The following is a 178,651-nucleotide window of genomic DNA, read 5'->3' on the forward strand; positions in this document are numbered from 1 at the left end:
AACTGAAGGAGAGACAGGCAGTGCCGGCAACACCACCCCAACCACGCCGTACCGTGGCGATCATCCTGCTGGATCGGGTCGTGGCCCTCGTCGCGGCCACACGGCGGGTGCTCACCGGTCGGGAGGACGTCTCGCGGGCCACCTGGCTGGCCGTCATCGCGGCGCTCGGGGTGTTGGTCGCGACGGCCGTCTCCGTCGTCGGGGTGCTGCGTACGCCGGAGAAACTGACGCCGGTGACGCTCGACCCGCCGCCGTCCGTGGAGCAGGTGGGCGCCTCACCGTCCGGCACGCCCCGGGCGCAGGCGCGGCCCGCGGTCACCAGCCCGGCGGTGCCCGCCACGCCGTCCGCCCCCGCCTCCTCGGCCCCGCCGGCCGTCCCGTCGTCGACCCGGCCCACGCCGACCGGTGCGACCGCCGAACCCACTCCGGCGGCCCTGGACGCCGACTTCGCGGTCACGGACAACGCCCTGCTCAGCTACGGCGCGACAGTGACGATCAACAACCCCGGCGCGGTCCCGGCACCGCGGTGGACGCTCGTCCTCACCCTGCCCCGGGAGTCACTGGGGATCAGCTCGGTCGAGGGGGCACAGGCCAGCCGGGACGGTGCGGTGTGGACGTTCGTGCCGGACGACGACACTGCTCAGGTGCCCGGTGGTGCCTCGGTGCGGGTGACGTTCCGGGTCAATGGTTCGTTGACGGGTGCCGCCCCGAAGGCGTGCACCATCGACGGGGTCGCCTGCACCGGCCTGCCGAGCTGAGCACAGCGGGGACGCCCCCGGTCGAACGCGGTACACCGGGCGTTCCGGCGGCAGCCACGCGTCATTGATCATCAGTTCGGGCGCGCTTCGTACCGTTCCGACCATGACTGTCCTACCCGCACCACCGTCGCTCCCCCGCGCCGGGTCGCGCCTCGGCACCCTGCGTACCCGGGCCGCGGCCTCCGTCGCCGCTCTCGCCGTCACCAGCGCCGCGGTGGCGGTCGCCGTCGCGACCTCGTCGCCCGCCACCGCCGAGCCGGGCCGCGTCGTCGTCTCGGAGAACTTCTCGGCCGGGTCGCTGCCCGCCGGTTGGAACGCGGTCGACGGCGCCTGGAAGGTCGAGAACGGCCGACTGTACGGAACGTCCGCCAGCTCCAGCGAGAACAACAAGATCACTTTCGGACGGCACCTGGACGACTTCCGCCTCGAGGCGACCATGCGCTTCGAGGCGGTCTCGGCCGCGACCCGCTGGGCCTCGCTCGGCATCGACGTCCCCGCCAACGCCGCGACTCCCTGGTGGATCGCCACCATGCGCAGCGGCACCACCGCCGCCAACGGGCTCGAATTCGCCCAGCGGACCACGGCCAACGCCTGGGTCGTGACGAACACCGCCGCCGCCCCGTCCGCCGCCGGCACCGGCCGGGACGTTCGCGTCGCCGTCGAGGTGCACGGCAACCAGGCCCGCTGGATCTTCGACGGGCGGGAGGCGATGCGGACGAGCAGCCTCCAGCGCTCCGCCGACGGCGTCCAGGGACTCTTCGTCAACGGCGCGACCGTGTCGTACGACGACGTCACCGTCACCGAGCTGGCCCCGAACGGCTACCTTCGCCCCGAGGGCAGCCCGCTCACCGTGATCGCCCACCGGGGCGCGTCCGCCGCCGCACCGGAGAACACCCTCGTCGCCCAGGAGATCGCCCGTAAGGGTGGCGCCGACTGGATCGAGAACGACGTCCAGCCGAGCAGGGACGGCATCCCGTTCATCCTGCACGACGCCACCGTGGACCGGACCACCGACGGCACCGGCAACATCCGGGATCTGACCGCCGCGCAGATCAAGGCGCTCGACGCCGGCTCCTGGTTCGGCCCGCAGTACGTCGGCGAGCGGGTGCCCACCCTCGCCGAGCAGCTCGCCGACCTGCGCACCCGGGGCGGCAACCTGCTCGTGGAGATCAAGGGCAAGCACACCCGGGACGAGGTCGCCACGATCATCAAGGTGATCCGGGACGAGCAGATGATGGGCCGGGTCTTCATCCAGAGCTTCGAGGTCGACGCCCTGAGGTACACCTACGAGATCGCCCCCGAGCTGCCGCTCGGCCTGCTACGCAGCACTCTCGACGCCGACCCGGTGGCGCTCGCGAAGGAGCTGCACCTGACCGCGTACAACCCGGACGGCAACGCGCTGCTGGCCAAGCCCGAGGTCGTCGCCCCGCTGCACGCCGCCGGGGTCGCCGTGATGGCCTGGACGATGGACTCCGCCGGCCTGTGGCAGCGGTTGGAGCGGATCGGCACCGACGCGGTCATCACCAACCGAGCCGCCGAACTGGTCGGCTGGAACTCGGCGTTCCTCCAGCGGGCCTCGACCGACCCGACCGTGCAGATCACCTCGCCGGCCGACGGGGCGCGGCTGGACCGGGCGCAGTCCCCGGTGATCGCCGTCGCCGCGACAAACGCGGACACCGTCACCGTCACCGTCGACGGCAGGAAGTCGGCCGCCGGGCGCAAGCTCGACCTGGCCAAGCTGACCGCCGGCCGACACACCATCGCCACCGAGGCGACCGGGCCCGAGGGCACCGCCACCGCGACCAGCACGTTCACGGTGACGGTGAGCCAGGCCGGCCTCGGCTACCTGCTCCTCACCTCGGGCGCGGACCCGGCCGCCGTCACGGCGATGACGCTCAAGCTGGCCCACGCCCAGTACGCCGAGCTGGCCACCTACGCCGACCGGCAGGCCGGCAAGCTGGTGCCGGCCGACGTCGCAAGCGTCATCGCCGCGGACGCCCGCACCCTCGCCCTGAGGTAGTGGCTCGCCGGGTGGCGCTGGTCGGACGGCCAGCGCCACCCGGTGTCGTCAGTGGACGGCGACAGACGGCTCAGCCGGCTCCTCGCGCTGCTGGACCAGCGGCAGCGCCGGCGCCAACGCCAGCGCCATGCACAGACCGCCGATGGGGAGCAGGTCCAGGGTGACCACCGGCAGGACGATGCCGGCCAGGAGCAGTGGCACACTCCACCACGGTAGCCGCCGTCGGGCCGCGAGCATGCCGGTGAGGACGAGCAGGCCGACGAAGAAGAGCTGCGGTACGACGTCGTAGAAGGCCACCTCCACGCCGGGGATGTCCTTGAAGTCGGCGGCGAGCCGCGACATCTCCGTCCGGTCCTCGGCCAGCAGACCCTCCACGATGTCCGCGCCGAACTGGACCATCGTCGCGGCGAGACCGACCAGGGCGCCGGCCACCACACCGGTGCGCCACGGGCTGCCCGGCAGCAGGCGGGCCAGCGCGAGCACACCCGGGACGAAGCACACCATGCCGGCGAGAGCGACCAGGTGTGCGGCCTGCCAGTCGAACCCGGGGCCGTACGCCCCGTCGGACCTTCCCCACAGCCGGACCAGGCCGTAGGCGACGATGCCGACCGGGCCGGCGATGACGAAGAGCGCAGCGCGTTTCATGCCAGCCAGCATGTGGCCGCCGGCGGCTGCCGACCTCCGGGAGCTTCCCCCGGTCGGCCCCGGATCTCGTCTCAGGTCTTTCACCGATGAACCCCGAGGCGCGGCTCACCGTTCGCTGATGAGCGGGGCGTAGTCGCTGCGGGTGAGCGGTCTGCTGGACAGGGAGCCGTCGGCCCGGGGCACGCCGAGCGGCCTGCCGTCGCGGAGGAAGGCCACGGTGGTGACGTCCTCGCGGCTGGTCAGGGTGCAGACGATCTGACCGAAGGCGAGCACCTCGTCGCTGCGGCCACCGTCGTGGGCCGGCTCGTCCACCGCGACCAGGGCCTGCGTCCCGGTCACCGTCGCGCCGGCCGCGTTGACCGCGCCCGGCAACGCGCTGGTCAGATCGTCGTCCCGTTCGACGCCGCTGGGCCCGGCGAGCAGGTGCCGCAACTGGTCCGCGATGGTCGGTGGACGGTCGACCCGCCGGACCACGGGGACGATGCGGTTGTCCCGGATCAGGCAGAGCGTCTCGGCGGCCGGGCCGGCCGGTGCGGTGGTGTCGGCGGGTGCCGCGCTGGGCAGCGGCCCGCGCGGGGGCGGCACCGCCCGGGGGGCGTCGTCGGTGGGGACGCCACAACCGGCGAGCAGCACGGCGAGCGTCAACGGAACGAGACGACGGTGCCTCACGACAGGCTCCCCGGCAGGGTCACCCGGAAGCAGGCGCCGCCACCCGGCCGGTCGGCGACCGTCACCTGCCCCCCGTGTGCGGCGGCGTGCTGGGCGACCAACGCCAGCCCGAGGCCGGTGCCGTCACCGGCGCCACGGGTGTGGGCGGCTCGCCCCCGGACGAACCTGTCGAAGATCGCCTCGCGATCCTCCACCGGCACACCCGGACCGTCGTCGTCGACCTCGATGACGCCGCTGTCACCGTCCGCGCCCAGGCGTACGGCCACCGGGCTGCCGCCGTACGTGACCGCGTTGTCGAGCAGGTTCGCCAGGACCTGGGCGATCCGCCGTCGCTCGACCCGCCAGGTCGGCGGGACGCCCGGTGCCAGGCGGACGAGCGCGGGCGACAGGGCGTACCCGTCGCAGGTCTCCCGGGCCAGCTCCACCACGTCCACCCGGGCACGGTGCGCGGGCTGGTCACTGCGGGCCAGGTCGATCAGGTCGTTGACGAGACGCTGGAAACGGTCGATCTCGTCGGCGACGAGGCCGGCGGCGGTGGCCGTCCGCTCATCCTGGTGTTCGCGGCGGCGGGCCAGGACGCTTGCCGCCGCGGCGAGGGTCTGCAACGGGGACCGCAGCTCGTGGCTGACGTCGGCGGCGAAGCGGCGGTCCCGTTCGATGCGGTGCGCCAGCCGATCGACCATCTGGTTGAACGACGAGGAGAGGCGGGTGAGGTCAGGGTCGGTGGCCGGGTCGAGCCGGGCGGTGAAGTCACCGGCGGCGATCTTCTCGGCCGCGTCGGCTACCGCCGTCAGCGGTCGCAGCCCGTGCCGGGTGGCGTACCAGGCGAGGGTGGCGCCGGCCCCGGCGACGAGCACCGCGACACTCGTCAACGCGAGGGCCAGGACCCGGAACGTCTGCTCCAACTCGCGCAGCGAGTTGACCTCGAAGTACGTCGCGGACGCGGACAGCGGCACCCCGACCACCAGGGCCGGTTGCCCGTCGACGCGTACCCGCTGCACGGCCGGCTCGCCGGCGGCGACGACCCGCAACAGCTCGGCGGGGATGGCGGAGGTCGTGCCGGGATCGGCGGCCCGCGCGTACCACTCGCCGTTGAGGTGCAGCACCGGCCGACGGCTGCCGCCGGTGTCCAACGACCGGAGCACCTCCACCACGTCCGGGGTGTCGGTGTCGAGGCCGGTCCGCACCACGGCGGCGTCGAAGTAGGCGGCCCGCAGGGCGATGCGTTCCCGGTCGTCGAGCAGGGAGCGGCGGGTCAGGTCGTAGGAGATCAGGGCCATCGACGCGGAGAGCAGGAGCGCGCCGACGGCGAAGGCGGCGGTCACCCGGGTACGCAGGCCGAGGCGTCTCATCGCTGCAGCTTGTAGCCCAGGCCCCGCAGGGTGACCAGGTGCCGGGGGTTCGCCGGGTCGGGTTCGATCTTCTGCCGCAGACGGCCCACGTGCACGTCGACGAGCCGTTCGTCGCCGCTGTCGTACCCCCAGACCCGTTGCAGCAACTGCTGCCGGGACAGCACCCGGCCGGCGTGCTCGGCCAGCTCACAGAGCAGCCGGAACTCGGTGCGGGTGACGGTGACCTGCTGGCCGGCGCGGCGCACCTCCCCCGCCTCCGGGCTGATCTCCAACTCGCCGAAGGCGACCGCCGGCACGGGCTCCGGCACCGCCGACGCGGCGACCGGGCGGGCGCGGCGGCGCAGCGCCCGCAGGCGGGCGGTCAACTCCCGGATCGCCACGGGTTTGACCACGTAGTCGTCGGCGCCGGCTTCGAGCGCGGCGACGATGTCGTCGGTGTCGTCGCGGGCGCTGACGACCACGATCGGAACGTCGTCGTCACGGCGCAGTTGCCGGATGCACTCGAAGCCGTCCAGGCCGGGCAGCATCAGGTCGACGAGCACGTAGTCGGCCGGGTGGTGGCGTTGGGCCCGCAGCCCCTCCTCGGCGGTGGCCGCGCCGAGGGCGTCGTAGCCCTCGTCCTCGAGTGCCAGCAGCAGCGCGAGCCGGATGCGGTCGTCGTCCTCGATCACCAGTACGGCCGTCATCCCGGAATCATCCTCGGCCAACCGTCGGGCGGCCAACCGTGTCAGCCGGCCAGCCGTTTTGTCACACAACTGTCACAGAGCCTTGCAGTGATCGCCAACCCCGCCCCGCACGGTGGGGGAAGGAGCGAGGGCTGACGGAGAGAGGGGTACGGCAATGGCGACGCCGGTGCTGCCCGCGAGGTACACGCTGCCGCTTGTCGAGGTCAGCGTCACCGAACTCGACCTGGGCTGCCTGCCGGAGGTCGGCGCGGTGTTCGACCGACTGCTCGCGCTGCGCCCGGCACGGGTCGTCGTCGACCTGTCCGACTGTCGGCACGTCGACGCGGCCGCCATCGGCCTGCTCCTCGACGTGCACCGGCGGCTGGCCCGCGCCGACGCGGCCCTCACCGTCCGCAACCCGAACCCTCGGGTCCGGCGCATCCTGCACATCGCCCGCCTGGATCAGGTGCTCTCGATCGTGAGCGAGGAAGGACCACCAGCATGACCGTCGTCCCGGACGAGTATCTGATGACCCTGATCTGTGACACCTGCGGCGAGACCATCCGCGGCACCGCGTGCGTGCTCCCCGACGCCGAAGTCGTCTGGACCCTGGTGGCCGAGCACGGCTGGAGCGGCTCCCCGTTCGCCACCGGGCCGCACCGCTGCCCGCACTGCAGCCTGCTGCCACCGTCGACAGGCGGCCGCACGTCGTGCGACGACCATGGCCCCGGCGGCATCCTCGGCATCGACCACCTCGACGGCACGACGGTCATCGCCGCCACGGGTGACATCGACCTGGACACCGGCGACAACCTGCGCACGGCGCTGCGGCACGTGGCCGAGGTGGGCGGGCACGTCGTGGTCGACCTGAGCGGGGTGCACATCATCGACTCGACAGGCCTCGGTCTGCTCGTCCGCGCCCACCGTGACGCCCGCGAACGCGGGGTCACGCTCTGCCTCGCCGCGCCGTCGCGGTTCGTCCGCACCGTCCTGCACACGATGCGTCTGGACAAGGCCTTTCCGATCTTCGACAGCCGCGACGACGCCCTCGCCCAGTTGTCCGACGGAGGCGAGAGGACCCACCCCGAGGGTCACGTGGTGACCGTTCCACGTTGACGGGCAGGCGGCGGGAGACCGGGTGGCGAGCATGTCTCATGCTGGAGTGGTGATTCGTTTCGTACTGAATGTGCTGTGGCTCATCTTCGGCGGAGGTCTCGTGCTGGCGATCGGCTACGGCATCGCCGCGCTGATCTGCTTCGTCCTGGTCGTCACCATCCCGTTCGGCGTCGCGTCGCTACGCCTCGCGGTCTACTCGCTCTGGCCCTTCGGCCGCACCCTGGTGCCCAAGCCGGGCGTGGGCGTCGGCTCCGGCCTGGCGAACATCCTCTGGGTGGTGCTCGCGGGTTGGTGGCTCGCGCTCTCACACATCCTCGCGGGCATCGCGCTGTGCGTGACGATCATCGGCATTCCGTTCGGCATCGCCAACTTCAAGCTCGTCCCGGCCGCCTTCTGGCCGCTCGGCCGTGAGGTCGTCGACGTGCCCTGAGGTCGTCGACGTGCCCTGACCACGGAAAACGGGAGACCACTGGTCTCCCGCCACTTCTAACTTATAGCGCACTGGGGGGCTTGCGGCAAGACCCGGTTTATGACGCAGAATCGTCGGCCGAGGCCAGATTCTGCCGAAATGGAAGTCATGAATTGGATTCCTTGCCCACCTCCGTGTTCGCACTCCCCGATCACCTCTCCGCCAAGGCCGACCCGGCGCTGATCGCCCACGACGAGCGGCACTTCGCGGCCATGGCGCGGAGCCTCGCGCAGCTGAGCGCCGAGCTGTCCGACCGCTTGGACACCGCACGCCGGGCGCCCGGCGGCAAGGGTCGGCAGGCCGTCGACCGGGACGAGGAGGTCCGCCGGCTGACGGCCCGGCTGCGCTCGCTGAGCCGCTACGGGCTGGACCTCTGCCTCGGCCACGTGGTCGAGGCGGACAACCCCGAGCCGGTGTACGTCGGACGTCGCGGCCTCACCGACAGCACGGGTCGGCGGCTGCTGCTCGACTGGCGCTCCCCCGCCGCCGAGCCGTTCTTCGGCGCGACCCACGCCAACCCGATGGGCCTGGCGAGTCGCCGCCGGTACCGCTGGACCCGCGGCCGGATCAGCGACTACTGGGACGAGGTGTTCACCCCGGACGGGTTCGTGGGGCACGCCGTCGCGCTCGACGACCAGTCCGCGTTCATCGCCAGCCTGGGTGGCGCCCGGTCGACCCGGATGCGCGACGTGCTCAGCACGATCCAGGCCGACCAGGACGCCATCATCCGCGCGGGGTCGGCCGGCGCCCTCGTCGTCGACGGCGGTCCGGGTACCGGGAAGACCGTCGTCGCCCTGCACCGCACCGCGTACCTGCTCTACTCCGACCCGCGCCTCGGCCAGCGTCGGGGTGGGGTGCTCTTCGTGGGGCCGCACCAGCCCTACCTGGCCTACGTCGCCGACGTCCTGCCCAGCCTGGGGGAGGAGGACGTGCAGACCTGCACCCTGCGCGACCTCGTCCCCGAGGGGGCCACGGCAACCGTCGACACCGACCCGGAGGTGACCCGGCTGAAGTCCTCGGCGGAACTGGTCCGGGCCATCGACGCGGCCGTCCGGTTCTACGAGGACCCACCGGCCGCCCCGATGACGATCACCGTCGGCGACCGCGACGTCCGCCTCGGCGCCGACGACTGGGCCGACGCGTTCCAGGCGCCCGGTCCCGGCACCCCGCACAACGAGGCGCGCGAGGAGATCTGGGAGGAGTTGCTCACCATCCTCGTCGAGCGGTACGACGGGGACGAGCCGGACGACGTCATCCGCGCCTCGCTGCTGCGCAACCGGGAGCTGCGGGCTTCGGTCAACCGCGCCTGGCCTCTGCTCGACCCGGCCGACCTCGTGGGTGACCTGTGGTCGGTGCCCGCGTACCTGCGCCGGTGCGCGCCGTGGCTCAGCCCCGAGGAGGTCCGCACGCTGCAACGCGACGAGCCCCGGGCCTGGACCGTGGCCGACCTGCCGCTGCTGGACGCGGCGCGGCAGCGGCTCGGTGACGCGGAGCGGTCGGGGCGCATCCGTCGGCGCGACCCGGCTGCCGCCGTCGAACGCGAGCACATGGCCCGGGTCGTCGACGAACTGCTCGCGGCCGACACCTACGACGACGGCGAGGGCCTGCTGGCGATGCTGCGCCAGCAGGACATGCGCGACGTGCTGGCCGAGGGTTCCGCGCTGCCGGAGGCCGACCCGGACCTGCTGGCCGGCCCGTTCGCGCACATCGTCGTCGACGAGGCGCAGGAGCTGACCGACGCCCAGTGGCAGATGCTGCTGGCCCGGTGCCCGTCGCGCAGCTTCACCATCGTGGGAGACCGCGCGCAGGCCCGGCACGGGTTCACCGAGTCGTGGCAGGAACGCCTCAAGCGGGTCGGGCTCGACCGGGTCACAATGGCCTCGTTGAGCATCAACTACCGGACGCCCGCCGAGATCATGGCGCAGGCCGAGCCGGTCATCCGGGCCGTACTCCCCGACGCCAACGTGCCGACCTCCATCCGCGGCAACGGGCTGCCCGTCGTCCACGGATCGGTCGCCGACCTGCTGTCGATCCTCGACACCTGGCTCGCCGCGCACGCCGAAGGGATCGCCTGCGTGATCGGCGACCCGACGTTCCCGCCGACGTCCCGGGTCCGGTCGCTGAGCCCGGAGCAGGCCAAGGGCCTCGAATTCGACCTGGTCGTCCTCGTCGACCCGGAGACGTTCGGCACCGGCATCGAGGGGGCGGTCGACCGCTACGTCGCGATGACCAGGGCGACCCAGCAACTCGTGCTCCTGGCCAGCGGCTGAGGGTGTAACGTCGCGCTCTTCGGCTGCCGCGCCGCCGGAGTCCGCGAAGGGGCATCCCCATGATCCAACCCACGCCCCCACGGCGTCGACTCGACGCCGCACTGGCCCGTCTCGCCATCACCTTCCGTGGGATGACCGCCCGTCCCGACGACGGCAACTGCGAGTGCCACTGGGGCAGTGCGGAAGAACTTGCCCTGCTCAAGACCCCGGACGTCGAGCTGGACCCGGACCTGCTGCGTCGCACCTACTGGGCCGGCGACTGGGGCTTCCCCGCCGCCATGCTGCGCCGGATCCTGCCTCAACTCGCCGCGGTCCTGGTCAGCGGCGAGGTGGAGCGTCTGGCCAGCATGGACCATGCGGGCCGAGCATTCGCGCTCGGCCGCTGGCAGCAGTGGCCCGCCGAGCAGTCGACGGCGATCCGCGAGTTCCTGGACGCCTGGTGGGTCGTCACGCTCACCGACCCAGACGCCGAGGTGCCGCCGCACGCGGTGCTGGCCATGCTCGTGGAAGCCTCTGGCGTGCTCGACCGTTGGCTCGACGCCTGGGCGACGGCAACCAGTCCCCTGGCGAACCAGCGGCTCGCCGAGGCGTTCGGAGAGTGGGAGTACGACCTGCTCTGCGACGATCTGCCGTGGAGCACCTGGGAGCTCACGGACGACGAGAAGGAGAGTCTCCGCGTGGAGCTCACCGCCTGGCTGCTCCAGCACGCCCCGGCCCGGCTGCGGATGATCGGCGCCGACCCGAAGCGGCTGCGCCGGATCAGACTGCTCGGCCTCGCCGGCCCGGCCCGCTGGGACGACCCGCACTGGCCGGACCTCGGCCGCTGACCGGGCCGTCCCACCGCTCATCCCAGCAGCGCCGCCCAGGGGCGGCCCTGCTGGGATGCCGGACCTAGTTGCCCAACGTGACGTGGAGAATTTTCTCGTTGCTGTTGTTCGGGGTGCTGTCCTTGTCGCCCTGGGTGGTGGTGGTCAGCCACAGACCGCCGTCCGGAGCCGGCTCCACCGTCCGCAGCCGCCCGTAGGTGCCGCTGAAGTAGGTCTGCACGTTCGTCAGGCTGGTGCCGCTGATGACCGCGCGGTACATCCGAGCACCTCGGGCACAGGCCACGTATAGCGCGTCGCGGACGATCGCGATGCCGGAGCAGGACCCTTCGGCGGTGGGATAGGTGCGGGCCGGGGCGATGAAGCCGGCCGTACCGCAGCTGCCACTGGTGCCCTCGCACGCCGGCCAGCCGTAGTTGCCGCCCTTGGTGATCAGGTTGGTCTCGTCCATGACCGAGTTGCCGAACTCCTGCTCCCACAGTCGGCCCTGCGAGTCGAACGCCAGCCCCTGCGGGTTGCGGTGGCCGTAGCTCCACACGTAGTTGCCGAAGGGGTTGTCCGAGGGGACGGTGCCGTCCGGGTTGAGTCGCAGGATCTTGCCTTCGAGGGCCGAGCGGTCCTGGGCGTAGTTGCCATTCTGGGCGTCGCCGGTGCTGGCGTAGAGCTTGCCGTCCGGGCCGAACCGCAGGCGGCCACCGTCGTGGTACTTGTTGCGTCGGATGCCGCTGAGGAGCACCTGCTCGCTCGCGGTGTTGAGTCGCCCGTTCTCCAGCCTGATCCGGACGATGCGGTTGTCGCTCGGCGAGGTGTGCATGATGTACAGCCAGCGGTCACTGGAGTAGCTGGCCGAGATGGCGAGCCCCAGCAGGCCACCCTCACCGTCGGTGCTCTGCACGTTCGGCACGGTGCCCAGGTTGGTCTTGGCCCCGGTGGCCGGGTTGAGCTGGATGATGTCGTGCGCGTCGCGGCGGTTGTAGAGGACGCTGCCGTCGGGAAGCGTCGCCAGGCCCCACGGGATGTCGGTGTCGGTGGTGACCTGCCGCACCCCGCACACCGGGTTGGCACACGCCGCGCCGGTGGTCACCGTCGCGGTGCCGCTGCGCGACGACGCGTTGTCCTGCGCGTCGCGGGCCACCACGTAGTACTGGTACGAGGTGTTCGCCGCCAGGCCGCTGTCGGTGAACGTGGTCGCCGGCGGCGCGCCGGTGACCGTGCCCACCTTCACGCCAGCCCGGTAGATGTCGTACGCCCGCACCCCGATGTTGTCGGTCGACGCGGTCCAGCGCAGCGTCACCGTGGTGCCCGAGGCGGTGCCGGTGAGCTGCTGCGGCGCGGTCGGTGGCTGACTGTCGGCCTGGCAGGGCGGTGGGGTGATCGAGACTGTGGCACTGGCCTGCGACACGTTGCCGGCGGCGTCGCGGGCGTTGACGTACAGGCCCCAGGTCGCCCCGGCGACCACCGTCAGGTTCGCGGAGAGCGTCGTGCCGCTCACCGACGTCATCAACTGACCGTCGTGGTAGATGTCGTAGAAGGCCACCGCGACGTTGTCCGTCGACGCGTTCCACGCGAACGTCACCGAGTTGCAGGTCAGGCCGCTGACCCGAGGGCTGCCCGGTGTCGTCGGCGGCTGGGTGTCCGCGCTGCCGAAGGACGTCGTCCACCGTTGGTTGGACTGCCCGTTGCAGGTCCAGAGACCGACTGTGGTGCTGTTGGCGGTGCCCGCGCCGTTCACGTCCAGGCACAGGCCGGACTGGACGCCGACGATGGTCCCGGCGGTGGTGATCCGGAAGCGTTGGTTGGCACCCCCGGTGCAGGTGTTGATCTGCAGCGCGGCCGGGGCGGTGGTGTCCTGACCGACCACGTCCAGGCACATCGTGTCGCCGTAGACCCGCAACTCGCCACTCGCGGTGAAGGTCCACGCCTGGTTGGCCTGACCGTTGCAGTCGTAGATGTTGATGCCGGCACCGGCGGTCGGGGTGTTGCCGACCACGTCCAGGCACCGTCCGCTCGCGACGCCGACGACGCTCGACGGTGCCGCGGCGGCTGCCGGCACACCGACGGCCAGGCTCAGCAGCGTCACCGCCGCCACCGCCGCCGGCAGCAGCCGTCGTGGGTGGCGTGGGCTTCTCCGCGCGATGACTCGCATCTGTCCTCCAGGGTCAGGGCACCCACCGGCCCACCCGGACGACCATGCGCCCGAACACGCCGAACGAGTACATTGACCATCAAAGATGTGGTCGACGCACAAGTCAAACGATGTCCCTCGATCGGGGGCAAACCCCCAGATCGGTGTACGTGACGGTACTCAACTGACCACCGTCGGTGCACCCGGTCCTCCTCCTCAGGTCGTAGGCGCATTGCCATCCTGCGCCAGATGGATCGGGGCGCTCGCTCGAAGAGGCTTGTTCCAGGGCATCGGGTGACGCCGCACGGACCTGTTCCGGGACACCCGTTCGCCCGGGAAGGCACCGACCGACGATGCGTCCGCTCTCTGTTCTCTCCGCCCGCCCACTCCGAGCCGCGCGGCCCACCGTCCGGATCGCCGCGGCGGTGGCGACCACAGTGGTCATCACCCTGACCGCCGCCGGCTGCGGCACGCCGAGCAGACCCGCGCCACCCATCCACGCCCCGGCGGCGCCGGTCGCCGCGAACGGGGCAGGCCCGGCCCTGACCGACACCGACGTCGACGCCTGGCTCGACGGCCTGCTGCCGGCCGCGCTGGACCGCACCGACATCGCGGGAGCCACGGTCGCCGTCGTCAAGGACGGCAAGATCGTCACAACCCGGGGGTACGGGTACGCCGACACCGGCGACGGTGACAGCGGAGCGGTTCCGGTCGACCCGGACCGGCACCTGTTCCGGATGGGATCGGTGTCGAAGCTCGTCACCGCGACCGCCGTACTGCAGCTCGTGCAGAGCGGGAAGCTCGACCTCGACGCCGACGTCAAGACGTACCTCGACTTCGACCTGCCGCGCCGCTACGAGCGGGCGGTGACCCTGCGGCACCTGCTGACGCACACCGCCGGCTTCGAGGAGCGGATCGCCGGCCTCATCGGCACCGAGGGCGGCGACGTCGACCTGCGCAGGGCCCTGATGACCGACCCGCCGGAGCAGATCTACGAGCCCGGCACCGTCCCCGCGTACTCCAACTACAGCAACGCGCTCGCCGGTTACATCGTCCAACGCGTGAGCGGTACCCGCTTCGAGGAGTACGTCCAGCGCAACGTCCTGGACCGCGCGGGCATGCCGTCGTCGACCTTCGAACAGCCCCTTCCGGCGGCCCTGCGCGACCGGATGTCCAACGGGTACGACACCTCCACCGGACCCGCCGCGCCGTTCGAGATCGTCGGTACGCCTCCGCCCGGCGCGCTGAGCGCCCCGGCGACGGACATGGCGCGGTTCATGCTCGCCCAACTCGGTGAGCAGGTGGGCTTCGCGCCCCTGCTGGACCGACCGACCCGCGAGCTGATGCAGCGGCCGGCGCTCGACGCGACGTCGTTGGGCACACTCGCCGACGGGCCCCGGATGACGCTCGGGTTCTTCGCCGAGGACCGCAATGGCCACCGTATCCTCGGCCACGGCGGCGACACCAAGTACTTCCACTCCCACCTGCAGATCTACCCCGACGACCGGGCCGGCATCTTCCTCTCCCTCAACAGCAACGGCTCCGGCGCCCTGGACAGCCACGAGCTTCGCGAGTCGATCGTGAACGGCTTCGCCGACCGCTACTTCCCCGCCCCCGACGGCGCGTCGACCGCCGGCGTGGATCCGGCGACCACCGCCAGGCACGCCGCGCTCGCCGCCGGCACGTACGAGTCCTCACGAGCGGTGCGGAGCAACTTCCTGACGGCGATCGGCCTGGTCGGTCGGACCACGGTCAGCGTCGCCGACAACGACCGGTTGCTGGTGCAGCCGGGCCCCCTCTCCGACGCCCCCGCCCTGTACGAGGAGGTGGCGCCCTGGGTGTGGCGTGAGGTCGGCGGGCAGCGCACGATCGCCATCCGGGCCACCGACGACCGGATCGAGGCGATCAGTTTCGACTCCGCGTTCGCGTTGCTGCCGGTCGAACCGGCCCGCGCCTCCACGGTCGCCATTCCGGTGCTCGTCCTGTCGACGGTCGTGCTGCTCCTCGCCGTCCTGTCCTGGCCGGTCGGCGCGATCGTCCGCCGTCGGCTCGGCGGGGCACCCCGGGAGCGGGCCGGGCGCACCGCGCGCATCCTGAGTCGCCTCGCCGTCGCCGGCACGCTGCTCGCGTTCGCCGGTTGGGTGCTGAGCATCGGCAGCATCATGAGCCTCCAGGACGTTCCCGCCGCCGCCCTGCGCACCATTCAGGTGCTGCAACTGGTCGGTCTGCTCGGAGTGCTGCCCGCCACCGTACGGCTGGTGGACGACATCCGACGCCACGTCGGATGGCGACGGATCGCCGGCAGCGGCCTGGTCCTGCTCGCCCTCGCCGGCGCGGGTTGGTTCGCCGTGGAGTTCCACCTGCTCGCGCCTAACATCTCCTACTGACCCACCCGACCCGGGACGATCCGGAGCAAGGATGCGCACCGCATGAGGGACGACGCCCACCTCGAACCCGGCACACCAGGACTGACGACGTGGCTCGACGGACGACTCACCCGCCTCGGGGTGACCGGGGTGTTCGCCCGGGACTGTCTGCTGGCGACGGTGCTGACCGTCGTGACGTTCACGCTGCTGACAGTGCTGTTCTGGTTCGTGGCGCCGGAGGAGGGGGTCTCGTTCGACCCGACGTGGGCCTGGCTGCTCGTCGCCATCTGCTGCGCGCAGGCGATGCTGCTGTGCCTGCGTCGGGTCCGGCCACTGCTCTGCCTCGCGCTCGTCGTCGGTCTCCAACTGCCCATCATCGTCGTCTCGCTGCCCGAGGCGACCATCCGGGGCATCGCCCCGTTCGTCGTGGCGTACACCGTCGGGTCGTTGCTGCCGGTTAGGCGGGCGCTGCTTGCCGTCGGCGCGGTCGTGGTGACGGAGTCGATCGCGGCCGCCGTGGTGGTGACCCCGGATCTGGTGACGGCCGCCGCGTACGTCTCGGCGAGCGCCCTGACCTACGCCAGCGCCACATTCGTCGGCGGTTACGTGGCCACCTACCGCCGCTACGTCGAGTTGGTCCGGGTGCGGGCCGACGAGGCGGTCCGCGAGCAGCGCACGAAGGTCCAGGCGGCGATCGGCGCGGAGCGCTCCCGGATGGCCCGGGAGCTGCACGACGTGGCGGCCCACCACCTCTCCGGCATGGTCGTGCAGGCGGCGGCGGTGGAGCGGCTCATCGACCGGGACCCGGCCGCCGCGAAGGCCGGCGTGGCGTGGATCCGGAGCCAGGGCAAGGAGACCCTGGACAACCTGCGGCTCGTCGTCGGTGTCCTGCGCGGCCGGCCGGGGCACGAGGGCGCCGACGGTGCCGTCCCGGTGCCGGGGCTGGGCATGCTCGACGACCTCGTCCGCACCGCAGGCACCCTCGCCGGCCCGGTGGAGTTCGTCCGGGAGGGCGAGCAGCGCGAGGTGTCGCCGATCGCCGACGTCGCGCTCTACCGGATCGCGCAGGAGTCACTCAGCAACGCCCGTCAGCACGCCCCGGGCGCTCCGGCCCGGGTGGTGCTCCGCTTCGAGCCCCGCTCGGTGTCGCTCGAGGTGGTGAACGAACCCGCCGCGCCACGACGCGTACCGGCGGCGCGTACCGGCGGCGTCGGCCTGGTCGGTATGCGCGAGCGCGCCCAGCTCATCGGGGCGGCGTTCACCGCCGGCCCGACGGCGGCCGGTGGCTGGTCGGTCGCCGCGACTCTCCCGACGAACGGTCCCGCCACCTCGCTGTCCACGGAAGAGGCCCCGGCATGATCAGAGTGATGCTCGTCGACGACCAGGCGGTCGTCCGCGCCGGCTTCCGCGTCATCCTCGAACAGGACGGCGAGATCGAGGTCGTGGCGGAGGCGTCGAGCGGGTCCGCCGCGGTCGAGCTGGCCCGCCGGCTGCAACCGGACGTCATCTGCATGGACGTCCGGATGCCGCACGGCGACGGCCTCACCGCGACCCGGCAGATCGTCGCCGAGGCGACCGGGACGCCACCGGCGGTGCTCGTCGTGACGACCTTCGACCTCGACGAGTACGTCTTCGGCGCGTTGGAGTCGGGCGCCAGCGGTTTCATCCTCAAGGACTGCGAGCCGGAAGAGCTGATCGAGGCGATCCGTCGGCTCGCGAACGGGTACGGGCTCGTCGACCAGGCCGTCACCCGTCGGGTGATCTCGGAGTTCGCCAGGCGTACGCCCGCTCCCCGCTCGGACGCGGCGGCGGCACACCAGCTGACCGCGCGGGAAACCGAGATCGTGGAGCTGCTCGCGCAGGGCCTGTCGAACGTCGAGATCGCCGAACGGCTCTACATCGAGACCAGCACGGTCAAGTCGCACCTCGGGCGTGCGATGGCGAAGATCGGCGCGCGGGACCGGCTACAGACCGTCGTGTGGGCGTACCAGAACGGGGTGGTCCAGCGGTGAGGCGGTAAGCCTGTCGTGCCGCCGACCCGCCGTCGAATGTGGACACCGCCGGAGTACCATCCCGCTCGTACCGCTGTGATGACCTCCAGCTCTCGACCCCTCGATAGGAGCCTGGCATGGCCGGTCCGGACCCCGAACTCGCCGCGAAACTCCAGCCCGACGTACCGCACGCGGCGCGGATCTGGAACTACTGGATGGGCGGCAAGGACAACTTCCAGTCCGACCGGGCGGCCGGCGACGCCGTCGCCGAGGTCTACCCGGAGATCGTCGTCATGGCGCAGCAGTCCCGGGTGTTCCTGGTGCGGGCGGTGCGCTACCTCGCGGCCGAAGCGGGCATCCGGCAGTTCCTGGACATCGGCACCGGCCTGCCCAGCATGCAGAACACGCACGCGGTCGCCCAGGGCATCGCGCCCGACTCCCGCATCGTCTACGTGGACAACGACCCGATGGTGCTCGTGCACGCGCGGGCGCTGCTGGCCAGCACGACGGTGGAGGGTGTCACCACCTACGTTCCCGCCGACTACCACGACCCGGAGAAGATCCTCGCCGAGGCGGCGCAGACGCTCGACTTCAGCCAGCCCGTCGCCGTGATGTACATGGGCGTGATGGGCTACGAGCCGGACCTGGCCGAGGTGCGGTCGATCGTCGAGCGGACGATGGCCGCGATGCCGTCCGGCAGCTACCTCGTGCTCTGGGACGGCACCGACACCAGCCCCGAGGTGGTCGCCGGCGCCGAACGGCTGGCGCAGAGCGGCGGGGTCCCGTACATCCTGCGCAGCCCGGAGGAGCTCGACAGTTGCTTCGCCGGGCTGACCAAGGTGGAGCCCGGCCTGGTGCCGATCCCCCGGTGGCGGCCGGAGGACCCGGACGCCGTCGGCATCGACGCCTACGGCGCAGTGGCCCGCAAACCCTGACCGGCACGACGTCCGCCCTGCTCCCGCCAACGCGCTCTGGGAGCGGGGCGGACGTCGTTCACCCGGCGCAGCTCATGGTCAACCCGTCGGGGACCGCGCTCGTCGTCCCGAGCAGACCGAAGGTGGTCGCCCCGTCCAGCGCCAGCACCCCGTTGTAGGGGGCGTTGCGGACGGTGACGTCGGCGCCGACGGTCTCGGCCACCCCACGCCAGACGGTCTGGATCTGCTCGTCACCGGACCACCGCCAGGACACCCGCCAGTGATCCAGCGGTAGCGTCCCGGTGTTGCTGACCGTGACCGTGGCGACGAAACCGTTGCCCCAGCGGGCGTCGATCGTGGCCGTCGCCCGGCACGACGTCAGCGCGGCGGTCCGCGCCGGCCCGATCGAGTAGGGGTCACGTTTGCCGTCCGGGTCGGTGAACCGGTACCAGTACTCCGTGTCGGGCGTCAGGCCCCCGATGGTCACCGTGCCGCTGCGCTCCGGCCCGGAGACGGCCGAGGCCACCGGCGTCCGCCACTGTTGGGCGTCCTCGCGGCTGGCGAAGAGGCTGACGGTCATCGGCGGGTCGTAGCCGCAGGGCGGCCGGAAGAAGATCGAGTACGAGATGGTCACGCTCGTGGTGGTGACGCCGGAGACATTCGCGCTGATCGGGAGAGCCGGTGGGCAGGTCGGTGTCGGCCCCGGCGCCGGCGTGGTCGCCAGCGTTGGCGTGAGCGTCGCTTCGGCGGCGGTGATCGTCGCCCCGGTCACGGCGGCAAGCGCCAGGGTGGTGACGGCGAGGAACATGCGAAGCATCGGTACCTCCGTGATTGCCGGGCACCGATGACCGAGGTGGAAGCCGGTGCCGCGCTCGGGCTTCCGGTCGGCGACGAGGCTGCCCGGCGCGGGTGACAGGGCCACCCCGCGCGCCCCGCGGACCGGAGGAGATCTGGTGCGCGCTGGCTCCCCGAGCACGACCGAACCCCAGCATGGCAGTCGACGGCCATCGATACAACCCGATCCCGCGCCGTCATTGGGGAGACGTGTCGACCCGCACCCGATCGCTCTCCCCGTCGGAGAGGAAGGCCGCCACCGCCTGCCCCTGCTCGACCACGGCATCCCGCTCAGGCCGGGAGAGAGCGCGCAGCGGGCTCACCGTCACCGTGCCCGACTCGACGCGCCAGGTAGCCGTGACCCGACCGTCGACGAGCACCACGCGTTCGCCGGCCACCGAGAGCAGACGGTGCGCGTCGTCGATGATCCGGCTGCGGTCGTCGTAGCCGAGGATCGCGTTGTCGAACGCCGGCAGGAACCGCACCGGGGCGGGTGTGCCCGGGTCGGGGCGGGGCGCGTCGGGAAGGTCGATCAGCTTGCGACCACGCTCGTCGCGGAAGGTCACCAACTCGTCGCGCAAAGCGGTCACCGCCGCCGGCAGCCCGGCGAGCCCGCACCAGGCGCGCAGGTCGGCGGTGGTCGCAGGGCCGAACGCGGCCAGATAGCGGCGGACGAGCACCTGGCCGACCGGGTCGGCAGCGTCCCCGGTCGGCGCGGCGACGTCCCGACCCAGCCACGCGGAGAACAGGGCATGTCGCACGCCACCCTTCGCGCGCCATACCCCGCGCGGTGGCAGTTGGACCAGCGGGAGAAGCGCGACAGCCATCTCGCCCAGGGCCCGTGGCCCCGCCGCCGGCCAACGCTCGGCGAGCGCCCGCCCGATCTCCGGCATCGAACGTGGCGCACCGTCGGCAAGCACCTCCCGGGCGACTGCGGCGAGGTCGTCGAGGTCGACACCGGCCAACTCGCCGCGGTAGACCCCGAGCACGCGTTGGCGCAGCATGGCGTCGTGACGGCCGCGCCAGGCCACGGCGTCGTCGGCGACGAGCAGGTGGACGGTGCGGCGCATGAGGTGGGTACGCACCACGTGTCGCTCGGTCAGCAGGGTCGAGAGCACCGTCGGGTCGAACGCGGACAGCCGCGACCACAGCCCGATGAACGGCTCCTGCGGCTCCTGGGCCTGTAGGCCACCGAGGTGGGCGACGGCGTCCAGGGCCGGCAGGTCGGCGCGGTCGAGCAGCAGTTGCCGGGCGAGCGTCGCGCGGTTGAGCGCCCGGGTGTCGAGAACGGTCATGAGGTCCCTTCGGCCGGCCCCATTATCCGACCTGGGGCCGACAGTCCGGGTGTCCGACAGTCCCGGGTACGCGGTGCGCCCCGCCCGGCGGTACCGGGCGGGGCGAGGTCGAGCGGGGCGATCGGATCAGTGCTTGCCCACGAAGATCCCGATGCCGTTGGCGACCATGCGTTCCGTACCGTCGGACGGGCTGTTGCGGGCGGTGGCCGCGGCCTGGCCCGGTTCGCGGACGGCGACCGTGCTCGAACCGCCGCCGTCGAGGTTCACCGCGGCGTCCGCGCCGAGCGAGCGCATCAGGTCGGCGAGTTCGGCGATCGTGAACCCGGCGCTTGCCGGTGCGCGGCCAGCCAGGGCGACCAGATAGACGGTCCGACCGTCGGGGCTGACGCCGGCCGCGCTGCGTACCGCGGCGGTCCTGGTGTCCAGGCCGGCCAGCGGCGCACCGTCGCGCAGGATCGGCGCGCCACCGACCGCGAAGGTCAGCTTCGGCTGGCCGGCGGAGACGAGCTTCTCGCGCACCTGCACCCGGTCGCCCACGGTGAGGTCGTCGAGCGCGTCCGCGCCGCCCTCGCGGCCGACGAGCACCTGGGTGTCGGCCGGGATCGCGCCCGCACCTGGCGTCCGACCCACCGTGGTCACCACACCGTCGCGGACGGTCACCTCGTAGGTGTGGGTGCTGCACGGGTCGCTGCGGCTCGTGTCGGTGCCGCAGGTGGCCCGGACCCGGGAAGCGGTGCCCCAGTCGGCGGTGAACAGGCCGACACCGTCGACCGGCAGCGCGTACTGGTTGAGGCCGCCAAGTGCGATCGCGCCCTTCCCGCTGCGCACCTCGCCGTCCAGGCTGAGGGTGTCGACGCGCGCCTTCCCGTTCACGCCGACGCCGAACACGTCCCGGGTCGAGGTGCCGGGGGCGAGGCCGGGGCCGAAGCGCTGCGCGGTCGGCACCGCGAACTTCAACTCGTCTCCGTCGGCGATCTCGGGACCGGACGACGAGTAGGTCGGGGTGACGCCGGCGTGCGTCTCGCTGTTGTTGAAGAAGTCGCCGTTTACGCCGGCGACGGCACCCTGCTCGTTCGTCATCGCCGAGACGACGGTGCGCTGGGCCACCGCGTCGGGGTGCAGCAGGTCCAGGGAGACCTTGTTCTTCTTCAGGTCGGCGGTGAGGAGGTAACCGACGGTGACGCCCCGGGGTGTGGTCACCTCGAACGAGCCGTAGGTGACGCCCGGGGCGAGCTGCTCGGTCGAGGTGATGGTGATCGGGGTGTCCGTCGCGGGTACCGTGGCGGTCGCGGCGTGGGCGACGCCGGCCGGCGTGACGAGCGCGGTCAGCCCCGCCGCGAGCAGCAGCGCCAGACGTGGGCGTACGAGGTGCGGTGACCTCATTGCCGCTCCTTTCCTGGTGCGTTCCCGGCCTGGGCCGGGATGGTCGAGCCGGGCCGGCGGTCGACCGGTCCGGCGATGATCTTCCTGGTCAGCCGATCATCCGGGGGTGAACACCGGAGACTGCGGACGTGAACCGCCCGCACCGTCTTGATCAACTGCCGGAGCGGCGACGACCCGGTCGGCGCGGTACCGGGGTGCCAAAAAGTTTTGTGCACTTCCTACAACTGAGCGACTGTTGGTTCGGTGGTTGCGCCATAGCGCTCGCCGTCGCCACCCGGAAAGGTGATCACTGCTGGGAGCCGTCGTCTCTCGGCACGCAGGTCGAGGTCTAGCTAAGGGGTCTTTCGGGTGTTCAACCGTGTCGCCATCGTCAACCGTGGTGAAGCCGCCATGCGGCTCATCCACGCGGTCCGCGAGCTGGCCGCGGAGACCGGCATCCAACTCGAAACCGTCGCTCTCTACACCGATGTCGACCGCAACGCCACGTTCGTCCGCGAAGCGGACATCGCGTACGACCTGGGCCCGGCGTCGGCCCGGCCGTACCTCAACCTGGCGGTGTTGGAGCGCGCCCTGACCGAGACCGGCGCCGACGCCGCGTGGGTCGGCTGGGGCTTCGTCGCCGAGGACCCGGCCTTCGCCGAACTGTGCGAGAAGATCGGCGTCACCTTCGTCGGGCCGAGCGCGGACGCCATGCGCCAGCTCGGCGACAAGATCGGGTCGAAGCTGATCGCCGAGAAGGTCGGCGTGCCGGTCGCGCCGTGGAGCCGCGGCGCCGTGGAAACCCTCGCCGCCGCCCGGGCCTCGGCAGCCGAGGTCGGCTACCCGCTGATGCTGAAGGCGACCGCCGGTGGTGGCGGGCGCGGCATCCGCGTGATCAGGAACGAGGCCGAACTCGACGACGCCTACGAGCGCACCAGCCAGGAGGCGGCGCGGGCGTTCGGCAGCGGCATCGTGTTCCTGGAGCGCCTGGTCACCGGGGCCCGGCACGTCGAGGTCCAGGTCATCGCCGACGGGCAGGGCACCGCGTGGGCGCTCGGCGTCCGCGACTGCTCGGTGCAGCGACGCAACCAGAAGGTCATCGAGGAGTCGGCGTCGCCGGTGCTCGACCCGGCGCAGGCCGCCGAGCTGAAGACGTCGGCCGAGCGGCTGGCCGTGGCGGTCGGCTACCGCGGCGCGGCGACGGTGGAGTTCCTCTACCACCCGGGCGACCGCCTGTTCGCCTTCCTGGAGGTCAACACCCGTCTCCAGGTCGAGCACCCGATCACCGAGCTGACCACCGGGTTCGACCTGGTCAAGGCGCAGCTGCACGTCGCCGGCGGCGGGCGGCTCGAGGGCGCCCCGCCGGCCGAGCGCGGCCACGCCATCGAGGCCCGGCTCAACGCCGAGGACCCCGACCGCGACTTCGCGCCGTCGCCCGGCCGCATCGCCCGGCTCGACCTGCCCAGCGGCCCCGGCATCCGGGTGGACACCGGCGTCAGCGAGGGCGACACCATCCCCGCCGACTTCGACTCGATGATCGCGAAGATCATCGCGTACGGCCGTGACCGCGACGAGGCGCTCGGCAGGCTGCGTCGGGCGATGGCGAACACCACGGTGATCATCGAGGGTGGGGCGACGAACAAGAGCTTCGTCCTCGACCTGCTCGACCAGCCCGAGGTGATCGACGCCAGCGCCGACACCGGCTGGATCGACCGCGTCCGCGCCGAGGGCCGGCTCGTCACGCACCGCCACTCCGCGGTCGCCCTGGCGGCCGCCGCCATCGAGTCGTACGAGGAGGAGGAGCGCGCCGAACGGCAGCGGCTGCTGTCCACGGCGGCCGGTGGACGGCCGCAGGTGCAGCACGCCAGTGGCCGACCGTTGGACCTCAAGCTGCGCGGCGTCTCCTACCGCACCCGCGTGGCGCGCGTCGGCCCGCACCGTTTCCGGGTCGGCATCGAGGTCGGCCCGGTCGTGCGCACCGCCGACGTCGAACTCGACCGCTTCGACCGGCACACCGGCCAGATCGTCGTCAACGGCGTCCGCTACCGCCTGCTCACCGGCACCTACGGGCCGACGCACCTGGTCGAGGTGGACGGCGTGACGCACCGGGTCAGCCGGGACGAGGGCGGCGTGCTGCGTTCCCCGATGCCCGCGCTCGTCGTCGCCACACCGCTTGAGGTCGGCGCCGAGGTCGAGGCCGGCGCGCCGGTGCTGGTGCTCGAAGCGATGAAGATGGAGACGGTGCTGCGGGCACCGTTCAAGGCGCGGCTCAAGGAGTGCGCCGTCTCGGTGGGCAGCCAGGTGGAGGCCGGTGCGCCGCTGCTGCGCCTGGAGCCGCTCACGGACGACGCCGAGGAAGCCGCGGACGACGCGAGCGCCGAGACCGTCGAGTTGGACCTGCCGACCGCCGCCGAGAACGTCCCGGCGGACGAGCGCAGCAGGCGCGGCCAGGAGGACCTGCGGGGTCTGCTGCTCGGCTTCGACGTCGACCCGCACGACGACCGTCGGGTGCTCGACGGCTACCTCACCGCCCGCCGGGAGGCCACCGAAGCCGGTCAACGGCCACTGGCCGCCGAACTCGACCTCATCGAGGTGTTCGCCGACCTGGCCGAGCTGAGCCGCAACCGGCCGACGGGCGAGGACGGCGGCGCCGCGCACGTGCACAGCGCCCGGGAGTACTTCCACACCTACCTGCAGAGCCTCGACGTCGAGCGGGCCGGGCTGCCGGACGCCTTCCAGACCCGGCTCGGCAAGGCCCTCGGCCGGTACGGCATCACCGACCTGGACCGCACCCCCGCGCTCGAAGCCGCCGTCTTCCGGATCTTCCTCGCCCAGCAGCGCGGCTCCGCGGACGCGCAGGTCGTCGCGGCGCTGCTGCGCGCCTGGCTGCGGGAGACCCCACCGGACGAGACGCTGCGTGAGCCGGCCGGCCTCGCCCTGGAGCGGCTGATCGCCGCCACCCAGGTCCGCTTCCCCGTGGTCGCCGACCTCGCCCGTGGCGTGGTGTTCGCCTGGTTCGCCCAGCCGCTGCTGCGCCGCAACCGCGCCCGCGTCTACGCCGAGGTCCGGGGGCACCTGCGGCACCTGGACGCGCACCCGGACGCGGCGGACCGCGCCGAGCGGATCGCCGCGATGGTACGCAGCACCGAGCCGCTGGTCCGGCTGCTCGGCCAACGACTCGTCCGCGACCACCTCGACAACGCGGTCATGCTGGAGGTGCTGACCCGGCGTTACTACGGCAACCGGTCGCTCACCAGCGTGCGTACCCGCGACGTCGCCGGCTGCACGTTCGTGATCGCCGGGCGCGCCGACTCGAGCGTGGTCTCCGCCGCGGTGAGCTTCGACGCGCTCGGCAGTGCCCTGCGTGGGCTGGCCGAGCTGGCCAGCGGCGAGGACGCCGTGGACGCCGACATCTACCTCGGTTGGGAGAACCAGCCGGAGGACTTCGACGCGATGGCGGCCGCGCTGGCCGAGGTCATCGCCGCGCACCCGCTGCCGCCTCAGGTCCGCCGGGTGACCACCACCGTCGCGGGGCGCGGCGGGGCGGTGATGCACCATCACTTCACCTTCCGCCCGTCGGGCGCGCCGCTGGCCGAGGACCGGCTGATCCGGGGGCTGCACCCGTACATCGCGCAGCGGATGCAGTTGGAGCGGCTGCACAAGTTCGACCTCACCCGGCTGCCGTCGTCCGACGAGGAGGTCTACCTCTTCCAGTGCGTGGCGCGGGAGAACCGGGCCGACGAGCGTCTCGTGGCGTTCGCGCAGGTGCGTGACCTGACCGAGCTTCGCGAGCAGGACGGCCGGCTGGTCGCGCTGCCGACGACCGAGGACGCCATCGCCGCCTGCCTCGACTCGATCCGCCGCGCCCAGTCGCGGCGGCCGTCGAAGACGCGCTTCAACACCAACCGGATCGTCGTCTACGTGTGGCCGCCGAGCGAGCTGACCCGCGAGGAGATGGAGATGATCGCCGGGCGGGTCCGCCCGACGACGGTGGGCGCCGGCCTGGAGGAGATCCTGTTCATCGCGCGGCAGCGCGACCGCCGCACCGGCGAGCTGACCCGGATGGCCGTACGGATCTCGTTCGACGCCGCGGGCGGCGCCGAGCTGGCCGTCGGGGAGCCGCCGGTCGAGCCGATCGAGCCGCTCGACGAGTACCGGCTCAAGGTGCTGCGGGCCAGCAGCCGCAACACCGTCTACCCGTACGAGCTGACCGGCCGGCTCGGTGACTTCGTCGAGCACGACCTCGACGACGAGCACAGGTTGGTGCCGGTGCAGCGCCCGAAGGGGCGCAACGCCGCCGCCATCGTCGCCGGGGTGGTCACCACCCCGACCGAGCGCTACCCGCAGGGTGTCACCCGGGTGGTGCTGCTCGGTGACCCGACGAAGTCGCTCGGCGCCCTGTCCGAGCCGGAGTGCCGACGGGTGATCGCCGCACTGGACCTGGCCGAGCAGATGAGGGTGCCGCTGGAGTGGTGGGCGCTCTCCGCGGGCGCCCGGATCTCGATGACCTCCGGCACGGAGAACATGGACTGGGTGGCCGCGGCGCTCAAGCGGATCGTCGAGTTCACCCAGGCCGGCGGTGAGATCAACATCGTGGTCGCGGGCATCAACGTCGGGGCGCAGCCGTACTGGAACGCCGAGGCGACGATGCTCATGCACACCAAGGGCATCCTGGTGATGACGCCCGACTCGGCGATGGTGCTCACCGGCAAGCAGTCGCTGGACTTCTCCGGTGGGGTGTCGGCCGAGGACAACTTCGGCATCGGCGGCTACGACCGGGTGATGGGGCCGAACGGGCAGGCGCAGTACTGGGCGCCGAACCTCACCGCCGCACGGGACGTGGTGATGGCGCACTACGACCACACGTACGTCGCCCCCGGCGAGGACGCGCCCCGGCGGGCGGTCACCACCGACCCGGCCGACCGGGACATCTCCTCCTTCCCGCACGACGTGGCGGGCAGCGCCTTCGCCACCGTCGGAGAGATCTTCTCCGTCGAGGCCAACCCGGACCGCAAGAAGCCGTTCGACATCCGTACGGTGATGCGGGCCCTCTCCGACCAGGACCACCCGGTGCTGGAGCGGTGGGCCGGCATGGCGGACGCGGACACCGCCGTCGTGCAGGACGTCCACCTCGGTGGCATCCCGGTCTGCCTGCTCGGCATCGAGTCCCGGTCGGTGCCCCGGCACGGCTTCCCGCCCACCGACGGCCCGGACACCTACACGGCAGGCACGCTCTTCCCCCGCTCGTCGAAGAAGGCCGCGCGGGCCATCAACGCGGCAAGTGGCAACCGGCCGCTCGTCGTGCTGGCGAACCTGTCCGGCTTCGACGGCTCACCGGAGTCGATGCGCAAGCTGCAACTGGAGTACGGCGCAGAGATCGGCCGGGCCATCGTGAACTTCCAGGGGCCCATCGTCTTCTGCGTCATCTCGCGCTACCACGGCGGTGCGTTCGTGGTGTTCTCGAAGGCGTTGAACCCGAACATGACGGTGCTGGCGCTTGAGGGCTCGTTCGCCTCGGTGCTCGGTGGCGCACCCGCCGCCGCGGTGGTGTTCTCCGCCGACGTCAACGCCCGGACGGCCGCCGACGCGCGGGTACGGGACCTGGAGGCTCGGGTCGCGGCCGCCAACGGCACCGAACGCGCCGCGCTGACCGCCGAACTCGACGAGCTGCGTTCGTCGGTGCGGGCGGAGAAGCTCGGCGAGGTGGCCGCGGAGTTCGACCGGGTGCACAACATCCACCGCGCCGTCGAGGTGGGCTCGGTGGACGCCGTCGTCCGCGCCGCCGAGCTGCGTCCGCGCATCATCGAGGCCATCGAGGCCCGCCTGGGGTAGGCCGGTCGGTGCTCCGACGACGTCAGCACCACCGGTCGTCGACCGGTGGTGCTGACCGTGCCGGGGTGACGTGAGGTCTAGCTGAGCGCGGCGTTCAGGACGACGGCGATGACGAGCCAGACGATGACCGTGCCGACACCGACGCCGACCATGGCGAGCGCCTTGACGGCGGTTGCCATCCGGGTGCGGGCGACTGCGAGGTTCGCCGCGACGCCCAACGCCCCGACCAGCGCGCCCAGGATGCCACCGACGGTGAACAGCAGGATCGGCAGCATCACCAGGATGCGCAGGAAGACGGGCATGGCAGGCCCGGTCCGGTGCCGCACACCGTTGACCTCGACGGTCGGGTAGGGGTCGGCGAGGACGTTGCGCACCGTGGCTTGGACGACACCACCGTCCACTGTTGGCAACGCGTAGTTTCTGCCCGTCCTCTGGGCTGGCACTCCGCCGACGGTGACAGCGGGATGGCCCCAGATTGCCTTGGTGGCGACGACGACCGGGCCAGCCACGCCGACGATGTTGAGAGGTTCGGTGTTCACCGGCGTGATCTTAGGAAGCGCAACCCGCCTCGTCCATCTCGTTGACCGTGCGGATCGTCCGCCACGTCAGGTGGCGCGGTACGTCGCAGCCGGGCGGCCACGTCGGTCGGCGTGCACCCGCAGGGCGACCTGCTGTGCCATCGTCCCGGACGGGAAGAACAGCGCCTCGTCCTTGCCGAGCAGGGATGCCATCCGCCGCTCCAGCACAGCCACCGGTCCGTCCGGCCCGTGCGGTGGCGTGTCGGGGTCGACCTGAGCCAGCATCGAGCGCAGCATGTCGTGCGGTCGACGGTGCAGGTCCGAGTGCAGGAAGAGGGAACGTCGCACGACCATCGCGGGGCATCCAATTCGGCGGGGCCGGGCCCGCGGCGGCGGGGGTGCCCGGCCAGGCTTACCGGTCCGGCAGCCCACCTTGTTGCAATATGTTGGCAATAGCTGATGCTCGCGGGGTACGTGCCTCGGCCGGTCAGTTCCACCGGTCCTGGTTGAGGAACCGCGCGAAACCCCGCCACGAGTTCGGCCCCATCATCCCGTCGATCGGGCCGGCGCAGCCCCACCCCGAGGCGAGGCGCTGGACGGCCTTCCAGGTGTTCGTTCCCGGCACGCCGTCGAGCGGACCGGTGTAGCCGTAGCCGCGCATGGCGTGTTGCAGTGCGGCATAGGTCCGCGTACCGGGCACGCCGTCCATCGGGCCGGGCTAGCCGGAGGTGATCCGCAGCCAGTTCTGCATGCGTTGGTAGAAGATGGTGCCGGGAATGTCGTCCTGCTCGGTGGATGTCTTCGGCAGGCCCCCGCCACCCGGGTTCTGGTTGACGTAGGTCAGCGGGTTGATGCGTACACCGCCGGGGTTGATCATGTGCCAGTGCACGTGTGGGCCCGTCGAGCTGCCGGAACCGGGGGCACCGGCCGCACCACCCGAGCGGCCCACGATCGCGCCGGCGCCGACGGCGGTGCCGTTGGCCAGCAGGAACTGCGACAGGTGCAGGTACTGGCTGCGGTAGCCGTCCGCGTGCTGGATCGTCACCGTGTGGCCGCCCGTACCGTTGTTCGGGATGTTCTGGATCGTGCCGGCACCGCAGGCCGGCAGGTTCGTCCCGACGCCCATGGCGAAATCGATGCCGCCCAACGAGCCGCGGTTGAGGTGGTCCTGCCAACTTCCGGTGATCGGGTAGCCAGCGAACGGGTCGCAGATGACCATGGACCACCGAGGGTAGCCGGCGAAATGATTTCGACCAATGTCGGCAGCGCCGCACGGGAACGGGAAGCCGCCCTCAGCCGATTCGTCGCCCGTGACCCGGGTCGGCCTCAGCCTGCCAGGCGGCGACGAGGTCCTCGCGCGCCCGCGCGACCCGGGAACGGATCGTGCCGACAGGGCACTGGCAGACGTCCGCCGCCTCGGCGTACGACAGGCCGAGCACCTGGGTGGCGACGAACGCCTCGCGGCGCTCCCGGCTCAGACCGGCGATCAACTGGTGCAGGGTCACGCCCTCGTCGGCGCCGGCCGTGATCGCGCCGGCGGCCTCGGCCGCAGCCTGCCAGTCCGGCACCGACGCCACCCTCGGCCGGACCACCGCCGTCCGGACGTGATCCACCGCGACGCGCCGGGCGATGGTGAACACCCAGGTGCGGGCCGACGAGCGGCCGGCGAAGCCGGGCAGGTTGCGAAACGCCCGCAGGAACGTCTCCTGGGTCAGGTCGTCGGCCTCCCCCGGCCCGGCCAGGTGCGACAGGAACCGCCAGACCTGGTCCTGCAGGGCCCGGATGAACGCCGTGGCGGCCTGCCGGTCACCCTGGCCCGCCTCCCGCGCCCACCGGGTCACCTGGTCGTCGTCAGCGACACCGCTCCGCACCGACCACCGTCCTGTGTGCCACGGGCGCTCCTCCATGCCGGGATGCCGTCGTCGGAACGCCGCCGGTCGGCCGCGCACTCTGGTGGTCGTCGGCCGGTCCGGAAAAGTTCCCGGGCTGCCCCGATCAGCTCGGGAGCGCAAGCTCGGGCATGCTCCACGATCGCCAGAGCCGGCTGTAGCCGCCCCCGGCCGCCAGCAGTTCGGCGTGCGTGCCGTGCTCGGCGACGTGCCCCTGCTCCAGGACGACGATGCGGTCCGCGGTGGCCGCCTGGCTGAGACGGTGGGCGACGACAAGCGTGGTACGGCCCTCGGTGGCCGCCACGGCGGCGCGGTCGAGGTCCCGCGCGCCGGCGCTGCCCGCCTCGGCGGTGGCCTCGTCGAGGACCGCGACGGCGGGATCGGCGAGGACGAGCCGGGCCAGCGCGAGCTGCTGCGCCTGGGCCGAGGTGAGCTGCCGCCCACCCTCCCCCACCGCGGTGGCGAGACCGTCCGGCAGGGTCCGCACCCATTCGGTGGCGCCGACGAGGTCGAGGGCGGCGGCGATCTCGGCGTCGGTGGCGTCCGGGTCGGCGAGGCGCAGGTCGTCGGCGAGCGGCCCGGCGAAGACGTGCACCTCCTGGCTGATCAGCGCGATCTCACGACGGAGCCGGTGCTCGTCGAGCTGTGCCAGCGGCACGCCGCGCAGCGTCACCGCGCCGTGGGTGGGCGCGATGATGCCGGCGATGATGCCGGCCAGGGTGCTCTTGCCCGCGCCGCTCGCGCCGACCAGGGCGACCCGCTCCCCTGGTGCGAGCCGCAGGGCGATGTCCCGCAGCACCACCGGCCCGTCGTCGTAGCGGTGCTGCGCGACTGCCACCTCGAGTGCCGCCGGCATGGCCCGCCCGTGGCCCGCGGGTGCGGTGCCGGCGGGTACCGCGGTGTCCGGCAGGGTGGTGACCCCGACGAGCCGGGCGAGGCTGGCCCCGGCCTGCAACACCGAGTCCGACTCGAACAGCAGCAGGCCGATGGGGTTGAAGAGGCGGTGGAAGTAGAGCGCGGCCGTGGTGGCGGCGCCGACGGTGGCCAGGTCCTCGCGGACCAGCAGGAAACCGGCGAGCAGCACGGCGGCGAGCCCCACGAACTCCGAGCGGTTGATACGCAGCCCGAAGCGGGTGAAGAGGCCGAAGATCTCCAGCGACAGGTCGCGGGCGACGCCGGAGCGATCCGCGATCCGGGTGACGTGCGCGTCCTCCATCCGGTAGGCGCGTACGGTGGCCGCGCCCCGCAGCGCCTCGGCCGTCGCCTGCGCCCGCTCGCCGGTCGCCACCCGCTCGCGCGCGTAGTACGGCACCGACCGTTTGAGGTACCACCGCAGCGCCACCGCGTACGCCGGGGCCGCGACCAGCCCGGCGATGCCGAGTCGCCAGTCGAGGGCGAAGAGCCCCGCCGCGGTCAGCACGACGGACAACACCGCGCCGAGGAAGGCGGGGCCGCTGGTGGCGATCACGTTCGTCACCACTGCCACGTCGTCGCCGGCCCGGGCCACCAGGTCGCCGGTCCCGGCCCGCTCTAGGGTTGCCGACGGCAGGTGCAGGGCGCGGTCGAGGACCCGCTCCCGGAGTCGGGCCAGCACGGTCTCGCCGAGGCGCGCGGCGACCGCCGCTCCGGCCGCGGTGAGGAGCCCCGCGAGCACGGCGGCGCCGGCGATCACGCCGGCCCAGGCCAGCACCCGTGGCGTGTCGGTGCCGGCGATGACGTCGTCGACGAGGCGGCCGAGCACCCAGGGGGCGACGAGCCCGGTCGCGGCAGCGGCGACGAGCAACGTGCCGGCGACGGCGGTGAGGCCCGGGAGGAGGGCCAGTTCGGTACGGAGGGCGGTCCAGGTCTGCCGGCCGGTGGCCGTCGGCAGGAGCTGCCGGGTGGTCGGCTCGGTCGTCATCGCAGGGTCTCCTCGCGGTAGCGGGCGTCGCTGGCGAGCAGTCGTTCGTGGGTCCCCTCGGCGACGACCCGTCCCCGGTCGATCACCGCGACCCGGTCGGTGATCCGCAGCAGCGTCGGGCTGGTGGTGACGAGCACCGTGCCGCGGGCGCCCGCCCCGCGCGCCTCGGCGAGTCTGGTGGCGAGCAGCGCCTCGGTCACCGCGTCGACAGCAGTGGTGGGGTTGTGCAGCACCAGCACCGGCGGGTCGGCGACGAGCGCCCGCGCCAACCCGATGCGCTGGCGCTGCCCGCCGGAGAGGTTCGCTCCGCGTTCGGTGAGCAGGCGGTCCAACCCGTGCGGGTGCGCGGCGAGCACGTCCTCGGCGGCGGCAGCCCGTACGGCGGCACGCAGGACCTCGTCGTCGACGGGCGCGCCGGCGCTCAGGTTGGCGCGGAGCGTCCCCTCGAACAGCGCCACGTCGTGCTGCTCCACCAGGACGAGGGCGCGCGCGGCGTCGGTGTGCAGTTCGTCGGCGGGCACGCCGTCGACGCGGACCGTCCCCCGGTGCTCCGCGCGGGGCACCCGGCCGGCCAGCAGCGCCACAAGTGCCTCGGCCTCGCTCGGGTCGTAGGCGAGTACACCCAGGATCTCACCGGCGCTTACGCGCAGGTCGACGTCGTCGAGGCCGGCGTACGAGACCCGGTCGAGGGCGAGCCGGGTGAGGCTCGGGGTGGGCGGCCCGGCGTCGCCCGGCTGGACGACCGGCGGGGCACCGAGGACCCGGGCCACCCGTCCGGCGGAGGCTCGGGCCATGGCGAACAGTTGGACGCAGTACCCGAGCGTCTGCACCGGCTCGGCGATGAACTGGGCCAGCCCGACCACGGCGACGAGTTCGCCGATGGTGAGCCGCCCCTGCAGCGCGAGCCAGCCGGCGACTCCGGCGACCGTGGCGAGGAAGAGACCGTTGACAGTGGTGGTGAGCCCGAGGTGCAGACCCTTGGTGGTGGCGGCGCGCAGGGTGACGTCCAGCGCGTGCCGGCTGGCGGCCGCGTACCGGCGGGCGGCGTGGTCCTGCGCCCCGATGCCGCGCAGCACGCGCAGGCCGGTGACGAGGTCGACGGCGAGCGCGGTGGTGGCCGCGAGCGCCTCCTGCTGCGACGTGCTGCGCCGGGTGAGCAGCGGCGCCATCCGCTGGAGAGCGACCACCAGCAGGGGTACGCCGATGAGCACCCCGAGGCCGAGGGGTATGTCGACGACGAGCAACGCGACGGCCGCGACCACGATGGCGGTCAGCGCCGCGGCGGTGAGCCCGGCGACGCGTACGACGAGCGCGGACAGCTCGGCGTCCGAGGCGGTCACGGAGAGCAGCTCGCCGTCGCGCAGGCCCGACCGGCGTCCGCGCGGGTCGAGGGCGCTGCGGGCGATCTCGACCCGGGTGGCGTGCGCCTCGTGTTCGACGGCGGCGAACGCCAGTCGCGCGCCGGTCCGGTAGGCGAAGGCGAGCACCGTGAACAGGGCGGCCAGACCGGCGAGCGAGAGCACCAGGGCGCCGACGTCGCCGGTCGCCACCGCGCGGTCGATGACCACGCCGATGGCGACCGGGACGAGGGCTTCGGTGGCCTGGTGGGTGCAGAGCAGCGCGATGCCCCCGGCGACCCGGCCGCGCTGTCGACGCAGCGCGCGACGGAGCACCACGGCGCCGGTGGTCTCGACGACTGTCATGCGCGGATCGATGAGGGCACGCGGCTGACTCCGTTACGATTAGGGCAGGCTAACCTAACATGACTCCGCAGCGGGGTCGGAGCCACCCGTCACCACGGGCGTGCCGGGTGGGCCGGGCGCCACGCCGCTCACCAGTCATGGACCGTGCCGTCCTTGAGCCGGTTGAACGGCAGGTACGCCGGCTCGTACGGGAACCGGGCCGCCACCTCCTCGTCGAGTTCCACCCCGAGCCCCGGCTGGTCGCCCGGGTGCAGGTAGCCGTCGGTGAAGGTGAACGACTGCCGGAACACCTCGTCGGCAAGCGGGGTGTGCTTCATGTACTCCTGGATCCCGAAGTTGTGGATGGCCAGGTCCAGGTGCAGCGCCGCGGCCATCCCCACCGGTGAGATGTCGGTGGGGCCGTGGATGCCGGACTTGATCTGGTACTGGGCGGCGAAGTCGAGCAGCTTGCGCATCGCGGTGATGCCGCCGGTGTGGGTGACCGCCGACCGGACGTAGTCGATCAACTGCTCCCGGATCAGGGTCTGGTAGTCCCAGACGGTGTTGAAGACCTCGCCGATGGCGAGCGGGGTGGTGGTGTGCTGGCGCACCAGCCGCAGTGCCTCCTGGTTCTCGGCCGGGGTGCAGTCCTCCAGCCAGAACAGGTCGTACGGTTCGAGGGCCTTGCCGAGCTTGGCGGCCTGGATCGGGGTCATCCGGTGGTGGCCGTCGTGCAGCAACGGCAGCTCCGGGCCGAACTCGGCACGCACCGCCTCGAAGACCGTGGGCAGGTGGCGCAGGTACGCCCGGGTGTCCCAGTCCTCCTCGGCGGGCAGTGGGGTGCGCTGCGCGGGCTCGTAGTCGTAGCGCTGACCGGTGGCGCTGGGCTGTGCGGCCACACCGTAGACGGCGTTGATCCCCGGCACCGAGGTCTGCACCCGGATCGACCGGAAGCCCTCGTCGAGGTGGCGGCGGATCGAGTCGAACAGCTCCGGGATGTCCCGTCCGGACGCGTGCCCGTACGCCATGATGCCGGTGCGGGACGCTCCGCCCAGCAACTGGTAGAGCGGCATGCCCGCGGCCTTGGCCTTGATGTCCCAGAGCGCGACGTCGACGGCGGCGATGGCCGCCATGGTCACCGGCCCACGCCGCCAGTACGCCGAGCGGTAGAGGAACTGCCAGGTGTCCTCGATCCGGTGCGCGTCGCGCCCCATCAGCAGCGGGGCGACGTGGTCACGCAGGTACGAGGCGACGGAGAGTTCGCGGCCGTTGAGCGTGGCGTCGCCCAGGCCGGTGATGCCGTCATCGGTGGTGATCTTGAGGGTGACGAAGTTCCGGTCGGGGCTGGTCACGATGACGTCTGCTGCGACGATCTTCACGGGGTGCCTTTCCGTCGGTGCCGGTCGGGGGGCGGTAGGTGTCGTGCTCACCGGCCATCGAGGGACGCTACGCGGCCTCCCGCTCGGGATGAAGCCACTGTGGAGCAGACCGTCCCGTCCGTGGCGCTCAGCCCGGACCGGCGCGTGCCGGCGCACGATGATCGGGTGATGAGAAACAGGTCAGGAAGGGGTCCTGGTACCTGTTTTTCATCACCCGATCATGGTTGGTGCGGCCACGGGGCGAGCGCCGGCGCTACTGGGTGCTGCTGCCGCCCGGTCGACCCGCACCAGAGGGCCGGTGCGCGATGCGGGGCGCCCGCACGGCGGAGGCGTTGACCGACCCCGGGCGGTAGTCCCGTGCCGCGCTGGCCACCATCTCGTCGGTGTCGCGGGCGAGCGCCTGCCGGATGTGCGGCGGCACGAACTCGGACGTCGCCATCGCCAGCCGGACCTGCACCGCGCGGTCGTCGACCAGGCGGGCGAAATCCGCCTCGCTCAGCTCGACGGCCCGCACCAGCGCGGCGCGGACGTCGACCACCGGGTCCGCCGCGAGCGCGCTGCGCTGCTCGGCGGTGGTCCGCGGGTTGCGGGCGACTCCCTTGCGTACGCGTGCGGTGCGATCGGCCAGCAGGGCGGTGATCACGTCGGGGTCGTGGGTGTGGGTGGCGAGTCGTTCCCGTACCTCGGGTGACACGTCCTCGATCAGCCGGGCGGCCAGCTCCGGCTCCAGCTCACGACTCTCCGCGAGGAGACCGCGAAGCTCCTTGTCCGAGGTCTCCGACATGACCCGACGGATCGACTCGTCACCGGCCGGGTTGCCGGCCACCGCCCAGCGGACCCACCGGTCGGCGTCCTTGACCAGGCGCATCAGGTTGCCGACTGAGGTCGAGGGGTTCCTGGCGACGGCCTCCCGGACCTGACGATCGTGGTCCCTGGTGAGCGGGCGCAGGGCCTGCGCCGGTGCGTCCACCCGGGTGGCCACCGCCTTGCGGACCACTGGCGACGGGTCGGAGGCCAGGTCGATAAGGGTCATTTGTGGCGTTGTGGGGTCTTGCGCGAGGGCCAGTCGTGCGTCAGCGCCACCACCGATCGGACGATGCTCGGTGGTGCTGGACCGGCTGTGTCGGTCGGCTGCGCCGACGTCCTGCTGTTTCCCCATCGCGCAATCATGTCACGCACCCGATCTGACCTCCGGCGGCAGCGGCGCGATCAGCGCTGGGCGGGCAGTCGCAGGCCGGCCATGCCGCCGTCGACAGCCAGCGAGGTGCCGGTCACCGACCTGGTCGCGGGCGAGGCCAGGTAGAGGACGGCGGCGGCCACCTCGTCGGCGGTCACCAGCCGGCCGGTGGGCTGACGGGCGGCCAGGTGGCGCTTCTCCGCCGTGGGGTCGGCCGCACCGGCGAGCAGGCGGGCCACCCACGGGGTGTCGACGGTGCCCGGGGCGACACAGTTGACCCGGACCCCCTCGGTCACCAGGTCGGCGGCCATGGCGAGGGTGAGGGCGTGCACGGCGCCCTTCGACGCCGAGTACAGGGCGCGTTTGGGCAGACCTGTGGTCGCCGCGATCGAGGAGATGTTGACGATGGCGGCGGACGACGACCGGCGCAGGTACGGCAGGGCGACGGCGCTCGTGCGGGCCACGCCGGAGACGTTCACGTCGAGCACCCTGCTCCACTGCTCGTCGTCGTCGTCCTCCACGGTGCCGACCGCCGAGACAGCAGCGTTGTTCACCAGGATGTCGACGCCGCCGAACACCTCCGCCACCGACGCGAGGGCCGCGCTCACCGAGGACCTGTCGGCCACGTCGGCCGCGACCGGGTGCACCCGAGGGTCCCCGGGCAGGCCCGAGACGTCCAGGTCCAACACCCCCACCCGGGCGCCGGCGTCCAGGAATGCGCGTACGCAGGCGTTTCCGATGCCCGATCCACCGCCGGTCACCACCGCCACCAGGCCGTCACACCGCATGCTTCTCTCCCCTGCCATCAGGCGTTCGTGAGCGGGCTGCGCTGACGGCCGAGGCCGTCGATCTCGACCTCCATCACGTCGCCGGCGACGAGGTACGGGAACCGGCCGGAGAGCGCCACCCCCTCCGGGGTGCCGGTGTTGATGACGTCGCCCGGGTCCAGGACCGTGTACTGCGACAGGTGCCAGACCAGGTAACCCACGTCGAAGATCATGTCCTTGGTGCTGGAGTCCTGCCGGGGCTCGCCGTTGACCCAGGAGCGCAGTCGCAACGCCTGCGGGTCGGCGATCTCGTCGGCGGTGGCCAGCCACGGGCCGAGCGGTTGGAACGTCTCGCAGGACTTGCCCTTGGACCACTGTCCACCGGAGACGGCGAGTTGGAAGTCGCGCTCGGAGACGTCGTTGGACAGCGCGTACCCGGCGACGTGCGCGAGGGCGTCGGACGGTGTGGCGAGGTAGCGGGCCCGGCGCCCGATCACCACCGCCAACTCCACCTCCCAGTCGGTCTTCGTCGAGCCGCGCGGGATCAGGACGTCGTCGTGGGGGCCGACGACGGTGTTGGGTGCCTTGTAGAAGATGATCGGTGCGGTCGGTGGCTCGGCGCCCGACTCGGCGGCGTGCGCGGCGTAGTTCTGCCCGACGCAGAGCACCACCCCGGGGCGGGCGATGGGCGCGCCGATCCGCTGGCCGGTGATGTCCACCTCGGGCAGGTCGGTGGCCTCGCGGACCCGCTGGACGCCGTCGCCGGCGAGGAACTCCCCGTCGATGTCGGCGGTGAGCGACGAGAGGTCGAAGTGCCGACCATCGGCGAACAGCACGGGACGCTCCCGCCCCACGGGCCCGACGCGCATGAACTTCACGAACCGACCTCCACTGCGGCGGTGAGCCTATTTCCTATAGGATGGTGCACCTGTTAGTGGTTACCCGCTCACGCCAGCACAGTCAAGGGGTTGCTGAAGGAGACGAGATGGCCCAGCAGGACGCGCGCGAGGGCCGGCTCCGCCCCGCCCGACGACTCACCCTCGCCGAGGACGTCTACGAGTCGATAAAGACGCTCGTCATGGACCACATCCTGCCTCCGGGTGAGCGGGTCAACATCGACGCGCTCGCCCGCGAGCTGGACGTCTCCCCCACCCCGGTCCGCGAGGCCCTCGCTCGGCTGGAGGCCGACGGCCTGGTCCGCAAACGCCCGCTCTCCGGCTACACCACCACGCCGTTGCTGACCCGCGCCGAGTTCGACGACCTGTTCGACGTCCGGCACCTGCTGGAGGGCGCCACCGCCGCGCGGGCCGCCACGCACGCCTCCGCCGAAGCGCGCGAACGGATCAGTGCCGAGGCGGCCGCGAGCATCGACGTGGAGGCCGGCGACGGCTACCGGCGGCACGCCGCGTTCACCGCGCTGGACGCGACGTTCCACGACCTGATCGCCGAGGCATCCGGCAGCCCCCTGCTGCGGGACACCATCACCCGGCTGCACTCACACCTGCACCTGCACCGGCTGTACTTCCCGGTCGCCGGCGCACCGGACACCACCACCGAGCACCAGCTCATCGCCGCCGCCATCGCCGCCGGCGACGCGGCAGCCGCCAGCGAGGCGATGCGCGCCCACCTCAGCGCCGCCCGCGAGCGCCACCTGCCCGCCTTCGACGGGCCCCCCGGCCCCGCAACGCCGCGCGACTCGGCCTGACCCACCCCGGAGCTGCCATGCGGATCGCCCTCTTCATCACCTGCGTCAACGACCTCGCGTTCCCGGCCACCGGCATCGCGGTCACCCGCATCCTGCGACGGCTCGGCCACACCGTCGACTTCCCCACCGCCCAGACCTGCTGCGGGCAGATGCACGCCAACACGGGTTACCGGGCCGAGGCCATGCCGATGGTGCGCAACTACGTCGACGTCTTCGACTCCTACGACGCCGTCGTCGCGCCGTCCGGGTCGTGCACCGCGATGATCCGCGACCAGTACCCGCGCCTGCACGCGCCGGCCACGTCGGTGGCCGCCCGCACGTACGAGCTGTCCGAACTGCTCGTCGACGTGCTCGGCGTCACCGACGTCGGGGCCGAGTTCCCGGAGACTGTCACCTACCACCCGACCTGCCACGGCCTGCGGATGCTGCGCCTCGGCGACCGGCCGCTCACCCTGCTGCGCCAGGTACGCGGCATCGAACTGGTCGAGCTGGGCGACGCCGAGGAGTGCTGCGGCTTCGGCGGCACGTTCGCGCTGAAGAACCCGGACGTCTCCACCGCCATGCTCACCGACAAGTGCGACCGGGTCCGCGACACCGGCGCCCGGGTGCTCGCCGCGGCCGACAACTCCTGCCTCGCCCACATCGGCGGCGGCCTCGACCGCCGCCGGTCGGGCGTACGGGCCGTGCACTACGCCGAGATTCTCGCCGAGACGGGAGCCAGCTCATGAGTCATCCGGTCGCACCCGCCACCGGGAGCGGGCGGATCCGTACGCCGCTGCCCTTCCCCACCGCCGCGAAGCCGGCGGTCGCGGACGCGCAACTGCGGGCCAACCTGCACCGGGCCACCCGCACCATCCGGGCCAAACGAGCCCGGGTCGTCGACGAGGTGCCCGACTGGGAGGCTCTGCGCGACGCCGGCTCGGCCATCAAGGCGGACGTCCAACGTCGATTGCCGGAGCTGCTGGAGCAGTTCGAGGCGTCCGTCACCGCCGCCGGCGCCACCGTGCACTGGGCCCGCGACGCGGCCGAGGCGTGCCGGATCGTGGTCGAGTTGACCCGGGCCACCGGGGCCGACGAGGTCGTGAAGGTCAAGTCGATGGCGACCCAGGAGATCGAGCTCAACGAGGCCCTGGAGGCCGCCGGGATCGCCGCGTACGAGACCGACCTCGCCGAGCTGATCGTGCAGCTCGGCGAGGACTCCCCGTCGCACATCCTGGTGCCGGCGATCCACTACAACCGGGCCCAGATCCGGGAGATCTTCGAGCGTCGCATGGCCGACGCGCCGGCGGACCTGACCGACGAGCCAGCCGCGCTGGCCGAGGCGGCCCGCGCCCACCTGCGACGACGGTTCCTCTCGGCCCGGGTCGCCGTCTCCGGCGCCAACTTCGCCGTCGCCGACACCGGCACCCTCGTGGTGGTGGAGTCCGAGGGCAACGGGCGGATGTGCCTGACCCTCCCGGAGACGCTGATCAGCGTCGTCGGCGTCGAGAAGCTGCTGCCGACCTTCACCGACCTGGAGGTCTTCCTGCAACTGCTGCCGCGGTCCTCGACCGGCGAGCGGATGAACCCGTACACCTCGATGTGGACCGGCGTCACCCCCGGCGACGGCCCGCAGGACGTGCACGTCGTGCTCGTCGACAACGGCCGCTCCGCGGTGCTCGCCGACCCGGTCGGGCGGCCCGCGCTGTCCTGCATCCGCTGCTCCGCGTGCCTCAACGTCTGCCCGGTGTACGAGCGGGCCGGTGGGCACGCGTACGGCTCGGTCTACCCGGGGCCGATCGGGGCGATCCTGTCACCGCAGCTGACCGGCGTGGCCGACAACGCCTCACTGCCGTACGCCTCGACGCTCTGCGGCGCCTGCTACGACGTGTGCCCCGTGAAGATCAACATTCCGGAGATCCTGGTCCACCTCCGCCAGCAGGCACCGCACCCGCCGGCAGAGCGGGCCACCATGCGCCTGCTGTCCTGGGTCATGCGCAGCCCTCGACGCTGGGCGGCAGCCCTGCGACTGGGCCGGGCCGGCGCGGGGCCGCTCGGGGCGTACCGTCAGCGGCGCACCGGCGCTCGGACGCTGCGGCGACTGCCCTGGCCCGCGTCGGCGTGGACCCGGTCGCGAGACCTGCCGCTGCCCGCGCCGCAGACCTTCCGCGAATGGTGGGACAAGCAGTGAACGCACGTGACGAGATCCTGGCGCGGCTCCGGACGGCCCTGGCCGACAGCCCGCCGCCGGTGCAGGTGCCGCGTCGGTACCGTCGGGTCGACGACCGCGCCGACCTGATCGAAGCCCTCGTCGACCGTCTGGAGGACTACCGGGCGGTGGTCCACCGTGGCCTCGACGCCCTGCCCCGGCTGCTCGGCGGGGTCGGCCGGCTCGCCGTCCCCGCCGACGTCCCCGCGCACTGGTTGCGCGGCCACACCGGAGAGCTGCACCGCGACGCGCCGCCGCTGTCACCGGCCGCGCTCGACGGCATGGACGCGGTCCTGACCGGCTGCGCGGTGGCGGTCGCCGACACCGGCACCATCATCCTCGACGCCGGCCCGGCGCAGGGGCGTCGCGCGCTCACCCTGGTGCCCGACCGGCACATCTGTGTCGTCCGCGCCGACCAGGTCGTCGGCCTGCTGCCGGAGGCGCTGACCCGACTGGACCCACGCGCGCCGCTGACCTTGATCTCGGGCCCGTCGGCGACGAGCGACATCGAGCTGAACCGGGTCGAGGGAGTGCACGGCCCGCGCCGCCTGGAGGTCGTCCTGGTCGACTCAGGAGTCTGACGACACCTGCTCGCGGGTCTCGCCCGCCGTGTCCCGCAGCGGAACGTCGCGCACGTTGAGCAGCATGACGATGCCCACGCCGACCACCAGTGCGATGTCGGCGACGTTGCCGACGAAGAACCCGGCGTAGTCGATGAAGTCCACCACGTGCCCGCGCGCGAACCCGGGCTCGCGGAAGAGGCGGTCCAGCAGGTGCGTCGCCGCGCCGCCGAGCACCAGGCCCAACGCCACCGCCCAGGGACGCGACGTGACCCGCCGGGCCACCACCGTCACCGCGACCACCGCCACCGCCGCGAACACCGCGAAGATCCAGGTGTACGCGGTGCCGATCGAGAAGGCCGCGCCCGGGTTGTAGACGAGGCGCAGTTGCAGCAGCTCGCCGAGAACGGTGATGGTCTGCCCGTCGGACAGCGCGGACTCGGCCCAGTACTTCGTGGCCTGATCCGCGGCGAGCACCACGGCAGCGATCAACACGACGGCGCGGAACATCCCGGAACCCTAGCTCACGGTTTGGTGCGCGGGCGGCGCCGGTGCCCGGCCCGGCTCAGTGCCGCCGGCCGGGAAAGTCGACGGTGAACGGCGAGGTGCCCACCCGGACGGCGGACGCGTCGACCTGCCTTACGTAGTCCGGGTAGCAGCGGTCGCGGTGCAGGCAGAACCGGACCCGCTGGCCGGGCAGGAGTCGGGCGTCGTACCGGCCGTCCTCGACGTTCTCGTCGACCGCGACGATGTCGCCGGTGTCGGCGTTGTAGACGTAGACGGGGTAGCTGTAGCCGTACACCGGAAGGCCGTTGGCTTGGCCGGAGACGGCGGTGCCGGCGCTCATCCGCTCGTTCGCCACGGTGGTGGCGCCGGCGACGACCTTGATCCGGGTCGCCTTGACGCTGTTCGGCGCCCCACCGGACCACTGGGTGGCGTAGACGCTGTTGGCGCCGCCGTTGCCTGGTGGGATGAACGCCAGTGACCACTCGTACGGGCCGAGCCCGCTGAAGGTGTACGAGCCGTCGCCGGGAACCTTCCTGGTGGTCTCGTACCAGAACGGATCGTAGGTCGTCAGCGCGACGGTCACCGATACCGGCTGGCCGGTGACCGCGTCGGTGATCGACCCGGTGATCGCCCCCGCCCGGTCCAGCAGGATGTCGGGCAGCGTGGTGATCCCGGGCCCTGGCTCGACCACCACTGCCTTGGCCCGGTCGCCGGTGCCACCCTGCCGGCCGACCCACTGCGCGCCGTGCCCGTTGGCCGAGCCGCCGGCCCAGATGTTGTACCGGTCCGGGTGGAGGCTCCGGAACCGCACCACCCCGTTCTCGTCGGAGATCTCGTTGGCGTCATAGATGTCGGGGAACCGCTTGTCCACCGAGATCGCGATGATTCCCGTGTTGGGCACCGGTGCGCCGGTCTCCCGGTCCCGCAGTGTCACGCGCAGTTCGTTGCCGGGCGGCTGGACCGGCAGCGTCGCGTGGGTCACCCGCCCGGCGACCGCGGTCGCCTCGACCATCCCGCCCTCGTGTACGCCGTCGTTCGCGGCGCCAGTGAACCGGTAGTGGCCGGGCGGCACCTCCAGGTCGACGTACCCGTTCGGGAAGGTCCCGGCGGCGTTGGTGCAGATGAAGCCGAGCTCCAGCGGGTCCTGCACACAGAAGTTCCGCACCTCGGCGCCGGTGGCCGCGTCGGCCGCGACGAACCGGATCCGGCCGGCCGGAGGAAGCACGTCGTCGACGACGAGCCGGCCACGGGTCGGGACGGTGACAGCTCCCCAGGGGAACCCGAGCCGGCTCGGGTAGTAGCGGGGCCGGAACACGCCGGGCAGCTGGTTGGTGATCCGGTAGCGGCCGGCCGACACCCCGGACACCCGCCACCGACCGGCCCGGTCGGTGGTGGTCGAGTAGGTCGGATGCTCGGCGCCGGAGTCCGGCGCGAGGGTGACCCTGACCTGGCCAGCCGGTCGGCCGGACCGTTCGGTCAGGGTGCCACTGACGGTCGCGGCGGCGCTGCCGGCCCGGACCGGCGCGACCGTACCCAGCACCGCGTCGACCCCGAGCAGCAACAGCGCGCTCAGCGCCGCCAACAGGAGAGTTCCGGTACGTCTGGTGGGACGTGCTACTCGACTGCCCATCGTGGTGGCACCTCCCGAATCGGCGAAGCCCGGCTCGCTTCGCGTACATCAGGGCAGCCTAATCACGCTCCTCACCACTGCTTGTCAAGTGACGAACACGGACAGTGTCGGTTTTCGAGGCATCTGTGGACAGCTACGGACGGTCACGGCACCCCCAGCCGCCGGCCGCCACCGGTGGCCACCCGCCCGGCTGATGGTTGGTCGGGTGAGGCGCGGAAACAACATATTGCCTAGATTTGGTAATTGCCAAAGGGTTGCAACTGTGCCACCGTGATGATCAACGGTTCCGGCGCTGCGCCCACCCGACCACCGATTCCCCCCACACCACAGGAGCCCTCTGTGACCCGGATGCGTCCGACCTTCCGACGGCTCGTGGCGTCGACAGCAGCGGCCGGGATGCTCGTCCTCGCCGCCTGCTCGGCGCCGACCAATCCGGACAGCCCAGCCGGCGGCGGGACACTTGTCGTGGCCACCTCCGACGAGCCGGACGCACTCAACCCGGTGCTCAACTTCGGCGTCGACGGCGCCGCGCTGATCTTCGACGGGCTCGTCGCCCGCGACAGCGACAACCGCCTCGTCCCCGGGCTGGCCACGGCGTTGCCGGTGCTGTCCGCCGACGGGCGCACCGTGACCGCGAAGCTCCGCGACGGTGTGCAGTTCCACGACGGCACCACGCTGACCGCCCAGGACGTCGTCTTCACGTACCAGTCCGTGCTGGACCCGAAGGTGGACTCCACGCTGCGCTCCGACCTGGACATGGTGGAGTCGGTGACCGCACCCGACGCGGCGACCGTCGTGTTCCGGCTGCGCTACCCGTACGCGCCGTTCCTGCAACGACTCACCCTGGGCGTCGTGCCGTCGAAGCTGCTCAGCGGGCAGGACATCAACACCACCGGGTTCAACCGCAAGCCGATCGGGACCGGGCCGTACAGGGTCGAGTCCTGGACGCCAGGTGACCGGCTGGTGCTCACCGCGAACGAGCGCTACTTCGGTGGCCGGCCGGCGAACAACCGGGTCGTGGTGGCGTTCGTGGCCGACGACAACGTCCGCGCCCAGCGGATGCGGGCCGGCGAGTTCGACGCCGCCGAGCTGCCGCCGAAGCTCGCCTCCGGGTTCGACGCGGACACCACGTACCGGGTGCAGCGGGTGCCGACCGCCGACTACCGGGGCGTGATGCTGCCGATGGGCAACCCGGTCCTCGCCGACCCGGCGGTCCGCCGGGCGCTCGACCTCGCCGTCGACCGGGCCGCGATGGTGTCCGGAATCCTCGGTGGCGCCGGTGAACCGGCGTTCGGGCCGGTCCCCCCGACCTCCGAGTTCGCCGACCCCTCGACAGTCGGCACGCCGACCGCCGACGCGACGGCGGCGGGCGCGCTGCTCGACGCGGCCGGATGGAAGCCGGGCGCGAACGGGGTACGGGCCAAGGACGGCCGGCCGGCCCGGTTCACGCTGATGTACCCGGCGACCGACACCCTGCGCAAGGACCTGGCCCTGGCCGTCACCGCCGACGCGAAGAAGATCGGCATCGAGGTCACCCCGGCCGGGCTCACCTGGGACGCCATCGATCCGCGGATGAAGTCCGACGCCCTGCTGATGGGCTACGGCACGCCGTACGACCCGGACTTCGTCTCGTACAAGCTGTTCAGCTCCCAGTTCGCCGGGCAGGGCTACTTCAACCCTGGCTCGTACCGCTCCGAGGTGACCGACCGGGCCCTCCAGCAGGGCCGCGACCAGATCGACCCGGCCCTTCGCAAGGCCGCGTACGCGCAGTTCCAGAAGCAGTTGGCCGCCGACGTGCCGTGGCTGTTCCTCGCCTACCTGCGGCACACCTACGTGCTGAAGTCTTCCGTGCAGGGCGCGACCCCCCGGGTCGAGGCGCACGAGCACGGGGTGGCGAACAGCATCTGGTGGAACATCGACACCTGGACGCGCTCGTGACCCGCTCCGGCCGACTGGCCGGGGCCGGGGCGGTGGTCCGACGTCGACTCCTGGTCGCCGTGCCGGTGCTCGCCGCGACGAGCGTCGGGATGTTCGCCCTGGGTGCCGCCTCACCTGTCGACCCCGCCAAGCAGTACGCGGGCGCGGCGGCCTTCACCGCCACCGAGGAGAACCTGGCGCAGATCCGCGCCAACTGGGGTGTCGACGACCCCCTGCCGGTGCAGTACCTGCGCTGGATCGGCAACCTGCTCCGGGGCGACCTGGGCTGGTCGACGAGCCGGCACGAACCGGTCGCCTCGGTGCTCGCCGCCCGGGCCGGCTGGACGTTGCTGCTGATCGGGGTGACCCTCGCCCTGGTCCTGGTCGCGAGCCTGCTGCTGGGCGCGCTTGCCGCGTACCGCAGGGGTGGGTTCTTCGATCGCGGGTTGCGGACGGCCGCCTATGCGGTCGAGTCGATGCCGGTCTTCTGGCTGGGCCTGGCCGCGATCGCCGTGTTCGCACTGGCCCTGGGCTGGTTTCCGGCGGGCGGGCTCACCGACGTCACCGCGACCAGCACCTCATGGGCCGACGTGGCGCACCACCTGACCCTGCCGGTCGGCGTGCTGGCCGTCTCCCAGGCACCGTGGTTCGTGCTGTTCGTGCGGGACGCGGTCGCGGAGAGCATGCGCGACGACCACGTGCTCGCGGCGCGGGCCCGCGGGTTGCCCGGGCGAACGGTGCTGTTCGGGCACGCGCTGCGGACCGCGCTGCTGCCGTTCCTCACCCTGGTCGGCACCCACCTGCCTGAGCTGGTCGGCGGGGCGGTGCTCGTCGAGACGGTCTTCTCGCTGCCGGGCCTCGGCGCCGTCACGGTCGCCGCCGCGCTGGGCAGTGACTTCCCGCTGCTTGCGGCAATCACGCTTGTCACCACCGCGGTGGTGCTCGCCGCGAACCTCGCGACCGACCTCGCCTACGCCGCCGCCGACCCGAGGGTACGACTCGATGGCTGACCTCGCCGCCCGACCGCCGCTGCTGCACGTGGCCCGATCCCGGCTGCGGCTGCGACCGGGCCAGACCGGCGTCGTCATCGCCGCTCTGATCCTGCTGGTGGCCGTCGCCGGTTCGCTGCTCGCTCCGCTGCTCTGGCCGCTCGATGAGAGCGCGGTCGCGCTGGACCAGACCCGGTTGGCACCGTCCTGGGCCCACCTCGCCGGCACCGACGACCTGGGCCGGGACGTGGCGCACCGGGCCGTCTACGGGCTGCGGGTCTCGTTGCTCGTCGGCGCGGTCGCCGCGCTGGTGGCCACGGTTCTCGGGGGCGTGGTCGGCGGAATCGCCGGCACGCTCGGCGGTCGGGTCGACCGGATCCTGATGCGGATCGTGGACACCATCGCCGCGATGCCGCACCTGCTGCTGGGCGTCTTCATCGTCGCCATGCTGCGGCCCAGCCTCGGCGCCGTGATCGCCTCCGTCGGGCTCACCCACTGGCTCTCCACCGCCCGCATCGTCCGATCCGAGTTGTTGAGCCTGCGGACCCGACCGTTCATCGACGCCGCGACCAGCGGTGGGGCCGGCCGACTCCGGGTCCTCACCCGGCACCTGCTGCCGCACGTCCTGCCCCGGCTGGCGTTGGCCACCACCCTGATGATTCCGCACGCGGTGTGGCACGAGACCGCCCTGTCGTTCCTCGGCCTCGGCCTACCGCCGCACCTCGCCTCACTCGGCAACATGATCAATGACGGTCAGGGGTCGCTGCTGACCGGCGCCTGGTGGGCCAGCCTGGCGCCGGGCGCGGTCATCGTCGTCGTCACCCTCGCCATCGCGGTCCTCGCCGCCCGCTGGCGCGACCGCCTCGATCCCCGGGTCCGAGCGGAGCTGCACCTGTGACCACCACCGAGTCCGTTCCCGCCCCGGCATCGCCCCGCGCCGCCGCAGGTCAGCCGCTGCTCACCGTGGACGGCCTCGGCGTCGAGTTCCGGCTCCGCGACACGACGGTGCGTGCCGTCAGCGACCTCGGCCTCACCGTCCGGGCCGGCGAACTGCTGGCCATCGTCGGCGAGTCCGGTTGCGGCAAGTCCGTCCTGGCCCACGCCCTGCTCGGCCTGCTGCCCGGCAACGCCACCACCACCGGCCACGCCCTCCTGCACGAGCCGGACGGCGAACCGGTCGACCTGATCACCTGCGGTCAACGGCACCTGGCCCGTCGGGTGCGTGGGCGCCGGGTCGGGCTGGTGCCGCAGAGCCCGGCCACCGCCCTGAACCCGGTGCGCACCGGACGCCGACTGCTCGCCGAGACGCTGCGGGCGCACGGCCGCGACCGCACGGACGCCGACCAGCTCGCGGTCGACGTCGGGCTCGACCCGGCGGATCTGGACCGCTACCCCCACGAGCTGTCCGGTGGCATGGCACAGCGACTGGTCACCGCGCTCGCGCTGGCACCCGACCCGTCGCTGCTCATCGCCGACGAGCCGACCACCGGCCTGGACCGGCCCCTCGTCGACCACACCCTCGACCTGCTGAGACGTCGCTGCGACAACGGCGCGGCGGTCGTGCTCATCACGCACGACCTGGCGGCCGCGCAGCGGGTCGCCGACACCGTCGCCGTGATGTACGCCAGCCGCATCGTGGAACACCGCGACACCGACCAGCTCTTCAGCGCACCGGCCCACCCGTACGCCTCGGCGCTGCTCGACGCCCTGCCGGACCGGGCCTTCCGGCCGGTGCCGGGCGACCCGCCGATGCTCACCGCGCTGCCCCCCGGCTGCGCGTTCGCGCCCCGCTGCCCGCGCCGCACCGACGCCTGCGCGGAGCGACCGGAGCCGACACCGGTCACCGGCGGCGGCACGGCGGCCTGCCACCACCCGATCCCTCCGGGAGCCACCACGTGACCGACGCGCAGCACCTGCTCGCCGACGAGGTGACCGTCGGGTACGGCCGCCAGGTCGTCGTCGACGGCGTCACCCTGCGGATCGACCGGGGAGAGACGGTCGGACTGCGCGGACCATCCGGCTCCGGAAAGTCGACGCTGGTCCGGGTCCTGGCCCTCCTGCACCGCCCCGACCACGGCCAGGTCAGCATCGACGGCACGCCGGTGCACGGAGTGCGGTACGCGGTGCCGGTCGCCCTGCGGACCCGCGTCGCCGCCCTGTTCCAGAGCCCGCGTGCCGCCGCCGACCCCCGTCTGAGCCTCGCCGACCTGATCGCCGAACCGTTACGCGCCACCCGGACGCCCGAGCCGACGGTCCGCGAACGGGTCGCCGAACTCGCCGATCTCGTCGGCCTCACCGCCGACCTGCGCGGCCGACGGCCACACGCGGTCTCCGACGGGCAACTGCAACGCGCCTGCCTCGCCAGGGCCCTGGCGCACCGCCCGGACTACCTGCTCTGCGACGAGGCCACCGCGATGCTTGACGCCTCCACCCAGGCGCACGTGGCCGCCGTCATCCGCGACTACCAGCGGACCCGGCGGGCCGGCGTCCTGGTCATCAGCCACGACCAGACCCTGCTGGACCGCTGGAGTGACCGGATCGTCGACCTCGCCAGCCAGCTCATGACCGGGCGAACCAGCGCCGCCGGCGAGCATAGCCGGTCTGCCGAGCGGCCCCGCACCACCCGGGCATGAGGAATCCGCTGCTCAGTCGGCGATGTCCACGACGACCTTGCCCGCGGCGGTGCCGCCGGCAACCAGGCGGTGGGCGTCCATGACCGCGTCGAGCGTGAACCGGCGCCCGTCCAGTCGAGGGCGCAGCGCGCCGGCGTCGGCAAGCGTCGCGATCTCGCGCAGGATGACGCCGTGGTGTTCGCGGCCGCGCCCGGTGAGCATCGGTAGCAGGGTGAACACGCCGGAGTAGGTCGCGCCCCGGAACGACAGTGGGGCGAGCGAGTGGGAGCCCCAGCCCAGCGCGCTGACGACGTGACCGTGGTAGGTCCGGACCGCCGCGAACGACGCGTCGAGCGTCGCGCCGCCGACGTTGTCCATGACGATGTCGAACCCCGCACCGCCGGTGTACCTCTCGACGTACTCCTCGACCGTGCTCGCGGTGTAGTCGATGGGCACGGCACCCAGGCTCTCGATCACCGGCATGCTCGCCGGCCCGCCCGTGGCGTACGCCTCGGCGCCTCGTGCCTGGGCAAGCTGCACGCCCACGTGACCGACCCCGCCGGCACCGCCGTGCACCAGCACCTTCTGCCCAGCGTGGACCCCGGCTCGGTCGACAAGCCCTTCCCAGGAGGTGACGGCCGCCAGAGGCAGGGCGGCGGCCTCCCGCATCGAGAGGCTCCCCGGCTTGTGGGCCAGCAACCGGGCGTCCGCGGCCACGTACTCGGCCAGCGAGCCCGGTAGGTCGCCGACGCCCCCGCACAGCCCGTACACCTCGTCTCCCGGCTGGAAGCCGGTCACGTCCGCGCCGACCGTCGCGACGACACCGGCAAGGTCCAGGCCGAGCACCGCGGGTAGTTGGACACGTGCGTGCGCCGCCTTGCCCGCCTGGATCTTCGTGTCGAGCGGATTGACCCCGCTGGCGACGACCCGCACCAGAACCTGCCCCGCCTTGGGACTGGGTTGGTCGATCTCCTCGATCGTCAGCGGAACGTCGAACTCCCGCAGCACCGCAGCGCGCATCGCAATCCACATTCTCCGCGATCAGGATGTCACCTGACGTTATCCGACCGAATCGCCGGCCGGCTGGCCTTTCTGCGACCGCGGCCGACGCGGGCCTGCTCAGCGACCGCCGACCACGGAGGCGATTGTGGCGGGGGCATCGAGGGGGGCCAACTGGTCCTCGTCCAGTCCGTAGCGCCGGGCGAGGTACGCGGGATCCTGCGCGGAGACCGTCTCTCCGACGTCTCTCGCGCTCCGCCTGGTCACCAATCCGTCGTTCACGGCCTACCCCCGCTCACCGTGTCGCTGGGCGAATCCCACCTCATCCTGCCCGCACCCGGGGCCGGTCCGGGGAGGTTCTGCGCAACCTCGCCTTTTGCCAGGCGAGGAAAAAGTCCGTCGACTCTTGAAAAAAGCCTCATGATGGCGAGGATATTCAGATGCATCGTCTCCCTCAGACTCCGGTGCGGGTGCTCTCGGGCCTCCTCGCGCTCCTCCTCGCCTCGGCGGTCGCCCTGCTCGCGTCGGCCCAACCCGCCGCAGCTCACGGGACCCTCGCGATGTCCACACCGGCGGGGGGCGCGACGGTGAGCGAGCCGTTGACGTCGGTGCAGCTGTTCTTCACCGAGAAGGCCGCCGCCAACGCGTTCTTCACGGTCACCGCGCCGGGTGGCATCCGGGTCGACAATGGCTGGTCGTACGGGGAGCCGAAGCCGCTGGACAAGCCGGTACGGGAGTACTTCCTGGTCAACGGCCAGTTCGAGCCACGTGAGTACACGACCGGGTTCCCCGCGACGGTGGCGGTGACGCACCTGCCGGCCAAGGGCGAGTACTCGGTGAGCTACCTGTCGGTCGCCTCGGACGGCGACCCCGTCCGCGGCACGCTCACCTTCCGCTACAACGGGCGGGTGACGGCGGCGCCCAAGGGGTGGAGCCCACCGTCGACCCAGCCGGACCCGGCGCTGTTGGCCACCGCCGAGCAACACGGGTCGTCCGGGCAGGCGTCGGCAGTGCCGACGGTCGCCGCCGAGACGGCGGTCCCGCCGTCCGCGGCAGCACCGACCGGGTCGACGGATGAGAGCGGTCCGGGAGCAGTCGTCTGGGCCGGCCTGGCGGCGGTGGCCACGGCGGCGACGGTCGGATTCGTGGTCTGGCGTCGTCGGACGGCCCCCGCTGGCCGACCCGCCGGCCGGGGCCGTACCTCGCCTTCGACATCCTCTCGACGCGGCGCCGGCACCCGTCCCGGGACCAGGGCCGCTGGCACCAAGGGCACCGGCACCAGGGCCGCTGGCAGCAAGACCGCAGGCAGCAAGGCCGCCGGCACCAAGGCTGCCGGCACCAAGGCTGCCGGCACCAAGACTGGCGGCGGAGCCGTCGCGGGCAGGACCGTCGCGGCGACCAGCAGCGGTTCGCAGACCTCGGACGGTAAGCGGCGGTCCAGCGCCGTGCCGGCGCAGCGCGAGGAGATCACCGCAGTCGTCGCGGCACGGACGAGCGTGGCTGTCGATCCAACTCCGACCGATGAGGACACCACGACCCTCGCCACGACGGACAGTCGGCCACCCGTCGACTCCGGAGCATCGCCTGACCCGGATCTCGCCACGGCGACGCCCGGGTCCCGGCTGAGCAACACCAGCCTGGCACTGATCGTCGGTACCCTGGTGCTCGCGCTGCTCGCCGGCTACGGGTTGGCACGCATCAACGGCAGCGGCGGCCCGGCCGCCGACACCGCCAGGCAATCGGCGGGCGGTCAGCCCGTCTCCGGCCCGGCGGGGTCCGCGAGCGACGGGCACCAACACCCGGCAGGCACCGGGCCGCACACGCACCGGGGCGACGGCGCCACCGGCGAGACGCTTGCCACCGGCACGACCGTCAGCGCCGGCGGGTACATACTGCAACCGCTGGAACGAACCCAACCCGCCGGGGTACGCGCCGACTACCGCTTCCGCGTCGTCGGCACCGACCGACAGCCAGCAACGCGCTTCGCGGTCGTCCACGACAAGCCGCTGCACCTGATCGTGGTGGGCCGCGACCTGACCGGCTACCAGCACCTGCACCCGACGATGGCCGCCGACGGCACCTGGAGCGTCCCCCTGACGCTGGCCCGACCCGGCGGCTACCGCGTCTACGCCGACTTCTCCGTCACGGCGGCAAACGGCACCCAGGTGCCTCTCGTGCTGGGGGTCGACCACACGGTGCCCGGCGCGCACACCCCCACCGCGCTGCCGCCGGCCCAGGCGCAGGCGACGGCCGGCCCGTACGCGGTGTCGATGACCGGCACCCCGACGGTCGGAGTGACCGCGCCGATCCACTTCCAGGTCAACCGGGCCGACACGGCTGCGCCCGCGCAGCTCGAGCGCTACCTGGCCGCGTACGGGCATCTGGTCGTCGTCCGCGAGGGTGACCTCGGCTACGTGCACGTCCACCCCGAACCGGAGTTGGTCGACGGGACCGTCAAGTTCTGGCTGACCGCGCCGAGTTCGGGGCGCTACCGGGCCTTCTTCGACTTCCAGGTGGGAGGGAAGGTGCACACCGCCGAGTACACGATCGACGTGCCCTGAGCCTGGAACTTTCTCCGTGCTGCGGCCGACCAATCAGCCAGCAGCAATCATCGGAGGAAAACACATGCTCAGCACCAGCCCGCTCGGTCCACGTCGCCGCTCGGCCGCGATCCTCGCCGCCGCGATCCTGACGGTGGGTGCCGCCGGTTGCGGATCGTCCGACTCTCCGTCGACCGCGCCGACGGGCCCGTCCGCGTCGACCTCGGCCAACCCGGACGCTGGTGTGCTCGGCATTCGTGACCCGTGGGTGAAGGCCGCCGACAAGGGCATGACGGCGGCCTTCGGGACCCTGGTCAACGACGGAGACAGCGATGTCACGGTGACCGGTGCCACTTCCTCGCTGTCGCCGATGGAGCTGCATGAGATGACCATGAAAGACGGCAAGATGGTCATGCAGGCCAAGCAGGGCGGCATCGTGATCAAGGCCAGGAGCACGCATGCGTTGGAGCCCGGCGGCGACCACCTCATGCTGATGAACCTCACCAGGCCCGTTCAGGCCGGCGACGAGTTGACCTTCAGCTTGACCTTCGCCGACGGCAAGACCCAGCAGTTCAGCGCGGTGGCCAAGCCGTTCACCGGCGCACAGGAGAGCTACGCCCCCGGGCACGGCCAGCCGATGCCCGGCATGAGCGCCACGCCGGGGACGAGCACGAGCCCGGCATCGTGACGCAGACGCCACCCGTCCGGCCGGTGAGCAGGCGGGGCCTGCTCACCGGCGGGGCGCTCGCCGCCGGAGGAGTTCTGGCCGGCGGCGCCGCCATCGCCACGACCCGTACCGACGGCGGGCAGCCGCAGCCCGCGGCCGACGCCACCCCGGTGGCAAGCGTCGGTGGCCTGGTCGAGCCGTTCCACGGCGTCCGGCAGGCCGGCGTCGCCACCGAGCCGCAGGCCCACGCGTCGTTCGTGGCCCTCACCCTGCGCGCCGGCACCGACCGGGCCGCGGTGGGTCGGATGTTGCGGCTGCTCTCCGACGACGCCGCCCGGCTCACCCAGGGCCGGCCGGCGCTTGCCGACACCGAGGCCGAACTCGGGCTGCTGCCCGCGCGCCTGACCGTGACCTTCGGCTTCGGGCCCGGCCTCTACCGGGCGGCCGGCGTCGACGACCGGCGGCCGGCATCGGTCGCCGACCTGCCGTCGTTCCGCATCGACCGGCTCAAGCCGATGTGGTCCGGCGGTGACCTGCTGCTGCAGATCTGCGCCGACGACGCGATCACCGTCGCCCACGCCCAGCGGGTCCTGATCAAGGACAGCCGACCGTTCGCCACCGTCCGGTGGGTCCAGCAGGGTTTCCGGCGCAGCCCTGGCGTCGAGCCGGACGGCCACACCCAACGCAACCTGTTCGGTCAGCTCGACGGCACCGCCAACCCGCGACCGGGGGCGCCGATGGACAGCGCCGTGTTCGTTCCCGGCGGCCCCGCATGGCTGCGCGACAGCACCACTGTCGTGCTGCGGCGGATCAGCATGAACCTGGAGACCTGGGACCTGCTCGGCCGCTCCGACCGCGAACTCGCCGTCGGGCGGCGTCTCGACAGCGGCGCTCCGCTCACCGGCAGCGCCGAACACGACGAGCCCGACTTCGCCGCCACCGGCCCGGACGGCCTCACCGTCATCCCCGACTTCTCCCACCTGACCCGCGCGCACGTCACCGACGATCGGCTGAAGATCCTGCGCCGGCCCTACAACTACGACGGAGTGCCGACAGCCGAGGGCCACGCCGACAGCGGCCTGATCTTCGCGTCGTACCAGGCCGACATCGCCCGGCAGTACCTGCCCATCCAACGCCGGCTGGCCGAACGGGACCTGCTCAACGAATGGACGACGCCGATCGGCTCCGCCGTCTTCGCCATCCCGCCCGGGTGCCAACCGGGTGGTTGGATCGGTGAGCAGGTGCTCGGATGAGCGTCCCGTTCCGTCGCACCGCCGTCCGGCTCGGCGCGGCGGTGCTCGCCGTCGGAATGGCGGTGCTCATCCCGGCCGGCCCAGCCTGGGCGCACAACTCGCTCAAGACGGCCACGCCCGCTCGGGACGCGACCCTGCCGAGCGCGCCGACCGAGATCACGCTCGAGTTCATGCAGCGGCTCGACCCGGCGTTCACCACGATCGTGCTCACCGACGCGGCCAAGCGGAAGCTTCCGACCAGCGAACCGGTGGTCACCGGAGCGAGGAGCACGGTCCAGGTGACCGACACACTGCCGAACGGGACGTACACGGTCGCCTACCGGGTCGTCTCCGTCGACGGGCACCCGGTCCAGGGCTCGTACCCGTTCACCGTGGCCGATCCCGCGTCCACCGCCGCGCCGGTCGTCGCGGTCAGCGCGTCAGCGCCCGCCCCGCCCGCCGCCGAAGCGGTTTCCGGCGGTGGTCCGAGCGTCGGTCTCCTCGTCGCGGGCGTCGCACTTGCCGTCCTCGTCCTGGTGACGGCCGGGCTGCTGTGGCGACAGGCCGCCCGGCATCCCCGGGGAACCACGGGCGTCTCTCCCCCGACTACCGATTAGGGCCGACGCGACACCCCACCGGGCGACCAGACCAGTTCGGGAACACCTTCGTGCTTTCCGACTCTTCCGATCGGATCACCATGTCTCTCACCGAGTTGTCCGGCACGTCGACGCCGGAGCCCGTCACGACCGCCGGGCAACCGGCCCGGCCGGTCCGGCGCACGTCACCGTTCGGCGCGTTGCTGCTGCGGCTGCACTTCTACGCCGGCATCCTCGTCGCCCCGTTCCTGGTGGTCGCCGCGCTGACCGGCCTGGCCTACACCACCACCCCGCAACTCGACCGCATCCTCTACGGCGACAAGCTGACCGTCGCCCAGGTGGGTGACCGTCAGCTTCCGCTGGCCGAGCAGATCGGGGCCGCCCGCAACGCGCACCCCGACGGCAGCATCACCACCGTCCAGCCCGGTGCCGGCGACCAGACCACAAAGGTGGTGTTCTCGCTGCCTGAGCTTGGCGAGAACCAGCACACCGTCTACATCAACCCGTACACCGGCGAGTCCCAGGGGCAGCTCACCACGTGGTTCGGGTCCACCCCGATCACCACCTGGCTGGACGACCTGCACCGCCACCTGCACCTGGGGACGGTGGGCGAGCACTACTCCGAGCTGGCCGCGAGCTGGCTGTGGGTGATGGCGCTGGGTGGGGTCATTCTCTGGTGGCGGCGCCGTGGCGCGGCCCGTGCCGCCGTCCGGCACCTGCTCGTGCCGGACCTGTCCACGGGTAAGGGTGTGCGCCGTACCCGGGGATGGCACGCCACCACCGGCATCTGGCTCACCGTCGGGCTCCTCTTCCTCTCGGTCACCGGGCTGACCTGGTCCCGCTACGCCGGCGCGAACTTCGCCGCCGGTCTCGACGCGCTGAGCGCCCGCACTCCCGAGATCTCCACCAGCCTCACCGTCGGCTCCACCGCCCCGGCCGAGACCGGCGGCGGCCACGAGCACGGTCCCGCCGGGGCGGGTGAGGTCGTCCCGTCGGCGACCTTCGACCGGGTCCTGGCGGTCGCTCGCGGCGCGGGCCTGTCCGGCCCGGTCGAGATCACCCCCGCGCCGGAGGCAGGCTCCGCCTGGACCGTCACGCAGGTCGACAACACCTGGCCGGTCAAGAAGGACCGCATCGCCGTCGACCCGGCCTCCGACACGGTGACCGCCCGCAGCGACTTCGCCGACTGGCCCCTGCTGGCCAAGCTGAGCGGCCTCGGCATCCAGGCCCACATGGGGATCCTCTTCGGCCTGGTCAACCAGATCCTGCTCGCCGCGCTCGCCCTCGGCCTGCTCTGCGTCATCTTCTGGGGATACCGGATGTGGTGGCAGCGCCGACCGACCCGTGCCGACCGCCGGGCGATCGCCGGCACCCCGCCGGCCCGTGGCGGCGTACGCGGCCTGCCGCTCTGGGCGCTGCTGATCGGCGTACCGGTGGTCGTGGCGGTCGGCTGGGTGCTGCCGCTGTTCGGGATCACCCTGCTCGCCTTCCTCGCCATCGACGTGGTGGTGGGCGTGGTGTCCCGACGCCGACGCCCCACCGTGGCTCCCACCTCACCGGCACCCGCGGGGAGCTGATCAGATCACCACCTGTTTGGTGTTCGGCAGGCTGTCGACGATCGACCTGTGCACGTTGATCGTGTCGGCGATGACCTCGTGGGGTGTGTTCGCCATCCACTGCATCACCGAGATGTCCTCGAACCGGGGATGGCGGAACATCTCCAGGAACACCAGCGGCTCGTCGCCGGTGTTCTCGATGTAGTGGCCGTACGCGAAAGGGACGTAGCCCACGTCGCCGGCCTGGAAGTCGAACGTCCGGGCGGCGGCCTGTGCGGCGAAGACGCCCATCCGGCCGGTGCCGGAGATGTAGTACTGCCACTCGTCGGTGGTGGGATGCCAGTGCAGTTCGCGCATCCCACCCGGCTCGACCTCCACGAGCGCCGCGGCGGTGGTCACCGAGGCGGCGAAGTTCGTCGAGTCGGTGATCCGGACCGTTCCGCCCCGGAACCGTTGCGGGGTCTGCGCGAGCATCCGGTGCTTGAAGCTGCGCGGGATGTCTCCGGTCGGGCTGACCACCCGGTCCTGCGCCAGGGGCGGTGGGACGTCACCCTGGAAGATGTACTTCTCCCGCTCGGGCAGGTTCTCCATCTGTTCCAGCGTCCAGCCGAAGTTCTTGGCCAGGACGTGCCGGGGAGTGTGCGCGAAGAAGTCGCTGAGCAGGAACGTGTTGTTCTCCGAGAACGCGCCGTCGTCGAAGACCAGCAGGAACTGCGCACCGTCCTTCAACGCCTGGATGTTGTGCGGCACACCCTGCGGAAAGAACCACAGATCGCCGGCCTTCACGTCCTCGATGAAGTTGCGTCCCTCGTGGTCGACGGCGCTGATCCGGCAACTGCCGCTCAGCATGTACGCCCACTCCGACTGCTGGTGCCAGTGGATCTCCCGGTATCCGCCCGGCTCCAGGCCGAACTGGACACCGGCCAACTGCGTGGCGATCGGAAGGTCGCGGCTGGTGACCTCCCGGGTCCAGCCGCCCTTCTCCACCCGCGTGTGCGCCTGCGAGAACGAGAACTTGAGGTTCGGCACCAGCCGGCTGTCGGTCGTCGGCGGCACCACCAGATCAGGGTTCTGCCGCTCGAGCTCGACGTTGCGGCCCGCGAGCGGCGCGGAGCCCTGATCACCGCGCCGTGGCTGGGGATCGTCGTTCGCCATGCTGTCTCCTCACTCGGGATGGGTCGGATGGGATGCGGGAACGGGTCGGCCGCGCAGCCCGAGCCGGGACGTCATGCCCAGCAGGGCACACACTCCGGGCCGGCCGTACTGGATCGCGATCGCGACCGGGACCGCCGCCGCGGTCGCCGTCAGCACCAGGCGGGTCCACGCCGGAGCGTGACCGCCCGCGCCGGTGCCGGCGTAGAGAAGAAACATCAGCAGTACGACCCGGAGCCGACGCAGACCGGGAAGTTCGGTGAGCTGGGCCATGCCTCGATCATTGGCGCGCGACACCCCCGGACGCATCACGTGATCGCGCCATTGGCGCGGGTCGGATCCCGGACGCCGCAGGCCATTCCGCCCAATCGCGCCGGTTCGTCGATCTGGTCGCCGGTCCCTGACGCCATGGCTAGGCTCGGTCGCAGGACGGCTTGTCGACGCGCCTGGTAACAACCGGGGAGAACGCCCTTGTCCGAATCATCAGCCGACGCCGGCACGCACCCGGCCGACCACACCGCCGCCGACGCCGAGCAGCGACGACACCGGCTGTTCGCCACGGCGGACCAGCTCCGGCGCGCCGGGCGCGGGATGGAGGCGCTGCACGTCCTGGCAGCGGAGATCGCGACCAGTCGCAGCGGCGAGCGCCACCGCGCCCACCTGCTCGGCCGCCTCGCGCAGACCGTGGCACTGGAGCCACCGACCACCGCTCTGGCCGGGCTACGGGAGGCGCTGAACCTCCGGTTGGACGCCCGCAGCCGCAGCACGGTGCTCGCCCTGGTCGCCACCATCGCGGCCCGCACCGGGCACCCCGACGCCGATGCCCTGCTCCGCGACGCGGGCACCGCGCACGCCGCGTCGGGTGACCAGTCGTCCGCTCGGCACCTCGCGCTCGGCCGGGCCGGCCGGGCACTCACGCACGGCGACCTGCCGGGCGCCCAGGCCGTGTTGGCCGCCCTGAACCCGGAGTCCTGGGCGGCACGAGCCGACGCCCCGTCCATCCGGGCCGAACGGATCCTCGTGCAACTCGGCCTGGGACGGCACCAGGACGCCGGGACCGCGACCCGCCCGACGCCCGACGAGACCGACGTCTCGCTCACCGGGCTGACCGCGCTGGACTGCCTGCGCATGGTGGCCGTGGGAGAGCTGCCCGAGGCGGCCGCGCTTGCCGTCACCACGCTCAGCTCCGGCGCGGCGGAGATCAGCAGGGAGGTACGTGCCCTGTTGGTGGCGGTGATCGGCGAGGTCCGCTACCGCCGTGGCGAGCACGACGACGCCCGTGCCATCCTGCGCTCCTGCCTCGCCGAGGACCGATGGCCGGACCGTACGATGTGGACTCCGGCGTGCTGCGTGGCGGTTCGCGACCCCGCCCTCGGTGCTCCGGCGGGCCTGCTCACCAGGGTCGTCGCCGACCTGCACCGGTCGGTCCGGCCGCTCCTGCCGGTGCCGCACTTCGGCCCCCGACTGGTACGTGCCGCGGTGGCCGCCGACGACACCCGGGCCGCCCGTCGGGTCACCGAGCTTGTCGAGCTGGTGTCGACCCGTACGCCGGTGCCGCTGTGGCGCGCGTTGGCGGACCAGGCCCGAGGGTTGCGCGACGGTGACCCGGACGCGCTCCGCTCGGCTGTCGACGGGCTGCGCACCACCGCCGCCCGGCCGGCGTTGGCCGATGCGTTGCTCGACCTGGCGAACAGCCCTGGCGCGCGGTCCGGGGAGGCGCGCGACGCCGCGCACGAGGCGGCTGCCCTCTACGCCCGGATCGGCGCCCCCGGCGACCAGGCGATCGCCGACCGGCGCTGCGCCGACCTCGCCGCCACCCCGCGCCACCGGCCCTCGATGGACGAGCTGCCGAGCCGGGGCATCGACGCGCTCACCCCCGCCGAGGAACGGGTGGCCGAGATGCTCGCCGCCGGCGCCACGAAGAAGGAGGCGGCCAGGAGCCTCTTCGTCTCCTTCCACACCGTGGACACCCAACTCCGCTCCATATATCACAAGCTGGGCATTCACAATCGGATGCAGTTGGCGCGGGCCTGGGAACGGGCCGGACGATAATCAGCCGATGACCGCGCCAGCCGACCTGACCCCGCTCGCCGAAGCCGTGGAGTGCGAATTCATGTACTCCTACGAGTCGCAGGCGCCCGGGCCCGCGTACGCCGATCTCGGGATCGCGACCACCCGCATCGGCGGCGGTGTCGCCCTGGCCATGCGCAACGATCCCTCCGGCGGTTACTGGAGCAAGGCTCTCGGCTTCGGCACCACCGAGCCGTTCACCGTGCAGACCCTGGACCGTGTCCTGGACTTCTACCGGGAGCAGGGCGTCCACCAGGCCGTCCTCCAGCTCGTACCCTCGGTGCTGCCCGCCGGTTTCGACGAGGTCGCCGCCGCGCGCGGGCTGGAGCCGGGAAGCACCTGGGTCAAGCTCGCCGCCCGACCCGGCGACGTGGCCGCCGCGCGGACCCGCCTCCGCGTCGGCCCGGTGCCGGCCGCCGAGGCGACGCGCTGGGCCGACGTGCTGCTCACCGGGTTCGGCATGCCGGCCGGTGGGCTCACCGACATGCTGGCCGCGACCGTCGACCAGCCCGCGTGGCGACCCTACGCGGCCTGGGACGACGCCGAGCTGGTCGCGGGCGGCAACCTGTTCCTGCACGGCGAGGCCGCGTCGCTGAACGCCGCCGCGACGGCCGCCGGTCACCGTGGCCTCGGGGCGCAGTCCGCGCTGATCGCCGCCCGCGCCCGGGCCGCTGCCGAGGCGGGCTGCCGGTGGCTGTTCGCCGAGACCGGCAAGCCCGCGCCCGGCCAGCAGAACCCGTCGCTGAACAACATGCGCCGCGCCGGGCTGGTGCCGCTCTACGAACGCCGCAACTGGGTCTGGCGAGCAGCGTCCTGAGCCCGCTCCCCCGCCGTCACTTCTCGCTGTCCAGCAGGGCCATCATGGCGGTGGCGTACCGCTGGCCGGAGGCGGCGCCGGCCGGCACGGCCCGCTCGATCTCGTCCGTCGCGTCCTGGTCGAGCACCACGTCGACCGCGGCCAGCGACTCGGTGAGCCGGTCCCGCCGCCGCGCCCCGACCAACGGCACGATGTGGTCGCCCTGCGCCGCCACCCAGGCGATCGCCACCTGGCTGGTGGTCGCCCCCAGCCGCTGCGCGACCCGGCCGAGCGCGTCCACCAGACGCAGGTTCGCGGCCAGGTTCTCGCCCTGGAAGCGTGGGCTGTTCGCCCGGAAGTCCGTGCCGGTCAGCTCACGCTCCGCCGACCAGTGGCCGCTGAGCAGCCCTCGGGACAGCACCCCGTAGGCGGTCAACCCGATGCCCAGCTCCCGCAAGGCCGGCAGGATGGTGGCCTCGGGGCCACGGGAGAGCAGCGAGTACTCGATCTGGACGTCGCTGATCGGGGCCACCGCCGCGGCCCGGCGGATGCTGTCCGCGCTCACCTCGGAGAGCCCGATGTGCCGGATGTAGCCGGCCTGCTGCATCTCCAGCAGCGCGCCCACGGTCTCCTCGACCGGCACCTGCGGGTTCAGCCGCGACGGCCGGTAGATGTCGATGTGGTCGGTGCCCAGCCGGCGCAGCGAGTACGCCAGCCGGTCCTTCACCGCCGCCGCCGACACGTCGTACGGTGCCGCCTGGAAGCCGCCGTCGGGGGTGCGGCGGGCACCGAACTTCACGCTGAGCACCACCTCGTCGCGGCGGCGCTCCCGCAGCACCCGGCCGATCAACATCTCGTTGTGACCCGACCCGTAGAAGTCGGCGGTGTCGATCAGGTTCACCCCGGCGTCGATCGCCGCGTGCAGCGTCGCGACGCTCTCCGCCTCGTCGGCCGGCCCGTACAGGTCGGACATGCCCATCGCGCCGAGCCCGATGATCGACACCTCCGGCCCGGAGGCACCCAACCGTCGCCGTCGTAGACCCGTCATGTCCCTCGTCTCCTTCGGTCGTCGTCGCGGTGCGTCGTGGTGTCCGGCCACCGCTGTGTACGCTGTGTCCATATAAACAGCAAGTAGACAGCGTGTCCATATAACCGGGAGGACCAGTGGCCGACCTCACGCCGGACGTCCAGCCGCCAGCACGCCGTGGTCGCGGCCGCCGGCCCACCGATCAGGTACGCGCGGAGATCCTCACGGCCGCCGGCGAACTCCTGCTGGCCGAGGGCATGGCCGGCTTCACCATCGAGAAGGTCGCGGCCCACGCCGGGGCCAGCCGGATGACCATCTACAAGTGGTGGCCCTCCAGGGGAGCGCTCGCCCTGGACGGCTACTTCACCGTCGTCGCGCCCACCCTGGCCTTCCCGGACACCGGCGACATCGTCGCCGACCTGACCCACCAGCTCGTCGCCTTCGTCCACCTCGTGCGGGACACCACCGCCGGGCGGGTCATCAGCCAACTCATCGGGCAGGCGCAGACCGACCCGGAGCTGGCGGCCGCCTACCGCGAGCGCTACTCCGCGCCCCGCCGGGCCCTCGCCGTCGAGACCCTCACCCGGGCCACGGCCCGGGGTCAGCTACGCGCCGACATCGACAGCGAATCGGTCGTCGACCAGCTCTGGGGCGCCTGCTACCACCGGCTGCTCATCGGCGACCTGCCGCTCACCGAGGACTTCGCCCGCACCCTTGTCGACAACCTCGTCCGTGGGCTGCGCTGACCGGCAACCCGTCACGGCGCGTCGCCACGCCACGGGTCGACCGGGCCTCGCGGCTGGTCACCACGCAGGGTGATCCGGTGTACGACCCGCCGCGCGCCGCCATAGTCGCGGTTGGCGTAGTGCGCGGTGCTGCGGTTGTCCCACATCGCCAGGTCGCCCGGCCGCCAGCGGTGCCGCACCAGGTGCTCCGGCTTGGTGAGGTGGGCGTAGAGCAGGTCCAGGATCGCCCGGCTCTCGGCCTCCGACACGCCCACGATGTGCGAGGTGAAGCCAGGGTTGACGAAGATGCCCCGGCGGCCGGTCTCCGGGTGGACGCGTACGACGGGGTGCTCCACCGGATCCAGTCGGGTGACCGTCTCCCCCTCCCACACACTGCCCCGGCCACCACGACGCTGCGCGAGGTAGTAGCCGAACTCCCGGTTGCCGTCGTGTACGGCGACCAACTGGTCCACCAGCCGCCGCACCGGTTCGGCGAGGGAGTCGTAAGCGAGTTGACTGTCCGCCCAGGTCGTGTCGCCGCCGCTGGGCGGCAGCGTCACCGCACGCAGGATCGAGCCGAGCGGCGGACGGGCCACGAAGGTCACGTCGGTGTGCCAGACGTCGGCGAAGCCGTTGTCCGCGCTGTCCAGCGCGTACACCTCGGGGTGTCTCTCGTCGACACCACCGACCACCGGATGCGAGGCGGTCAGCTCGCCGAGCCGGCGGCCGAGGCGTACCTGGCCGTCGTCGTCGAGACGTTGGTCGGCGAAGAACAGGACCTTACGGTCCACAAGCGCGGCGCGTACGGCCGTGAGTTCGGAGTCGGTGGCGTCGTGCAGGTCCAGGTCCCGCACCTCGGCCCCGAAGTGCGGGCCGAGCGGCTCCAGCGCCAGTTTCACGAGCGTGTCGGTCATGACGGTGCCCTTTCGTTCTCAGGCGATGCGGCGGCGCGTACGGCGTGGCCGATGGTGGCGCGCAGGGCCGCGTACTCCGGTGAGCCCCGCAACTCGTCCGGCTCGACGCCGGTGCGTGGTAGGTCGACGTCGAGGTCGAGGGCCACCCGACCGGGCCGGTGGGTCAGCACGATCACCCGACTGCCGAGAAACACGGCCTCGTCCACGCTGTGCGTGACGAACACACACGTACGGCCGGATTCCGCGCTGACCTGGCGCAGGTCCTCCTGCAACCGTTCCCGGGTCAACGCGTCGAGGGCCGCGAACGGCTCGTCGAGCAGCAGCAGCGGGTTGTCCACGGCCAGTGCCCGCGCGATGGCCACCCGCTGTTGCTGGCCGCCGGAGAGCTGCCAGGTGCGGCGGTGCGCCATGTGCGGCAGGCCGACCCGGTCCAGCAGCGCGGACACCCGGCGGGACCGCTCCGGGCGGGGCACACCGGCGTAGCGCAGCGCCAGCCCGACATTGCCGCCGACAGTCTTCCAGGGCAGCAGTCGGGGCTGTTGGAAGACCAGCCCGGCGTTACGTCCCGGCACCGGCGGCCGGCCGGCCGCGCTCACCGTGCCGGCCGTCGGCTTCTCGAAGCCGGCGATCAGCCGCAGCAGCGTCGTCTTGCCGCAGCCTGAGGCCCCCACGATCACCAGGAAGGCGCCCGGTGGTACGCGGAGGTCGACCGGGCCGAGGGCGGTGACGGCGGCCGACCCGCTGCCGTAGGTGTGGGTGACCTCGCGGACCTCGACCGCGGTGTCAGGGTTGGAGGACATTCGGCAGACCCTTGGTGTAGATCGCGGCCTCGAACACCGACCGGTCCGGGATCGCGTCGATCTTCTTCTGACCCTTGAGGAAGACCGCCGCGTTGTAGAGGTTCTCGGCGAGTGCGCCGACCTTCTCGGGCGAGCCCAGCCACTCGGGGCCGGCCAGGTCGGCGGGCTTGAGGAACACGCCCTGACTGAGCTGGTGCTGGGCTGCGGCGGTGTCCAGGTTCAGCTCGCGACCCACGGCGGTAGCCGCTGCGGTCGGGTCGCTCGCGATGAGGTCGAGGGCCTTCGCCTCGGCCTTGCGCCACGCGTCGACAGCCTCCGGGTGCGCGTCGGCGAAGGCGGTGGCCACCACGCCGAGATCCAGTGTGGGCTTGCCTGCGGTGGCCAGCTCCCGGCTGCTCACCAACACCTTCCCGGTCTTCTTCAGCTCGTCGAGCGACGGCAGCCAGGAGTACGCGGCGTCGAGGTCACCCCTGGTCCAGGCGGCGAGGATGTCCTGCGGCTCCAGGTCGACAAGGGTCACCTCGCTCTCCTTCACTCCGGCCCGCTCCAGGGCTGCGAGCAGACTGAAGTGCGCGGTCGACGCGAATGGCGTGCCGATCTTCTTGCCCCGCAGGTCGGTGACGCTTGCGACATTGGTGCCGGTGCGGGCCACCAGCGCCTCGTTGTCGCCGGCGACGTCGAGGACGAAGGCCACCTGGTAGGGCAGGTTCAGGGGTGCCGACAGGCCCCGCGCGACCGGGCTCGAGCCGATCGCGGCGATATCCACGCTGCCGGCCGCGAACGCGGTGTTGATGCTCGCACCGGAGTCGAACTTGGTCCAGGTGATCTTGTAGTCGGGCAGTGCCTTCTCCAGCAGTTGCTGGTTCTTCACGATCAGGTCCCCGCTCGGGAACGCCTGGTACGCGAGCCGGAGACTCTTGCGCTGCGGGTCACCACCGCCGCTGGCGGCACCGTCGCCGCAGGCCGCGAGTGGTACGGCGGCAGCGAGCAGAGCGGCCACGATGAAGATGCTGGGAATCGGTCTACGCACGGTTCGCCCATTCTGAGAGGTGGTGGAGAGCGCGGGTCAACTTCGACCGCGCCAGGGAACGAGCCGGTCCTCGGCGGTGCGCAGCAGTGCGTCGATGAGGAGGCCGGACAGGCCGATGGCGAACAGCCCGAGCACCACCACGTCGGTCTGCGAGTACCGTTGCGCGTCGCGGACCATGCCGCCGATGCCCGGCACGCCGTTGATGGTCTCGGCGGCGACCACCGACGAGTACGCGATGCCCACGGCCAACCGGATGCCGGTGAAGATCTCCGGCAGCGCGTGCGGCAGCACCACGTCGCGGGTGACCGCCCAGCGGCCGCCGCCAAGCGCCCTGGCCGCCTCGACGAGGGTGGCGGGTGCCGCCTTGACGGCGGAGGCGGTGGCGACCGCGACCGGGGGCAGCGCGGCGATGGACAGCAGCCACAGCTTCGGCGTCTCGTCGATGCCGAACCAGATGATGAACAGGCTGAAGTACGCAAGTGGTGGCAGCGCGCGGACGAAGGTGACGACCGGCTCGGTCGCGACCCGCGCCCAGGTGACGGTGCCCATCACCAGGCCGAGCACCAGCCCGGCGGCCACGCCGACCACCGACCCGATCAGGATGCGGCGCAGACTGACGCCGAGGTGCTCGACGAGGAGGTGACCGCTGTAGCCGCGAACGCCGTCGTGGGTGGTGGAGGTCTGCACCAGGCGGTCCCACACCGCCCCCGGTGAGGGTATGAACGTGGGGTTGTCGGTGAACACCGCGAGGATCTGCCAGAGGGCCAGTAGGGCCAGCAGGGAGACGACGCGGAGCGCGGTGCGTCGCCTCCAGCCGGCCCGCCGCTGTGCGCGCGGCGGGGGTGCCGGTGGTGCCGCGCCACTGTCGGTGGACACGGTCTGTACTGCGGAAACAACTGTCACGGCTTCTCCCGATCACGATGACCTACTATTCCTACAGCTTTGGTGGGGTATCCACAAGGGACCGCCCACTGCGTGGAACCAGAGGCCGGACACGGCCATCTCGCGCGTCGACGCGGTGAGGTGGCGGGGCCGTCGCACGCCACCTGAAGCGTGCGCGCCGCAGGCGGCCCTCGCCCCGGAAGCGGAAACGGTGCTGCCGGTGAGTCGTCGTGATGACTCACCGGCAGCACGCCGATCGATAGGAGCTCGACCCGTCGTCCCACACTCACTCCGGCGGCGTGGCCCCCGACTGCTCGCTCACCAGGTAGGCCGCGTACCAGTCGGGCCAGTTGTCGTCCCGTTGTCCGGTGCGTTTCTCGTGCTCACCGTGGGCTTCGGCCGCACGTCGCAGCGCGCTCGCCAGGTCGCTCGTGGAGCCGAACGACGTCAGGCCGCCCTCGACGCGTCCGGGGAGCCTGGTCGTGATCTCCTGCATCAGCCAGGTGTTGCCGTCCGGGTCGCGGAACGTGGCGCGGGAGAAGTAGCTGCGCCCCTCCGGGTCCGGCCCGTCGACCGGGCCGTCCGGGCTGACGTGGAAGACGTCGCCGACCTCGACACCGGCCGCGACCAGAGTGTCGTGTGCCGCCTCGACGTCGTCCACGACCAGGTACGCCATGGCCGAGCCGGTTGCCCCAGGGGTGAGCCCGGGACCGAACTGGACGGAGCACCCGGAGCCGTGCGGCGTCAACTGGACGATGCCGGGCGGGGTCTGGTCGAGCCGCCACCCGAGCCGTTGGTAGAACGCCTTCGCCCGGTCGACATCCGAGACCGGGATGACGACCACCTCCAGCTTGACGTCGAGGCTCTCGATGCGCGACGTCGCACTCGCGCCGCCCTGGTCAACCTTCGGGCTCATCGCCGCTCCCTTCCTGATCATCACGCGACTGATCGCGTTCCCTGCCCGATGCCGGCTTCCCGGCCTCAGCCGGACCCGGTTCTGGTGGCCCGGCGCAGCCCCAGCAGGGCGACCAGGGCGAGGAGGATGACGGCGACGGAGTACTCGTCGGCGGTCCGTGGGACGCCACCGGCGTAGACCACGAGGAACCCGGCGATCACCGTGGGCAGACCGAAGCCGACGTAGCAGACGACGTAGAGCACGGAGAGCACGCTTGAGCGCTGGTGCGCCTCGACACGTGGCATGACCGTCTTGAGGCTGCCCTGGAAACCGCTGCCGAAGCCCACGCCACCGAGCGCGAGCCCCACGAAGAAGCCCGGGATGGACTCCGCCATGACCGACACCAACGTGACGATCATGCCCAGGATGAGCGCGACGATCCCGGTCAGGATCACGGTCCGGGCGGCGGTCTTGCGCTGGACCAGGACGGCTGCCGACCCGAAGACGGCGAAGACGAAGAGGACCAGGCCGCCGACCACGATCGACGTGTTCATGAGACTGCGCACGAGCGCCGGGCCGAGCGCGCCGAAGAACCCGGCAAGTGCCCAGACCGAGAAGAGCACCGGGACGACGACCAGAACCGGTTGGCGTACCTCACGGGGCAGCGCGATGTCCGGCCGGAGGCTGCGACGTGCGCCGGCCATGGGGGTGACCGTCTCCGGCATCAGCGTGACGCCCACGACCTGGATCAGCAGGACCACGAGCAGCACGATGTACACCAGCCGCGTCGGCGCGGGCAGGTACTGGATGAGCAACGCCGAGAGCAGGGCGCCGCTTCCGGTGCCGATGCCGGGGGCGAGGGAGTTGGCGAGCGTGCCCCGGGCACGGTCGATGTCGAGCATGGCGGCGCCCACCGCGCCGGTGGCGGCGCCGGCGGCCAGGCCCTGCACAAGACGGGCGATCAGCAGGGACGCGACGCCGTTGGCGAAGATGAAGACGACGAGCGCGAGCATCTGCACCACGATCGCGACGACCAGCACCGGCCGCCGGCCGACATGGTCGGACAACTTGCCGAACGTGAGCAGCGACGCGAGCACCGCGAGCGCGTAGACGGCGAACACCACGGTGGTGGTGACCGGCGAGAAGTGCCAGCGTTCCTGGTAGGTGCCGTAGAGCGGGGTCGGCGCTGCCGACGCGGCCAGGAACGACACCAGGATCGACGCCAGCAGCACCAGGGAGGCAGCCGGCGAGAGTCGGGCCCGCCCTGAGTTCGACATGTCGGTGCTCCTCGGCTGCGCGGCAGAGCGGTCTGGCCCGGACGTTTCGCCAGCCCGGGGCCATCGCGGCGTACCCGGCACGCGCCGTCACATGCCCGCTCGACCCGGATCGCCGTGGTCCGTCGCCAGGTGCGCCGAGGAGCAGGGGGTACGGTGCCCGGCTCAGCCCTCGGCGTCCTGACCGGTCGCCGGGAGGCTCGCCACGGCACGGGTCAACGCGTCCCTGAAGTCGCGGTACCGGTCGGCGCCGAGCGTGTCGGCGAGTTGCTGCTCGATCAGGCGCACGAAGCCGTCGGAGGCCGTCATGAAGCTGAGACCCCGATCCGTCGGCACGATCAACTTCGCCCGCCGGTCGGCCGGGTCGGGCGTACGCCGGACGTAGCCCAGCCGCTCCAACTCGTCGAGGATCGCCCCCATCGTCTGCTTGTTGCGGCCGGCCAGCCGGGCCAGTTCGCCGGGGCGGGTGCCCTCGGCGTCCAGGTACGCGAGGACCGCGCCGTGGCGGGGCCGGACATCGTCGAACCCCTGCTCCCCCGAGCGTCGGAAGATCTCCCGCTGGACGCGCACGGAGAGCTGCACGGCAAGGATCCCGAGGTCGGGCTCCTGCTCCTTCAGTGTGCTGCGCTTCATAATTTGGTCCAATCATTGGACTGTACAAGTTATGGACTATATCGTCGCTGGCGGCGACCGGTGGTCCTTCCTCGGTCCGCCTGACCGAGAGGATGACCATGACCATTCTGGTAACCGGGGCAAACGGCACCGTGTCGCGGGACGTGCTGCGGGAGCTGGCCGGCAGGCAGCCGGTCCGCGCCCTCGTCCGGGACGTGTCCCGCACGCCGAGGCTCGACGGGGTCGAGTACGTCGTCGGCGACCTGGACCGCCCCAGCACGCTGACCCCGGCGTTCGAGGGCGTGACGACCCTGTGGCTGCTGATGCCGATGGGTCCTCTGGCGCCGAGCCAGAGCATGAACGCGGTGTGGGCGGCCCGGCAGGCCGGCGTGCAGCACATCGTCCGACTCTCCGCGATCGGCGCCGCGCACGACGCACCCACCCGCAACGGCCGCCTGCACGCACTCTCCGACGCGGAACTACAGGAGTCGGGCATCCCCTGGACGATCCTGCGACCGAGTCACTTCATGCAGAACCTGCTCGGCGCCAAGGCCGGTGAACACCTCTACGGCCTCTTCGGTGCCGCGCGCGTCGGCCTGATCGACGCCCGGGACATCGCCGCCGCCGGAGCGGCGATCCTCACCGCACCGCAGCAGCACGCGGGCATGATCTACACGCCCACCGGCCCGGAGCGCATCACCCTGGACGAGGCGGCCGACGAGATCGCCCGGGCGCTCGGGCAACCGGTGCGCTACGTGCCGCAGAGCCCGGAGCAGACGCGCGACGGCCTGCTCCAGGCCGGCCTCGACCAGTGGTCGGCAGAGGTCCTCGCCGAGTACCGGGTCGCCTACGGCTCCGGGTGGGGTGACTTCACCAACGACCACGTCGCACGGGTCACCGGCCGGCAGCCGCGGACCTTCGCCGAGTTCGTCCGCGACCACCGCGAGCACTTCGCACGCCTCTGACCCCGTCGACAGGTCGGCACGGTGCCCTCCGGCGCGATCGCGCCGGAGGGCGCCGCCGTGCATGCCCGGCCTACCCCCTACACCTCGGGGTGACCGAAGAGCCCGGGCAACCCACCGCTGTGCAGGAACACGACCCGCTCGCCGCGCGGGAAGCTGCCGGCCAGCAGCGCTGCCATCGCCCGGCCGGTGTACGTCGGGTCCAGGAACACGCCCTCCGTCCGCGCGGTCAGCTCCAGCGCCGCCCGGACGGCGTCGGTGAACGTTCGGTACCCCGCGCCGACCTGGGTGCCGTCGATCCGCAGCGCCTCCGGCTCGACCTCACCGACGAGCAACCCGGCGACTGTCGCCCGCGGGTCCGGCACAGCGCCGACATCCACGCCGATCACCCGCTGCGGGCCCAGCTCCCGCACCAGCCCGGCCATCGTCCCGCCCGAGCCGAGCGCCGTCACGACCTCCACCCCGTCGACGGTCGGCAACTGGGCTCGCAGCTCCCGAGCGCAGTCCACGTAACCCTGGACCGACGCGGGAGAGGTGCCGCCGAACGGGATGACGTACGCCGATCGTCGCTCCGCCTCGACCGCCACCACCTCGGCGGGCGGACGGTCCCCGGTCCAGACGATCTCCGCGCCGGCGAGCCTGTCGAGCAGCAGGTTGCCTCGCGGGCTCTCCGGGGGCGGGCCGGCGAGCACCAGCACGCAGGAGAGACCGAGCCGCGCGGTCGCGGCCGCGGTGAGCCGGGCGTGGTTGCTCTGCGGCGCACCCGAGGTGACGACCGTGGTGGCGCCGGCGGCGATCGCCTGCGCGCACGCGTACCGCAGTTTGCGGATCTTGTTGCCGCCGGCGCCCAGGCCGGTGAGGTCGTCGCGCTTGAACCAGAGCTCGGCCAACCCCAGCCGGGCGGCGAGCCGGGGCGCGGCCTCCAACGGCGTCGGCCAGGTACCGAGGGGAACGGGTGTGATCATCCGTTCAGCTAAGCACTACGCGCCCAGGCTGCCCGGGGCAGCGGGCCGACGTCCGAGTGCCGACCGGGACGCAGTGCCGCGTGCCGCTGCCCGGGTCCCGCCCCATCCCGGGCGGCGAGCGCGTCGGCCACCACTCCGGTGGCGAACGCGTAGATGGACTTGTGCAACACGTCGATGGCGAACTCGGAGCGGGGCCAGGTAAGCGGAGGGGCGCCCACACCTGTGGCGTTCTCCAGGATCTGGTCGTTGCTCAGCCGCAGGGCGGTGAACATCGTCGACGCCCACGCCCCGCGCAGCCCGGCCTGGGCCATGACGCTGCGCAGCACGCCGACCAGCACGCCCTGGCCGTAGTGCATCGTCAGGTTCTGCCATCGGGGCGGCTGCCCGGAGGACTCCGGCAGGCCGGTCAGCCGGGCCAGGACCCGGGCCGGCACGTAGGAGTCTGGTCGACCGGTCACCCGCTGTTCGACCTTCTCGGCAGCCGTCATCACCGCCGCCCCGGCCAGACCCGCCACCAGCCCTTGCCACACCGCTTTCTTCAGCATGTGCGGCCCCTTCCCCCCGAGCGGTCGTCTACACCCCGGGATGCCGCCGGGCCGGTGCTCGGACGCCTGCGCCGTGCCGTCTCCCCCGGGTAGCGTGGACGGTCATGGCCACCAGTGCCGACGTACGCCGGGAACTCGCCAGCCTCGCCGACCCACGTCGCGCCGAGGCATCGAGCCGGTTCCTGCAGATGGTCCCGGGCGGCTACGGGGCGGGCGACCGGGCCCTCGGCGTCTCCGTGCCCGACCAGCGCAGGGTTGCCGCCCGTTTCTGGCGTGAGCTGTCGCTGGCCGAGACGACGAAGCTGCTCACCAGCGACGCGCACGAGGAGCGGCTGACCTCGCTGCTCATCCTGGTGCGGAGGTTCAGCAGGGGCGACGAGCCGGAGCGAGGCGAGGTCTTCCACACCATCCTGGCCAACACCTGCCGCATCAACAACTGGGATCTGGTGGACTCGTCCGCGCCGTACATCGTCGGCCCCTGGTTGATCGACAAGGACCGGAGCGTGCTGGATCGGTTGGCCGAGTCGAGCCTGGTGTGGGACCGGCGCATCGCGATCATGGCGACCTTCGCCTTCATCAGGGCCGACGACTTCGAGTGGACCTTTCGAATCGGCGACCGTCTCCTGCTCGACCCGCACGACCTCGTCCGGAAGGCGGTGGGCTGGATGCTGCGCGAGGTGGGCAACCGGGACAGAGCGGCGGAGGAGGAGTTCCTCGCCCGCCGCTACCGGGTCATGCCACGGGTCATGCTGCGGTACGCGATCGAGAAGTTCGAACCGCAGCGTCGCCGCGCGTACCTGTCCGGTGCCCTCTAAATGGCGTCAGCCGGTGGGATGGGGAAGTTCCGGTTGAAGACGTTGTCCGGGTCGTACGTGGCCTTGACGGCGCGCAGCCGGCCGAGGGTGGGCTCAGGCCAGGCGTCCAGCAGTCGAGCCGGGTCGGTGTCGCTCTCGAAGCTGAGGTACAGGCCGTCGAGGTGCGCGTACAGCCCGGCCCAGAGCTTGTCGAGCTGACGCCTGCGGTCGGGGACCGTGGCGGCGAGTACCGAGAAGTTCTGCCTCCGGTGCGGGTAGGCGGTCGCGTCGCGGGCGACGTCGTTCACCGCCCCGCCGACCGACCGGAGCTGCATGATCATCACATCGCCAGACTGGATCATGTGCTCCATCAGGTCGGCCGCCTCCGGCGTGACGTGGCGCAGCAGACCGCTGCGGGTGTCTCGCAGCCCCTGCCCCCGATGCTGGTTGCCGGGCGGCGCGACGATCGCCGGGTACGGCACGAGCTGTGCCTGCTGGTCGAGGATCGGCCCGATCTCCAGGAACGGACTCAGGGCGGACTGCGCCGCCTCGACGTCGTCACCGGCGTAGACGAGCGTGACCTGCGCGGTCGGCGGGTTGCCACGCCGGCCGGGAAAGAGCGAGAGGAAGCTCGTCAGCTCCCGGGGCGCGTCCTCGACGAGCTGCCCCCAGCGACGCAGCAGGTGGGCGGTGTCGGTCGCGTCCGCGACCAGTTGGGCGAAGACGACGGTGTCCACCTCGTACGCCTCCAGCTCGAGCGCGGTGACCACACCGAAGTTCCCGCCGGCGCCCCGGACGGCCCAGAACAGGTCGGGGTGGCGCTCGTGGTCGACCCGCAGCAGGCGACCGTCCGCGGTGACGATCTCGGCGGCGACGACGTGGTCGATGGTCAGGCCGTGCCGACGCACCAGGTATCCGACGCCGCCGGTGGTGGCGAGACCACCGACGCCCACGTCCCCGTAGTCGCCCGAACTCACGGCCAGGCCGTACGGGGCGAGCGCCCGGGCCACGTCACCCCACCGGGCACCGGGCTCCAGTCGCACCCGGCGGGTCGCCCGGTCGAGCACCTCGACCCTGTTCATCCTCGACATGTCGATGACGACTCCCCCGTCGTTCGTCGACCGTCCGCTGATGCCGTGTCCGCCGCTGCGCACCGACAGCGGGACATCCTGCGTCCGGGCGTACGACACGGCCTCGACCACCTCGGCGGCGTTCTGCGGGCGGATCACCAGGGCCGGCGATCCCTGCCAGCTGTAGGTGTGGCGCACACCCTCGTACTCCGGATCACCGGGCTCGACGGACCGCGCGGCAAGCGACGCGGGCAGCGCGTCGTAGTCGAGAGCCGGGTGTCGTTCGGCGAGCGCGACGCTCGTGCGGGCCGGGCCGGCGTCGACCCCGCCCCCCGCGCGCTCCCTGGCGACCGCCGCCCGCAGCGCGGGGGCGATCTCCTGCCCGAGGGTCTGGATGAGGCGCGGGTCGTCGCGGCCGATCAGGAAGGTGCTGAAGCCCTCGTCGAGGACCAGCGGAAGGAGCTGGTCGACCCACTGCCCGGCCGGCCCCTGGAGGAAGCCACGGTTGCGCGACGAGACGTCGACGGTGAACAGGTTGAGCAGCCGCCGGATCTCCCGAGGCTCGCGGCCCGCGGCGAGGGCCGCCTCGTCGATGAGCCGGTTGGCGGTCACCCGGTCCGGAGACCGCAGGTATTCCAGGGTCGGGAGCCAGCCGTTGGCCTTCTGGCCGGTCAGGGCCAGCATCTTCGGCTGGTACGCGCCGAGCCAGATGTCGATGTCATGCGCCGGCTTCGGACCGCGCTGCATGCCGGGTACGGGGTAGTACCTCCCGTCCAGCCGCAGCGGCCCGTCGGCGGTGTCGTCCCAGACGCCGCGCAGCACGTCGATCGCCTCCCGCAGGGCGGCGACTCCCTGCCCCGGGGTCAGCCGACGGGCTCCCATGCCCTCGACGCCGTCCCAGAACGCGCCAGCGCCGAGACCCAGGTCGAACCGGCCGTGCGAGAGCCGGTCCAGGCTGGCGGCGGCTCTGGCCAGCACGGCGGGCGGGCGCAGCGGCAGGCTGAGGACGTTTCCCGAGATCCGTAGCCGCTCGGTGCGGGCGGCCACCCAGCTCAGCAGGGTCCAGGTGTCGAGCAACGCCGCGTTGTAGGGGTGGTCCTGGAAGGTGACCAGGTCCAGCCCGGCTGCCTCGGTCAGCTCGGCCAGCGCCACCACCTGATCCGGGTCGTGCACGCTCGGCGTCAGGAAAGACCCAAACCGGAGTTCGTGCCCGTAGTCCGACATCGCTTCACCATCCACGCAATCGTTTGGTCAACCCATCATGTGTTCGGTCTATCGTTTGTCGCACAACACTTCTGTTCTGCCGCTCATTCCTGGGGTCCCACGGTGCCGAGGATGATCAACCTGCCGACCACTAGCATCGGGACATGGCCGCGACCGACCCCTGCGAGCTGCCGGCCGACCGCAGACGCGGCTCGAATTTCGGCTGGTCACTGGGCATGGTGCTGCGCCGCTGGCAGGAGCGCGTCGAGGAGCTGCTGCGGGACCTGCCGCACGGCAGCAGGGGCTACCACATCCTGGCCGTCGTGGTGCACGAGGAGGTGCCCACGCAGGTTGCCCTGGCCGCCCGCCTGGCCATCGACCGCAGCGTTCTGACGTACGTCATCGACGATCTGGAGAACGCCGGCCTCATCGAGCGCAGGCGTGCTCCCCAGGATCGGCGCGCCCGACGGATAGTCGCCACCGAACGCGGTCGTCAGACGCTCGACGAGGCCGAACGGCGCGTCGCCCACGCCGAGGACCACGTGCTGGGCGGGCTGCCCGAGGAGCAGCGTGACGTCCTTCGCGACCTCGCCGCCCGCGCCGCCGAGGCGATCCACGTCGCCGCACCCGCCACCGACCCCTGCGTGGCGGTGCAGAGCGTCCTCCCCTCGGCCGACCAACCCGGCTGACCCGCACCGTCCCTCCCGCGAGGGAGTGACGTCCCCTGCCAGCGGGGTTCGCCGACCGCGGTACGCCGGAAGGATCGGCGCATGACGACATCGACATCGACAGCGATCGTCGGTCGGACCGTCCATGGCCTGACGTACGCGGTGCTCGGCTGGGCCGTGGCATACGGGGGCGTACGTCTGGCGTGGACGGTCGGCGACGCCCCGGAGTTCGGGCGGTTGGGGCTGGACCTGCTCGGCTTCACCGGCTGGTGGTCGGTGGCGCTGTGCGCGGCAGCCGGCGGGCTGGCGGTCGCCCTGGACCGGGTGGCGACCTGGCGGCCGGCGCTGGCGGGGCTCGCCTGGGCCGTCGCCGGAGCGCTCGTCGCGGCGGCCGCGATCCTGCTGCCGGAGCTGGTGGGCTTCCTGCTGTTCACCGTCGGCCCGTTCTTCGACCCGGTGGCGTTCGCCAGCCGCGTCGGTTGTGTCACCGGAGCGGTCCTGCTCGCGCTTGCCACCGCGCGCTACCAACGACGTACCCGCGGCGACTGTCCGGGCTGCTGCCGGACGGTCCGACCGGGTACGCGACGCACGACACCCGCGCAATGGGCGCGCTGGGCCGCGTGGGCCGCGGTGGGTGGTCTCGTGACCCGCTTCGCGGCACAGTTCGTGGTGGGGTTCGACCGCGTCGACCAGAGCGCCTCGCTGCTCGCTTTGGAGATCGGCCTGGTGCTGGCCGGGGTGCTGTTGCCGCTCGCGCTCGTGCACCACTGGGGCGAGGTCTGGCCGGGCTGGGTGCCGCTGCTCGCCGGCCGAACGATTCCACGCCTCGTGCTGCTGGTGCCCGGCTTCGGGCTCGGCGCGGGCATCGTGGCCTACTTCGGCATGGGCATGGTGCAGGTGACGACGGGATCGCACAGCGAGTTCTCCGACGCGTTCCTGTGGGTGGCGATGTCGGCGTACCTCGTCATGGGGCTGGGTCTGGTCGTCGCGTCCACCGACTACCACCTGCGCACCCGCAGGCCCTGCGGCGCCTGCGGGCGGTGACGGGGCCGTCGACCCCGGGCCTGCGACATTGACAGGAATCGTTGGACGAATTAACTTTCTGAATCAAGCACCTGGGAGCGCTCCCAATCACTCACCGTCCACCCAGCACTCGATCTCGCCACCGACGAGCCCTCCCGAGGCGTGGATGCCACCACCATTCGAGGAGGAGCTTCATGAGAAGGAGAGTGACCAACACCGCCCTGGTGTCGGTCGGCGCCGTGCTGCTGGCATCGGCAGCGGTCGCCGTGTCGGTGCCGGCGGGGGCCGCCGCCGGCTGCTCGGTCGACTACAGCGTGTCGTCGCAGTGGCAGGGCGGCTTCGGCGCCAACGTCACCATCACCAACCTCGACGAGGCGGTGACGAGTTGGACGTTGACCTGGAACTACAACGCCGGACAGACCGTCTCGCAGGCGTGGAACACGACGCTGACCCAGAGCGGCACGGCCGTCACCGCCAAGAACGTCAGCTACAACGGGGCCATCCCCACCAACGGGACGGTGTCGTTCGGTTTCAACGGCTCGTGGACCGGCAGCAACCCCAGTCCAACGATCTTCGCCTTGAACGGAGTGGGCTGCACCGGTGGCACCGAACCGACCCCGACGCCCACGACGACGACGCCGACGCCGACGCCCACCACCCCACCCCCGAACGGGCCGGCCGACATCACGGTGAACAGCGCGACCCGCTACCAGACGGTCGACGGCTTCGGGGCCGCGCAGTCGATCTGGGGTAGCGCCTGGTCGACGACGGACACGCAGACCCTCGTCGGCATGGGCGCCAACCAGTTGGGGCTGTCGATCGTGCGGACCGGCCTGTCGCCGGTCTCCACCGAGTGGACTACGCACGTGAACTCGTTGAAGACGGCGAAGTCCTACGGATCGAACGTGAAGATCCTCGCGTCGCCGTGGACCGCGCCGGCCGCGTGGAAGACCAACAACAGTCGGGTCAACGGCGGAAAGCTGAAAACCGACTACTACGACGACTACGCCAACCATCTCAACAGCTACGTGCAGTACATGCGGGGTCAGGGCGTGCCGATCGACGTCACCTCGGTGCAGAACGAGCCCGACTGGCACCCGGACTACGACTCGATGGACTGGAGCGGCACCGAGCTGCGCACCTTCGTCCGCGACCAGGGCACGAAGGTGCAGAACACCAAGCTGATGGTCGCCGAGGCGGTGAACCTGAACTACAACTTCACCGACCCGACCCTGAACGACGCGACCGCCCGCAACAACATCGGCTATATCGGTGGGCACCTGTACGGCACCGAGGAGTCGGGCCGGCTGCGGCCGTACTCGCTGGCCCAGCAGTACAACAAGCCGGTGTGGATGACCGAGTGGAACCTGCACGCCGCTGACGGCGGCGGCTCCAACATCTGGGGCAACCCGGCCAACACCACGGTGTGGAACGAGACCCTCGACGACATCATGCGCACCGTGCACAAGTCGATGGAGGCCAACTGGAACGCCTACATCTGGTGGTACGGCAAGCGCTACTACTCCTTCATCGGTGACGGCGAGTCGGCATACGGCACCGTCGCGGGCGCCCCGCTCAAGCGCGGGTACGCCTTCTCCCAGTACGCGAAGTACGTGCGCCCCGGCTACCAGCGGGTCGCCCTGACGAAGAGTTCGAAGGCCTCCCCGCTGGAGGTGACCGCCTACCAGGGGGACGGAAAGATCACCCTGGTGATCCTCAACCGCTCCAACAGCGCGGTCAACAACGCAGTGGTCCAGGCCCCGCAGAACGTCACCCGGGCCGAGCACTACCTCACCTCGGTGAACGCCAACGCGGCCAGCCAACCGACCACGGTCAACGGCGGTCAGGCCACCATCAACGTCGGCGCCCGCAGCATCTCCACCCTCGTGTTCACCCTCTGAGAGGTCCGCTCGGCCGCCGGCACGAGCGGCGTCGCGGGTGCCCCGGCCACACGCCGGGGCACCCGCTCGCCGGCGACTGCCGGTTCCTGCCGCACGTCCGTCAGCCAGCGCCCGCGACGACGGTTTCGGCCACGGTCGGCGGCGCGGTGCTCTTGCGCACCACGAGCTTGGGAATGACAAGCGGCAGACGTTGCGGCACCGTCTCGTCGATGGCCTGGGTGACGGCCGTGATGGCCCGCCGACCGACCGCGCCGAAATCCTGCTGGATCGTCGTCAACGGCGGAATGAGGTAGGGCGCCTCGGGAACGTCGTCGAACCCGACCACGGAGAGGTCCTGGGGCACCCGCCGGCCACGTTCGTGCAGCGCCCGCAGCACGCCGATGGCCATCTGGTCGTTGGCCGCGAACACCGCGGTGGCACCGGGCATCTCGTCGATCCGCAACCCGGCGACGTAGCCACTGTGCGCTCTCCAGTCGCCCACGACCGGCTCCGGCGGGCGTAGGCCAGCCGCACTCATCGCCTGACGCCATCCTTCGAGTCGGGCACGGGCCTCCGCCCAGTTGAGCGGGCCGCTCACATGCACGATCTCCCGGTGGCCGAGTTCGAGGAGGTGGTCGGTGGCCATCCGGGCCCCGAGCACCTGGTCGACGCCGACGGTCACGCTGGCCCTGGACACGTCGCCCTCCACGACGACGAACGGGACACTCGAGCGCGTCATCCGCACCACCTCGAGAGCCTCGTCGTTGCCGGCGATCATCACGACGCCCTCCACACCGACACGCATGAGGTGTTCGGTGGCGTCGCTGAGCGCCCGTACCGTCACCTCGGAGAGGCTCACCGAGGTGGCGAAGTAGCCGGCGGCGCGGGCCGCGTCCTCGACGCTGCGATGGATGCTCGTCGGACCGAACAGCGTCCTGGCCGTGCCGATGATGCCGATCATCCCGGACCGTCCGCGTACCAGGGCGCGGGCGGCCGTGTTGGGGCGGTAGTCGAGACGTCGGATGGCCTCGAGGACCCGCTCGCGCGTCTCGCGCCTGATGCTCGGCGCCCCGTTGATGACCCGGGACACCGTCTGGTGCGACACGCCCGCCAGGCGAGCGACGTCGGCCATCACCGGTGGCCGGTCGGCCGCTGTCACAGCGGTCCTTGCGTGAACTCGCACTGGCGGGCCGTCCGTTCTTCCATGGAATCAGTTCCTCGTGGGCCTCGTCCGTTCGTGCCCGTCAGTGTGAGTGACGGGGCACCGCACTGCCGCTTCCGCCGACGAGGAAGTCGAGATCCGCGCCGCTGTCCGCCTGCAGGACGTGCTCGCTGTACAGCCGTACCCAACCCCGGTCGGCCACCGGTTTCGGCGGCTGCCAGGCGGCACGACGCTCGGCGAGTTCCGCGTCGTCGACCAGGAGGTCCAGGCGGCGCGTCACCACGTCGACGGCGATCAGGTCGCCGGTGCGTACCAGCGCGAGCGGGCCGCCGACCGACGCCTCCGGTGCCACGTGCAGGACGCAGGTGCCGTAGCCGGTGCCGCTCATCCGGGCGTCGGAGATCCGCACCATGTCCGTGATGCCGTCGGCGAGCAGCCGTCGTGGCATGGGCACGTTGCCCACCTCGGGAAAACCCGGGTAGCCCCGGGGGCCGGCGTTGCGGACGACGATCACCGTGTCCGGGGTGACGTCGAGGTCCGCGTCGTCGGCGGCGACGACGTAGTCCTCGATCCGGTCGAACACGAGCGCCGGGCCGGTGTGCGTGAGGAGGTGGGCGGAGGCGGCCGAGACCTTCAACACCGCACCGGACGGCGCGAGCGAGCCCCGCAGCACCACGGTGCCCGAGCCGGCGGGCTGGAACGGCTCCCGCATGGTGCCGATCACGTCCCGGTTCCAGCACTGGGCGCCGTCGACGTTCTCGGCCACGCTCGCACCGCTGACGGTGACGTGGTCCATGTGCAGCAGCGGCGCCAACTCCTTCATCACCACCGGAAGGCCGCCCGCGTAGGCGAAGTCCTCCATCAGGTACGCCCCGGACGGCATGAGATTGACCAGCATGGGCACGTCCGCGGTGAGGACGTCGAAGTCCTCGAGCGACAGGGGGACGCCGAGACGTCCCGCGATCGCGAGCAGGTGTACGACAGCGTTCGTGGAACCGCCGATCGCGGCGTTGACCCGGACGGCGTTCTCGAACGCCTGCCGGGTGAGCACCGTCGACAACCGCTGGTCCTGTTCGACCATCGCGACGATCCGGCGGCCGGCGGCCTGCGCGAGCGCGTACCGCCGGGAGTCGACCGCCGGCACGGCGGCAGACCCCGGCAGTTGCACACCGAGCGCCTCGGTCACGCAGGCCATCGTGGAGGCGGTGCCCATGGTCATGCAGTGACCCCGACTACGGGACATGCCGACCTCCGCCTCCGAGCAGTCGGCCGCGCTCATCCGGCCGGCCCGCATCTCCTCGGTGAAACGCCAGACGACGGTGCCCGAGCCGATGTCCTGGCCGCGGAACTTGCCGTTGAGCATCGGGCCGCCGGTGAGCATCAGGGTCGGCAGGTCGACGCTCGCCGCTCCCATCAGCAGACCGGGTGTGGTCTTGTCACAGCCGGAGAGCAGGACCACCCCGTCGAGCGGGTTGGCCCGGACCGACTCCTCCAACTCCATCGCCAGCAGGTTGCGGTAGAGCATGGTGGTGGGCCGCATCAGCGGCTCGCCCAGGCTCATCGCCGGGAACTCCAGCGGCAGGCCACCGCTCTCCCACACGCCCCGCTTCACCGATTCGGCCAGGTCCCGTAGGTGGGCGTTGCAGGGTGTCAGCTCCGACCAGGTGGTCGCGATGCCGATCACGGGGCGACCGTCGAACACGTCGTCCGCGAAACCCTGGTTGCGCATCCAGGACCGGTGGATGAACCCGTTGCGGCCTTCCGCACCGAACCACTGCCCGCTGCGCAGCGGTCGATTTGTCGTCGACATCAGCACACCTCTCTGTCATCCGTCCGGCCGCGTCCTGTGCGGCGGTCCATGGCGTGGGTGGAACAGGTGATCGGGTCGGCCTACCGGAGACCGCCGACGGACAGGCCGCCGCGCCAGTGTCGTTGGAGGCTGAAGAACGCGATGATCAGCGGGATCACCGACACCAGGGAACCCAGGATGATGAGGCTCCACAGCGAGGTGCCTCCCGCGTTGTTCGCGGACGCGATGCCCTGCCAGAGGCCGAGACCGACGGTGACGGGGAAGAGCCGGTTGTCGGAGAGCATGGCCAGGGGCAGGAAGTAGTTGTTCCAGGACGCCACCGCGGACAGCAGCAGCACGGTGACCACCGCGGGACGCATCAGCGGTAGGGCGATCTGGATGAACGTCCTGATCTCACCCGCGCCGTCGACCCGCGCAGCGTCCAGGAGTTCGTCGGGCACCGCGTCGCGCGCGTACACGTGCATCAGGTAGACACCGAACGGGTTGAGCAGCGACGGGAGGATGACCGCCCACACCGTGTTCGTCAGGCCGAGCCGGGAGAACATGATGAAGGTCGGGATGACCAGAGCGGTGGCGGGCACCATCAGCGCGCCGAGCACGACGGCGAAGCTGAAACGGCGTGCGGCGAAGCGGTACTTGGCGAACCCGTAGCCGGCCATCACCGCCAGGACCGTGGCGCCGATGCCGCCGGCGATGGCGTACAGCGTGGAGTTGAGGATCCACCGCAGGTAGATGCCACCGTCGTAGGTGAAGAGCTGCCTGAGGTTGCCGAGGTAGTCGATCTGGTCGGTGAACCAGAGGGTGTTGCCGCCGCCGAACAGGCCCGGCGCGTCCTTGGAGCTGTTGACGATGACCCACCAGAACGGTACGAGGAAGTAGATCACCAGGAAGCCGAGGAGGATCTGCAGAGGGAGGTAGCGCTGCGGTCGGCGGGCGCCTGCGCGGACGCTCGTGTGCTCGGTCATCTAGAGGAAGCTCCTCCGCTTGCGGGTGAAGAACAGGAAGGCGTACACGCAGATGAACACGATCCCGCCGAGGGCGAAGGAGATCGCGGAGCCGTAGTTGAAGTTGGCGAGCGAGAACGCCTGTTGGTACGCGTACATGTTCGGCGTGAAGTCCGAGCCGATGGTGCCCGCGGCGAGGTACCGCAGGATCTGCGGTTCGTTGAAGAACTGCAGGGTGCCGATGAGCGAGAAGACCAGGATCAGGATCAGCGCGGGCGCGATCAGCGGGATCTTGATCCGCGTCGCGATCTGCCAGCGCCCGGCACCGTCCATCCGGGCCGCCTCGTAGAGCGTCGGGTCGACGCCCTGCAGGGCGGCATACAGGATGATCATGTAATAGCCGGCCCACTGCCAGGTGACGACGTTGAGCAACCCGTAGAAGATCAGGTCGCTGCCCAGGAAGTCCGGTGCGGTGGCGCCGAAGAGCCCGAAGATGTCGGTGAGCGGGCCGAAGCCCCTGCTGTAGAGGAACCCCCACATCACCGCGCCGATGACCGTCGGGATCGCGTACGGGAGGAAGATCATGAGGCGGGAGAAGCGGGCGAACAGGGTGGTCACCGAGTCCAGGATGAGCGCCATCGCGAGCGCGATGACGATCTGCACCGGGATCGAGACGAGCGAGAAGCGGATGACGAACCACGCCCCGGACAGGAAGCTCGGGTCGGTGAACGCCTTCACGTAGTTGTCGAACAGGACGAAGCTGGTGCCGCCGATCAGCTTCCTCTGAAAGAGGCTGAGATACAGCGCGTACGCCAGCGGCGCGATGAGGAAAGCCAGGAACACGACCCCGAACGGCCCGACGAAGAGCCATCCCATCAGGTGCTCGCGAAGGTGTACCTTGCCACGGATCTTGCGCGTCTCAGGCGGTGTACTCGCTGCGCGCTTCTCGGTCAGGGATGTCATTGTGGTCTCCGGGACGTGGACGCTGAGGGGGGAGGGTGGGCCGGCCGGTGCCGGCGCGGCCCACCCCGCCGGTCACTGAACGGTGAAGCCTTGTTCCTTGGCGTACTTCGCCACGTCCTCCTGGAGCCGGTCGGCAGCCTGCGAGCCGGTAACGGACCCCTTGATGACCTCGCTCACCTGCTTTTCCATGGCGTCGAGGTAGTACTGGCCGAAGGGTGCGTACTGGACGCCCTGGTAGGCGTCGGCGGCGGGAACGTAGACCTCCTTGTTCGCCTGCTGGCCGCCGAAGAACGCCACCTTCAGGTCGACGAAGGCGGGATCCTTGAGCGCCGTGAGGTTCAGCGGGAAGATGACCTGGTTGGTCCAGCCGTCGGTGAGTGACTCCTTGTCGGCGTAGAGCCCGTAGGCGACCTTCGCGGCCAGCTCCGGCTTCTTCGCCTGCTTGGTCACCGAGAACGCCGACCCGCCCCAGTTCACCTGCACCGGGTTGGCCGCGTCCCACTGCGGCAGCGGGGCCACCGCGAACTTGCCGGTGTCCTGGCCCTTGCCGACACCCGCGCCGGTGAGGTAGCCGGGCGCCCACGCGGCCGAGATGTACGTCGCGTAGTTGCCGTTGATCACGCCGGAGATGTACTCCGGGGTGAACTGGTTCTGCGTGCCGACCAGGCCCTTCTTGGCCAGGCCACCCCAGTAGTCCAGCACGTCCTTGGACGCCTGGTCGTTGAGCTTCACGCCGATCGCCTTCGGCTGCGCCGGATCGAAAGTGAAGGGCGTGGCGCCCTTCTGGATCTGGAGCGCCATCAGGACCGCCGGGACGTTCGCGCCGAAGTCCCCGAAGAGCGGACCACCGGCGTCCTTGACCTTCTGCGCGGCCTGCTCGTACTCGGCCCAGGTCTTCGGTGGGGTGACCTTGTACTTGTCGAAGATGTCCTTGCGGTAGATCATGCCCATCGGGCCGCCGTCGACCGGGACGCCGTAGACCGCGTCACCGACCGACACGTCCTTCCAGGCACCCTCGCTGTAGTTGGCCTTGACCGCGTCGTAGCCGTACTTCTTGATGTCGACGAGCGCGCCCTGGATCTGGAAGGTCGGGATGCGGTCCGCCTCGACCATGATCACGTCGGGCGCCCCGGTGCCCGCCGAGATGGCCGTCTGGAACTTGTCGTACTCGTCCCCGCCCTGCCCGACGTTGGTCCAGCAGACCTGCACCTCGTTGTTCAGCTTGTTGAAGTTGTCGACGACGAGTTGGGTGTTGGGGTACCAACCCCACATCGTCACCACCGGCAGTTCCTTCTTGGTGATGGTGTTCGTGCAATTACTCGCGTCGCTGCCGCCCTCGTCGGAGGAGCAGGCCGCGAGGCCGGTCCCGACCGCGAGCATGGCAACCGTGGCGAGTATCCGTCTTCTCTTCATTGAGGTGGTTCCCTTCGGGTGGCGGTGCGGAGGGGTCAGCCGTACCGTGGCGGGCGCCACCGGGGCAGGAGACCTGCACCCGGTGGCGTCGCCTGGAACGGCTCCTAGCGCTTGAACAGACGCGGCGCCAGGTCGATGAGGTTCTTCTGCCACACGTCCCAGCCGTGCGGCCCGGGGGTGACCCCGTCGAACTCGTAGCGGATACCGAGGTTGTCCATCGTGGTCAGCGAGGTCATGAAACTCGGGTACACGAAGTCGGTCTGGTCACCGACGTACACGCGCAGCATCCTGGTGCCGTTGTTGATCGCCGCCGCGTCGACGCCGGTGCTGCTGCCGAACCCGGCGGAGAAGGCCGCGACGTAGGCGAACTCGCCCGGGTACGCCTTCAGCACCCCGAACGCCTGCCCGCCGCCCATCGACAGGCCGGCGAGGGCCTGCTGGGACGGGTCGCTGGAGATGTGGTAGCGGGATCGGGCCGTCGGAACGATGTTCTCCCGCAACTCCCTGTTGAAGTTCGAGGAGTTGCCGTTGCCCATCACGACCACCATGGGCGTGAGGTCACCGTCGAGGAACTGGTTGTCGAGGATCTGCTTGGCCCGGCCCATCTCGACCCAGTCGGTGTAGTTCTGACCACCACCGTGCTGCAGGTAGAGGACGGGGTACGGCTGTGCCCGGCCCGGGTCGTACCCGGGTGGGGTCCACACCAGCGCGGTGCGGTCCTGGCCGGCCACCGTGCTGGTGTAGGTCATGCTCTCGACCTTCCCGCCGCGACCGGCGGGCACGTCCGACAGCAGCCGGGCACCCGGGCCGGGGATGAGGAACGTGCTCCACATCGGCTCGGTGGTCACCGACGTCGGGTTCGAGGTGTCCTTGAACGGAACCCGGTCCACGATCAGTCGGTAGTAGTAGAACCACGGCTTGAGCGGGCCGACCGTCGCCCGCCAGCGGTCCCCGTCGCGGGTCAGTGGCAGGCGCAGCCAACTGCCGCCCGGCGCGACGTTCGCCCAGACCGTGACGTGCTGGGCGGCAGCGAAGTCGGTGGTCGTTTCGAAGGTGACGAAACCGTCCTCGTTCACGAAGGGCGTCGGGGTGGTGCCGGCCGGCGGGGGCGCGAACTCCCCCTTGAGCTGCGTGTGACCCGGGCTCGGCCCGTGGTCCCGCACGTGCCGGAACAACCGCGGCACGAAGTCGACGAGGTTCTCCTGCCACGTCGTCCAGGTCGCACCGCCGTCCGGGTTGACCCCGTCGAACTCGAACCGGACGCCGGCTCGGTCCAACGCCTTCGTCAACCGGTTGGTGGTGTTGTACGCGGGATCGGTGACGTTGCCGGTGTAGACGCGCAGCAGCTTGACGCCGCGGTTGATCGCCTTGGCGTCCTTGCGGTCGATCGCCGGAGCCGACGTGCCCGAGAACCAACCGACGTAACCGAACTGACCCGGCTTGGTGAGCGCGGCGCGTACGGCGTCCGTTGCCCCGTCGGAGACGCCCGCGATGGCCTGGTGCGCCGGATCACGGAGGACGCGGTAGTTGTCGGCGACCGCCCTGCGGAGGTCCTTCGACTCCCTGTCGTCCGCGACGTCGGCGTTGTTGATCACCACAACCATCGGGCTCATGGCGCGCGCGGCCGAGAGGTTGTCGAGGATCTGCTTGGACCGGCCGAGGTCGAGCCAGTCGGTGGTGGCCTGCGCATCGCCGGACTGCAGGAAGAGCGCGGGGTAACCCTTCGGTCCCTTGGCCGCGTAGCCGGGTGGCGTCCAGACCAGAGCCGAGCGCTGCGCGTTCCCGGTGCGGTAGGCAAGCGTCTCGATCTTTCCACCGGTGCCCGAGGGTGCGTCCTCCAGCCACCGGGCCGAGTCACCCGCGACGAGGAACGTGCTCAGAAGCGGGTTGGACGCGACATTCGTGCTGTTCGTCGGGTCCTTGATGCTCTTGGTGTCGTCGGCGGTGAGCTGGTAGGTGTACAGCCCGGGCTCCAACGCGCCGAGCACCCCCGACCACACGTCACCCCGGCGGGTCAGACCGAACTCCGCCCACGAGGCGGACGGACCGAAGTTGCCCTCGACGACGACCTGCGAGACGGTGCCCAGGTTCTCCTGGACGTACGCCGCCGGGACGGCGAACGAGGCGTAGCGGTCCGGAGAGACGTCCAGCCACGGCGTGTCCGCCGCCGCTGGCTGCGGTGCGAGGAGAACCGCCGCGGTGGCGATGACGCCAGCGGTGAACGCCGCCGAGAGCCGCCGGCGTACGCCCAGACGGCGTGAGCGCCCGTGATACTGTTCGGTAACCACACTCCACTCCCTTCATGCGCCGGCAGCGGATGCGACCCGACTGACCGGCTCAACTCAACGGTGGATCTGGCCGTTCGTGCTGCGTGCACCTCCTTCAGGCTGCTGTCACCGATGTCAGGGTCGTGCCGCGCTCGACGGTGCAGCGGTCGAGCTGCGCACGACGAGGCGTGTCGGAAGCACTATCTGGCTCGGCTCGTCCCACTCGCCGGTCACCAGTGACTTGAGCATCCGCGCGGCTTCGTAGCCGAGCTGGTACATCGACTGGTCCACGGTGGTCAGACCGGGCTCGGTCGACGCCGACTCGGGGATGTTGTCGAACCCGACGACGGACAGGTCCGCCGGCACGGAGAACCCCAACTCCCTGGCGACCTCGAGGACCTTGAGGGCCATCCCGTCGCTCGCCGCGAAGATCGCCGACGGCGGGTCGGGTCGTTGCAGCAGGACGCGCGCCAGGGGAGTTGCCGACTCGGGGTTGAAGTCCCCCCGACCGATCAGCGTCGGGTCGACCGGGACACCGGCGCTCGCCAGCGCGGCCCGGTAGCCCTCCTCCCGCGACCAGGCCGAGGCCAGACTGTCGCGGCCGGCGATGAACCCGATGCGCCGGTGACCCAGGTCGAGCAGGTGCTCGACCGCGGTGGTGGCACCCGCGAGGTTGTCGGCCATCACCGACGGTGCCGTCGAGCCCCGAACCGGGTCGATGGCCACGACCGGCGTCCGGCTCCGGATGTCGCCCCAGGGTGTGACGACGATGCAGCCGTCGGTGAGGGTGCCGGACAGGCGGGTCAGGTGCCGCTGCTCCCAGCCCTCCGAGTACGACCCGTACAGGTCGCTGTTGGCGTAGATGATCAGATCGAAGCCCGAGCGGCTCAGCGCCTTCATCACACCCTTGAGCACCTCGGCGGTGTACGACTGGAAGCTGTGCGCCACCAGGCCGAGAACATTCGTGCGGCTGCGCCGAAGGCTGGTGGCCACCAGGCTCGACTCGTAGCCGAGCTGCTCGATGGCGGAGCGCACCTGAACGACGGTGCGAGCGCTCACGCCGTAATGCCCGTTGACGACGCGCGAGACGGTGGCGGTGGAAACGCCCGCAGCTCGCGCGACATCACTCATCGTCACCGGCGCATTGACTTCAATCATGCCGCTCTCTCTGGACTGCAATCGTTATCGGTTACGTTTCCAGGATGTTGCCAAAGTAACGGAGGATGATTACGAACACAAGACTTTTTCGCCGTTGGTCAACCGTTCCCGGCGCCCACAGTGGAGTGTCGTTATCTGCGCCGGCCCTACCGGACGACAACAGAACGGCACGCTCCGTCAAGAACCATTTCCCGGGCCGGGTGAACGATCACATCCGTTGGACGTCGACGGTCCCGGTAAAGACCTTCGACGTCGGCCGGTCCGGGTCCGTGGTGATGACGAAGGTGCCGGCGTGCGTGCGGTCGGTGACCGAGAAGCCCGCGTACACCTCGATCTGCCCGGCCTCCACCGCGTAGGTCATGCTGCGGTCGTAGAAGCCGAGCTGGCCGGTGGGAAGATCGAAGCGCACGGCCACCCGCTCGCCGGCGGCGGCCGCGACGCGGGCGAAGGCCTTCAGCTCCAGCACCGGTCGGGTGACGCTGGCCTGCGGGTCGCGGACGTAGAGCTGCACGACCTGCTCCCCCGCCCGGCGTCCGGTGTTGGTGACCGTGACCGCGACCCCGACGCTGTCCCCGGCGCGGACCTCAGCGCTCTCCAGCGTGGCCTCGTCGACCACGAACGAGCTGTACCCGAGGCCGTGGCCGAAGACGTAGCGCGGGGCGACCGGCGAATCCACGTAGTCGCCGTGCCAGTGTGACCGCCCGCCGGAGACCTTGTGGCCGTAGAAGACCGGGATCTGGCCGACGCTGCGCGGGTACGAGATCGGCAGCTTTCCACTCGGGTTCACCTCACCGAGCAGCACCTCGCTGATCGCCTGCGCCCCGGTCTCCCCCGGCAGCCAGGCCATCACCACCGCGGCGCACTCCTCGTGCAGGAAGTCGCTGCCGACGGGTCGACCGGCGACGAGCACCGCCACCACGGGGGTGCCGGTGGCGACGACGGCCCGGACCAGCTCCTCCTGGACGCCGGGCAGGTCCAGACTGGACCGGTCCCGGGACTCGCCGGTGGTGGCCCCGGGCGTCAGCCCGGAGCGGTCGCCCAGGACCAGCACCGCGACGTCGGCCGCCGAGGCGACCGCGACCGCCTCGGCGAACCCCTCCGTCGAGGGATCGAGCACGTCACAGCCGGGGGCGAAGAGCAGTCGGTCGCCCAGCCGCGCCGCGAGTTCGTCGCGCACCGTCGGCACACCGTCGGTGCTCTCGTCGATCTCCAGGTCGTCCGGGATCGTCATCATCTCGCCGAGCAGGCCGCGCCGCTTGCGCGCCTCGACGAGCGCCTCGATGTGGGCCGCGAACGAGTAGTCACCGAGCAGGTGTCGGGCCTCGTCGGCGTTCGGACCGATGAGGGCGACCCGGCCCGCCCCTGCGAGCAGCGGCAGGACGCCGTCGTTCTTGAGCAGGACCAGGCTGCGCCGGGCGATCTCGAGCGCCACGAGCCGGTGCCGCTCGCCGTTCGCCGTCGGCGCGGCGGTGTCCTCGTCGACGTACGGGTTCTCGAAGAGCCCGAGTTCGACCTTGTGCCGCAGGACCCGGGAGACCGCCTCGTCGAGCCGCTCGTCGCTGACCTCGCCGCAGTCCAGGGCACGGGTGAGGGCGTCCGCGTACGCGTCGGTCGCCGGCAGCTCGACGTCCACGCCCGCGCCGAGACCCACCGTCGCGGCCTGCTGCTTGTCCTGGGCGAAGTGGTGGTACGAGTGAAGGTCGTTGACGGCGAAGTAGTCGGAGACCACGCTGCCGGTGAAGCCCCACTGCCCGCGCAGGACGTCGGCGAGGAGTTCCCGGTTGGCATGGCACGGGACGCCGTCGAGCTCGTGGTAGCCGGCCATCACGGACTGCAGCCCGCCCTCGCGGACCGCCACCTCGAAGGGGTACAGGTAGACCTCGCGCAGCAGACGCGGCGGCAGGTGGGCCGGCGCCCAGTTCAGGCCCCCCTCGGACGCCCCGTAGCCGACGAAGTGCTTGGCCGTGGCGAGGACGCCGTCGGTCAGGTCGGCGCCCTGCAGGCCCCGGACGAACGCCACCCCCATCCGGGACACCAGATACGGGTCCTCGCCGTAGGTCTCCTCCGTGCGGCCCCACCGTGGGTCACGCACCACGTCGAGCACCGGTGAGAGCCCCTGGTGGCTTCCCATGGCGCGCATCTGCGCGCGGACCGCGTCCGCCAACTGCCGGTTGAGGTCCGGCGCCCAGGTGCTCGCGACGCCGATGGCCTGCGGGAAGATGGTCGCCTCGCGGGCCATCACCCCGGAGCAGACCTCCTCGTGCACGATCGCCGGAATCCCCAGCCGGGTCTCGGTGACCAGGAACCGCTGGATCGCGTTTGCGGCCCGCGCCACCTGCGCCGCCCTGAGGCTTGTCGCGCCCGCCACGCGGGTCACGTGCCCCAGGCCGTGCCGAAGGATCGGCCAGGCCCGCTCGGCCGCGAACCGACCGCCCTCGAGCAGGGTGAACGCCCACGTGCTGCCCAGTTGCGCGAGCTTCTCCTCGCGGGTCATCCGGGCCAACAGGTCCGACACCCGATCGTCGACGGGCGCGGTCGCATCGGCGTAGGTCGCCACGATCTCCGGCTCGACGATTGCCACCCGGTCACCCCAATCTCCGCGAGGAGCTGGCCCTACGTAAACGTAATCGGTAACGTTTACATTGATCGAGAACGTAATCTAAGACGATCACGTTGTCCAGAGCTCACACTGCCTCCACCACCCCCTCGGTCCCGGCGCTCGGCCAGAGGTCTCCGCGTCGGACCTCGCACGAAGGAGCCAGCCCTGAACACCAACCCCGACAGCGCGCCGGAGAACGTCGTGAACACCGCGCGCCTGACCCTGGACCCCCGTCGACGCGTCGCGCCGGTGCCACGACGGCTCTTCGGCTCGTTCGTCGAGCACCTCGGGCGCTGCGTCTACAACGGAATCTACGAGCCGGGGCACCCGACGGCCGACGCCGACGGCTTCCGGGGCGACGTGCTCGCGCTGGTGCGCGAGTTGGGCGTCACCACGGTGCGCTATCCGGGCGGCAACTTCGTCTCCTCCTACCGCTGGGAGGACGGCGTCGGCCCGGTCGACGAACGACCGGCGAGGCTCGACCTCGCCTGGCACAGCCTGGAGACCAACGCGTTCGGGCTGGACGAGTTCATGCGCTGGGTCGGCAAGGCCGGTGTGGACCCGATCATGGCGGTGAACCTCGGCACCCGAGGCACCGCCGAGGCCGTCGACCTGCTCGAGTACGCCAACCACCGAGGCGGCAGTCACCTCGCCGACAAGCGCCGTGACAACGGCGCGGTCGACCCGTACGGGATCAAGCTGTGGTGCCTGGGCAACGAGATGGACGGCCCGTGGCAGGTGGGCCAGCGCAGCGCGACCGAGTACGGGCGGCTCGCCGCGCAGACCGCGAAGGCCATGCGTCGCTTCGACCCCGATCTCGAACTCGTCGCCTGCGGCTCCTCACACCTCGGCATGCCGACGTTCGGCAGCTGGGAGCGCGACGTGCTGACCGAGGCGTACGACGACGTCGACCTGATCTCGCTGCACGCCTACTACCAGCCGGTCGACGACGACCTGGCCAGCTTCCTCGCCTCGGCCGAGGACATGGACAGGTACATCGACGCCGTCGTCGCCATCGCCGACTCGGTCGGGGCGATCCGCCGGTCGACCAAGAAGATCATGATCGCGTTCGACGAGTGGAACGTCTGGTACCAGTCCGCCGCCCCGTCCACGCCGCCGAGCGGCGAGGACTGGCCGATCGCACCGCCGCTGCTGGAGGACCACTACAGCGTGGCCGACGCGGTCGTCGTCGGCGGCCTGCTGATCAGCCTGCTCCGGCACAGCGACCGGGTGAGCGCTGCCTGCCAGGCCCAACTGGTGAACGTCATCGCGCCGATCATGACCGAGACGGGGGGCTCGGCCTGGCGCCAGACCATCTTCCACCCCTTCGCCCGCACCGCCCGGCACGCGCAGGGCGTCGTGCTGGACGTGCTGCGCGACGGCGGCACGACGACCACCGACCGCTACGGTGAGATCGACGCGGTCGACGCGGTCTCCACCTGGGACGACAGCACGGGTGAGATGACCGTCTTCCTCGTCAACCGGGCCCTCGACACCCCGGCCGAGGTGACCGTCGACGTCTCCGGCGCGCAGGTGACCGACCTCATCGAATGCGTCACCGTCGGCGGCACCGACCTGCACGCCAAGAACACGGCCGACGGCCCGGACCACGCCGCTCCGCGCCCCAACGGCACGGCCCGCAGCGGCGACGCCAGCGTCCGGCTGACCCTGCCGCCGGCGTCCTGGACCATGCTGCGACTGCGGGCCACCGACATGACCCCGTGACCGGCTGACGAGCCGCCGGCCCCGGACGCACCCCGGCCGCGCACACCCTGGCCTGACCAGGGGGTGCGCGGCCGGGGCTTCCCCACCACAGGGAGTACGGGGCCGAGCCTGGGCTACCTGACGTCGGCGGGTGCGCTCTCGGAGTCGTTGAAGAGCTTGTCGCCCCGGTAGCGGGCGACCACCGGCGCGTCCAACGCGCCGTGGACGGTCTTCTTCAGCCTGGCGACGCCGTGGTGCACCGGGGCCGAGCCGAGGCGCGTGTCACCCCGCGTAGAAGTCGACGGTGCCGGTGAGCGGCGACGTGCTGGTGCTGACCGCGCCGACCGTCGCGGTGGCGGTGAGCCTGGTGTGCTGCGACCCGCCCGCCGGCGAGGTGGTGACGTCGAGGTCGGTGGTGGTGGCCCGGAAGGTCAGGGTGCGCAGGTAGTGGTTCAGCAGCGGACGCCAGACGTGCCAGGTGTGCACGCCCGGCACGTTGTACTCGTCCAGTTCGACACCGGCGGCCCGCAGGGCGGCGGCGTTGCGCTGCGAGTTCTCGGCGATGTTGCCCAGGCGGTCCTGGAGCCCGGTACCGATCATGATGCCGCCGGCCACCGCCTTCATGCTGTCGACCTGCGCCGGGGTGGCTGCCGGGCCGCCCGCGCTCCACGCCGCGTGGTAGCCGAAGAGGTCGGTGTGGTTGTACATGATGGTGTACGCCCGACTGCCACCTGCGGAGAAGCCGGCGAACGCGCGGTCCTGCGCCCGGGTCGAGACGTGGTAGTTCTGCTCGACGAACGGGAAGATGTTGTTGCGCAGCTCGTCGACGTAGCCCTCGTTGCCACCCGGTAGGCCGTTGAAGTCGGTGGACACGATCACCATGGGCTGCGCGGCACGGTCCCTGACCGCGTTCTCCAGGATGAGGTGGGCCACGCCCTGCATCGTCCAGGCGGTCGAGTGGTCGCCGCTGCCGTGGCTCAGGTAGAGGGTCGGGTACGGCGTGGCCCGGTCGGGGTCGTAGCCGTGCGGCAGGTAGACGACGATGTCGTGCACTCCCGCCGGGTTCGTCGACGACGGCGAGGTGTATCGCCGGGACTCCAGTCGGCCGACCCGGGCGACCGGCGCCTGGTAACCGGTGTCGTACGTGGGGAACCTCTTGCTGGCCGGAACGTAGATCGTGCTGCGTACCGCACCGGGGGCTCCGGGGTACTGCGGCTGGATCTGCCACCGGTTGGCGGGGTCGTCGTGCAGCGTGCACCCGGTGGCGAGTTCGTTGGCGCAGTCGTGGGTGAAGGCGTAGCGGAAGGTGCCCGCCGGCAGCGGGGTGGTGAAGGTCCACACCCCGTCGGGGCCCTTCCGCATGGCCAGGGTGTGCCACGGGGTCGCCGCGACGTCGCCGGGTTGCCACTCGGTGGGCGGGCGGGCGTCGCCGCAGTCCTGGCAGCCGATGGTCTCCGGTCGGGAGTAGAACCAGTCGCCGTAGACGTGGACCTGCTGGACGTCCTCGGGTGCCCGGTACCGGAAGGTGACGGTGTAGCCGGTCGGGGGCTTGTCGGTGCGGGTGACGGTCGGGCCCAGGGGCGCGGGCGGTGCGGCCGAGGCCGCCGGGGCGGCGAGGGTCGCCGCCGAGACGGTGACCGCGGCGAGCAGCGCGAGCATCAGCCGACGTGTGCGTGCCGGCGTCGGGGGACGGGGAGGTGCGACGGGCATGTTCCTGCTCCCTCTTCGGCGTGTGGTCAGACCGCATCGAGCGGTCGACCGACCATTCGATGGTGAGGTGAAGGGATACCAGTACCAGCGATGCAGCTAGGCGAGCGCTAACATCGGTTCCTGACGAAAACAGAACCATGAATTGCATCGACGGTCAATACATGCCACAGAATCGCTGCGCCGAATTGGTCCGGAAAACAATTCGAGCGCGCTTCAGCGGCACCAGTGGAACTGGCGCGCGAATTCACTGTCGGGTCAATGTCGTCAACAAATTCGCGCGCCAGCCACGGATGGCCCGGAAACGCACCCGGGAGAGACCGGCAGGAGGCGGTTATTCGGCCGCCGGCTGCAACCTCCCGTCGACTCGCCGGGAAATGGCGGTGTACTCGTCGCGCAACTCCTCCGGAAGGACCCAGGCCGGGGCGTCCTGCCACGCCAGCGGGCGGAGGAACCGTCGGATCGAGGTGGCGCCCACCGACGTGTGCACGGCGTTCGTCGACGGCCACGGTCCACCGTGGTGCTGGGCCCAGGACACCCGGACACCCGTGGGGTAGCCGTCGAAGACGATGCGACCCGCGCGGGCGGCGAGCACGTCGACAAGTCGGCGTACGACACCGGCGTCGTCGCCCGGCCCGCGGTGCAGCGAGCCGGTCAGCGACGGCGGGACAGCGGTCAGCGCGGCGTCCAGGTCGGCGTCGTCGTCGTAGCGGACCACCACCAGCAGCGGGCCGAAGCACTCGTCGGCGATCTCGGCGGTCAGGCCGCAGAGGTCGACCTGCAACAGCGTCGGCGCCACGGTGAAGCCCGCGTCCGCCTCGAGGGTGGGCCGCGCCGAGACCCGAGCACCGGCCCGCTCGAACTCCGCGGCCCGGCTCTCGTACGCGTCCCGGATGCGCTCGTTGAGCAGGATCGCGCCGCCGGACGAGTCGACTTTCGCCCGCAGGGCCTCGACCAGGCGGTCACCGCCCGGATCCGACGGGACGAACGCCAGGCCGGGCTTGGTGCAGAGCTGGCCGCCCGAGTTCGTGAAGGAGCCGAACAGCCCTTCGGCGATCTGGTCCGCCCGCTGCGCGGCCGCGTCCGGCAGGACGACGATCGGGTTCACGCTGCTCAGCTCGGCGTACAGGGGAATGGGGTCGGGCCGTTCGTCGATCGCCGCCTGGATGGCACGGGCGGCGTTGACCGAGCCGGTCAGGGCTGCGGCGCGGATCGCCGGGTGGCGTACCAGCGAGCGACCGGCCTGCTCCCCGTACACGGTCGCGATGACACCCTCGGGCCCGCCGAGGTCGCGCACGGCGGCTTCGATCGCGGCGGCGGAGGCGTGCGAGGTCAGCGGGTGGGACGGGTGGGCCTTCAGGATCGTCGGACACCCGGCGGCGAGCGCGGCGGCGGTGTCCCCGCCGGCCACCGAGAAGGCGAACGGGAAGTTGCTGGCGCCGAAGACGGCGACCGGGCCGAGGGGTACGAGCATCCGCCGCAGGTCCGGGCCCGGTCCGAGTGGTGTGTCGGCGGCGTGATCGATCGCCGCTTCGACGTACGCTCCGTCGCGCAGCACCTCGCCGAACATCCGGAACTGGAGCGCCGCCCGGGTGAGTTCCCCGTTGAGTCGCGCCTGGCTGAGCCCGGTCTCCGCCTCGGCGGCAGCGACCAGATCCGCACGGCGGGACTCCAACGACGCGGCGATCGCTTCCAGCAGCTCGGCGCGGCCGAGCCTGCCGCGGGCGGCCAGCCACTGCGCCGCCGCCGACGACTGACCGGCGATCACCTCCAGCCGAGACTCGTCGGTCTCGGTGAGATCCGTCGCGCGACGCTCACCGTCGCGCGGATCGACCGTGTTGACCACGTTCACAGCAGTCCTCTCCTCACCAGATTGCCCATGAGATCGCGGACGCCGAAGTGCCAGGGCTCGCACTCCTCCGCGTGCCGCACCCGGTTGACCAGGGTGCCGAGCGCTGGGCAGCTGATCCGTACCACGTCGTCGACCTTGTGGGTGAAACCCTCACCGGGGCGGTCCCGGTCCTGGATGGGCGCGAACATGGTGCCGAGCATCAGGGCGGCACCGTCGGGATAGTGGTGGTGTGGCCCGATCAACTGCCGGACCAACTCCTCGGGGTCACGCGACATCTGGGTCATCTCCGAGACGGCCTCCAGGTGGAAGCCGTCCACGCCGCTGACCTCCAGGCGCACCTCGAGGTCGCGTACCCGGTCCATGCCGAACCGGTCGTCGAAGAGCCGGATCAGGGGGCCGAGGGCGCAGGAGGCGTTGTTGTCCTTCGCCAGCGGGAGCAGGAGCGCCGAGCGGCCCTCGATGTCCCGCAGGTTCACGTCGTTGCCGAGGGTGGCGCCGACGATCCGACCGCTGGACTGGACGATGAGGGTGACCTCGGGTTCCGGGTTGTTCCAGGTCGACGCGGCGAGCACGCCGACCGGCACGGCGGTGCCGACGGCGGAGAGGATCTGTCCCTTGGTGAAGATCTCGGCGTCCGGGCCGATGCCCACCTCCAGGTACTGGCTCCACATGCCCTCGGCGACCAGCAGGCTCTTGAGCCGGTCCGCCTCCGGCGAGCCGGCCTCCAGGCTGTGCAGGTCGACGCCGACGTCGGCGAGCATGCGGTGCCGGATGTTCGCCGCAAGTGCCAGGTCGCCCCGCGCCCGTTCCTCGATCACGCGTTCGATCATCGAGATGGGGAAGGTCACCCCGGCGGCCTTGAGCGCCTGCAGGTCGACAGGTGCGAGCAGCCAGGGCCGGCTCCGGTCTCGGGTCGCGGCCCCCGTGGTGGCCAGGATCTCCCCGAAGTCGCCCACCGTCGGCCCGTCGAGCCCGGCCACCGTCGCGGCGGGGTCGGGCAGCTCGCAGATGTCGCGGACGGTCGGAAACCGGTGGCTGATGTCGATGACCTGGCCGTCGCGGACGGTCACCGGCGAGGGGCCCTCGCTGGACGGGTCCCAGATGCGGCCGATGAGGACGCTGTCGGCGTCGTCAGGCAGCGCGTCGGCGGCGGTGCCGGCCCAGTCCGCCTCAGCGGCAAGCCCCCTGGGCCGTGGCACCGTCATGAGTCGCGCTCCAGGTTGAAGAAGGACCGCTCGTCGCGGGGGCGGATGTCGTAGACGGAGTCCTGGAACATCCGCAGCGGGTGCGGTGTGAACGGGTGCTCCTCGATCGCTTCGAGATTCACCTCGATGCCCAGCCCGATCCCGGTGGGGACGAGGATGTCGCCGTCGTCGGTGAGCACCAGCCGCTCGTTGGTGATCTCGGGACGCCAGGGCACGTCGGTGGCCATGATCTCCAGGTACCTGAAGTTCGGCAACGTCGCCCCGAGTTGCAGCGTCGCCGCCGTGCTGAGCGGACCGCTCGGGTTGTGCGGCGCGAAGCCCACGTAGCTCGTCGCCGCGAGCGTGGAGATGAAGGCCAGCTCGGCGATCCCGCCGGCGTGCGTCACGTCCGGCTGGACGAAGTCGACCGCCTGCCGGGCCAGCGCCGGCGCGAAGCCCTGCCGGCCGAACCACCGCTCCCCCGCGGCGATCGGCACCGGCGACGCGCGACGGATGTCGACGAGCGCGTCGAGATTGTCCGGTGGGCAGGGCTCCTCGAACCACACCGGGTCGAACTGGGCGATCTCGGTGGCCACCTTGATGGCGTGGCGGACGTCGAAACGGCCGTGCCCCTCGACGAACAACTCCACCTCGCGGCCCACCGCCGAACGGACGGCGTCGATCTGGGCGAGCACCCGGTCCAACTGGGCGGTGGTGATGGTGAGGTCGTAGTTCTCGAACGGGTCCCACTTCAGGCCACGGAAGCCCGACTCCACCGTGCGACGGGCGGCGGCCGCGTAGTCCTCCGGCGTGACGGCGCCGGAGAACCAACCATTCGCGTACGCGCGGACCCGGTCCCGGGTCGCACCGCCGAGCAGCCGGGAGACCGGAACGCCCAGCTCGCGCGCCGAGATGTCCCAGAGGGCCATCTCCAGCGAACTCAACGCGGTCATGATGACCGGCCCCCCGCGCCAGTACCAGTCCCGTGCCGTCTCGTAGAGGATCTTCGAGATGCTTGTGGGGTCCAGCCCCACCACGGCCTCGGCCAACTCGGCGATGGCACCCTGGACGGCGCGCTCCTTGCCCTCGAGGGTGGCCTCACCGAGCCCGACGATCCCCTCGTCGGTGTGGACGCGCACGATGACGAGGTTCGTGCGGTAGAAGTCGACGACGAGTGTGTCGACAGCGACGATCTTCATGCTTCGGCTCAACCCTTCACCGCGCCGGCGGTCATCCCGGACACCACGTACTTCTGCACCAACAGGTAGAAGGCGACGGCTGGCAGCGTGAACAGGAAGGCCACGGCCATCACCGTCTGGATCGGCGTACCCAGCTCGCCGATGAAGTTCGCGATGCCGACCGAGGCGGGTTGCAGGTCCGGGTTGAAGATGAACGTCACCGCGAACACGTACTCGTTCCAGGCGTGGAAGAAGGCGATGACCGCGGTGGCCGCGATCGACGGCGCGATGAGCGGCACGTTGATGCGGGTCAGGGTGGTGAAGGGCCGGGCCCCGTCGGCCCGCGCGGCCTCCTCCAGCTCCTTCGGGATGCCGTCGATGGCGCCCTTGAGGATCAGCGCGACGATCGGCAGGACGAAGGCCGAGTTCACCAGGACGAGACCGGTCAGCGAGTCGAGCAGTTCGAAACGGCGGAACAGCGCGAACAGCGGGACGACCATGAGCGCCTCGGGAAGCATCTGCGTGAACAGCAGCACCACGGTCAGCACGGCCTTGCCCCAGAACGAGAACCGGGACAGCGCGTAGCCGAGCGGGATGCCGAGGCCAACGGAGAGGACCATCGTGCCGACAGCGATGATGAGGCTGTTGAGCAGCCACCCGGCCGCCTTGCCCTCGGCCAGGGCGTCCACGAAGACCCCGAACTGGCCGAGGTCCGGCGTGAGCCGGGGCTTGTCGGCGAAGAGGTCGCTGTTGCTGGACAGCGCCGTGACGAACATCCAGTACAGCGGGAACACCGCGACACCGAGCACGACGAGCACGGCGACGATCCGTGCGGTGACTCCGAAACGGAAGCGCCTCATCGGACCTCCCCCTTCTCCACGGCACGAGCGACCAGGCGGCTGCCGATGACGACGATGAGCGAGATGACGACGCCGACCATGCCGATGGCCGCCGCCGATCCGAGTTCCTTCGAGTCGAAGGCCTGCGAGTAGAGGTCGATGACGAGCGTCTCGGTGGCACCGACCGGCCCGCCCTTGGTCATCAGCCAGATCAGCTCGAACCGCCGCAGCGACCAGATCGTCATCAGCAGCGCCAGCAGACCCACCGTCGGCTTGATGACCTGCCAGGTGACGGCCCGGAAGGTGGCCCAGCGTCCCGCCCCGTCCACGGTCGCGGCCTCGTTGAGGTCCTGCGGGACCGACTGCAGGGCGGAGAGCAGCACCACGGACGTGAACGGGAACAACTGCCAGATGGTCGTCGCGAGCACCGCCGGGAGCGCGTAGCGCGGGCTGTCCAGGATGGCGCCACCGGGGACGCCGAGGCCGACCGCGTCGAGGAAGCGGTTGACGATGCCGTACTGCGCGTTGAGCATCCAGGTGGCGATGAGCGCGACCGCGATGCCCGGGGCGGCCCAGGGGACTGTCACCAGCGCCCGTGCCACGCCCCGGCCGCGGAACTTCGCGTTGAGCAGGAGCGCGACGGCGAGCCCGGCGCCGATCGCGACGACCACGCAGGTGATCACGTAGACGACGGTGATCAGCAGGGTGTGGTGGAACTCGGGATCGCCGAAGATCCGGTTGAAGTTCTCGAGCCCGACCCACTCGCTGCGGGTGGGGTTGAGCAGCCTCGTCCTGGTGAAGCTCAGGTACACCTCCTGGACGAGGGGTACCGCCTGGAAGACGAGGATGAACAGTGCGGCGGGTGCCAGGAACAGGTACGGCGTCCACTTGCTACCGAGTGGGCTGGGCCGACGCCGGGGCCGGCCTGAGGGTGTTGTCTTCGGTGCTCCGGTCTGTTCGACCACAGTCATCGGGTTTGGTCCTTCGGGGGAAGGACGCTGCCGGCGCGGGGATCGTCGCGCCGGCAGCGTCGCCGTGTCGAGCGGTCAGCGGACCAGTTCGGTCGCCTGCTGCTGGGCACGATCCAGCGCCGACTTGAGGTCGGCCTTGCCCTGCAGTGCCGCAACCACGTTCTGCACGACCACCTTGCGGATGTCCGGCGTCTTGGCCTCGAACCCCAGCACGATCTGCGGCAGGCTGGTCTCGGTGAGCCCGTCGAAGACCGGGAGGAACGGCGTCTCCTTGAGCTTCTCCGCGCTGCGCTGCGTGGTGGTGGCAACGCTGCTCGCGCCGAGAATCTCCTGGAGCTTGATCTGGTTCTGCGGTTCCAGCGCCCACTTGATGAAGGTGCCGGCCTCGTCCTTGCCCTCGCTGGCCTCGTTGATCACGATCGGTGCGAGGATCGCGCCCTGCTTGCGGACCGGGAACGGGATCGGTGCGACGTTGAAGTTGAGCTTCGCGTTCTGGCCGCGCGTCGCGGTCACGTAGCCGCCGTTGTTGAGTTCCATCCCGACCTTGCCCTCGGCGAACATCCGCCGGAACGTCGCCGCGTCCGCGCCGCGCGGGATGACGTTCGCGTCGTACAGGTCCTTGAACGCCTGCAGGCCCTTGAGGTTCTCGGGCGAGTTGATGGTCAGGTTCTTACCGTCGGACCACGCCCCGCCGAAGCCGTAGACGTAGTTGAAGATGTCCTGCCAGACGCCTGCCTCCTCGGCCTCCGTCTGGCGGAACGCCAGACCGAAGACGTCACCCTTGGTCAGCGACTTCGCGGTGGAGGTGAACTGCTCGTAGGTGGTCGGCGGCGTCGGGATCAGGTCCGCGTTGTAGAACATCGCGTAGTTGGACGCCTCGAAGATGACGCCGTGCCGGACACCGTCGTGGACCATGAACTGGTCCGGCTGCTTGAGCAGGTCGTACTTGCTGGCGTCGATCACCTTGTCGAGCGGGGCGACGAGGCCGGCGTCCGAGGCGGCCTCGAACTCGGGCATGTCGAAGCGGACGAGGTCGGGGCCCTTGCCGCTGCCCATCTGGGTGAGCACGGTCTGGCCGAAGGTCGGGTACGGCACCGCGGCGGCGGAGACCTGGACCTTGGTCTGGCTCTGGTTGAACTCATCGAGCCACTTCGTCAACAGGGGCCCCCGGCCCGGGTCGCCGAAGGTCGAGGCGGCGAAGGTCAACTTGGTGACGCCGTCGCCGGAACCGCCGTCGGAGCCGCAACCGGTCAAGAGAGTGGCGACCAGGCCGAGGGCACATGTCGCCCTGGCAATGCCGAAACGAGCGCGTTGACTACCCATCGTTACTCCACTGTTACGAGTTGGCGTCGAGTGAATGAAATTGCAACGATCGTAGCGTCATGTGCAACGGTGTCAAGTGGCGGTTGCGTATCGCGTCATCTATATTGCACAATGTGCAATGACAGCGACGGCGCTGCCCGTCGCGCGAGGGGAGACAGAAGCCTTGGCGCAATCGATTCGCCGCGCGATCGACCTCATCCGTCGATCCGCGGAGCACCCGCTGTCCCTTACCGAGGCCGCCGACGTGCTCGGCGTCCACAAGTCCACGGCCCTGCGGATCCTGCAGACGCTGGAGTCCGCGCGCTTCGTCCGCCGGACCGGCGCCGGCACCTACGTGCTCGGTAGCGGCCTCATCGAGTTGTCCGAGCTCGCGCTCGGCTCGATGGACCTCCGCCAACCGGCGGCCTCGCATCTACGTGCGCTGCAACGCGAGACCGGCCACACCGTACACCTCGCGCAACTGACCGGCGACGAGATCATCTACATCGACAAGGTGGACAGTCCGGCGTTCGACGCCGTCAAGCTGCCCTCGCGGGTGGGGCGGGCGGTCTCCATCTACGCGAGCGCCGTCGGCAAGACGATCCTGGCCTACCTACCCCGGCAGGAGCGCGACCGTCTGCTCTCGCACGTCGTCTTCGAGAGGTTCACCGACACCACGTTCACCGACCACGACGCCCTCGAGGCCGAGCTCGCCCGCATCCACGAGTGCGGCTGGGCCATGGACAACGGCGAGCACGACGCCTACGTCATGTGCGTGGCCGCGCCGATCAGGGATTCGCGGGGGCAGGTCATCGCCGCTGCCTCGATCACCGCGATCGAGGTCATCGCCAGCCTCGACCAACTGAAGGGCAACCTGCCGCTGCTGCTGGAGACCGCCGACAAGATCTCGTACGAGCTCGGCTACGTGCCGCCGTCCACCGCGGCCAGCCCGGACGGTGAGAGCATCTCGGCGACCTGACCGCGCAGGTCCCGGTCGATCACCGCGTCGTCGGCGTCGACCCGCCCTTGACGCGGTGGTGTTCGTCGGTCTCCATCTCGATGAAGGCCTGGATCATGCCCCGGTAGATCCGTTCGATCAGGTCCGGGTCCGCACCGGCGTCGCCGGCCAGCCCGCGGACGCGCGCCACCACCTGCGCCACCCGGTCCGGCGCACGGACCGCCTGGCTGTCGCTCTTGAGCGGGGCGGCCTGCCGGACCAGCGTCTCCCGGCGGGCGAGCAGGCCCACCAGCTCAGCATCCAACTCGTCGATACGGGCGCGGATCTCGGTAAGCGTCGGAGCGGTCTCAGCCACGCCGAAATCCTCGCACGACGGCGACACGATCAGGCGACGCGTTCACCGCGGCCTGCCGGTATTGCCGGCTTTCACCCTAATCTCGACACGTTCATGTTCGCCTCGGCACGGCAACCACGGAGGATGACGATGGGCGAGATGCCGCGACGTCAGTTCGTCAGACTCTCCGGTACCGCCGGCACCACCGGACTGCTGGCGCTGATCGGCGCGGACCGGGCCCTGGCCGACGGAGGCCCGACCCCGCAACCATCACCCTCGACACCCGGCGGCCCCGGTGCCGCAGCCTGCCCCACCCCCTCCGCCCTGTGCGGCTACCCCGCCGACACCGGCGGCAGGTACGACCTGTGGGACCGGGTCCAGGTCTGCGAGGGTACGAAGACCGGCCCACCGTTCCCGCAGTGCCTGCGGACGACCACCACGTACGTCGTCCTCAATGGTGGGTCGGGGTCCAACCACGACTTCCTGCTCGTGCCCAGTTGCCGGATCAGCGGCATCGAGTGCCCGTTCATCACCACCGCCAGCGCGCCGAACTACTGGTTGGAGGCGTGGAACAACGCCCAGCCGGGGCAGCCGGGGCACGTGGTCTACCCCCACATCGGGCTGGGCATCAACTCGGCCGACCCGACGATCCGTCAGCAGGACCAACTGCACATCCACCTGGCCGGGATCCATTCCGGAATCCAGACGCAACTGAACAACCACGACAGTGCGATCAGCAACGACCCGTCGCGGTGGCGGAGCCAGATCGTGCCCATCTGGGGCCTGACCAGCGCCGGCCTGCCCGCCCCTCGCTCCTACCGCGTGCTGCACGTCGCGAACCTGAACGGGAACCTCTTCCGGCTGCTCCTGGACAGCGTGGTGCGGCCGACCGGGGCGACCATGGCGGCGCAGATCCTGGCCGTCACGCCCCGCCTGGTCGGCGGCGGCGGGTTCTACGTCCTGAACAGCGAGCCCGGCCTGCCTGTCCCGGCCGGTCAACCGGGCGGTACGGGCACCGTCGACTTCCTGCTCGCGTACGCCTGAGCGGCCCGCTCAGCGCAGCAGGGCCATCCGGTCGATGACGGTGCCGCGCAGCTCCGGTGGCCACGGGAACAGCGGCGCGGCCACCTGGAGCTGGGCGAATCCGTGCAGCCCGACCCAGAGCGCCGTCGCGTCGCGGAAGGGGTCCGCGCTTGTCGACCGTCCGGACGCGACGCAGTCGGCGAGCGTACGCCGCAGGATCTCGAAGGCTCCCATGCCGAGCGCGGCGAGTTCGTCCGCCATGCCCGGGGCCCGATCACGTGCCTGCCCGGCGTCCCAGACGGCACCGAACATCACCCGGTACTGATGGGGCCGACGTTCGGCGAAGGTCAGGTAGGCCGCGCAGATCGCGCGCAGGCGCTGAGCCGGATCCTCGTCATCCGCTGCGCCCAGCTCCTGCTCCAGGACGCCGAAGGCGCGTTGCGCCACCGCGAGCAGGATTGAGTCCAGGTCCGGGAAGTGCGCATAGATCGACGGCGCGGAGATTCCGGCCTGTCGGGCGATCCCCCGCAGGGTGACGTTCTCCGGCGTGCCGTCCTCCAGGAGCTTCGTGGCGGCGCCGACGATCTCGTCGCGTAGCTGGGCACCCTCGCCACGCTTGTTGCGGGCTCGTGTTCGTGGTGTGGTCACCCCTTGACTTTACATCTGTTAGTCGAGGGCGTAAGTTAACGGCTGTAAGTACACATCCGTTCAACCGATGGAGGCTCCCATGACCGCCGCAACCGCCAGCCGAATCGACATCGCCGCCCCGTCCCGCCGCGCAGACCTCGTCGGCCGCGGGCTGGCAGCCGTCGCCTCCCTCGCCACCGGCGTCGCGTTCCTCAACGGTGTGCTGCTGACGATCAACGCCAGCGACGACCGCCTGTTCATCGAAGGCTGGCGCGTCTCCAGCTTCGGCATCTTCGCCGCGCTCTTCGCCCTGCTCGCGGTCAGGCCGCGTCAGTCGGCCGGCGTCTGGGAGGTCGTGCTCGTCGGCAAGACCGCTCTCGTCGTGTTCGGCGCGCTGATCGGCGACGTCCCGGAGGCACGCCTGTCGGCAGTCATCGATCTCGGCCTCGTCGCCGTCGTCGCAACGGCCTACGTGTTGTGCCGCGGCTGGCTGGCGTGGCGTCCCGCGACCACCGACACGATCCGATGAAGGGGACGACCATGCCCTCCACCTCACCTCCCCGCAGCCCGGAAGACCACGCCTCCCGACGCGCGAACCGGACCGCCATCATCTCGATCTGGGCGGTTCCGGTCCTGGTCATCGGTCAATTCGCCATGCTTGCCATCGTTCCGGTCACCCTGGCGCTGGTCGTCAGCCTGCGACACGCCCACCTGCGCGGACTGCGCCGCTGGACTGTCGCTCTCGCCACCGCCTACGCCACCCCGCTGGTCCTCTGGGCCATCGGGCCGGACCGCGCCCCGAGCCTGTCCAAGGACATGCACCCGGTCTTCGCCGCGCTGATCGTGGTGGCCGCGCTGGCCGCGGCCACGGCCTTCCACGTCGGACGTCGGCGGCCGAGCAGGCACGACGGCGCGTCGAACGAGTCGCCGGCCGCCCGGGCCACGGTGTGACCGATCCGTCTCCCCCCGTACGAGCGGAAGCGCCGGATCGCCCGTCGCCGTCATCCGACGGTGGCGGGCGATCCGAATGCTCGACACCTGCCGTGCCGACATCGAGGCGACAGGTGTCAGTGGGTGACGCCGCTGCCGGTGGCGGCGCCGGCACGAAGACCCTGATCGAGAAAGCTGACCAACCAGGTGAAGCTCTCGTCGACGGACGCGTCGATCTGGAACCCGCCCGCCACCTCCAGGGTCGCGAAGCCGTGCAGGACGCTGCGCAGCGTCCGCATGGCGTGGATCTCCTGGCCGGGGTCCAGGTCGTACCCACTGAGCATGGCGGCCCAGGAGGCCAGCACGCGCTCGCTGGCCGGGATGAACGGGTCGTCGGGGCCGGTGGGGCGAGCGGCGTTGCTCGCCGCGTACCGGCCGGGGTGTTCCCGCACGAACGTGCGCATCGCCTGCGCCCCCGCGGCGAGGGCATCGCTGCCGGAACGGCCCTGGATGGCGTCACGAAGGACATCGCCGGCCTCGGTCATCGCCAGGATGGCGATCCGGTGCGCCAGGTCGGCCTGGCTGGCGACGTGCTTGTAGAGCGAGGGGGTCTTGATCCCGAGGCGTTCGGCGAGCAGGCCCATGCTGAGGTTGTCGAAGCCGACCTCGTCGACGAGCGCGGCTCCGGCCTCGGTGATCGACGCCGGGGTGAGCCGGGCCTTAGGCATTGCTCAGCGTCCGGGCCAGGAAGGGCAGGGCCAGGGCAAGGACCTCGTCGGGTGTCTGGACGTGCGGGTAGTGGCCCGCGCCGTCGATGACCGCCAGCTCGCCGAGCCCGCGCGGCAGGTCCGCGATGATGCGTTCGCCCTCGGCCCGTGGGTCGGCCCAGTCGGGGTCGGCGCTGCCCTGGATCACCAGGACCGGACGGGTGACGTGTGGCAGCTGCCTACCGGCATCGGCGGGGCTGGTCTTGGCCATGGCCTGGAGGGCCTTCATCCGGCCGGGCTCACTCATCTTGGCCTCGATGCGCGCCAGCTCGCCGTCCCAGTCGGCGGGCTTGGTGGGGATCGCCACGTCGAGGTATCTGCGCCAGCTCGCCACACTGCCCCGCAGGAGCACCTGCGCCAGCTGGAGATAGCCGGCGCGGAAGCGCTTCACCCGCAGCAACCCGCCCAGGTCGAACGACTGCGCGCGGGTGAACGGCGCCAGCTCGATGACCCCGTTGATCAGCTCGGGCGCGGTGGTGGCCGCGATGGTCGCGGCGCCGCCGCTGATCGACTGGCCGATGATCACGGCCGGGCCGCCCAGGTGACGCACGACGGCGAGGAGATCGCCGGCGATGTCGGTGCGGCTGTAGCCGTCCCAGCCGAGGCTGGAGTCACCGGAGCCGCGGATGTCGACGTTGGCGACCCGGTATCCGGCCGCGGCGAGGGCCGGAGCGACGAAGCGGTAGGAGTGCCGACTGTCGCCCATGCCGTGCGCCAGGACGACAAGTGGGCCCCGCCCGGTCACCTCGTACGCGAGGGTGTTGCCGGCAACAGCCAGGTATTCGGTCATGACGCCTCCACGACGAGCTAATGCGATTAGCTAAAGGCTAACGGCATTAGCTTCAGGCCGCAAGTCTGTGCCGCCAGGTCGGCAAGCCTGGCGACCGCCTATAGTGCCGCGATGGAAACGGACACCGTACGACAGGCCTACACGTCCGTCGCGCAGCTCTACATCAGCTTGTTCGGCACCGCTGGGCACGTGCACCCGGACGACCTCGCCTTCATCGAGCGACACCTGACGGGTCGACCCGGCCGCGTGCTCGACCTGGGCTGCGGGCCCGGTCACCTCACCGGCCACCTGCGGGCGCTCGGAGTCGACGCCGTCGGCATCGACCTGGTCCCCGAGTTCCTCGCGCACGCCCGGGCGGCCCACCCGGAGGTCGAGTTCCAGCTCGGGTCGCTGGAACGCCTCGACGTCGCCGACGAGTCCGTCGACGGCATCCTTGCCTGGTACTCGCTGATCCATCTGCCGCCGCCGGAGCTCGACGGGGTACTTGAGGAGTTCCGGCGGGTGCTGGCCCCGGCCGGACGGTTGGTGCTGGGCACCTTCACCGCGGACGAGGTCGGCGCCTTCGACCACAAGGTGACGACCGCCTACCGGTGGCCGCTCGACGAGTTCTCCGAGCGACTCACCCACGCCGGTTTCCGGGAGGTCGAACGCCTACCCCGACCCGACGACGACACACACCGACCCCACGCCGCCATGGCCGCTGTCGCCGTGTGAAGACGCCGAGGGCCGGCCTCCCGTCTCGGGAGACCGGCCCTCGCCAGCTACGCACCCGCGTCGAGGCGGGCGTCGGTACGGCGGCAGCGCGCTCAGGCGCAGAGCTTCCCGGCGATCTTGACGACCCGCTCGGCCATGTGGTCGAGCGCGGCGAACTGGGCGTCGCCGAGTGGGGCGTCGTTGCTCCCGCCGGTGACGTGCGAGACGCCGTACGGGTTGCCGTCGGCGAACTTCAGCGGGTCGGTGTAACCGGGGGCGACAACCAGGCCACCGAAGTGGTGGACGGTGTTGTAGAGCGCGAGAAGGGTCGACTCCTGGCCGCCGTGCGCGGTCATGGAGGCGGTGAACCCGGCGTACACCTTGTCGGCGAGCAGCCCCTGCGCCCACTGCGGGCCGAGGGTGTCGATGAACTGCTTGAGCTGGCTGGCGACGTTGCCGTAGCGGGTGGGCGTGCCGAACACCACCGCGTCGGCCCAGACGACGTCGTCGGCGGTCGCCTTCGGCTCGTTCTTGGTGGCGTCGAAGTGCTGGCTCCAGGCGGCGTTGGAGGCGATGGCCTCCGCCGGGGCGAGTTCCGGAACCTGACGCAGCCGCACCTCGGCGCCGGCCTTCTCGCCAGCCTCGGCGATGCGCTTGGCCATCGCGTGCAGAGTGCCGGTGGACGAGTAGTAGATGACGGAGAGCTTGGTCATCGGAAGCATCCTTCCCAGGAAAGTAGTTGCCGCTGATAAATTTGCGGCCGCAACAATCTCGACTCTAGCAGCCGCTCCCCCGGACCCCAACGTCCTGACCATGCCCACCTGAGTGACGGCGCCCACCAGCGGGCAGAACCCGGCTGCGGCCGTCCAGCCGATGAAGCGAGCGGGTTTCCGGCCCCTACGATGAGGCGATGGACCCCGCGGGGGCATCGACGGCGATGCGGTACCGACTGCTCGGACCGGTCGAGGTGTGGTCGGCCCACGGGGAACGGTTGGCCCTCGGCACGCCGATGCAGGTGCGCCTCCTGGCCGTCCTGCTGTCGCAGCCGGGCACCGGATGGTCCATCGACCAACTCGTCGACGAGCTGTGGCAGGGACGCCCGCCGAAGACGGCAGGCGGCAACGTGAAGACCTACGTCTGGGCGTTGCGCCGGGCGTTACGGTCCCCGGGCTCCCCCGACCCGGCCATCATCGCCGGCCCCACCGGCTACCGCCTCGCCCTCGACGCGCAGACGGTGGACAGCCTGGCCCTCGACGACCTGACCCAGCGCGGATACGCCGCCCTGCGGCAGGGGTGCTGGTCAACCGCCCAGGAGGCGTTCGAGGCCGCGCTGGAACTGTGGCGGGGCGAGCCGTTCGCCGGCCTACCCGGCTGGGGCGTGCTGCTCTCCGCCCGAGCGCGGCTACAGGAGCAGCGGTCGAGCCTGCTGGCCGAGGTCGCGGACCTCAAACTGCGCGCCGGCCGGCACCACGAGCTGATCGAACCGCTCCGGACCCAGGTCGAGGACGATCCGCTCCGCGAGCGCCCCTGGGGGCAGCTCATGGTGGCCCTGGCGCGGGCCGGCCGCCGCGCCGACGCGCTGGCCACGTACCGGCAGCTACGCCAACTCCTCGCCGACGAGGTGGGGGTCGAGCCCGGTCCCGATCTGCAACACCTGCACACCCGCATCCTGCGGGCCGAACGGGAGCTTGTGACGACCGGGCCGCAGGCACCGGAACAATCCCCGCCGCTCGTCGTCCCCCGCCAGCTACCGACCCCACCGGCGTTGTTCACCGGCCGGGCCGGGGAGCTGGCCCGGCTCAGCGCGCTACTGCTCGGTGACCCCGGCTCGGCCGGCACGGTCGTCGTCACCGGTACGGGCGGCGTCGGAAAGAGCTGGCTGGCGCTGCGCTGGGCGTACGACAACCGGCACCACTTCCCCGACGGGCAGCTCCACGTCGACCTGGGCGGATTCGGCACGGCGACGCAGGCGGCGTCCCCCTCGGCCCTCGTCGTACGCTCGATCCTGCCCGCCCTGGGCGTGAAACCGATGGAGATCCCCGGCGAGCCGGCAGCCCAGTTCGCCCTGTACCGCAGCCTGACCGCGGACCGACGGCTGCTCGTCCTGCTCGACAATGCCCGCGACGCCGAACAGGTGCGTCCGCTGCTCCCGGGGTCGACCCGCTGCGGTGTGCTCGTCACGAGTCGCCACACCCTGCCCGGCCTGGTCGCCGCCGAGGGCGCCCACTGCCTCGCGCTGGACCTGCCCGACGACCACCAAGCGCGCCAACTGCTCGTGCGCCGACTGGGTGCGCAGCGCGCCGCCGCCCAGCCGGCAGCGGTGGACGAGCTGGTCAGCCGTACCGCGCGGCTGCCGCTGGCTCTGTCCATCGTGGCCGCACGAGCCGCCGCCCGGCCCACGTTCCCGCTCCAGGCCATTGCCGACGACCTGGCGGCGAGCCGAGGAGGGCTCGCCGCCCTGGCCACCGACGACGCCGCCACCGACGTGCGGACCGTGTTCTCCTGGTCGTACCGACTGCTCAGCCCGGAAGCGGCCCGACTGTTCCGGCAAATCAGCCTGCACCCCGCCGCGGACGTCGGCGCAGCGGCGGCGGCCAGCCTCGCCGGGACGCCGCCGCACCTGATCCGGCCTGCGCTTGACGAGTTGACCCGGGCGAACCTGCTGGCCGAGCAGTCCCCGCACCGTTTCCGCTGCCACGACCTACTTCGCGCCTACGGTAGGGAGCTGGCCTACGCGCTCGACCGTCCGGCCGACCGGAGCGCCGTCCGCAGGCGCGTGCTCGACCACTACCTGTACGTCGCTCGTGCGGCGGCGCGGCTGGTCGAGCCGGGTTGGCAGCCACTCGAACCGCTGCCCCTGCCCGCCGAGGCGTCACCGTCGACGTTCGCCGACCACCGGGCCGCACTGGCCTGGTTCAGCATCGAGCAGCGGGTGCTGCTGGCCGCCGTCGACGACGCGGTGGCGCACCGCTTCGACGCCCACTCCGGGCAGCTCGCCCAGGCCCTCACTCCGCTGCTCAGCCGGCTCTCGCAGTGGCACGACCTGGCCGCCGTACAGACCACCGCCGTCGCCGTCGCGCAGCGACGCGGCGATCCCCGCGCCGAGGCGCTGGCACACCGGGACCTCGCGCTGGCCCACATCCAGCACCGTCGCTTCGGCGCGGCTCGCCAGCACCTTCGGCGCGCGATGGCCGGGTACGACCAGGCCGGCGACCGGCCGGGCCAGGCCAGCGCACACCTGCACCTCGCCTGGCTCTCCGACATCGAGGGCGACGTCGGGGCGGCGCTGCCACACGCCAGGGCGGCACTGGAGTTGGCCAGCAGCACCGACGACCGGGCCGGCGAGGCGGCAGCGCTCAACGCGCTCGGCTGGGGCCACGCCCGGCTGGACGAGCACGCGAGCGCCATCAGCTACTGCGAGCGGGCGCTCGCGCTCTACGAGGAGGCCGAGGACCGGCTCGGCGCGGCCCACACCTGGGACAGCCTGGGGTACGCCTATCACGGCCTCGGAGTTCATCCGACCGCGGCGGACTGCTACCGGCGCGCGCTCATGCTCTATTCCGACGTTCAGGACCAGTGTGGGAGGGCGGACACACTCGTTCGCCTCGGCGACATCCATCAGGCGGTCGGCGACCACGACACCTCGATCGACCTGTGGCGACAGGCGTTGGCAATCCTCGACCGGGTCGGTCATCCGCAGGCCACGGCGCTGTCCGAGCGGCTGACGGAGTACCGCTGAGGTCCCTGCGGCGACCGCCGCCGGACCGGCATGGATCCGGCGTGGACCGGGCGTCGGCAGGCTGGGCGGATGGTGACCACGAAGAGAACCATCCGCCGGCGTCCCCGCGACGCCGACAATCGCCGACGACGACTCCTCGGCGGCCTGTCCGCCGTGGTCGCGGTCATCGTCGCCCTGTCGCTCAACGCCCCACCGTCGCTTGCCGGCACCACGCCGACCAAGGTGGGCAACGGGCCGGGCACCGCGACCAGCACGGACGGTCGGACCGGCCGGATCGAGTGGCAGGCATGCCCGGAGCGGCCCGACGACCCGGGCACCCGCTGCGGCACCCTGCGCCTACCTGTCGACTGGGCCCGACCGGACGGCGAGACCTTCCAACTGGCGCTGGCCCGGCGCGCCGCCACCGACCCGGCCACCCGCGTCGGCGTCCTGGTCTTCAATCCCGGTGGCCCCGGCCTGTCCGGGGTGGACGCGGCGCTGACGGCGGACACTCAGCTCGGCTCGGACGTCCTGCGCCGCTTCGACATCGTCGGCTTCGATCCACGAGGCATGGTCCGCAGCACGCCGGTGCGCTGCTCATCGGCGTTGCTGGCCCGGCAGCCCTCGCTGACACCCGCAAGTGCGGCCGAGTACGAGCGGCTGCGCACCTACAACCGTCAACTGCGCGAGGACTGCCGCGCGCACAGTGGCGCGCTCTTCGACCACCTCGACAGCGTCAGCGTCGCCCGGGACACGGACGCCATCCGGGCGGCCCTCGGTGAGCGGCGGCTGAGCTTCTACCAGTGGTCCTACGGCACCCTGATCGGGCAGTCCTACGCCGAACTGTTCCCCGACCGCGTCCGCGCACTGGTCATGGACAGCGTGATGGATCACAGCCAGGGGGTCCGGGAGCACTTCCGCAGCGGGGCAGCCAGCAACGAGGCCTTGTTCCACGAGTTCGTCGCCTGGTGCGGGCGGAGCCCCGAGTGCGTGCTGCACGGACGCGACGTGCCGGCGCTCTTCGACCGACTGATGCGCCGGGCCGACGCCGGCACACTTGTCGACGCGGGCACCGGCGCCACACTGAGCTGGTTCGAGCTCGGGTTCGCGACAGTCGTCAACTTCTTCGACGCGACCTGGGCCGACCTCGCGACCATGCTGCTGGCGCTGGAGCGGGGCCAGGCCGCCTCGCTCGCCTCCCCGGTGGTGCCGGTCGACGCCGACGATGACCTGACCGAGTACGCGCTGCCGGCGTTCTGTCAGGACTGGTCGCTGCCGGTCGACGGGTTCGCCGAGTGGAACCGGTATCTCGCAGTGTCCCGCGCGGCGGCGCCGCACCTGCGGGCCTCCCCGTTGGCCGTCCGCTTCACCGCGATCTGTCTGGGCTGGACGGCGAACAACCCGCAGCATCGGCTACGGGTACGGACGAACGCGCCGCTGCTGGTGCTCAACGGACGCCACGACCCGGCCACCCCGTACGACGGGGCCCTGCGGGTGGTGCGCCAACTCGGCAGCCTGGGCCACCTTCTCACCTATCAGGGGGCGGGCCACGCCAGCTACCCACGGACGGAGTGCACCCGTCGTCACGTGGACCGTTACCTCATCAGCAGAACCCCACCGCCGACCGGTGCGAGCTGCCCGGCGGCCCCGGCCTGACGCGTCCCCGTCGTCCGAGTGACGCCCCAGCTCACGGCAGGTGGCACGACCGGTCCGGTGCGGCCTCGGTCAGGTACCTACCGGCGGTTGGGGCGTCACCGCGTGCTGCCGGTCCTCAGTGCACCACGCGGTCCGACGGTGGGCGTCGGCGTCGGCGTCGGCGTCGAGGGACCCCTTGACACCAAAAGGTGTACGCGGCGACACTTCGCATGCTAATTCGATTTAGCGGCCTCGAGACCGATGACTGCCACGCGCCACACCGCCACCAGCGACCACGAAGGAGTCTTCGCGCATGAGGAGAACGACAGGACGACACCGGCTCCGGCTGGCGATCTCGACGCTTGCGATCGCGGCACTCAGCGCGGGGGCGGTCGCCCCGGCGCCGGCTGCGGCCGCCGGCAGGCCGGCGACCGCGCCGGGAACGACAGTCAAGGTGGACCGCACCTCACCGACCGGGTACACCGTCACGTTCGTCTACCGCAATCCCCACGCGACCCAGGTCCGCCTCGCCGGGGACCTGACCCTGCTCGACGTCGCCACCGGCACCACCCGCTACCAGCCGGAGGAGTGGCAGCCGGGGCGCTACCACGCCGGCGGCACCGAGTTCCTGCGGGACATGACCCGGGACCGCAGGGGAAACTGGTCGGTCTCGGTCCCGCTGCACGCCGGCGGTCTCAGCTACTGGTACCGCGTCTGGGACCCGACCCAGGGCTGGGAGAACAAGCGCATCTGGGATCCCGCCTCGTCGAACCCCCGGCCGCCGGGCGAGTCCTCGTTCCGGGTCCGGAACAACGACGTCCTCGACGCGGTGTACGTGCCGTACGCCAAGAAGCAGAACGACCCGGTGCTGAAGCAGCGCGCGGAGTACGAGCTGCCGGTGGCCGGCCGTGGGAAGCGGGGCACCGTCACCTACGTCCCGTACACCACGATCCTCGGCGACAGCGGCCACTACCTCGGCGTCTACCTGCCGGCCAAGTACGACGCCAAGCGCGCGAAGCCGTACAAGGTCGCGTACCTCGCCCACGGCATCTTCGGTGACGAGACCGACTTCATGGTCCCCGCGAACGTCCCGAACATCCTGGACAACATGACCGCCAGGGGCGAGATCGAGCCCACTGTGGTCGTCACCATGGGCAACCACTTCACCGGCACCAGCCTTGGCTTCGCGTCGTACAACCAGACCAACGCGGCAAACAATCTGGTCCAGACGATCCTGCCCCTCATCGAGCGCAGCTTCAACGTCTCGACCGAGCGGTCGGGGCGTGCCTACGCCGGCTTCTCCTACGGCGGGATGACGGGCGGCGTCGTCATGAGGAACTACCCGACCACCTTCGCGTACTACGGACACTTCTCCGGTAATCCGTCCCTCACCACGCAGGACTACGACACCATCGCGAACGCGGTCGGGGACGACGACCTCTCGGTCTTCCTCGGCAACGGCGTCTTCGAGGGCACCCTCAACGCCCAGAACGCCATCGCCGACAACTTCCGAGCGCGGGGGTACGCCGCCGCGACGGCGCAGGTCCCCGGCGCACACGACGGCATGACCGCCGGCCAGTTGTTCACCATCTTCGCGCGGGACCACCTCTGGACGGCCTCGACATCGCAGCGGTGACCGACGGGGTGGGTCGGCGACGTCTCGTCGCCGACCCACCCCCTGCCGCCAGGACGGCCCGTCAGCTCACGCCTCGAACCGCCTCGATGATCGTCTCGGCGACCTCGCCCGGGCGGGCCACCGCCATCGCGTGCGAGCCGCCGACGACCTCGCGCTGCCCCCGGGGTTTGGCCCGCTCGGCCATGAAGCGGTGCGCCTCGGCGGGGATGTTCTTGTCCGCGTCCCCGAACACGAACCAGCTGGGCAGCGAGCGCCAGGCGGGATCGCCGGTGAGCTTGCCGCCCAGGCCATCCTCCACCGTGATCGGCCGCTGGGTCCGGGCCATCAGCGCGGCCACGTCGTCGGACGAGTCCGCGCAGAACTGCGCGTGGTACTGGTCCTGGCCGATCGCCACCTCGTTGCCACCTGTCGACACCGGGTACTGCACGAGCGTGTCGGCGAGGGTGCTGCCGGGAAACTTCGCGGACAGCGTCATCGCGGACTCGCCGGTGTCCGGGGCGAAGGCGTTGACGTAGACGAGGGCCCGCACCGTGGTGTCGCCGGCTGCGGCCTGCGTGATCACCATGCCGCCGTACGAGTGGCCGACGAGGACGACCGGACCTCCGATGCCCCGGACGACATCCCGCACGTACGCGGCGTCGCCTGCGACGCCCCGCAGCGGGTTCGCGACGGCCACCGAGTCGTACGCGGCACCCAGCCGCTCGAGCACACCGTTCCAGCTCGCCGACTCGGCGAATGCGCCGTGCACGAGCACGATGGTGGGCTGTGGATCAGGCATGACAGGTGCCCCCTCACTCCGTGAAGCTGTTCGCCGTCGGGTCGCACTGGTACGCCTGGATACCCGTCACGCGAGTGTGAAACGTCAGGTCCCGGTGGGCAGGTGGCCTCGACGTCGGCGATCGGCCGTGCCCGGGTCGGCGGGGTCGACGTGGCCTCCCGACCGCCCATATAGTGAGTTCCATTATGAGACTTACTACGTTCTGGCGGTGGTGGATCGCGGGCACGACCAGTCAACTCGGCTCGGCGGTCGGCGTGGTGGCACTGCCGCTGACCGCACTGACAGTGCTCCACGCCTCGGCCTTCCAGATGGGTCTCATCACGGCGGCGAGTTATCTCGCGTACCTACTGATCAGCCTGCCGGCGGGGGTGATCGTGCAACGTATGCCGCTGCGCGGCATGCAGGTAACGCTGGATCTGGTCCGGGCCCTCGCCGTCGCGTCGGTCCCCCTGGCCTGGTGGTTCGACATGCTGACGGTGACCCAGCTGATCGTGGTCGCCCTGGTGGTGAGCTTCGCAAACGTGCTGTTCGACGTGGCGAACCAGACGTTCCTACCGGAGATCGTGCCGGCCGCGCAGTTGCAGGCCCGCAACAGCCTCACCTCCGGCACGCATGCCGCCACCGCGCTGGGCGGACCGTCGCTGGGCGGCCTCGCGGTGCAGGTGCTGGGTGCGGTGCCGACGCTCTTCGTGGACGCCGTCAGCTATCTGTTGTCCGCCGTGTTGCTGCGCACCCTGCCGGCCCGGCGGGTGCAGCGACCGGCCGAGCGGCCACCGATGGTCACCATGATCCGGGAGGGCTGGCACTTCGTGCTCCGGCACCCGATCATCGGGCCGGCCATGTGGGACGCCACCGCGACGAACTTCGTCAACGGCGCCTTGCTGGCCCTCTTCCCGTTCTATCTGGTGCGCGAGTTGGACGCGTCGCCGTTCATGGTCGGGCTGCTGCTCGCCGCCGACGGCCTCGGCTCGCTCATCGGCGCGGCGCTGACGACCCGGTTCACCGCTCGTTTCGGCACCGCCCGCGGACTGATCATCGCGGCCTTCGTCGGTGTGATCGGCGCGCTCATCATCCCGCTGGGCACCGGCACCGTCGCGTTCCTGGCCTTCGCCGTCGGGAACGTGATCTTCGCCGGCTCCACAGTGGTGCTGAGCGTGACCACCCGGACGTACCGGATGCTCGCCAGCCCGCCGGAACTACTGTCCCGGGTGATCGCCACGGTCAAGTTCGTCTCCTGGGGTGCCATCCCCGTCGGCAGCCTGCTCGCCGGCAGCCTGGCCGGGCAGCTCGGAGCGCGCACCACCCTGCTGATCTTCGGGGCGCTCACCGTGCTGTCGCCGATCATCTACCTGTCGACGCCGATCCGTCGACTGCGCGACCTGCCGCTAGACGCCACACCCACACCCGCCGAGACGCGGGCGTGACCTGACCGGCTGCGGGCGTGGCCAGTCCACACCGCCCGATGCGGACATCGATACGAGGTGTAACTCACGGTTTCCCGGGGCATCAACCTGCGCATGGAGGGAACGGCAGGACGCGAGGGGCGCTCGCTCGACCAGCGGCGTCGGGCCGGTGAACCGGATCGCCCACGGGCGGCGACACCACCGACCACCGCCTCTGCCTGATGGCGCTGAGGCACAGTCTCCCTCCGGTGGCGCTCGGCGCGGTGGCGCTCGGCGCGGCCCTGGCCGCCAACCCCGCCCACGCCGACACCCCGTCGCCGCGGCCCCTCCCACTGCTGGAGGTCGCCACCTCGCCGAAGGCCGTCACGGTCTCGGTGGCCGACGTGGTCCAGGTGCGGCTGGACGTACCCCTGCCCCTGCCGACCGCGGTCGTCTCGCTGCCGCTACCGCTGCCCGTGCCCTCGGCGGACCCGCTGCCCCTGCCCTCGGAGATTCCGCTGCCGACGCCGTCGGCAAATCCCACAACCGTCCCGTCGAGCGGGCCGAGCCGGCCACCGTCTCCGCAGGCCACCACCGCGCCGAGCGCCTCGGCCTCCGTGGCGGCACGCGTTGCCCCTCGACCGTCGCCGGCACCGTCGACGCCCGCGCCGGCGACGGTGTCCCAGGGCGGCAACCGTGGCACATTCGATGCCCGGACGCCGGAGCAGGCGCGTACGACGCCGACCGCCCTCATCGGGCAGCGACCCACCCCGCCCGCCCGTCCCGCGTCGGGGCCACCGGCGTTCGTGCTGGCGCTCGCGTCGACGCCGACAGGCGTCGGCACCGGCGGCGCCGACCCACCCACGTCGACGGCCGAAGCTCCGTTGCCCAGCACCGCGCTGCGCCCCGGGCACACCGTCACCGCCGTCGACATGCGTGCCACCAGCCGACCGGTGGAGCGCGGCCCTCCCCCGCCCCGACAACTCCTGATCATCCACTCGCGTCCACGACGTTGATCAGGAGAGGTTCATGGAAATCGCAGTTATCTGGATCCCCGCCACCATCGAGCCGTCGGAGGCCGCCGTCGCGAGGTGTCTCAGTCACCTCCGCCGACGCTCCTACCGATTCGCAGGAATCATGCGGGCCCCGTGGGAGACCGTCGAGCAGACGATGATCGACGGTGAGGTGGACGTCGTCGTCATCGCCGACTTCGCCCACCTCCCGCCGGACCGGTCCCCCCGGATCGAGCTGGCCAGCCCGACCGGCATCGACGCGTACGAGGATCCAGCGGTTCCGGACACACAGCTCGGCTGAGACCACGAAGCGCCCCGTCCGCAACGGACGGGGCGCTTCGTCGAGTTGGTAGGTCGTCACCGCGGCGCGCTGTGGCTGGCCCGCCATGTCGATGTGCTCAGACCGCGACGGCTGCCCGGACGTCGTCGCCGGCGGCGCGCAGCCGGGCCGCGGCCTCCTCGGCGGTGCAGTTGGCAAGCAGCAGCACGATTGCCGTCTTGGCGTGCCCGTGCGCCGCCGCGAGGGCCCGCGCGGCGGTGTCGAGGTCGGTGTCGGCGGCCTCGGCGACGATCCGACGCGACCGGTCGACGAGCTTCTCGTTCGTGGCGTTCATGTCCACCATCAGGTTGCCGTAGACCTTCCCGAGCCGGGCCATCGTGGCGGTCGAGAGCATGTTGCAGACCAGCTTCTCGGCGGTGCCGGCCTTGAGCCGGGTGGAGCCGGTGAGCACCTCGGGGCCGGTGGGCACCTCGATGGCGACGTCGGCGTGCCGACTGGTCACGGCGTCGGCGTTGCAGGCCACCGAGACGGTCGCCGCACCGAGCGCGCGGGCGTGGTCCAACCCGCCGACCACGTACGGGGTACGGCCGCTGGCGGCGAGCCCGACCACCGTGTCGCGCGCGGTCAGGCCGACCGCGTCGAGGTCGGCGACGGCGCGGGACGGGTCGTCCTCCGCACCCTCGACGGCGACGCCGAAGGCTCGCGCCCCGCCGGCGAGCAGACCGACGACCCGGTCGGGCGTCGTACCGAAGGTGGGTGGGATCTCGACGGCGTCGAGCATGCCGATCCGGCCGCTGGTGCCCGCGCCCAGGTAGATCAGCCGCCCGCCCTGGCGCAGCGACGCCACGACGACGTCGACGGCGGCCGCGATGTCCGGTACCGCCCGGCGGACGGCGTCGGCGACCGTCTGGTCCTCGTCGTTCATCGCGAGAAGCAGCTCGGTGGGAGACATCCGGTCGAGATCGCTTGTCTTGTCGTTGCGGGTCTCGGTGCCGAGGGTGCTGAGGTCCACGGGGTGCTCGTTCCTCTCGCTGGTGTGCAGTCGCCGGCCGGCGGGGGGGTCTCCGGCCGCGGCCAGGCTGAGGGCGCGGCTGCGAACGGTCCCCGTATCAGCAGGCTGAAACCACAGCGTAACCAGCCCGGACGGGCGGTGGCAAAAAGTTTCGCGTTACCCTGGGTTAACGTCACTTATTGACAACCGCTGGTTGGGAGCGAGCCGTGCGTCAACTCGACCTCGTCGTGATCGTGCTGTACCTCGTGGTGATCGCCTTCGTCGGACTACGCCTGTCCGGTAAACAGAAGTCCGCCAAGGACTACTTCGTGGGCGAGGGCAGGCTGCCCTGGTGGACCGTCTCGTTCTCCGTGGTCGCCACCGAGACCAGCGTCCTGACCGTGATCAGTGTTCCCGGCGGCGCCTACAGCGGTCAGGGCTTCGGCAACGTCGAGCTGGCCCTGGGCTATGTCATCGGCCGGGTGGTGGTGGCCGCGGTGCTCATCCCGCTCTACAAGCGGGGTGGGTTCGTCAGTGCCTACCAGTACCTTGGTGAGCGGTTTGGCCTGAAACTCCAGGGCCTGGCGTCGGTGACGTTCGTCTTCACCCGCCTGCTCGCCGAGGGCGTACGGCTGTTCGCCTCGGCCATCCCCATCAAGCTCCTCCTCGACGAGTTCGGCCTGAATGTGGGCTACCAGGCCATCATCATCGTCCTCACGCTCATCACGGTGGTCTACACCTACCTCGGTGGCATCAAGGCGGTCATCTGGACCGACGCCATCCAGATGGGGCTCTACCTGGGCGGGGCGATCCTGGCCATCGCGGTGCTCAGCCACGCCGTCGGCTTCGACGGCTACTCGCAGGCGCTGGACGCCGGCAAGTTCCAGCTCTTCGACACCAACTTCAACCTGGCGCACGTGCTCACCAGCCCGTTCGCCCTGCCGACCGCGATCATCGGTGGCGCGATCTTCGCGATGGCCAGCCATGGGTCGGACCAGCTGATCGTCCAGCGCATCCTGTCCACCCGCACGCTGCGCGAGGGGCAGAAGGCGATGATCTCCTCGGGCATCTTCGTGGTGATCCAGTTCGCGGCGTTCTCGCTCGTCGGCGCGCTGCTGTGGTCGTACAACAAGGGTCAGACCTTCAAGGAGCTCGGCCTGGCCAGCAGCGACAACCTCTACCCGAGCTTCATCCTGCACGCCCTGCCGGTGGGCATCTCGGGTCTGCTGGTGGCCGGCATCCTCGGCGCGGCGATGGGTTCGCTGTCGTCGGCGTTGAACTCGATGTCGAACTCCACCGTCGCCGACTTCATCCACAGCTTCTTCCGCACGGTCCCGTCCGACGACGCGATGCTCCGGCTCGCCCGGGTGATGACCCTGGTCTGGGCGGTGCTGATGGCGATCTTCGCCTGCGCGTTCAGCTCCAGCACCGGAAACGTCTACCTGACCGGTCTGACCATCGCCGGCTACACCTACGGTGCGCTGCTCGGGGCCTTCCTGCTCGGCCGCCTCGTCAAGCGGGCCAACCAGGTCGACGCGGTGATCGCCTTCCTGGTCACCGTGGCGGTGATGACCTACATCGTCCGGTATGTCAAGATCGACGTGACGACCGCCGGGACCACCACGGCGACCGCGATCGCCGCGCAGTGGCTGGTCCCGATCGGCGTCCTGATCACTCTGGTCGTCGGCGCGGTGTCGAGCCGGTTCCACCCGGCCCCGGAGACGCCGTACGACCATGGGCGCACCGACGAGGTCGACGACGAGGCGGCGACGCCCGCCGGCCGGGCGTGAAGGAGACCACGATGCGCGTGATCGGACTGATGTCCGGAACCTCCTACGACGGCATCGAAGCCGCCGCGGCCGAGTTCGAGCTGAGCGGCGACACCCTGCGGATGCGACCGCTCGGCCGGCTCAGCCACCCGTACTCCGACGACCTGCGCGGGAAGATCGCCGCCGCCCTGCCGCCCGCGCCGACCACCACCGAGGCGATCTGCGTGCTGGACACCGGCATCGGTCAGGCCTTCGCCGAGGCCGGCGTACGGGCCCTCGCGGAGCTGTGCGACGGCCGGGCCGACCTGGTCGTCTCACACGGGCAGACCATGCACCACTGGGTCGAGGCGGGCACGGTCCGGGGCACTCTCCAACTGGGTCAGCCGGCCTGGATCGCGGAGGCCACCGGCCTTCCGGTCGTGGCCGACCTGCGCAGCCGCGACGTCGCCGCCGGCGGCCAGGGCGCTCCCCTGGTCGCCCTCTTCGACGCGCTGCTGCTCGGTGGCCTGCCCGGCGTCCCGGCCGCGCTGAACCTGGGCGGCATCGCCAACATCACCGTCGTCGCGCCGGACGCGGACCCGCTCGCCTTCGACACCGGCCCGGCCAACGCACTCCTCGACGCCGCCGCCCGCCACTTCAGCGGGGGCACCGAGGAGTACGACCGGGACGGGCGCGGGGCAGCCGCCGGGCAGGTGAACCCGGACCTGCTACGCCGGCTGCTCGACGAGCCGTACTACCGGCAGCCCGGGCCGAAGAGCACCGGCAAGGAGCTGTTCCATCTGCCGTACCTGCTCGCCGCCCTGGCCGACGCGCCCACGCCGGATGAGCGGGACGTGCTGGCCACGCTCACCCGGCTGACCGCGGTCACGGTGGCAGACGCCTGCCGCGACCACGGCGTCACCCGGCTCGTCGTCTCCGGCGGCGGGGCCCACAATCCGACCCTGATGGGCATGCTCGTCGACGAGCTGCCCGACGTTCACCTGACGTCCAGTGACGAGGTGGGTGTGCCGTCGGACGCCAAGGAGGCGCTGGCCTTCGCGCTGTTGGGCTACCTGACCGTGCACGGGCTGCCGGGCACGCTGCGCTCGGGCACCGGCGCGCGGCACGCCTCCGTGCTCGGCAGCATCACCCCCGGCCGCCCGCCGCTGCGGCTGCCCGCGCCGGCCCGGACCGCGCCCGATCGGCTGTTGATCGACACGGCCGACTGACCACCCTCCCGGGAGGATCCGCCCATGAGCACCGTCCTACCCACGCCGACCGCGGCCGGCGCCCGCGCCCGCGAGGTCGCCGAGCTGCTGCGCTCGCGTCTCGACGACCCGAGCCGGGCCAGCGCCGAGCTGCCCCGCAGGCTTGCGGCGGCACACGACGCCTCGCCGTACCTGTTCGAGCCGCAGGCCGTGGTCCGTGCCGCCTCGGCGGCCGAGGTCGGGGCGCTGATGGCCGGCGCCCGGGAGGCCGGTGTGCCGCTGACCCTGCGCGGCGGCGGCACCAGCCTCGCCGGGCAGGCCGGCGGCGCGGGCGTCCTGGTCGACGTCCGCACCGACTGGCGGCACGCCGAGGTCCTCGACGACGGTCGCCGCATCCGGCTCCAGCCGGGCCTGACCATCCGGCAGGCCAACGCCCGACTGGCCCGCTACCGACGCCGGCTCGGCCCGGACCCGGCCAGCGAGGCCGCCTGCACGGTGGGCGGCATGGTGGCGAACAACTCCAGCGGGATGACCTGCGGCACCACCGACAACGCGTACCGCACCATGGAGTCGCTGCGTTTCGTCCTCCCGTCCGGCACCGTCGTCGACTCCGGCACCCGCGACGCCGACGAGCGGCTGCGGGCCGCCGAGCCGGAGCTGCACGCCGGGCTGCTGCGGCTGCGCGATCGGGTCCGCTCGACGCCGGGGTCGCGCGCCACGATCGAGCGGCTGTTCGCCATGAAGAACACCATGGGGTACGGACTCAACTCGCTACTCGACCACAGCACCCCTGTCGACATGCTCGCCCACCTGATGATCGGCAGCGAGGGCACGCTCGGGTTCGTGGCCGAGGCCGTCTTCCGTACCGTCGAGATCCACGACCACGCCGCCACCGGCCTGCTGATCCTGCCCGGTCTCACCGACGCCACCGACGCGCTGCCGGCCCTGCTCGCCGCCGGCGCCCGTACCGCCGAACTGCTCGACGCGGCCGCGCTGCGGGTCAGCCAGCGCGACCCGGGCGCGAGCCGGGCCCTGCGCGGGCTGACGGTCGCCGGCCACGCCGCGCTGCTGGTGGAGTTCGCCGAGGACAGCGCGGAGCGGCTGGCGGCGACGCTTGCCGACGCCCGGGGAGTGCTCGACCGGCTGCCGGCCGTCACCGGCACCGAGCTGACCCGCGACCCACGCGAACGGGCCAACCTCTGGCACCTGCGCAAGGGCCTCTACACCGCCGTCGCCGGCGCACGCCCGCCCGGCACCACGGCCCTGCTGGAGGACGTCGCGGTCCCGATGCCCCGCCTGACCGGCACCTGCGACGGGCTGATCGAGCTGTTCGACAGGCACGGCTACCCGGACGCGGTGATCTTCGGGCACGCCCGGGACGGCAATCTGCACTTCATGCTGACCCAGTCGTTCGACACCCAGGCCGAGATCGACCGCTACGCCCGGTTCACCGACGACATGGTCGACCTCGTGCTGGCCGAGGGCGGAACGCTCAAGGCGGAGCACGGCACCGGCCGGGCCATGGCGCCCTTCGTCCGCCGGCAGTACGGCGACGAGCTTTACGACGTGATGCGCGAACTCAAGCGGCTGTGCGACCCGAGCGGTCTGCTCAACCCCGGAGTGCTGCTCAACGACGACCCGACCGTGCACCTGCGGCAGCTCAAGGCCGTCCCGACGGTCGACCCCGAGCTGGACGCCTGCGTCGAGTGTGGCTACTGCGAGCCGGTCTGCCCCACCGCCGACGTCACCACCACGCCCCGGCAGCGCATCGTCCTGCAACGGCAGATCGCCCTCGCCACCGCCGCCGGTGACGAGGAGCGCCGCCGGGAGCTGACCGCCGACTACGCGTACGCCGCGGTGGACAGCTGCGCCGCGGACAGCCTCTGCGTCACCGCCTGCCCGGTCGGCATCGACACCGGGGCGGCGATGAAGCGACTGCGCGCCGAGCGGCACAGCCCCCGCGCCCAGCGCACCGCCCGTACCGCCGCGAAGCACTGGCGGGCCGCCGTGACCGGCGTCCGGGTGGGGCTGACTGCCGCGCACACCGTCCCGACGCCGCTCACCCGCGCCGCCACCGGGGTGTTCCGTGGACTTGGTGCCAGCGAACTGGTGCCACTGTGGACGGACGACATGCCGCGCGCCGGCGCTCCCCGGCCCGCACCCCGCAACGCGCCGGACGCCCAGGCGGTGTTCTTCGCGGCCTGCGTCGGCAGCCTCTTCGCCCCGGAGGGCGGTTCGTCCGGCGGTTCGGCGGCAGCGTTCCTGCGCCTCTGCGAACTGGCGGGGGTGCCGCTCGTCGTTCCGACCGGCACGGCGGGGCTGTGCTGCGGAACGCCGTGGCAGTCCAAGGGCTATCCCGCCGGCCACCGGGAGATGGCCGAGCGGACCCTGGCCGCACTCTGGACGGCCAGCGACGAGGGTCGCCTGCCCATCGTGTGCGACGCGTCATCCTGCACGCACGGGCTGATGCAGCTCACCGCCGCGCTGGCCGAGGAGGACCAGGCACGGTACGCCGCGCTGCGCTTCGTCGACAGCGTGACCTTCACCGCCGAGCATCTCCTGCCGGCGCTGCCGCAGCCCCGCCGACTCGGGTCGCTTGCCCTGCACCCCACCTGCTCCACCGTGCACCTGGGCGGCACCGACGACCTGCGCGCGGTGGCTCAGGCGGTCGCCGACACCGTCACCGTGCCGGACACCTGGGGGTGCTGCGCCTTCGCCGGTGACCGAGGGCTGCTGCACCCCGAGGTCACCGCCGGTGCCACCGCCGCCCAGGCCGCCGAGATCAATCAGCGCGACTTCGACGCGTACGCCTCCTGCAACCGCACCTGCGAGATGGGCATGAGCCGGGCCACCGGCCAGCCGTACCGGCACGTGCTGGAGGTGCTCGTCGAGGCGGTCGAGCCGCAGGCGTAACCGGCACGCGCGCGCCGCCCGCCGCGGGTCTGCGGCGGACGGCGCGGTTGGTGCGTGATCTCAGGAGAGGGCGATGTCGCGGTAGTAGTAGCGAAGGATCGCCTGGTAGCTCTGGCCCGCGTTCGCGAGGTCACGCGAGCCGTACTGCGACAGCCAGTCCCCGTCCACCCAGCCACCGCACGCGGTGGTCGTCGCACAGTAGTGCGCCCGCAGGATGTTGCCGCTCCGGGTCATCCGGGCCGACCAGGTCCGGTCCACCGCGGCGGACGTCGACGACACCGCCGACGACGGCCGGTAGACCTGGTCACCGGTGTCGTCACGGACGTCGTAGCACTGGCCGCCGGGCGTCTTCCGGGTCGAGTGCAACGCCCAGTACCAGGCGTAGCTCTTGACTGCCATCGCACCGGAGTCCAGCGAGGCGGCCGGCCAGCTCGTGATCCACTCGTTCGGGAGGACGTTCTTGACGTACGTCTTGAAGTCGACCCGATCGACCCGGCCGAGACCGACCCGGTAGACGAGGATGGTGCTCGGCAGCTTGCTGTTGGTGCCGTCGGTGCTACAGCCCGTCGGCCCGCTCACCAACTCGTGCGAGGCGTTGTTGTTCTTCAGCGTGGCGTTGAGGTTCCCAGTCGCGCCGGCCGCGAAGTCCTGGTAGGAACCAGCGAAGTTGCTGTTGAAGTAGACCCGCACCGTCCTGCCGGTGCGGTTCCACACCGACGCCGCGTTGTTCTTCACGCACAGGCCCTTGCCGCTGCCCGCGCCCTTGAAGTCGTAGCAGGTCGGTTGGGTCGTCCCGTAGTCGTCGAGTGAGTCGGTGAAGTCGGAGACCGAGCCGGCCTGGTTGCTGTTGTAGTAGTAGCAGAACTCGCCGCTGTCACACGTTCCGTCGCGTACGGCCGCCGCTGCCGGCGAGGCGACACTCAGGATCGAGGTGGACATGGCGAGGACGGCGCCGATGACGGCGAGGCCCTTGCGGATATTCACGGCGTCCTACCTCTCGTTGTAACCCTGGGCGTTCCAGAACGCGGTCGGGTCGGCGTTGTCCAGCGTGGGGTCGCCGACGCTGACGGCCGCGTGGGTCTGCCGGCCGGCCCGGACCTCGACGTGGGTGTGCGCGCCCGAGCTTGAGGACACCCCGTGCCACGACTCGTCGGCGATGATCTCGCCCTTGCTGATCGCGTCGCCCACGCCCACCCCGGACCTCGGCGCGGTGTGCAGGTAGATCACCGTCTTGTTGAGCGAGGAGTTGTAGACGGAGATCGTGGACAGGCCGCCACTGCCGGTGTTGCCCCGCGCGACGTAGGTGACCGTTCCGGAGACCAGGGCGCGCACGTCCGAGCCGACGCTGCGGGCGATGTCGATGCCCTCGTGCCGGCCGGGCGTGGTGGTGTACCCGTCGAAGCCGCACGTGACCGCGCCGCCGCTGGCCTGGTACAGGGCGTACGACAGGTTCGTGCGCGCCGACGGCGAGAACTGGTGCGAGGCGTTGTTGTTCTTCAGCGTGGCGTTGAGGTTGCCCTTCGCCCCGGCCGCGAAGTCCTGGTAGGAACCGGCGTATCCGCTGTTGTAGTAGACGCGTACGGTCTTGGTGCTGCGGTTCCAGACCGAGGCGGCCTCGTTCTTGATGCACAGGCCCTTGCCCGCGCCGGCACCCTTGAAGTCGTAGCACGAGGGCTGCTCGGTGCCGTAGTCGTCGAGCGATCCGGTGAAGTCCGAGATCGATCCCGCGTTGTCGCTGTTGTAGTAGTAGCAGAACTCGCCGCTGTCGCAGACCCCGTCCCGGGCCGCCGCTGACGCGGGCGATGCGACGCTGAGGATCGAGGTGGTCGCGGCAAGCGCGACGCCGACGGCGGCCAGGCTCTTACGGATGTTCATGGTGTCCTTTCCGAAACGGTGAGGGGTGCGGGTCACAGCCCGCGCTGGTACTGCTCCCAGGTCTTGATCGGGACTCGGGGGCCGTCGTCCGGGCCCTGGTTGGCCAGGCCGTTCATGCCGAGGTAGTAGTCGCCGACCTGGTGCTGCGCCTGGCCGGACAGGTCCGTGTCGTTGATCGCGGTGGCGTGGATGTGCCACGGCCAGTCGCCCTGGTTCGGGTTGCGGACCCAGGCGGCGAAGCCGACCTGGCGCAGGGCTCGGGCGACCGCGGTGCGCCTGGTAGCGGTCATGCCGGTGACCGCGATGTCCACCACACCCCCGCCGTCGTGCGTACCGGCCGAGGTGGGGTCGCCTCCGGGGTTGTAGGAGCCCTGGTCGAGCACCAGGGCGTAGCCGAGCAGCCGCTGTGCCTCGGCCAGCATGGCCTGGGTACGGGCGTTCACGACGTACCCGTCGCGGGGGACCTTCGCGCCCGGTCCGATCGGGTTGCCGACGCTGTAGCGGTTCAACCCGAGCTTCGTCAGCGACGTCGTGCCGGGCAGCCCGTTGGCGGCCAGCCCGGTGTAACCGAGCGAGCGTTGGTACGCCGCGTACGCCGAGATGGTCACGGTGCCGAAGTAGCCGTCGACCCACTGCGCGTTCAGCAGGCCCTGCGACTGGAGCGCCTGCTCGACGGCGAGCACGGAGTTCTTGGCGCCCGGGGTCAGTGTGTTGTCGGCGCGGCGGGGGTCGATCTGGGCGGCCAGGACGGTGGCCTCCATGTCCACGACCGGCCGCGCGGCCGCGGTGACGGTTCGTTGCGCTGTGACGCCGGGTGTTCCGGCCCACGCCTGGGCCGGAACACCGACAGCCACGCAGAGCGCGGCGAGCCCGACGGGTAACCAGGGACGGCGCAAGGTCGATCCTCCTCGCAGGTGGTGTGTCGTTCGGAACGGACACCACCTTGCGAGAAACGGCCTGCTGTTCGGTACCCCTACCGTCCTGTCAGATCCACGAGACCGGCACCCACCTCGATGGAAGTGGTGTTGTCAGATTCGGTGGCATCCGGGGCTGACACCGAGCGGCCGCACTCTGACATCGCCCGAGGTGATCGGAAGCGCGTTCAGGCGGTGACGGTGACCATGAAGTACACCGGCCGGCGGGTGGGGAAGTACTCCTGCCCGTTCTCGTCGACCATCTTCCAGCTCACCCAGCACTTCCCGGGACGGCTCGGCGCGGTGACCTTGACACTGATCATCACCTGCTCGTCGGGCGGGGTGTCGCCGATCGCCACCCGGTCCGGCACCTGGCACCCGTCGGCGTCGGCGGTGGGGTTGGTGCGCGCGAGGAAGCGGTTGTGCCAGGCGACCTTCCCCACGTTCTTGAGGGCCCACACCTTCACGAACTGGGAGTTCACCCGTACCCGGGTGCCGTCCGGAATGGTGACGTCGGCGACGAACTTGCTGGAGTCGCCGGCGATGAGCGAGTCCGAGAACGGTGACGGTGACGTCGACGCCGCCACCGCGCCGGGATTCTCCTGGGACGACCGGCCACGGACGATCACGCCGAGGACGGCGACCATCGCCACCACCAGCACCACCGCAGCAGCGGCGAGCCACGGCAGCCGTTGCCGCCGCGCACCCACCACCTCCTCGTCACTGTGCGGGGCGCCGGGGGCTTGCCGTGCGCCCTGCTCCTCGGGCGAGATCGCGGGGACGCCGGTCACGACCGGCCGGTGGGTCTGCGGAGCATCGGCTCCGGTGCCGGGCTCCATCCCAGCCGGGCTGCTCGGGGTTCCCACACCGGACGGGGAGTCGGTGCCGACCGGTACGACATCGTCGCCCTCGACGCCGTGCATCGTCTGGGGGCGCTGCGCGGCCTCCCATCGACTCCGCCACTGGGCCTCGTCCGCCTCGCAGGCCCGGACGAACTCCCGGACGGTCTCCCAGGAGGGGAACCTGGTTCCGGCGGCGGCCTCGTGCAGCGTGGTGTGCGAGATCCGGCCCGACCGACCGGCCATCTTGCGGAACGACGGATCGCCCGCGCTGGCCCGAAGGGTCCGTAGCTGCTCGGCGAACCTCTCGGCGGCCTGTCTGTCCTGAGTCGACTCGGTGGCGGCCCGCTGGTCCTTCATGACTCTCCCCTGTCCAGACGACGTCGTCAGGCGTTGTCAGAGCGTGTCAGAGGGTACCGAAGGGGCCGCGACCCCGATCAATGTGGTGCATCGACGATTTTGCGCTGGATGTGGGCTGTCAGGCGACCTTGGGGGTGGCACGCATCCCCACGTAGCAGACCTGCGTACCGTTGGTGAGGGTGGAGAAGACCACCGGCATGTAGTCCTCGCTGAACGATGGTCCCGCACCGGAGGCGGCGAAGACCGTTGCCGTGACGGGTTCCAGGCCCATCTCCAGGGGCGGCGACATGTGCGCCATGTCGTCGACGAACTCGTACCGCAGGTGCGGCGAGTCGTCGGCAGCGCGGGAGACGGTGAGGACGACGCCCTCGCGCCGGTACGTCCCGAGCAGCGGTGCCAGGTCGACCGGGGGTGGTACGGCAGCCGGGGCGAACGGCGCGGGCATGGTCACGTCGGCGAGTTCGGCAAGCAGGTCGCGGAAAAGGTCGGCGTAGAGCAGCCGGGCCGCACCGCCGTTGGTCATCAGGACCAGGGCGAGCTTCGCGTGCGGGACGACACGCAGGTAGGCGTACTGGCCGATGGCCGCGCCGTCGTGGCCGTAACCGGCAATGCCGTCCCAGTCGTAGAGCGTCCAGCCCAGACCCCACCCGTCCGCGCTCACCGTCCACTTGTCGGGCACGTCGACCTCGCGCCGTCGCATGGCGTCGACAGCGTCGGCGGACAGCACACGGGTTCCGTCGGGGGCGAGACCGTCGTCGAGGTGCATCCGGGCGAAGCGGGCCATGTCGCCGGCGGAGACGATGACTCTGCCCGCCGGCCCCATGGAGCGGGGCATCACGTCCCAGGACGGAGCAGGATCGGGATATTCGCCGGATTCGCCCAGGTGGCTCATGGCGACGCGGAAACGCAGCGCCTCCTCCGGCAGCGTCATCGAGCGTTCCAGGCCGAGCGGCTCGAACAGCAGACTCTTCAGTGCCTGGTCCCAGGTGAGGCCGGTGAGCTTCTCGATGACGCGGCCCAGAACGATGTAACCGAGTCCGCCGTACGAGATGGCAGTGCCGGGCGGGCAGTCCAGCGCCACCCGTCGGGCTTCGCTGACGTACCGGGCGAGACAGTCGTCGCCCCGGCCGCCATCGAAGTTGAAGTCGTTCGTCACGCCGCCGGTGTGGGACAGCAACTGCCGGATGGTGATCGTTCTGGTGGCCTCGGGGTCGGGGGTGGCGAACTCCGGCAGCACGTCCACGACCGGGGCGTGCAGGTCCAGCTTCCCCTCGTCGGCGAGCCGCATGACGAGCGTCGCGGTGTAGACCTTCGCGATCGAGCCGGACAGGAACACCGAGTCCGGGGTGACCGCCACGCCGGTGCCTCGGTGCAGCACCCCGCTGGCCAGCTCGTGGACGTCCCCATCCAGCAGCACGGCCAGGCTCGCACCGGGGACGTGGTGGGTGCGGCGCAGGTCGTCGAACCGCCGCTGCCAGCGGTCGACGTCGAATCGCCGGCCGGGCGCCCCCGGCGTGAACGGGGGGCGCCTGTCGCTGTCGGCGTTCCCGCTCAACATCTCGATCATGCTGCTTCCTATCTGTTGCGGCACGGCACGTGCCGTTCCATCCTTGCGCCCAGTCTGGCCGCCCCCGAGTGGATTGTCAACGGCACGTGCCGTGCCGCTACAGTGGCGGCATGAGCGACGACCGCCGCACCAGAGCCACCGACCGGACCCAAGCGATCATGCGCACGACGGTCGAACTGGCGCAGGAGGTTGGCTACGCCAAACTGAGCATCGAAGGGGTCGCGGCCCGCTCGGGCGTCGGCAAGCACACGATCTACCGGCGCTGGCCGTCCAAGGGCGCCCTGTTTCTGGACGCGGTGCTCACCTCCAGCGAACCCGCGCTGGACTACCCCGACACCGGCGACGTCATCGCCGACCTACGCCACCAGATCCACGCGGCCGTCGACCTCCTGGGTCGGCCACCGCTGGGTCCCCTCTACCGGGCCCTGGTGGGCGAGGCCCAGCACGATCCGTCGGTCGCCGCCGCGCTCAACGAACGCTTCATCCGCCCCCAGGCGGACCGGACCGTTGCCCGACTCCGCAGAGCCCAGCAGCAGGGGCAGATCTCACCCGACTTCGACCTCGACGTGGCCATGGCGATCCTGTCCGGCCCGCTCTACTTCCAGTTCCTCATCCTTCAGGAGCCGCTGACGCATGAGTACGTCGAACGCGTACTCAAGGCCCTTCTCGTGGGGATGACGCCGCGCCCGTAGCGGACGCGCCGGCCCGCCGGGAAGCTGGTCCCGGCAGGCACGGCGTCACGAGCAGGGTTTTCGCGCGCAGACGTCGACGATCCTGCCGGTGAGCAGGAAGATCGCCTTCTGTTTCTGGGCTGCGGCCTGGGCGCGGGGGAACTCGTGTGGATCGTCGCCGAACTCCGGCCCGGCCGGGGCGAGGTTTGTCGGCGGTGGCGCGGCGGCCTCCCCGCTGTTCCAGACCACCATCGCCGAGCCGGTGTACGGGTAGCGGCGGATCGGTGGGATGCCCCAGTACGGCCGCACGTCGAGTGACCAGCCGTCGGCGAGCGCGGGAGTGTGCAGGCGAGCGCCGATGGTGCGTGCCTGCACGTCCGCCGCGGCGGGAGACACCTGCTGGTCGCCGAAGGCCACGTGCATCAGCACCCGGTGCGCCGGGGTGCGCGGCAGCGGGTGGTCGGTCATGTGCTGGGCGTACCCGTTGGCCTCGGACCGGTCCCACAGCATCTGCAGCAGGGCCAGGATCAGTTGTTGGTCGACCTTGTCCGGGTAGGAGCCGTCGAGCACGGCCTGGAACGGCGCGAAGTCCACGCTGCGTTGCAGCAGCGTGGAGTAGTTCATCGCGGGTACGCCGAGGACCGACCGGGTCCAGTCCTGGGCGATGGCGGTGAGCGCACCTCCGTTGATGCCGCCCTGACTGTTGCCGTCGTAGTGCAGCCCACCGGCGCGGTCGATCAGCGGCCGGGCGGTGGCGGTCTCCCGGAACGCGGGCTGAGCGGCGAACCCGGCCGGGTGGATCATCGCGCGGCCCAGGAAGAGGAAGTTCAGGAAGCTCTGCTGCAACCGGTCCGCCACCGCCGGGAAGACGCTGAGGTCGGTGAACGCTCCGGCCACGAAGGGAACGTCGGCGGCGGCCATGCCGATCCAACTTGTCGCGCAGAAGGTGAAGTTGTGGGTGTTCGACATCGTCCTGACGTTGCCGGCGTTGATCTCGGTTGGTCGACCGAGGAGCCCGTGGCCGTAGAGCGAGAGATGTGCCGGCTTCGTGGCCGAGGCACTGCGTGGGATGTGGCAGACGAAGTCCGCCGCCACCGTCGCGCCGGAGGGCGTGGGCAGGGCGTTCGGCGTGGGCGCTGCCCCGGTGCCGCCGGCCGGCCCGTAGTGCAGCCGGGAGCCGGGCCCGCCGTCGCCGGTCAGATACGACGGTACGGCGACGGTGCCGGTCACCTGCCTGGCGACCAGCGGATCCTGCTCGGGTGCGTAGTCGGTCACCTGGGTGACGGTGACCGGCGGGGCGGCCCGGCCGAGGCCGGCGAACGCGCCGTCGCGGACCGCGAGCATCCGTCCGGTGAGCCCCTGCCGGCTGGCCACTGTGAAGTCCCACGCCAGGTAGAGGCCGTGTCGGTCGACGCCGGCCCGGCTCAGCTCGGCGACGATCCGCCGCAGTTGCGGCCCCCGAGCGTCCCGCTGCGCGATACCGGCACCGGTCAGGTACGCCGTGAACGCCTTCGGCGCCGGGATCACCGCCCCGCTGCCGTCCCGCAGCCCGCGCAGCCCGACGACGTAGCGGGAACCCTCGGTCAGCGCCACCGCCGGCCGGATGATCAGCAGTTGTCGGTCGGGTTGGCCGGCGGCGTGCGCGTCCAACTCGGCCCAGTACGGCGTGCGCTTCCCGGTCCGGGTGTCGAGCAGCACGATCGGCGCGTCCGGCGCCAGCGAGCGGCCGATGTCGGTGACCGGTGCGATCCCGCTCGCCGCGGCGTCGAGGCCGGGCACGCGCACCAGGATTGGGGAACCCGGACTGAACCCGTCCTGCCGGTTCCACTCGGCCGGGTCGATCGGAGTGCCCCGCACGTTTGCGGGCATCGCGGCGGCAGCGAAGCGGACCCGCTTGCCGGTGGGGCTGCTCCGGTCGGGCACCGTGAAGTAGTCGTTCGGGAACGGCAGCAGGCAGGCGGTCGGGTCGATCGGGTCGCAGGACGGGTTGCCGGCCGGTCCGGGAGTCGTCGGCGGTGCGGCGGGGGCCGCCGTACCGAGCAGGACGGCACCTGCGGTCACCAGCACTGACACGGCGAGACGGAGCCCTCTGGAGGTGGTCACACGCATCTCCTTCGACGCTTGACGGCGGATCGACGGGTGGCGTTCTTCCTACGCTCGTGAAAGAAGCTCAGCAAGCATTGGTGCGTCCGCCCATGACCTCCGCGACACACGCCGGTGGCCGGCGGCCCACACGCACAACTGGCCGCCGGCCACTGGCCGCACGTCGACGAAGCCTCACCGGAGGGTCACCCGGTGATCACCGGCCAGGCGTAGGCGAGCAGGGCGCAGGCGGCACCCAGAAGCGCGAGCGAGACGCCCCTGGTGGGCAGTGGCAGGGCGGCGAGCACGATCAGGATGACGGCGACGACGTAGAGAAATGCCTGGGCCGACATGGTGTTCTCCTCGATCAGGGGGTAGAGGGCGGTTGCCTTCGTCCGCCGGGATGCCCCCACGAGTGATCGCGGAAACCATCCCGCTGATCACGGTTCGGCCCACAGTGGTCCGTCCGGCGCGGTGTCTACGTCGCGAGGAGGAGCGCTTCGGCGCCCACCGGTCGAAACCCCGCAGCCTGAAAGGCCCGTACGCTGCGGGCGTTGCCGGCGGCCTGCTGGGCCCAGACCGGCTGGCCGTCGGGCACCAGGTGTCGGGCGGCCGTCGCCAGTGCCCGCCCCAGGCCCCGGTGGCGACGCTCGTCGTCGACCTCGATCGCCGCCTCCCAACGGCCGGCGACCCCTCGGCCGAGGACGACCACCCCGCCGTCGGCGACCCAGACGCGGACGTCGTCACGGCGGCGACGGGCCCGGACCTCGCGGGGATGACCGGCATCGGCAAGCGCGGTCAGCCGCAGTGGCGGCGGCCCGGCGAGAGGGCTCGCGACGGTCAGCAGGTCGATCGTGTCCGTCAGGCGTCGGGTGCGGTCGAGCAGCGCACCCAGGAAACGCGGATTCATCGTGGCCGCCAACGGGTCGCAGTCGAGGTTGGCGAGCGTGGAACGCACCCACTGCGGGTCCTCGTCGGTGAACACCACCGAGTGCGCGGTGAAGGCGAGAACTCCGGCGTCGCGGTGGCTCGGCTGCGGGACGACAGTGGTCCCGCCGTCCGGCGGCGGAAAGTGCCCGTGCGCCGCCGCGTCCAGGATGTCGGCCAACGTGCGGTCCATTGTCGCCCTCTCCTCGTCACCGAACCCGCGGCTGCCGAGAGCGGATGCGGCGATGCCCCCGCCCTCGGCCATCGCGCGGACCGGACAGTGTCGGGTCATCCTCTCGTGCCGGGTGCGGTGCGGGGCGCCCCGGTGTCCAGGGCGCGGTCGAGGGTGTGACCCGACTGCCAGGTCACACCCTCGACCGAGCGCGCATCGCTGAGGGTCGCCGCCCTCAACCTGGAAAGGTCAGCAGCCGATCCGGCTCGCTCCCACCGCGACGTCGTCGTACCAGAGGGTGTCGGCCCCGCCGCCGTAGCTCTCCCAGCCCAGCTTCAGGTCGGTGAGCTGCGGCCGCCAGGTGCGGTTGTACCACTGGCCGTCGATGTCGTGCGTCGGTGAGCCGTCCGCGGTCAGCCCGGGAATGGCGGCCCCGTCCACCCAGGTACGCAGCTGACCGGCCGCACCGTCGACCATGAACTCGACACAGGTCCACCTGTTGGTGGGGAGCGGCAGGCTCTGCGCCACCCCGGCGGGGCTCTGCTCGGGCAGCGTCGCGTCGTCGGAGGCGCGGTTCCACTGCAACGCGCCGTTCTGGCCACCCAGCCGCAGGTCCCTGTTGCCGTCGGCGGCATCGGCCATCGCCATCATCGTGGTGTGCTCGGTGGGTTGGGCGGTGGTGTGCCGGACCCAGACCCGGGCGTACCTGACGGCGCCCAGGCTGCCGAGGCTCTTCGTGGACCTGACGAAGACGTGGTTGCAGTACCCGGCGGTGCCGTTGATCCGGACCGACCGGCTGCCGCTGTGGGTGGTCGCCGTGTCGATGGTGGCCGTACCGGTGCCGGAACAGTCGGGGCTCACGACGGCCCAGTCACCGGACGGCGTCGAACCGGTCTGGCTCTCGAAGCCGTCGCAGAGCACCGCGCCGGCACACCCGACCGGCGGGTCGGTGGTGGGCGGTGGCGTGGTGGGTGGCGGTGTGGTGGGCGGCGGCGTCGTCGGGGGCGGCGTGGTGGGCGGCGGCGTCGTCGGGGGCGGTGTGGTGGGGGGCAGTGTGGCGCCGTTGCACGGTACGCCGTTCAGGCTGAACCCGGTCGGGGCGCCGCCGCTGGTGCCGTAGGTGCCCTGCAACCCGAACTCGGTGGAGCCGCCGGCCGCGATGCTGCCGTTGTACGACGCGTTGCGGGCGGTCACCGTCGAACCGGACTGGCTGACCGTGGCGTTCCAGCCGCTGGTGACGCGCTCGTCCCCGGCGTACTTCCAGGTGACGGTCCAGCCGGAGACGGCCGTGTCCCCCGGAGAGACCTTGACGGTGGCGGTGAATCCGCCGGGCCACTGGTTGGGCGTGTAGTCGACCCGGCAGCCCTGGGCGGCTGCGGCCGGGCCGGTGAGCAGGGCCGCTCCGGTGGTGGTCGCGGCGGCGGCCAGCGCGGCGACGACCAGCAGGGTCGACGTGCGGCGGGCGCGGAGATTCGTCATGAAAGGGTCCTTCTGCCATCGAGCTGGACGGAGGCGGGGCGCGTCGGCATGCGCCAGTGAACGGCGCAGCGCGAGAGCCTGCCCTGGGTGCGGCGCGGCGATGCGCCACAGCGAGTGGTCGGTGCATACGACCGACGTGCCCCGGCTCGAGGTGGACCTGTCAGCCGCCGATGATCCGGTCTCCCGAACGTCAGGCGGCACCCACCCTCAATCTATTGACGAACGGCTATTCAATCAAGCGCCGACCCGGACCGCCACGCGAATGGACGCACCGCTCCTGATGCGGCACTGGCGATCCCAGGGGATTGACCCTCACCGACGCCCGAGGTTAACTGCACATCAACGATGTAGATCGATGTTCATCGGACCGCCTTCCCGCGGCACGGTGACACCGCCCTACGTCGTCTCGACATCGCCCTCGTTTCGGCGGACGCGGGCGCACCGGGGCACTTCCCGGGGTGCGAGACCTGCATCCGCACGACGATCCAGAGGAGATCGTGTCGATGAAGAAGACGCCGCCGTCACGAATCGCGCTCACTGCCCTGCTCGCCGCCGCCGTCGTCACCGGGCTCACTCTCGCCGTCGGCGCGACGACGGTGGCCCCCACCCCGGCCGAGGCCGCACCGCTGGGCAAGGTGCTGGTCTTCTCCAAGACCGCAGGCTTCCGGCACTCCTCCATCCCGAACGGCATCGCCGCCATCCAGCAGCTCGGCGCCGCGAACGGCTTCACCGTCACCGCCACCGAGGACGCCGCCACCTTCACCACCGCCAACCTCGCCCAGTACCAGGCGGTGGTCTTCCTCAGCACCACCGGCGACGTCCTCGACGCCGGCCAGCAGGGTGCGTTCGAGGCGTACATGGCCGCTGGCGGCGGCTTCGTCGGGGTGCACGCCGCCGCCGACACCGAGTACGACTGGCAGTGGTACGGCGGGCTGGTCGGCGCCTACTTCGCCTCGCACCCGGCCACCCAGCAGGCGACCGTACGGGTCGAGGACCGGGCCAACGCCTCGACCGCGCACCTGTCGTCGACCTGGACCCGCACCGACGAGTGGTACAACTACCGGGCCAACCCCCGCTCCGCGGTGAAGGTGCTGGCAAGCCTCGACGAGTCGTCGTACACCGGTGGGTCGATGGGTGGTGACCACCCTGTCACCTGGTGCCACAGCTACGGCGGCGGGCGGTCCTGGTACACCGGCCTCGGCCACACCGAGCAGAGCTACAGCGACCCGAACTTCACCCGGATGTTGCTCGGCGGCATCCGGGTGGCGGCCGGGGCGGTGGCGGCCGACTGTCGGCCGGAGCCCGGCTACAGCCCACTGTTCGACGGCACCCAGGCCACCCTCGGGCAGTGGCGGCAGGCGGGACCGGGCGGCTTCACCCTTGCCGACGGCACCCTGACGTCGAACGGTGGCATGGGGTTGCTCTGGTACCCGGTGCGTACCTTCGGCAACTACTCACTCAAGGTCGACTGGATGATGCCGGGCGACGACAACGGTGGGGTCTTCATCGGGTTCCCCGACCCGCAGGGCGACCCGTGGGGCCCGGTCGCCACCGGTCACGAGATCCAGATCGACGCCACCGACGGCGACCCGACACGCACCACCGGGAGCGTCTACAGCTTCCAGGCGCCCGACCAGACCGCCCGCGCGGCGGCGCTCAACCCACCCGGCTCCTGGAACACCTACGAGATCGGCGTGCACGGCCAGCGGGTCGAGATCTGGCTCAACGGTGTGAAGATCAACGACTACGTCAGCAGCCGGGCCATCGCCGACGGCTACATCGGGTTGCAGAACGACGGCGCCGGAATGGACATCAACTACCGCAACGTGCGGATCAGGGCCGACGGCCCGAACGAGCCGCCCACCACCGATCTGGCCCGGGGCAGGCCGGTCACCGCGTCCAGCGTGGAGCCGGGCAGCACACACGTGGCGGCGAACGCCGTGGACGGCAGCGGCACCACCCGCTGGGGCAGCGCGTACGCCGATCCGCAGTGGATCACCGTCGACCTGGGGGCCACGTACGCGGTCAACCGGGTGCGGCTGTCGTGGGAGACGGCCCACGCGCGGGCCTATCAGGTCCAGCTCTCACCGGACAACGTCACCTGGTCGACGCTGCACACCACGACCACCGGAGACGGCGGCGTCGACGACCTGTCCGTCACCGGCACCGGCCGTTACCTGCGGGTGTACGGCACCCAGCGCGCCACCCAGTGGGGCTACTCGCTGTGGGACCTCAACGTCCACGGCACCGCCGCCGGCAGCACCCTGCTGTCCCGCGGCCGGCCGGTCACCGCGTCCAGCGTGGAGCCGGGCAGCGCGCACGCGGCGGCCAACGCCGTCGACGGCAACACGACCACCCGCTGGGGCAGCGCGTACGCCGACCCGCAGTGGATCACCGTTGACCTCGGCGCGTCCCGCAGCCTGGATCGGGTCCGGCTGACCTGGGAGGCGGCGTACGCGCGGGCGTACCAGATCCAGGTCTCCCCGGACAACGCCACCTGGTCACCCGCGTACACCACCACCACGGGCGACGGCGGTGTGGACGACATCGCCGTCTCGGCCACCGGCCGTTACCTGCGCGTCCAGGGCACCCAGCGGGCGCTGCCCGCGTACGGGTACTCGCTGTGGGAGCTGGAGGTGTACGGCAGCTGACCCCCATCGGGTCCGCTGTCGAACCGCCCCCTCCGGCGATGGCGGACCACCCCCAGGGCAGCCGGTGCGGCTGGCGTCCCCCGGCCGCGCCGGCTGCCCCTCGACCCTGAGCCCGTCCAGTTCGGGTGTGGCGTTGGAGAACGTGCCCCGTCGGCGCGGGTGGACCGCACCGACGGGGCAACGATCACCGCGGTGGCACTACCGCTTGGCGATCCTGATCGTCGCGGTGCGGTAGTTGATGCGCCTGTCGTCCTTCGTCGGGTCGTAGTTCTTCTCGATGTTGCCGGCGCTGTCGACCGAGAACCAGCGGAACGTTGTCGTCTCGGTCACGTGGAACACCTCCCCCGGCTCACGGAACTCGGTCGCCGCGTAGCGGGGTGAATCGAGGGTGGGTCGGCTGCCGTCGGTCGTGTAGTAGATGGTGGCCGGCTCGTCGGTCTCGAAGCGCACGTCGACCGGCCCGGAGTAGCGCCCCGCACCCGGGACCAGCCGGGACGTCGGGTTCTTCTTGTCCCGGCCCCAGTCCGCCGCGACCCGGAACATCTCCATGATCCCGTTGGCGTACTCCATCGTCTCGGCGTGGCCACTGACCAGCTCGGGGTCCCCCGCCCACTCCGGCTGGAACGAGCCGCCCTGCCAGTCGCCGGTGGCCGGGTTGTAGACGGAGCCGCCGACCTCCCAGCCGAACGCGTAGATCCCGTAGGTGTGGTAGAGGTCCTCGCGTACGTTGCCCGCCGAGGAGTAGAGGACGTCGGACGAGCCGCCGACGTTCTCCGGCGTGACCACGGTCTCCCGGTGCGCCTTGACCTGCGAGAGGATCCGCGCGGCGGACTGCCAGTAGAACGCCTCGTCACCAAGTGGCGGACGCGGCGTGGTGATCCGGCCGTCCGCGATGTACGCGCCGGGCTGCCAGAAGAGCTGACCGCCGTTGGAGTGCACCGACATCATGAACTTGATGTTCCGGTACTTCTCGACGAGCCAGATGATGTTCTTCGCCTCGGGCTCGGACAGTTTCTCCGGCCCCTGGTAGGTGTCGCTGACACAGCTCGTCGAGGCGCCCGCGTAACCGTCGTGCCCCGACCCGACCCGGTAGTTCCGGTTCAGATCGACACCCCAGGAGTTGCGCCGGCCCGGGTCGGCGTTGGCGTCCGGGCAGTGGTTGGTCAGGTTCCGGCGCTGGGAGGCGAAGTTGTAGAAGCTGTAGTTCGCCCCGTCAGGGTTGTTGGACAGGATGAAGAAGACATCAGTGTTCTCGACGATCTTCCTCGTCTCCCGGTCGGACCGGTAGTTGTGCACCAGACGCTCGGCGGACTCCAGGCTCGTCGTCGCCGGCACCCACTCCCGGGCGTGGTCCTGCGCCTGAATGAGGACACCTGGCTTCTTCCCGTCACGGTGCTTTCCGATCCGCAGGACCGGGATCGTGACCGGACCGCGCGGCACCTCCCCCGCCGGCGCTCCGGCCCGCTTCTGGTCGAGGAAGTCGCTGAGCGCGACCGGCCCGGCGGTCGGCGCGACGATCCCGGTGCCCTCGTTGGTGCGGTACGGATGCGCCCGCTCGATAAGGCCCGCAGACCCGGTCTTCAGCGCCTCCGCCACCTGCGCGGCGGTACTCACCGGCGCACCGGAGGCGTCCGTGGCGAGCAGGACGCGGACCGCCGTGCCGGTGACCTCCACCGCCAGCGGGAGGTCGGGGTCGGGCCGGTCCACGAAGTCCACGGTGATGTCGTTGCCGCCCTGGTGACCCCAGGCCGCGGAGGTGACCACGACTGCGGCCTGCCCGGTGCCACCGATCTGGGCCTGCGCCTTGCGCTGGTACCCGTTGGTCTGGTTCGGCAGGTAGACGATCTCGGCGATGTCCGGGTACTGCCGGGCGATCTCCTTGGCGCGACTGTAGAGCTGCTGCGGGTGCCGGTAGCCGTCCACGAAGTCCGACTTGTAGGACGGGTTCGCGGTGAGCGGCGGTGGAGCGTCCTCCAACCAGTTGGAGACGACGCCGGTCGCGACGCCACCCGTGGAGCTGGTCAGCTTGATCTTGTTGGGGCGCACGTCGAGCTTGAACAGGTTCCGGTGGAACATGTACTGCCCGGAGTCGACGAACCGGCTCATCGTCCGGGCGAAGCCGAACGGTGTACCCCGCCCCGAGTCGTTCTCCACCTGCATCCCGACGACCGGGTCCTCCTGCTGCCCCTCGGTCGTCCGAGCCTCGACGTAGAGGAAGCCCTGGCCCTTCGTGGTGAACCAGTCGGCCCGGACGACGCGTACCGTCGCCTCGTGGTGTGCCGGCTGGGCTGCCCGCGCGCCGACGCCCAGACCGCCGTCGGCCTCGTCGCTCCAGGCGAAGCCGGCGTCATCGCCGAGCACGTCGACGCCCATCGCCGTGAGTTCGGCGCCCTGCTCGGCGGTCACCACCGCCTCGCCCTCGATGCCGTTCGGCACCCGCCGCAGGCCATGTTCGAGGTCGAAGCCGGCCGCCGAGACCCGGTCCAGCATGTCGGCACCGGTCAGTCTGATCTGAACGAGGCGTACCGGGACAGGGCTCTCGATGGCGCCGGCGGAGGACGGCGCCGGCGGGTCCGCGCCGGCCGGGCCGGTTGCCACGAGGATGCTACCCACCAGGGTGGACAGCGCGAGAAGCGCGATGCGTCGCGGTGTACGCCGCATTCCCCCTCCTTCTCCAAACGACGGGTGACTGCCGGCGGACCGGTCCGGTGAGCGTATGTGCGATCGCGGCTCCAGTGGTGCACGTCGATCGAATTTGAGCATTCCTTGAGGCGCCCGACGGCCTGTCCCCCGGCAGGGGGAGAGCTTCCCCTTCCGTCGGGGATGAGCGCGACTTGCCCGCCGGCAATCGTGGATCCATGGCTGTCGTAGGTGTGCCGACCGGATCCAGACCGACGCCGTCATGACCGCAACCCAGGACAGGAGCCTCCATGAGCCTTGCTGACTCCGCCCGCGTCTCGACCGCCGCCCCGCCACGGTGGGCGATCTGGGCCGCCTACGCCGTTCCGCTCTGCGTCCTGCCGTCGGCGGCCTGGCGACTGACGTTGGTGTTCACCGACGATGCCGTCACGCCGTGGTACATGATCTTCCTATCCGCGCTGTCGATGGGGTTGGCCCTGCTGACGCTCGGCCTGGTGTACCGATGGGGACAGCGGGTTCCGCACTGGGTGCCCCGCATCGGAGGGCGGCCCATCCCGGCGCGTCCGGTGGTGCGCGTCGCGTTGATCGGCGGCTGGCTGCTCGTCACCATCTGCGTGTACTTCCTGCTCAATGAGAGGTTCCACCTCGTGCAGAGCGGGTGGGTGGGGATCGGCGGGGACGAACCGACGCACCCGCCGCCCGGCTGGGAGGTCCTGCGTTACTACGCCCCGATGCTCGGGTGGGGGCCACTCGTCATCGCCGTCGCCGCCAATTACGGCCGACGCGCATCCGGGCCGCACGGACTCGAAAAGCCATGACCATCAGCAGGTTGCTTGTCGCCATGTCGCGGGCTGCGCGGGCGACGCGTCCGGTCCTATCCTTGCGCGGTGTCGCACGCCGATCTCACGTTCGCGCAGTGGAACAGCTTCTCCGACAGCACCGCCCGCCGGTTCGTCGAGGAGATCGCCGACCGGCACGGTCTGGCCGTGCCGGTCGGCCTTCAGGACACGGTGTACGCGGGGCGGTCGCACCGGGTGGCGCTGTTCGAGCGGGACGGGATGCGGTTCGCCCTGGTGCCCGGTGGGCTACCGACGCTCGGTCACGACGCCGCTCGTTTCCGGCCCTCGCCGGGCCAGTCGGCCAGCTACGCCGACAGCGCCGAGGAGTACGGCCTGCCACCGCTGACCGATTACGTCGACGCGATGACCTCACCGGTACGCAGCGTCGAGTTGCCGGCGATGCTCGTCGCGACGGAGGCGTTCGACCCGCGCGAGGTTTCGCTGGCGCCGGATCACCCCCGGGTCCGCACACTCGTCGCGTCGCAGCGGGATGGGCTTGCCGGGATCAGCATGCTCCGGTCCGCCGGTGGGCTGACCGTCGAGTTCGATCAGGCCGGGCAGGTGACGACAGCCCGAGCCACAGCGGACATGTCCTACGACGAGGCCATGGCCCAGCTCGCGAGCGCCGGCCTGCGGACGACGACCCCGGACGAGTGGGAGTGGGCGTGCGGGGCGGGGGCGACGACGCTGTTCCGCTGGGGTGACGACTGCCCCGACGACGGTTACCCGTACGACCACTCGACCGGGACGCACCGCGAGGCCAACCTGTGGGGTCTGGCGATCGGGCAGGATCCGTACCGGCACGAGACCACCACCGAGCCCACGGTCGTGTGCGGCGGCGACGGTGGCAGCACCACCTGCGGAGGCAGCGGCTTCTTCCTGGGCTGGCTCGCCCTCGCGACCGCCTACCGTGACAGGGATTTCGGCCGGTGGCTCGCCTCCGACGACGGGTACGTCGACGAGATGCTGACCCGGCCCGTCATCGAGCTGGGCTGAGCGGTGGCCAGGCATTGGCCAGCAACTGACGGAAGTGCGCCGGGAACCATTCCCCCAGCGGCGGAGCGCCAGCTGTCGCGCCGGTGTCGTACACGGAACCGCGCGGCGGCAGGTAGTTCGGGTCGCACATCGGCTCGTACGGCTGGCCAGGGCTCGGGCTGCCACTGCTGCCGTCGGACTCGCCGGGGCGCTTGACCCAGACGTAGGCGTCGATGCCCGGTTCCGGTTCGGCGGCGGGACGCTGACCGAGGCCGGCGCCCCTCTGGTTGCACCAGTTGCCGACCGCTGCCCGCCTGTCGATCCGGCTGCCGTCGACGTAGCGGTTCAGGTCGCCAGAGGGCGCCGGGGCGGTGGGGCGGTTCGGACCGCCCCAGCCGTTGCGTGAGGTGTCGACGACCACACCCGCGTCCGGGGCGAAGCCGGCGTCGGTCAACAGTCCCCGCAGGTGTCGCACGTACGGCACCTCGTCGATGAACGGGTTCCAGTCGACCCACTTCGACTGCCGCACGGGCTGGCCGTTGACGACGTCATCAGCGCGGAAGTGCTCCTCGTGCAGGACCGAATAGTTGGCGGTGTTCGCCACGAAACCGTGAACGTCGGCGACAGTGCTGCCGGCGCTTGTCGCGACCTGCGACAGCAGCGCCGTCAGCGGCCCGGAGTCCTCGGGCCAGCCGACCTCGAGGTGGTGGCTGATGTCGAGGTACGAGTAGACGTTTGGCAGGTCGCCGAGCCGGGCCAGGGCGTACCCGATCCCGTGCTGGTAGGTGCCACGCGCCGCCGCATCGTCGCAGGCAGGGGTGGCCGCGTAGCGGCTGCCGGTGTTGACGACCAGGTCGGGCAGCGAGTTCGGTTCGACGAAGACGACGATCCGCAGGTCGGCGTAGGCGGGCGTGGCGAGGATCTCGACGATCGGGTCGATGAACTCAGCCTGGTACCGGGCGAGTTCCCCGATCGACAGCTCACTCTGTGGTGCGCGGCGGCCGCAGTCGCGGCCCGGGAGGTTGTACAGGGTCACCTGGACGAGGTCGGCGTGCTGCGTCACCGCGGTGTCCAGGTGCTCACGCAGGCCCATCCTCCCGTCGTCTCCGTCGATGCTGGCGATCCGGTCCAGCCAGACGGCGGTCGGCTGACCGGCGACCGCGTCGCCGCCGGGCTCCGCCGTCGCGCGGTCGGCCCACTCGGGATCGACGTAGACCCGGGCTCCGACGTAGGGGTTGGCCACCCGGTGTGGTGGATCGACGGCGTGGGCCGGATCAGCGGCGGCGAGCAACCCCGCGACGAGCACGGAGACGGCGGCGGCGAGGACCGGCCGAACCCGGACGGGCTCTCGTTCCCGACGTGACGAGATCATGGTGGCCGCCCTCTCAGCAGCTGGTCCGCGCCGGCCTGCGGCTTCGGACCGGCTGCGCCGACCGTCTCGCACCGCGACCGCACATTCACGTGCTTCGATTCCGGTTTCCATTGTGCCGCACCGTCGTCGGATCGGGGGGCCGTACCGCGGCAGCGGTCAGAAGGTGGCGATCGGGTTGACCGGGCTGCCGGACGTGCCGGCGAAGCGGACCGGCGCGACCGCCAGGTGGAAGTCCCACTGGCCCAGCTCGTCAGCCGTCGTGGCGCACGCCTCCAGGTCACAGTTGTCGAGCAGCCACAGCCCCATCGCGACCAGGCCGACGGCGTGGACCGGCATCAACACGTCGTCGTACCCGGACGGCTGAACGTCCTGAGGGCTGTCGGCACCGATCAGCGCGACCCCCCGTTCCCGCAGCCACGGCAGGCACGACGCGTGCCAGCCGGCCTGGGCGAAGCCGCTGGCCGGACCGTTCTCGTGCCGGAAACGGCCATAGCCGGTCCGCAGCAGCACCGCATCCCCGGGCCGCACCCGCACACCCTGGCGACGCTCGGCCTCCTCGAGATCGTCCGGAGACACACCCTGTCCCGGCTCCAACCACGGCACCTCGCGGGCCGCCGCCACGTCGAGCAGGACACCACGGGTGACGATTCCGTTCGCCGCCGCCGTGACGGCCGCCCACGCCGAACCCGTCGTGGCGTCGACCAACGAGTGCGACCGGCCGTTGTACATCGCGCCGTCCCAGAAGATGTGGCACGGCGAGTCGAGGTGGGTGAGGGTGTTGCCGTGGAACGAGATGCCGAGCCGCTCGGACGAGAAGCCCCAGCGCCGGTCGGCGTGGAAGTGCGCCGGCATGTTCTCGGCACCCGGCATGTCGGCCGCGCACGGACAGGTCGTCGTCGACCGCTCCATGTCGCCAGGTGCGGCGACCTCCCACGCGCAGGACACGCTTCTGCCGTGCCGCACCGCTCGCGCCGCCGCCAGCCGGACGTCGTCGGTGATGTGGTTGAGCGTGCCGAGTTCGTCGTCGTCGCCCCACCGACCCCAGTTCGACAGCGTGTCGAAGTAGCCGAGCACGTCGTCCTGGGTCGGCGTCGGTTGCCCTGCGGTCATGTCAGCACCGACTCCTCGGGTCACGCGGTTGGAGGCACCGCAGGTCAGGGTAGCCCGAGGGTGTTCAACCGGCAGAGGGAGGACATCCGCTCTGGCGAGGGAGGTCCTGCGCCCTGCGACGGTGCGATCCTCGGACCACGACAGACGCCCGCCACCGGCCGGGGTGGGTGGGACGAGCAGGCGGACTGGGGTGACGATGACGAAGCGTGCGCTGCGGGTGGCCCGGATGTTCGACGGCGAACGGCTTGTCGACGGCGGGGTGCTGGTCCTCATCGACGACGGGCGCATCGCCGACGTCCACCAGGGTAGGGCCCAGACCCCGGACGGCTGGCCGGTGCGCGAGGAGCCCAACGGCACCCTGCTGCCCGGTCTGGTCGACGCGCACGTGCACCTGTGCGCTGACGCCGGCCCGGAGGCGCTCGGCCGGTTGGCCCAGCGTCCCGAGACAGACCTCGACGCGGTCATTGAGGCATCGCTGGGCAGACACCTGGCGGCCGGCGTCACCACGATTCGGGACCTGGGCGACCGGCGCGGCGCGGTGCTCCGTTGGCGGGGTCGGGGGGTGCGGGACGACCTGCCGACGGTGGTCGCGGCGGGTGCACCGCTGACAAGCGTCGGCGGGCACTGCTGGTCGTTGGGGGGCGAGGTGGCCGGTGTCGACGGGGTTCGCGAGGCCGTACGCCTGCGGGCGGCGGCCGGCGCCGACCTGGTGAAGGTCATGGCCAGCGGTGGGGTGTTCACCCCGGGCACCGACACCACGCGGCCGCAGTTCACCGACGAGGCGCTGGTCGCCACCCTGACCCAGGCGCACGACCTGGGCCTGCGGGTGACCGCGCACGCTCACGCGCTCAGCGCGGTCGAGCAGGCGCTGCGCGTCGGCGTGGACGGCATCGAGCACTGCACCTGCGTGACCTCGGCCGGCGCCCGCGTCCCCGCCGAGCTGGCGGACCGGCTGGCCGCCTCCGGGGTGGCGGTCTGCGCCACGCTCGGCACCGACCCGGCCGTGGTCACCCCGCCTGAGGTGGTGGCCATGGCGGCACGGGCCGGGCTCAGCGAGGCCGCGCTGCGGGACGGCGCTGCCACCCTGCACCGGGCCGGGGTCCGCCTGGTGGCCGGCTCGGACGCGGGCCTCGGCCCCGCGAAGCCGCACGGGATCCTGCCGGAGACCCTCGTCGAGTACGTGGCCTGCGGCATCCCGCCGACCGCAGCCCTCGCCTCGGCCACCTCGGTCGGCGCCGAGGTGTGTGGCCTGGGACGACGCAAGGGTCGTGTCCGCCCCGGGTTCGACGCCGACCTGCTGGTCGTGGATGGCGACCCGACGAGCGACATCACGGTGCTGCGCCGCCCGCTCGCCGTGTACCGCGCCGGCGAGCGGATGGAATGACGACGGCGGGCACGGTCTCCGGCCAGGTGAGCGACCATCACGCCTTGACAGGTGTCGATGTTAACGCCAACATAAATCCGCCACCCGGCGGCAACGCCACCGTCACATTCCCAGCCCTGCGCGCCACCCCCCGGCCCTGTCCGACGTCGCCGGCCATCGACGGGACCAGCGACGGACTGCGGTCGGAGCGCATCCCGCCAGGAGGATCGATGCCTTTCACCATCTTGAGCAGATCGCCGGTCGGTCGACGTCGGCGTGGGGGCCTGGCACTGGCCATCATCACCACGCTTGTCGGTGCGGTCGGCGCTGTGCTGGTCGGGGCACCACCGGCAACGGCGGCGACCATCGACACCAACGCCTACTACGTCCTGGTCAACCGCAACAGCGGCAAGGTCCTCGACGTCCGGGACACCTCGACCGCCGACGGCGCGGTGATCCAGCAGTGGTCCCGCAACGACGGCGCGTGGCAACAGTTCCAGTTCGTCTCCTCCGGCAGCGGTTACTACCGGCTCAAGGCCCGGCACAGTGGCAAGGTCGTCGACCTCTGGGAGTGGAACACCGCCGACGGCGCCGACTTCCGCCAGTGGCCCGATGCCAACGGCACCAACCAGCAGTTCCAGGTCCTCGACTCCGACAGCGGCTACGTCCGGCTGATCAACCGCCACTCCGCGAAGGCTCTTGAGGTCTGGGAGCGGTCCACCGCCGACGGCGGCCGGATCAGTCAGTACGCCGACGTCAACGGCCCGAACCAGCAGTGGCAGCTGGTCGCGGTCGGTGGTGGCGGCACACCACCGAGCACCGGCTGCGGCAGCGGGTCGAGCAACGCCGAGGCCGTACTCAGCGGCAGCACCTGGACGGCCCGCAACGGCTCGTCGACTGTCTACTCGGGTTCGGACATGCTGTCGGCGATGCAGGCGGCGGTCAACTCGCTCTCCTCGGGCCGTACGTCGAAGCAGCGGGTCGTGGTTCGCGGTTCCGGCTCGATGAGCGCGGGCTCCCGGCTGTCCCTGCCGTCGTACACGACCCTGGCCGTGTGCGGCACGGTCAATGTGACCGGCTCGGGCTCCGGCGACCAGGCACCCGTGTACTCGCGGGGCACCACTGACGTCGAGGTGCAGAACCTCACGCTGACCGGTGCGCCGTTGTACGGGATCTTCATGCGCAACGTGAACAACCTGACCCTCGGACAGATCGACATGCGGCTCTCCAGCGGGTTGGGCATCCGGATCGACAACCACGGTGGGGATCGCGCGGTCAAGGTGCGCAACATCCGCATCGACACCGTGTACGTGTCGGGGACCGGCACACACGGGGTGGAGACGTACGGCGTGGACGGCCTCACGATCGGCACCGTCACGGCACGGAACACCCGGGACTCCGGCCTGCTGCTCAACGACACCATCAACGCCACGGTGGGCACTGTGGACGCGCAGAACGCCGGCGCCGGGACCGGGTACGCGGCGTTCCGGATGGCCAATCGCAACGGCCGGATAGGCAACTCGTACCCGACGAACATCCGGGTCGGGACCGTGATCGCGTCCGGCGGTGGCCGGGGGATCTTCTGCGTGTCCGAGTCCGGTGGCGCGGTCATCGACCGGGTGACGATCTCGAACACGGGAAACAACTCGATCCTGGTGGAGAACTGCTACAACGTCGTCATCGCCGGGGTGTCCGGGACGGTGACCGGCGGTGGTGAGGTGCGGATCGCGGCCCGCAGCGAGTTCCCGATCTCCTCCGGCATCCGGTTCCAGAACCTGACCGTCAGCGGCACCAACATCACCCAGAGCCCCTGCGGTGGGGCGAACAACACGATCAGCAACGTCACCCGGGTGAACTCGACGCTCACCTGGTGTTGACCCGGTGCGGAGTGGCCGCCCCGGACCGCGGGCGGCCACTCCCGGCCGGAACAGTGGCCGTGACGCCGGCCGGACCGGGCGTGGGGTTTCGCCGGCCGGCGCTCGCGGGTAGCGCAGAGGCCATGAACCGCAATCTCGTCAAGGCTCTACGGGTCGCGTGGGAGTTGCCGGAGTTCCGCACCGGGGTGCGACACGTCGTCGACCTCGAAGAGATCGCGGGCCTGCTGGCGACGTTGTCCGTCCCGGAGCACGACCACGAGGTGGAGCGCAGCCTGCTGAGTCTGCTGCGTTCCGCCCTGGACACGGTCGAGATCCGGGAGGCGGTGTTGCTGCTGCTGGAGCGGGACGAGGTCCGCAGGCCGCTCGTCGCGGCGGCGGTGGAGCCGCTCGCGGACCGGCCCGGTCAGGCGGCCGCCATCGCATCGGCGGCCGAGGACCCCGCGGTGCGGCGTGAGGTGCGGGCGGTGTTGGCCAGCGCCCAGGTGCGCGAGCTGGTCTGGCAGGCGATCGAGACACAGCTGAACGACAACAGGTTCGGCCTGATCCGCCGGGCGGCGGTGCTGTTCGTGTGGCACCCGCACGTACGTCGCCTCGGGTGGGCGCTGCGTCGGCACGGCGTGTTGCGCGAGCTACGCCGCAAGCGGTGACACCTGCCGCGCCGGTGCTGTCGACGCGGCAGGCTGATGGGGCCCCTCGAAGAGGGGATCACCGGCGACGGCGGGCCATCCACTGCCAGATGTGGGTGCCGTTGAGGCTCGGGTCGTTGCGAGCCACGTAGATCCAGGACCAGTGGCCGGGGAACTGGTAGCCGTTCCAGACGACGCTGTCGTACAGACTCACCAGTGATCCCGGGATCAGGTCGTGCGCGTGGATCGTGTTGGTCTCGGGTGGCACGGTGTCATCGTCGAGTGAGGTGACCAGCCAGGTCGGGGTCCGGATGCTCGCCAGCTCCGCGTCGGTGATCAGCGGTGGGCCCTCTCCGCTCAGCGGCTCGACGACGCCGCAGATCGGCACCGACGCGGCGAACAGGTCCGGGTAGGCGACGGTCATCTCCAGGGACATGTAGCCGCCGTTGCTGCACCCGACCACGTAGATCCGGTCCGGGTCGACCCGCTTGCGACGGACGAGATCCTGGACGATCTCGCGGATCAGCGGGGCGAAGCGTGGCCCGTCCTCCATCCAGTAGGAGGTGCTCTGCGGGGCCACCACGTACGCGCCGGAGAAGATCCGCTGAGCCTGCGGGGTGGCGAAGCCGAGCGCACCCCGGTTGGCGCGGAGTGTGGTCTCGTTGTCGTAGTAGTCGTCGGACAGTGCCGCACCCTCGCCGCCGCCGTGCAGCCAGACGATCAGCGGCCGCCGACCGCGCCGGGGCGAGTGGTCGGGAGAGTAGAGCCGGTACTTCAGGCCCGAGCCCGAGACGTGGTAGCTGAAGGCGTCGACCTCGGGGTTGGTCAGCCGCCCCTGCACGAAGCGGGTGATGGTGAGCGGCGCAGCGTGGCGTCGGGCGATCGGGGCGTTCTGCGTGATGGTGTAGACGAGGTCCAACTGGACGTTGCGGCCCCTGCTCAGGACGTAGCCGAGGGTGCCGCCGCCGGCTTGGCCTTCGGCGTGGCTCAGCTCCAGCACGATGTTTCCGTGCCGGTCGAGTCGGGCCGCGGTCACCGTGCGGTCCAGGTCGTACTCGCTGAAGATCAGGTCGCCGGGGGCGATCGGGATCGGGCTGGTCGCCTTGGCGTGCACGGTGAACGTGGCGGGGGTCAGACCGGCCGGGTCGATCGGCCCGAGCCGGCCGGTGTCGAGGGTGACCGAGGTGACCTGCTCACCGCCGTCGAGCGTGCTCGCGTCGAGGGTGAAGCTCACGCTCGTGGGATGGCGGCCACCGGCGTGGGCGGCGGAGCCGGGCAGGGCCAGGCCGATGGCGGCGCCGGCCCCACCGGCCAGGACGCTGCGACGAGTGACAGGCGTGGACATGCGGGCCCCCGTACCTAACGATGTAGACGATCGTCGATGGCGTCTCAACGTAACGCGATGGAGATCCGCTGGCAACCTGTGCCACACCACGGCGGTCAGGGCGTCCCAGAACCGTCTGGGACGCCCTGACCGGTCAGGCGGGAAACGCCACTCCCGCCGCCGTCAGTTCAGACGCTGGAACACAGAGAACGGGTAGACCCAGGCGGGGTTGAACATCAGGCCCAGCCGGTGCAGGTACCGCTGGCAGGTGCCCGGCTGCGCGGGGTCGGTACAGAAGGTCACCCACAGCTCGGAGTAACCATCCTTCTCGGTCGGGCTGTAGTGGACGACCTGGTCGCGCACCACGAACTGCATCGAGGTCAGTCGGGGGTCCTGCACCTCGTTGGGGAAGGACAGCGAGGTGTCCAGGCCGTACAGCACGATCTCGTTGGCGAAGATGCAGACGCTCGCCTGGAAGTACATCTCGTAGATGGTGGTGTAGGTGGCGGTCTCGTAGACCTCCTCGGCGACCTCCTCGCGGTAGCAGGGGGTGCCCGGCGGGAACGCGGGCGGCGTGGGCACCCGGATCGCGTTTGTCGTGATGTCACCAGTGGTGCGCGCCGCCTTCCCCGACGATGTCGCCCGTAGGCCGTCGTCGGCGCAGGCCGCCTTGGTCTTGCAGACGGCGTCGGGCGCCGCCGACGCGGCCGCCGCCGGCACGGTGAGCGTCGCCGCGAGCACGGTCAGGGCCAGGACCAGAGGCTTGAGATGTACGGACACATGACCTCCAATGGTTCGATCAGTGCGCTCTGCACCCGAGCAGGATCGCCGATCGGAGCGCGCCCCTGGCCCGGATTCCGTACACCGCCGTACACTGACGGACGTCGATCGTCGACGCTGGGGGGCAGGGCGCTGGACGCTGCGGGGGCGCATACGTCGGACGACCTCGCCGGGTTGTTGCGGGCATTACGACGCAGGCACGCCCGCCGACAGGGCGACGCCGAGCTGACCTATCGCGAGTTGGCGGCCCGCACGGGCTGGTCGCACACCGCGATCGCGGAATACCTCACCGGCAAGACACTGCCGCCCACCGACCGGCTCGACGCCCTCGTACGGCTCCTCGGTGCCACGCCGGCGGAGCAGGGCGCGCTGGCCACCGCCCGGGACCGGATCGAGGAGAGCCGCCGCCGCGCCCCTCGCACGCCCGACCGGATGACGCCCCGGCAGTTGCCCGCCGACGTGGCAAGCCTCACCGGCCGGGACGACGAGTTGGCGCTTCTGGACAAGCTCGTCGCCGCGCCCACCGCGGTCGTGGTCGCCGCGATCTCGGGCACCGCCGGGGTGGGCAAGACCGCGCTGGCGGTGCACTGGGCGCACCGTGTCACCGACCGGTTCGACGACGGTCAGCTCTACGTGAACCTGCGCGGCTTCGACCCGCGGGGGCAGGCGCTGACCGCGGCGAAGGCGCTGCACGGCTTCCTGGACGCGCTGGGGGTGCCGGCCGCCCGGGTGCCCGCCGACCTCGACGCCCAGGCCGCCCTGTACCGCAGCGCGCTGGCCGGCAAGCGGGTGCTCGTCGTGTTGGACAATGCCCGGGACGCCGAACAGGTCCGTCCGCTACTGCCCGGCACGTCCACGGCCATGGTGCTGGTGACGAGCCGTAACCAGCTCACCTCTCTGGTGAGTCTCGACAGCGCGCAGCCGATCCCGCTGGGCCTGCTCAGCCGCGACGCGGCCGGTCACCTGCTCACCAGTCGGCTCGGTGCCGAACGGGTGGCCGCCGAGCCGGAGGCCGTCGAGGCCATCATCGCCGCCTGCGCCCGGCTACCGCTGGCGTTGAGCATCGCCGCCGCCAGAGTCCAGCAGTCCGGCTTCCCGCTGGCCGTCCTCGCGACCGAACTGGGGACGGCCGGTCGGCGCTTCGGCGTCCTGGACGCGGGCGACGCGGTCGGCGAGGTGCGCGCCGTGTTCTCCTGGTCGTACACCGCACTCACCCCGCCGGCCGCCGGCCTGTTCCGGTTGCTGGGCCTGCACCCGGGCCCGGACATCACCGCGGCCGCGGCGGCGAGCCTGGCCGGTCGGTCGGCGGACGGGACCCGCCGATCACTGACCGAGCTGACCCGCGCGAACCTGCTCGCCGAGCACCGGCCCGGCCGGTTCACCGCACACGACCTGTTGCGGGCGTACGCCGGTGAACTCAGCGACGGCACCGACCCCGAGCCGGACCGAACGGCCGCCACGACCAGGTTTCTCGACCACTACGCCCACACCACCCATGCCGCCGACGCCCTGCTGCGTCCGCACAGCGACCCGGTCGACCACCTGATGACCCCGCCGGTGTCAGGTGTGCGTCCGGAGCTGCCGGCCACCCACGCGGAGGCGATGGCCTGGTTGACCGCCGAGCACCCGGTCCTGCTCGCCGCGCTCCGCCAGGCCGCCGGTGCCGGGTTCGACGTCCACGCCTGGCGGCTGGGGCGCGCCCTCGACACGTTCCTGGACCGGCAGGGGCACTGGCAGGACCGCGTCGAGACCTGCCGGACGGCCCTGCTCGCCGCCGAGCGTCTCGGTGACCCGGTCGCGCAGGCGGTCGCGCACCGCTTCCTGGCCGGCGCTCACACCGTGGTCAGCCGGTACACCGACGCGTTTCACCACCTGGAGAAGGCCCTCGACCTGTACGTCCGCGTCGGAGACGCCGAGGGTGAGGCACGGACGCACCAGAACCTCGCCTCGCTGTGGGACCGGCAGGGCGAGCCGCGCAAGGCCCTCGAGCACTCCGAGCGGACCCTCGTGCTGGCCCAGGCCACCGGTCACCGCAGGGCCCAGGCCGACGCGCTCAACGCGGTCGGCTGGTGCCATGCGCAGCTCGGCGAGCACCTCGGGGCGTTGGCCTACTGCGAGCAGGCACTCGACCTTCTCCAGCAGCTCGGCGACCGCGCCGGCGAGGCGGCCACCTGGGACAGCCTCGGCTTCGCACACCACCACCTCGGCCAGTACGGCCGGGCCGTGGAGTGCTACGAGCGCACCGTCGAGCTGGCCCGCGACCTCGGCGACCTCTGGGGCGAGGCGGACACGCTCAGCCGGCTCGGCGACACCCGCCACGCCATCGGCGACCCCACCTCCGGCCGGGCCGACTGGCAGCGGGCACTTGACCTCTTCACGGCCCTCGACCACCCGGACGCCGCAGCCGTCCGCGCCAAGTTGCAGCGGCACTGATCGCGAGCGGTCGTACTTTGGGACGATCTGGAGACGCACCACCCTTCGTACGATGAGTCCCATGGGTCCTCGCCTGCACGCGGTGTTGGCCGAGCCGCGGGTCTCTCCCGCCCCGTCCCGGGTGTGGCGCGACTGGGCGGTGACGGCTGTCCTCGCGCCGGCGATGGTGGTGGAGGGAATCCTCCGACCGGATCTGCCGTGGCGGGTCGGCTGCGTCGTCGTCGCGCTCGCGCTGCTGCCCACGCTGTGGTGGCGACGTACGGCACCGTTCGCGATGGTGGTGATCGCGTTCGGCTGCACGACTGTCGCGCCGTTCGTGCTGCCCGGTGATCCCTGCCGGCTGTTCACGGCGAGTTTCCTGGTTCTCCTGGTCTACGCGCTGTTCCGCTGGGGCTCCGGCCGCGATGCCGTGCTCGGTTCGTTCTTCGTGGTGGCGAAGGTGAGCGCCGCCGGTCTGGTCGGGTCGACCGACGGCGGCGAGTTGGTCGCCGGCTTCGCGGTGATGTTCGCCGCCGCCGCGCTCGGTGTCGCGGTCCGGTTCCGCGCCGCGACCCGGCTGCGTGAACTCGACCAGGTGAAGTTGTTGGAGCGTGAGCGGCTCGCCCGGGACCTGCACGACACGGTGGCCCATCACGTGTCGGCGATGGCGATCCGCGCGCAGGCGGGCATCGCCGCGTCGGCGAGCCAGCCGGGTGCCGCCGTCGAGGCGCTGCGCACCATCGAGGCCGAGGCGTCCCGTGCGCTTGCCGAGATGCGCGCGATGGTTCGTGTCCTGCGCCGCGACCAGCCCGCCGAACTGGGGCCGAACCCGCAGGTCGCGGACATCGAACGGCTCGCCGGCCGGTTTCGCGCCGGGCCGACGGTCGACGTGGATCTGCGCGGCGACCTCGGCGACCTGCCGCCCACGGTCGGCTCCGCGCTCTACCGCCTGGCCCAGGAGTCGGTCACCAACGCCCGTCGGCACGCCCGCCACGCCACCCGCATCGAGGTCAGCGTCGCGGCCGACGAGACGTCGGTGCGCCTGCGGGTCAGCGACGACGGCGAGGCTGGCGCCGGCCGGCAAGGTGGCCCACCCGGCTTCGGTCTGGTGGGCATGATGGAGCGCGCCGACCTGCTCGGCGGGACCTGCTCGGCCGGCCCCGATCCCGACCCCGACCGTGGGTGGACCGTCACGGCAGTGCTCCCGCGTCGGGGGGTCGGTGCGTGACGGTTCGCGTGCTCGTGGCGGACGACCAGGAGATCGTCCGGACCGGCCTCACCATCATCCTGAACACCCAGCCGGGCATCGAGGTCGTCGGCGGCGCTGGTGACGGCCGACAGGCGGTCGATCTCGCTCGGCGGCTGCGCCCCGACGTGTGCCTGTTCGACATCCGGATGCCGGTCATGGACGGCATCGAGGCCACCCGGGCGCTCGCCGGGCCGACGGTTGCCGAGCCGCTCGCGGTGGTGGTCATCACGACCTTCGACCTCGACGAGTACGTGTACGCGGCACTGCGCGCCGGCGCCCGCGGCTTCCTGCTCAAGGAGGCCGGCCCGGACCTGCTCAGCCAGGCCGTGCACGCGGCCGCCAACGGCGACGCGCTGATCGCGCCGAGCGTGACCACGCGGCTGTTGAAGGCGTTCGCCGACACGGGTCCGGCCACGCCTCGCCGGCAGCCCATCGAGGCGCTTACCGACCGGGAGGAGCAGGTCCTGGTGGCCGTCGCCCGTGGGCGCACCAACCAGGAGATCGCCGACGAGCTGTACATCACGTTGAGCACGGTCAAGTCGCACGTCACCAGCCTGATGACGAAGTTGGGGGTGCGTAACCGGGTCGAGGTGGCGATGTGGGCGTACGAGACCAACCGCAGCCACCGACGCTGGTGACCGGCGGAAGTACGACGACGGCGTCCGACCATGGGCCGACCCGATCGCGGCCCATGTGCCGATGAGCGGGGGCGGGTACGACGTCCACCATCGATGGCATGACGATGCGCGAGTGGCGGCTACCGGCCGCGTTGATCCTGCTGGGCCTGGTGCCGATGCTCGCGGGTGCGGGACGGCTCACCGAGTTGGGCACCGGAGCGGAGGTCACCCCGGCGAACGCCCGCTTCGTCGCCGACCCGCTGCCGGTGGTGCTGCACATCGTCGGCGCGGTGGTCTACACGATCCTCGGCGCGTTCCAGTTCGTGCCCCGTCTGCGCCGGCACCGCTGGCACCGCCGTGCCGGCCGGGTGCTGGTTCCCTGCGGGCTGACCGTCGCGTTCACCGGCCTGTGGATGGCTGTCGCGTACGACCTGCCGGCCCAGGACAACGATGTGCTCGCCGTGATGCGACTCGTCTTCGGCTCGGTCATGGCGGGCGCGATCCTGCTCGGTCTCGCCGCCGTGCTGCGCCGGGACGTCGCCCGGCACCGCAGGTGGATGGTGCGCGGCTACGCGATCGGCCTCGGCGCCGGCACCCAGGCGTTCACCCACGCGCCGTACCTCGTCGCGACAGGTGAGCAGCCCGACGGGAACGTCCGGGCCGGCCTGGTGGTCGCCGGCTGGGTGATCAACCTGGCGGTGGCCGAGTGGTACCTGCGGCGGCCGGCCCGGGTGGTCGCCACAGAGCGTCGTTCAACTTATTCATGACGGGCGTCAGAAATTCTTGACTTTCGATGCCGGGGTGACTGACCATGGCCACCACAGCGGCGTGCGCCCCCACGCAACGGTAGTTCACCTGGAAATCCGAGGCATCCGCCGACTTCCGACGCACCCACCACCCCGCCCAGGAAGGCCTCCTCGATGAAGAAGGTCATGGCTCTCGGGCTGATCGCCGCTACCGCGATCGCCCTCACCGGATGTACCGACTCCGACGCGTCCAAGTCGTCCGAACAGGACTCGGGTGACCTACGCAAGGTCCGGGTCGCGGCGCTGCCCATCACCGAGACCGCCGCGCTCTGGGGCGGCATCAAGGCGGGCATCTTCGCCGAGCGCGGGCTCCAGGTCGAGGTGCTGCCCGCCCAGGGCGGCGCGCAGGCCATCCCCGCGCTCATGAACGGCGACATCGACTTCGCGATCGGCCAACCCTTCGGCCCGTTCCGCGCCGACGTTCAGGACCTCGGCGTCGTCATCATCGGCAACTACGCCTCCTCGTACGCCGACGGCGACGACATCAACGCCGTGGTGGCCTCGGCGAAGTCCGGCATCAAACGGCCCGCCGACCTCGCGGGCAAGCGGGTCGCGGTCAACAGCCTGGGCGCCGCCGGCGACGTCACGATCATGGCAGCGGTCGAGAAGGACGGCGGTGACCCCTCGAAAATCAAGTTCGTCGAGGTCGCCTTCCCGGACGCCCCGGCCCAACTCGAATCCGGGAACATCGACGCCGCCTGGGTGCCGGAGCCCTTCGTCACCCAGCTCAAGGCCCGCGGCGACACCTTCGTCGTCTCGCCCTACCAGGCGGTGGTGCCCGGCCTGGCCACGCTCACCACCATCACCACCAAAGAGCGCACGGAGAAGGACGCCGCACTCGTCGAGGACTTCACTGCCGCGATGAAGAAGACGTTGCAGTGGGCCAACGACCCCGCGAACGTGGCACCACTGCGGCAGGCCATCAAGGACAACCTGCAGCTACCCCCGCCGGTCGCCGACTCGGTACGGCTTCCGGCCTTCGCGTGGGAGGTCGACAGGTCGAGCCTGCAGAAGCTCGCCGACCTCGCGCAGAAGTACAAGGTGCTCGACAAGCAACCCGACCTCGACCGTCTCATCCAGCAGAAGTAGCCGGCGCGTGTTCTCCACCCGACGCCTGCGCGCGATACGCAGGGCGGTGCTGGGCGGCGTCGGCCTGACCGGGTTCCTCGTCGTCTGGCAGCTCATCCCGACGCTGGGCCTGGTCAACCCGCTGTACCTGCCGTACGTGACGGACGTGCTGGCGCGGCTGTTCGAGCAGCTCGTCGACCTCGCGTTCTGGCGGCGGTTGGGGAGCACCATGACGTCCTGGGCGATCGGCCTGACGGTCGCGACGGTCGCCGCCGTCGTCCTCGGCACGGTCGTGGGGTTGGTGCCGTTCCTGCGACGGGCGACCCACACGGTCGTCGAGTTCCTGCGACCGATCCCGTCGGTCGCCCTCATCCCGCTCGCCGTGCTGATGTTCGGCATCCAACGCCAGGCCGCCCTCGTCATCATCATCTACGCGTCGTTCTGGCAGGTGTTCGTGCAGGTGATCTACGGTGTCGCCGACGTCGACACGGTGGCTCGCGACACCGCCCGCAGTTTCGGTCTGACCCGGCGGGAGAGGCTGTCGCACCTCGTCCTGCCGACCACCCTGCCATACCTCATGACGGGTCTGCGGCTCGCGGCGGCGGTCGCGCTCATCCTCGCCATCACCGCGGAGATGGTGATCGGCAACCCCGGTCTCGGGCGCATGATCGAGCTGTCCCGGTCCGCCGGAGACGCCCCCGGCCTGTACGCGCTTGTCGTCGTCACCGGCGTGCTCGGGCTCCTGGTGAACATCGTCTTCCGGTTCGTCGAACGTCGGGTGCTCTCCTGGCACCAGTCCGTACGAGGAGAGGAGCCGCTGTGACCGCGCACACCGGGCGGATCGTCACCACGGCCCGCCGCCGCCCGGTCGGATCCCGGATCGCGGCGAACATCCTCCACCCGCTGGCGCTGCCGACGCTGCTGCTGGTGCTCTGGGGTCTGGTGGCGACCAGGGGCACGAGCCGGTTCTTCCCCGACCCGTTGACGATCGCCGAAGCCTTCCGGGAGACCTGGGTCGGCCCGGCGTTCGTCGAGGACGTGCTGCCGAGCCTCGCCCGCCTGGGCCTCGGCGTCGCCGCGTCGGTGGTGCTCGGCATCGCCGCCGGCACCCTCATCGGTCTGATCCCCTGGTTGCGGGAACTCCTCGAACCGTTGCTGGAGTTCCTGCGGGCCATCCCGCCGCCGGTGCTGATCCCGGTGGTGATGCTCCTGCTCGGGATCACCGACACCATGAAGGTGGTCGTGATCGTCTCCGGCGCGGTCTGGCCGATCCTGTTGAACACCATCGAGGGTGTCCGGGGCACCGACAGCGTCATGCGGGAGACCGCCGAGTCGTTCCAGGTCTCCCGGTGGGAGCGGCTCCGGTTCCTCGTGCTCCCGGCCGCCAGCCCACGGATCATGGCCGGGGTCCGTCAGGCCCTCTCGGTCGCGCTGATCCTGATGGTCATCTCGGAGATGTTCGCCTCCTCCTCCGGCCTCGGCTACCGGATCGCCTACTTCCAGCGCAACTATCTGATCGCCGAGATGTGGAGCGGCATCCTCCTCCTCGGCCTCGTCGGCGTTCTCCTCGCCGTAGCTTTCGGTCTCGTCGAGCGGCGCGTCCTGCGCTGGTACCACGGCATCAGGGAGGTCAACCGTGCCTGACCGGAGCACTCTGCTGCGGGTGGAGCACCTGCGGAAGGTCTACGAGTCCGCCACGGGCACCGTCGAGGCGATCGGGGACATCAGCTTCACCATGGACGCCGGCGAGCTCGTCTGCATCGTCGGCCCGTCCGGCTGCGGCAAGACCACCCTCCTGAAGTGCCTCGCCGGCCTGCTGCGGCCCACCAGCGGAGTGGTCGAGATGGACGGCGCGCCGGTGACCGGGCCCAGCCCGGCCATGGCCGTCGTGTTCCAGGAGTACGGTCGCAGCCTCTACCCCTGGCTCACCGTGCGCGGGAACGTCGAGCTTCCGCTGCGGCACAAGAGGCTCTCCCGCACGGCCCGCGACAAGCTTGTCGTCGACGCACTCGAAGCGGTCGGCCTCGCGGACGCCGAGCGGAGTCACCCGTGGCAGCTCTCCGGAGGGATGCAACAGCGGGTGGCGATCGCGCGGGCGCTCGCCTACCAGCCCGAAGTCCTGATCATGGACGAACCGTTCGCGGCAGTCGACGCCCAGACCCGGGCCGACCTGGAGGACCTGGTCCGCGAGCTGCACGCCAGCCGCAGCATCTCGGTTGTCTTCGTCACCCACGACATCGACGAGTCGGTGTACCTCGGTCAGCGGGTACTAGTATTGTCCACGTCGCCGACCTGGGTTCAGGAGGACCTCGCGGTCGACCTGCCGCCGGAGCGCGATCAGATCACGACCCGCGCTCTGCCCCGTTTCACGGAACTGCGGACACACGTCTACGACCAGATCCAGCGGGCAAAGCGTGGGCATACGATGGCCCCGCGATCCGCACGGTGACCGGTGGCCAGGCCAACGAGTTCACCGAAGGGGATGGCTGTGGGTAGTCGTCAGCCGAAGCAGTTGTTGCTCGCCTTCTTCGGCGAGCACGTGGTCGACGGTGCCACCGGCCCGATCCGGGCGAGCGCCCTGATCAGCGTGCTGGAGGGTGCGGACGTCGCCGCGCCGGCCACCCGCGCGACCCTCGACCGCCTCGTGCACAGCGGCATCCTCGCCCGCAGCAGAAGTGGCCGGGAGACCCTCTTCTCACTGACCGAGCACGGGGCCGCGGTGTTGCGCGAGGCGACCTACCGCGTTCGCGGGCCGCGGCCGTTCGACCCGCAGGGCAGCGGGTGGACGCTCGTCACCTTCTCGATCCCGGAGGGCCAGCGGACGCTGCGGCACCGGCTGCGCTCGATCCTCACCTGGGAGGGCTTCGCGCCGATCCGGGACGGGCTGTGGCTCGCACCCGGCGAGGTCGACCTCGCCGGTTCGTTGGAGCCGCTGCGGCAGGACCTCGCGCCCAACACCGTGGTCGCCTTCCACGCCCGCGAACTCGCCGGATTTCCGATCGGCGAGAGCGTACGCGCGGCGTGGGACATCGAGGCGATCCGACGCGCGCACCTCGCCTTCATCGACGCGTGGGACGACCCGTCCGCGACGGCGCTGACGCCGAGCGCCCTCACCGTACGGACGATGCTCGTGGCGGACTGGCTCGCGTTGCTGCGCGCCGACCCGAGGCTGCCGGCCGAGTTCATGGACGCCCAGTGGCCCGCCACGAGGTCGGTGCGAACCTACCGCCGGATGCACGGGAAACTTGCCGAGGCGTCCGCGGCGGAGTTCGCCGAACTCGTCGCCGCCCGGCCCACGGCTAGCCGCCGAAACGGGTCCGCAGATCGGCCTTCCGCACCTTCCCCGACGCCGTCCGGGGCAGCTCGTCCACGATGACGACGTTCTTGGGGAGCTTGTAGCGCGCGATCCTGCCGTCGAGAAACGCCCGGACGGTGTCGGTGTCCACCGACACCCCCTGCCGTACGGTCACGATCGCCCACGGCACCTCCCCCCATCGCTCGTCCGGTACGCCGATGACCGCCGCCGAGGTCACCCCGTCGATCTCGGTGAGCAGTTGCTCGATTTCGAGCGGGTAGATGTTCTCGCCCCCCGAAATGATCATGTCCTTGAGTCGGCCGGAGATGTAGAGGTAGCCGTCGGCGTCCAGGTGACCGAGGTCGCCGGAGCGGAACCACCCGTCGGCGGTGAACGCCTCGGCGGTCGCCTGGGCAAGCCCGTGGTAGCCGGGAAAGACGTTGGGCCCGTTCACCTCGATCTGACCGACGGCGCCGGTGGGCAGCACGGCCCCGGTCGGGTCGGTGATCCGCACGTCGGTGAAGAAGTGCGGCAGACCGACACTGCCCTGTTTGACGCGGGTCATCGCCGGCGGTAGCGCGGTGGCCCCCGGCGCGGCCTCGGTCATGCCGTACCCCTGCGAGAACGACAGCCCCCGCGCCTCGTACGCGTTGAGGATGCGGGCGGGCACCGCCGAACCGCCGCAGGTGAGCTTCGTCAGCGTGGACAGGTCGGTCGCTGCCCAGGCCGGGTGGTCGGCCATCAGTTGGTAGGTGGTGGGTACGCCGCTGAGCATGGTGACGCCGTGCCGCTCGATCTGCGCGAGCGCGCGGCCCGGCTCGAAGCCCTTCTCGATGACCATCGTGGCGCCCTTGAGGATGACGGGAAGGGCGCCCATCCCGAGCGACGCGACGTGGAACAGCGGCGAGATCATGAGCGCGACGTCGGTGGAGACGACGTCGTAGTCGACCACGCAGTTGAGCGCCACCCAGGTGAGGTTGCCGTGGGTCAGCACGGCGCCCTTGGCCCGGCCGGTCGTGCCCGAGGTGTAGATGATCGCCGCCGGATCAGCGTGGGTGGTGTCGGCGTGGTCGGTGAACGGGGTGACGGCGGCCCGGGTCAGGTGGGCCAGCCCGGGTCGGTCGGTGGTGCCCTCGCCGATGACGATGACGCACGGGGTCCGGGCGGTCGGCGCGGCGGAGGCCACCAACGCCGCGAGGTCCGGGTCGTGGATCAGCACCCCAGCGTCGCAGTCGGCGAGGACGTGGGCGATCTCGGGTGCGGCGAGGCGGGTGTTGATCGGCACGAAGACGGCCCCGAGCTGCGCCGCCCCGAACATCACCAGGAGCAGTTCGGGGCTGTTGTCACCCAGGTAGGCGACGCTGTCACCCTTGCCGACGCCCCGCTCCCGCAGCACCGTCGCGACCCGGTCGGCGGCGTCGGCGAACTGTCCGTACGTCAGGGGTGGCCGGTCGCCGTGGATGATCGCGACCTGGTTCGGGGACTTGAGCCGGCGCTTGGTCACCCAGGCGCCAATTCCGTGCTGCTGCATCAGCATTCTCCTGGCTGGAGGTGGTGTGCCCGCCCGGTTCGAGTGGTGCTCCGAGGGTTCAGGCGTAGAAGCGGTACAGCCCTCGTGCGACGACCGCCGGCTTGCTGCCGCCCTCGACCTCGATCGTCTGGTCGACCGCGATCTGGTAGCCGCCACGCACCTCGACCACCTCGACCACGGTGGCCCGCATGCGCACCCGCGCCCCGACCACGACCGGCGCGGGGAAGCGCACCTTGTCGAGGCCGTAGTTCACCTTCGTGGTCACGCCCTTGACCTCGAGCAGCTCCGTCCAGAAGGGAACCGCCAGGGAGAGGGTGAGGAAACCGTGCGCGATCGGCGCCCCGAACGGGCCGCTCTTCGCCCGTTCGGGGTCGACGTGGATCCACTGGTGGTCGTCCGTGGCGTCCGCGAACAGGTCCACCTGATCCTGGGTGACCGTGCGGTAGCCGGTGTGACCGAGATCGGTGCCGGCGAGGTCGCCGAGCCGGTCGTAGGTGATTGTCGTCGTCATGGCGTTTCCTCTCGTCGTCACCGGGCCAGGCCCAGCAGTCGGGCCGCGTTGTCCTTCAGGATGCCCGGCAGCACGTCCGGCCTGAGGTCGGTCGCCTGCACGTCGCGCAACCACCGGTCCGGGGTGAGCATCGGGTAGTCGGTGCCGAAGAGCACCCGTCGCTTCAGCACCGAGTTGGCGTAGCGCACCAACTCGGCCGGGAAGTACTTCGGGCTCCAGCCGGACAGGTCGATCCAGGTGTTGTGCTTGTGGGTGGCCACCGACAACGCCTCGTCCTGCCAGGGCACCGACGGGTGGGCCATGATGATCTGCAGATCGGGGAAGTCGGCCGCGATCGGGTCGAGCAGGATCGGGTTCGACAGGCCGAGCCGCAGGCCGTAGCCACCGGGTGTGCCCGCGCCGATGCCGGTCTGCCCGGTGTGGAAGAGCGCCGGAACGCCCGCCCGCTCCAGCAGGCCCCAGAGCGGCGCGTACTCGTCGTGGCTGGGGTCGAAGCCCTGCACCGTGGGGTGGAACTTGAAGCCGCGTACGCCCTCCTCCCGGATCAGCCGGTCGGCGAGGTCGAGGGCCGCTGCCCCGGTGCGCGGGTCGACCGACCCGAACGGGATGAGCACGTCGGCGTGCTCGGCGGCGGCGCGGGCGATGTCGGTGCTCGACAGCGGCGGGTGCAGCAGGTTCGTCCCCGCGTCCACGGTGAAGACGACGGCCGCCATGTTCCGCTCGCGGTAGTACCGTGCCACCGCGTCGACGGCGGGCCGCGGGCCGTCCGTCCTGAAGTACGCCGACGCCGCCGCCACGAGCGGCTCGGGCAGGGACGCGTGGCCGTGCTCGTCGACCTCGATGTGCACGTGCATGTCGATCGCCGTGACGTCGTCGAGGTCGATCGCGGGCTGGTACATGGGGCCAACCTTCGTCGGGCGGTCGGTGCCGGCGGTCTGCTCGGGCTGGTCAGGACGGCGCGGGCGTGAACTCCTCGGGGAGTTTCGGGAAGCGCTCGCCGACGCTCTGCGCGGCGTCGGCGAACGTCGTCGGCCAGGCGTCCACGAGCGCGTCGTACGTCCAGCCGCCCTCGCAGTGGGCGGTCAGGGCCGCCTCCGGGTGGGTCCAGATCTGCAGGCGGTCGCCGCCGACGCCGATCACCTGCCCGGTCACCGAGGCCGCTGCGTCGGAGGCGAGGAACGCGACGAGCCCGGCCACGTCGTCCGCCGTACCGAACCCCAGCTCGTGTCGGAAGAACGCCGGCATCGGCTCACCGTTCGCCTCGGCCCGCACCGCCGCGGCGAAGTAGGGAACGGTGGCGGTCATCGCGGTCGCGGCGACCGGGACGACGGTGTTGGCGGTGATGCCGGCCCGTTCGAGTTCGAGCGCCCAGGTGCGGACCATGCCGACGATGCCCGCCTTGGCGGCGGCGTAATTGGTCTGGCCGAAGGTGCCCCGCTGCCCGGTGGGCGACCCGACGCAGATGATCCGGCCGCCCTCGCCGGCCTGCCGCATGTGCCGCACCGCCTCGCGGACGGTGGTGAACGTGCCGCGCAGGTGCACGTTGACGACGGTGTCGAAGTCGTCGTCGGTCATCTTCCACAGCACCGTGTCGCGCAGGACGCCGGCGTTGGTCACCACGATGTCCAGTCGCCCGAAGTGGTCGACCGCGGTGCTGACGAGCGCCTTCGCGGTCTCGGTCGGGCCGACCGGTGCGACCACCGCGACGGCCCGGCCGCCGGACGCCTGGATCGCCGCCACGGCGTCGGCGGTGGCCTCGGCGTCGACGTCGTTGACCACGACCGACGCGCCCCGGCGTGCCAGCTCCTGGGCGTAGGCGAGGCCGAGGCCCCGCCCGGCTCCGGTGACGATGGCGACTCTGCCGTCCAGTGACATGAAGCGCGCCCTTTCGTCGATGCCGTTCCGCGCACGAAGGTGGGGAGTAACCCGCGCACCGGCAACGTAATGCAGAATTTGATCGGGCGTCAACGATTTGCAGTCTGTCTACAGGAGACTTCAGACCGGAGGTGGGCTGTTCAGCGCCCGGGAGACCACCCGGCCGGCGGCCTGGACCAGCGGGGCCAGCGCCACCGGGTCCGCCCGGTCGTGGGCGACCACCAGCGAGATCGCCGCGACCACACCCTCCGGTACGCGGATCGGCGCGGCCACCGAGAGAGCGTCCATCGTGACCTGACGGTCGCTGACCGCGTACCCGGCCCGGCGCACCTCGGCGAGGCTGCGGCGCAGCCGCTTCGGGTCGGTGATGGTCAGTTCGGTGTACCGCTCCAACGGCGCGGCCAGTACCTGCTCCTGGACCTCGGCGGGCGCGTGGGCGAGCAGGACCAGGCCGACGCCTGTGGCGTGCAGCGCGAAGCGGCCCCCCACCCGGGTGAGCACCGGCACCGCGTGCCGCCCGGCGATCCGTTCGATGAAGACGAGTTCGAGGTCCTGCCGGACGGCGAGTTGGACGTTCTCGTGGGTCACCTCGTACAGGTCCTCCATGACCGGCAGGGCCAGCTCCCGCAGCCCCAGGCCCCTCGGCGCGAGCGAGCCCACCTCCCACAGACGCAGACCGATCCGGTACCGCCCGTCGTCACCGCGCTCCAGCGCTCCCCAGGCGACCAGCTCAGCCGCCCGCCGGTGCACGGTCGGCAGGGGCAGCCCGGTGCGACGCGCCAGCTCGCTCAGGGTCAACGCCGGGGTGGCCGGACTGAACGCGTCGAGCAGCGCCAGCACCTTGCTCGTCACCGACCGTCCCGGTTCTGCGCGCACCCCGTCATCATCCCCGTCCGCGCCGGACGCTCACAGCTCCAGCACGAGCCGGGGCGTACGGGCCCGGGACACACAGATCATCATCGTGTCTCCGGCGGCCCGCTCCTGCGCGGAGAGCAGGCTGTCGTGATGCTCCGGCACACCGGCGAGCACCGGCGTCTCGCAGGTGCCGCAGGTGCCCTCCCGGCAGGACGAGAGGACCTGCACACCGGCCTCCTCCACCGCCTGCAGGATCGACGTGCCCGGCGGCACGGTCACCGTCCGCCCGGAGAGCGTGAGCGCGACCTCGATCGTCGTCTCCGGCGCGCCGGTGCCGCCCGGGGCGGTGAACCGTTCGACGTGCAGGCAGCCGGGTGGCCAGTCGCGGCAGTGCTCCTGCACGGCGGCGATCAGGGGTTCCGGGCCACAGCAGTAGACGAGCCCCGCGCCCGGCCGGTCGAACAGCCCGGCCAGGTCGAGCAGACCTGTCTCGTCCTGCGGGTGCAGGCTCACCCGGTCGCCGTACTTCTCCCGCAGGGTGGTGGCGAAGGCCATGGTGGCGCGGCTGCGTCCCCCGTACACCAGCCGCCAGTCGGCGCCCGCGGCGTCGGCGGCGGCGACCATCGGTGCGATGGGGGTGATCCCGATGCCACCGGCGACGAAGAGGTAGCGCCGTGCGGCGACGAGCGGAAAGGTGTTACGCGGTCCGCTCACCCGGACGGTCGCCCCGACGGTGAGCCGCTCGTGCACCAACCGGGAGCCGCCGCGCCCGTTCGGTTCGCGCTGCACCGCGATCCGCAGGTCGGACCGGTCCGCCGGGTCGCCGCAGAGGGAGTACTGACGGGCCAGTCCCCCGCCCAGGTCGAGGTCGATGTGCGCGCCCGGCGTCCACTCGGGCAGGTCGGCGCCGTCGACGCGACACAGGCGGATCGCCACGACCTCGGCCGCCACCTGTTCCCGCGCGGCGACCACCAGCTCGACACCGGCCAGGTCGCCCACCGTCACCCGCGCACGGCCATCCGCACCGGCGGGGCGGGCACCGGCGCTGGGGTGCCCTGGTGGCCCTGCGGGTGCGCGAGCAACCACTCCCACAGCTCGACCGGGTCCTCGGCGAGGCGCTCGGCCGCGCAGTGGCAGATCCCGCGCAGGGTGTCGGTGCCGGGCAACCAGTGGATCCGGTAGACCCGCTCCCCGACCTCGGAACTCATTGCGGCGCTCCCACCGTCCCCGACCCGACCATCCGGGCCAGCAGCCGCCGGGCGGCGAGACCGCCGGTGTCGATGTTGATGCTCAACTCCTGGTAGCGGTCCGGCTCGGCGGCGATCACCTGCTCCAGGATGTTGAGCGCGGTCACGTCCTGCATGACCACCGTGTGGTTGCTGTCGTGGAGGTACTCGCTCACCGCCTCGTCGTCGATCGCGAAGTCGCGTGCCACGGCCCAGAAGTCGTAGGTGCTGTGCTCGGTCGACGGGGTGATCGCGTACACGATCTCGGCGTGGAACGCCTCGTGGTCGTCGCCCTCGGCGGGCGGATAGACACCCTGCGGCGCGATCCGGCTGTGCAGGAGGTAGAGGCAGGGCGGGTGGTACTCGATGTCCTGCCATCTGGTGATCCGGCCCTGGATCCCGGTCGAGCGTGCGTAGAACGGTGGGCACTCGGCGTCGTCCATGTGCCGACTGACGTGGACGATCCCCCGGTCCTCGTCCACCTCGGTGGTGATCGGGGTGTTCGCCACCTCCGGTGTGCCGATGTAGCCGCCGTGCAGGTAGGTCTCGTGCGACAGGTCCAGGAGGTTGTCCACCAGCAGGCCGTACCGCGCGTTCAACGGCGCCATCCCCCGCACCACCGCGTAGCGGGGGTCGGCGAGCCACGGTGCGCGGGGAATCGTGGTCGGGTCGGCGCGGTCCCGGTCGCCGATCCAGACCCAGACGAAGGAGTCCTGTTCCACGACGGGGAACGAGGCCACCCGCGCGGTGCGCGGGATGCGTTGCTGACCGGGTACGAAGACGCACGCGCCGGTCGGATCGTAGGTGAAGCCGTGGTAGCCGCAGACGATCGTGTCGCCGTCGAGCCGACTCTCGGACAGCGGGAAGCGCCGGTGCACGCACCGGTCGGCGAGCGCCACCGCGTCCCCGGCACCGGTGCGGTACAGCACCAACGGTTCACCGAGCACGGTCCGGGCGAGCAGGCTCCGCCCCACCTCACTGCCGTACGCCGCCACATACCACTGGTTACGCGCGAATGCCATGCGACCGGACCCCCATGCCGACGGACGTCGATGGGTTCGGATCGTCCCGTGCGGCGTCCCGCTCCGAAACCGGAACTTTCACTCAGTGAAAGGCTGGCCTTGCGCACCTGACGGGTGGCTGCCGCGCCGACGGCGCGGCAGCCACCCCTGGCGTCACCTGTTCTGCTTCTCCTGGCAGGGCACGCAGAAGCGGGCGTGCGGAAGGATCTCGAGCCGCTCGGCCGGGATGCCCTGCTGGCACCGCTGGCAGGCACCGTAGGTGCCGTCGCTGATCCGGTTGAGCGCAGCGGTGATCTGCTCGATGTTCTGGCGGGTGGCGGTCAGCAGCGCGGCCTGGTTGTGGGCCTCGCCCGGGTCGCCGGTGTCCGCGTTGAGCTCGGTCAGTTCCCGCAGCCGAGCCGTCTGGGCGGCGAAGTCGTCCGCCAGGGACGCTCGCAGGTCAGCCAACCAACTCTGGTCGAGAGTACGACGATGATCGACGGTCATGGTCTGCCTTTCAAGGGGTCGAGCCGGAAAAACAAAAAGGGCCGAAGCTTGACAGCTTCGCCCTGGCGGTCGTTCTGGGTATGCAACGACTCCGCGGGTGGGCCTCGGCCGGTTCGCATCGGGCTCGACGATGTGTGCGTGGGCACGGTGTGCGAAGCGCGGACCACCGGCACCCGCATGTCGGCCTCGAGGCGACCCGCGGTCGGCACCCGAGCAGCACCGCGCACCGCCACCTCGGTGGCGGTGCGCGAGCGGAAGGTCGCCGACGACATGCCCCCACCATAGAGGGGTATCGCCGGGACGCCAACGTCCGCGATGGGCCGCGATACCGCCGGGAACTGCCGCTTTTCGCCGAAACAGGCCCGATACCCGGACCCGGTGGGTGACCTTCGATATCGCGACGGGGTCATCTTTTCCAGCCCTAGACTGCGGGGCATGGCGGAGTCCGACAAACGTCACGGTGGCGCCAACCGCGACATGCCACCGGAACTGGGTTCGAACGCTGTCGGCATATTCGAAGGCCGGACGTTCATGTTGTCCAATCCCGCCGGGGACGTTCCGGCGGACTCCATCGCAGGTCTGGTGCACGACGACACCCGCTACGTCAGCCGCTGGGAGATGACGCTCGACGGCCTAGCTCCGCTCGTTCTGAGCGGGAACCCTGTCGACCCGTACTCGGCGGCCTTCTTTCTCGCGAATCCTGAGCTCGACGGCCTGGCGGCCAACCGGATCGGCGTGCGGCGGGAACGCTTCGTCGGCGACGGCATGTACGAGCGGGTCCAGCTTCAGTACTTCGGCGCCGAGCCGGTCTCCGTACGCCTGCGGTTGGCTGTGGGTGCGGACTTCGCCGACCTCTTCGAGATCAAGGGGACGGGAAGGAACAGACTGGCCGACATCCGGCGGGCCCACCGGCCGGACGGTTCTGCGCTGCGTTTCTCCTACCAGAATTCGCACTGGTCGGCGGTCACGACCGTCGAGGCCGAGCCGTCTGCCGACCGGGTCGAGGGCGACGCCCTGGTCTGGGACGTGCACCTGGGCCGAGGCCAGACCTGGGGTTGTGAGCTGCGGGTGCTGCTGAACTGTCGTGGGCGGGACTACCAGCCGGCCAGCCGCACCTTCGGTGAGGAGCACGACCCCGGTGCCGACGACGCAGCCTGGCGGTGGAGGGCCAACAAGCCGCACCTGACCGCCGAATCAGACCTGTTGAGCAGCGTCTACCACAAGTCGGCGGGCGATCTGGTGTCGATGCGGATCACCAAGGAGATCCGGGGTGAGCAGGTCGTCCTGCTGGCCGCCGGCATGCCCTGGTTCCTCGCGGTGTTCGGGCGGGACACCCTGATCACCGCTTACCAGAGCGTCAGCTGCGGGCCCGACGTCGCCCGGGGCGCGCTGGTCACCCTTGCCGCACACCAGGGCAGCGTCGTCGACGACTTCAGCGACGAGGAACCGGGCAAGATCCTTCACGAGTTCCGGTCCGGCGAGCTGACGCAACTCGGCATCGCGCCGTACGGGCCGTGCTTCGGCGCGGCCGACACGACACAGTTGTGGCTCATCCTGCTCTCCGAGTACTGGCGGTGGACGGGCGACGACGCGTTGGTCCAGCGGTTGCGTCCGAACGCCGACGCGGCGCTGCGCTGGATCGACGCCTTCGGCGACCGGGACGGCGACGGTTACGTCGAGTACGCCACGCGCTCCCCCGAAGGCATGCGCAACCACTGCTGGCGCGACTCACCGGACGGGGTCCAGTTCGCCGACAGCGCGCTGCCCTCGCTGCCGGTGGCCACCTGTGAGATCCAGGGCTACACCTACGACGCGAAGCTCCGCGCCGCGCAGCTCGCCGACGGGCCCTGGGCTGACGCCGCACTGGCACGACGCCTGCGTACCGAAGCCGCCGAGCTGCACGAACGGTTCAACCGCGACTTCTGGCTGCCCGCACGCGGTGGCTACTACGCGGTCGGCCTGGACGCGGACAAGCGCCCCATCGACTCGATGACCTCAAACATGGGTCACCTGCTGTGGAGCGGCATCGTCCCACCGGAGCGTGCCGCGACGGTGGCCCGGCAGTTGATGTCCGACCCGATGTTCTCCGGCTGGGGTGTCCGGACGCTGTCCACAGAGGATGTCGGGTACAACCCCATCGGCTACCACCTCGGCACCGTGTGGCCGCACGACAACTCGATCATCGCCGCCGGGCTCGCCCGATACGGTCACCGCGACGCGGCGAACCGCATCGCCATGGCGATGCTCGAAGCCGCAGCCCACTTCGAGTACCGCCTGCCCGAGGCCATCTCCGGTTACGACCGCTCGCTCGGCCGACGCCCCGTGCCCTACCCCACCGCCTGCAACCCGCAGGCCTGGGCCAGCGGCGCGCCCCTGCTGTTCCTGCGGACGATGCTCGGGCTCGACGTCGACGACGACGGGGTCCTCACCGCCGACCCGCATGTCCCGGAGGCGTTGGGGAGCATCCGGCTGGCCGGGGTCGCTGTCCACGGCGGACGTCAGACCGTCGAAGCCCCCGCGTGACGGTCACGCTCCTCCGGACAGGTCGGGCTCAGCCGGGGGTGAGGAGGCAGAACTCGTTGCCCTCCGGGTCGGCGAGCACCCGCCACGGGACCTCCTGGCCCAGGTCGAGGGGGGTCGCGCCGAGACCGCGCAACCGGGCCGCCTCGGCCTCCGGGTCGTCGCCGGGGTACGGGCGGACGTCGAGATGGACGCGGTTCCACCCGCTCTTCACGTCGGGCGTGGGGACGAACTCCAGATAGGGGCCGACGCCCCTGGCGGAGCGCAGTCTCGCCCCCTGGTCGGTCACCTCGTGCAGCGTCCAGTCCGTGGCCTCGCCCCAGAACCGGGCCATGGCTCGTGGGTCCGCGCAGTCGACCACCACGGCGGCGATCGGCCCGGTGTCCCGGTAGAGCGGTCGGGGGTCCAGCACGCAGAACTCGTTGCCCTCGGGGTCGGTCAGGACCGTCCACGGCACGTCGCCCTGGCCCACGTCGGCGGCGCTCGCGCCGAGGTCCTTCAGTCGCGCGACCAGCTCCGCCTGGTGTGCCACCGAGGTGGTGGCGAGGTCCACGTGCACCCGGTTCTTCACCGTCTTGGGCTCCGGCGAGACGACGAGGTCGATACAGACGGCGACGGGGTCGGGGTAGACGAAGCCCTTGGGTTCGAGGTTCGTCACCCCGGGGCCCTCACTGGAGACTCCCCAACCGAGCGCCTGCGCCCAGAAGCCGCCGAGTGCGGCGTCGTCCCGAGCCTTCATGTTGATCTGAACCAGCCGTGTCGCCATGCCGCGATGCTAAGGCCCGCCGAGTCGACTGTGGCACCCGACCTGGAGTGACGGCACTACGGCAGGTCCAGCAGATCTTCGATCCGTGCGGCAAGCACCGGGCCAGGACGGGGAGCGCATCGACGTCCTCCCACCGGTGGGGCAGGGTCAAGCCGACGAATCTGTCGGCGAGACCGGTGTGGCCCCAGGGCTGCCGCCACCCCAGGTCGTCGTGCCACGGAGCGATCATGTCGGCAAGACCTGGCCAGCGACGGAGCAGCTCGGCACGGAATGCCAGGACGCGCCCATCCGGCCCGAGACCGTCCGCCGGCTCGTCCGCGAGCCGATCAGCCAACCGACCAGGGTCCGCCGCCGCCCCGGCCGGCCAGAAGTACAGGTCGTAGCTCACACGAGCAGCGTAGGGAAAATCCTGGCCTACCCCTTCCACTGCCCGACCGGCGTGAGCGGAACCGCCACGGGCCGCTCCACAGTCGTCGACAGCTCGATCCGCCGGCCCTCCGTCGCCGACCGGAGCAGGCTGGTCATCGTTTCGAGGACGTGCAGCGCGACGTCGCCGCCGGCGCGCGCCGGACGCTCGTCGTCGGCCCGGACCAGATCGACGAGACCGACGCCCCGGGAACCCTCGGCGTAACCCGCCCGCGGTTCGAGAGCACGCCATTCGGTGCCGCCAAGCGTGAAGAGGCGCACCACCCCGTCGAAGTAGTTGGGATCGGGGACGGCGAGGGTGCCGGCCTCCCCGTGCACCTCGATCGGGGAGGCGGTCGTCTTGACGCCGTCGAAGCTCGTGGTGATGGTGGAGAGAGCACCGTTTGTGTGCTCGAGCACCCCGGTCAGGTGGGTGTCCACCGTCACCGGGATCGCCTCGCCGGTGCGCGGGCCCGAACCGATGACGCGCTCGGCCCGCAGCCGGCTGCCCGCTCCGGTCACGGCGCGAACCGGCCCGAGCAGGTGGACGAGCGCCGAGATGTAGTACGGCCCCATGTCCAGCAGCGGGCCGCCGCCCGGTGCGTAGTAGAAGTCGGGGTGGGGATGCCACCGCTCGTGCCCCGGGGTGACCATGACGGCCGACGCGGACATCGGGCGTCCGATGAGCCCGCCGTCGATCGCCGCCCGCGCCGTCTGCGTACCCGTGCCCAGCACGGTGTCCGGTGCACACCCGACGCGGACACCTGCCGACGCGGCCCGCTCGACGACCGAACGGCCGTCCGCGAACGTCACGGCGAGCGGCTTCTCGACGTACACGTTCTTGCCCGCGTCGATCGCAGCGAGCGAGATGTCCGCGTGCGCCGCGGGGATCGTGAGGTTGAGGACCGTCTGCACGTCGGGGCGGGCGAGCAGGTGCTCGACGCTCAGCGCCTCGGCTCCGGGGATCGTGGCGGCGACCGCGGCCGACCGGGAGGCGTCCAGGTCGGCCACCGCGGCGATGCTCACCTCGGGGTGGTCCGCGAGTGTGTCCAGGTACGCGCGGGAGATGACCCCGAGACCTACGACGCCGACGCGGTGCGGGTCGCCCACACCATCCCCCTCTCGATGACGGTACGAACGCTCTCGTGCTCCAGCACGTCGAGGCTGTGCCCCGGGGTCGTCACGACGATGCGGCCGGCACCCCAGAGTCGGGTCCAGATCGCCGGCGAGGTGACCGGCCGGTGCCACGGGTGCCACGCCTGGGTGGGGTGAGTGGTCACGGCCAGCACGTCGACGAGGTCGTCGTGCAGCACCCAGTACTGTTCGGTGACCAGGTCGAAGTCCTCGATCCCCGCGGTGATCGGGTGCTCCCGGCCGAGGTCGGTGACGCGCACCGTGTGGGGCAGGAAGTTGTCTTCCGGGCCACCGTGCCGCTCACACGGCTCCAGGCCCGGGTGGGTCGCGAACTGGCCGCCCACCAGGTGCAGGTATTCCGACGACGCGCGGAACGAGTCCACGATGCCACCGTGCCAGCCGGTGAAGCCGGTACCGGCGATGACCGCCGCGCTGAGGCCCGCCACCTGGTCCGCGGTGATCTGCGCCATCGTCATGCACTGCACGACAAGGTCGGTCTCGGCCATCTCGGCCGCATCGGCGTAGATCTCCGTCGACTCCTCGACCCGTACGGCGTAGCCGCTCCGCTCGAGGAAGGGGAGGAACAACTCTGTCGCCTTGACCGGCTGGTGACCCTCCCACCCGCCCCGGACCACAAGTGCTCTGCGCTGCGCCACCCTCGCTCCCTCCACAGGCCGTCGCCGGCGAGCAGGGGTTGCCCCGCCCCGACGAGTGCCGTCGTTACCCGTACGGAACGGTACCCGTGGATGACGCCCGAGCGGGCGTGGGCCGGCATCCGGATTCCACTGTGCGCGGTCGACGAGCCCCCACGCCCCGATCCATCGCCGCAACTGGATACTTCTCTGGCCCGATCCCGATGGGCGCCCGTGCCGAAGCTCGCCATGGTCACGCGGCCAGAGTTACGGCCCAGCATGCGGAGGTGGGTAGTGGGCCGTCCGGAGAAGCCCGTGGACCCGACGGCGGGTCCGGCGCAACGGTTGGCGTGGCAGCTACGACAGGTGCGCGAGCACGCGGGCAACCCGAGCTATCGGCTGTTGGCTCGGCGCGCGCACTACTCGGCGAGCACGTTGGCGGACGCGGCGAAGGGTGACCGGCTGCCGTCGCTCGAGGTGACGCTCGCGTACGCCCAGGCCTGCGGCGGCGACCTGGCCGAGTGGCGGGCACGGTGGTCGGCTGCCGCCGAGGCGACGAAAGCCCCCGGCACCGCCGAGAGCACCGCCCAGCGCAGTCCGTACCAGGGGCTGACGGCATTCCAGCCCGAGCAGGCGGAGCTGTTCTTCGGCCGTACGGAGTTGGTCGAGCGGCTGCTGGCCCGGGCCGATCAGCGAAGCCTGAGCGCCGTGGTCGGGGCCTCCGGGAGCGGCAAGTCCTCGTTGCTGCGGGCCGGTCTGCTGGGAGCCGTCGCTGCCGACCGTGGGCTGGCCGAGCGGTGGCGGACCATGTTGCTGACGCCCACCGAACACCCGCTGGAGGCGTTGGCCGCCGAGGTGGCGAAGGTGACCGGCCAGGATGCCCCAGAGATCCGCGAAGACCTGGCGGCGGACCCCGCCGCGCTCGACATCGCCGTACGGAGCGCTCTGGCGGGTGGCCCGCCGCAGGCCCGCGTGCTGCTGGTGGTGGATCAGTTCGAGGAGGTGTTCACCCTCTGCCCCGACCATACGGAACGCCGCCGGTTCATCGCGGCGCTGCTGGACGCCGCCCAGGGGCCCGAGCGCCGCGCCACTGTGCTGCTCGGGGTACGCGCCGACTTCCTCACCCACCTCCTGCAGTACCCGAACCTGGCCGCCGTGCTCGACGACGAGGCGTACCTGCTGGTGCGGCCGGTGAGCGCCACCGACCTGCGGGAGATCATCGTCCGGCCCGCCGCTCAGGTCGGCATGGGTGTCGAAGCCGACCTGGTCAGCACGGTGCTCGCCGATGCCGCCGACGAGCCGGGCGCGTTGCCCCTCGTCTCGCACGCGCTCCTCGAGACGTGGCAACGACGCAGCGGGGAGACCCTCACCCTGGCCGACTATCAGGCCAGCGGTGGCGTGCGCGGGGCTATCGCGCAGACCGCCGAGCGGGCCTACGGCGGCTTCGGGGCTGCCGAGCGACAGGCAGCTCGTCGGGTCTTCCTGCGGCTCACCGCGCTCGGCGACGGCACTGAGGACACTCGGCGGCCCATCGCGCGTACCGAGCTGGCCGGCATCGCCGACGAGGCTGTCACCGCCCGAGTTCTGGACCAGCTGGCCACCTCGCGTCTGGTGGTCATGGGCGACGGCACCGTGGAGGTGGCTCATGAGGCACTCATCCGGGCCTGGCCACGGCTACACCGATGGCTGACCGACGATCGCGCGAACCTGCTGGTCCACCGGCGGCTCACCGCCGCCGCGCACACCTGGGCGACGCTCGACCACGATGCCGGAGCCCTGTACCGGGGAACCCAACTCCTGGGCGCGCAGGCTCTGGCCGAGGAGCACCCGGAGGAACTCAACGAACTCGAAAGCTCCTTCCTGCGCGCCAGCTCCGCCCTCGCCGAATCCGAGCAGACCGTGGCCCGGCGTCAGGCCCGCCTGTTCAAGCGGTTCGTCGCAGGCATCTCCGCGCTACTCGTACTCGCGCTGCTCGGTGGTGGTATCGCGCTACGGCAACGGCAGGACGCCCGCCGCCAGCAGGTGGTCACGCTCTCCGGTGAGCTGTCGCTGCAAGCCCGATCCCTGCTCGGCACCGATCCCGATCTGGCCGGCCTGCTCGCCGTCGAGGCCGACCGCCTCACCTCGAACACCGAGACCCGGGGCAGCGTGCTCAGCGCGGCTGCCGCGTCCCGCCGCACCGCACTCAACGTCGGCGGGCCGTCCATCTACACCGTCGCGTTCAACCCGGACCATTCCCTGTTGGCCTCCGCAGCCGGTGACGGCACCATCGGTCTGTGGGACCCCGCGCGTGGCGAGCGGATCGCCACCCTGTCGGGCCACACCGGGCGCACCGCGGACCTGGCCTTCGCGGATGACGGAAGGCTGCTCGCCTCCGTTGGGGTCGACAGGTCCATCATCATCTGGGACGTGGCGACCCGCCGACCGAAGACCCGGCTGACGGAGAACAGCCTCGGGCCGGGCATGGCCTTCAGCCCCGACGGGACCAAACTCGCCGTCGGCCTCACCGGCGGTCCCGACACCGAGGCGCGTGCCGGCGACATCGCCCTCTACGACCTGCGCACCACGACGCGCACGTTGCTCCGTGAGCACCGCAGCCCGGTCAGATCGCTCACGTTCAGCCACGACGGCAGCATCCTGGTCTCCAGCGATGGAGTGGCGCAGCCGGCCGCCTGGCGGGTCGCGACCGGCGCCGTGTTCGCCAGAATGCCCGCCGACCATGTCTTCTCGGTCGTCTTCGGCCCCTCGGGATACGTCCTCGCGGGTTCCGCCGACGACCGCGGGGTGTACCTGTGGGATCTCGCCAGCGGCCAGCCGGTCAGCCTTCCGCCGCTACCGCTGGCCGGGCGCTACGCGTGGACCATCTCCGCGCCCACCGACAGCATCCTCGCCGTGGCCGACGAGAACGGCGCGGTCACCATCTGGGACGTACGACGTCGCGAGTCCCTACAGACCTTCCAGGACCGCGGCCGCACCGAGACGGTCTCCGTCGCGCTGAGCCGGGACGGGACGATGCTGGCGTCCGCCGGCTTCAACGGAACCATCGTGCTCCACAACCTCAAGGACGCCCCGTTCAGCGGCTTCGCGGCACAGGTCAAGGACATGAAGATCAGCCCGGACGGCACCCGGGTCGCCTCGGCGGGCAGCGACGGCACCGTCCGCCTCTGGGACACCGACGGTCGACAGGTGGCCGCCCTGGCCGGGCACGCCGACGAGGTGCAGGCGGTCGCGTTCAGCCCCGACGGGCTCCGGCTCGCCGCGGTGACCCGGAACAACATCATCACGATCTGGGACCTCCAACGGCAACGACACGCCACCCGGCCGATCGTGTCCAAGGGGATCGGCGCGTCCACGGACGTCGCGTTCGACCCTGGTGGCCGTCTCGTCGCCGCGGCCACGCTCGGTCCCTTCATCTGGGACGTCGGCGACATCGACAGTCCGACCGACATCACGGCCAGGTTCCCGGCGCAGATCGTCACGTCACTCGCCTTCACCCCGGACGGTCGCCGCCTCCTGGGCGCGAGCGTGGGCGGCTTCGTCAACACGTGGGACGTCCCCACCGGCAAGCTTCTCAGCCGGGTGAGAAGCCAGCAGGGCACCGTGCAGGACATCGCGGTGAGCCCCGACGGAGCCCTGTTCGCGACCGCCGGCGACAGCCGTACGGTCAAGCTCTGGAACGCCGCGACCGGCGGCGAACTGGCCGTTCTGCACGGCCACACCGCGCCCGTGCAGGTCCTCGCCTTCAGCCGCGACGGCCGCCGGATCGCCTCCGCCGGTGACGACCGGACCATCGTCGTCTGGGACACCGTTGCCCGGCAACGCGTCGCGACCCTCAGCGGCCATGGCGCGAGAGTTCGCGGGCTCGCCTTCACTGCCGCCGGCACTCTCATCTCCGGTGCCGAGGACGGCCGGATCATCCGCTGGTCGTTCGACCTCCACGCCGCCCGCGCCCAGATCTGCGCCACGGTCGGCCGTCAGCTCACCCGGCAGGAGTGGGCGACGCACATCCCCTCCGAGCGGTACGCCCCCTCCTGCGGCGCACCGGCGACGCGCTGACCGAGCTGCCCTGACGTCCGGAGGATTGTCCGACGTTGTTTGTCCGGTGCCGCCGCACTGTCGGACAACCTCGCCCCGAGCCAGCCTCACTCCAGGACACGAGCCGTGGGCGGGTGTCCGCCGAGACGTCCGACTGCCCGGGGGCCAGCCAGACGGGGGTTCGGGCACCGGACGACACTGCGATGAAGGAGAAAGTCGATGAACCGTTTGGCAGCACTGCTCACCCTGCTCATGACCGTGCTCGCGGGCACGCTCGTCGCCGCCAGCCCCGCCCACGCTCGCAGTCAGCCGGAGTGCGAGTCCTACGACGTGGTCAGCAACCAGGCGGGCTATCGGGTTGCGGCACCGGTCGGCAGGACCGGCGTTCTGCCGTGCTCGCTGGTCTGGGGCGACGCCGGGCCGGGCACGGTGGCCCTCCAGTGGGCCCTGAACGACTGCTACCTCGCACCCGCCGGCAAGGCGCGGCTCGAAGATGACGGAGCGTTCGGCCAATTGACCTTCAACGCGTTGAAGTTCGCCCAGAGCAAGGCGGGCATCAGCGCGGACGGCCAGTTCGGGCCGCAGTCACGCGCCGCCCTGAAGTTCCCCGCGTACACGGGCGGAACCTACGGGACCCCTACCTGCGCCCGCCTCGGCCGTCCGCTGCCGTAACCACCACCCTGGGGGGCCGTGCCGGCGGTGACAGCGCCACGCTGTCACCGCCGGCCCGCAGGTACGGGACCGGCACGGGCTGCGGCTCTAAGCCTCGGAGGCCCAGCTGAGCCACTCGGGATCGCGACTCCAGCCGTTGCGCTCGTAGAAGGAAACCGCCCGGGTGCTGGAGTGCACCGTCACGTGCCCCAACTCCAGGCGACGGGCCTCGTCCAGCACTGCCGACATCAGCAGCGCGCCGACCCGGCGGTCGCGCCGCTCGGGAACGACGTAGACGGACTGCACGTCACCGCCACGCCGGACGTACTTGTGCACTGTGGGCACCCGGTCGAGTACTGCCAGCCAGGCCATCCCGATCACCTCGCCGGCGGTCTCGGCCACGAACACCAGATGCTCGGGGTGGCTGCGCATCCAGTCGCCGAGCGTCGCGGCGAACTCGGTCAGGCTGTCGCCCTGGCCGCCACGCGCCTGGTTGTCCGACCGCCAGCGCAGACCAGCGAGGGCGGGCGCATCCGCGTCGGAGGCCCGGCGCACCGTGACATCACTGTCGATCACGTGATGATCATAGATCTACTTCCGGCCCGCGCCGGGTGCACCCGGCGCGGGCCTTGGACCTGGTGATGGCTACGCGGTCGGTCCGTCAGACGACGGTGCGGGACCACTGCTGGTTGGCCCCGGTGTTGCACGTGTACTGCTTGAGGACCACCCCGTCGGCGGTCGACAGGGCCGGTACGTCCACGCACTTGTTGCTGTGTCGTGCCCGGAGCTGGAAGTAGCTGCCGTTGGTGACCAGTTGGAACTGCTGGTTGG

The 178,651-nt window shown here is 71.2% G+C and carries 155 protein-coding genes; 68 read left to right on the forward strand and 87 right to left on the reverse strand.

Features of this window, described 5'->3' with window-relative positions; translation table 11 throughout:
* Positions 1 to 20: 20 nt before the first annotated feature.
* The gene (locus tag AB0C15_RS10920) at positions 21 to 758 is read left to right on the forward strand and encodes a cellulose binding domain-containing protein (protein WP_357350971.1); all 738 of its coding nucleotides are present in this window, start codon (positions 21 to 23) and stop codon (positions 756 to 758) included.
* Positions 759 to 861: 103 nt separating this feature from the next.
* Positions 862 to 2,778: a glycerophosphodiester phosphodiesterase family protein gene (locus AB0C15_RS10925; RefSeq protein WP_357350973.1), complete on the forward strand. Its 1,917-nt coding sequence runs from the start codon at positions 862 to 864 to the stop codon at positions 2,776 to 2,778.
* 48 nt (positions 2,779 to 2,826) lie between these two features.
* On the opposite strand, the gene AB0C15_RS10930 is transcribed toward AB0C15_RS10925, so the two are convergent.
* The 4 genes from AB0C15_RS10930 to AB0C15_RS10945 all read right to left on the reverse strand — a co-directional run bounded on the left by AB0C15_RS10930 (position 2,827) and on the right by AB0C15_RS10945 (position 6,130).
* On the reverse strand, positions 2,827 to 3,423 hold the full coding sequence (locus tag AB0C15_RS10930; RefSeq protein ID WP_357350975.1) for a hypothetical protein: 597 nt from the start codon (positions 3,421 to 3,423) through the stop codon (positions 2,827 to 2,829).
* Between the two features lie 105 nt (positions 3,424 to 3,528).
* A complete protein-coding gene (locus tag AB0C15_RS10935; RefSeq protein WP_357350977.1) occupies positions 3,529 to 4,092 on the reverse strand; it encodes a GerMN domain-containing protein in 564 nt (187 codons plus the stop codon).
* A complete protein-coding gene (locus tag AB0C15_RS10940) occupies positions 4,089 to 5,444 on the reverse strand; it encodes a HAMP domain-containing sensor histidine kinase (RefSeq protein ID WP_357350979.1) in 1,356 nt (451 codons plus the stop codon). Before AB0C15_RS10940 ends, AB0C15_RS10935 begins: the two co-directional genes overlap by 4 nt.
* Positions 5,441 to 6,130, reverse strand: a complete 690-nt coding sequence (locus AB0C15_RS10945; protein ID WP_357350981.1) for a response regulator transcription factor — start codon at positions 6,128 to 6,130, stop codon at positions 5,441 to 5,443. Before AB0C15_RS10945 ends, AB0C15_RS10940 begins: the two co-directional genes overlap by 4 nt.
* A gap of 154 nt (positions 6,131 to 6,284) precedes the next feature.
* Here AB0C15_RS10945 and AB0C15_RS10950 point away from each other — a divergent pair, with 154 nt between their 5' ends.
* The 5 genes from AB0C15_RS10950 (at position 6,285) to AB0C15_RS10970 (ending at position 10,791) form a co-directional block, all read left to right on the forward strand.
* Positions 6,285 to 6,614, forward strand: coding sequence for an STAS domain-containing protein (locus tag AB0C15_RS10950; protein WP_357350983.1), 330 nt, complete (start codon positions 6,285 to 6,287; stop codon positions 6,612 to 6,614).
* Entirely contained in the window at positions 6,611 to 7,225 is a 615-nt protein-coding gene (locus AB0C15_RS10955) for an STAS domain-containing protein (protein WP_357350985.1), read from the forward strand. Before AB0C15_RS10950 ends, AB0C15_RS10955 begins: the two co-directional genes overlap by 4 nt.
* 49 nt (positions 7,226 to 7,274) lie before the next feature.
* Entirely contained in the window at positions 7,275 to 7,655 is a 381-nt protein-coding gene (locus AB0C15_RS10960) for a YccF domain-containing protein (protein WP_357350986.1), read from the forward strand.
* A gap of 161 nt (positions 7,656 to 7,816) precedes the next feature.
* The gene (gene helR, locus AB0C15_RS10965; RefSeq protein WP_357350988.1) at positions 7,817 to 9,964 is read left to right on the forward strand and encodes an RNA polymerase recycling motor ATPase HelR; all 2,148 of its coding nucleotides are present in this window, start codon (positions 7,817 to 7,819) and stop codon (positions 9,962 to 9,964) included.
* Between the two features lie 59 nt (positions 9,965 to 10,023).
* Entirely contained in the window at positions 10,024 to 10,791 is a 768-nt protein-coding gene (locus AB0C15_RS10970) for a hypothetical protein (protein ID WP_357350989.1), read from the forward strand.
* Positions 10,792 to 10,855: 64 nt separating this feature from the next.
* Here the strand turns inward: AB0C15_RS10970 and AB0C15_RS10975 are convergent, their stop codons facing one another.
* The gene (locus tag AB0C15_RS10975; protein WP_357350991.1) at positions 10,856 to 12,934 is read right to left on the reverse strand and encodes a PQQ-dependent sugar dehydrogenase; all 2,079 of its coding nucleotides are present in this window, start codon (positions 12,932 to 12,934) and stop codon (positions 10,856 to 10,858) included.
* 332 nt (positions 12,935 to 13,266) lie between these two features.
* Between AB0C15_RS10975 and AB0C15_RS10980 the strand changes: the two genes are divergently transcribed.
* From AB0C15_RS10980 to AB0C15_RS10995, 4 genes are all read left to right on the forward strand, one after another.
* A complete protein-coding gene (locus tag AB0C15_RS10980; RefSeq protein ID WP_357350993.1) occupies positions 13,267 to 15,300 on the forward strand; it encodes a serine hydrolase domain-containing protein in 2,034 nt (677 codons plus the stop codon).
* 42 nt (positions 15,301 to 15,342) lie between these two features.
* Positions 15,343 to 16,638, forward strand: coding sequence for a histidine kinase (locus tag AB0C15_RS10985; protein ID WP_357350995.1), 1,296 nt, complete (start codon positions 15,343 to 15,345; stop codon positions 16,636 to 16,638).
* A complete protein-coding gene (locus AB0C15_RS10990) occupies positions 16,635 to 17,291 on the forward strand; it encodes a response regulator transcription factor (protein WP_357350997.1) in 657 nt (218 codons plus the stop codon). The genes AB0C15_RS10985 and AB0C15_RS10990 overlap by 4 nt, the downstream gene beginning before the upstream one ends.
* A 116-nt stretch (positions 17,292 to 17,407) precedes the next feature.
* Positions 17,408 to 18,205, forward strand: a complete 798-nt coding sequence (locus tag AB0C15_RS10995) for an SAM-dependent methyltransferase (protein ID WP_357350999.1) — start codon at positions 17,408 to 17,410, stop codon at positions 18,203 to 18,205.
* Between the two features lie 58 nt (positions 18,206 to 18,263).
* On the opposite strand, the gene AB0C15_RS11000 is transcribed toward AB0C15_RS10995, so the two are convergent.
* From AB0C15_RS11000 to AB0C15_RS11010, 3 genes are all read right to left on the reverse strand, one after another.
* Positions 18,264 to 19,001 carry a cellulose binding domain-containing protein gene (locus AB0C15_RS11000; protein WP_357351002.1) on the reverse strand — a complete coding sequence of 246 codons (738 nt, stop codon included), beginning with the start codon at positions 18,999 to 19,001 and terminating at the stop codon, positions 18,264 to 18,266.
* A 214-nt stretch (positions 19,002 to 19,215) separates the two neighbouring features.
* Positions 19,216 to 20,313 (reverse strand): winged helix DNA-binding domain-containing protein, encoded by a 1,098-nt coding sequence (locus tag AB0C15_RS11005; RefSeq protein ID WP_357351004.1) that lies wholly within the window; start codon positions 20,311 to 20,313, stop codon positions 19,216 to 19,218.
* A gap of 126 nt (positions 20,314 to 20,439) precedes the next feature.
* Positions 20,440 to 21,696 carry a phosphodiester glycosidase family protein gene (locus tag AB0C15_RS11010; RefSeq protein ID WP_357351006.1) on the reverse strand — a complete coding sequence of 419 codons (1,257 nt, stop codon included), beginning with the start codon at positions 21,694 to 21,696 and terminating at the stop codon, positions 20,440 to 20,442.
* A gap of 348 nt (positions 21,697 to 22,044) precedes the next feature.
* Between AB0C15_RS11010 and AB0C15_RS11015 the strand changes: the two genes are divergently transcribed.
* Positions 22,045 to 27,507, forward strand: a complete 5,463-nt coding sequence (locus AB0C15_RS11015; RefSeq protein ID WP_357351008.1) for a carboxyl transferase domain-containing protein — start codon at positions 22,045 to 22,047, stop codon at positions 27,505 to 27,507.
* Between the two features lie 77 nt (positions 27,508 to 27,584).
* Here the strand turns inward: AB0C15_RS11015 and AB0C15_RS11020 are convergent, their stop codons facing one another.
* The 11 genes from AB0C15_RS11020 to AB0C15_RS11070 form a co-directional block, all read right to left on the reverse strand.
* Positions 27,585 to 28,046, reverse strand: a complete 462-nt coding sequence (locus AB0C15_RS11020; protein WP_357351010.1) for a hypothetical protein — start codon at positions 28,044 to 28,046, stop codon at positions 27,585 to 27,587.
* Between the two features lie 66 nt (positions 28,047 to 28,112).
* Positions 28,113 to 28,379: a beta-eliminating lyase-related protein gene (locus tag AB0C15_RS11025; protein WP_357351012.1), complete on the reverse strand. Its 267-nt coding sequence runs from the start codon at positions 28,377 to 28,379 to the stop codon at positions 28,113 to 28,115.
* 133 nt (positions 28,380 to 28,512) lie between these two features.
* Entirely contained in the window at positions 28,513 to 28,734 is a 222-nt protein-coding gene (locus tag AB0C15_RS11030; RefSeq protein ID WP_357351014.1) for a hypothetical protein, read from the reverse strand.
* A gap of 9 nt (positions 28,735 to 28,743) precedes the next feature.
* Positions 28,744 to 29,244 carry a M23 family metallopeptidase gene (locus AB0C15_RS11035; RefSeq protein WP_357351016.1) on the reverse strand — a complete coding sequence of 167 codons (501 nt, stop codon included), beginning with the start codon at positions 29,242 to 29,244 and terminating at the stop codon, positions 28,744 to 28,746.
* A gap of 73 nt (positions 29,245 to 29,317) precedes the next feature.
* On the reverse strand, positions 29,318 to 29,932 hold the full coding sequence (locus AB0C15_RS11040; RefSeq protein WP_357351018.1) for a sigma-70 family RNA polymerase sigma factor: 615 nt from the start codon (positions 29,930 to 29,932) through the stop codon (positions 29,318 to 29,320).
* 88 nt (positions 29,933 to 30,020) lie between these two features.
* The gene (locus tag AB0C15_RS11045) at positions 30,021 to 31,814 is read right to left on the reverse strand and encodes an ABC transporter ATP-binding protein (RefSeq protein WP_357351020.1); all 1,794 of its coding nucleotides are present in this window, start codon (positions 31,812 to 31,814) and stop codon (positions 30,021 to 30,023) included.
* Entirely contained in the window at positions 31,811 to 33,517 is a 1,707-nt protein-coding gene (locus AB0C15_RS11050) for an ABC transporter ATP-binding protein (protein WP_357351021.1), read from the reverse strand. The genes AB0C15_RS11045 and AB0C15_RS11050 overlap by 4 nt, the downstream gene beginning before the upstream one ends.
* Before the next feature lie 128 nt (positions 33,518 to 33,645).
* A complete protein-coding gene (gene manD / locus AB0C15_RS11055; protein ID WP_357351024.1) occupies positions 33,646 to 34,926 on the reverse strand; it encodes a D-mannonate dehydratase ManD in 1,281 nt (426 codons plus the stop codon).
* Positions 34,927 to 35,128: 202 nt separating this feature from the next.
* Entirely contained in the window at positions 35,129 to 35,908 is a 780-nt protein-coding gene (locus tag AB0C15_RS11060) for a hypothetical protein (protein ID WP_357351025.1), read from the reverse strand.
* A gap of 176 nt (positions 35,909 to 36,084) precedes the next feature.
* Positions 36,085 to 36,858, reverse strand: coding sequence for an SDR family oxidoreductase (locus AB0C15_RS11065; RefSeq protein ID WP_357351026.1), 774 nt, complete (start codon positions 36,856 to 36,858; stop codon positions 36,085 to 36,087).
* Positions 36,858 to 37,697, reverse strand: a complete 840-nt coding sequence (locus AB0C15_RS11070) for a fumarylacetoacetate hydrolase family protein (protein ID WP_357351027.1) — start codon at positions 37,695 to 37,697, stop codon at positions 36,858 to 36,860. The genes AB0C15_RS11065 and AB0C15_RS11070 overlap by 1 nt, the downstream gene beginning before the upstream one ends.
* A 107-nt stretch (positions 37,698 to 37,804) precedes the next feature.
* Here AB0C15_RS11070 and AB0C15_RS11075 point away from each other — a divergent pair, with 107 nt between their 5' ends.
* From AB0C15_RS11075 to AB0C15_RS11090, 4 genes are read left to right on the forward strand one after another with little or no spacing between them, the layout of a single operon-like run.
* Positions 37,805 to 38,524 carry a GntR family transcriptional regulator gene (locus tag AB0C15_RS11075; protein WP_357351028.1) on the forward strand — a complete coding sequence of 240 codons (720 nt, stop codon included), beginning with the start codon at positions 37,805 to 37,807 and terminating at the stop codon, positions 38,522 to 38,524.
* A gap of 17 nt (positions 38,525 to 38,541) precedes the next feature.
* Entirely contained in the window at positions 38,542 to 39,252 is a 711-nt protein-coding gene (locus AB0C15_RS11080; protein WP_357351029.1) for a (Fe-S)-binding protein, read from the forward strand.
* Positions 39,249 to 40,694, forward strand: a complete 1,446-nt coding sequence (locus AB0C15_RS11085; RefSeq protein WP_357351030.1) for a LutB/LldF family L-lactate oxidation iron-sulfur protein — start codon at positions 39,249 to 39,251, stop codon at positions 40,692 to 40,694. The genes AB0C15_RS11080 and AB0C15_RS11085 overlap by 4 nt, the downstream gene beginning before the upstream one ends.
* On the forward strand, positions 40,691 to 41,293 hold the full coding sequence (locus AB0C15_RS11090; protein ID WP_357351031.1) for an LUD domain-containing protein: 603 nt from the start codon (positions 40,691 to 40,693) through the stop codon (positions 41,291 to 41,293). Before AB0C15_RS11085 ends, AB0C15_RS11090 begins: the two co-directional genes overlap by 4 nt.
* Here AB0C15_RS11090 and AB0C15_RS11095 read toward each other — a convergent pair.
* Positions 41,282 to 41,782, reverse strand: coding sequence for a signal peptidase II (locus AB0C15_RS11095; RefSeq protein ID WP_357351032.1), 501 nt, complete (start codon positions 41,780 to 41,782; stop codon positions 41,282 to 41,284). The two genes, AB0C15_RS11090 and AB0C15_RS11095, sit on opposite strands and share 12 nt — an antisense overlap.
* A 55-nt stretch (positions 41,783 to 41,837) precedes the next feature.
* Positions 41,838 to 43,409: a carboxypeptidase-like regulatory domain-containing protein gene (locus AB0C15_RS11100; protein ID WP_357351033.1), complete on the reverse strand. Its 1,572-nt coding sequence runs from the start codon at positions 43,407 to 43,409 to the stop codon at positions 41,838 to 41,840.
* Positions 43,410 to 43,757: 348 nt separating this feature from the next.
* Between AB0C15_RS11100 and AB0C15_RS11105 the strand changes: the two genes are divergently transcribed.
* The 5 genes from AB0C15_RS11105 to AB0C15_RS11125 are packed head-to-tail and all read left to right on the forward strand — an operon-like array spanning position 43,758 to position 48,948.
* Complete coding sequence (locus tag AB0C15_RS11105) at positions 43,758 to 45,347, forward strand: ABC transporter substrate-binding protein (RefSeq protein ID WP_357351151.1); 1,590 nt, start codon at positions 43,758 to 43,760, stop codon at positions 45,345 to 45,347.
* Positions 45,317 to 46,336: an ABC transporter permease gene (locus tag AB0C15_RS11110; protein WP_357351034.1), complete on the forward strand. Its 1,020-nt coding sequence runs from the start codon at positions 45,317 to 45,319 to the stop codon at positions 46,334 to 46,336. Before AB0C15_RS11105 ends, AB0C15_RS11110 begins: the two co-directional genes overlap by 31 nt.
* Positions 46,329 to 47,213: an ABC transporter permease gene (locus tag AB0C15_RS11115; RefSeq protein WP_357351035.1), complete on the forward strand. Its 885-nt coding sequence runs from the start codon at positions 46,329 to 46,331 to the stop codon at positions 47,211 to 47,213. The genes AB0C15_RS11110 and AB0C15_RS11115 overlap by 8 nt, the downstream gene beginning before the upstream one ends.
* A complete protein-coding gene (locus AB0C15_RS11120; RefSeq protein ID WP_357351036.1) occupies positions 47,210 to 48,214 on the forward strand; it encodes an ABC transporter ATP-binding protein in 1,005 nt (334 codons plus the stop codon). The genes AB0C15_RS11115 and AB0C15_RS11120 overlap by 4 nt, the downstream gene beginning before the upstream one ends.
* Complete coding sequence (locus AB0C15_RS11125) at positions 48,211 to 48,948, forward strand: ATP-binding cassette domain-containing protein (RefSeq protein ID WP_357351037.1); 738 nt, start codon at positions 48,211 to 48,213, stop codon at positions 48,946 to 48,948. Before AB0C15_RS11120 ends, AB0C15_RS11125 begins: the two co-directional genes overlap by 4 nt.
* Positions 48,949 to 48,960: 12 nt before the next feature.
* Here the strand turns inward: AB0C15_RS11125 and AB0C15_RS11130 are convergent, their stop codons facing one another.
* Positions 48,961 to 49,947: a zinc-dependent alcohol dehydrogenase family protein gene (locus AB0C15_RS11130; RefSeq protein WP_357351038.1), complete on the reverse strand. Its 987-nt coding sequence runs from the start codon at positions 49,945 to 49,947 to the stop codon at positions 48,961 to 48,963.
* Positions 49,948 to 50,366: 419 nt separating this feature from the next.
* Between AB0C15_RS11130 and AB0C15_RS11135 the strand changes: the two genes are divergently transcribed.
* The 5 genes from AB0C15_RS11135 to AB0C15_RS11155 all read left to right on the forward strand — a co-directional run bounded on the left by AB0C15_RS11135 (position 50,367) and on the right by AB0C15_RS11155 (position 56,538).
* Positions 50,367 to 52,487, forward strand: a complete 2,121-nt coding sequence (locus AB0C15_RS11135) for a copper resistance protein CopC (protein ID WP_357351039.1) — start codon at positions 50,367 to 50,369, stop codon at positions 52,485 to 52,487.
* Positions 52,488 to 52,551: 64 nt separating this feature from the next.
* Positions 52,552 to 53,154: a copper chaperone PCu(A)C gene (locus AB0C15_RS11140; protein WP_357351152.1), complete on the forward strand. Its 603-nt coding sequence runs from the start codon at positions 52,552 to 52,554 to the stop codon at positions 53,152 to 53,154.
* Positions 53,155 to 53,177: 23 nt separating this feature from the next.
* On the forward strand, positions 53,178 to 54,386 hold the full coding sequence (locus tag AB0C15_RS11145; protein WP_357351040.1) for a Dyp-type peroxidase: 1,209 nt from the start codon (positions 53,178 to 53,180) through the stop codon (positions 54,384 to 54,386).
* A complete protein-coding gene (locus AB0C15_RS11150) occupies positions 54,383 to 54,982 on the forward strand; it encodes a copper resistance CopC family protein (protein WP_357351041.1) in 600 nt (199 codons plus the stop codon). Before AB0C15_RS11145 ends, AB0C15_RS11150 begins: the two co-directional genes overlap by 4 nt.
* 80 nt (positions 54,983 to 55,062) lie before the next feature.
* Positions 55,063 to 56,538: a PepSY domain-containing protein gene (locus AB0C15_RS11155; protein ID WP_357351042.1), complete on the forward strand. Its 1,476-nt coding sequence runs from the start codon at positions 55,063 to 55,065 to the stop codon at positions 56,536 to 56,538.
* Here the strand turns inward: AB0C15_RS11155 and AB0C15_RS11160 are convergent, their stop codons facing one another.
* Both AB0C15_RS11160 and AB0C15_RS11165 read right to left on the reverse strand, forming a co-directional pair.
* Positions 56,539 to 57,672 (reverse strand): cupin domain-containing protein, encoded by a 1,134-nt coding sequence (locus tag AB0C15_RS11160; protein ID WP_357351043.1) that lies wholly within the window; start codon positions 57,670 to 57,672, stop codon positions 56,539 to 56,541. It lies immediately after the preceding gene.
* Between the two features lie 9 nt (positions 57,673 to 57,681).
* The gene (locus AB0C15_RS11165; RefSeq protein ID WP_357351044.1) at positions 57,682 to 57,942 is read right to left on the reverse strand and encodes a hypothetical protein; all 261 of its coding nucleotides are present in this window, start codon (positions 57,940 to 57,942) and stop codon (positions 57,682 to 57,684) included.
* A gap of 198 nt (positions 57,943 to 58,140) precedes the next feature.
* Here AB0C15_RS11165 and AB0C15_RS11170 point away from each other — a divergent pair, with 198 nt between their 5' ends.
* Complete coding sequence (locus AB0C15_RS11170; protein ID WP_357351045.1) at positions 58,141 to 59,721, forward strand: helix-turn-helix transcriptional regulator; 1,581 nt, start codon at positions 58,141 to 58,143, stop codon at positions 59,719 to 59,721.
* Between the two features lie 7 nt (positions 59,722 to 59,728).
* A complete protein-coding gene (locus tag AB0C15_RS11175) occupies positions 59,729 to 60,556 on the forward strand; it encodes a hypothetical protein (RefSeq protein ID WP_357351046.1) in 828 nt (275 codons plus the stop codon).
* A 16-nt stretch (positions 60,557 to 60,572) separates the two neighbouring features.
* On the opposite strand, the gene AB0C15_RS11180 is transcribed toward AB0C15_RS11175, so the two are convergent.
* Positions 60,573 to 61,583 carry an aldo/keto reductase gene (locus AB0C15_RS11180; RefSeq protein WP_357351047.1) on the reverse strand — a complete coding sequence of 337 codons (1,011 nt, stop codon included), beginning with the start codon at positions 61,581 to 61,583 and terminating at the stop codon, positions 60,573 to 60,575.
* 116 nt (positions 61,584 to 61,699) lie between these two features.
* On the opposite strand from AB0C15_RS11180, the gene AB0C15_RS11185 reads away from it, so the two are divergent.
* The gene (locus AB0C15_RS11185) at positions 61,700 to 62,308 is read left to right on the forward strand and encodes a TetR/AcrR family transcriptional regulator (protein ID WP_357351048.1); all 609 of its coding nucleotides are present in this window, start codon (positions 61,700 to 61,702) and stop codon (positions 62,306 to 62,308) included.
* Positions 62,309 to 62,319: 11 nt separating this feature from the next.
* Here the strand turns inward: AB0C15_RS11185 and AB0C15_RS11190 are convergent, their stop codons facing one another.
* The 7 genes from AB0C15_RS11190 to AB0C15_RS11220 form a co-directional block, all read right to left on the reverse strand.
* Positions 62,320 to 63,201 (reverse strand): TauD/TfdA family dioxygenase, encoded by an 882-nt coding sequence (locus AB0C15_RS11190; protein ID WP_357351049.1) that lies wholly within the window; start codon positions 63,199 to 63,201, stop codon positions 62,320 to 62,322.
* Complete coding sequence (locus tag AB0C15_RS11195; RefSeq protein ID WP_357351050.1) at positions 63,198 to 64,001, reverse strand: ABC transporter ATP-binding protein; 804 nt, start codon at positions 63,999 to 64,001, stop codon at positions 63,198 to 63,200. The genes AB0C15_RS11190 and AB0C15_RS11195 overlap by 4 nt, the downstream gene beginning before the upstream one ends.
* Complete coding sequence (locus tag AB0C15_RS11200) at positions 63,985 to 65,031, reverse strand: ABC transporter substrate-binding protein (RefSeq protein WP_357351051.1); 1,047 nt, start codon at positions 65,029 to 65,031, stop codon at positions 63,985 to 63,987. Before AB0C15_RS11200 ends, AB0C15_RS11195 begins: the two co-directional genes overlap by 17 nt.
* 36 nt (positions 65,032 to 65,067) lie before the next feature.
* Positions 65,068 to 65,907 carry an ABC transporter permease gene (locus tag AB0C15_RS11205; RefSeq protein ID WP_357351052.1) on the reverse strand — a complete coding sequence of 280 codons (840 nt, stop codon included), beginning with the start codon at positions 65,905 to 65,907 and terminating at the stop codon, positions 65,068 to 65,070.
* Between the two features lie 292 nt (positions 65,908 to 66,199).
* Positions 66,200 to 66,829, reverse strand: coding sequence for a VOC family protein (locus AB0C15_RS11210; RefSeq protein ID WP_357351053.1), 630 nt, complete (start codon positions 66,827 to 66,829; stop codon positions 66,200 to 66,202).
* Positions 66,830 to 66,894: 65 nt separating this feature from the next.
* On the reverse strand, positions 66,895 to 68,085 hold the full coding sequence (locus AB0C15_RS11215) for an MFS transporter (protein WP_357351054.1): 1,191 nt from the start codon (positions 68,083 to 68,085) through the stop codon (positions 66,895 to 66,897).
* Positions 68,086 to 68,247: 162 nt separating this feature from the next.
* A complete protein-coding gene (locus tag AB0C15_RS11220) occupies positions 68,248 to 68,727 on the reverse strand; it encodes a MarR family transcriptional regulator (protein ID WP_357351055.1) in 480 nt (159 codons plus the stop codon).
* An 86-nt stretch (positions 68,728 to 68,813) separates the two neighbouring features.
* Between AB0C15_RS11220 and AB0C15_RS11225 the strand changes: the two genes are divergently transcribed.
* Entirely contained in the window at positions 68,814 to 69,659 is an 846-nt protein-coding gene (locus tag AB0C15_RS11225) for an NAD(P)H-binding protein (RefSeq protein WP_357351056.1), read from the forward strand.
* Between the two features lie 77 nt (positions 69,660 to 69,736).
* Here AB0C15_RS11225 and AB0C15_RS11230 read toward each other — a convergent pair whose 3' ends face one another.
* Both AB0C15_RS11230 and AB0C15_RS11235 read right to left on the reverse strand, forming a co-directional pair.
* Entirely contained in the window at positions 69,737 to 70,621 is an 885-nt protein-coding gene (locus AB0C15_RS11230; RefSeq protein ID WP_357351057.1) for a pyridoxal-phosphate dependent enzyme, read from the reverse strand.
* Positions 70,622 to 70,629: 8 nt separating this feature from the next.
* Entirely contained in the window at positions 70,630 to 71,166 is a 537-nt protein-coding gene (locus AB0C15_RS11235) for a hypothetical protein (protein WP_357351058.1), read from the reverse strand.
* Between the two features lie 104 nt (positions 71,167 to 71,270).
* Between AB0C15_RS11235 and AB0C15_RS11240 the strand changes: the two genes are divergently transcribed.
* The gene (locus AB0C15_RS11240; protein WP_357351059.1) at positions 71,271 to 71,981 is read left to right on the forward strand and encodes a DNA alkylation repair protein; all 711 of its coding nucleotides are present in this window, start codon (positions 71,271 to 71,273) and stop codon (positions 71,979 to 71,981) included.
* Here the strand turns inward: AB0C15_RS11240 and AB0C15_RS11245 are convergent.
* The gene (locus tag AB0C15_RS11245; RefSeq protein ID WP_357351060.1) at positions 71,978 to 74,254 is read right to left on the reverse strand and encodes an LLM class flavin-dependent oxidoreductase; all 2,277 of its coding nucleotides are present in this window, start codon (positions 74,252 to 74,254) and stop codon (positions 71,978 to 71,980) included. The genes AB0C15_RS11240 and AB0C15_RS11245 overlap by 4 nt on opposite strands.
* A 143-nt stretch (positions 74,255 to 74,397) precedes the next feature.
* Here AB0C15_RS11245 and AB0C15_RS11250 point away from each other — a divergent pair, with 143 nt between their 5' ends.
* The 3 genes from AB0C15_RS11250 (at position 74,398) to AB0C15_RS11260 (ending at position 77,825) form a co-directional block, all read left to right on the forward strand.
* Complete coding sequence (locus AB0C15_RS11250) at positions 74,398 to 74,922, forward strand: MarR family winged helix-turn-helix transcriptional regulator (protein WP_357351061.1); 525 nt, start codon at positions 74,398 to 74,400, stop codon at positions 74,920 to 74,922.
* 81 nt (positions 74,923 to 75,003) lie between these two features.
* A complete protein-coding gene (locus AB0C15_RS11255) occupies positions 75,004 to 75,945 on the forward strand; it encodes a hypothetical protein (protein WP_357351062.1) in 942 nt (313 codons plus the stop codon).
* A gap of 173 nt (positions 75,946 to 76,118) precedes the next feature.
* Positions 76,119 to 77,825, forward strand: a complete 1,707-nt coding sequence (locus AB0C15_RS11260) for a cellulose binding domain-containing protein (RefSeq protein ID WP_357351063.1) — start codon at positions 76,119 to 76,121, stop codon at positions 77,823 to 77,825.
* Between the two features lie 100 nt (positions 77,826 to 77,925).
* Here the strand turns inward: AB0C15_RS11260 and AB0C15_RS11265 are convergent, their stop codons facing one another.
* From AB0C15_RS11265 to AB0C15_RS11300, 8 genes are all read right to left on the reverse strand, one after another.
* A complete protein-coding gene (locus AB0C15_RS11265; RefSeq protein WP_357351064.1) occupies positions 77,926 to 78,963 on the reverse strand; it encodes a LacI family DNA-binding transcriptional regulator in 1,038 nt (345 codons plus the stop codon).
* Between the two features lie 85 nt (positions 78,964 to 79,048).
* Positions 79,049 to 80,776, reverse strand: coding sequence for an IlvD/Edd family dehydratase (locus tag AB0C15_RS11270; RefSeq protein WP_357351065.1), 1,728 nt, complete (start codon positions 80,774 to 80,776; stop codon positions 79,049 to 79,051).
* Between the two features lie 80 nt (positions 80,777 to 80,856).
* Complete coding sequence (locus tag AB0C15_RS11275) at positions 80,857 to 81,741, reverse strand: carbohydrate ABC transporter permease (protein WP_357351066.1); 885 nt, start codon at positions 81,739 to 81,741, stop codon at positions 80,857 to 80,859.
* Positions 81,742 to 82,683 carry a sugar ABC transporter permease gene (locus tag AB0C15_RS11280; protein ID WP_357351067.1) on the reverse strand — a complete coding sequence of 314 codons (942 nt, stop codon included), beginning with the start codon at positions 82,681 to 82,683 and terminating at the stop codon, positions 81,742 to 81,744.
* Between the two features lie 72 nt (positions 82,684 to 82,755).
* The gene (locus AB0C15_RS11285; RefSeq protein ID WP_357351068.1) at positions 82,756 to 84,096 is read right to left on the reverse strand and encodes an extracellular solute-binding protein; all 1,341 of its coding nucleotides are present in this window, start codon (positions 84,094 to 84,096) and stop codon (positions 82,756 to 82,758) included.
* A gap of 104 nt (positions 84,097 to 84,200) precedes the next feature.
* Positions 84,201 to 86,384 carry an alpha/beta hydrolase-fold protein gene (locus AB0C15_RS11290; protein ID WP_357351069.1) on the reverse strand — a complete coding sequence of 728 codons (2,184 nt, stop codon included), beginning with the start codon at positions 86,382 to 86,384 and terminating at the stop codon, positions 84,201 to 84,203.
* Positions 86,385 to 86,498: 114 nt separating this feature from the next.
* Complete coding sequence (locus AB0C15_RS11295; RefSeq protein WP_357351070.1) at positions 86,499 to 87,521, reverse strand: LacI family DNA-binding transcriptional regulator; 1,023 nt, start codon at positions 87,519 to 87,521, stop codon at positions 86,499 to 86,501.
* Positions 87,522 to 87,729: 208 nt separating this feature from the next.
* Positions 87,730 to 90,102: a glycoside hydrolase family 3 N-terminal domain-containing protein gene (locus tag AB0C15_RS11300; protein ID WP_357351071.1), complete on the reverse strand. Its 2,373-nt coding sequence runs from the start codon at positions 90,100 to 90,102 to the stop codon at positions 87,730 to 87,732.
* A 219-nt stretch (positions 90,103 to 90,321) separates the two neighbouring features.
* Here AB0C15_RS11300 and AB0C15_RS11305 point away from each other — a divergent pair, with 219 nt between their 5' ends.
* Entirely contained in the window at positions 90,322 to 91,845 is a 1,524-nt protein-coding gene (locus tag AB0C15_RS11305) for an alpha-N-arabinofuranosidase (RefSeq protein WP_357351072.1), read from the forward strand.
* 113 nt (positions 91,846 to 91,958) lie between these two features.
* Here AB0C15_RS11305 and AB0C15_RS11310 read toward each other — a convergent pair whose 3' ends face one another.
* From AB0C15_RS11310 to AB0C15_RS11345, 8 genes are all read right to left on the reverse strand, one after another.
* Entirely contained in the window at positions 91,959 to 92,084 is a 126-nt protein-coding gene (locus AB0C15_RS11310; protein ID WP_357351073.1) for a hypothetical protein, read from the reverse strand.
* A 22-nt stretch (positions 92,085 to 92,106) separates the two neighbouring features.
* Positions 92,107 to 93,534 (reverse strand): alpha/beta hydrolase-fold protein, encoded by a 1,428-nt coding sequence (locus AB0C15_RS11315; RefSeq protein ID WP_357351074.1) that lies wholly within the window; start codon positions 93,532 to 93,534, stop codon positions 92,107 to 92,109.
* 331 nt (positions 93,535 to 93,865) lie between these two features.
* Entirely contained in the window at positions 93,866 to 95,383 is a 1,518-nt protein-coding gene (locus AB0C15_RS11320; protein WP_357351075.1) for an aldehyde dehydrogenase family protein, read from the reverse strand.
* On the reverse strand, positions 95,380 to 96,588 hold the full coding sequence (locus AB0C15_RS11325) for a fumarylacetoacetate hydrolase family protein (protein WP_357351076.1): 1,209 nt from the start codon (positions 96,586 to 96,588) through the stop codon (positions 95,380 to 95,382). The genes AB0C15_RS11320 and AB0C15_RS11325 overlap by 4 nt, the downstream gene beginning before the upstream one ends.
* Positions 96,585 to 97,766 carry a mandelate racemase/muconate lactonizing enzyme family protein gene (locus AB0C15_RS11330; RefSeq protein ID WP_357351077.1) on the reverse strand — a complete coding sequence of 394 codons (1,182 nt, stop codon included), beginning with the start codon at positions 97,764 to 97,766 and terminating at the stop codon, positions 96,585 to 96,587. Before AB0C15_RS11330 ends, AB0C15_RS11325 begins: the two co-directional genes overlap by 4 nt.
* Positions 97,767 to 97,774: 8 nt before the next feature.
* Positions 97,775 to 98,605, reverse strand: coding sequence for a carbohydrate ABC transporter permease (locus tag AB0C15_RS11335; protein WP_145794216.1), 831 nt, complete (start codon positions 98,603 to 98,605; stop codon positions 97,775 to 97,777).
* Positions 98,602 to 99,555: a sugar ABC transporter permease gene (locus tag AB0C15_RS11340; protein ID WP_357351078.1), complete on the reverse strand. Its 954-nt coding sequence runs from the start codon at positions 99,553 to 99,555 to the stop codon at positions 98,602 to 98,604. Before AB0C15_RS11340 ends, AB0C15_RS11335 begins: the two co-directional genes overlap by 4 nt.
* Before the next feature lie 75 nt (positions 99,556 to 99,630).
* Positions 99,631 to 100,878, reverse strand: a complete 1,248-nt coding sequence (locus AB0C15_RS11345; RefSeq protein ID WP_357351079.1) for a sugar ABC transporter substrate-binding protein — start codon at positions 100,876 to 100,878, stop codon at positions 99,631 to 99,633.
* Between the two features lie 163 nt (positions 100,879 to 101,041).
* Here AB0C15_RS11345 and AB0C15_RS11350 point away from each other — a divergent pair, with 163 nt between their 5' ends.
* Complete coding sequence (locus AB0C15_RS11350) at positions 101,042 to 101,836, forward strand: IclR family transcriptional regulator (protein ID WP_357351080.1); 795 nt, start codon at positions 101,042 to 101,044, stop codon at positions 101,834 to 101,836.
* A gap of 19 nt (positions 101,837 to 101,855) precedes the next feature.
* Here the strand turns inward: AB0C15_RS11350 and AB0C15_RS11355 are convergent, their stop codons facing one another.
* Positions 101,856 to 102,170, reverse strand: coding sequence for a chorismate mutase (locus AB0C15_RS11355; RefSeq protein ID WP_357351081.1), 315 nt, complete (start codon positions 102,168 to 102,170; stop codon positions 101,856 to 101,858).
* 138 nt (positions 102,171 to 102,308) lie between these two features.
* Here AB0C15_RS11355 and AB0C15_RS11360 point away from each other — a divergent pair, with 138 nt between their 5' ends.
* Positions 102,309 to 103,193, forward strand: a complete 885-nt coding sequence (locus AB0C15_RS11360) for a CDP-diacylglycerol diphosphatase (protein WP_357351082.1) — start codon at positions 102,309 to 102,311, stop codon at positions 103,191 to 103,193.
* A 9-nt stretch (positions 103,194 to 103,202) separates the two neighbouring features.
* Here AB0C15_RS11360 and AB0C15_RS11365 read toward each other — a convergent pair whose 3' ends face one another.
* Positions 103,203 to 103,820, reverse strand: coding sequence for a TetR/AcrR family transcriptional regulator (locus AB0C15_RS11365; RefSeq protein WP_357351083.1), 618 nt, complete (start codon positions 103,818 to 103,820; stop codon positions 103,203 to 103,205).
* Between the two features lie 79 nt (positions 103,821 to 103,899).
* Here AB0C15_RS11365 and AB0C15_RS11370 point away from each other — a divergent pair, with 79 nt between their 5' ends.
* A complete protein-coding gene (locus AB0C15_RS11370; protein WP_357351084.1) occupies positions 103,900 to 104,328 on the forward strand; it encodes a hypothetical protein in 429 nt (142 codons plus the stop codon).
* Positions 104,329 to 104,339: 11 nt separating this feature from the next.
* On the forward strand, positions 104,340 to 104,750 hold the full coding sequence (locus AB0C15_RS11375; RefSeq protein WP_357351085.1) for a hypothetical protein: 411 nt from the start codon (positions 104,340 to 104,342) through the stop codon (positions 104,748 to 104,750).
* Between the two features lie 116 nt (positions 104,751 to 104,866).
* Here AB0C15_RS11375 and AB0C15_RS11380 read toward each other — a convergent pair whose 3' ends face one another.
* Together AB0C15_RS11380 and AB0C15_RS11385 are read right to left on the reverse strand one after the other, a co-directional pair.
* Positions 104,867 to 105,457 carry a TetR/AcrR family transcriptional regulator gene (locus AB0C15_RS11380; RefSeq protein ID WP_357351086.1) on the reverse strand — a complete coding sequence of 197 codons (591 nt, stop codon included), beginning with the start codon at positions 105,455 to 105,457 and terminating at the stop codon, positions 104,867 to 104,869.
* Complete coding sequence (locus AB0C15_RS11385) at positions 105,450 to 106,286, reverse strand: alpha/beta hydrolase (protein ID WP_357351087.1); 837 nt, start codon at positions 106,284 to 106,286, stop codon at positions 105,450 to 105,452. Before AB0C15_RS11385 ends, AB0C15_RS11380 begins: the two co-directional genes overlap by 8 nt.
* 111 nt (positions 106,287 to 106,397) lie before the next feature.
* Between AB0C15_RS11385 and AB0C15_RS11390 the strand changes: the two genes are divergently transcribed.
* A complete protein-coding gene (locus tag AB0C15_RS11390; protein WP_357351088.1) occupies positions 106,398 to 107,000 on the forward strand; it encodes a class I SAM-dependent methyltransferase in 603 nt (200 codons plus the stop codon).
* Between the two features lie 92 nt (positions 107,001 to 107,092).
* Here the strand turns inward: AB0C15_RS11390 and wrbA are convergent, their stop codons facing one another.
* On the reverse strand, positions 107,093 to 107,701 hold the full coding sequence (gene wrbA / locus AB0C15_RS11395) for an NAD(P)H:quinone oxidoreductase (protein WP_357351089.1): 609 nt from the start codon (positions 107,699 to 107,701) through the stop codon (positions 107,093 to 107,095).
* A gap of 188 nt (positions 107,702 to 107,889) precedes the next feature.
* On the opposite strand from wrbA, the gene AB0C15_RS11400 reads away from it, so the two are divergent.
* The 3 genes from AB0C15_RS11400 to AB0C15_RS11410 all read left to right on the forward strand — a co-directional run bounded on the left by AB0C15_RS11400 (position 107,890) and on the right by AB0C15_RS11410 (position 113,968).
* Positions 107,890 to 110,718 carry a BTAD domain-containing putative transcriptional regulator gene (locus AB0C15_RS11400; RefSeq protein WP_357351090.1) on the forward strand — a complete coding sequence of 943 codons (2,829 nt, stop codon included), beginning with the start codon at positions 107,890 to 107,892 and terminating at the stop codon, positions 110,716 to 110,718.
* Positions 110,719 to 110,790: 72 nt separating this feature from the next.
* Positions 110,791 to 112,353, forward strand: a complete 1,563-nt coding sequence (locus AB0C15_RS11405) for an alpha/beta hydrolase (protein ID WP_357351091.1) — start codon at positions 110,791 to 110,793, stop codon at positions 112,351 to 112,353.
* 292 nt (positions 112,354 to 112,645) lie between these two features.
* A complete protein-coding gene (locus AB0C15_RS11410) occupies positions 112,646 to 113,968 on the forward strand; it encodes an alpha/beta hydrolase-fold protein (RefSeq protein ID WP_357351092.1) in 1,323 nt (440 codons plus the stop codon).
* Between the two features lie 61 nt (positions 113,969 to 114,029).
* Here AB0C15_RS11410 and AB0C15_RS11415 read toward each other — a convergent pair whose 3' ends face one another.
* Complete coding sequence (locus AB0C15_RS11415) at positions 114,030 to 114,746, reverse strand: alpha/beta hydrolase (RefSeq protein WP_357351093.1); 717 nt, start codon at positions 114,744 to 114,746, stop codon at positions 114,030 to 114,032.
* 185 nt (positions 114,747 to 114,931) lie between these two features.
* Here AB0C15_RS11415 and AB0C15_RS11420 point away from each other — a divergent pair, with 185 nt between their 5' ends.
* The 3 genes from AB0C15_RS11420 (at position 114,932) to AB0C15_RS11430 (ending at position 117,442) form a co-directional block, all read left to right on the forward strand.
* Positions 114,932 to 116,170 carry an MFS transporter gene (locus AB0C15_RS11420; protein ID WP_357351094.1) on the forward strand — a complete coding sequence of 413 codons (1,239 nt, stop codon included), beginning with the start codon at positions 114,932 to 114,934 and terminating at the stop codon, positions 116,168 to 116,170.
* Positions 116,171 to 116,370: 200 nt separating this feature from the next.
* A complete protein-coding gene (locus tag AB0C15_RS11425) occupies positions 116,371 to 117,144 on the forward strand; it encodes a hypothetical protein (protein WP_357351095.1) in 774 nt (257 codons plus the stop codon).
* A 13-nt stretch (positions 117,145 to 117,157) separates the two neighbouring features.
* Positions 117,158 to 117,442: a hypothetical protein gene (locus AB0C15_RS11430; protein WP_357351096.1), complete on the forward strand. Its 285-nt coding sequence runs from the start codon at positions 117,158 to 117,160 to the stop codon at positions 117,440 to 117,442.
* A gap of 97 nt (positions 117,443 to 117,539) precedes the next feature.
* On the opposite strand, the gene murQ is transcribed toward AB0C15_RS11430, so the two are convergent.
* Entirely contained in the window at positions 117,540 to 118,433 is an 894-nt protein-coding gene (gene murQ / locus AB0C15_RS11435; RefSeq protein WP_357351097.1) for an N-acetylmuramic acid 6-phosphate etherase, read from the reverse strand.
* A 206-nt stretch (positions 118,434 to 118,639) separates the two neighbouring features.
* On the opposite strand from murQ, the gene AB0C15_RS11440 reads away from it, so the two are divergent.
* From AB0C15_RS11440 to AB0C15_RS11450, 3 genes are read left to right on the forward strand one after another with little or no spacing between them, the layout of a single operon-like run.
* On the forward strand, positions 118,640 to 120,202 hold the full coding sequence (locus AB0C15_RS11440; protein WP_357351098.1) for a sodium:solute symporter: 1,563 nt from the start codon (positions 118,640 to 118,642) through the stop codon (positions 120,200 to 120,202).
* A gap of 11 nt (positions 120,203 to 120,213) precedes the next feature.
* Positions 120,214 to 121,389, forward strand: coding sequence for an anhydro-N-acetylmuramic acid kinase (locus AB0C15_RS11445; RefSeq protein ID WP_357351099.1), 1,176 nt, complete (start codon positions 120,214 to 120,216; stop codon positions 121,387 to 121,389).
* Between the two features lie 24 nt (positions 121,390 to 121,413).
* Complete coding sequence (locus AB0C15_RS11450) at positions 121,414 to 124,281, forward strand: FAD-binding and (Fe-S)-binding domain-containing protein (protein WP_357351100.1); 2,868 nt, start codon at positions 121,414 to 121,416, stop codon at positions 124,279 to 124,281.
* Positions 124,282 to 124,341: 60 nt separating this feature from the next.
* Here the strand turns inward: AB0C15_RS11450 and AB0C15_RS11455 are convergent, their stop codons facing one another.
* From AB0C15_RS11455 to AB0C15_RS11475, 5 genes are all read right to left on the reverse strand, one after another.
* Positions 124,342 to 125,265 (reverse strand): peptidase inhibitor family I36 protein, encoded by a 924-nt coding sequence (locus AB0C15_RS11455; protein ID WP_357351101.1) that lies wholly within the window; start codon positions 125,263 to 125,265, stop codon positions 124,342 to 124,344.
* A gap of 6 nt (positions 125,266 to 125,271) precedes the next feature.
* A complete protein-coding gene (locus AB0C15_RS11460; RefSeq protein WP_357351102.1) occupies positions 125,272 to 126,156 on the reverse strand; it encodes a peptidase inhibitor family I36 protein in 885 nt (294 codons plus the stop codon).
* A gap of 32 nt (positions 126,157 to 126,188) precedes the next feature.
* Positions 126,189 to 127,052, reverse strand: a complete 864-nt coding sequence (locus AB0C15_RS11465; protein ID WP_357351103.1) for a peptidoglycan-binding protein — start codon at positions 127,050 to 127,052, stop codon at positions 126,189 to 126,191.
* Positions 127,053 to 127,258: 206 nt separating this feature from the next.
* Entirely contained in the window at positions 127,259 to 128,269 is a 1,011-nt protein-coding gene (locus tag AB0C15_RS11470; protein WP_357351104.1) for an NBR1-Ig-like domain-containing protein, read from the reverse strand.
* Positions 128,270 to 128,387: 118 nt separating this feature from the next.
* Positions 128,388 to 129,836 carry a serine hydrolase domain-containing protein gene (locus tag AB0C15_RS11475; protein WP_357351105.1) on the reverse strand — a complete coding sequence of 483 codons (1,449 nt, stop codon included), beginning with the start codon at positions 129,834 to 129,836 and terminating at the stop codon, positions 128,388 to 128,390.
* Between the two features lie 110 nt (positions 129,837 to 129,946).
* Between AB0C15_RS11475 and AB0C15_RS11480 the strand changes: the two genes are divergently transcribed.
* On the forward strand, positions 129,947 to 130,528 hold the full coding sequence (locus AB0C15_RS11480; protein WP_357351106.1) for a TetR/AcrR family transcriptional regulator: 582 nt from the start codon (positions 129,947 to 129,949) through the stop codon (positions 130,526 to 130,528).
* A 45-nt stretch (positions 130,529 to 130,573) separates the two neighbouring features.
* Here the strand turns inward: AB0C15_RS11480 and AB0C15_RS11485 are convergent, their stop codons facing one another.
* The 4 genes from AB0C15_RS11485 to AB0C15_RS11500 form a co-directional block, all read right to left on the reverse strand.
* Positions 130,574 to 132,610 (reverse strand): hypothetical protein, encoded by a 2,037-nt coding sequence (locus AB0C15_RS11485; RefSeq protein WP_357351107.1) that lies wholly within the window; start codon positions 132,608 to 132,610, stop codon positions 130,574 to 130,576.
* 185 nt (positions 132,611 to 132,795) lie between these two features.
* Complete coding sequence (locus tag AB0C15_RS11490; RefSeq protein ID WP_357351108.1) at positions 132,796 to 133,002, reverse strand: hypothetical protein; 207 nt, start codon at positions 133,000 to 133,002, stop codon at positions 132,796 to 132,798.
* A 65-nt stretch (positions 133,003 to 133,067) separates the two neighbouring features.
* Complete coding sequence (locus tag AB0C15_RS11495; protein WP_357351109.1) at positions 133,068 to 133,709, reverse strand: GNAT family N-acetyltransferase; 642 nt, start codon at positions 133,707 to 133,709, stop codon at positions 133,068 to 133,070.
* Between the two features lie 228 nt (positions 133,710 to 133,937).
* Positions 133,938 to 135,167, reverse strand: coding sequence for a cellulose-binding domain-containing protein (locus AB0C15_RS11500; protein ID WP_357351110.1), 1,230 nt, complete (start codon positions 135,165 to 135,167; stop codon positions 133,938 to 133,940).
* Between the two features lie 503 nt (positions 135,168 to 135,670).
* Between AB0C15_RS11500 and AB0C15_RS11505 the strand changes: the two genes are divergently transcribed.
* Positions 135,671 to 137,818 carry a ThuA domain-containing protein gene (locus tag AB0C15_RS11505; RefSeq protein WP_357351111.1) on the forward strand — a complete coding sequence of 716 codons (2,148 nt, stop codon included), beginning with the start codon at positions 135,671 to 135,673 and terminating at the stop codon, positions 137,816 to 137,818.
* Between the two features lie 198 nt (positions 137,819 to 138,016).
* Here the strand turns inward: AB0C15_RS11505 and AB0C15_RS11510 are convergent, their stop codons facing one another.
* Positions 138,017 to 140,479, reverse strand: coding sequence for a M14 family metallopeptidase (locus AB0C15_RS11510; RefSeq protein ID WP_357351112.1), 2,463 nt, complete (start codon positions 140,477 to 140,479; stop codon positions 138,017 to 138,019).
* Positions 140,480 to 140,748: 269 nt separating this feature from the next.
* Here AB0C15_RS11510 and AB0C15_RS11515 point away from each other — a divergent pair, with 269 nt between their 5' ends.
* Positions 140,749 to 141,276, forward strand: a complete 528-nt coding sequence (locus AB0C15_RS11515) for a hypothetical protein (protein ID WP_357351113.1) — start codon at positions 140,749 to 140,751, stop codon at positions 141,274 to 141,276.
* A gap of 69 nt (positions 141,277 to 141,345) precedes the next feature.
* The gene (locus AB0C15_RS11520; protein ID WP_357351114.1) at positions 141,346 to 142,293 is read left to right on the forward strand and encodes a hypothetical protein; all 948 of its coding nucleotides are present in this window, start codon (positions 141,346 to 141,348) and stop codon (positions 142,291 to 142,293) included.
* Here AB0C15_RS11520 and AB0C15_RS11525 read toward each other — a convergent pair.
* Together AB0C15_RS11525 and AB0C15_RS11530 are read right to left on the reverse strand one after the other, a co-directional pair.
* On the reverse strand, positions 142,277 to 143,644 hold the full coding sequence (locus tag AB0C15_RS11525) for a glycoside hydrolase family 6 protein (RefSeq protein ID WP_357351115.1): 1,368 nt from the start codon (positions 143,642 to 143,644) through the stop codon (positions 142,277 to 142,279). The two genes, AB0C15_RS11520 and AB0C15_RS11525, sit on opposite strands and share 17 nt — an antisense overlap.
* 156 nt (positions 143,645 to 143,800) lie before the next feature.
* The gene (locus AB0C15_RS11530; RefSeq protein WP_357351116.1) at positions 143,801 to 144,754 is read right to left on the reverse strand and encodes a cyclase family protein; all 954 of its coding nucleotides are present in this window, start codon (positions 144,752 to 144,754) and stop codon (positions 143,801 to 143,803) included.
* A gap of 196 nt (positions 144,755 to 144,950) precedes the next feature.
* Between AB0C15_RS11530 and AB0C15_RS11535 the strand changes: the two genes are divergently transcribed.
* The 3 genes from AB0C15_RS11535 (at position 144,951) to AB0C15_RS11545 (ending at position 148,641) form a co-directional block, all read left to right on the forward strand.
* Positions 144,951 to 146,138, forward strand: a complete 1,188-nt coding sequence (locus AB0C15_RS11535) for an amidohydrolase family protein (protein WP_357351117.1) — start codon at positions 144,951 to 144,953, stop codon at positions 146,136 to 146,138.
* Positions 146,139 to 146,347: 209 nt separating this feature from the next.
* Positions 146,348 to 147,994, forward strand: a complete 1,647-nt coding sequence (locus AB0C15_RS11540) for an RICIN domain-containing protein (RefSeq protein WP_357351118.1) — start codon at positions 146,348 to 146,350, stop codon at positions 147,992 to 147,994.
* A 122-nt stretch (positions 147,995 to 148,116) separates the two neighbouring features.
* Positions 148,117 to 148,641, forward strand: coding sequence for a hypothetical protein (locus AB0C15_RS11545; protein ID WP_357351119.1), 525 nt, complete (start codon positions 148,117 to 148,119; stop codon positions 148,639 to 148,641).
* A 58-nt stretch (positions 148,642 to 148,699) separates the two neighbouring features.
* On the opposite strand, the gene AB0C15_RS11550 is transcribed toward AB0C15_RS11545, so the two are convergent.
* Both AB0C15_RS11550 and AB0C15_RS11555 read right to left on the reverse strand, forming a co-directional pair.
* A complete protein-coding gene (locus tag AB0C15_RS11550) occupies positions 148,700 to 149,965 on the reverse strand; it encodes a PHB depolymerase family esterase (RefSeq protein ID WP_357351120.1) in 1,266 nt (421 codons plus the stop codon).
* Between the two features lie 162 nt (positions 149,966 to 150,127).
* Positions 150,128 to 150,724, reverse strand: coding sequence for a hypothetical protein (locus AB0C15_RS11555; RefSeq protein ID WP_357351121.1), 597 nt, complete (start codon positions 150,722 to 150,724; stop codon positions 150,128 to 150,130).
* On the opposite strand from AB0C15_RS11555, the gene AB0C15_RS11560 reads away from it, so the two are divergent.
* The 9 genes from AB0C15_RS11560 (at position 150,725) to AB0C15_RS11600 (ending at position 160,252) form a co-directional block, all read left to right on the forward strand.
* Complete coding sequence (locus AB0C15_RS11560) at positions 150,725 to 153,157, forward strand: tetratricopeptide repeat protein (protein WP_357351122.1); 2,433 nt, start codon at positions 150,725 to 150,727, stop codon at positions 153,155 to 153,157.
* Between the two features lie 61 nt (positions 153,158 to 153,218).
* On the forward strand, positions 153,219 to 154,364 hold the full coding sequence (locus AB0C15_RS11565; RefSeq protein WP_357351123.1) for a sensor histidine kinase: 1,146 nt from the start codon (positions 153,219 to 153,221) through the stop codon (positions 154,362 to 154,364).
* Positions 154,361 to 155,023 (forward strand): response regulator transcription factor, encoded by a 663-nt coding sequence (locus tag AB0C15_RS11570; RefSeq protein WP_357351124.1) that lies wholly within the window; start codon positions 154,361 to 154,363, stop codon positions 155,021 to 155,023. The genes AB0C15_RS11565 and AB0C15_RS11570 overlap by 4 nt, the downstream gene beginning before the upstream one ends.
* Before the next feature lie 98 nt (positions 155,024 to 155,121).
* Positions 155,122 to 155,769: a DUF2306 domain-containing protein gene (locus AB0C15_RS11575; RefSeq protein WP_357351125.1), complete on the forward strand. Its 648-nt coding sequence runs from the start codon at positions 155,122 to 155,124 to the stop codon at positions 155,767 to 155,769.
* Positions 155,770 to 155,922: 153 nt separating this feature from the next.
* Complete coding sequence (locus AB0C15_RS11580; RefSeq protein ID WP_357351126.1) at positions 155,923 to 156,897, forward strand: ABC transporter substrate-binding protein; 975 nt, start codon at positions 155,923 to 155,925, stop codon at positions 156,895 to 156,897.
* Positions 156,898 to 156,904: 7 nt separating this feature from the next.
* Positions 156,905 to 157,699, forward strand: coding sequence for an ABC transporter permease (locus tag AB0C15_RS11585; protein ID WP_357351127.1), 795 nt, complete (start codon positions 156,905 to 156,907; stop codon positions 157,697 to 157,699).
* Positions 157,696 to 158,520, forward strand: coding sequence for an ABC transporter permease (locus AB0C15_RS11590; RefSeq protein WP_357351128.1), 825 nt, complete (start codon positions 157,696 to 157,698; stop codon positions 158,518 to 158,520). The genes AB0C15_RS11585 and AB0C15_RS11590 overlap by 4 nt, the downstream gene beginning before the upstream one ends.
* Positions 158,513 to 159,325, forward strand: a complete 813-nt coding sequence (locus AB0C15_RS11595; RefSeq protein ID WP_357351129.1) for an ABC transporter ATP-binding protein — start codon at positions 158,513 to 158,515, stop codon at positions 159,323 to 159,325. Before AB0C15_RS11590 ends, AB0C15_RS11595 begins: the two co-directional genes overlap by 8 nt.
* Positions 159,326 to 159,358: 33 nt before the next feature.
* Entirely contained in the window at positions 159,359 to 160,252 is an 894-nt protein-coding gene (locus AB0C15_RS11600; RefSeq protein WP_357351130.1) for a PaaX family transcriptional regulator C-terminal domain-containing protein, read from the forward strand.
* Here the strand turns inward: AB0C15_RS11600 and AB0C15_RS11605 are convergent.
* The 10 genes from AB0C15_RS11605 to AB0C15_RS11650 all read right to left on the reverse strand — a co-directional run bounded on the left by AB0C15_RS11605 (position 160,176) and on the right by AB0C15_RS11650 (position 167,949).
* A complete protein-coding gene (locus AB0C15_RS11605) occupies positions 160,176 to 161,702 on the reverse strand; it encodes a long-chain fatty acid--CoA ligase (RefSeq protein WP_357351131.1) in 1,527 nt (508 codons plus the stop codon). The two genes, AB0C15_RS11600 and AB0C15_RS11605, sit on opposite strands and share 77 nt — an antisense overlap.
* Positions 161,703 to 161,760: 58 nt before the next feature.
* On the reverse strand, positions 161,761 to 162,213 hold the full coding sequence (locus tag AB0C15_RS11610; protein WP_357351132.1) for a MaoC family dehydratase: 453 nt from the start codon (positions 162,211 to 162,213) through the stop codon (positions 161,761 to 161,763).
* Between the two features lie 17 nt (positions 162,214 to 162,230).
* Positions 162,231 to 163,112 (reverse strand): amidohydrolase family protein, encoded by an 882-nt coding sequence (locus tag AB0C15_RS11615; protein WP_357351133.1) that lies wholly within the window; start codon positions 163,110 to 163,112, stop codon positions 162,231 to 162,233.
* Positions 163,113 to 163,161: 49 nt separating this feature from the next.
* Positions 163,162 to 164,088: an SDR family NAD(P)-dependent oxidoreductase gene (locus AB0C15_RS11620; RefSeq protein ID WP_357351134.1), complete on the reverse strand. Its 927-nt coding sequence runs from the start codon at positions 164,086 to 164,088 to the stop codon at positions 163,162 to 163,164.
* 120 nt (positions 164,089 to 164,208) lie between these two features.
* Positions 164,209 to 164,964, reverse strand: coding sequence for an IclR family transcriptional regulator (locus AB0C15_RS11625; RefSeq protein WP_357351135.1), 756 nt, complete (start codon positions 164,962 to 164,964; stop codon positions 164,209 to 164,211).
* Between the two features lie 30 nt (positions 164,965 to 164,994).
* Entirely contained in the window at positions 164,995 to 165,948 is a 954-nt protein-coding gene (locus AB0C15_RS11630) for a PDR/VanB family oxidoreductase (RefSeq protein WP_357351136.1), read from the reverse strand.
* A complete protein-coding gene (locus AB0C15_RS11635) occupies positions 165,945 to 166,151 on the reverse strand; it encodes a hypothetical protein (protein WP_357351137.1) in 207 nt (68 codons plus the stop codon). Before AB0C15_RS11635 ends, AB0C15_RS11630 begins: the two co-directional genes overlap by 4 nt.
* The gene (locus AB0C15_RS11640; protein WP_357351138.1) at positions 166,148 to 167,191 is read right to left on the reverse strand and encodes an aromatic ring-hydroxylating dioxygenase subunit alpha; all 1,044 of its coding nucleotides are present in this window, start codon (positions 167,189 to 167,191) and stop codon (positions 166,148 to 166,150) included. The genes AB0C15_RS11635 and AB0C15_RS11640 overlap by 4 nt, the downstream gene beginning before the upstream one ends.
* 153 nt (positions 167,192 to 167,344) lie before the next feature.
* Entirely contained in the window at positions 167,345 to 167,677 is a 333-nt protein-coding gene (locus AB0C15_RS11645) for a TraR/DksA C4-type zinc finger protein (RefSeq protein ID WP_357351139.1), read from the reverse strand.
* Positions 167,674 to 167,949 (reverse strand): hypothetical protein, encoded by a 276-nt coding sequence (locus AB0C15_RS11650; protein ID WP_357351140.1) that lies wholly within the window; start codon positions 167,947 to 167,949, stop codon positions 167,674 to 167,676. Before AB0C15_RS11650 ends, AB0C15_RS11645 begins: the two co-directional genes overlap by 4 nt.
* A 163-nt stretch (positions 167,950 to 168,112) precedes the next feature.
* Here AB0C15_RS11650 and AB0C15_RS11655 point away from each other — a divergent pair, with 163 nt between their 5' ends.
* Positions 168,113 to 170,200: a glycogen debranching N-terminal domain-containing protein gene (locus AB0C15_RS11655; RefSeq protein ID WP_357351141.1), complete on the forward strand. Its 2,088-nt coding sequence runs from the start codon at positions 168,113 to 168,115 to the stop codon at positions 170,198 to 170,200.
* Between the two features lie 28 nt (positions 170,201 to 170,228).
* Here the strand turns inward: AB0C15_RS11655 and AB0C15_RS11660 are convergent, their stop codons facing one another.
* From AB0C15_RS11660 to AB0C15_RS11670, 3 genes are all read right to left on the reverse strand, one after another.
* Positions 170,229 to 170,963: a VOC family protein gene (locus AB0C15_RS11660; RefSeq protein ID WP_357351142.1), complete on the reverse strand. Its 735-nt coding sequence runs from the start codon at positions 170,961 to 170,963 to the stop codon at positions 170,229 to 170,231.
* Positions 170,964 to 171,377: 414 nt separating this feature from the next.
* Positions 171,378 to 172,478: a Gfo/Idh/MocA family oxidoreductase gene (locus AB0C15_RS11665; protein ID WP_357351143.1), complete on the reverse strand. Its 1,101-nt coding sequence runs from the start codon at positions 172,476 to 172,478 to the stop codon at positions 171,378 to 171,380.
* A complete protein-coding gene (locus tag AB0C15_RS11670) occupies positions 172,448 to 173,158 on the reverse strand; it encodes a ThuA domain-containing protein (protein ID WP_357351144.1) in 711 nt (236 codons plus the stop codon). Before AB0C15_RS11670 ends, AB0C15_RS11665 begins: the two co-directional genes overlap by 31 nt.
* A gap of 291 nt (positions 173,159 to 173,449) precedes the next feature.
* On the opposite strand from AB0C15_RS11670, the gene AB0C15_RS11675 reads away from it, so the two are divergent.
* Both AB0C15_RS11675 and AB0C15_RS11680 read left to right on the forward strand, forming a co-directional pair.
* Positions 173,450 to 177,190, forward strand: coding sequence for a hypothetical protein (locus AB0C15_RS11675; protein ID WP_357351145.1), 3,741 nt, complete (start codon positions 173,450 to 173,452; stop codon positions 177,188 to 177,190).
* Positions 177,191 to 177,388: 198 nt separating this feature from the next.
* Positions 177,389 to 177,841, forward strand: a complete 453-nt coding sequence (locus AB0C15_RS11680; RefSeq protein ID WP_357351146.1) for a peptidoglycan-binding domain-containing protein — start codon at positions 177,389 to 177,391, stop codon at positions 177,839 to 177,841.
* 87 nt (positions 177,842 to 177,928) lie between these two features.
* Here the strand turns inward: AB0C15_RS11680 and AB0C15_RS11685 are convergent, their stop codons facing one another.
* Complete coding sequence (locus tag AB0C15_RS11685; protein WP_357351147.1) at positions 177,929 to 178,396, reverse strand: GNAT family N-acetyltransferase; 468 nt, start codon at positions 178,394 to 178,396, stop codon at positions 177,929 to 177,931.
* Positions 178,397 to 178,481: 85 nt separating this feature from the next.
* On the reverse strand, positions 178,482 to 178,651 hold a 170-nt coding region (locus tag AB0C15_RS11690), incomplete at its 5' end, for an RICIN domain-containing protein (RefSeq protein WP_357351153.1).

The organism is Micromonospora sp. NPDC048835, from assembly GCF_040649995.1.
Classification (GTDB): Bacteria; Actinomycetota; Actinomycetes; order Mycobacteriales; family Micromonosporaceae; genus Micromonospora.

Excerpts from the sequence above, each read along its gene's own strand:
- AB0C15_RS11235 (WP_357351058.1), bottom strand. The coding sequence starts at position 71,166 with ATGCTGAAGAAAGCGGTGTGGCAAGGGCTGGTGGCGGGTCTGGCCGGG.
- AB0C15_RS11060 (WP_357351025.1), bottom strand. The coding sequence starts at position 35,908 with ATGACCCTTATCGACCTGGCCTCCGACCCGTCGCCAGTGGTCCGCAAG.
- AB0C15_RS11470 (WP_357351104.1), bottom strand. The coding sequence starts at position 128,269 with ATGAAGGACCAGCGGGCCGCCACCGAGTCGACTCAGGACAGACAGGCC.
- AB0C15_RS11025 (WP_357351012.1), bottom strand. The coding sequence starts at position 28,379 with ATGGTCGTGCGACGTTCCCTCTTCCTGCACTCGGACCTGCACCGTCGA.
- AB0C15_RS11510 (WP_357351112.1), bottom strand. The coding sequence starts at position 140,479 with ATGCGGCGTACACCGCGACGCATCGCGCTTCTCGCGCTGTCCACCCTG.
- AB0C15_RS11345 (WP_357351079.1), bottom strand. The coding sequence starts at position 100,878 with ATGGGTAGTCAACGCGCTCGTTTCGGCATTGCCAGGGCGACATGTGCC.
- AB0C15_RS11430 (WP_357351096.1), top strand. The coding sequence starts at position 117,158 with ATGGAAATCGCAGTTATCTGGATCCCCGCCACCATCGAGCCGTCGGAG.
- AB0C15_RS11240 (WP_357351059.1), top strand. The coding sequence starts at position 71,271 with ATGGCCACCAGTGCCGACGTACGCCGGGAACTCGCCAGCCTCGCCGAC.
- AB0C15_RS10940 (WP_357350979.1), bottom strand. The coding sequence starts at position 5,444 with ATGAGACGCCTCGGCCTGCGTACCCGGGTGACCGCCGCCTTCGCCGTC.
- AB0C15_RS11075 (WP_357351028.1), top strand. The coding sequence starts at position 37,805 with ATGGCCCAGCAGGACGCGCGCGAGGGCCGGCTCCGCCCCGCCCGACGA.
- AB0C15_RS11250 (WP_357351061.1), top strand. The coding sequence starts at position 74,398 with ATGGCCGCGACCGACCCCTGCGAGCTGCCGGCCGACCGCAGACGCGGC.
- AB0C15_RS11180 (WP_357351047.1), bottom strand. The coding sequence starts at position 61,583 with ATGACGGGTCTACGACGGCGACGGTTGGGTGCCTCCGGGCCGGAGGTG.
- AB0C15_RS11135 (WP_357351039.1), top strand. The coding sequence starts at position 50,367 with ATGCATCGTCTCCCTCAGACTCCGGTGCGGGTGCTCTCGGGCCTCCTC.
- AB0C15_RS11480 (WP_357351106.1), top strand. The coding sequence starts at position 129,947 with ATGAGCGACGACCGCCGCACCAGAGCCACCGACCGGACCCAAGCGATC.
- AB0C15_RS11035 (WP_357351016.1), bottom strand. The coding sequence starts at position 29,244 with ATGGTCATCTGCGACCCGTTCGCTGGCTACCCGATCACCGGAAGTTGG.
- AB0C15_RS11500 (WP_357351110.1), bottom strand. The coding sequence starts at position 135,167 with ATGACGAATCTCCGCGCCCGCCGCACGTCGACCCTGCTGGTCGTCGCC.
- AB0C15_RS11255 (WP_357351062.1), top strand. The coding sequence starts at position 75,004 with ATGACGACATCGACATCGACAGCGATCGTCGGTCGGACCGTCCATGGC.
- AB0C15_RS11680 (WP_357351146.1), top strand. The coding sequence starts at position 177,389 with ATGAACCGTTTGGCAGCACTGCTCACCCTGCTCATGACCGTGCTCGCG.
- AB0C15_RS11280 (WP_357351067.1), bottom strand. The coding sequence starts at position 82,683 with ATGACATCCCTGACCGAGAAGCGCGCAGCGAGTACACCGCCTGAGACG.
- AB0C15_RS11445 (WP_357351099.1), top strand. The coding sequence starts at position 120,214 with ATGCGCGTGATCGGACTGATGTCCGGAACCTCCTACGACGGCATCGAA.
- AB0C15_RS11005 (WP_357351004.1), bottom strand. The coding sequence starts at position 20,313 with ATGACCGTTCTCGACACCCGGGCGCTCAACCGCGCGACGCTCGCCCGG.
- AB0C15_RS11140 (WP_357351152.1), top strand. The coding sequence starts at position 52,552 with ATGCTCAGCACCAGCCCGCTCGGTCCACGTCGCCGCTCGGCCGCGATC.
- AB0C15_RS11380 (WP_357351086.1), bottom strand. The coding sequence starts at position 105,457 with ATGCCTAAGGCCCGGCTCACCCCGGCGTCGATCACCGAGGCCGGAGCC.
- AB0C15_RS11415 (WP_357351093.1), bottom strand. The coding sequence starts at position 114,746 with ATGCCTGATCCACAGCCCACCATCGTGCTCGTGCACGGCGCATTCGCC.
- AB0C15_RS11605 (WP_357351131.1), bottom strand. The coding sequence starts at position 161,702 with ATGCAGCAGCACGGAATTGGCGCCTGGGTGACCAAGCGCCGGCTCAAG.
- AB0C15_RS11315 (WP_357351074.1), bottom strand. The coding sequence starts at position 93,534 with ATGCCCGTCGCACCTCCCCGTCCCCCGACGCCGGCACGCACACGTCGG.
- AB0C15_RS11155 (WP_357351042.1), top strand. The coding sequence starts at position 55,063 with ATGTCTCTCACCGAGTTGTCCGGCACGTCGACGCCGGAGCCCGTCACG.
- AB0C15_RS11100 (WP_357351033.1), bottom strand. The coding sequence starts at position 43,409 with ATGGGCAGTCGAGTAGCACGTCCCACCAGACGTACCGGAACTCTCCTG.
- AB0C15_RS11505 (WP_357351111.1), top strand. The coding sequence starts at position 135,671 with ATGAAGAAGACGCCGCCGTCACGAATCGCGCTCACTGCCCTGCTCGCC.
- AB0C15_RS11550 (WP_357351120.1), bottom strand. The coding sequence starts at position 149,965 with ATGTCCACGCCTGTCACTCGTCGCAGCGTCCTGGCCGGTGGGGCCGGC.
- AB0C15_RS11260 (WP_357351063.1), top strand. The coding sequence starts at position 76,119 with ATGAGAAGGAGAGTGACCAACACCGCCCTGGTGTCGGTCGGCGCCGTG.
- AB0C15_RS10975 (WP_357350991.1), bottom strand. The coding sequence starts at position 12,934 with ATGCGAGTCATCGCGCGGAGAAGCCCACGCCACCCACGACGGCTGCTG.
- AB0C15_RS11495 (WP_357351109.1), bottom strand. The coding sequence starts at position 133,709 with ATGGACCGCACGTTGGCCGACATCCTGGACGCGGCGGCGCACGGGCAC.
- AB0C15_RS11560 (WP_357351122.1), top strand. The coding sequence starts at position 150,725 with ATGACCTCCAATGGTTCGATCAGTGCGCTCTGCACCCGAGCAGGATCG.
- AB0C15_RS10980 (WP_357350993.1), top strand. The coding sequence starts at position 13,267 with ATGCGTCCGCTCTCTGTTCTCTCCGCCCGCCCACTCCGAGCCGCGCGG.
- AB0C15_RS11195 (WP_357351050.1), bottom strand. The coding sequence starts at position 64,001 with ATGTCCTCCAACCCTGACACCGCGGTCGAGGTCCGCGAGGTCACCCAC.
- AB0C15_RS11230 (WP_357351057.1), bottom strand. The coding sequence starts at position 70,621 with ATGATCACACCCGTTCCCCTCGGTACCTGGCCGACGCCGTTGGAGGCC.
- AB0C15_RS10950 (WP_357350983.1), top strand. The coding sequence starts at position 6,285 with ATGGCGACGCCGGTGCTGCCCGCGAGGTACACGCTGCCGCTTGTCGAG.
- AB0C15_RS11270 (WP_357351065.1), bottom strand. The coding sequence starts at position 80,776 with ATGTCGACGACAAATCGACCGCTGCGCAGCGGGCAGTGGTTCGGTGCG.
- AB0C15_RS11575 (WP_357351125.1), top strand. The coding sequence starts at position 155,122 with ATGACGATGCGCGAGTGGCGGCTACCGGCCGCGTTGATCCTGCTGGGC.
- AB0C15_RS11330 (WP_357351077.1), bottom strand. The coding sequence starts at position 97,766 with ATGAAGATCGTCGCTGTCGACACACTCGTCGTCGACTTCTACCGCACG.
- AB0C15_RS10945 (WP_357350981.1), bottom strand. The coding sequence starts at position 6,130 with ATGACGGCCGTACTGGTGATCGAGGACGACGACCGCATCCGGCTCGCG.
- AB0C15_RS11400 (WP_357351090.1), top strand. The coding sequence starts at position 107,890 with ATGGACCCCGCGGGGGCATCGACGGCGATGCGGTACCGACTGCTCGGA.
- AB0C15_RS11045 (WP_357351020.1), bottom strand. The coding sequence starts at position 31,814 with ATGACGACCGAGCCGACCACCCGGCAGCTCCTGCCGACGGCCACCGGC.
- AB0C15_RS11000 (WP_357351002.1), bottom strand. The coding sequence starts at position 19,001 with ATGCTTCGCATGTTCCTCGCCGTCACCACCCTGGCGCTTGCCGCCGTG.
- AB0C15_RS11620 (WP_357351134.1), bottom strand. The coding sequence starts at position 164,088 with ATGTCACTGGACGGCAGAGTCGCCATCGTCACCGGAGCCGGGCGGGGC.
- AB0C15_RS11580 (WP_357351126.1), top strand. The coding sequence starts at position 155,923 with ATGAAGAAGGTCATGGCTCTCGGGCTGATCGCCGCTACCGCGATCGCC.
- AB0C15_RS11030 (WP_357351014.1), bottom strand. The coding sequence starts at position 28,734 with ATGGACGGCGTGCCCGGTACGCGGACCTATGCCGCACTGCAACACGCC.
- AB0C15_RS11275 (WP_357351066.1), bottom strand. The coding sequence starts at position 81,741 with ATGACCGAGCACACGAGCGTCCGCGCAGGCGCCCGCCGACCGCAGCGC.
- AB0C15_RS11040 (WP_357351018.1), bottom strand. The coding sequence starts at position 29,932 with ATGGAGGAGCGCCCGTGGCACACAGGACGGTGGTCGGTGCGGAGCGGT.
- AB0C15_RS10955 (WP_357350985.1), top strand. The coding sequence starts at position 6,611 with ATGACCGTCGTCCCGGACGAGTATCTGATGACCCTGATCTGTGACACC.
- AB0C15_RS11130 (WP_357351038.1), bottom strand. The coding sequence starts at position 49,947 with ATGCGCGCTGCGGTGCTGCGGGAGTTCGACGTTCCGCTGACGATCGAG.
- AB0C15_RS10925 (WP_357350973.1), top strand. The coding sequence starts at position 862 with ATGACTGTCCTACCCGCACCACCGTCGCTCCCCCGCGCCGGGTCGCGC.
- AB0C15_RS10995 (WP_357350999.1), top strand. The coding sequence starts at position 17,408 with ATGGCCGGTCCGGACCCCGAACTCGCCGCGAAACTCCAGCCCGACGTA.
- AB0C15_RS11475 (WP_357351105.1), bottom strand. The coding sequence starts at position 129,836 with ATGATCGAGATGTTGAGCGGGAACGCCGACAGCGACAGGCGCCCCCCG.
- AB0C15_RS11655 (WP_357351141.1), top strand. The coding sequence starts at position 168,113 with ATGGCGGAGTCCGACAAACGTCACGGTGGCGCCAACCGCGACATGCCA.
- AB0C15_RS11370 (WP_357351084.1), top strand. The coding sequence starts at position 103,900 with ATGACCGCCGCAACCGCCAGCCGAATCGACATCGCCGCCCCGTCCCGC.
- AB0C15_RS10990 (WP_357350997.1), top strand. The coding sequence starts at position 16,635 with ATGATCAGAGTGATGCTCGTCGACGACCAGGCGGTCGTCCGCGCCGGC.
- AB0C15_RS11425 (WP_357351095.1), top strand. The coding sequence starts at position 116,371 with ATGGCGCTGAGGCACAGTCTCCCTCCGGTGGCGCTCGGCGCGGTGGCG.
- AB0C15_RS11640 (WP_357351138.1), bottom strand. The coding sequence starts at position 167,191 with ATGGCATTCGCGCGTAACCAGTGGTATGTGGCGGCGTACGGCAGTGAG.
- AB0C15_RS11210 (WP_357351053.1), bottom strand. The coding sequence starts at position 66,829 with ATGAGCCCGAAGGTTGACCAGGGCGGCGCGAGTGCGACGTCGCGCATC.
- AB0C15_RS11150 (WP_357351041.1), top strand. The coding sequence starts at position 54,383 with ATGAGCGTCCCGTTCCGTCGCACCGCCGTCCGGCTCGGCGCGGCGGTG.
- AB0C15_RS11600 (WP_357351130.1), top strand. The coding sequence starts at position 159,359 with ATGGCTGTGGGTAGTCGTCAGCCGAAGCAGTTGTTGCTCGCCTTCTTC.
- AB0C15_RS11115 (WP_357351035.1), top strand. The coding sequence starts at position 46,329 with ATGGCTGACCTCGCCGCCCGACCGCCGCTGCTGCACGTGGCCCGATCC.
- AB0C15_RS11530 (WP_357351116.1), bottom strand. The coding sequence starts at position 144,754 with ATGACCGCAGGGCAACCGACGCCGACCCAGGACGACGTGCTCGGCTAC.
- AB0C15_RS11645 (WP_357351139.1), bottom strand. The coding sequence starts at position 167,677 with ATGACCGTCGATCATCGTCGTACTCTCGACCAGAGTTGGTTGGCTGAC.
- AB0C15_RS11335 (WP_145794216.1), bottom strand. The coding sequence starts at position 98,605 with ATGAGGCGCTTCCGTTTCGGAGTCACCGCACGGATCGTCGCCGTGCTC.
- AB0C15_RS11650 (WP_357351140.1), bottom strand. The coding sequence starts at position 167,949 with ATGTCGTCGGCGACCTTCCGCTCGCGCACCGCCACCGAGGTGGCGGTG.
- AB0C15_RS11010 (WP_357351006.1), bottom strand. The coding sequence starts at position 21,696 with ATGAGGTCACCGCACCTCGTACGCCCACGTCTGGCGCTGCTGCTCGCG.
- AB0C15_RS10930 (WP_357350975.1), bottom strand. The coding sequence starts at position 3,423 with ATGAAACGCGCTGCGCTCTTCGTCATCGCCGGCCCGGTCGGCATCGTC.
- AB0C15_RS11610 (WP_357351132.1), bottom strand. The coding sequence starts at position 162,213 with ATGACGACGACAATCACCTACGACCGGCTCGGCGACCTCGCCGGCACC.
- AB0C15_RS11080 (WP_357351029.1), top strand. The coding sequence starts at position 38,542 with ATGCGGATCGCCCTCTTCATCACCTGCGTCAACGACCTCGCGTTCCCG.
- AB0C15_RS11325 (WP_357351076.1), bottom strand. The coding sequence starts at position 96,588 with ATGACGGTGCCACGGCCCAGGGGGCTTGCCGCTGAGGCGGACTGGGCC.
- AB0C15_RS11515 (WP_357351113.1), top strand. The coding sequence starts at position 140,749 with ATGAGCCTTGCTGACTCCGCCCGCGTCTCGACCGCCGCCCCGCCACGG.
- AB0C15_RS11285 (WP_357351068.1), bottom strand. The coding sequence starts at position 84,096 with ATGAAGAGAAGACGGATACTCGCCACGGTTGCCATGCTCGCGGTCGGG.
- AB0C15_RS11360 (WP_357351082.1), top strand. The coding sequence starts at position 102,309 with ATGCCGCGACGTCAGTTCGTCAGACTCTCCGGTACCGCCGGCACCACC.
- AB0C15_RS11660 (WP_357351142.1), bottom strand. The coding sequence starts at position 170,963 with ATGGCGACACGGCTGGTTCAGATCAACATGAAGGCTCGGGACGACGCC.
- AB0C15_RS11615 (WP_357351133.1), bottom strand. The coding sequence starts at position 163,112 with ATGTACCAGCCCGCGATCGACCTCGACGACGTCACGGCGATCGACATG.
- AB0C15_RS11525 (WP_357351115.1), bottom strand. The coding sequence starts at position 143,644 with ATGATCTCGTCACGTCGGGAACGAGAGCCCGTCCGGGTTCGGCCGGTC.
- AB0C15_RS11375 (WP_357351085.1), top strand. The coding sequence starts at position 104,340 with ATGCCCTCCACCTCACCTCCCCGCAGCCCGGAAGACCACGCCTCCCGA.
- AB0C15_RS11340 (WP_357351078.1), bottom strand. The coding sequence starts at position 99,555 with ATGACTGTGGTCGAACAGACCGGAGCACCGAAGACAACACCCTCAGGC.
- AB0C15_RS11245 (WP_357351060.1), bottom strand. The coding sequence starts at position 74,254 with ATGTCGGACTACGGGCACGAACTCCGGTTTGGGTCTTTCCTGACGCCG.
- AB0C15_RS11385 (WP_357351087.1), bottom strand. The coding sequence starts at position 106,286 with ATGACCGAATACCTGGCTGTTGCCGGCAACACCCTCGCGTACGAGGTG.
- AB0C15_RS10985 (WP_357350995.1), top strand. The coding sequence starts at position 15,343 with ATGAGGGACGACGCCCACCTCGAACCCGGCACACCAGGACTGACGACG.
- AB0C15_RS11545 (WP_357351119.1), top strand. The coding sequence starts at position 148,117 with ATGAACCGCAATCTCGTCAAGGCTCTACGGGTCGCGTGGGAGTTGCCG.
- AB0C15_RS10970 (WP_357350989.1), top strand. The coding sequence starts at position 10,024 with ATGATCCAACCCACGCCCCCACGGCGTCGACTCGACGCCGCACTGGCC.
- AB0C15_RS11420 (WP_357351094.1), top strand. The coding sequence starts at position 114,932 with ATGAGACTTACTACGTTCTGGCGGTGGTGGATCGCGGGCACGACCAGT.
- AB0C15_RS11565 (WP_357351123.1), top strand. The coding sequence starts at position 153,219 with ATGGGTCCTCGCCTGCACGCGGTGTTGGCCGAGCCGCGGGTCTCTCCC.
- AB0C15_RS11635 (WP_357351137.1), bottom strand. The coding sequence starts at position 166,151 with ATGAGTTCCGAGGTCGGGGAGCGGGTCTACCGGATCCACTGGTTGCCC.
- AB0C15_RS11540 (WP_357351118.1), top strand. The coding sequence starts at position 146,348 with ATGCCTTTCACCATCTTGAGCAGATCGCCGGTCGGTCGACGTCGGCGT.
- AB0C15_RS11295 (WP_357351070.1), bottom strand. The coding sequence starts at position 87,521 with ATGATTGAAGTCAATGCGCCGGTGACGATGAGTGATGTCGCGCGAGCT.
- AB0C15_RS11065 (WP_357351026.1), bottom strand. The coding sequence starts at position 36,858 with ATGGCAGGGGAGAGAAGCATGCGGTGTGACGGCCTGGTGGCGGTGGTG.
- AB0C15_RS11215 (WP_357351054.1), bottom strand. The coding sequence starts at position 68,085 with ATGTCGAACTCAGGGCGGGCCCGACTCTCGCCGGCTGCCTCCCTGGTG.
- AB0C15_RS11450 (WP_357351100.1), top strand. The coding sequence starts at position 121,414 with ATGAGCACCGTCCTACCCACGCCGACCGCGGCCGGCGCCCGCGCCCGC.
- AB0C15_RS11390 (WP_357351088.1), top strand. The coding sequence starts at position 106,398 with ATGGAAACGGACACCGTACGACAGGCCTACACGTCCGTCGCGCAGCTC.
- AB0C15_RS11460 (WP_357351102.1), bottom strand. The coding sequence starts at position 126,156 with ATGAACATCCGTAAGAGCCTGGCCGCCGTCGGCGTCGCGCTTGCCGCG.
- AB0C15_RS11165 (WP_357351044.1), bottom strand. The coding sequence starts at position 57,942 with ATGGCCCAGCTCACCGAACTTCCCGGTCTGCGTCGGCTCCGGGTCGTA.
- AB0C15_RS11225 (WP_357351056.1), top strand. The coding sequence starts at position 68,814 with ATGACCATTCTGGTAACCGGGGCAAACGGCACCGTGTCGCGGGACGTG.
- AB0C15_RS11535 (WP_357351117.1), top strand. The coding sequence starts at position 144,951 with ATGACGAAGCGTGCGCTGCGGGTGGCCCGGATGTTCGACGGCGAACGG.
- AB0C15_RS11410 (WP_357351092.1), top strand. The coding sequence starts at position 112,646 with ATGAGGAGAACGACAGGACGACACCGGCTCCGGCTGGCGATCTCGACG.
- AB0C15_RS11105 (WP_357351151.1), top strand. The coding sequence starts at position 43,758 with ATGCGTCCGACCTTCCGACGGCTCGTGGCGTCGACAGCAGCGGCCGGG.
- wrbA (WP_357351089.1), bottom strand. The coding sequence starts at position 107,701 with ATGCTTCCGATGACCAAGCTCTCCGTCATCTACTACTCGTCCACCGGC.
- AB0C15_RS11190 (WP_357351049.1), bottom strand. The coding sequence starts at position 63,201 with ATGACCGACACGCTCGTGAAACTGGCGCTGGAGCCGCTCGGCCCGCAC.
- AB0C15_RS11175 (WP_357351046.1), top strand. The coding sequence starts at position 59,729 with ATGACCGCGCCAGCCGACCTGACCCCGCTCGCCGAAGCCGTGGAGTGC.
- AB0C15_RS11050 (WP_357351021.1), bottom strand. The coding sequence starts at position 33,517 with ATGACAGTCGTCGAGACCACCGGCGCCGTGGTGCTCCGTCGCGCGCTG.
- AB0C15_RS11160 (WP_357351043.1), bottom strand. The coding sequence starts at position 57,672 with ATGGCGAACGACGATCCCCAGCCACGGCGCGGTGATCAGGGCTCCGCG.
- AB0C15_RS11095 (WP_357351032.1), bottom strand. The coding sequence starts at position 41,782 with ATGTTCCGCGCCGTCGTGTTGATCGCTGCCGTGGTGCTCGCCGCGGAT.
- AB0C15_RS11085 (WP_357351030.1), top strand. The coding sequence starts at position 39,249 with ATGAGTCATCCGGTCGCACCCGCCACCGGGAGCGGGCGGATCCGTACG.